Annotated in this window: 195 protein-coding genes and 1 pseudogene (2 of these 196 running past the window's edge); 141 read left to right on the top strand and 55 right to left on the bottom strand. The window is 42.6% G+C overall.

Annotation, left to right across the window (positions count from 1 at the left end; genetic code table 11):
- From rfbB to ACK2WI_RS17790, 22 genes are all read left to right on the top strand, one after another.
- Positions 1-29 carry the end of a dTDP-glucose 4,6-dehydratase gene (gene rfbB / locus ACK2WI_RS17895; protein ID WP_409151836.1) on the top strand. The gene continues 1,027 nt to the left of window position 1, outside the view, so 29 of the gene's 1,056 nt are visible here — the last part of the coding sequence; its start codon lies beyond the left edge, outside the window; the stop codon is at positions 27-29.
- 17 nt (positions 30-46) lie between these two features.
- A complete protein-coding gene (gene rfbC, locus ACK2WI_RS17890) occupies positions 47-607 on the top strand; it encodes a dTDP-4-dehydrorhamnose 3,5-epimerase (RefSeq protein ID WP_409151835.1) in 561 nt (186 codons plus the stop codon).
- A 7-nt stretch (positions 608-614) separates the two neighbouring features.
- On the top strand, positions 615-1,481 hold the full coding sequence (rfbD, locus tag ACK2WI_RS17885; RefSeq protein WP_409151834.1) for a dTDP-4-dehydrorhamnose reductase: 867 nt from the start codon (positions 615-617) through the stop codon (positions 1,479-1,481).
- A gap of 27 nt (positions 1,482-1,508) precedes the next feature.
- Positions 1,509-2,378: a glucose-1-phosphate thymidylyltransferase RfbA gene (gene rfbA / locus ACK2WI_RS17880; protein ID WP_409151833.1), complete on the top strand. Its 870-nt coding sequence runs from the start codon at positions 1,509-1,511 to the stop codon at positions 2,376-2,378.
- 164 nt (positions 2,379-2,542) lie between these two features.
- Entirely contained in the window at positions 2,543-4,264 is a 1,722-nt protein-coding gene (locus ACK2WI_RS17875; protein WP_409151832.1) for a tetratricopeptide repeat protein, read from the top strand.
- 92 nt (positions 4,265-4,356) lie between these two features.
- Entirely contained in the window at positions 4,357-4,869 is a 513-nt protein-coding gene (locus ACK2WI_RS17870; RefSeq protein ID WP_409151831.1) for an ArsR family transcriptional regulator, read from the top strand.
- A 61-nt stretch (positions 4,870-4,930) separates the two neighbouring features.
- Positions 4,931-5,404: an adenylyltransferase/cytidyltransferase family protein gene (locus tag ACK2WI_RS17865; protein WP_409151830.1), complete on the top strand. Its 474-nt coding sequence runs from the start codon at positions 4,931-4,933 to the stop codon at positions 5,402-5,404.
- A 9-nt stretch (positions 5,405-5,413) separates the two neighbouring features.
- Positions 5,414-6,829 (top strand): nucleotide sugar dehydrogenase, encoded by a 1,416-nt coding sequence (locus ACK2WI_RS17860; RefSeq protein ID WP_409151829.1) that lies wholly within the window; start codon positions 5,414-5,416, stop codon positions 6,827-6,829.
- 58 nt (positions 6,830-6,887) lie between these two features.
- The gene (locus ACK2WI_RS17855) at positions 6,888-8,270 is read left to right on the top strand and encodes a nucleotide sugar dehydrogenase (RefSeq protein WP_409151828.1); all 1,383 of its coding nucleotides are present in this window, start codon (positions 6,888-6,890) and stop codon (positions 8,268-8,270) included.
- Positions 8,271-8,282: 12 nt separating this feature from the next.
- Complete coding sequence (locus ACK2WI_RS17850) at positions 8,283-9,818, top strand: lipopolysaccharide biosynthesis protein (RefSeq protein WP_409151827.1); 1,536 nt, start codon at positions 8,283-8,285, stop codon at positions 9,816-9,818.
- Positions 9,818-11,149 (top strand): Coenzyme F420 hydrogenase/dehydrogenase, beta subunit C-terminal domain, encoded by a 1,332-nt coding sequence (locus ACK2WI_RS17845; protein WP_409151826.1) that lies wholly within the window; start codon positions 9,818-9,820, stop codon positions 11,147-11,149. The genes ACK2WI_RS17850 and ACK2WI_RS17845 overlap by 1 nt, the downstream gene beginning before the upstream one ends.
- Positions 11,136-12,248, top strand: a complete 1,113-nt coding sequence (locus tag ACK2WI_RS17840; protein ID WP_409151825.1) for a polysaccharide pyruvyl transferase family protein — start codon at positions 11,136-11,138, stop codon at positions 12,246-12,248. Before ACK2WI_RS17845 ends, ACK2WI_RS17840 begins: the two co-directional genes overlap by 14 nt.
- A complete protein-coding gene (locus ACK2WI_RS17835; RefSeq protein WP_409151824.1) occupies positions 12,229-13,056 on the top strand; it encodes a glycosyltransferase family 2 protein in 828 nt (275 codons plus the stop codon). The genes ACK2WI_RS17840 and ACK2WI_RS17835 overlap by 20 nt, the downstream gene beginning before the upstream one ends.
- Before the next feature lie 5 nt (positions 13,057-13,061).
- Positions 13,062-14,234: a hypothetical protein gene (locus ACK2WI_RS17830; RefSeq protein WP_409151823.1), complete on the top strand. Its 1,173-nt coding sequence runs from the start codon at positions 13,062-13,064 to the stop codon at positions 14,232-14,234.
- A gap of 17 nt (positions 14,235-14,251) precedes the next feature.
- Positions 14,252-15,520, top strand: coding sequence for an O-antigen ligase family protein (locus tag ACK2WI_RS17825; RefSeq protein ID WP_409151822.1), 1,269 nt, complete (start codon positions 14,252-14,254; stop codon positions 15,518-15,520).
- An 11-nt stretch (positions 15,521-15,531) separates the two neighbouring features.
- Positions 15,532-16,719 (top strand): glycosyltransferase family 4 protein, encoded by a 1,188-nt coding sequence (locus ACK2WI_RS17820; protein WP_409151821.1) that lies wholly within the window; start codon positions 15,532-15,534, stop codon positions 16,717-16,719.
- Positions 16,720-16,726: 7 nt separating this feature from the next.
- Positions 16,727-17,323, top strand: a complete 597-nt coding sequence (locus ACK2WI_RS17815) for a sugar transferase (RefSeq protein ID WP_409151820.1) — start codon at positions 16,727-16,729, stop codon at positions 17,321-17,323.
- A complete protein-coding gene (locus ACK2WI_RS17810) occupies positions 17,316-17,906 on the top strand; it encodes an acetyltransferase (protein WP_409151819.1) in 591 nt (196 codons plus the stop codon). The genes ACK2WI_RS17815 and ACK2WI_RS17810 overlap by 8 nt, the downstream gene beginning before the upstream one ends.
- A 16-nt stretch (positions 17,907-17,922) precedes the next feature.
- Positions 17,923-19,059, top strand: a complete 1,137-nt coding sequence (locus ACK2WI_RS17805) for a DegT/DnrJ/EryC1/StrS family aminotransferase (RefSeq protein WP_409151818.1) — start codon at positions 17,923-17,925, stop codon at positions 19,057-19,059.
- Between the two features lie 127 nt (positions 19,060-19,186).
- Positions 19,187-19,945: a polysaccharide biosynthesis/export family protein gene (locus ACK2WI_RS17800; RefSeq protein WP_409151817.1), complete on the top strand. Its 759-nt coding sequence runs from the start codon at positions 19,187-19,189 to the stop codon at positions 19,943-19,945.
- A gap of 18 nt (positions 19,946-19,963) precedes the next feature.
- Positions 19,964-22,357 carry a GumC family protein gene (locus ACK2WI_RS17795; protein WP_409151816.1) on the top strand — a complete coding sequence of 798 codons (2,394 nt, stop codon included), beginning with the start codon at positions 19,964-19,966 and terminating at the stop codon, positions 22,355-22,357.
- 462 nt (positions 22,358-22,819) lie between these two features.
- Positions 22,820-24,745, top strand: a complete 1,926-nt coding sequence (locus ACK2WI_RS17790) for a polysaccharide biosynthesis protein (RefSeq protein WP_409151815.1) — start codon at positions 22,820-22,822, stop codon at positions 24,743-24,745.
- Between the two features lie 471 nt (positions 24,746-25,216).
- On the opposite strand, the gene ACK2WI_RS17785 is transcribed toward ACK2WI_RS17790, so the two are convergent.
- The gene (locus tag ACK2WI_RS17785) at positions 25,217-25,450 is read right to left on the bottom strand and encodes a helix-turn-helix domain-containing protein (protein WP_409151814.1); all 234 of its coding nucleotides are present in this window, start codon (positions 25,448-25,450) and stop codon (positions 25,217-25,219) included.
- A 970-nt stretch (positions 25,451-26,420) separates the two neighbouring features.
- Here ACK2WI_RS17785 and ACK2WI_RS17780 point away from each other — a divergent pair.
- Genes ACK2WI_RS17780 through ACK2WI_RS17770 form a run of 3 tightly spaced genes read left to right on the top strand, consistent with a single transcriptional unit; the run spans position 26,421 to position 32,503 of the window.
- The gene (locus ACK2WI_RS17780; RefSeq protein WP_409151813.1) at positions 26,421-29,651 is read left to right on the top strand and encodes a SusC/RagA family TonB-linked outer membrane protein; all 3,231 of its coding nucleotides are present in this window, start codon (positions 26,421-26,423) and stop codon (positions 29,649-29,651) included.
- Positions 29,652-29,660: 9 nt separating this feature from the next.
- The gene (locus ACK2WI_RS17775) at positions 29,661-31,007 is read left to right on the top strand and encodes a RagB/SusD family nutrient uptake outer membrane protein (protein WP_409151812.1); all 1,347 of its coding nucleotides are present in this window, start codon (positions 29,661-29,663) and stop codon (positions 31,005-31,007) included.
- A 2-nt stretch (positions 31,008-31,009) separates the two neighbouring features.
- The gene (locus ACK2WI_RS17770; RefSeq protein WP_409151811.1) at positions 31,010-32,503 is read left to right on the top strand and encodes a TlpA family protein disulfide reductase; all 1,494 of its coding nucleotides are present in this window, start codon (positions 31,010-31,012) and stop codon (positions 32,501-32,503) included.
- Between the two features lie 45 nt (positions 32,504-32,548).
- Here the strand turns inward: ACK2WI_RS17770 and ACK2WI_RS17765 are convergent, their stop codons facing one another.
- Together ACK2WI_RS17765 and ACK2WI_RS17760 are read right to left on the bottom strand one after the other, a co-directional pair.
- Positions 32,549-32,854, bottom strand: a complete 306-nt coding sequence (locus ACK2WI_RS17765) for a hypothetical protein (protein ID WP_409151810.1) — start codon at positions 32,852-32,854, stop codon at positions 32,549-32,551.
- Positions 32,855-32,873: 19 nt separating this feature from the next.
- Positions 32,874-33,368, bottom strand: a complete 495-nt coding sequence (locus ACK2WI_RS17760; protein ID WP_409151809.1) for a MauE/DoxX family redox-associated membrane protein — start codon at positions 33,366-33,368, stop codon at positions 32,874-32,876.
- 1,030 nt (positions 33,369-34,398) lie between these two features.
- Between ACK2WI_RS17760 and ACK2WI_RS17755 the strand changes: the two genes are divergently transcribed.
- The 4 genes from ACK2WI_RS17755 to ACK2WI_RS17740 all read left to right on the top strand — a co-directional run bounded on the left by ACK2WI_RS17755 (position 34,399) and on the right by ACK2WI_RS17740 (position 38,497).
- Positions 34,399-35,391, top strand: coding sequence for a hypothetical protein (locus ACK2WI_RS17755; protein ID WP_409151808.1), 993 nt, complete (start codon positions 34,399-34,401; stop codon positions 35,389-35,391).
- Positions 35,392-35,457: 66 nt separating this feature from the next.
- Entirely contained in the window at positions 35,458-36,507 is a 1,050-nt protein-coding gene (locus ACK2WI_RS17750) for a sensor histidine kinase (protein ID WP_409151807.1), read from the top strand.
- Positions 36,504-37,253 (top strand): LytR/AlgR family response regulator transcription factor, encoded by a 750-nt coding sequence (locus ACK2WI_RS17745; RefSeq protein WP_409151806.1) that lies wholly within the window; start codon positions 36,504-36,506, stop codon positions 37,251-37,253. The genes ACK2WI_RS17750 and ACK2WI_RS17745 overlap by 4 nt, the downstream gene beginning before the upstream one ends.
- Positions 37,254-37,327: 74 nt before the next feature.
- On the top strand, positions 37,328-38,497 hold the full coding sequence (locus tag ACK2WI_RS17740) for a hypothetical protein (protein WP_409151805.1): 1,170 nt from the start codon (positions 37,328-37,330) through the stop codon (positions 38,495-38,497).
- A gap of 412 nt (positions 38,498-38,909) precedes the next feature.
- On the opposite strand, the gene ACK2WI_RS17735 is transcribed toward ACK2WI_RS17740, so the two are convergent.
- The 3 genes from ACK2WI_RS17735 to ACK2WI_RS17725 form a co-directional block, all read right to left on the bottom strand.
- Entirely contained in the window at positions 38,910-40,583 is a 1,674-nt protein-coding gene (locus ACK2WI_RS17735) for a hypothetical protein (protein ID WP_409151804.1), read from the bottom strand.
- A gap of 843 nt (positions 40,584-41,426) precedes the next feature.
- On the bottom strand, positions 41,427-41,549 hold the full coding sequence (locus tag ACK2WI_RS17730; protein WP_409151803.1) for a hypothetical protein: 123 nt from the start codon (positions 41,547-41,549) through the stop codon (positions 41,427-41,429).
- A gap of 138 nt (positions 41,550-41,687) precedes the next feature.
- On the bottom strand, positions 41,688-41,843 hold the full coding sequence (locus ACK2WI_RS17725) for a hypothetical protein (protein WP_409151802.1): 156 nt from the start codon (positions 41,841-41,843) through the stop codon (positions 41,688-41,690).
- Positions 41,844-42,249: 406 nt separating this feature from the next.
- On the opposite strand from ACK2WI_RS17725, the gene dnaG reads away from it, so the two are divergent.
- The 3 genes from dnaG (at position 42,250) to ACK2WI_RS17710 (ending at position 45,636) form a co-directional block, all read left to right on the top strand.
- Positions 42,250-44,232, top strand: a complete 1,983-nt coding sequence (dnaG, locus tag ACK2WI_RS17720) for a DNA primase (RefSeq protein ID WP_409151801.1) — start codon at positions 42,250-42,252, stop codon at positions 44,230-44,232.
- Between the two features lie 119 nt (positions 44,233-44,351).
- The gene (locus tag ACK2WI_RS17715) at positions 44,352-44,582 is read left to right on the top strand and encodes a YraN family protein (protein ID WP_409151800.1); all 231 of its coding nucleotides are present in this window, start codon (positions 44,352-44,354) and stop codon (positions 44,580-44,582) included.
- 1 nt (position 44,583) lies between these two features.
- Positions 44,584-45,636, top strand: a complete 1,053-nt coding sequence (locus tag ACK2WI_RS17710; protein WP_409151799.1) for a glutaminyl-peptide cyclotransferase — start codon at positions 44,584-44,586, stop codon at positions 45,634-45,636.
- On the opposite strand, the gene ACK2WI_RS17705 is transcribed toward ACK2WI_RS17710, so the two are convergent.
- Complete coding sequence (locus ACK2WI_RS17705) at positions 45,633-46,289, bottom strand: response regulator (protein ID WP_409151798.1); 657 nt, start codon at positions 46,287-46,289, stop codon at positions 45,633-45,635. The two genes, ACK2WI_RS17710 and ACK2WI_RS17705, sit on opposite strands and share 4 nt — an antisense overlap.
- Positions 46,290-46,380: 91 nt before the next feature.
- Positions 46,381-47,601 (bottom strand): peptide deformylase, encoded by a 1,221-nt coding sequence (gene def, locus ACK2WI_RS17700; RefSeq protein WP_409151797.1) that lies wholly within the window; start codon positions 47,599-47,601, stop codon positions 46,381-46,383.
- A gap of 98 nt (positions 47,602-47,699) precedes the next feature.
- On the opposite strand from def, the gene ruvX reads away from it, so the two are divergent.
- Complete coding sequence (ruvX, locus tag ACK2WI_RS17695; protein WP_409151796.1) at positions 47,700-48,113, top strand: Holliday junction resolvase RuvX; 414 nt, start codon at positions 47,700-47,702, stop codon at positions 48,111-48,113.
- A 1-nt stretch (position 48,114) separates the two neighbouring features.
- Positions 48,115-48,549 (top strand): rRNA maturation RNase YbeY, encoded by a 435-nt coding sequence (ybeY, locus tag ACK2WI_RS17690; RefSeq protein ID WP_409151795.1) that lies wholly within the window; start codon positions 48,115-48,117, stop codon positions 48,547-48,549.
- Between the two features lie 315 nt (positions 48,550-48,864).
- On the opposite strand, the gene ACK2WI_RS17685 is transcribed toward ybeY, so the two are convergent.
- The gene (locus ACK2WI_RS17685) at positions 48,865-49,161 is read right to left on the bottom strand and encodes a hypothetical protein (protein WP_409151794.1); all 297 of its coding nucleotides are present in this window, start codon (positions 49,159-49,161) and stop codon (positions 48,865-48,867) included.
- A 571-nt stretch (positions 49,162-49,732) separates the two neighbouring features.
- Between ACK2WI_RS17685 and cphA the strand changes: the two genes are divergently transcribed.
- From cphA to ACK2WI_RS17660, 5 genes are all read left to right on the top strand, one after another.
- Positions 49,733-52,360 carry a cyanophycin synthetase gene (gene cphA / locus ACK2WI_RS17680; RefSeq protein ID WP_409151793.1) on the top strand — a complete coding sequence of 876 codons (2,628 nt, stop codon included), beginning with the start codon at positions 49,733-49,735 and terminating at the stop codon, positions 52,358-52,360.
- The gene (locus ACK2WI_RS17675; RefSeq protein WP_409151792.1) at positions 52,317-53,201 is read left to right on the top strand and encodes a cyanophycinase; all 885 of its coding nucleotides are present in this window, start codon (positions 52,317-52,319) and stop codon (positions 53,199-53,201) included. Before cphA ends, ACK2WI_RS17675 begins: the two co-directional genes overlap by 44 nt.
- Positions 53,202-53,203: 2 nt before the next feature.
- A complete protein-coding gene (locus ACK2WI_RS17670) occupies positions 53,204-54,109 on the top strand; it encodes an isoaspartyl peptidase/L-asparaginase family protein (RefSeq protein ID WP_409151791.1) in 906 nt (301 codons plus the stop codon).
- Positions 54,110-54,282: 173 nt separating this feature from the next.
- Positions 54,283-55,797, top strand: coding sequence for an FAD-dependent oxidoreductase (locus ACK2WI_RS17665; protein WP_409151790.1), 1,515 nt, complete (start codon positions 54,283-54,285; stop codon positions 55,795-55,797).
- A gap of 977 nt (positions 55,798-56,774) precedes the next feature.
- Positions 56,775-58,607 carry a Xaa-Pro dipeptidyl-peptidase gene (locus ACK2WI_RS17660; protein WP_409151789.1) on the top strand — a complete coding sequence of 611 codons (1,833 nt, stop codon included), beginning with the start codon at positions 56,775-56,777 and terminating at the stop codon, positions 58,605-58,607.
- A 1-nt stretch (position 58,608) separates the two neighbouring features.
- Here ACK2WI_RS17660 and ACK2WI_RS17655 read toward each other — a convergent pair whose 3' ends face one another.
- Both ACK2WI_RS17655 and ACK2WI_RS17650 read right to left on the bottom strand, forming a co-directional pair.
- On the bottom strand, positions 58,609-58,824 hold the full coding sequence (locus ACK2WI_RS17655) for a hypothetical protein (RefSeq protein WP_409151788.1): 216 nt from the start codon (positions 58,822-58,824) through the stop codon (positions 58,609-58,611).
- Between the two features lie 48 nt (positions 58,825-58,872).
- On the bottom strand, positions 58,873-59,253 hold the full coding sequence (locus ACK2WI_RS17650; RefSeq protein ID WP_409151787.1) for a hypothetical protein: 381 nt from the start codon (positions 59,251-59,253) through the stop codon (positions 58,873-58,875).
- 181 nt (positions 59,254-59,434) lie between these two features.
- Between ACK2WI_RS17650 and ACK2WI_RS17645 the strand changes: the two genes are divergently transcribed.
- Positions 59,435-59,863: a DUF6088 family protein gene (locus ACK2WI_RS17645; protein ID WP_409151786.1), complete on the top strand. Its 429-nt coding sequence runs from the start codon at positions 59,435-59,437 to the stop codon at positions 59,861-59,863.
- Positions 59,864-60,302: 439 nt separating this feature from the next.
- Here ACK2WI_RS17645 and ACK2WI_RS17640 read toward each other — a convergent pair whose 3' ends face one another.
- Positions 60,303-60,506, bottom strand: coding sequence for a DUF6965 family protein (locus ACK2WI_RS17640; RefSeq protein WP_409151785.1), 204 nt, complete (start codon positions 60,504-60,506; stop codon positions 60,303-60,305).
- Between the two features lie 642 nt (positions 60,507-61,148).
- Between ACK2WI_RS17640 and ACK2WI_RS17635 the strand changes: the two genes are divergently transcribed.
- From ACK2WI_RS17635 to ACK2WI_RS17625, 3 genes are all read left to right on the top strand, one after another.
- Complete coding sequence (locus ACK2WI_RS17635; protein ID WP_409151784.1) at positions 61,149-62,210, top strand: fatty acid desaturase family protein; 1,062 nt, start codon at positions 61,149-61,151, stop codon at positions 62,208-62,210.
- Between the two features lie 274 nt (positions 62,211-62,484).
- A complete protein-coding gene (locus ACK2WI_RS17630) occupies positions 62,485-62,676 on the top strand; it encodes a cold-shock protein (protein ID WP_409151783.1) in 192 nt (63 codons plus the stop codon).
- 253 nt (positions 62,677-62,929) lie between these two features.
- Positions 62,930-63,151: a hypothetical protein gene (locus tag ACK2WI_RS17625; protein WP_093099393.1), complete on the top strand. Its 222-nt coding sequence runs from the start codon at positions 62,930-62,932 to the stop codon at positions 63,149-63,151.
- A 239-nt stretch (positions 63,152-63,390) separates the two neighbouring features.
- Here the strand turns inward: ACK2WI_RS17625 and ACK2WI_RS17620 are convergent, their stop codons facing one another.
- On the bottom strand, positions 63,391-63,648 hold the full coding sequence (locus tag ACK2WI_RS17620) for a hypothetical protein (RefSeq protein WP_185213126.1): 258 nt from the start codon (positions 63,646-63,648) through the stop codon (positions 63,391-63,393).
- Between the two features lie 98 nt (positions 63,649-63,746).
- Between ACK2WI_RS17620 and ACK2WI_RS17615 the strand changes: the two genes are divergently transcribed.
- Positions 63,747-63,923 carry a hypothetical protein gene (locus tag ACK2WI_RS17615; protein WP_409151782.1) on the top strand — a complete coding sequence of 59 codons (177 nt, stop codon included), beginning with the start codon at positions 63,747-63,749 and terminating at the stop codon, positions 63,921-63,923.
- A 57-nt stretch (positions 63,924-63,980) separates the two neighbouring features.
- Positions 63,981-64,301 carry a hypothetical protein gene (locus ACK2WI_RS17610; RefSeq protein ID WP_093099389.1) on the top strand — a complete coding sequence of 107 codons (321 nt, stop codon included), beginning with the start codon at positions 63,981-63,983 and terminating at the stop codon, positions 64,299-64,301.
- A gap of 32 nt (positions 64,302-64,333) precedes the next feature.
- Here ACK2WI_RS17610 and ACK2WI_RS17605 read toward each other — a convergent pair whose 3' ends face one another.
- From ACK2WI_RS17605 to ACK2WI_RS17580, 6 genes are all read right to left on the bottom strand, one after another.
- Positions 64,334-64,582: a hypothetical protein gene (locus ACK2WI_RS17605; RefSeq protein ID WP_409151781.1), complete on the bottom strand. Its 249-nt coding sequence runs from the start codon at positions 64,580-64,582 to the stop codon at positions 64,334-64,336.
- A 126-nt stretch (positions 64,583-64,708) separates the two neighbouring features.
- On the bottom strand, positions 64,709-65,092 hold the full coding sequence (locus tag ACK2WI_RS17600) for a hypothetical protein (protein ID WP_409151780.1): 384 nt from the start codon (positions 65,090-65,092) through the stop codon (positions 64,709-64,711).
- Positions 65,093-65,603: 511 nt separating this feature from the next.
- Positions 65,604-67,577, bottom strand: coding sequence for a conjugal transfer protein MobC (mobC, locus tag ACK2WI_RS17595; RefSeq protein ID WP_409151779.1), 1,974 nt, complete (start codon positions 67,575-67,577; stop codon positions 65,604-65,606).
- A 19-nt stretch (positions 67,578-67,596) separates the two neighbouring features.
- Positions 67,597-68,685 (bottom strand): relaxase/mobilization nuclease domain-containing protein, encoded by a 1,089-nt coding sequence (locus ACK2WI_RS17590; protein WP_409151778.1) that lies wholly within the window; start codon positions 68,683-68,685, stop codon positions 67,597-67,599.
- The gene (locus tag ACK2WI_RS17585) at positions 68,673-69,029 is read right to left on the bottom strand and encodes a hypothetical protein (RefSeq protein ID WP_409151777.1); all 357 of its coding nucleotides are present in this window, start codon (positions 69,027-69,029) and stop codon (positions 68,673-68,675) included. Before ACK2WI_RS17585 ends, ACK2WI_RS17590 begins: the two co-directional genes overlap by 13 nt.
- Before the next feature lie 18 nt (positions 69,030-69,047).
- Positions 69,048-69,956 carry a toprim domain-containing protein gene (locus tag ACK2WI_RS17580; protein ID WP_409151776.1) on the bottom strand — a complete coding sequence of 303 codons (909 nt, stop codon included), beginning with the start codon at positions 69,954-69,956 and terminating at the stop codon, positions 69,048-69,050.
- A gap of 302 nt (positions 69,957-70,258) precedes the next feature.
- Between ACK2WI_RS17580 and ACK2WI_RS17575 the strand changes: the two genes are divergently transcribed.
- From ACK2WI_RS17575 to ACK2WI_RS17520, 12 genes are all read left to right on the top strand, one after another.
- Positions 70,259-70,705, top strand: coding sequence for a hypothetical protein (locus ACK2WI_RS17575; RefSeq protein WP_139185491.1), 447 nt, complete (start codon positions 70,259-70,261; stop codon positions 70,703-70,705).
- 190 nt (positions 70,706-70,895) lie between these two features.
- Complete coding sequence (locus tag ACK2WI_RS17570) at positions 70,896-71,177, top strand: DUF4134 domain-containing protein (protein ID WP_236736539.1); 282 nt, start codon at positions 70,896-70,898, stop codon at positions 71,175-71,177.
- The gene (locus ACK2WI_RS17565; protein ID WP_409151775.1) at positions 71,066-71,521 is read left to right on the top strand and encodes a DUF4133 domain-containing protein; all 456 of its coding nucleotides are present in this window, start codon (positions 71,066-71,068) and stop codon (positions 71,519-71,521) included. The genes ACK2WI_RS17570 and ACK2WI_RS17565 overlap by 112 nt, the downstream gene beginning before the upstream one ends.
- A complete protein-coding gene (locus ACK2WI_RS17560) occupies positions 71,512-73,989 on the top strand; it encodes a TraG family conjugative transposon ATPase (protein WP_409151774.1) in 2,478 nt (825 codons plus the stop codon). Before ACK2WI_RS17565 ends, ACK2WI_RS17560 begins: the two co-directional genes overlap by 10 nt.
- Before the next feature lie 5 nt (positions 73,990-73,994).
- The gene (locus tag ACK2WI_RS17555) at positions 73,995-74,678 is read left to right on the top strand and encodes a conjugal transfer protein TraI (RefSeq protein WP_409151773.1); all 684 of its coding nucleotides are present in this window, start codon (positions 73,995-73,997) and stop codon (positions 74,676-74,678) included.
- Between the two features lie 5 nt (positions 74,679-74,683).
- A complete protein-coding gene (locus ACK2WI_RS17550; protein WP_409151772.1) occupies positions 74,684-75,349 on the top strand; it encodes a hypothetical protein in 666 nt (221 codons plus the stop codon).
- Positions 75,346-75,996, top strand: coding sequence for a TerB family tellurite resistance protein (locus tag ACK2WI_RS17545; RefSeq protein WP_409151771.1), 651 nt, complete (start codon positions 75,346-75,348; stop codon positions 75,994-75,996). The genes ACK2WI_RS17550 and ACK2WI_RS17545 overlap by 4 nt, the downstream gene beginning before the upstream one ends.
- 12 nt (positions 75,997-76,008) lie before the next feature.
- Positions 76,009-77,208, top strand: coding sequence for a conjugative transposon protein TraJ (traJ, locus tag ACK2WI_RS17540; RefSeq protein WP_409151770.1), 1,200 nt, complete (start codon positions 76,009-76,011; stop codon positions 77,206-77,208).
- A gap of 14 nt (positions 77,209-77,222) precedes the next feature.
- Positions 77,223-77,846: a conjugative transposon protein TraK gene (gene traK / locus ACK2WI_RS17535; protein WP_409151769.1), complete on the top strand. Its 624-nt coding sequence runs from the start codon at positions 77,223-77,225 to the stop codon at positions 77,844-77,846.
- A gap of 907 nt (positions 77,847-78,753) precedes the next feature.
- On the top strand, positions 78,754-79,545 hold the full coding sequence (traM, locus tag ACK2WI_RS17530; protein WP_409151768.1) for a conjugative transposon protein TraM: 792 nt from the start codon (positions 78,754-78,756) through the stop codon (positions 79,543-79,545).
- Positions 79,546-79,548: 3 nt separating this feature from the next.
- A complete protein-coding gene (gene traN / locus ACK2WI_RS17525; protein ID WP_409151767.1) occupies positions 79,549-80,388 on the top strand; it encodes a conjugative transposon protein TraN in 840 nt (279 codons plus the stop codon).
- A 13-nt stretch (positions 80,389-80,401) separates the two neighbouring features.
- Positions 80,402-81,163, top strand: a complete 762-nt coding sequence (locus ACK2WI_RS17520; RefSeq protein ID WP_409151766.1) for a hypothetical protein — start codon at positions 80,402-80,404, stop codon at positions 81,161-81,163.
- Between the two features lie 589 nt (positions 81,164-81,752).
- Here ACK2WI_RS17520 and ACK2WI_RS17515 read toward each other — a convergent pair.
- Positions 81,753-82,172, bottom strand: a complete 420-nt coding sequence (locus ACK2WI_RS17515; protein WP_409151765.1) for a nucleoside-diphosphate kinase — start codon at positions 82,170-82,172, stop codon at positions 81,753-81,755.
- Positions 82,173-82,576: 404 nt separating this feature from the next.
- Between ACK2WI_RS17515 and ACK2WI_RS17510 the strand changes: the two genes are divergently transcribed.
- Together ACK2WI_RS17510 and ACK2WI_RS17505 are read left to right on the top strand one after the other, a co-directional pair.
- Positions 82,577-83,605, top strand: coding sequence for an ATP-binding protein (locus ACK2WI_RS17510; protein ID WP_409151764.1), 1,029 nt, complete (start codon positions 82,577-82,579; stop codon positions 83,603-83,605).
- 210 nt (positions 83,606-83,815) lie between these two features.
- Positions 83,816-86,020, top strand: a complete 2,205-nt coding sequence (locus ACK2WI_RS17505; RefSeq protein WP_409151763.1) for a hypothetical protein — start codon at positions 83,816-83,818, stop codon at positions 86,018-86,020.
- A 109-nt stretch (positions 86,021-86,129) separates the two neighbouring features.
- Here the strand turns inward: ACK2WI_RS17505 and ACK2WI_RS17500 are convergent, their stop codons facing one another.
- Together ACK2WI_RS17500 and ACK2WI_RS17495 are read right to left on the bottom strand one after the other, a co-directional pair.
- Positions 86,130-86,426: a hypothetical protein gene (locus ACK2WI_RS17500; RefSeq protein ID WP_409151762.1), complete on the bottom strand. Its 297-nt coding sequence runs from the start codon at positions 86,424-86,426 to the stop codon at positions 86,130-86,132.
- 255 nt (positions 86,427-86,681) lie between these two features.
- Positions 86,682-86,873 (bottom strand): hypothetical protein, encoded by a 192-nt coding sequence (locus ACK2WI_RS17495; protein ID WP_409151761.1) that lies wholly within the window; start codon positions 86,871-86,873, stop codon positions 86,682-86,684.
- 634 nt (positions 86,874-87,507) lie between these two features.
- Between ACK2WI_RS17495 and ACK2WI_RS17490 the strand changes: the two genes are divergently transcribed.
- The gene (locus ACK2WI_RS17490; RefSeq protein WP_409151760.1) at positions 87,508-87,852 is read left to right on the top strand and encodes a hypothetical protein; all 345 of its coding nucleotides are present in this window, start codon (positions 87,508-87,510) and stop codon (positions 87,850-87,852) included.
- 78 nt (positions 87,853-87,930) lie between these two features.
- Here the strand turns inward: ACK2WI_RS17490 and ACK2WI_RS17485 are convergent, their stop codons facing one another.
- The 6 genes from ACK2WI_RS17485 to ACK2WI_RS17460 form a co-directional block, all read right to left on the bottom strand.
- A complete protein-coding gene (locus tag ACK2WI_RS17485; protein WP_409151759.1) occupies positions 87,931-88,512 on the bottom strand; it encodes a YdeI/OmpD-associated family protein in 582 nt (193 codons plus the stop codon).
- Position 88,513: 1 nt separating this feature from the next.
- On the bottom strand, positions 88,514-88,906 hold the full coding sequence (locus ACK2WI_RS17480; RefSeq protein WP_409151758.1) for a DoxX family protein: 393 nt from the start codon (positions 88,904-88,906) through the stop codon (positions 88,514-88,516).
- 6 nt (positions 88,907-88,912) lie between these two features.
- Positions 88,913-89,377 (bottom strand): SRPBCC domain-containing protein, encoded by a 465-nt coding sequence (locus ACK2WI_RS17475; RefSeq protein WP_409151757.1) that lies wholly within the window; start codon positions 89,375-89,377, stop codon positions 88,913-88,915.
- Positions 89,377-89,700: an ArsR/SmtB family transcription factor gene (locus ACK2WI_RS17470; protein WP_409151756.1), complete on the bottom strand. Its 324-nt coding sequence runs from the start codon at positions 89,698-89,700 to the stop codon at positions 89,377-89,379. Before ACK2WI_RS17470 ends, ACK2WI_RS17475 begins: the two co-directional genes overlap by 1 nt.
- 343 nt (positions 89,701-90,043) lie before the next feature.
- Positions 90,044-90,421: a response regulator gene (locus ACK2WI_RS17465; RefSeq protein ID WP_409151755.1), complete on the bottom strand. Its 378-nt coding sequence runs from the start codon at positions 90,419-90,421 to the stop codon at positions 90,044-90,046.
- A complete protein-coding gene (locus tag ACK2WI_RS17460; protein WP_409151754.1) occupies positions 90,390-92,876 on the bottom strand; it encodes a PAS domain-containing protein in 2,487 nt (828 codons plus the stop codon). Before ACK2WI_RS17460 ends, ACK2WI_RS17465 begins: the two co-directional genes overlap by 32 nt.
- A 465-nt stretch (positions 92,877-93,341) precedes the next feature.
- Here ACK2WI_RS17460 and ACK2WI_RS17455 point away from each other — a divergent pair, with 465 nt between their 5' ends.
- The 4 genes from ACK2WI_RS17455 to ACK2WI_RS17440 all read left to right on the top strand — a co-directional run bounded on the left by ACK2WI_RS17455 (position 93,342) and on the right by ACK2WI_RS17440 (position 96,890).
- On the top strand, positions 93,342-93,677 hold the full coding sequence (locus ACK2WI_RS17455; protein WP_409151753.1) for a hypothetical protein: 336 nt from the start codon (positions 93,342-93,344) through the stop codon (positions 93,675-93,677).
- On the top strand, positions 93,656-94,504 hold the full coding sequence (locus tag ACK2WI_RS17450) for a 4-hydroxy-3-methylbut-2-enyl diphosphate reductase (RefSeq protein ID WP_409151752.1): 849 nt from the start codon (positions 93,656-93,658) through the stop codon (positions 94,502-94,504). The genes ACK2WI_RS17455 and ACK2WI_RS17450 overlap by 22 nt, the downstream gene beginning before the upstream one ends.
- Before the next feature lie 93 nt (positions 94,505-94,597).
- A complete protein-coding gene (gene hemH / locus ACK2WI_RS17445) occupies positions 94,598-95,632 on the top strand; it encodes a ferrochelatase (RefSeq protein ID WP_093099336.1) in 1,035 nt (344 codons plus the stop codon).
- 1 nt (position 95,633) lies between these two features.
- The gene (locus ACK2WI_RS17440; protein ID WP_093099334.1) at positions 95,634-96,890 is read left to right on the top strand and encodes a metallophosphoesterase; all 1,257 of its coding nucleotides are present in this window, start codon (positions 95,634-95,636) and stop codon (positions 96,888-96,890) included.
- 12 nt (positions 96,891-96,902) lie between these two features.
- Here the strand turns inward: ACK2WI_RS17440 and ACK2WI_RS17435 are convergent, their stop codons facing one another.
- Complete coding sequence (locus ACK2WI_RS17435) at positions 96,903-97,592, bottom strand: FadR/GntR family transcriptional regulator (RefSeq protein WP_185213100.1); 690 nt, start codon at positions 97,590-97,592, stop codon at positions 96,903-96,905.
- Positions 97,593-97,738: 146 nt separating this feature from the next.
- Between ACK2WI_RS17435 and ACK2WI_RS17430 the strand changes: the two genes are divergently transcribed.
- The 15 genes from ACK2WI_RS17430 to ACK2WI_RS17360 all read left to right on the top strand — a co-directional run bounded on the left by ACK2WI_RS17430 (position 97,739) and on the right by ACK2WI_RS17360 (position 121,758).
- Positions 97,739-101,026, top strand: coding sequence for a SusC/RagA family TonB-linked outer membrane protein (locus ACK2WI_RS17430; protein WP_409151751.1), 3,288 nt, complete (start codon positions 97,739-97,741; stop codon positions 101,024-101,026).
- 10 nt (positions 101,027-101,036) lie between these two features.
- Entirely contained in the window at positions 101,037-102,608 is a 1,572-nt protein-coding gene (locus ACK2WI_RS17425) for a RagB/SusD family nutrient uptake outer membrane protein (RefSeq protein ID WP_313512179.1), read from the top strand.
- A 66-nt stretch (positions 102,609-102,674) separates the two neighbouring features.
- The gene (locus tag ACK2WI_RS17420; protein WP_313512177.1) at positions 102,675-103,598 is read left to right on the top strand and encodes a dihydrodipicolinate synthase family protein; all 924 of its coding nucleotides are present in this window, start codon (positions 102,675-102,677) and stop codon (positions 103,596-103,598) included.
- Entirely contained in the window at positions 103,598-104,719 is a 1,122-nt protein-coding gene (locus tag ACK2WI_RS17415) for a hypothetical protein (RefSeq protein ID WP_409151750.1), read from the top strand. The genes ACK2WI_RS17420 and ACK2WI_RS17415 overlap by 1 nt, the downstream gene beginning before the upstream one ends.
- A 4-nt stretch (positions 104,720-104,723) precedes the next feature.
- The gene (locus tag ACK2WI_RS17410; protein ID WP_409151749.1) at positions 104,724-105,950 is read left to right on the top strand and encodes an MFS transporter; all 1,227 of its coding nucleotides are present in this window, start codon (positions 104,724-104,726) and stop codon (positions 105,948-105,950) included.
- Positions 105,934-108,012: a GDSL-type esterase/lipase family protein gene (locus ACK2WI_RS17405; protein WP_409151748.1), complete on the top strand. Its 2,079-nt coding sequence runs from the start codon at positions 105,934-105,936 to the stop codon at positions 108,010-108,012. The genes ACK2WI_RS17410 and ACK2WI_RS17405 overlap by 17 nt, the downstream gene beginning before the upstream one ends.
- 6 nt (positions 108,013-108,018) lie before the next feature.
- The gene (locus ACK2WI_RS17400; RefSeq protein WP_409151747.1) at positions 108,019-109,212 is read left to right on the top strand and encodes an AGE family epimerase/isomerase; all 1,194 of its coding nucleotides are present in this window, start codon (positions 108,019-108,021) and stop codon (positions 109,210-109,212) included.
- Complete coding sequence (locus ACK2WI_RS17395; protein WP_409151746.1) at positions 109,205-111,148, top strand: family 20 glycosylhydrolase; 1,944 nt, start codon at positions 109,205-109,207, stop codon at positions 111,146-111,148. Before ACK2WI_RS17400 ends, ACK2WI_RS17395 begins: the two co-directional genes overlap by 8 nt.
- A 19-nt stretch (positions 111,149-111,167) precedes the next feature.
- Positions 111,168-112,325 carry an exo-alpha-sialidase gene (locus tag ACK2WI_RS17390; protein WP_409151745.1) on the top strand — a complete coding sequence of 386 codons (1,158 nt, stop codon included), beginning with the start codon at positions 111,168-111,170 and terminating at the stop codon, positions 112,323-112,325.
- Positions 112,326-112,442: 117 nt separating this feature from the next.
- On the top strand, positions 112,443-113,549 hold the full coding sequence (locus ACK2WI_RS17385; protein ID WP_409151744.1) for a family 43 glycosylhydrolase: 1,107 nt from the start codon (positions 112,443-112,445) through the stop codon (positions 113,547-113,549).
- A gap of 9 nt (positions 113,550-113,558) precedes the next feature.
- A complete protein-coding gene (locus tag ACK2WI_RS17380; protein ID WP_409151743.1) occupies positions 113,559-114,638 on the top strand; it encodes a glycoside hydrolase family 43 protein in 1,080 nt (359 codons plus the stop codon).
- Positions 114,639-114,678: 40 nt separating this feature from the next.
- Complete coding sequence (locus ACK2WI_RS17375) at positions 114,679-116,883, top strand: UDP-glucose--hexose-1-phosphate uridylyltransferase (protein ID WP_409151742.1); 2,205 nt, start codon at positions 114,679-114,681, stop codon at positions 116,881-116,883.
- Positions 116,884-116,902: 19 nt separating this feature from the next.
- Positions 116,903-118,075 (top strand): aldose epimerase family protein, encoded by a 1,173-nt coding sequence (locus ACK2WI_RS17370; RefSeq protein ID WP_409151741.1) that lies wholly within the window; start codon positions 116,903-116,905, stop codon positions 118,073-118,075.
- 5 nt (positions 118,076-118,080) lie between these two features.
- Complete coding sequence (locus ACK2WI_RS17365) at positions 118,081-119,739, top strand: sodium/sugar symporter (protein WP_175486323.1); 1,659 nt, start codon at positions 118,081-118,083, stop codon at positions 119,737-119,739.
- Between the two features lie 66 nt (positions 119,740-119,805).
- Positions 119,806-121,758: a glycoside hydrolase family 127 protein gene (locus ACK2WI_RS17360; protein ID WP_409151740.1), complete on the top strand. Its 1,953-nt coding sequence runs from the start codon at positions 119,806-119,808 to the stop codon at positions 121,756-121,758.
- Positions 121,759-121,801: 43 nt separating this feature from the next.
- On the opposite strand, the gene ACK2WI_RS17355 is transcribed toward ACK2WI_RS17360, so the two are convergent.
- Positions 121,802-122,989 carry a trans-sulfuration enzyme family protein gene (locus ACK2WI_RS17355; RefSeq protein WP_409151739.1) on the bottom strand — a complete coding sequence of 396 codons (1,188 nt, stop codon included), beginning with the start codon at positions 122,987-122,989 and terminating at the stop codon, positions 121,802-121,804.
- Positions 122,990-123,102: 113 nt separating this feature from the next.
- Between ACK2WI_RS17355 and ACK2WI_RS17350 the strand changes: the two genes are divergently transcribed.
- A complete protein-coding gene (locus tag ACK2WI_RS17350) occupies positions 123,103-125,598 on the top strand; it encodes a M14 family zinc carboxypeptidase (protein ID WP_409151738.1) in 2,496 nt (831 codons plus the stop codon).
- Between the two features lie 187 nt (positions 125,599-125,785).
- Here ACK2WI_RS17350 and mfd read toward each other — a convergent pair whose 3' ends face one another.
- Together mfd and ACK2WI_RS17340 are read right to left on the bottom strand one after the other, a co-directional pair.
- Positions 125,786-129,121, bottom strand: coding sequence for a transcription-repair coupling factor (gene mfd / locus ACK2WI_RS17345; protein WP_409151737.1), 3,336 nt, complete (start codon positions 129,119-129,121; stop codon positions 125,786-125,788).
- A 57-nt stretch (positions 129,122-129,178) separates the two neighbouring features.
- Entirely contained in the window at positions 129,179-129,733 is a 555-nt protein-coding gene (locus ACK2WI_RS17340) for a hypothetical protein (protein WP_409151736.1), read from the bottom strand.
- A 162-nt stretch (positions 129,734-129,895) separates the two neighbouring features.
- Here ACK2WI_RS17340 and ACK2WI_RS17335 point away from each other — a divergent pair, with 162 nt between their 5' ends.
- Together ACK2WI_RS17335 and ACK2WI_RS17330 are read left to right on the top strand one after the other, a co-directional pair.
- Positions 129,896-130,756: a helix-turn-helix domain-containing protein gene (locus ACK2WI_RS17335; protein WP_409151735.1), complete on the top strand. Its 861-nt coding sequence runs from the start codon at positions 129,896-129,898 to the stop codon at positions 130,754-130,756.
- Positions 130,757-130,764: 8 nt separating this feature from the next.
- Positions 130,765-131,184, top strand: a complete 420-nt coding sequence (locus ACK2WI_RS17330; protein ID WP_409151734.1) for a DUF983 domain-containing protein — start codon at positions 130,765-130,767, stop codon at positions 131,182-131,184.
- A 187-nt stretch (positions 131,185-131,371) separates the two neighbouring features.
- Here the strand turns inward: ACK2WI_RS17330 and galE are convergent, their stop codons facing one another.
- Together galE and ACK2WI_RS17320 are read right to left on the bottom strand one after the other, a co-directional pair.
- Entirely contained in the window at positions 131,372-132,400 is a 1,029-nt protein-coding gene (gene galE / locus ACK2WI_RS17325; protein WP_409151733.1) for a UDP-glucose 4-epimerase GalE, read from the bottom strand.
- A 29-nt stretch (positions 132,401-132,429) separates the two neighbouring features.
- A complete protein-coding gene (locus tag ACK2WI_RS17320) occupies positions 132,430-133,377 on the bottom strand; it encodes a UDP-glucuronic acid decarboxylase family protein (protein ID WP_409151732.1) in 948 nt (315 codons plus the stop codon).
- A 56-nt stretch (positions 133,378-133,433) separates the two neighbouring features.
- Here ACK2WI_RS17320 and ACK2WI_RS17315 point away from each other — a divergent pair, with 56 nt between their 5' ends.
- The gene (locus ACK2WI_RS17315; protein ID WP_409151731.1) at positions 133,434-134,681 is read left to right on the top strand and encodes a 3-deoxy-D-manno-octulosonic acid transferase; all 1,248 of its coding nucleotides are present in this window, start codon (positions 133,434-133,436) and stop codon (positions 134,679-134,681) included.
- Between the two features lie 11 nt (positions 134,682-134,692).
- On the opposite strand, the gene ACK2WI_RS17310 is transcribed toward ACK2WI_RS17315, so the two are convergent.
- The 7 genes from ACK2WI_RS17310 to ACK2WI_RS17280 form a co-directional block, all read right to left on the bottom strand.
- A complete protein-coding gene (locus ACK2WI_RS17310; RefSeq protein WP_409151730.1) occupies positions 134,693-135,742 on the bottom strand; it encodes a ThuA domain-containing protein in 1,050 nt (349 codons plus the stop codon).
- A gap of 23 nt (positions 135,743-135,765) precedes the next feature.
- Positions 135,766-137,025 (bottom strand): sugar MFS transporter, encoded by a 1,260-nt coding sequence (locus ACK2WI_RS17305; protein ID WP_093099298.1) that lies wholly within the window; start codon positions 137,023-137,025, stop codon positions 135,766-135,768.
- A 61-nt stretch (positions 137,026-137,086) separates the two neighbouring features.
- A complete protein-coding gene (locus ACK2WI_RS17300; RefSeq protein WP_409151729.1) occupies positions 137,087-137,941 on the bottom strand; it encodes a sugar phosphate isomerase/epimerase family protein in 855 nt (284 codons plus the stop codon).
- Positions 137,942-137,968: 27 nt separating this feature from the next.
- Positions 137,969-141,121, bottom strand: coding sequence for a PVC-type heme-binding CxxCH protein (locus ACK2WI_RS17295; RefSeq protein ID WP_409151728.1), 3,153 nt, complete (start codon positions 141,119-141,121; stop codon positions 137,969-137,971).
- A 415-nt stretch (positions 141,122-141,536) separates the two neighbouring features.
- Positions 141,537-142,469, bottom strand: coding sequence for a ketopantoate reductase family protein (locus tag ACK2WI_RS17290; RefSeq protein WP_185217424.1), 933 nt, complete (start codon positions 142,467-142,469; stop codon positions 141,537-141,539).
- Positions 142,470-142,630: 161 nt separating this feature from the next.
- Positions 142,631-142,987 carry a DUF488 domain-containing protein gene (locus ACK2WI_RS17285; protein ID WP_409151727.1) on the bottom strand — a complete coding sequence of 119 codons (357 nt, stop codon included), beginning with the start codon at positions 142,985-142,987 and terminating at the stop codon, positions 142,631-142,633.
- A 411-nt stretch (positions 142,988-143,398) separates the two neighbouring features.
- Complete coding sequence (locus ACK2WI_RS17280; RefSeq protein ID WP_409151726.1) at positions 143,399-144,847, bottom strand: glyceraldehyde-3-phosphate dehydrogenase; 1,449 nt, start codon at positions 144,845-144,847, stop codon at positions 143,399-143,401.
- Between the two features lie 429 nt (positions 144,848-145,276).
- Here ACK2WI_RS17280 and ACK2WI_RS17275 point away from each other — a divergent pair, with 429 nt between their 5' ends.
- The gene (locus tag ACK2WI_RS17275; RefSeq protein WP_409151725.1) at positions 145,277-147,742 is read left to right on the top strand and encodes a glutaminase domain-containing protein; all 2,466 of its coding nucleotides are present in this window, start codon (positions 145,277-145,279) and stop codon (positions 147,740-147,742) included.
- A gap of 60 nt (positions 147,743-147,802) precedes the next feature.
- Here ACK2WI_RS17275 and hemW read toward each other — a convergent pair whose 3' ends face one another.
- The 5 genes and pseudogenes from hemW to ACK2WI_RS17250 all read right to left on the bottom strand — a co-directional run bounded on the left by hemW (position 147,803) and on the right by ACK2WI_RS17250 (position 153,863).
- Entirely contained in the window at positions 147,803-148,957 is a 1,155-nt protein-coding gene (gene hemW, locus ACK2WI_RS17270; RefSeq protein WP_409151724.1) for a radical SAM family heme chaperone HemW, read from the bottom strand.
- Between the two features lie 947 nt (positions 148,958-149,904).
- Positions 149,905-150,039 (bottom strand): annotated as a pseudogene (locus tag ACK2WI_RS17265) (type IV toxin-antitoxin system AbiEi family antitoxin); the annotation flags it as partial.
- Positions 150,040-150,448: 409 nt separating this feature from the next.
- The gene (locus ACK2WI_RS17260; protein ID WP_409151723.1) at positions 150,449-150,676 is read right to left on the bottom strand and encodes a hypothetical protein; all 228 of its coding nucleotides are present in this window, start codon (positions 150,674-150,676) and stop codon (positions 150,449-150,451) included.
- 199 nt (positions 150,677-150,875) lie between these two features.
- On the bottom strand, positions 150,876-152,123 hold the full coding sequence (locus tag ACK2WI_RS17255) for a TlpA family protein disulfide reductase (protein ID WP_409151722.1): 1,248 nt from the start codon (positions 152,121-152,123) through the stop codon (positions 150,876-150,878).
- Positions 152,124-152,702: 579 nt separating this feature from the next.
- On the bottom strand, positions 152,703-153,863 hold the full coding sequence (locus tag ACK2WI_RS17250; RefSeq protein ID WP_409151721.1) for an FG-GAP repeat domain-containing protein: 1,161 nt from the start codon (positions 153,861-153,863) through the stop codon (positions 152,703-152,705).
- Positions 153,864-154,672: 809 nt separating this feature from the next.
- On the opposite strand from ACK2WI_RS17250, the gene ACK2WI_RS17245 reads away from it, so the two are divergent.
- Positions 154,673-154,822, top strand: a complete 150-nt coding sequence (locus ACK2WI_RS17245) for a hypothetical protein (protein WP_409151720.1) — start codon at positions 154,673-154,675, stop codon at positions 154,820-154,822.
- An 89-nt stretch (positions 154,823-154,911) separates the two neighbouring features.
- On the opposite strand, the gene ACK2WI_RS17240 is transcribed toward ACK2WI_RS17245, so the two are convergent.
- Both ACK2WI_RS17240 and ACK2WI_RS17235 read right to left on the bottom strand, forming a co-directional pair.
- Complete coding sequence (locus ACK2WI_RS17240; RefSeq protein WP_409151719.1) at positions 154,912-156,402, bottom strand: SusD/RagB family nutrient-binding outer membrane lipoprotein; 1,491 nt, start codon at positions 156,400-156,402, stop codon at positions 154,912-154,914.
- Between the two features lie 3 nt (positions 156,403-156,405).
- The gene (locus ACK2WI_RS17235) at positions 156,406-159,624 is read right to left on the bottom strand and encodes a SusC/RagA family TonB-linked outer membrane protein (RefSeq protein ID WP_409151718.1); all 3,219 of its coding nucleotides are present in this window, start codon (positions 159,622-159,624) and stop codon (positions 156,406-156,408) included.
- A 283-nt stretch (positions 159,625-159,907) separates the two neighbouring features.
- Here ACK2WI_RS17235 and ACK2WI_RS17230 point away from each other — a divergent pair, with 283 nt between their 5' ends.
- The 6 genes from ACK2WI_RS17230 to ACK2WI_RS17205 all read left to right on the top strand — a co-directional run bounded on the left by ACK2WI_RS17230 (position 159,908) and on the right by ACK2WI_RS17205 (position 166,848).
- On the top strand, positions 159,908-160,396 hold the full coding sequence (locus ACK2WI_RS17230; protein WP_409151717.1) for a hypothetical protein: 489 nt from the start codon (positions 159,908-159,910) through the stop codon (positions 160,394-160,396).
- A gap of 199 nt (positions 160,397-160,595) precedes the next feature.
- Positions 160,596-161,015 carry a hypothetical protein gene (locus tag ACK2WI_RS17225; protein WP_312695798.1) on the top strand — a complete coding sequence of 140 codons (420 nt, stop codon included), beginning with the start codon at positions 160,596-160,598 and terminating at the stop codon, positions 161,013-161,015.
- A gap of 58 nt (positions 161,016-161,073) precedes the next feature.
- Positions 161,074-162,144: a hypothetical protein gene (locus tag ACK2WI_RS17220; RefSeq protein ID WP_409151716.1), complete on the top strand. Its 1,071-nt coding sequence runs from the start codon at positions 161,074-161,076 to the stop codon at positions 162,142-162,144.
- A gap of 37 nt (positions 162,145-162,181) precedes the next feature.
- Entirely contained in the window at positions 162,182-162,736 is a 555-nt protein-coding gene (locus tag ACK2WI_RS17215; protein WP_409151715.1) for a GNAT family N-acetyltransferase, read from the top strand.
- A gap of 223 nt (positions 162,737-162,959) precedes the next feature.
- Positions 162,960-165,215: a GH92 family glycosyl hydrolase gene (locus ACK2WI_RS17210; RefSeq protein WP_409151714.1), complete on the top strand. Its 2,256-nt coding sequence runs from the start codon at positions 162,960-162,962 to the stop codon at positions 165,213-165,215.
- A gap of 121 nt (positions 165,216-165,336) precedes the next feature.
- The gene (locus ACK2WI_RS17205) at positions 165,337-166,848 is read left to right on the top strand and encodes a sulfatase-like hydrolase/transferase (protein ID WP_409151713.1); all 1,512 of its coding nucleotides are present in this window, start codon (positions 165,337-165,339) and stop codon (positions 166,846-166,848) included.
- A gap of 216 nt (positions 166,849-167,064) precedes the next feature.
- Here the strand turns inward: ACK2WI_RS17205 and ACK2WI_RS17200 are convergent, their stop codons facing one another.
- Genes ACK2WI_RS17200 through ACK2WI_RS17190 form a run of 3 tightly spaced genes read right to left on the bottom strand, consistent with a single transcriptional unit; the run spans position 167,065 to position 170,791 of the window.
- Positions 167,065-168,933 carry a M1 family metallopeptidase gene (locus tag ACK2WI_RS17200; protein ID WP_409151712.1) on the bottom strand — a complete coding sequence of 623 codons (1,869 nt, stop codon included), beginning with the start codon at positions 168,931-168,933 and terminating at the stop codon, positions 167,065-167,067.
- 41 nt (positions 168,934-168,974) lie between these two features.
- Positions 168,975-169,403, bottom strand: coding sequence for a hypothetical protein (locus tag ACK2WI_RS17195; protein ID WP_093099276.1), 429 nt, complete (start codon positions 169,401-169,403; stop codon positions 168,975-168,977).
- A gap of 2 nt (positions 169,404-169,405) precedes the next feature.
- Positions 169,406-170,791, bottom strand: coding sequence for a WG repeat-containing protein (locus ACK2WI_RS17190; RefSeq protein ID WP_409151711.1), 1,386 nt, complete (start codon positions 170,789-170,791; stop codon positions 169,406-169,408).
- Between the two features lie 128 nt (positions 170,792-170,919).
- On the opposite strand from ACK2WI_RS17190, the gene ACK2WI_RS17185 reads away from it, so the two are divergent.
- The 18 genes from ACK2WI_RS17185 (at position 170,920) to ACK2WI_RS17100 (ending at position 187,199) form a co-directional block, all read left to right on the top strand.
- Positions 170,920-172,443: a sulfatase gene (locus ACK2WI_RS17185; protein WP_409151710.1), complete on the top strand. Its 1,524-nt coding sequence runs from the start codon at positions 170,920-170,922 to the stop codon at positions 172,441-172,443.
- A gap of 13 nt (positions 172,444-172,456) precedes the next feature.
- Positions 172,457-173,986, top strand: a complete 1,530-nt coding sequence (locus ACK2WI_RS17180; RefSeq protein WP_409151709.1) for a sulfatase — start codon at positions 172,457-172,459, stop codon at positions 173,984-173,986.
- Between the two features lie 106 nt (positions 173,987-174,092).
- Positions 174,093-174,773, top strand: coding sequence for a response regulator transcription factor (locus tag ACK2WI_RS17175; RefSeq protein ID WP_409151708.1), 681 nt, complete (start codon positions 174,093-174,095; stop codon positions 174,771-174,773).
- Complete coding sequence (locus tag ACK2WI_RS17170; RefSeq protein WP_409151707.1) at positions 174,763-176,145, top strand: sensor histidine kinase; 1,383 nt, start codon at positions 174,763-174,765, stop codon at positions 176,143-176,145. Before ACK2WI_RS17175 ends, ACK2WI_RS17170 begins: the two co-directional genes overlap by 11 nt.
- A 74-nt stretch (positions 176,146-176,219) precedes the next feature.
- The gene (locus ACK2WI_RS17165; protein ID WP_409151706.1) at positions 176,220-177,416 is read left to right on the top strand and encodes a porin; all 1,197 of its coding nucleotides are present in this window, start codon (positions 176,220-176,222) and stop codon (positions 177,414-177,416) included.
- A gap of 36 nt (positions 177,417-177,452) precedes the next feature.
- Positions 177,453-177,758 (top strand): urease subunit gamma, encoded by a 306-nt coding sequence (gene ureA / locus ACK2WI_RS17160; RefSeq protein WP_093099266.1) that lies wholly within the window; start codon positions 177,453-177,455, stop codon positions 177,756-177,758.
- 18 nt (positions 177,759-177,776) lie between these two features.
- Positions 177,777-178,148 (top strand): urease subunit beta, encoded by a 372-nt coding sequence (gene ureB, locus ACK2WI_RS17155; RefSeq protein WP_093099265.1) that lies wholly within the window; start codon positions 177,777-177,779, stop codon positions 178,146-178,148.
- Positions 178,149-178,165: 17 nt separating this feature from the next.
- Entirely contained in the window at positions 178,166-180,019 is a 1,854-nt protein-coding gene (gene ureC, locus ACK2WI_RS17150) for an urease subunit alpha (protein ID WP_409151705.1), read from the top strand.
- A gap of 6 nt (positions 180,020-180,025) precedes the next feature.
- Positions 180,026-180,520 (top strand): urease accessory protein UreE, encoded by a 495-nt coding sequence (locus tag ACK2WI_RS17145; protein ID WP_409151704.1) that lies wholly within the window; start codon positions 180,026-180,028, stop codon positions 180,518-180,520.
- 22 nt (positions 180,521-180,542) lie between these two features.
- Positions 180,543-181,208 (top strand): urease accessory protein UreF, encoded by a 666-nt coding sequence (locus ACK2WI_RS17140; protein WP_409151703.1) that lies wholly within the window; start codon positions 180,543-180,545, stop codon positions 181,206-181,208.
- An 11-nt stretch (positions 181,209-181,219) separates the two neighbouring features.
- The gene (gene ureG / locus ACK2WI_RS17135) at positions 181,220-181,834 is read left to right on the top strand and encodes an urease accessory protein UreG (protein ID WP_093099259.1); all 615 of its coding nucleotides are present in this window, start codon (positions 181,220-181,222) and stop codon (positions 181,832-181,834) included.
- A gap of 11 nt (positions 181,835-181,845) precedes the next feature.
- The gene (locus ACK2WI_RS17130; protein ID WP_409151702.1) at positions 181,846-182,775 is read left to right on the top strand and encodes an urease accessory protein UreD; all 930 of its coding nucleotides are present in this window, start codon (positions 181,846-181,848) and stop codon (positions 182,773-182,775) included.
- Position 182,776: 1 nt separating this feature from the next.
- On the top strand, positions 182,777-183,130 hold the full coding sequence (locus ACK2WI_RS17125) for a hydrogenase maturation nickel metallochaperone HypA (protein WP_409151701.1): 354 nt from the start codon (positions 182,777-182,779) through the stop codon (positions 183,128-183,130).
- Entirely contained in the window at positions 183,123-183,836 is a 714-nt protein-coding gene (gene hypB, locus ACK2WI_RS17120) for a hydrogenase nickel incorporation protein HypB (RefSeq protein WP_409151700.1), read from the top strand. The genes ACK2WI_RS17125 and hypB overlap by 8 nt, the downstream gene beginning before the upstream one ends.
- Complete coding sequence (locus ACK2WI_RS17115; RefSeq protein ID WP_093099255.1) at positions 183,836-184,285, top strand: hypothetical protein; 450 nt, start codon at positions 183,836-183,838, stop codon at positions 184,283-184,285. Before hypB ends, ACK2WI_RS17115 begins: the two co-directional genes overlap by 1 nt.
- 34 nt (positions 184,286-184,319) lie before the next feature.
- A complete protein-coding gene (locus ACK2WI_RS17110; protein ID WP_093099253.1) occupies positions 184,320-185,324 on the top strand; it encodes an iron ABC transporter permease in 1,005 nt (334 codons plus the stop codon).
- On the top strand, positions 185,324-186,100 hold the full coding sequence (locus ACK2WI_RS17105) for an ABC transporter ATP-binding protein (RefSeq protein ID WP_409151699.1): 777 nt from the start codon (positions 185,324-185,326) through the stop codon (positions 186,098-186,100). The genes ACK2WI_RS17110 and ACK2WI_RS17105 overlap by 1 nt, the downstream gene beginning before the upstream one ends.
- 55 nt (positions 186,101-186,155) lie before the next feature.
- On the top strand, positions 186,156-187,199 hold the full coding sequence (locus ACK2WI_RS17100) for an alpha/beta fold hydrolase (RefSeq protein ID WP_409151698.1): 1,044 nt from the start codon (positions 186,156-186,158) through the stop codon (positions 187,197-187,199).
- A 252-nt stretch (positions 187,200-187,451) separates the two neighbouring features.
- On the opposite strand, the gene ACK2WI_RS17095 is transcribed toward ACK2WI_RS17100, so the two are convergent.
- The gene (locus ACK2WI_RS17095) at positions 187,452-188,312 is read right to left on the bottom strand and encodes a M23 family metallopeptidase (RefSeq protein ID WP_093099249.1); all 861 of its coding nucleotides are present in this window, start codon (positions 188,310-188,312) and stop codon (positions 187,452-187,454) included.
- A gap of 128 nt (positions 188,313-188,440) precedes the next feature.
- Here ACK2WI_RS17095 and mutY point away from each other — a divergent pair, with 128 nt between their 5' ends.
- The 17 genes from mutY to ACK2WI_RS17010 all read left to right on the top strand — a co-directional run bounded on the left by mutY (position 188,441) and on the right by ACK2WI_RS17010 (position 204,603).
- Complete coding sequence (gene mutY / locus ACK2WI_RS17090) at positions 188,441-189,484, top strand: A/G-specific adenine glycosylase (RefSeq protein ID WP_409151697.1); 1,044 nt, start codon at positions 188,441-188,443, stop codon at positions 189,482-189,484.
- Positions 189,485-189,509: 25 nt separating this feature from the next.
- Positions 189,510-189,962 (top strand): single-stranded DNA-binding protein, encoded by a 453-nt coding sequence (locus tag ACK2WI_RS17085; protein ID WP_313367748.1) that lies wholly within the window; start codon positions 189,510-189,512, stop codon positions 189,960-189,962.
- 61 nt (positions 189,963-190,023) lie between these two features.
- Positions 190,024-191,064, top strand: a complete 1,041-nt coding sequence (gene pheS, locus ACK2WI_RS17080; RefSeq protein WP_093099244.1) for a phenylalanine--tRNA ligase subunit alpha — start codon at positions 190,024-190,026, stop codon at positions 191,062-191,064.
- 91 nt (positions 191,065-191,155) lie between these two features.
- Positions 191,156-191,761, top strand: a complete 606-nt coding sequence (locus ACK2WI_RS17075) for a TetR/AcrR family transcriptional regulator (protein WP_093099243.1) — start codon at positions 191,156-191,158, stop codon at positions 191,759-191,761.
- A 196-nt stretch (positions 191,762-191,957) separates the two neighbouring features.
- Entirely contained in the window at positions 191,958-193,367 is a 1,410-nt protein-coding gene (rlmD, locus tag ACK2WI_RS17070) for a 23S rRNA (uracil(1939)-C(5))-methyltransferase RlmD (protein WP_409151696.1), read from the top strand.
- Positions 193,368-193,769: a hypothetical protein gene (locus tag ACK2WI_RS17065; RefSeq protein WP_312695815.1), complete on the top strand. Its 402-nt coding sequence runs from the start codon at positions 193,368-193,370 to the stop codon at positions 193,767-193,769.
- A gap of 56 nt (positions 193,770-193,825) precedes the next feature.
- Entirely contained in the window at positions 193,826-194,581 is a 756-nt protein-coding gene (locus tag ACK2WI_RS17060; RefSeq protein ID WP_409151695.1) for a hypothetical protein, read from the top strand.
- A 131-nt stretch (positions 194,582-194,712) separates the two neighbouring features.
- Positions 194,713-195,396: an OmpA family protein gene (locus tag ACK2WI_RS17055; protein WP_313367751.1), complete on the top strand. Its 684-nt coding sequence runs from the start codon at positions 194,713-194,715 to the stop codon at positions 195,394-195,396.
- A 178-nt stretch (positions 195,397-195,574) separates the two neighbouring features.
- A complete protein-coding gene (gene miaB, locus ACK2WI_RS17050) occupies positions 195,575-197,008 on the top strand; it encodes a tRNA (N6-isopentenyl adenosine(37)-C2)-methylthiotransferase MiaB (protein ID WP_093099234.1) in 1,434 nt (477 codons plus the stop codon).
- 22 nt (positions 197,009-197,030) lie between these two features.
- Positions 197,031-198,302, top strand: a complete 1,272-nt coding sequence (locus tag ACK2WI_RS17045; RefSeq protein ID WP_093099232.1) for a sigma 54-interacting transcriptional regulator — start codon at positions 197,031-197,033, stop codon at positions 198,300-198,302.
- A 121-nt stretch (positions 198,303-198,423) separates the two neighbouring features.
- The gene (locus ACK2WI_RS17040; protein ID WP_409151694.1) at positions 198,424-198,834 is read left to right on the top strand and encodes an LptE family protein; all 411 of its coding nucleotides are present in this window, start codon (positions 198,424-198,426) and stop codon (positions 198,832-198,834) included.
- Between the two features lie 20 nt (positions 198,835-198,854).
- Positions 198,855-199,970: a hypothetical protein gene (locus tag ACK2WI_RS17035; RefSeq protein ID WP_409151693.1), complete on the top strand. Its 1,116-nt coding sequence runs from the start codon at positions 198,855-198,857 to the stop codon at positions 199,968-199,970.
- Positions 199,971-199,983: 13 nt separating this feature from the next.
- Entirely contained in the window at positions 199,984-200,349 is a 366-nt protein-coding gene (secG, locus tag ACK2WI_RS17030; RefSeq protein ID WP_093099226.1) for a preprotein translocase subunit SecG, read from the top strand.
- A 242-nt stretch (positions 200,350-200,591) separates the two neighbouring features.
- On the top strand, positions 200,592-200,867 hold the full coding sequence (groES, locus tag ACK2WI_RS17025; RefSeq protein WP_185213040.1) for a co-chaperone GroES: 276 nt from the start codon (positions 200,592-200,594) through the stop codon (positions 200,865-200,867).
- Positions 200,868-200,960: 93 nt separating this feature from the next.
- Positions 200,961-202,598, top strand: a complete 1,638-nt coding sequence (gene groL / locus ACK2WI_RS17020) for a chaperonin GroEL (protein WP_409151692.1) — start codon at positions 200,961-200,963, stop codon at positions 202,596-202,598.
- Between the two features lie 131 nt (positions 202,599-202,729).
- Complete coding sequence (locus tag ACK2WI_RS17015; RefSeq protein WP_409151691.1) at positions 202,730-203,527, top strand: zinc-dependent peptidase; 798 nt, start codon at positions 202,730-202,732, stop codon at positions 203,525-203,527.
- Positions 203,528-203,616: 89 nt separating this feature from the next.
- Positions 203,617-204,603, top strand: a complete 987-nt coding sequence (locus ACK2WI_RS17010) for an aldo/keto reductase (protein ID WP_409151690.1) — start codon at positions 203,617-203,619, stop codon at positions 204,601-204,603.
- Positions 204,604-204,653: 50 nt separating this feature from the next.
- On the opposite strand, the gene ACK2WI_RS17005 is transcribed toward ACK2WI_RS17010, so the two are convergent.
- On the bottom strand, positions 204,654-205,034 hold the full coding sequence (locus tag ACK2WI_RS17005) for a nuclear transport factor 2 family protein (protein WP_409151689.1): 381 nt from the start codon (positions 205,032-205,034) through the stop codon (positions 204,654-204,656).
- A gap of 242 nt (positions 205,035-205,276) precedes the next feature.
- Here ACK2WI_RS17005 and ACK2WI_RS17000 point away from each other — a divergent pair, with 242 nt between their 5' ends.
- The 3 genes from ACK2WI_RS17000 (at position 205,277) to ACK2WI_RS16990 (ending at position 210,296) form a co-directional block, all read left to right on the top strand.
- On the top strand, positions 205,277-207,583 hold the full coding sequence (locus tag ACK2WI_RS17000) for a hypothetical protein (protein ID WP_409151688.1): 2,307 nt from the start codon (positions 205,277-205,279) through the stop codon (positions 207,581-207,583).
- Between the two features lie 194 nt (positions 207,584-207,777).
- Positions 207,778-208,896: an acyltransferase family protein gene (locus ACK2WI_RS16995; protein ID WP_409151687.1), complete on the top strand. Its 1,119-nt coding sequence runs from the start codon at positions 207,778-207,780 to the stop codon at positions 208,894-208,896.
- Between the two features lie 230 nt (positions 208,897-209,126).
- Positions 209,127-210,296 (top strand): acyltransferase family protein, encoded by a 1,170-nt coding sequence (locus tag ACK2WI_RS16990; RefSeq protein WP_409151686.1) that lies wholly within the window; start codon positions 209,127-209,129, stop codon positions 210,294-210,296.
- 80 nt (positions 210,297-210,376) lie between these two features.
- On the opposite strand, the gene ACK2WI_RS16985 is transcribed toward ACK2WI_RS16990, so the two are convergent.
- Positions 210,377-210,538, bottom strand: a complete 162-nt coding sequence (locus ACK2WI_RS16985) for a hypothetical protein (RefSeq protein ID WP_169919020.1) — start codon at positions 210,536-210,538, stop codon at positions 210,377-210,379.
- Between the two features lie 360 nt (positions 210,539-210,898).
- Between ACK2WI_RS16985 and ACK2WI_RS16980 the strand changes: the two genes are divergently transcribed.
- Genes ACK2WI_RS16980 through ACK2WI_RS16945 form a run of 8 tightly spaced genes read left to right on the top strand, consistent with a single transcriptional unit; the run spans position 210,899 to position 223,169 of the window.
- Positions 210,899-212,545: a ribulokinase gene (locus ACK2WI_RS16980; RefSeq protein ID WP_409151685.1), complete on the top strand. Its 1,647-nt coding sequence runs from the start codon at positions 210,899-210,901 to the stop codon at positions 212,543-212,545.
- Positions 212,538-213,230 (top strand): L-ribulose-5-phosphate 4-epimerase, encoded by a 693-nt coding sequence (locus ACK2WI_RS16975; RefSeq protein ID WP_093099207.1) that lies wholly within the window; start codon positions 212,538-212,540, stop codon positions 213,228-213,230. The genes ACK2WI_RS16980 and ACK2WI_RS16975 overlap by 8 nt, the downstream gene beginning before the upstream one ends.
- Before the next feature lie 28 nt (positions 213,231-213,258).
- Positions 213,259-214,755, top strand: a complete 1,497-nt coding sequence (araA, locus tag ACK2WI_RS16970; RefSeq protein ID WP_409151684.1) for an L-arabinose isomerase — start codon at positions 213,259-213,261, stop codon at positions 214,753-214,755.
- Between the two features lie 31 nt (positions 214,756-214,786).
- Positions 214,787-216,484: a sodium:solute symporter family transporter gene (locus ACK2WI_RS16965; protein WP_093099205.1), complete on the top strand. Its 1,698-nt coding sequence runs from the start codon at positions 214,787-214,789 to the stop codon at positions 216,482-216,484.
- 19 nt (positions 216,485-216,503) lie between these two features.
- Positions 216,504-218,453, top strand: a complete 1,950-nt coding sequence (locus ACK2WI_RS16960) for a glycoside hydrolase family 97 catalytic domain-containing protein (RefSeq protein ID WP_409151683.1) — start codon at positions 216,504-216,506, stop codon at positions 218,451-218,453.
- Positions 218,454-218,471: 18 nt separating this feature from the next.
- Positions 218,472-218,684 (top strand): DUF3823 domain-containing protein, encoded by a 213-nt coding sequence (locus ACK2WI_RS16955; protein WP_409151682.1) that lies wholly within the window; start codon positions 218,472-218,474, stop codon positions 218,682-218,684.
- Positions 218,685-218,720: 36 nt separating this feature from the next.
- Positions 218,721-220,652 (top strand): family 43 glycosylhydrolase, encoded by a 1,932-nt coding sequence (locus ACK2WI_RS16950; protein ID WP_409151681.1) that lies wholly within the window; start codon positions 218,721-218,723, stop codon positions 220,650-220,652.
- 12 nt (positions 220,653-220,664) lie between these two features.
- Positions 220,665-223,169 carry a sugar-binding domain-containing protein gene (locus ACK2WI_RS16945; protein WP_409151680.1) on the top strand — a complete coding sequence of 835 codons (2,505 nt, stop codon included), beginning with the start codon at positions 220,665-220,667 and terminating at the stop codon, positions 223,167-223,169.
- Between the two features lie 86 nt (positions 223,170-223,255).
- On the opposite strand, the gene ACK2WI_RS16940 is transcribed toward ACK2WI_RS16945, so the two are convergent.
- Positions 223,256-223,969 (bottom strand): NrtR DNA-binding winged helix domain-containing protein, encoded by a 714-nt coding sequence (locus tag ACK2WI_RS16940; protein ID WP_093099196.1) that lies wholly within the window; start codon positions 223,967-223,969, stop codon positions 223,256-223,258.
- A 316-nt stretch (positions 223,970-224,285) separates the two neighbouring features.
- Between ACK2WI_RS16940 and ACK2WI_RS16935 the strand changes: the two genes are divergently transcribed.
- The 4 genes from ACK2WI_RS16935 to ACK2WI_RS16920 all read left to right on the top strand — a co-directional run.
- On the top strand, positions 224,286-226,466 hold the full coding sequence (locus tag ACK2WI_RS16935; protein WP_409151679.1) for a PQQ-binding-like beta-propeller repeat protein: 2,181 nt from the start codon (positions 224,286-224,288) through the stop codon (positions 226,464-226,466).
- A complete protein-coding gene (locus tag ACK2WI_RS16930) occupies positions 226,463-226,903 on the top strand; it encodes a c-type cytochrome (RefSeq protein ID WP_409151678.1) in 441 nt (146 codons plus the stop codon). The genes ACK2WI_RS16935 and ACK2WI_RS16930 overlap by 4 nt, the downstream gene beginning before the upstream one ends.
- A gap of 328 nt (positions 226,904-227,231) precedes the next feature.
- A complete protein-coding gene (locus tag ACK2WI_RS16925) occupies positions 227,232-229,601 on the top strand; it encodes a PSD1 and planctomycete cytochrome C domain-containing protein (protein ID WP_409151677.1) in 2,370 nt (789 codons plus the stop codon).
- 28 nt (positions 229,602-229,629) lie between these two features.
- Positions 229,630-230,686, top strand: partial view of a DUF1501 domain-containing protein gene (locus tag ACK2WI_RS16920; protein WP_409151676.1) — the 5' portion only. The gene runs 422 nt beyond the window's last position; the window shows 1,057 of its 1,479 coding nt (coding positions 1-1,057); it begins with the start codon at positions 229,630-229,632; its stop codon lies off the right edge, out of view.

The raw sequence follows: 230,686 nt of genomic DNA, 5'->3' as shown, positions 1-230,686 counted from the left end.
ATTATGATAAGCATTACAGTGGTATCTGATATATAAAGTGATATACATGAATGTAGTAGAGACTGGTCTTAAGGACTGCTATATCTTAGAGCCTAGTGTTTTTGGTGACAACAGAGGATATTTTTTTGAAAGTTACAATCAGGCAGTTTTTAAAGAATTGACTGGATTGGACGTGGAGTTTGTACAGGACAACCAGTCATTCTCCTCAAAGGGGGTATTGCGTGGACTGCACGCACAGGCAGGGGAATTTGCCCAAGCCAAATTGGTACGGGTCCTGCAGGGCGAGGTACTGGATGTGGCAGTCGATGCGAGACCAGATTCTGAAACCTTTGGGCAGCATTTCTCCGTTTTGTTGTCAGCTGAAAACAAAAGGCAGCTATTTGTACCTAGAGGGTTTTTGCACGGATTTATAGTCTTGTCAGAAACCGCAGAGTTCTTTTATAAATGCGATCATTTATACAATAAAGCTGCTGAATGGGGAGTGTCCTATAAAGATCAGGAATTGAATATTGATTGGATGCTACCTGTGGATGACCTTATTGTTTCAGAAAAAGATCAAATCCTTCCTTCTTTTAAGGATGCAGTTGCTCAATTGTTTTTAAAATAGGAATTCCATGAAAGGTAGCAAAATATTGGTCACGGGGAGTTCTGGACAGCTGGGTTCAGAGCTTAAGGATATTTGGCATTCTAATGAATCGGCTGAAATGATTTTCCTGGACCGCCAAGGATTGGATTTGGCTCAACCTGAATTGGTCCAAACTATTTTGGAAGGATACCAGCCCGATATAATAATACATTCCGCGGCTTTTACTGCTGTTGATTTAGCCGAAACCGAAGTTGATCTGGCCAATAAGGTCAATCATCTATCGACTCTGGAAATTGCAAAATATGCTGAGAGCAATGGTTGTAAACTGATCTATATTTCCACGGATTATGTCTTTCAAGGAAATGTAGATCTAGCTTTGGATGAGCATTATCCTACAGATCCGATCAATGTTTATGGAGATACCAAGCGCAAGGGAGAATTGGCCATTGAGCTCCATTGTCCCGATGCAATCATTATTCGAACTGCTTGGGTCTATTCAACCTTTGGGAAAAACTTTGTGAAAACGATGTTGGACCTGATGAATAGCAGGGATGAAATCAGTGTTGTTTCCGATCAGATAGGTACTCCAACTTATGCCCGAGACCTAGCAGAGCTGATAAAGCACATCGTTGAGTCTGGAAATTGGGTGCCTGGGATCTATCATTATTCGAATGAAGGAAGAATCAGTTGGTATGACTTTGCAGTCAAGATAAGGGATACTTCCGGTCTTGATTGTAGGATCAATCCGATTCCCAGTTCTAATTTTCCAACCCCGGCAAAGCGGCCGCATTTTTCGCTCCTAAGTAAGGAGAAGGTCAGAAGGATCTTTGGAATTGATGTCCCGCAATGGGAGAACAGTCTTGAAAAGATGTTAGGAAAGCTTTCCGCTCAATAAGGAATAGAACGTTAGAAATTTAAAAATATGAAAGGAATAATTTTAGCTGGAGGTTCGGGGACAAGATTGCACCCGCTTACACAGGTTGTTTCGAAGCAATTGTTGCCAGTGTATGATAAGCCAATGATTTACTATCCATTATCTGTTTTGATGTTGGCAGGAATCAGGGAAGTTTTAATTATTTCAACCCCTCAGGACCTTCCGAATTTCGAAAGGTTGTTTGGAGATGGCAATCAATTGGGGATTTCAATCAGTTATGCAGAACAGCCTTCGCCAGATGGACTCGCTCAAGCGTTTATCATTGGAGAGGAATTTATCGGCGGAGATGATGTTTGCTTAATTTTGGGAGACAACATTTTTTATGGGGCTGGTTTGCAACAGCAGCTGCAGGAGGCCAGAGACAAGGTAGAGGGACAAAATGCTGCAGTTGTATTCGGGTATTATGTAGAGGATCCCGAGCGTTATGGCGTTGCGGCTTTCGATGAGTGCGGTAAGGTCCTTGACATCGAGGAGAAACCAAGAGAACCTAAATCGAACTATGCCATCGTTGGGCTCTATTTCTACCCGAATTCCGTAGTAGGGATCGCAAAGGGCGTGACGCCCTCGGATAGGGGCGAACTGGAGATCACCACGGTAAACCAGACGTACCTCAGCCAAGGGGAGCTCCAGCTACAGCTCCTGGGGCGCGGGTTTGCCTGGTTGGACACAGGTACACATGAATCGCTCTCAGAAGCGACGGAGTTCATCAAGACCATTGAGAAAAGGACTTCCCTAAAGGTCGCCTGTCTGGAGGAGATCGCTCTTTCCAAGGGCTATATCGAAAAGGAAGACCTCTTCGATCGGGTAAAGGACCTAAAGGGCGTCTATTTTGACTATTTAAAGAAAATCAGTAGGTAAGTCCACCTGATAATATTAGTGTATCTGTCCGGGATTTTGAAAATTTTATTTCCTGGGCCGTTCCTTCGGGGGCGGTGTTGGCCGTTCGATGTTAAAACCATACCGATATTTGGTAATTTTCGATGTTGGGCCATGGATGTTCACAAATTGTCCCGAAATTTGAGATGATGAAACCTAGACCGAGAAAATTGAACCTCTTTTTGATATTCGTGATGCTATTGCTCGCGTACCCATCCTCCTCCCTTAGCGCGCAAACGAAAGGAGAGGAGAAAATGGCGGCATTGGAGGAGGTCCTGGGGACCAATGTGAACTTCAATGGTGATACACTTGCCCTTGTCGCTCGGTTGGATTCGGTCAAATTGCTCGCCGAGGCGCAGAGGAGCGTTCCCCTGAAATGGGCCTATTACATGTTGATGGCAGATGGTTTCTCGATTGCTTTTGACAGGGTAAACCCAATTACCGACCGATATTACCGCTTGGCCAGGGAACTCGTATCATCTCCAAAGACAAGGGAACTCCTCCAGGTTGGGCTTATGCGCCAAGGATACTACCACTTTATCTACAGGGACGTTTCAAGGGCGATCCCGTTTTTCTTGAAGGCAGATGACATGGACCAGGAGGTTGATCTGGGAAAGGTGCCTAACATTACGGAAAACTATGGGTTTGCAGCTGGATTCTATAGTTTCATCGGCAACCAGGCAAAGGCAAGGGAATATCTCCAAAAAGCCCTCCCCTTTGCCAAAAACCCAAGCAGGAAGCGCATCGATATGTTGAATTCACTCGGTGTATACAGTGTAAAGGACTCCCTGCTGGAGGAGGGGAACCGTTATTTCAAGCTCGCCATTGCAGCGGCAAAATCAGCCCATGACTCGGTATGGATGGGGATCATCACTGGGAACATTGCCGATATCGAGAGGAAAAAAGGTAACAGGGAGCTTGCCATAAAGCTGCTCTTGAAGAACGTGTCGCTCTCCAGGAAGTTCGGGGAGACCCAGGATGCGATGAGGGCCAACCTTGAGCTGGCTAACATGTACATCGCAAAGGGTGAACCGGAAAAGGCCAGGGGCCATGTTCTGGATGCCCAGGCCGACATGGCCGAAAAACCGTACTACCTCCCCTACATGATGGAGTCCAAGAGGCTCCTCTCCAAGGTTGCGGGGGTACAGAAAAACCCCCAAGAGGAACTGAAGTACATAAAGGAGTACCTCCAACTAAAGGACAGCATGGACGAAAAGCTTGATTTTGAGAAGCTCCAGAAAGTGGCTTACAAGTGGGAAGTACAACGATATGCACAGGGGCTAGAGAACGAAGGGCTGAGGCGGAGGAAGGATTTACAGACCTACATCTATTTTTTCATCTTCATTGTACTTGGACTTGCGCTGATCCTCCTGCTCGTGAACCGCTCCAAGAACCGTATCATTTACATGAACGCTGCGCTTGAAAGGGACCAACTTGAGCTTTCGTACGAAAAACAGCTGGTGGACCACGAGCTGGAGGCCCTGAACAGGTCGCTCCAGGAATTTACCGATACCATCAAGCAGAACGACCTAACCATCCAGAGGTTCCGCAACGAGGTCATACAGAACCTGGACCATTTTCCCGACCGTCAGGAACTGTTCAACGATAGCCTGAACAAGATGTTGGAAAAACAGGTGATGACCGAAGAGAGATGGGTAAAGTTCAACGATATTTTCGAACGTGTTTATCCGGGTTACCTGGCAAAGGAGAAAGAGGCATATCCAAGGCTTACCGATTATGATTTCCGCCTGATCTCCCTGATGAAGCTCGGACTGAGCAACAGAAGCATGGCCGATCTTCTCGGGATCACGCTGGAAGGGGTGAAGAAGGCGAAGCAACGGTTGAAGAAGAAAATGGAGCGACAGTAACCTGTTATTAAATTGTTAAGTTTTTCGTTAGGTAATTATATTCTTGATATTATGGAAAGCTATGAGTACTTTTGTTGCTCACTTTTAATGGTATGCTAGATTCGCTTATCACTTCCAAGACCCGACTGAAACTACTGATCAAGTTTTTCGTAAACTCGACCAATAAGGGGTACCTGCGGGGAATCGCTGAAGAATTCAATGAATCGACCAATTCAATCCGAAAGGAGCTCAACCAGCTCTCAGTCGCTGGATACCTGATCAAGTCCCAAGAAAACAACAAAATTTATTATCGAGCAAATGTAGAACATCCTCTTTTCCAGAGTTTGCAGGATTTGGTACGTACCTTCCTGGGAATTGACCAAGCGATCGACCATGTGATCGAAAGGACAGGGGACGTGGAGCAGGTTTCATTGTTAGGAGATTATGCAAATGGAGTTGATTCAGGGGTTATTGAAATTTTGATTACTGGCAAGGTAATCGATTCGGCATATTTATTGCAGGTTAGCGGCAAAACCGAGAAACTGTTGGACAAAAGGATCAAGATTTATCTCGAAAAGCCAAAACAAGTGAATGGGCAGATAATTTTATATCAGAAAGAAAATTGAAAACTGTAAATTGGTGTAGGCCAATTATTACAGAATAAAAAAAAATCATAATCTAACTTGAATGGAAGAGACAATCATTGAAAAGCAAATGGACTATAATCCAGGCCCTCGTGTAGGTATAACATTTTCAACTTTTGACTTGTTGCATGCTGGTCATATTATGATGTTAGCAGAAGCTAAACGTCAATGTGATTATTTGATCTGTGGATTGCAGATGGATCCAACTTTGGACCGTCCTGAAAAGAATGCACCAACGCAGACAGTGGTAGAGCGATATATACAATTGAGAGGATGTGTTTATGTAGATGAAATTGTACCCTATTCAACAGAGCAAGATCTAGAGGATATTTTAAAATCCTTTAAATTGGATGTAAGGATTGTTGGTGATGAATATAAGGATAGGGATTTTACTGGAAGGAAATATTGTGAGGATAAAGGTATAGAATTGTATTTTAACAGTAGGGATCATCGATTTTCAAGTTCTGGCTTGAGAAAGATAGTTGCAGAGAAGGAGAATCAGAAGAATAATAAATAAAAAAAATCTTTGGAAAATAAAATAGCTATAATAGGGTTAGGTTATGTAGGATTACCATTAGCAATTGAATTTGCTAAGTATTTTCCTGTAGTCGGGTATGATATTGATTTAGAAAGGATTGCTGAGTTAAAAAGCGGATTAGATTCAAAAATGGAGGTTTCTTCGGAAGCAATAAAGAATAACCAGGTAACCTATAACCCATTATTTAAGAATTCTATTCCGTCATTATCACATTATACAAATGAAAGATTTGAATTAGAAGTTGCATTATGTAATCAAACTTCTGAAAGTTATACTAAATTTAATAGTGAACTATATTTTACTTCCAATATTCATGATATTTCGGCAGCTAATATATTTATTGTTACAGTTCCCACACCTATTAATAAGTACAATTCTCCTTTCCTTAGGCCTTTGTTGAATGCTACAAAAGAAATTGCTGGCAAATTAAAAGTAGGTGATTTAGTTATTTATGAATCTACTGTATATCCAGGATGTACTGAAGAGGAGTGTGTTCCGATTTTGGAAAAACTTTCAGGTTTAACCTTCAATTTAGATTTTTTTGTTGGTTATTCACCTGAAAGGATTGTTCCCGGTGATAAAGTGAATACATTAACTTCAATAAAGAAAGTGACATCCGGTTCTACAGCAATAACGGCTGAAAAGGTAGACCAGTTATATAAAACAATAATTAAAGCTGGAACCTTTATGGCTGCAAGTATAAAAGTCGCCGAAGCAGCAAAAGCAATCGAAAATGCGCAGAGAGATATAAATATTTCTTTTGTCAACGAGTTGGCATTGATTTTTGATCGAATGGGTATTGATACAAATGATGTATTAGATGCAGCTGAAACAAAGTTTAACTTTTTAAAATTTAAGCCAGGTCTTGTTGGAGGGCATTGTATATCAGTTGATCCTTTTTATTTGGCGCATAAATCTTCCCAATTAGGTTATCATCCTGATGTAATTCTTTCAGGAAGGCGGGTAAATGATCAAATGGCTAGTTTTATTGCTTCCAAAGTTATAAAGTTAATGACGTCTAAAAACATCCCCCTAAAAAAAGCGAAAGCATTAATCTTAGGTTTTACTTTTAAAGAGAATTGCTCTGATGTCCGAAATACCAAAGTCATAGATATCTACCATGAATTAATTGAGTATGGGCTAGAAGTTGAAATATATGATCCAGTGGCAGAAAAAAGAGATGTAAAGAAGAAATATGGAATTTCTAAAATTAATGAAAATTTTTACATTGATAATAAAAATTATTTGATTTCATTCAAAGGGGAGGAATATGATGTTGTTATTCTTGCCGTAGCACATAAAGAATTTAAAGAAATTCAGCTTGAATTTGTACTAAAAGAGATTCATGTCTTGTTTGATGTTAAGGCAATTTTACCCCGCGAAATTGTGGATGGTAGATTGTAGTTAATTTTAGCTTTTTTATTATTAAAATATTATCGAATAAATAGTTCAGTAAAAAAAAATGAGGACAATAAAAAAAATTACTTGTATTGGTGCAGGGTACGTTGGAGGACCAACCATGGCTGTTGTTGCACAAAAAAATCAAAATGTTCAGGTAACTGTAGTTGATTTGAATAAAGCAAGAATCGATGCTTGGAATGATGAAAATTTAGATAATCTTCCTGTTTATGAGCCTGGTTTGGGTGATGTAATCTCAGAAGCAAGGGGAAGAAATTTATTTTTTTCTACTGATATTGAAAAGGCGATTGATGAAGCTGATATGATCTTTATTTCTGTAAATACCCCCACTAAAACATACGGAAAGGGAAAAGGACAAGCTGCTGATTTAAAATACATTGAATTATGTGCAAGACAAATTGCTGCAGTTGCAAAAAATGATAAAATTGTTGTTGAGAAATCAACTTTACCAGTGAGAACTGCAGCAGCTTTAAAGTCAATCTTAGATAATACAGGAAACGGTGTAAATTTCCATATTCTATCTAATCCTGAGTTTTTAGCAGAAGGTACTGCCATAATGGATCTTCATAACCCAGATCGAGTGTTAATTGGAGGAGAGAATGAAGAAGCTATTCAGACCTTAGCTGATATTTATGCGGCATGGGTTCCAACAGATAAAATTATTACTACAAATCTTTGGTCTTCGGAATTGTCAAAACTGGTTGCAAATGCTTTTTTAGCACAACGAGTTTCATCAATCAATGCTATTTCTGAACTTTGCGAAGTTACTGGGGCAAATGTGGATGAGGTTTCAAATGCAATTGGGAAAGATTCTAGAATAGGGTCTAAGTTTTTGAAATCTTCAGTAGGTTTTGGTGGATCTTGTTTTCAGAAGGATATCTTAAACTTGGTATATATAGCTCGTTCATATAACCTTTTTAAAGTAGCTGATTATTGGGAGCAAGTGATAATAATGAACGATCACCAAAAGTCGCGATTCGCTGAGAAAATTATTCAAACCATGTACAATACAGTCAATGGCAAAAAAATTGCTTTTTTGGGATGGGCTTTTAAGAAAGATACTAATGATACACGTGAATCAGCAGCAATATATGTCGCGGACCATTTATTAGAAGAGGAAGCAAATATAGTTGTGTATGATCCAAAAGTTTCTGCAGAACAGATTTATAAAGATTTAGATTATTTAGGTACACGTTCTCCAGAGGACAACAGAAGATTGGTTAAGGTTGAAAATGATCCATATGCAGCAATGAACAATGCTCATTCGATTGCACTACTTACAGAATGGGATGAATTCAGAGATTATGATTGGCTAAGAATCAAGGAAAATATGAAAAAGCCTTCATTCATTTTTGACGGCAGGAAAATATTGGAGAATTTAAAATTAGATAAGTTTGGATTTAATTATTATTCAATTGGTAGTTAATTGGTAATATAAATGAGTAATAACAAAAAAATTGTTAAAAACAGTATTTTCCTCTATATCAGGATGATATTTCTAACTGTCCTGACATTATACACTGCTAGGGTTATGCTGACTCAACTTGGTATAGTAGATTATGGGATCTACAATATCGTTGGTGGAATAGTGACAATGCTTGCCTTTTTTAACTCCTCAATGTCCGTAGCCACTCAAAGATTTATGTCTTATGATATCGGTAAAAATGATCTTGTTCAACTGAAAAAAACTTTTAATTCTTCATTGTTAATTTACTTTATAATGGGGGTAGTTATCATCATTATTTTAGAGAGCTTAGGTTTATGGTATATTAATAATAAACTTGTTTTTCCAATTGAAAAGCTTCATTCTGTCAATATAGTATACCAACTTTCTGTAGTTACCTTTTTCATAAATATTATTCAGCTTCCCTATAATGCATTGGTTTTGGCACATGAAGAGATGCAAGTTTATACTTATATAAGTTTTTTAGATTCTATTTTAAAATTAATTATACTATATTTTCTGCAATTAGGAGGTGACAAATTAATTCTATATGCAGTTTTGGTCCTATTGGTAAGTGTGTTAGTACAAATAGTTTATGTTTGGTATTGTCAATCTAAATTTGAGGAAACAAAAATAGAGGTTGTAAGTGATATGAAATATTTGAAAGAATTGTCTGCTTTTTCAGGATGGAATTTATTTGGAAATATTGCCTCTGTTGCTAAAAATCAAGGAATTAATTTGGTCTTAAATCTATTTTTTGGAGTAACATTGAATGCTGCCTTTGCACTTACAAATCAAGTTCAAAACGCCATAGGATCTTTTGTGACAAATTTTCAGAAAGCGATTAATCCTCAAATTATTAAAAATTATGCAAATGAAAAGTATAGTGCTTCTATTAATTTGGTTTTATTAGGATCGAGATATTCTTTTTTTTTAACTTTATTGATAATTGTCCCTTTAGCTCTTCATACTGATTTTATATTAAAAATGTGGTTGGTGGATGTTCCTCAATACACAATACCTTTTGTAAAGTATGCCTTAATTGTATCATTAATTGATTCTTTATCGGGTTCCATTATGACATTATTTCAAGCAACAGGAAGAATAAAGTTGTATCAACTTGTGGTTGGTTTTTTGGTCTTTTTGAATTTACCTTTTTCTTATTTATTAATAAAAAATTTCAACAGTCCTAATCTAGTTTTTCATTCAATGTTATTGATTAGTGGTTTAAGCCTCTTTGCAAGGTTATTTCTTCTAAAAAACGTAATTGATTTTAGTTTATTGAATTATGTTAAGCAAGTATTAGTTAGGATTTTTTATGTAATTATCATTTTATTCGGAATAGGATACTTTTTTATGGCAAATATTCAATTATCTGGATCTATCAAGATTTTAGTTGTTAATATATTAATTGAGGAGATATTAATGCTTCTTGTTATTTTTTTTATTGGAACAACATTTGTTGAAAGGAAATTTTTAATAGGTGTAGTTACCCAAAATAAGGTTGTAAGATTTATAAAGAGAAAGTGATGTTAGATAAAATTATTTCAAATGGATTTTGTACAGGATGTGGGGTTTGTATTTCCGAAGATAAATCGCATAAATCATTTATGCATGAGAATCAGAATGGTTTTTTAGTGCCTAACATTCTTAATACCCCTCGGGAAAACTTTAAAGATATGGTTAAGGTTTGTCCATTTAATAATCAACCTGCTTTTGATGTGTTAGATGAAGATATATTAGCCGAATATTTCCTTTCGAGAACAAAAAATATCGATCCGCAAATTGGTCGTTTTGAAAACTTGTATGTTGGATATTCAAATGATTTTCGTTTAACATCATCTTCAGGAGGTATTGCAACTTTTATATTTCAAGAATTATTAAGAAATAAAATTGTTGATCGATTATTTATTGTGTCTGAAAAGGATGGTGGTTATTGTTATCAGCTATTTGAAGATGCAAACGCAATAGCGACGATTTCTAAAACAAGATATATTCCAGTAACTATGGAAATGTTTTTTGAACAACTTGATTCAATTGAGGGAACAATCGCGATTTCTGGAGTAGGTTGTTTTGTGAAAGCTGTTAGATTAAAACAATTCTATAATCCTAAATTAAAAGAGAAAATTAAGTTTTTGGTCGGAATAATCTGTGGGGGATTAAAAAGTAGATTCTTTACAGATTATTTGTCCCAAAATGCCGGGATTAATGGAGTATACAGCAATCAAGATTATAGAATAAAAAATGAGAAAAGTACTTCTTCCGATTATTCCTATGGTGCATTTGATCATAATAAGGAACTTCACACAGTAAGAATGAAATCCTTAGGGGATATGTGGGGAACAGGTTTGTTTAAATCGTTTGCTTGTGATTTTTGTGATGATGTAACAACAGAGTTGGCTGATATATCTGTGGGTGACGCTTGGATGAAACCATATGTTGAGGATGGTCTTGGAACCAGTGTTATTGTTACTAGAAGTTTAATTGCTGATACACTGATAAAACTGGGTGTTAATTCAAAAAAATTAACGATTGAAGAATTATCTTTAACCTCTTTTAAGCAGTCCCAATCTGGAAGCTTTAATCATAGGCATCATGCTTTGCAATATAGGGTTGATAAGGTATCAAAAATGATAGGATTTATTCCTTATAAGAGAAAAAGATTATTCCGTAAAAGTCCATTTTTAATCAAAATGATTCAAAATGCTAGAATGAAAATTAGGATGGAAAGTATTGACGTTTGGAAAAGGACAGGTAATGTATTTTTATTCAATAAAGAGATGAAATACTATTTGGTTTATTTAAGAATTATTACAAAAATCAATCAAAAAATTAGAAAAATTAAACATGAAAAAAAATAATAAATCTGTTGGAATTCTAACTATGCCTGTAAAGGAGAATTATGGAGGTGTAATTCAAGCAGCAGCGTTATATAATTTTTTAGAAACAAATGGATACAAACCTTGCTTAATTCTAAAAAAGTATGATGAAACTTTGATTAAGAGAATTATGCGAAATTTTCTTTCAAATAACCCTTTTTATTTTATTTTCGATTACAAAAATCTAACAAGAAGAGAGAAACAATCTAAATTATTGATAAGATTTATTGATAAATTCTTTAAAAACAAAACCAAGATTATTTATGATAAGACCACTTTTCTTAATGAAGTTTCAAAACTAGAAACAATTGTTGTGGGGAGTGACCAAGTGTGGAGATTTAATTATATTGGAAGTAATTATAAATATTACTTTTTAGCTTATGTTCCACATTCTATCAAAAAAATATCTTATGCGGCCTCTTTTGGTGTAGAAGAATGGGAAGGACCATCTTCTACTATTGAAGATATTAAATCGCTTTTGAAAAACTTTAATAGAGTTTCTGTTAGAGAGAAATCTGGTGTTAATATTTGTAAAGAGGTATTTCAATTTAATGACGCCAAACATGTTTTGGATCCTACATTTCTACCGAGTATTGAATTTTACGAATCAATAATAAATGAAGAAATTATTCATAAAAAGGTTAACCTTTTTAGCTACGTGTTAGATAATAGTCATTATGTAAGTAATACTATTTCATTAATTTCAAAACTTTTAAATCTTGAAGTTAGTGAAATTAAATTGACTGAATATAAAAATAAGCTAAATCCCTCCTTATCGGAATGGCTTTATCATTATAAAAATGCTCAATTTATTGTAACTGATTCATTTCATGGGATGGTGTTTTCGATTCTGTTTAATAAACAATTCGTTTGTATTGGTAATAAGTCAAGGGGATTTGCGAGATTTGAATCTTTATTGGAAGACTTTAATTTGAAAGATCGCCTAATTTTTGACTATGATCAAAATATTATTCAAGATCTAGTAAATAATCCAATAGATTATCAAAAAGTTAATTCAATAAAAAGTGCTTTAATTAAAACATCAAAAGAATTTTTATTAAATGGACTTATCGAAGAATAATAAAATATTATCAGTAATAATTCCTAGTTATAACCCTGGAGCTTATATTTATGATTGTTTAAATAGTATTCTGGAACAAAATATTTTACAAACTTCAATTGAAATTATTGTTGTTTTAAACGGAACTAAAGAGCCCTACTATTCTAATTTAGTTAACTTTTCCAAAAGTTATTCCCATATTAGAATATTATACAATCCAGTAAAAGGAGTTTCCCGTGCTAGAAATATGGGGTTAGAATTCAGTTCTGGTACACATGTATTATTTGTTGATGACGATGATTTTATTAGCGAAGGTTATTTAAAAGAAGTAATTAAGCAGGTTAAAAAAAATCCAAATGCTGTAGTTTTTACGAATTTCTTGAAGTTTTACAAGAATGGAGATATTGGCAATGATTATTTAACAAATACATACAACCAGTTAATCAATGATAATAAATTGTCCATTAATAAGTGTAGAAAGTTATTATCCTCATCTTGTGGAAAAGCAATTCCGTTGAATGTAATTAATAATATACGATTTGATAATAGTATTAAAATTAGTGAAGATGCATTGTTTATGTTCGAAATCAGTAAGAACTATAAATCATTAATATTATGTGGGACTTCAATTGCTTATTATAGGCGTGTAAGAGATTCATCAGCTTCTAGAAAAAGGAGTTCATTAATGGAAAAAGTCAAAGTTTATTCTATTAGTTCAATCAGTTTTACAAGGATATATCTTTCTTCTCCATTAAAATATAATTTAATGTTTTACTTATCTAGATTATTGGCTGCAAGTAAATTCTTTTTATTGACCTTAAAAAAATAGCAAATATGTTGATTTCAAAATTTACTACTTATTTAACCATAATAATATCTCTAATAAATCCTCTTAAGGTTAATGCAGATCAAATAGCATCATCAGCTTTTCCTATGATAATGTATGCAGTTCCGGGAAACGATAAAAGTTTTCAGGAGGTAAAGTCTTTAGGAATTAATTATGTTCATTTATATGGTTTGTCTAGAAATTCTCCCTCCCAATCAGGATTTGAAAAAATTAAGAATTATTTAGATTTGGCCAACAAATACGGATTAAAAGTTATGTTGGATTTGGACGGAAATGAATTGATAAAAGGGAATAATGTTAAGAAGATGCAGGATATTGTGGAAGCATTCAAGTACCATCCTGCCTTGGGTTATTGGTATTTATCAGATGAACCTGATAATAAAGGGATTACCTCTAGTCAGTTATTGCCTTATTATCAGATGATAAAAAAAGAAAGCCCAAATATTCCTATTGTTGTTTGTCATGCATGGACCAAGAATTGGTATAAATTCAATAATGTTCAGGATATAATTTTGCATGATATATATCCAGTTACTGGAGAAACTTTTCCAAATTCTAAATTGAATCATCAAACTGATTTTACATTTGCGGCGATAAATAGTTCAAAGGGAAAACATGTAATTCCAGTTCTACAATTTTTTAACTGGAAGTCAGGGGTTAATTCAAAAAGTCAAAAAACTTTAAAAGGATTTAGTGTTAATAAATTAAGGTACCCTACATTTGAAGAATTTAGATTTTTGTGTTTTAGTACAATTGCTCAAGGTGTAAATGGCCTTGCGTTTTATTCATTTGCTAGAAATAAGATGATTAATTCAAATTGGATAAATGAAGTAGCTTCGCCTATATTAAAAGAAGTTGTAACTTTTACTAATAAGGTGAAAGGTGAAAAAATGCAATTTAAGGATTTGTCTAATAAAAATTCTGGCTTTATTTTAAGTGAATGGAGTAACGGATCTGCGAAAGTTTATATACTTGTAAACTCTACCAATACGAAAAAATCAATTGATATTTATAAAATTGCAGGAATAAAACCAAGTAATTTAAAGTTAATTCAAAATTTGAATCAAAGGAATGCTAATCTTAATATTCAAGGAAATTCAATTATAGCTGATGTCAAACCTTGGGAAGTATTAATATTTGAAACGAATATATCGGATTAGGAATTAATTGAAAACTTTTGCCAGATAATAATTCACAAGTAATTCAAAAAATGGATAATTATTTTCTAGATATAAAAAAGATAAACATAATGCCAATTATTGTTTTATTGATTTTTTATATTCCTTCATCAAATGTTGTTGGTGGATTTCAATTTTGGTATTTGATTGCAATTGGTATTGTTTTGTTTGCCTTATCCTTTTGCAATAAATCGTCTTCGTTTTTTGTTCGAGCAGTATTTAGTTTTTTTTTAATTAATATTATCCTTTTGACAATTTCACTACTGGTTTCAGGGATCAATTTTGGAACACTGAAAGATTTTAATGAATTTATTAGACTGATTGGCAGCTTTAGTGTTTTTTTATTTTTCTATTACGGTTATTCGAAATCAGACAACAAGTTTCTTATTTCTTTTTTTAAAATTTTTTTAGTTATACAATTATTAGTTTGTTTTCTTCAATCTAACGATACTTTTAACAATCTAATCGGAGTTATTTGGAATACTGAAAAAGTATGGATAATGCGAAGAACGGGGACATTCGGAAATCCAAATATTCTGTCTATATTTAGTATTGCTGCCTATTCATTTATTTTCTTTAATTCTGGCTTAAGATCTAAAGTAATATTTGGATTAATTTTGTTTTTCGTGGTATTGTTTACGAGTTCAAAAACCGGAATGATATCTTTATTAATAATTTTGAACCTAAATTATCTTTTGCTAGGTAATATGATTAGCATTAAATCAATATTTTGGTTTTTGGTGTTTTTAGGAATAGTTGGATTTATTTCTTTTAAACTTTTGTATTTATATCAGAATGAATACCCTTATTTGGCTCAAATTGTTTCTATGTTTGAAAATGACATGAATGTAAATGAAATTAAAAGTATAGGTGACAGACAACTCATGTGGGACTCTGCCTTAGATAAATATAAATCTCTAAATTTTATTCAGAAAACATTTGGAATTGGTCCGGGAAAGGATACGGAGCAAAATGTAATAGATAATGAATTTTTAACAATTCTTTTAAAACTGGGTGTTGTTGGATGTATTTATTATTTCCTTTATTTTTCCTTTATAATGGTATTTCTTTACAGAAACATCAGATATATCTCTTCAAAAATTTTGTTTTCAGTGATGGTTCTATTTTTATTATCTTCCGGAAGTGCCTCTACTTTTATGGCATGGCATTTGTCTCTACTACTTTTTATGTTACTTGGTATAAATTTTAATGAGATAAATGTTGTTAATAGAATAACAAATTTGAATTACAAAATAATTGATAAATAAATAATTCTTATATGAAGATTCTATATATACATCAATATTTTATTACACCAAATGAGCCAGGTGGTACAAGGTCTTATTGGCTTGCAAAGGAGTTAATTGAAAGTGGTCATGAAGTAATTATGATCACCTCTTCAACAAAATTTGATGCCAATCTAACAATTTCTGATATAGAAGGAATAAAAGTTTACTATATCAAAGAAAACTATGATCAAAGTATGAGTATTATTCGTAGACTTTGGGCTTTTATTAGTTTTTCTGTTAAATCAATTAAAATTAGTTTTAAGATTAAGAATGTTGATGTAGTTTTTGCAACCTCTACACCTTTAACGGTTGGAATTCCTGCATTATTTTTAAAGTTTTTAAAAAAAATTCCCTACATTTTTGAAGTTCGAGACCTTTGGCCCGAAGTACCCATACAAATGGGAGCAATTAAAAACCCCATTTTAATTTTTTGTGCAAAAACTTTAGAGAAAATTATTTATAAAAATGCAAATCATGTTATTGCCTTATCCCCAGGAATGGCTGATGGAGTAGCTAAATATGTTCCAAGGAAAAAAGTCACTATGATTCCGAATATGTCTAAAATTGATGAGTTTTGGCCAAGAAATTTGAATTTTGCCTTAATGAGTGAACTAGGTTTAGATGAAAAATCTTTTAAAGTTGTTCATTTTGGGTCACTAGGTTTAGCTAACGGAGTTGAGTCAATAATTGAGTCTGCAAAGTTGTTAAGAAATAATCCAGAAATTGATTTTTTGTTTATTGGTGGAGGAGCAACAGAAAAGAGTTTAAAAGAAGAGTGTGAGCTAAACGAACTGTCGAATGTTAAATTTTTGGGAAAATTTCCTATGAAAGTTACATCTGAAATTGTGAACTTTTGTCATGTATCAATTGTAAGTTTTTTGGATATTCCGATTCTTTATACGAATTCTCCTAATAAACTTTTTGATTCATTATCCGCTGGGAAGCCTATTATTGTAAATTCCGCTGGCTGGACAAAAGATCTCGTAGAAGAGAATAGGTGTGGGTATTATGTCAATCCAAATGATCCTACAGACCTTGTAAGTAAGATATTGTTTTTGAAAGATAATTCAGAGGTATTAAAAGAAATGGGAAGATATTCAAGAATAATCTCTGAAAAAGTTTTTGATAAAAGTCTTCTCAGTAAGAAACTTGTGAAAACTATAGAAGGAAATGTATAAAAAATTTTTGAAAAGATTCATCGATATCCTTATCTCTTTAGTGAGTTTAGCTTTGTTATTTCCAGTTTTTGCCCTTGTCTTTGTTTGTTTATTTTTTGCAAATAATGGTTCTCCTTTTTTCTTTCAATCTCGACCTGGTATATATGGTAGAATTTTTAAAATTATAAAATTCAAAACTATGAATGACTATAAAGATTCTGAAGGCAATTTATTACCAGACTCAAAAAGACTAACCAAAATCGGTTCCTTTGTCCGCAAAACTTCTTTAGATGAAATTCCGCAGTTATTAAATGTTTTGAAGGGAGATATGTCATTAATTGGTCCAAGACCATTATTGGTTCAATATTTGCCATTATACAGCGAGCATCAATCAAAACGTCACATGGTTCGACCAGGTATAACTGGATGGGCTCAAGTGAATGGTAGAAATGCCATTTCATGGGAGCAAAAATTTGAATATGACGTGTGGTATGTGAATAATGTATCTTTTTGTATAGATATTAAGATTTTCTTTTTAACAATTAAAAAGGTATTTGTTAGAGAAGGTATTTCTGCTGAAGGACAGGCTACAATTGAGGCTTTTAAGGGAAATGAAAATGAATAGTATTTCTGTTATTGGTGCTAGCGGCCATGCTAAAGTCATTATTGATATAATTGAAGTACTTGAGTATTCAATAGAAAATGTCTATGATGAAGATATTAATAAAAATCATATATTAAATTATAAAATAGTTCATAATTTCACTAAATTTCCAAAACAGTCAATTATTGCTATCGGTAATAATTTTGTAAGAAAGAAAATTGCCAGTGGCAATTCTTTTTCAACGCCAGCTTTAATTCACCCAAGAAGTGTTGTTTCTAAATATGCTGTAATAGGCGAAGGCACAGTTGTTATGACCGGGGTTTCTATTAATGCAGATTCAAAAATTGGTAGTCATTGTATATTAAATACAAATTGTTCAGTGGACCATGATTGTAAAATTGCAGATTTTGTTCATATCTCCCCCAATGCTGCATTGGCAGGAAATGTAGAAGTTGGTGAATGCACACATATAGGCATTGGCGCATGTGTAATACAAGGAATAAAAATTGGCAAAAATTGTGTAATAGGAGCAGGTGCTGTAATAATAAACGATATATCTGACAATTCCACGATTGTCGGCAATCCAGGTAAAATAATTAAATGAAATTAACATATTAATCATGTCAGATAAGATTTGGCTTTCTTCGCCACATATGGGGGGCAACGAATTGAATTATATTCATCAAGCGTTTGAGGAAAATTGGGTAGCACCTTTGGGCCCTAATGTGAATGAATTTGAAAAGAGTTTAGAACAGTTTTTGAATGCTGATGTTCAAATCGCGGCATTATCTGCAGGTACAGCAGCCTTGCATTTAGCATTAATCGAATGTGGTGTAGGATATGGTGATGAAGTGATCTGTCAATCGATGACCTTTTCTGCTTCAGCAAACCCAATTGCCTACCAAGGAGCGATTCCCGTATTTGTAGATTCTGAATCGGAAACTTGGAATATTTGTCCGGAAGCACTTGAGAAAGCAATTGTTGATAGAATCTCAAAAGGTAAAAAGCCTAAGGCAATTATTGCAGTCCATTTATATGGAATGCCTTTCAAAGTTGATGAAGTGTTTTTAATTGCAAATAAATTCGAAATCCCTGTGATTGAAGATGCAGCTGAAGCATTAGGGTCTACCTACAAAGGAAAAGCTTGTGGTACTTTTGGTCGTTTTGGGGTATTAAGTTTTAATGGTAATAAGATTATTACCACATCTGGAGGAGGGGCATTAGTTTGTCATTCTAAGGAAGATAAAAATAAAGCGGTATTTTTAGCTACTCAGGCTAGGGACAATGCACCACATTATCAACATTCCCAAATTGGTTATAATTATAGAATGTCAAATATTTGTGCAGGTATTGGGCGAGGACAAGTGGAAGTTTTGAGAGATAGGATAGATTCTAGAAGAGCAATGTCCGCATTTTATGTTGATTTATTTAAAAATATTAGAGGAGTTGAGGTTTTAGTTGAGTCAAATTCTGATTATTTTTCTAACCATTGGTTATCAGCTGTTTTAGTTGATCCTGAACAAGCTGGGGTTACTAGAGAAGAATTAAGGTTAAGTTTATTAGACCAAAATATCGAATCTAGGCCTTTGTGGAAACCCATGCATTTACAGCCAATTTTTGCTGACTCACCATATTATGGAGAGAATGTTTCTGAAAACTTATTTGAAAAGGGGCTTTGCCTTCCCTCTGGATCAAATTTATCAGATTTGGAAAGAGAGCGTATTAAAATTAATATTTTAAGAATATTTAAAAAATAAAGTTAATCCCCCACGATAGAAAAATACCATTTTAAAAATATTTATTATTGTTAAAATCCTACATTTGTGGTTTAATATTATTATTGGTTCAATTTTTGACCGTCGATTTCATTGTAAATTTGAAAAAATGAGAATACTCCTGTGTTTAGTAATTATTCTGAGCTTATTCAGCTCCTGTGCATCTAGGAAAGATTTGGTTTACTTTCAACCGGATTCTACTGAGGTGCATACTTCATACGAGTTAAATGCTCCAAAACTTCAGCCTGGAGACATTTTGGCTATTTCTATAACAGCTGATGATATTAGAGCATCAGCTCCATTTAACCAGATTTCTCCATATAATAATTCAGGAACTCTTCAAAATACAAATCCTTTTATACCAACATATGCGATTGATATTAATGGCGAGATTGATTATCCAAAAATAGGTAAGTTAAAATTAGCTGGTAAAACAAGAACGCAAGCGATGGATTTAATAAGATCGGAAGTCTCGCGTTTTATCGTTAATCCGGGAATTAGCATGGAGATTAGAAACTTTAAGGTCACTATTCTGGGCGAAGTAAAATCTCCAGGTTCATTTTCTATTAATAATGATAGAATTACAATCTTAGAAGCACTAGGTTTAGCAGGAGATTTAACAATTAATGGTGTTCGAAATAACATTTTGGTAATTCGGGAACAGGATGGTATGAAAAAAGAGTATCGGGTGGATATTACAAAACGGGAATTTTTGAACTCTCCAGTGTATTATTTGGCTCAAAATGATGTTATTTATGTCGAACCTAACGGGGCTAGGATTCAGTCTTCAAAGTATACACAGAATACTTCTATTTTTGTATCAATAGCAAGCTTAATTATTACAATTGTAGCTGTAGTTGTTCGTTAATAAATAAATTTGTTTTCTATGAATAACATTCAATCATCAATCGCTGATGAGTCTAAAGACCAAGAGATTAATTTAAAACAATTATTTGAACAATATTCCTATTATTGGAAATGGTTTGTTGTTTCAATTTTCCTTTGTCTTCTTACTGCATTAATTTTTTTAAGATACGCAAATAAAATTTATAATATTTCGGCAAAAATATTGTTACAAGATGAAAATAAAGCTTCAGGTGAACTATCGGGGTTAACTGAGTTGGCCAATTTTACGGGAGGAGGTTCGGTAACCGCATTTGTTTTGGACCAAATTGACGTGATGAAATCAAGAAGGATATTTAATAAGGTGGTAGAACAAAACAAATTGAATATTAGTTATTTTGCGAAAGGCAATTTAAAGACTTCTGAATTGGTACAAAATCAATCGCCTTTTCGAATGATAATTCTAGAGCCAGATCATATGAGGCTAGATTCGGTTGAATATGATTTTTCAATAAAGAGAAAAGGGAATAAACTTGTTTTAATTGATGACTTGAATGGAAGTAGAGATTATTTATTAGGGCAGAAAATAGCAAGTCCGTTAGGTCCGATTATGCTTCTTCCTCAAGAGAATAAAAGAGATTTCGATTCGGAAATTGTGATTTCTTTTGTGCCTGTCAATATAGCAGTTGATAAACTGTTGAATGATGTGCAAATTTCTCCCAATAAAGAAAAGCAATCCTATGTTGTTAATTATTCCATAAATTCCGGCAATATCCCAAAAGCGGAATTAATTCTTAATGCCATTATTGATCAATACAATAAAGATGTGACTGAAGATAAAACTAGATTAAGTAGAGCCACGACTCAATTTATTGATTCAAGGTTGGATTTAATTTCTAAGAATCTAGCTGAAGCAGACTCTAAAGTTGCGGATTACAAAGATCGCAATAATATGGTTGATATGAGTTCTGAACTACAATTGTATATGCAGAATGCTTCCGATAATGAAAGAAAATTAGTTGAATATCAAACTCAATTAAAAATAGCGGAAATGATTGGTTCGGCAATTAATTCAAATGAGGGAAGTTTATTGCCAAGTAATTTAGGTGTAAACGATCAGTCTATAATAAATACTGTAAATAGTTATAATGAGTTAGTTTTAGAAAAAGAGGACTTATTAAAATCTGCTACTTCAGATAATCCTGTGGTTCAGAATGTTACAAAGAATATTAATGAGTTGGGGATTATCCTCAAGGTTTCTCTGGAAAATTATAAGAAAGGTTTACAAAGTAATGTTAGTTCATTGCAAAATCAGAAAAATAAGTTTGAAGGAAAATTAAACTCATTACCTAATCAGGAAAGGGGGTTTAAAGATATTTCAAGAGAGCAACAAATTGTTGAATCTTTGTATTTGTTTTTACTTCAAAAAAGAGAAGAAACCGAAATACAGGCTGCTGCAACTCCAGCCATTTTAAAGGTTGTAGATGAAGCATATGGTTCTGATAAACCAGTTTCCCCAAAAAAGATAATTGTACTTCTTGGAGCAATCATTGCTGGATTTATTATTCCATTTGGAATTTTATACATGAGGTTCCTATTGGATAACAAAGTTCATTCTAGGAAAGAAATTGAGGAAAAATTTAGTGCTCCAATATTAGGAGAGATCCCAAGTTCAGAGGATCCAGTAGTTAAAGATAATGACCGCTCATCGTTGGCAGAAGCATTCCGTATTTTAAGGACGAACGTATCATTTATGCTTGGTGCCAAAAAAGATTCTGCAGTGATCTTCGTGACCTCAACTACCTCTGGTGAAGGTAAATCCTTTGTGTCAACGAATATTTCTAGAATATTAGCAATGTCTGGTAAAAGAGTGCTGTTGATCGGTGCAGATATTCGCTCGCCTAAGGTTCTTGATTATTTGGGTTTGGCACATTTGCAACATACCAATATTGGTATTACACAATATTTGATTAATCCCGATATGCCAGTAGATAATATCATCATTCGTAAGCCAGCGCCTTATGATTTTGACATAATTTATTCAGGTTATATTGCTCCAAATCCTGCCGAGTTATTAATGAACGGTCATTTTAGGGAGGTGATTGATTATGGACGCGAGAATTATGATTATGTCATTGTAGATACAGCTCCAGTAAGTTTGGTAACAGATACCTTGTTAATTTCGGAGTTTGCAGACCTGACAATGTATGTTACCCGCGCGAATTATTTAGATAAACGTTTGTTGAATGTTCCCAAAGAATTATATGAACAAGGAAAATTGCGTAATATGGCAGTTGTTTTAAATGATGTCGATTTTGCTAGAGGCTATGGCTACGGTTATGGTTATGGCTACGGCTACGGCTATGTGGATGCGAGCTCTGTATCGTTGAGAGCGAAATTGATGAAACAATTTAAAAAACTATTTAGTGGAAAATAACTTTGATGTCCCATTAAAAGTTAAAATTATTTTTAAAATATCTTTAATTTAATTCGTTTAATAAAATTTTAGACAGAACGGAGTTGAAACATAGGCTGTAAGATAAATCTGACAGCCTATTTTTCAATAAAAATATGTTTTCTCGCAGGTGGTATCATTTCTTGGTTCTTATTCAATTTTGGTAAACTTTCATTAAATAATTGCACATTAGTATCCTCACTACGAATTACATATTTGACTACTGAATTATTTTTAATACTTCTTTGGTATCCACCATATCAAGTAAAAATCGAATCGAAATATCGAATTGACAGCAAATTGCTGCTCGACCAATATTTAACTTTTATAAAACCCTTAGTTATTTAGTGCATTATGGCATCAACTTTGTTAATGTTTGCTTGGAGCGCGAACCTTTCCCTTTTGGTTTGGAGTTCAATTTTTAGATTGAAATATTAATTATTAATGGATATAGTTGGCCTGAGAAGATACTTCAAAAAAGACAGCCCAAGATGGGTTATCTTGCTTATAGATATGCTAATAGTGGTTTTTTGCTATTACCTTTCGAATTTTGTGATCAATAGCTTTAAGGGTAGATTTGCTATAGAAATGATGTTCAAGAAATCCATTTTTCTGGCAGTAGTTTATTACAGCTCATTTTTATATTTTAAAACCTACAGAGGCATCGTTCGCCAGACTGGTTTTCGTGATGCATGGGGAATATTCAAGGCAGTTTTTGCGGCATGGGCAATATTGATGGTTGTTTCGACTATAGTTCGGATGAACTTTGATCAAACGAGTTTCAGCCAGTTCTTTAGGCCTTCTTATGCCGTTCTATTTACCCATGCTTTCTTTACAACGGTTTGTTTGGTAGCTGCCAGGGTATTTTATAGGACTATCTATGAAAACTTCTTTTTCCGAGGTCGTGAAGTTGAAAATGTTTTGATTTTTGGAGCTGGGAATATGGGAACCACTACCCTGAACCTTCTGAGAAATGATACTCGGAAAAAAGTTAAGGTCGTGGCCTTTGCTGATGATAATCCGAATAGGATTGGCAAGCTTATCAATGGTTATAAGATTATCAGTATGGACCGCTTGGCCAAAGAATTTGTTGAGAGGCTTAAAATTGATAGTATCATTATTGCTCTTGATGACAATAATAAGGATCGCTTATCCAAGATATCTTCCCAAATAGAACCATTGCCAGTTAAATTAAAGATTATGCCAACATCCGCGAAATTGATGAGCGGTAAAGTAGCGACCAGGCAGTTGAGAACCCTGAAGATTGACGATCTTTTAGGACGAGAGGCCATTAAACTGGAAAATCCGTTAATTCACGAAATGATGCGTGATAAGGTAATCTTAGTGACTGGAGGTGCTGGTTCGATTGGGTCAGAATTGGTTAGACAGATCAGTTTTACTGATTTTGAAAAGTTGATTGTGGTAGATCAGGCTGAGTCTGCATTATACGACATCCAACAGGAGCTCAAGGCAAATTGCCATAAGGATACTATTTTTATGGTGGGCAATGTACGTGATAGACAGTTTATGGATTCTGTTTTTGAACATTACAGACCGCATATTGTCTTTCATGCGGCAGCCTATAAACATGTTCCATTGATGGAGCAAAACCCATATGAGTCAATTTTAACAAATGTTTGGGGTTCAAAGAATTTAGCCGACATGGCCGATAAATATGGCGTCGAGAAGTTTGTCATGGTTTCAACCGATAAGGCTGTGAACCCTACGAATGTGATGGGGGCTACGAAAAGAGCAGCAGAAATCTATGTTTCTGCATTGAATAAAAACAGTAGGACCAACTTTATAGTTACTCGGTTCGGAAATGTGCTTGGTTCTAATGGTTCAGTTATTCCATTGTTTGAAAAGCAACTGAAGCGAGGCGGACCATTAACAGTTACCCATCAAGATATTACCCGTTATTTCATGACGATCCCTGAAGCCTGTCAATTGGTTCAAGAGGCAGCAGTAATGGGGCAAGGTGGAGAGATTTACGTATTTGATATGGGTAAGCCGGTGAAAATCATGGATCTTGCGATTCGTATGATACGCTTGAAGGGTTATAATTATCCCGATGATATTGGTATCGAAGTGACCGGGTTAAGACCTGGTGAGAAAATTTATGAGGAACTATTGGCTGATAATGAGAATACAACCAAGACTCATCATGAGAAAATTATGATTGCTAGGGTAAGGACAGAGGAATTGGATTTGAATATGAGAAGGATCGAAAACCTTTGTACTCAGGTAGCCGAACAGGGAGCTAACCATAACCCAATGGTTCTTGTAGAATTGATCAAGGTAATAGTACCTGAATATATTTCTAAGAACTCAGTTTTCGAACGGTTAGATAAAGTGGAGGTTATTAAATAAAATATTCTGTGTTTTATTTGGTATTCTTACCAATTTTGAAATATATGAATATTCTGTAGAAAGCTAACCTCAGTAATCTGGACAAATAAAAAATCGCCATCTGCATTTAGAATTTGTTAAAGAATTCTGGTGGATATTGACCCCTCAAATAAGGGTTTGGGCAATTTATTCTGGAGCAAGCTGACTCTTCTTTCTTGATATGGTCATTTTATTCTTGGACGATGTTGACCACTATATAATACAATGGCCGGTAAATCAAGAGACATGAGTCAGATCAAACAGTTAATACGATTGCACAGGGAGGATTATCCCATTAAAACAATAGGCCATCACCTTTCCATCAGTAAGAATACGGTGAAGTGAAGGGATATTCTGGTCAATATTGGCAGAAAGGGGTCAACATGACCAGATTATTCATATAGAAGGGGGAATGTCCAAATATTAAAATTACTGTAGATTAATCTGGTTTAATTAGGTGGTTTTTTTTCTGAACAATTGATCAATTTCTATTTCTAATGCATTTGTTAATTCCAGTAAGGTGGAAAACATAAAGTCTTCTTTGGCATTTTCAATATTACTTATTTTAGATTTATCCAATCGTGCTGTTTTTTGTGCTAATTGATTTTGTGTCAATAGAGCTTTTTTTCTTTCTTTTTTGAGATTATCACCAATTCTTTGATAGATATTTTTGTATTTATTTATCATGAATAATTATTTTCTAAAAAATTGGCAATATTGCCAATTTTTATTTTTATATTTGAATATATTAATGCGACAATAAATGTGAATTTTATTTCACATACGATGTCTCTCGTTTGAGAAAACCGGCAATTTTACCTACGAGAAGATCGCGAGTTCGCCATTATCTATTGGATTATTTATATCTTCGTTGATAAAGTACCCGATAGGGCGAGCTTTGCGTCAATCTTTTTGGAGGTGATAGCAGAAAAATCTCGAGTAGGTTATACTGCAAGGGTTCCATGCCGGTTTCCCACAACCATTAAGTTGCAAGGTTCGTCCTATTGATTTTCTAATTCAATAAGAACTGAATAAGCCTTATCGAGTCACATCGTTTTTATAAACTAAAATGAATATGAAAACGAATTCAAAATCCGCTAGGAAAAACTTTCATGTAATGCGCAAACTGCACAGATCATGGTTTTCCAAAACAATTTTGTTTAAGAACATCTTCTGTTCACCAGAATAATTATCTGTCAAAATATCAGGAAACAGAAGGGGCCTTTGAATCATAGTTTCCAGGCCGAACCCCTTATGTAATCCTGTTCCTCCAGTCATCCTTCAAAAAAAGCAAAGGCCCATTGACCATAGTTAGGACTAATAACCCTGTTTATTTCTCGACAATCTAAAGCTAGGTTAATTTTTCCAGACTGTCAAAATTCCTTTAAGAGCTTACGGGGCTAAAGATCCGTGAGGGTGGCTGGTATTTTTCCAAATTACCTGAAAATCAGTTCTTGGTATCCTATTATGAGATGCAATTTACAAAGACTTTTTTAGGTTGGTCAACTATTCACTACAGGGGACCCATGTTTAAGCAGGTGTTCTTGCAATCATTCTACCAATGAAACTAAATTATCTGATCAAAAATTTACTACACTTAAGGCCTGCCCCAATCCTTCTTAGTAGGGTGGAGACAATAGGCCTTCCCGAATTATCAATGAAGAAATTAATCTTACTATTGTTTTCATGTTGTTTCAGTTTGTTTAATAATCAGTTAGACGCCCAGGAGCCCCTAAATGGGGCAAATGGGCAAACTGAAATCAGGGGAACAATAAAGGACGCACTGACCGGCCAGGGTGTGCAGGGTGCCACCGTTAGGATCGGTAAACTCGTTGAGATGAGCGATGCCTCCGGCATGTTCTTGCTCAAGGGACCATTCGAATCTGACAGACTGGCCATATCCCACCTCGGATTCAGGGATACCAGCATTCTTTTGACCAAGATCTCAGGCCTGACCGATATCTTCCTGGTCCCAGAGGGGAATCAGATCCAGGAAGTGCAGGTCCTGAGCACCGGATACCAAGATATCCCCAAAGAAAGGGCCACTGGGAGCTTTTCTTCTCCCGACAGATTGATGTACGGCAACAGGATACAGTCCAATGTCCTTGAAAGGATCGAGGGCATAACAAGCGGCCTGGTGTTCAACAGTAAGGGCATCCGTGCACCTGGGGACGGGAACGAAATGAACATTCGCGGCCTTAGCACCATACATTCGAATTCCCAGCCACTGATCGTTCTGGACAATTTCCCATTCGAGGGCAATATCGAATCCATCAATCCAAACGATGTTGAGTCCATTACGGTATTGAAGGATGCGGCGGCGGCTTCAATTTGGGGCGTACGTGCCGGAAACGGAGTGATCGTCATCAATACCAAGAAGAACAGGGTTGTAACGGCCCCTGAAATTTCCATTAGCTCGGGCCTTACCTATTTCAGCAAACCGGACCTGTACGCTGACCCCAACTTTATCTCTTCCAGTTCCTATCTCGAGCTGGAGGCGAAACTCTATGACCTGGGCTTTTATCAGAACACGCTCGACAATCCAGGTTTTCCCGTAATATCTCCCTATGTATATGCCCGGAAAAGAAACGGAGATGGAGACTTGAGCGACCGGGAGTTCCAGCAGATGCAAAAAGACTGGGAAAATATGGATTATCGGAAGTACCTCCTTTCAAAATTCTACAGGAACCAGGTCAAACAGCAATATTTCGCCTCCCTATCGGGTGGGAACGGTGTCCATCGGTACTATTCCTCCATTGGCTACGACCGTAACCTCCAGGATCAGGTAAGGAACAAGGATGATAGGACGACCATTGTCCTGAACGATGCCTATAGGATCGGCCAGAGGTGGGAGATAGAGGGATCGTTCGCCCTGCTGTTCCTGGGCTCTGAGAGGAACCCCGCTCTAAATAATGCGACATCCGCATTTAACGGCACGCTATATCCCTATGCCTCTCTCACCGGGAGTGAGCCGGTTTTTTCCAGGATATCGCCATTCTATCTTGACCAGATAGCGGACAGGGGATTCCTGGACTGGAGATATTTCCCCATGGACGAGCTGTCCGATGACCTCCAGACCACAATGCTAAGGGACTTTACGGTAAGGGCCAACCCACGGATCTCCTATAGGATATTGGATAACCTGAAGGCCGAGGTGCAGTACCAGTACCTTGGTGGGTTCTCCGATACAGAGACCGTTAGGAAGATGGAAAGTTTCCATACCAGGAATGAGGTCAACAGGTATTCAAGGCTCGATCCTACGGGGCGTGTTGTCGGATACAATATGCCATTGGGGGACATCATGTCAGGTGCCGGAACAAGGACCCTTTCCAACCAGTTCCGGGGTCAGCTCAATTACCGGCTCAAGGGCGATCGGTTCTCCATGGACGCTATCGCCGGCCTGGAGGCCAGGTCGCAGACCATAACTTCCGAAACGTTTACCTTTTACGGTTACCAGCCCGGCTCGGGTAGCATAGGGGAGGTGGACCATGTGGACTATTTCACCCTGAACCCATCAGGGAATGCATCCATTCCCGCGGGCTCTTCCTCCAATAGGTATTGGGACAGGTTTAGGTCGTATTATGCAAATGTGGGGATGACCTACCTGGATCGGTACGTCCTTACCGGCAGTGCAAGGATCGATCAGTCCAACTTTTTCGGCGTGCGGTCCAACCAGCGGTCCGTACCCCTGTGGTCCACTGGAGTGAAGTGGAACCTGTCACGCGAGGGATTCCTGGATAAGGTGGCCTGGTTTCCGCAGACGGTCCTCAGGATGACCTATGGATGGAGCGGTAACCTGGACCGGAGCGCAGCGGCCGTAACCACGCTTAAGGTCGCAGGGAGTTTCGCCGAACTCTCCAAGCTCCCATATGCAAATGTTTCCAATTATGGCAATTCCTCCCTGAGATGGGAAAAGGTCTCAACGCTGAACCTTGGTGCAGATATAACTGCCTGGAAGGGCAGGATGGACCTCTCCTTGGACTATTACATCAAGCACGGTAGGGACCTCATGGGACAGCAGATCTTGGCCCCTTCATCGGGACTTACCGAGGCCAGGGGCAATTTTGCACAGATGACAGGAAAGGGACTGGACATGGAATTGGGCGTCCAGGCCCTGAACGGTCCCGTATCCTGGAATTCCAACATACTGGTAAGCTGGACAAAGGACAGGATCACGGAATATTCGGCAGCGGCCCTTCCCTCTGCCGTAGCGGGGGGCGGGGACCAGGTCTCTCCGGTCGTGGGCAGACCTGTCTATGGAATATTCAGTCTGCCTTGGCGGGGACTTGACCCCCAGACGGGCGATCCCCAGGGGACGGACGGTGAGGGGAACATCAGCAAGGATTACCAAGAGCTCGTTAATCCTTCCGACTACGGAGACCTGGTATATTCAGGACCGGCAAGACCGACCTGGTTTGGAGGCTTCAGGAACACGCTGTCCTTCAGGGGGATGGAGCTGTCCTTCAACCTGATGTTCAAATTGGGATATTTTGTCAGGCGCAGCAGCGTGAACTACGGACAGCTCTATTCCTCCGGCCGCATGCACAGGGACTTTGAGGACAGGTGGACCTCGCCAGGTGACCAAAGGACAACCTCGACGCCTTCCATGGCATACCCATCGGACCCTAACCGGGATTCCTTCTACCTGCGGAGCGAGGCCCTTGTGGAGAGCGGCTCGCAGATTAGGTTCCAGGACCTTTCCTTCAGTTATAGTTTCCCAAAGGGGAGCTCCATATTCAGGGCGGTCAGGAATCCGAAACTGAGCTTCTACATGGACAATGTAGGGCTGTTGTGGAAGGGGAGTTCCCTTGATCTTGACCCTGATTTCCCCAGGAGTGGGATACCATCATCCAGGAGCTACGCACTTGGGATATCGTTTAACCTATAAATAGAACCTATGAAAAACTTGATGTACATATTGTCGGCGGCAATTATCGCCCTGACGGGCTGCAAAAAGGGATGGCTGGACCAGAAGCCCGACCTGGCGCTCACCGTTCCCACAACTATCGAAGAATACCAGCTGCTCCTGGACAACAGGACCGTCTTTGGCGTAAACCTGCCTGGACTGGGAGAACTGGGGACCGATGATATCTACCTGACGGATGCCATCTGGAACTCCCTGGGGAGTCCGTTGGAGCGCAATTCCTATATCTGGGCCAAGGATGTCTTCCAGGGTGCCCAAGTGGGCATCTGGAACAGTGGCTATAAACAGATCTTCCAGGCTAACATAGTCCTGGACGAGATCGAGGGGCTCGCCAGTAAGGCGGGTCCGGAAACTGCAGCCTATAATTCACTGAAGGGCCAGGCGCTGTTCTACCGGGCAGTATGCTACTGGATGTTGGCGGACCATTTTTGCAGGCCATATGACGGGACTGAACCGAACGGATTGGGCCTGCCGCTGAACCTTGATTCCCAGCCCGCCAAGGTCCTTGGGAGGTCCACTCTGAAGCAGACCTATGACCAGATCATCTCAGATCTCACCCAGGCAGAGTCCCTGCTCCCTGAATCGGTACCCTCGCCCACCCGACCTTCCGCTACGGCGGGCCGGGCCATGCTGGCCAGGGTCTACCTGGCCATGGATGATTATGGAAAGGCCCTGTTCTGGGCCTCGAAGGTCAAGGGCAGCAGGGAATCCCTGCTGGACTACAGTTCTCTCGATCCGACGCTTTCCAGCCCCATCCCGACCTTTAACCGGGAGGTGATATGGCATGCCGAGACGTCACAGTACGCAGCCCATGCCAACCTGGTTGGCCTGGTGGACACGCTGCTTTTTGATTCGTATTCCCAGGATGACCTCAGGAAGTCCATACTCTACAGCCGGTCTGCCAAGGGCATCCAGTTCAGGGGGAATTACAGGGGGACCAGGTTCTTCCCGTTCTGTGGACTGACACAAGCTGAGGTCCTGCTGATCATGGCAGAGTGCCAGGTCCGGACGGGGAGATCAGGGGAGGGGATGGAAACCCTTGGCGTGCTGCTGAAGAACAGGTACCAGGGGGATCCTGAGCTGGCCCTTGCGCAGGACCCACTGGACAGGGTCCTTCAGGAAAGGCGCAAGGAATTGGCTTTCCGTTCGATCAGGTGGAGTGATCTCCGCCGGCTGAACAGGGACCCAAGGTACGCCAAGGTGATAACCCGGGAACTCAATGGATCGCGCTACAGATTGGAGCCCAATTCAGGCCTGTACGTTTATCCCATCCCTGAAAATGAGGTGCAATACAATAAATTAGAACAAAACCCACGTTGATTATGAAAAAAATACTAGTATGTTATTGGTTATGCATCGCCGCGCTCCTGTCGGGTGCCGGTACGGCATTGGCCCAAGAGAGTTCGGAAATAGAGATCGTTGCCCCGGAAGGACACCTGGGTGACACCTTGTTCGTTGAATACTGGAACGAGATCGTAAATGTGCATAACTTCCCTCAGTCCAAGAACAGGGTGAGATTCCCTGTCATGCCCGTTGAGGGCAGGTACGTATTCCAGCTGCCAACGGGTGAGGAGACCTATTTCCGTTATGGTTGGGGATTTAGCCAAAGGGGGACGCTGTTGAGCCCCTTTGTAACGTCGGTCTTCAAGATTGATAATGGTGATAGCATAGTAATAGAGGGCAGTACCCTGGAGGACATTACCTTCACTGGAAAGGGGTCGGAAAAATATCGGGCCTGGCAATCCATTGTGCTGTGCGATAAGGTAAGCTCCAACAATTGGTGGGACCTCCGATCGTCCGTCTTTGACCGAAGATCCATTGCCGATATCGGAGCAATGATCAAGGAAAGGTTCGATTATGTCAGCTCCGGCAAGCTTTCGCTCCTGGAAAGGTCAAGACATGAAATCCCTGAAAGTGACTATGCACGGATGTATCTGGAAATCATGTCCATGGACCATACTGTGGCCCTCGATATGATCGACATTTTCCTCCTGAAGAGGACGCCCGGGTACTTTCGGGACTGTCCCGACCAGCAGACGCTCCAAGAAGCGTATTCCCGACTTTTTGTAGAAATGGACCTAAAGGAAAAGTTCCCGGAAAAGGTCATCAACAGCTCTCTTTTCTATCCGGCCTATCTTGGGTTCCGGACAGGGATCCAGATGAAGATCGAAAATCGGTTTGATTACGATAGCCTGTTTACGGGGTTCCATGGAAGGTTGAAGGAAAGGTTGCTTACTATCTTCTTTATCAACAATTCACGGCCCCTGGATACCCAGCAGCTGGCCTATTCGCGAAAGCGTCTAAGCCGGGATGTCAGGGACCCTGTCTTTACAGCAGAACTCGGACAGTCCGTCATGAAGGGAACCGAGGATACCTCCTATCTCGACATGCAGCTCACCGATCAGTATGGAAAGACCTTCCGGCTGTCCGACTTTCGGGGGAAGGCGGTCTTTATCGATTTCTGGTTTACGGGATGTGCGGGATGTAGTGGATATTACCAGACCGTTATCTCCCATGCAGCGAAAAAGGCAGATAGGGACAAAGTGGTGTTCGTGACCCTTTGCGTGGACAAGGATAGGGACGTCTGGCTGGAATCGGTCAGTTCCGGTGATTATACTTCCGGGGAAGCCGTGAACGTCCTCCTGGAGGGAGGTACGGCATCGCCGATCGTAAAGACATTCGGTTTGGTGGGATTCCCCCAACCTGTACTGCTCGATACGAAGGGACGGATCTTCAGTACCTCATCGCAGGACCTTAGATATGACGGGCCGGAAGGACTGTTGAGGACAATAGATTTGGCGTACAGGGCAAAATAAAAAATAGGCCTATCCGTTGGGATAGGCCTTTGGTTATAACTCTGTTTACAGACGATCCCCTTTTTGAAGGGACCCTGCTACCATGGTGCCGGTGGGGTTGTCCCCGACCGAAGGTGCGGTTGGTTCCGACCACTCTGCACTGCAGTTCTTACTTGGATCGGTGTCAAGGCATATTTCTGCCGGATGGTACTCATAGTCCAATGGGTTAGTGGAACTGTTACTTCCTGACACCCTGATAAAGCGATAATCACTGGCCTTGGATTGCCTGGAGATTTCCTTGGCGCTTACGGCAAGTCCAATCACGGTCAGTCCCAGTAGGAACGAACCCGATAATTTTTTGAAGTTGTTCATGATGTTGTTCTTTTATGGTTTATAATATGTTTTTTTTTCCAGAGGACCAGATTCCCAGTGCCAGTATGACCACATTGAAGACCAGGTGTTCCGTCCATCCCAAGGAACCGATCACCCCGCCGCAGTGGCAGAGCTTCTCCTTCACCAGGCTGACCATCAGCAATAGGTACAGCGTGAATATGGCCATGAGGATTACCGAGAGCCCAAAGGAAAGTCTTTGGACACGGCGTTCCGGTACGACCATGCCCAGGGCCAGCACGAGCTCCAGGATAGGAATGCCCCATCCGATGGCCTCTGGGAAATGGCCGATGATCGGGACCCTGGAGATCCCCTTTGTGAAGGGGACGTGGTCCAATAGTTTACTGTAACCAGTGTAGGCGAACAGGAAGACATAGGACAGTCTCACCAAGTTGCGCCATCCAAGGGGACGGGATAGAGAGGGTCTGTTTTTGGTTGGTACCGAGCACGGATATCTGCCGTGGCCGGTACCTGGATCGTCTGAATAATTCTGCATATCGGTAATTTTTGGACTAAGGAAATGGTCATGGAGTTTCTGTGCCAAAAGAATCTTATCCCCTGGGCAACCTGTTTTATTGGATCCTCCCCCGGACGGGGGGAATACGGCATGTTTCTTCGGTGTCAATTTCATGGTCAGTGTGATTTTATCGGTTATATCATCGGAGCGGAATCCCTTGGTCTTCGCGGTCACGTCCCGGAACGGATGGATGGCCAGCGGCGGGAAATTAATGGACCTTCAGCGTTCCATCGGCAAATGCCCGGGATTACCGGCTCATATTGTATCCGGTCCGGTTTGGGCTTTCCGCTCATGGCCCGGCTCCCCTTTCCGGTAGGTGCAGGTGGCTGCGACCGGTCATGTAAAGTTCCGCAGAACATCTGGAAATCTGGAACGGAATTCCCCCAGGTGATAATTCCAGGGACCAGGTTCTGTTTTTGGCGGTACTGAGAGAAGGTAGGTGGGATCGTAGGCCAAATGCGGGACAATATCCCGGTATCGGGGCAGACTTGATGGGTAAATTCGCCCAGAGAGGTATCCTGTACCTTGTTGTAGTGTGCTGGTTATCAGTATTTTATATTCTTTTCTGCTGCGCAGGATGCTGTTTTTAACGTACAGGATGCTGTTTTTTCCATTTTTTGGAGGTTTGCCGGGATCCGTCCCGCGCAATCCCTTTTTGGGACCTTTTGGTTTGCAGGTATCCATAAGTTCTACCATCTTTAGCATAGGATCCACAGAAGTCTTCGAGGCCTGAAGCCGCAGACCTGGTGCGAGACCAGGAAATTATCACAATTAATTTGGAGGACCCAACAATGGAATGTCAACTGCGAGAGTTTCGCTATGGCATGCTCTCTGACCTACCCCTTTCCGGGGCGGAGACAAGGGAGCTGAGCGAGGTAACCGGGGAAGACCCGAAATGCAACATCGTATTTCCCTGACCGCCCGAGGAGCTGCGCACGGCAAGAACCGTGCGCATTCCCCCTTAGGCCCCTCTGCGACATCCATGTGGCCGACCGATGGACCGTTCAATATGCACAACAGAGAACCGCAACCACTCCCAGGTGACACCGACAGGGTGTCATTTCTACCTATATCAACTGAATTCGCCTATTTTTCTGCCAACATGGGCCACATTTTTCCCGGATACGGCCTGCGGGGCCAGACCGCCGTTTACCGCAGGCTCAAGGACTACGCATCATGGCAGGCCAGGCTGGACCTCCGGGATGGACTGGGAAAGATATCCCCCCAGGCCCACCTGGGAGAACTCTCCTGCGCCGGCCCCGCCATGTACGTCAGCTTCCATTTCGGTTCCTACCGTACCCTTCCCCTGGAGCTGCTTGCCGGCGGGAGGTCCGTGTGCGTCGTGCTCTCGGGTGACCTGCTGGCTGCCTATGGGGAATACCATGCCGGGCTAATGGGGACCGGAATGCCCAGTGCGGGCCAGGGGAGGCTTTACCTGGCAAGCGCAGATGACCCCTCGCTGTTCTTCAGGCTGCGCGGGATGGTGAAGGCCGGAGCGCACATCTTCGTCTATGCCGATGGCGGGCACGGCGCCAGGCGGGACCCAGCTGGAAAAGGGCTCGCAAGGGTCCAGCTCGGCAGCGCTGCAGTGATGGTGCGCTCGGGGTACCTGGAAATCGCCCACCTGCTGGACCTTGAGGTCCATCTACTGCTGGACCATTCCCCCGGACCGTTCCAGCCCATGGGAGAGGGCAGGAGCATATCCTGTTACAAACTCCCCCGGAGAGGGTCAAGGGTAGATTCTGTGCGGGACGGCCTCGGGCTGCTGTATGCAAAGTTCCAGCAGGCGCTCCTGGAGTGCCCCGAGCGATGGGAGGCCCTTCTGTACCTGCACCGCCATAGCCTGCCCAGATCCCACATTGGTGGGTGGGGACCGCAAGGGAGGCTTTTGGGATTCACCGACGGGAAAAGGGCATATGCCCTGGACAGGTATACCTACAGGAAGTACCCCCTGGTGCCCCCCGGGTGTCCGGAGGCCCCAGGGGGAGGGGGCTGGTTCTGAAAAATATTTCATAAATTGGGGGGATCACCGCGGGCCCGCTTGGGCCCTGCCAGACCAATTCGGCCTATGATCGCAATAAGGACAACGCTCTTCAGGCACACCGCTGCCTGGATCCTCTACGGATTCTATTTCTACACCGTCAACGCCCTGGGGAACCGGGACCTGGGCATAGTGACCGCACTGTGTTCCATGCCCCTGTTCATGTTCGTCTATTACGGGATATCCCATGCGCTGAACGTGCTCCTTTTCAACAGGAGGTACCTGGCGGCCGCACTGACGGCCTCGGCAGTGTATGCAATTGCATTGGCAGTGCTCTATCTCCTTTCCCACCCCTCCTCGCACTGGGGATCGGCCTTTGACGAGTACATGACCGGCGGGGACTTCAAGTTGAGGATGTTCGCCCAGACCTACCTCAAGCTGGTGGGCAATTTTACGGTTTTTGCGCTCCTGCGGTACCAGTTCAGGCTCCGGGACATATGGAAGGGGCGCGAGGACCGGGAAAGGTCAAAGAGGCGCCGTTACGAATACACCGTCCTTGCCCACCAGGTCTCCCCGCACATGCTCGCCAATGCCTTCCAGTCCCTGGACGGCCATCTGGCACGGACCTCCCCGCAGATGCGCCAGGGGGTGCTCGAGCTGTATTCGCTGATGAACCATTTCATGGCCTCGTGTGATCCAAATGCCCCCAGGACCGTTCTCCTGTCCGACGAGATCAGGGCGGCCAGGCAGTTCATTGCCGTCGAGCAGGGGATATCGGGGCGCTCCGATGGATTCCTCTGGGAGCTCTCAGGGGACATGGGGTCCGCTTCGGTCCCCGCGACCACGCTGATCACGCTGGTGGGGAACGTATTCAAGCACGGGGGGATCTCTGGGGAAGGACCCAGGGGCAGCATCTCCATCCGTGCCGGCAGGGACGGGTTCGGGATCCGCGTGGTGAACCCCCTTGGAGGTCCGGCGAAAGGGAGGCAGCAGGGCCACGGAACGGGCCTGGCCAACCTCAGGGGAAGGCTTGAATTCGTTTTCGGGGACGGCTTTGAGCTAAGGCACCGCCCGCACGGGGGGACGTACATCGTAGAGCTGGAAGTATATTATGACACAAAACATAGAATGAAATGAGGAAATACCACGCCATCATCATTGATGACCAGCAGTCCAGCATCGACCTGCTACTGGAATATTTTGACCGGACCGAGCTGGTCCAGGTAGACGCACACTTCACCGATCCGATCAGGGCCCTTGCCCACGTGAGGGAAAATGTGGTGGACCTGGCCATAATAGATATCGACCTGGGGTCCAGGATGGACGGGTTCGACTGGATTTCCGCCGCGCCAAAGCGCGGGATCCGGTTCATCGTGTACACAGGGTTCCGGCACTTCGAGGACCAGGGTTACCTGATGAACGCCGTTGACGTGCTGCTCAAGCCGGTCAGCTACCCCAGGTTCGCCATTGCGCTTGACCGCCTGGACTCCCGCATCCGACTGGATGAAGGTACGGGCAGGGACCTGGACTCACTCGAGCACTGGTACGATTTCCTCCAGATCAAGAAGGACGGGAAGTACATCGGCCGGATTGTGTGGTTCAAGGACATCCTGTACCTGCAGGCCAGCGGGAAGCTGGTCCTGATACACCAGGCCACCGATACCGAGGTGCTGATCTGCAATTCGACCCTTGCCCATGTCTATTCCAGGCTCCCCAGGAAATGGTTCAAACAATGTGCCAGGGGCGTGATCATCAACACCAAGTTCTTCCATTCATACACCGGAAGGAAGGTAAGGATGGTCAACCATGGGAAACTGCTTCCGGTAGGTAACCTTGCCAAGTACGCTGAATTCAGGGCCTTCCTGGAGTTCAACCAGGTGTGACGCTTCATCGAGGGTAAGCACGGCACCGAAGTGCCGTTCCGATACCATGGGGTCCTCCCTTGGAAAAACGAAAGATGAAAAAATTAAACCTAAAGGTAATGAACTATTTTGATGGACTACTGGACAGGACCAGCAGCGGGGAACACGTCCCTTCGGAGGCCAGCGGGGCACAGGGAGACCTGGTGGCGGAGATAGCCGCTAGAACGGACCGGTTCCTGGCAAAGATCAGGCGTTCTGCCCTGGACAGGCCGCTGGACGAGGGGGTCTCCCGCAATATCAATGCCCTCTATGTCCGGGCGAGCGCACTGATGGACAGGGCGGCCAGCGAGCGCTCTACTGGCCGGGCAGGTACCGGGCATATAGCCGCAGAGGTCCTGCGAAGTATGGGATCCATCCTTGAAAACCTGGAATCGGCCTATCCCGGAATCCTGGGACCAGAGCTCGCGCTTGGGAAGGGTTCCAGGCTCAGGAAGTTGCCTGAGCTGAGGGAAAGGTTCCTGCAGCTGAGGGAAGACATTCCAGAAGGGGAGATCGGCGAGGCGTTCGCACAAAAGGTCCTGGACTTTACCCAGGTGGACCGCAAACCGAGCGTCCCGCTGACCCGCCGGTCCGTGACCTACATGGAGGAACTCCTGCGGAGGCTGGGCGACTGGGACCCGCTCCACCAAAGTGGCCACTTCACCGCCATGGAAAGTTTCCTGGTGTACGTTAACTTCAACAGCAAACGGTGCATGGACATCATCCTCTCGAGGATAAGGTCCAGGTTAGGGGAGGAGTGCCGGGGGGCGAAGGAGACGCTGCTGGCCCTGCTCGATATCCAGAGGGATTTTGCACAGCTGCACAGGAAGGAAGACCTGTGGCTGAATCCCGGTTACCTTTCCGTCGGCAGTTTCGTGGAATCTTTCCTGGAGAGCGAGATAAACTTCTGCAGCGGGGCGATCCGGGCAGTTGGAGAGGACGGGATCCTGAATGGGTTCAGGAAGAGGAATGTCAACAAGCTGACCTGTAACCTCTCAGCTGACCAGATAGCGATCATCCTGCGCCTGCTGGACGAGGAGAGGGTGGTCGATGCACGCTCGCTGAGCCAGGTGTACTCCACGATCGTGCCCTTTCTCAGTACACCTGACAGGACTTCCCTCTCACCGGGCTCCCTGCGGTCAAAGTCCTACCATCCAGAGGAGAGGGACCTCTCAAAGGTCATCGGGACGCTCCAGGGGCTCCTGGAAAGGGCCGGCAGATACTGAAAGAAGGTTCCGAGATTGTGCGTTGAGTTACATGCGACCAGCACCTTGCTTCCGATCCTGGGTGGGTACAGGTCGATGCCGGACCGGGGGCAGGGAAGTTTCCGTTGTTACGGACATTCAGGGACGGGCGGCACCGCTCCTGGCAAGTGACCCGTAACCGAAACACGGAACACACCTGCCCTGGGGGAGCAGCCGGGGCGATGGTCCGGGAGTGAAAGCCGATCCGCCTGCAAAATTCACCGTTCCCATCTGCGGGACTGCAACTGCATTCCCTCTATCCCAGAGCTGTACCCATACCCGAAGGACGGCCGTCCTTCGGGTATGGGCCATTATATGCCTTATTGATGAACCGGTTCGGAACAGGATGCCTTTGTTTAGGGACGGTTTCGGGGATCGTCCTGCCGATGGCGACCTATTTTGCGTCCCTGACGCAGCGGATAGGGTTCAGCTCCACCTTCCACCAGCCTCCAAGGCTCGAGTACGATGGCCTCACGTGAAGGGTCGAATAGTTCTCGGCGCCCTGTACGTTCGTTGACCAGTAGTTTGCTCCCTCAACGGTCTGCCTGCCGGTATTGTAGTTTACGAAATTTCCAGTGAACGGAAGGAACAGGTACCTTGACTGCTGGGCGGGATCGGTTGGGGCCTCCTTGAGCTCCACAGGTCCAAAGTATCTCCCGGAGACGTTGTTCTTGCCGTACTTTCCGGGTATCCCCGGGTTCCCCATGTATCTGGCCCCAGCCATGAGCTTTCTGAAGTCGCTGTCACCTGGGGTTCTCCATTCGGGGGATACCAGCCTGCAGGGATCTCCCGAAGGGTAGTCCCCATATCTTGAAAATGGATAGTTCATGTCCGTATGTGACCTGCCTGGTATTTCCTTGCCGGCCATCCAATAGTCGCCCCCGCTCTCATTGGCGGAATAGTTCTCTTGGCTGGAATGAAAGCCATAGCTCCAGGATCCATTGGTCCTTTCGGCCTTCAGGTTGCCCGGTGCCCAGATCAGATCGCCGATCTGGATGCCATCCGAAGTGAATTCCCTGATGTTCAGCTCGATCCTGTACCGGGTTCCTTGTGTGAGAGGCAGAGGCACCTTGAGGTCGTTCTTGGTCACCGAGCCGATCGTGATGGACCCGATCAACAGGTTCGCTGCTGCCTGGGCAGCCTGCAGGCCTATCTTGATGGGCCCCGTATTTGACGAGGTTACGGTCCTGCCGTTACTGTTGGCGGGAAAAGGTATGCCCTTGAGCTCCTTATCCTGGGGATATGAAAGGTTTCCGCTGTGCAGATTTGCCGAACCCGAGATGTTGGATTCTATCTTTACCTCGCGGATGGAAACTATGTTGCCCGGTACGGATTCCGAGGCAACGTTCAGCTGTACCGCCGAGATCTCCGCGATCTTGTTGTCCAGGAGGATATCGATCGGATTGTCGCTCCCTGCTGCAAGGGAGAAGGTGCCGGTCGAAAAGTACATGAAACGGTCGTCATCCCCCACGGGTACCGATGGACCTGTCGCTGCCAGTTCTTCGCTCGTTCCCACCGGACTTACCGTCTGGTTGCCGAACGAATAGGAAATGACCCTGTAACCCCCACCCGGCTCCAGGCCCGAGAACGGCTTGTTGTTGCCGTTGGCCGAAAATGTGCGCTGCTGGACGAATTTATTGTTCCTGTATATGACTACCTGGTATGCGGTGTTCGGGGCCAATGCGGAGGTCTTGGATACCGCGGATGCCCTGGAACCGGGACCGGTTACCGGATTACCGTTGGAAGCGGGCATGGCGGCACTGCCTTCCGGTGTTACGGGGACGACCCTTACATCCAGGTAATGCCTGCCGTCGAGCATGATTGCCGAGCCCGTATATCCCCGGTGCACCGTCCTTTCCATCGTGGACGATGAGGCCAGGGTGGTTCCGGTGGACAGGGAGGGGCCCTTTGCCCGTGCCTCCATGGTTGACTGTCCCAAGAGCCTGACCGATATGCTCGTGCCTTCCGGGCCCTGCCCGTCGTGCCCGTCCTTTTTGCAGGAGTACAGCGTTTGTAGCGCGATCAATAGGATAGGGAAGAAGAATGCGATCTTATTGTTGAGTTTCATGTTCAATCAATTATTGGTTACCAACTAACGTCATCAGTGAATTTTTCCTCCGTCCATTTCTCACTGGGCTGAAAGTCCCCATCCTGGCCCACTGGCCTGATCGATGCAGATCCACTTGCGATGCCTTCCTCTAGCTCTATGAACGTAACGGATATCTCGGGACTGAGGTATGCCCTTGATCTCCCACCTGTTTTTTCCATTTCTCTGAATTTTTAATTAAGGAACCTGATCTTCCAAGTGACTTGGAGGTCAATTGTGATTTTGCTGGGCAAAGTTAGTGATTGGCAGGTACTGTACCTGATTAGGAGGAGGGATAAAAATAATCTGTAGCCAGACTCCTACAGGGGCCGTATTATCCCGCAGTTACGTGAATTGGAGAGCCCCAAGGTCCATCGATGGGCCATAAATTAGGTCACAATGTGCAGGTGCCGTTGGACCGGGCGGTGATTGGTCATGGACCCCCATGGCCCACTCTAAAATTAAATGCGTGGATATATGGGTTTTCCTAGGGTAGGGGGGCAAGAGCAAGCAGTCAATTTTATGGACGCCTACCACCCATTCCGGCCAGCGGGCCCATTGGGACTTTGCCAATGTTCCAGTCGGTATAACCCAAGTGCGGGCACTGCGTGTATTGTGCGCCATTTGGCAGCATGTCGCCCGAGATCAGGGACGGACAGCGGCGCTGAGGCGGAAATGGACCTTCGACTTTTTGGAAAACAATATTTCCTTGACGACTGTTTGGGTTCGCCACCCGAACCTAATAGAACAGGGTCAATGTAAAAATAATGGGTGCCTTCTAGAGATAAAAGGCACCCGTATGGTAGTATAAATAGTTGTTTCAGCCTACTTGGCTAGTGGACGATTGTCGGAATGGTCCGGATCCTCTATACCAAGGATTGCCAATAGCAATAGGTAATATCCTCTCTCCAGTCCAAGTTTTTTCGCTCTCTTTTCGATTCTTTCCATTTTTCCAGGTTTTAAGTTCTTTGATCCGTTATGTTTCCATTTATATAACAAATCCCGTACAAATGCCCGGGAACGGAAATGTTGACGGCAATAGTTTCCTTATTTTGAGCTGATTTGTCGTTTAAATTAACAGGTGTTTCATCCATCGGTAATTATTTGACCTAACAAGTGGTTTACCTCAACCATGACCTGTCCTAAAAAATGGACGATGAAAAAGCTTGGGATGGCATCCTTACTCAGTTTGGTGCTGGTAATTCGGTTGCGCCAATCGATGGTTGGTCTTGGCTCCCTCACGATATTTGGGTCAGGCCTGGATCAGGGGAAGGAAGGGGAGCTGGGTTCCCCTTTGTCCCTTTCATGGTCACGCTGGGCTTCATGGTCACCGAGCTTCGCATACCGCGCCCCTGAGTTGATTTCCCCCCCCCCAGGCACGGATTTCCCTAACTGTCCGGTCCCGCGGTTCAGGGGATGTTCATGATGGCCCCCTACTGATATGTGCCCCTGGCGGTGCCATGAGGATCCTGGCGGGGGGGAAGGTTGACCAGACCGCGTTCGGGAAATCGGTGCATGTCCGCCCCCCGGTCCCTTTAATTTCCGCACACCCAGAATTTCCAGCTGGACAAGTGGAATGTGCACTATTTACCTTAAGCGGGCCATGTGTTAGGGAATTAAGTCCGAGTATTGCTATATTTGTTCTGGCATGATCAAAAAAGAGACCATAGAGAAAGTACTTGACGCAGCTCGGATAGATGAGGTGGTCGGGGATTTTGTCGATCTCAAGAAGAGGGGCACCTCCCTTATCGGGAACTGTCCCTTCCACAACGAGAAGACCCCTTCCTTCCACGTATCGGTCTCAAAGGGGATCTACAAGTGCTTCGGGTGCGGGGCCGGGGGGGATTCCCTGAAGTTCGTGATGGAGCATGAGAAGTATGCCTATCCAGAGGCCATCCGGTACTTGGCCAATAAATACAATATTCCTATCGAAGAGGTTGAGCGCAGTCCAGCACAGCTTGCAGCCCAGGATAAAAGGGAAAGTCTATACGTCCTGAGCCAGTGGGCTGGGAAGTACTTCAAAACCCAACTTTGGGAAACCGACCTGGGCAAGAGCATTGGCCTGAGTTATTTCCGCGAACGTGGATATCGGGATGAGACCATACAGAAGTTCGACCTGGGCTATTCGCCAGAAGCCTGGACAAGTTTGGTCGATGCAGCCTTGACAGAAGGGTTCAGTAAAGAATACCTAGCAGAGGTCGGACTCGCGGTTGAGCGGGATGATAAGTCGCTATATGATCGCTTCCGGGGCAGGGTCATCTTCCCGATCCATAACCTGACCGGTCGGGTGATCGGTTTTGGAGGCAGGACCCTAAAGACCGATAAGAACGTCCCTAAGTACGTGAACTCCCCGGAGTCCGAAATCTACCATAAATCCAGCGTCCTGTACGGCCTGCACCTCGCCAAGAAATCGATTTCAGAACATGATGTGTGTTATTTGGTGGAAGGTTATGCCGATGTGCTCTCCTGTCACCAGGCAGGAGTGGAAAATGTCGTTTCCTCTTCAGGGACCTCCCTCACCACAGGGCAGATAAAGCTGATATCCCGCTACACAAAAAATGTCGTTATCCTTTACGATGGTGACGAGGCGGGGATCAAGGCTTCCCTACGCGGGACCGATATGCTATTGGAAGAGGGACTGAACGTCAAGGTCCTGCTATTTCCCGATGGCAATGACCCGGATTCCTATGTGCAAAAGTTTGGAGCCTCGGCCTTCAGGGACCATATCGATAAACATCAGGAAGATTTCGTCTTCTATAAGACCAATATCCTTCTGCGTGATGCAGGGGAAGACCCCATCAAACGAGCGGAAGTTATCCGGGAGGTCGTAAACAGTATTGCCCTGATCCCAGATGAGATCAAGGTCTCTGTTTATATCCGTCAATGTAGCGGATTGTTGGATATCGAGGAACGCGTGCTGCTTACCGAACTTAATAAAATCCGGATGGACCGGAACAAGGCCAAGGATAGAAAGGCTTCTAGTGCGGCTTCTGGACCTGGCCCAGATTACCCAACGGATGATTTTATCCCTGCGGAGATGTTGGCTGCGATGGCGGCCGAGGGAATCACGACTCCGGAACCCCAGATCCAGCAGATTACATCCGAAATCCTGATGGAAAGGGAACTCGTGCGTGTGTTACTAAATTATGGGCGTGAGCTGGTTGTCTGGGAAGGGGATGGCGATATTCCAGTTGCCCCATATCTATTGGCGAGCATGGACGATGTCAGATTTGAGGACAAGGCCAGCAGCAAGATTATAGAAGAGTTTAAAAAGCAAGCTGAAAGCTTTGAAGTACCGGAAGCCAAATTCTTTTTCTCCCATGAGGACGAGGAAGTCTCCAGGCTAGCGGTCGACAGCATAGCCACAAAATACGAGATCAGCCCTAACTGGAACGACGATAAGCGTAAGATCTTTGTTCCCGAGGAGAAAGATCAGTTGAAAGACCTGGTCAATCAATTGATCTATAGAGTAAAGAAGAATAAGATCGAACAGGAGATGCATAGGATCAGGGAAGAACTTAAGACATGTAAGGACCCTGATGATATGCTGGTCCTGATCGCTAAATATCAGAAGCTCAAAGAAGGAGAGAAGTTATTGGGCGATTTTTTAGGGAACACCATCGTTAAGTAGATATGATAGACCGCAAGGACCCTTGAACAAAAGGTGAAGAAATGACGGTTTTATTTATAAAAAAGATTGGTTTCCAGATTTTTGAATTAAGTTGTCGACATAAAGATCTATAGGTAGATATGATCGCCCATGATAATGACGTTGTGGTATCTGTAGAAGTGAAAGTAAGGTCTTCTTCGGCGTTTGGAACCGAAAGGGATATGATCAATTCACAAAAACAAAATAGACTGAGTAGGGCCGCAGAAGCCTATATCATGCAAAAAGATCATCGTGGAGAAATCAGGTTTGATGTCATTACCTTTATAGACGGAAAATCAACATATATAAAAGACGCATTTTGGAATTATTAATATGAATAAGAAACTAAAGCTTAGCATTCAGGCACTAACTATCCTTTCCATTTCCTTGGTCATCGGTTGTAAGACCCAACAAAGCAAGGTTGAATTTGTAAACCCGACCAATAACAGCAAGGTCCTGAAAGGGGAGAAGGTGCAAGTGAAGTTGAAATTTCCTGACGCTTCGGTAGACTCAGTGGTCTATTCGGTGGATGGTGATATCTTTGACCGTAAAACCGACACAACAGCGGTCGTGTTTGATACCGGTTCCTATAGCTATGGAAATAAAAGATTGAGTGCAAAGGTGTATTCCGGGGGCAAAGAGGATATCGCATACAGCGAAGTCTTGGTCGTTCCGCCCGCTCCAAAGCAATACGCTTTTGAAGTGGTAAATACCTATCCGCACGATCAAGGAGCCTTTACCCAAGGGCTATTCTTCGAAAACGGAACATTATATGAAACCACCGGCCAATTAGGCGAATCTACCCTTAGGAAAGTTGAATTGGCAACTGGTAAAGTCCTACAGAAAGCCGATCTCGCTGCTGATGAATTCGGAGAGGGGATGACGGTCGTGGGAAATGACATGTATGTATTGACCTGGCAGAACAACAAAGGCCATGTTTATAACAAGAACACGTTCAAGCTTTTGAAATCCTTTGATTACCAGAACAGCAAGGAAGGCTGGGGACTGACCTACGATGGTAAACAGTTCATTAAATCCGACGGTTCCAATAAACTGTATTTCCTAGATCCAGCGACATTGGCTGAAACAGGTTCCATTGCTGTTTTTGATGATAACGGTCCCGTAGAAAAACTAAATGAACTGGAATTCATCGATGGCAAGGTCTATGCAAATCTCTATTACGGGGACAGGGATGAAATGGTCATCATCGATCCCACAACGGGCGTCGTTGAGGGCAGGATCAACTTTGTTGGCCTGTACAGCGATAACCGCGCTCCTTACGACAATGAGATGAACGGTATTGCCTATAGACCGGACAGCAGGACCTTATTGGTAACCGGAAAGCACTGGAGCAAGTTGTTCGAGGTCCGCTTAAGGGAGCGCTAGATCAATCTGTGCTCCGTCGTTATCTTGATCAGTGACATCATGTTTTTAGCTTTGAACTTGCTCATCATCCTTTTCCTATGGGTCTCGATGGTGAGCGGGGACAAAAACAGTTCCTCGGCAATCTGTGCTGAGGTATTCCCCAATGCGATCAGTTTCAGGATCTCGGTCTCCCTTTTGGTGAGCTTGGGCAGCAAAGGCAGGTCTGAACCTATCGGATTGGCAATGATCTCCTGTACCGCGGAGCTGAATACCATCTGTTTGTTCACGGCTTGGTCCAGGCATTTCTCCAATTCCACGATATCGATGTTCTTGAGCAGGTAGCCTGATGCCCCATTCTGCATGAGCTGCAGGATCACGCTGCGCTCGGTATGGTTGCTCAGGCCCAGGATGATCACAGTCGGAGCGATCCGCTTTATCTCCAGGCATAGGTCGATCCCATTAATATCAGGAAGTGAAATATCCAGGAGAACAATGTCCACAGGGTCGGTTCCAAGGAATTCCAGTAATTCAGAACCCTTGGTAAATGTTGCGGCCACCTCATAGGATTTTATGCGGTCCAAGAGGCTGACCAACCCTTGTAGGATTAGCGAGTGATCATCGACAATAGCTATGCTATAGGCTGGATTGTACATGGTCTTTAGGAAAGTTGTCAAACAATGATCCTAAAGATAACCAAGTTTTCAGCAAAAAAAATGGTCAATTTGAAATATCCCTGTTTACGGGTACAGAGATCTTATTCCACAATTAAGGCCTGATACTCCCTTTCTGGATCAAGAACTCCACTTTATCTCTCAATGGCTCAAATTCTGCCTTTTTCGCCTCTTCCATGCGGTCCGGGAACAGAATTCCGTAGAGATGGTCCACCTCATGCTGGAAGATAACAGCCGTAAAACCTTCGATCAATTCCTCTTTCACGTTCCCATGGCGATCAATGTGCTGCAATTTAATGGCATAGCTGCGCTTTACATCCTGCCTCAGATCAGGAATGGAAAGGCATCCTTCGGTACCTTGGCGGGTTAGCTTCGAGCGCCAGATGATCTTAGGGTTCAGATAGAATTCGAAAGGTTCATCTTTCTTGTCGAATCGCTGGACCCAAATAACATTTTTGTTGATCCCTACCTGCGGACCAGCTATCCCTACACCTGTATGTTGCGGGTCTTTGACCGTAAGCAGCATCCTGGCGGCAAGTTTATCCAGCAGGGGATCATCAAATTTGATGTCCTCCGATGGTTTCTTTAATACTGCCAGTTCCTTTTCATCTGTAACCTGGTATACATGCATCTGGCTGTTTGCATCAGCCCCATTGATCAAAGATTTCTCAAAATCATTGAAGTTCTTAGCCGTGCTCTTGTTCACGTTCCTTTCGTTTTTAGGTCCTTTGTACTTTTTCTCCCCAGCTTCTATGGCCACATTCAAAATATTGTCCTTGGGTGGCTGAGGGCACCGGTATCCATTGCTGTAGGCACAGTAAGGGTTGTATGCCCTGTTGAAATCGACCTTGATCTTTCCATCCTTGATATCGGCAATGCTCAGGTCCAGATATCGACCGCCTTCATAGGTGGTCTCTCCTGTCGAATTGTCCATGAAAGGCACGAAAAGGTGGTTTTTATAGGTCGCATTCTGGAACAGTGCAACACTTTGATAAGCCGTTAGCTTATATTTCTTCCCGTTCAATTCAAAATTCAAGAATCCAAAGCGCTTGTACTCGTTGGAGGTGCCATCATAAGTGGGCATCCTGAAGGTAGGTTCATTGAAAAGCTGCTCTACTGATGCTGTCACTACATAGTCTTGCTTTGCAGGATAGAAGCTCACAAATTCAACCTGATCCTTTCTTAATGGGCCAAACTCGTCCTTCACCATTTCCTGGATCTGTTTGTCCCTATAGGACTGAATTTCCTGTTCCAAAGATTGGGCCATTAATATTACCGGACCAAAGAAGCTGATGAAGTAGATAAGTGCTTTCATTTTTTTGAATTAATATCTATCAAATGTATAGATATTTTGCGATTATCGGATATGGCTAATCTAAAGTTTAATCGTAATTTTGTGAAAATTGCAGAGACATGAGAATAATGGCGTTTGATTATGGGACCAAGAGAATCGGGATTGCTGTTTCCGACAGCATGCAGATCATTGCAAGCCCATTGACCACCATCCATCCCGAAGGAATCTGGAAATTCCTGTCCGATTACCTTTCCGGGGAACAGGTAGAAACCTTCGTCATTGGCAAACCAAAGCAATTGGACGGAACTGCTTCCGAATCTGACCAACATGTGGTAGGTTTCAGCAGGAAGCTCCGCAAAACCTATCCCGATATCCCGATTGTCGAAGTGGATGAAAGGTTCACTTCCAAGATCGCTTCCAGGACGATTGCACAGTCTGGAATGAAAAAAAGCAAAAGACAGGATAAGGGGTTGATCGATAAAGTTTCGGCAGTATTGATCCTGCAGACTTATATGGATAGCAAATCTTATTAATATGGCATTAAGGGACATTCAGTTTTTTTCCGAGGACATCGATTTTACGATCAAGGAAAAACAAAAGGTTAGGCAGTGGATTGGCGCAACGATCAGGGCAGAAGGTTTCAGGCGGGTAGGGGAGCTGAGCTTTGTTCTATGCTCGGATGCCTATCTCCTGGAAATCAACAGGCAATACCTTGACCATGACACCTTTACGGATATCGTGACCTTTGATTCTTCAGAAGATGAAGGTGTCATTGCTGGAGATATCTTTATTTCAGTGGAAAGGACCATAGAGAATGCCAGGAAATTCAATGTTTCCGAACGCGACGAGCTCCACCGCGTCATCATCCACGGAATCCTCCACCTGTGCGGCTATGGAGACAAGGGAAGACAGGAAAAGGCATTGATGACACAAAAAGAGGACCATTACCTTTCAAGGAGGGAGTTCTGAGGCGCCAGTGCAGGGGCTGCGGGCGGCCACTGCAATGGCGCAGCCCCGCTACAGTAAATGGTGCCACTCCGTCCATTCCTGTTTTCCCCTAGGGATGCACTGTGCAGGGTACGCCCGGTGACCCCTAGGACCTCTTACGGTTCCTCTCCGGTTGGTTTCCGGCTGCCCGTTCGCGCTCTTTTGACCTTTTGGGCCCAAGAGGGTGAGTGCCCCTGTACCCGCTACCGTTAAACACTGCCCCGTTCTCCCCCGGTCCGCCTGGACAGCTGACCGTTTTGCCCAACCGCACCATCCTCCTAGGGGCATACTCCACTATCAGGAAAACGGCCCCGGCATATCGCCCCAGAAAGCCAATGGGCCATATCCTGCCCTATTTTTTACAAAAGCGTCATTTTTTTTCGATAATAGTTCCAGGATCAGTTGGCAAGTGCCCGATATTGCGGAACCTACCATTTCCTCGGGTCCACCACCCGACAGTTTTTTCTTCACCTCTATCTTTTCAATGCCGGATGCAATGCACGTAAATTCCGTACCCCCTGCTTTATCTTGAGACTCGCTCCCACCGGGGGGCCAAAGGACGGTCAGCCGGGCGGAAACAAATGAATGCATCATATTGCACCTTTATTGCCAATTCCCTGGAACCCCCTGCAATGGCACGCAGACCTCGGGACCAGGCCGGGACCGACCCTTTAGGACCGCGCCCGAAAATTACGTCCGTGAAGACCCGTAAGCTTCCTTTCCTGCCGGAACGGCCTGGGGGAAACATATCCATTCCCTTATGCTTAAGGCCAGCTGCACTTCAGGACCTTGCACCTATACTATTTTTCCCCCATCATGACCTGCTTCTTTTCCTAAAAGGGCCCCGCCCGCTAGCCCCGGGGTGATTCTCTGATTGCCCTTTCCCCCCCTATCCGTTCTTTGGACTTTCCAAAAATCTCAGGGGGCCGTCCATAATGTTTGGCAACACGGATCGATTGTTTTTGCCTGACCAAAATGATATAAGGGATCGATCCCAGGCCGGGTGAAGTGGATAAGGCACGGTTGGGGCATCCATTCCGGCAAAGGATGTCAGCAGCACCACCTTTCAGGTATTTTTCCCCTTGCCAGGAGATATCGCGCTGAAAGAAAGGGTATTTTGGACCAGGCTTTTCTGGCAGTCCGCTTGTTCACTAATAAACATAACATGGAAATCCAAGAAATAAAGGTCCTCAGGGGGCCAAACCGCTGGTCCATAAGACGGACCGAACTCATACAGATGCGATTGGACATCGGAGAGTACGAAACGCTACCAAGTAACCAGATAGAAGGCTTCACCGAAAGGCTCTTCAGGCTCATTCCATCACTCTATGGCCACCGCTGCTCCATGGAAAGGGCGGGAGGGTTCCTCCACAGGATGCTGGACGGTACCTGGATCGGACATATCGTCGAACACATTGCCCTGGAGCTCCAGTGCCTGGCCTCCATGGAGTGCGGGTTCGGTAGGACCAGGTCCACCGGTAGGGAGGGGGTGTACAACGTTGTCTTCTCCTATATGTACCCCAAAGCGGGCATCTTTGCCGCTGAGGCTGCCGTCAGGCTCGCCGATAGCCTGGCCAAGGGGCTTCCCTTCGACCTGGAGTCCTGCCTGGAACAGCTGGCCCGGATCGGCCGTGGGGAAAGGATGGGGCCCAGCACCCAGGCAATTGTGGATGCCGCCAAAAAGCGCGGCATCCCATGGAGGCGTCTCGACGGACATTCATTGGTGATGCTTGGGCATGGAAAGAACCAGAGACGGATACGCGCGACAATGGCCGACAGCACAAGCAGTATGGCGGTCGAAACGGTCCAGGACAAGCATCTCGCCAAACAGGTCCTTGGGGCCAATCACCTACCAGTACCCATCGGGACGGTGATAAGCGGCATATCGGATCTTGAGGGGGCCATAGACCGGTTGGGCTATCCAGTTGCCATCAAGCCACTGGACGGCAACCACGGTAGGGGCGTTAGCTCCCACGTGGTCGATCTTCCGGCAGCAAGGAGCGCCTTTGAAAAGGCCCAGAACCATTCTGCAGATGTGGTCGTTGAAAAGCACATCCGGGGTGAGGACTATCGCTTGCTGGTAATTGGCTACAGGTTGGTGGCGGCCGCGCGAAGGACACCTGCCCATATCATCGGTGACGGGCGTTCCACCGTAGGGGAACTCATCGAGGCCGAAAATTCCGATCCCAACCGGGGGGAAGGACATGAATGTACCCTCACCAGGATCGAAGTGGACCACCAGACACTGGGCATCCTGGAGGAAAACGGACTGGATATGGACAGTGTCCTTGCCCTGGGCACCAGGCTCCTGCTGAAATATACGGCCAATCTGTCTACGGGCGGAACATCCGAGGACGTGACGCACCTGGTCCTTCCGGCCACAAGGGCGATGGCCGAGAGGGCAGCAAGGGTAATGGGCCTTGATATCTGTGGGATTGACCTGGTTGCCAGGGACATCTGTCATCCCATTGGAGGGGAGAACGGGGCGATCATAGAGATCAATGCCGCTCCGGGGTTCAGGATGCACACCCACCCTTCCAAGGGACGTGCAAGGGACGTAGGGATGGAGGTTGTCGATATGCTCTTTCCTCCTGGGGTCCCTTTCAGGATCCCCATCGTGGCCGTGACGGGAACCAACGGCAAGACGTCCACCGTAGGGCTGCTGGCGCACATAGCTCGGACGGCCGGTAAAAAAACAGGCTGCACAACGACAGAAGGGATCTTCATCGATGGCCAGTGCATAACCGAAGGTGACTGTAGCGGTCCGCAGAGCGCTGCGACCGTCCTCTCTGACCCCTTGGTGGGGTATGCGGTCCTTGAGTGCGCCAGGGGCGGGATCTTGAGGGCGGGACTGGGCTTCGACAGTTGCAAGGTGAGCATTCTCACCAACATTGCTGAGGACCACCTAGGCCTGGACGGCATCGATGACCTGGATACGCTGGCCCGGGTGAAGGGGACCGTCCTGGAAACGACTCAGCCGGACGGACTTGCCGTCCTCAATGCCGATGACCCATTGGTGCGCAAAATGGCCGAGGGCCTCAGCTGCGCGGTTGGATATTTTGGATTGGAGAGATCCCCTTTGATCATGGAGCATTTCTCCGCGGGAGGGGCAGTTGCATTTGTAGGGGAGGGCTGGCTGACACTGGGCTGGAATGGCGAGCTCCAGAAAATAGCCGAGGTGAGCAAAATCCCCCTAACAATGGACGGAAAGTTCGATTGCATGGTCCAGAACTGCCTTGCTGCCGTACTGGCCGCCAGGGCATCGGAAATCCCAGTCCATGCAATAAGGGATGGTCTCAGTACCTTCTGTCCCGATGAGAAAATGAACATTGGGAGGATGAATACATTCCAGGTGGGGTCAAGCACCTTAATGGTGGACTATGCCCACAATTCCCATGGTTACCGCGAACTGGGGAAATACCTTGCCCGGATCGGGCCTTGCAGGAAAACAGGAGTCATCACGGCCACCGGGGACCGCAGGGATGGGGACATAGCCGAGATAGGCACTATCTGTGCGCAGATCTTCGACAAACTAGTGCTCCGTACGGACAGTGACTGCAGGGGACGGGAGCCACTGGAAATTATAGAACTTCTGCTCAGGGGCATAAGGGCACAGGATCCAGAAAAGGAAGTGGTCATAGAAATGGAAGAGGGAAAGGCCATCAGGCGCGCCCTGGATGCCCTTGAAGAAGGAGGTCTACTCTTCATCAGCAGTGATGACAGCCGTGGCACGCTCGAAATAGTAAAGAATGAGTTATCTGCCAGAGAAGGAGGTCGGGAATATGGGACCTAAAGGAAAGATCATGCTCATCGGCGGAGCCGAGGAAAGGGTAGGTAACACGCACCCGGAGCGCTCTGTGGACAGCAGTTCACGCTACGAAATCCTGAGCCAGTTGCTCCCTTCCGACAGAAAGGAAGGAAGGATAGAGGTATTGACCTGTGCTTCAGGGGTCCCCAAAGAGGTTGCAGAGACCTACGAGCGTACCTTCGGGGAGATCGGTTTCAGCAACGTAGGGTTCCTGCACGCTTCCGATAGGTCCGGTGTATCTTCCAAGGAATGGTCAGACCGGATAGGCGATGCAGAGGTTGTTTTCCTGACGGGGGGAGACCAGGCAAAACTGGCCGCCATCCTGGGCGGCAGCACCCCCTGGGGCACGATTGAGGAAAAGTACAGGGACCAAAAGGGCTTTACCGTGGCCGGGACCAGTGCTGGCGCGATGGTCCTGTCCTCTACAATGATCATGGGTGGCGGGAATTCAGAAAACCCGAACTGCAGCCCAATAAGGCTAGGACCGGGACTGGGAATTGTCGACCACTGCGTCGTGGATACACACTTTGTGGAAAGGGGCAGGTTCGTAAGGCTCGCACGCTCACTGCTACTGAATCCCCGTTACCTTGGATTGGGACTGGGAGAAGACACGGCCCTGTTAATTGAAGGCGGCCGTAAGGCCACCTGTATCGGTAACGGGATGGTGGTAATGATCGATTGTTCAGGCGTAAGGGAGACCAATGCCGAGGAAGCAGATCCAAGCGAATCGGTCTATGCACGCGATATCCAAGTCCATATGCTGCTCAATGGATGCAGCATAGACCTTCAGGAAAGGGACCTGGATTGCAGGAAGGGAAGGGGGTAGGTATGGCACGGAAGAGAATTGCGCTCGCCCTCCACGGGGGTGCCGGACCTTTATCGAAATATATCATCGAAAATGAAGAGGCTTACAGGGAGCACCTCCTCCAATATGCGGAAAGGGGATATGAACTCCTTGGCGAGGGCTGCACGGCCGTCGATGTGGTCAGGACGGTGATATCGTTATTAGAGGATGACCCACTTTTCAATGCGGGGAGAGGTTCTGCGCTCAATTTCCAGGGCCGGGTCGAGATGGACGCCTGCCTCATGGATGGCCGGACGGGGGATTCCGGAGCGGTCTGCTCAATAACCGAAGCCAGGAATCCGATCCTGGTCGCTTCCCTGGTGATGGAAAGGACCGGCCATATGCTGATCTCGGGGAGTGGGGCCGATGACCTGGCGCGGCAGTTCGGGGCGGTAGTGGAGGCACCCGACTTTTTCCTGGTCAGGGAGCGCCTAAGGGAATGGCAGGAGTTTCGTGCCTCTCAGGTGGATCCCTGGTCCGTTCCGAACCGCGGCACAGTGGGAGCCGTAGCGCTCGATGCCCATGGCGACCTTGCCTCCGGGACCTCCACCGGGGGGATAACGGGCCGGCTAAAGGGAAGGGTCGGAGATAGCTGTATCATCGGAGCCGGCTGTTACGCCCAAAACGGGGCATGTGCCGTTTCGGGCACGGGCGATGGTGAATTCCTGATGAGAGAGTTCACGGCACTGAGCATATTCCAGGCATATTGCAAAGACCAGGGAAATGTCCAGCAGCACTGCCAAACTGCCGTCCACAGGCATAGGGCACGGCAAGCTGACATGGGCGTGATCTGTATAGACCAGGGCGGTGAGATAGGTATCTCATACAACAGTGAGAGGATGTTCAGGGCCTGGGCCGATGGTCGGGGGATAACGGCAGGCATCTACTGAGCGCTCAGAATGCAGGGGTGAGGTCCTTTCAGGGACACAGGAAATCTGGGCCCTTGTTCTGCAAAGCGCACTTCCCACAAGGGTTTAGGAAGATATTTTCCGCAGGACCCAACCAAATACCTTAAGGTTTGTTCTAGTAACAGTAAAAAATCATTTCATCCAAATCCAAAGATATGTTCAGAGACGGAGCGCGAAAGAGCGCGTGGCAGAATGAAGTAAAATGGTACGGGACCATTTTCAATAGGGAAACTGAGTTCGATGCAGTCATCGTGGGCGGGGGCATTACCGGTATATCAACTGCACACCAACTTCAGCTCAGGGGATTAAAGTGCCTTGTGCTGGAGGCCCATAACATCGGTTTTGGGACCACCGGCGGGACCACGGCACACCTTAACGATTTTTTTGACACGACCTTCAGCTATGCCATCGACAAGTTCGGCGTGGAGAATGCCCGCATGCTTGCCGAGGGGGGCAGGGAGGCATTGCGGAACGTCGAATCCAATATCGTGCAATATGGGATCGATTGCGACTTTCAGCGCAAAACGGCTGAACTTTTTGCCTTGGATGACCGGCAAGCTGAGCAATTGGAGGATATAGTCGAAGGGGCAAGGAGCATCGGCTATGGGATGGAATATACGGAGGCCATCGAATACCCCTTTGAATTTAAAAAGGCTGTCTCGATTCCCGATCAGGGACAGTTCCATCCCATTAAGTACATAAGGGCATTGGCAGATATATTTATCGACAATGGAGGTGCCCTGGCGGAGAACTGCATTTGCAGTTCTTTCACTGAGACTGCCGATGGGGTGGTTCTCCAGACAAGCCTTGGAGAGATCCGCGCAAAAAATGCTGTCTTTGCCACCCATACCCCTCCCGGGATCAGCCTCCTACATTTTACGTGCGCACCATACCGGAGCTATGTGATCGCATTCACGCTGAAGGACGGTGCGTTGCCCGAAACACTTGGATATGATCTCGGTGAGCCATACCATTATTATCGCGTCCATGAGATAGACGGCAAGAAAATGATCATTGCCGGTGGGGAGGATCACAAGACGGGCCACAGTGATGATACTGGTGCCTGTTTTTCTCGCCTTGAGAACCATTGCAGGGAATATTTCCAGATAGATCGGATCGAGTATGCCTGGTCCAGCCAGTATTTCGAGCCCGCTGATGGCCTTCCATCGATCGGAGTTCTCCCCGCCAGCGAAGGGCGCGTCTATGTCGCGACGGGTTTCCGAGGGAACGGTATGACATTCGGCACGCTGTCAGCAAAGATCATTGCCGAGCTGATCACCGATGGGGCAAGTAGGTTCGAGAAACTCTTCGATCCAAAAAGGTTCAAGCCCACTGCTGGGTTCGCAAACCTCATAAAGGAAAATGCTACCGTGGTAAAGGATATGGTCGGGGACAAGATAGGGATGGACCGGGTACGTTCACTGGCCGATATCGGTGCGGGCGAGGCCAGGGTCGTACGCCTCGAAGGACATTCCTATGCTGTATTTGCTGAAAAGAGCGGTAAGCTGCACGTAGTGAAGAGTACCTGCCCACATGCAAATTGTGAAGTCCGCTGGAACAATGCTGAGCTTTCATGGGACTGTCCGTGCCACGGTTCCCGGTTCGATGTAAACGGCGGGCTCCTTAACGGCCCATCGACCTCCGGCCTTGAACCTATTGGGGATGAATAGACCATTGGAGGCATCCATGTGGACATAACTTAAAACAATGCCTGAGAGGTCCCGTCGGTCGAACTTAAGCTCGGTGCAGGTCTGGCCCAAAGCTTGATTGCGGGGGACCTTGGAATTCCCTAAGGATCCTGGGGTCGCTGCGCCCTTTGCCGGAAATGTGGCCTGTACAATTGACCTTTCTCCTGTTTGGTCACCATTACCGGATTATAGCGAGAGTATTAAGCCACAGGGCCCTAGCAGATAAGGGAATACCAGCGAGTATGTTCCTTCCAATAATTTACATGATAAAGTTGAAACGGCAATCTCCACCATGATGGAGACATTTCCCATGGGTAACTTAAACCAAGGGCAGAACGTGGCCGTAGTTTGAAATTCAGAAGGCCTGTGGAATACTGAGACTCCATGCACTTTTCGCTGAATGGGCAAATTGGGGCACAGAAGGTATCTTCGCAAATATTTGACCGATCCTGTATTGTACGCCATAACCCTCATGGGGCGAGTGCACGCCAATATCGGGCAAGCCCCAAATCGGGAAAAGGTAGATTTATGGAAAATCTCCGGAAATTTGGGGTCAAGTGTAGATCTCATTCCTTCCCTTCATCACCTCAAGGGCCGTATCGGGGGACCATACGGAAGATCAGAGCTTCCTCTTGATTGAATTTGAGCGGTACGATTTTTATAATTGGGGCAAAACAGATGAATTTTTCTAATAAGAACTAATTATGGAACTCAGGTGGTTTCCCGCGCACACGGCATGGTGCCTGAATGTCCCTATCCTTTCTGTAAACTTAACTGACCAGCGTACACAAAACGGCCTTGAGCCCACAGTTAGGTACCTCTATGGTTCGGCAGCAACTATGGGAAAGATACCGGTATCAATTGGTGGGTTATAGATTTAGTGAGAAAATGTTTATTATTGTAGGAAGACCGGGGCTCCGGTAGTTTTTTCCGTAGATCTAATTCACATAATTATTCCAATGGCAAATAAATTTTTCGCTTCCATACTTCTTTCTGCCTGGTTTTTGGCTAGTACATCTGTACTTTTTGCGCAGACGGTGCCCGTCATCAAAGAAGGCGAAGCCCAGATCGTAGAAGGGTTCGATACTCCAGATAAATGGATCCGCGAGGACCTTTGGGTGGAAACTGAGTTTGACACCGATGGAGATGGGAAACCTGACAGGATGCACGTCGATGTGACCCGCCCGTTCCAGACAGAAACCGAAAACCTTAGACTCCCTGTCATCTACGAAACCAGTCCATACTATGCCGGAACGGCACAGATGGTCGATGGGATCATGTGGAATGTGGAGCATGAGCTAGGAGAGAAGGCCCCGACGGCAAGGGTTCACCCCGAGGTAAAGAGAACGGGTGAAAGACCTGTCATTTCCAATAGCCTTATTCGTGAATGGGTAAAACGTGGTTTCATCGTTGTGCATTCTTCATCGCCTGGAACTGGATTATCTGATGGTTCGCCGACCATAGGCGGCCCGAATGAAGCCCTCGCCCCGAAAGCCGTTATCGAATGGCTGTCTGGAAAGGAAAACGGCTATACCAGCCGCGATGGAAACGAGAAGGTGAAGGCCTATTGGTCAACCGGAAAGGTAGGTATGACCGGAACTTCCTTTAACGGTACGCTACCTTTGGCCGCAGCAACAACAGGTGTGGAAGGCCTAAAAGCCATTATTCCCATTGCACCTAATACTTCTTATTACCATTATTATCGTTCCAATGGACTGGTTCGCAGTCCCGGAGGCTATTTGGGTGAAGATATCGATGTATTATACGATTTTGTACATAGTGGTGATGAAGCTAAGCGAGCTTATGGCAATAAAGTAATCCGAGATACAGAAATGGCAAACGGGCTGGACCGTGAATCTGGTGACTATAATGATTTCTGGAAAGGACGCGATTATCTGAACCAAATGTCAGGAATGAAAGCAGCCCTATTGATGTCCCATGGATTCAACGACTGGAATGTAATGCCTGAGCATAGCTATAGGATCTATAAAGCAGCTAAGGAATTGGGCATTCCGACCCAGATCTATTACCATCAAGAAGGCCACGGCGGTCCTCCACCCATGAAAATCATGAACCGTTGGTTTACCCGCTATTTATATGGTGATCAAAATGGAGTTGAAAAAGACCCTAGGGCTTGGATCGTACGTGAAAATGACAGACAGTTCAACCCTACCGCCTATGCCGATTATCCAAACCCGGCAGCATCCAATGTGAAACTTTATCTAGATGCAGGTGCTCCTAAACATGGTAGCTTGTCGACCATCCAGAAATCGGGAAGAGTAAAAGAGACTTTGGTTGATGATGTGTCCCTTACCGGTGATTCATTGGCACAATTAGAAACATCCAAGCATAGATTGCTTTATCTGAGTCCAAAACTGACCAAAGACCTGCATATTTCCGGTTTGACCCGGATCAATGTCCGCTTAGCAAGCAGTAAACCGGCAGCGAACCTATCGGTTTGGTTAGTTGCTCTGCCTTGGGAAAAGGGAAAGGGAGTGAAGATCACGGATAACATCATTACCCGTGGTTGGGCTGACCCGCAAAACTATGAGTCATTGTCCAAAAGCAGTCCGCTGAAACCAGGCAAGTTCTATGATCTGGCTTTCGACCTGCAGCCCGATGACCAGATCATTCCTGCAGGACAAAAGATCGGGCTGATGATATTCTCCTCTGATCAAGAGTTTACCCTATGGCCAGAGGCCGGAACAGAACTCACTCTTGATCTAAACGGAACCAGTTTGACCCTGCCTGTGGTAGGCGGAGTCCAGGCATTTGAAGATGCGGTAAATTAAATCAATAGCCAAAAATATCGCTCAAGATCTTCTTCTGTAAGGTCGATAGTATTGGTTGAATGGATAGCTTTACACTGCTCTTGCCATCAGAATTATTGGTCTTCTGAAATTGGATCCCAGCCATGGAAAGATATTTCTGATAATCCAGATCGTCCAAATTCTGAATATAATTGAAGATCCCATCAAGATTCTGACCTGCGTTGCTCTCGCAGGTCATTTTTATTTCAGATTCCGTTGCCCCTCTATCTTTTTCCTTATAGAAGTTTTAGTAGAGTGCCCTCATCATTATTGAGCGACCTCTCGTTCTTACTGGCATTGCGGATAGCAATGTCAAGGAACATTCCGATTTTCGGACCCTTTTCATAAAAGGAGATAGTTTCTCCGCGCTGTCCAAAAGGGTCGTCCTCCCAGGTGTTCCAGCTCGACTGGGCAAGGGTCTGTTTTTTTTCCTTCCAGCATTGTTCTCATATCCCTGGATGGTGTTCTTCCAGTCTTCAAGGACCTGGGCAGGTCCAATGAGACCGGCGCCCTTTAGGACTATGTTCTCATAATTGAGCGTAAGTCCTTCGCTAAGCCATAGCCCGTTGGTCCTGTTGGGCCGGCTGTAGTCAAAAGGGCCGAGTCCAATCGGACGGATCCATTTCACGTTAAAGTTCTTCTGAGAAGTACTTTTAATCTTTTCTACTTGAGGAATAACTGGATTTATATTTTATTTCAAATCACTTCTATAAACTATATAATTCATGCACGGGTAAAAATATTTATTTTGTCCAGTTTTTTTAATAAATAACTGGACTTTAATTTTTCTTGAATAAAATTAAAATGTTTTGAAAGTAACTGATATAGTGTTAAATAAACTTGACAGACTTCCTGTTGGTTATGTTTTTACCTATAATGATTTTGATGTGCCCGTGAGCAATAAGGAAGCCGTTATCAAAGCATTGAATAGACTTGTGTCTAAAGGAAAGATTAATAAGATATCAAAAGGGAAATTTTATAAACCTGAGAAGTCTGTTTTTGGAGAATTACTCCCGGCACAGACGCAGGTAGTAAAGGATCTGTTAGAGGAAAACGGAAAGATCGTAGGCTATTTAACCGGGCTCAGTGTTTTTAATACCTTTGGGTTAACCACGCAGGTCAGTAATACCATCCAGATAGGAAAAAATAACGTTAGACCAAGCTTTAAAAGGGAACGTTATTCCATTGGTTTTATAAAACAGCTGAACTTAATCAACAGGGAGAACATACCTTCTTAAACAATTTTGAAGAATCGGCTAATGATTTTCAAAACAAGCACCAACATTGGTTTGATGAAAATTCTAAAGATGGTGAAGGAGACAATGTGCATAAGCACTATCTCTTGCAATGGACTAATTATAGTGTTGGATTCGGATTTTTAAAATCATCCAATATGCCAGATGAAATGCAAAAAGAATTGCATGAAATTTTTACCAAAATGACCAGTAAGGAAAATAAATGATAAACATTGCCACTCTAACCAGTGGCTTTTTCATTGAAAAAAAAATCCCAATCTAAACATAAGATCGGGATATTGAGATGAAATTTTATGGAAAAACTAATTAGCAGCCCGTTAAAATATCCCCTGACACATGGTGTCAGGGGATATTTTAAATATATATCGATAGGTGAATCTCCTTTCAAATTTAATAAGGGTAGGATTTCAGGTCAAGTGTTTTAAGAATTTTTAACAGTTTCATAAAAGAGAATCAACCTGTCATAGCTTGGGCATTTCTCAATTTCCTTTTTCCAGTTGTCACAGTCCCTGAACTGTTTTGCCAGGAACCTCTCGACATTGCACACTACCATGTGCGGAGCTATCCTGATGTTGTCCTCATATTGCCTGTTTAGCAATTCTCTCCTTAATTCATCTAATGTCATCCGGCAAAAATAAAAAATCCCCTCAAAATTGTCGAATGAGTGGATTTTTTATGGTAACTGGATATAAAAGATACTAAACCTATAATATCAACAGATGCTACCCTCCGTTTATCCAATTATGATGAAATAACAATCGAGTTTCAAAATGCTCTTAAGAATTCCCCGAGACCATGACGAAACGGGGAATCCCAATTTAGTAAACCACTATATTAATTGTTCTTATACATCGAACATACGAGATTGATAATAGTTTGAAAAAAATCCCCAGTAACTACGAAAATACTGGTAAATATCAATACAAAAACCTGGGTATTGCGGGCACCCTACTTCATAGGAACAAACCAATAGGAGAATTGGATAAAAAAACCGCCTACCATAATAAGATAGACGGCCTGGGGTTTTTAATATAAATATTACTTGTTTGCAATGTCCAAATAACCGATAAGATAATTTTGTTTGGGATACTATTCCACTTTTTTAATAATCCAATTGGAATCCTTGGATTGTACGAACTTGTTTTAGAAATCTATGTCAAGTTTATGGTAATTATTATTTAGATATTAAATTTTGGGAGGAATCAAATATTTTTTATTTTAGATGCTGGTTTAGATAATAAGAACTAATTTGCATTGTGCAAGAGGAATGAGTACCAAAATAAAATTTTCTAAGGAAAACACGTCCTTTTCTAGGACGCTTAAAAATAAAATCAACGAATATTTCATTAAGAATAAGTTAAAGAAGTCAGGCAATAGAAAATTGACGATTAAAGCGATTCTGCTCCTTTCCAGTTTAGTAGTGATATATATAACTTTGATATTTATCCAGCCACATTGGTTGATAGGGATCATTCTGTGCATGTTATTGGGTGTAAATCTGGCCGCAATCGGATTTAACATCATGCATGATGCCGGCCATAATACCTTTTCAGAAAACAGGCATATTAATTCCGTACTGTCATACACCCTGAACCTTTTGGGAGGCAATATTTACCTTTGGAAGCTGAAGCACAACATTGCACATCATACCTATACCAATATAGATGGCGAGGACCATGATATCGAGATCAAATTCATGCGCATCCATCACGACCAGCCCATAAGGAAGCACCATCGGTTTCAGCATCTCTATTTTATTCTGCTCTATTCGATTTCTTATCTTGCTTGGATCTTTTATCAGGATTATGAAAAGTTTTTTAGGCAAAGATTAAGCCTCCATTCTTCGAAAATTTCGATCCCGAGGAAGGAAAAGGTAATTTTCTGGATCAGCAAGTTACTCCACATAGTTGTTTTTATTATTGTACCGATCATCTTTGTGGGTTTTATACCTACTCTCATAGGGTTATTGGTTGCAAGTATGGTATGTGGGATATGTTTGGCTACGGTCTTCCAACTTGCCCATGTAGTGTCAATTACCGATTTCAAGACCATTGAAAACCACAGGGTGGAGGACGAATGGATGGTGCACCAGCTCCAATCGACTTCGAACTTTGCAACAGACAGTACATTCCTGACATGGTTGTTGGGCGGGCTTAATTTCCAGGTAGAGCATCACCTTTTCCCGAAAATAAGCCATATCCATTATCCTGAACTGAACAGGATCGTCAAAGCGACATGCAAGGAGTATGGGATCATATACAATGAATACCCAACTTTTTGGGCGGCATTTAACTCGCATTTTAAGGTTATTAGATCAATGCGAAAATAAAATTAGGATTATAATTAATTTTTGTTACCTTTGATTATAATCAGGCTCTGCCTACGCTTTCTGAAACCGATCAGTTAATCTATCTTTTTTAGTTTCGCATTTTCAGCTGCTAATTTGTTACCATCTAAACGATGCAGAAACTATTTGAGATTGGACTCCTTCAACCTCTTTTACAAAACATCCTTTCCTTGTCGACAGAATGATTATTGAAACTTTAGGTTTCAAAAGGAACGGCCATAGGCCCCAACAGATTTTTTAATTAATTTTTATTACAATGCAAGAAGGAAAAGTAAAATTCTTCAACAACACCAAGGGTTTTGGGTTTATTACACCAAATGATGGCGGACAGGACCTTTTCGTACACAGTACGGGCTTAAGGGAAAACATTAGAGAAAATGACGATGTTATTTTTGATGTTGAAAGCGGACAGAAAGGAATGAACGCCATAAATGTTCGTGTAGCTTAAAAATACTCCATTTGTTAATAATTGTTTGGCTTTAACTTATGTTAAGGCCATTTTTTTTAAAAACAAAGCTATCAAGCTGTATGTGTTAATCAAGAGTGAAAAAGTTATTCAAAAATATTTCAGGATCTGCTCTCGGAAACATCCCCAATGCAATATTTTCCTTCATACAACAACCTTTTTGCAGTTTAAGCACGTTTTGGATTTGTATTTTGTTATATATGATAAATTATTTATAGGTAGTTTTGGCTTATATATGAAAAAGAAAGAACGACAACAAAATAAAAAGGATATATCAATAAAAACCCAATTTAAGGAGCCAAATAAAAAATTCCTAAAACACCTTCAGGCACAGGCAAATAAAATGTCAGAGCTCCTAGGTGAAAAACAGGGAGAACAGTTTATGAAGGACTCTTTAAAAGAATGGCCGCGACTTTTAGAAAGAGAATTGAAAATTCTTAAAAAGTCGAAAGATTAGAAAACCAAATATTCAATTATAGATTTATTCGATCAAGAATATTTTGATTATGGTTAATAAATCCAAAAGTTGCGATACAAAAAAACTGCGTTGATCTGCAGATTCCCCTTTCAAAATACTCCCTTTTCTGTCTTAGGGGATCATTCAAAATACATGAATATAGTTAAGTGTTGAAGGGGAAAGTATTGGTTCATCATCGTGAATGAGACGATGTAAACTTTAGTTATGTAATCATTAAATCATCCGCCAGTATAAACATCTGGATACAAACCCAAATTATGGACTTCCTCACCAATTTTTATTAGCCACTGTTTGCCATCCACGGTGTACATGGTCCACATTTCGCCCTCGATTTCCTTTATATTTGAGTCGGGGAAATAGAAGGGTTCGCCTTCCATTGTAACAGGGAAAGTAATTTTTTTCCTGTTGGTCTCTATTCCCCCGCGCAATAAACTTTTCGCAGTTGAGAGTATTGTATCTATTGGAATCTTTTTCATGTATGATAAACAATTAATTAAGGTATTTGTGTCGAAATAAATTAATTTAAAATAAATCGAAACAATTTTATCTTATATTGTTCTATATAATAAAGGAAATGAATGAATATTCAAAATTAGATGTAAGGGCTTTTGTAAGTAGATATGCTGTTTGGATAGCAAGGGCAAGGTCTAAAGAAGAAGCTATCGAATACGCTGAAAAGGTACTAAAGGATAATCCAATAATCCTAAACCTCGTTTTAGGGGATATCCAGGAAGTGGTAGATAAGAAATAGGGTTTATTTAGTTGATGCGCTTGATGCGTTTACTAAAAATATTAGTAATTTTGTTCCGTGTCAGCACCAGCATGGATAAACAGGAACAAGCAAACTCCCAGTGACGTTGTCTCTCTCATTAAGACAGCGAGGGTAAACGGTTGCTGGATATTCCATGAGAGGCGCCAGAGATTCTATACTCCGGACGAATTTGAAGAGAATTGGGAAAAGGTAGTTCACTCAGACGGCAAGGTCAATAACTTCAAGGAATTCAAGATCGTTAACCCTATGTATGCAGTACGCTTGTGTGCAAGATGGGTAGATATAGCCAATCAAAGGCAGCAGGAGATCCTAAAGAAGCTGGAAGGGTATAATGGGGAGTTTAAGAGAAAAGCCTAACCAATCAAGATAGATCGAATTCTATGATGTATTTATTGGAGTCCCAGTTTATTACGATTGTAAATATCATTCTTAATTCTCTCAGTAACTTTTTCGATTTGACGGTCAATAACCATATTTATGGCTTCTTTTACAACGTACATCTTATGGATATACAGGTCTGATTTAAAGAATCCACTTATGGTATATACATCAGTGCCAATTGGCCATCCCTCATTAATGTGGACGCTGGCATCTGCAAAGGAGTGGTTAATATGATAAGTATCAAATAATGTCTTCAATACTGGTTCAAGTTTATCATAGATATAATCATTCCTGGTCTTGTCCTATAGGTTTTACGTTAATGTAAACATTTTGGCCACCTAAAGTTAGGAAAGGAAAATGAGAAAGCCTAACGGTGGGTTAGGCTATAGAACATCCTTTTGGGTCGGAGAAGGTGGCGTGTAAGAAACTGTTACTGTTTCTAGATATCTACTTGTTTCATGAGATGCCTTTATTGAAAAATCATTTAGAGACCAAAAGTATAATTTTTCATTATCCCTAATTGTAGGGTCACCATATTTCTGCTGTATATTTTTATAAGTTTTTACCCAAACCGCTGTTTGATTTTCTTTGGTCCTTTCCTTTACGACAGGAGTGAATATGTACTTGATTTCAACAAGTTTGTTTTTTGCAAAAATATATTCCATTTCACAATTCAGATCAGTTATATCAAGTGAGTAAGTTAAATCTCCATTGTATTCTCTGACTAATTTTGATGTTTCTATTTTTTTTACTTCTTCTGCTTTCATTCCCCATGAAGTATTACGTAACTGAGAAAATGAGGAAAGAGAAAATAGAAGTAATAATGTTGACAATGCAATTTTCATAATTTCTATAGTTTGGTTATATCAAATATAGTAAAAAAGCCTAACGGTTGGTTAGGCTTGAATGAGTTAATTGATATCGACTTTATACATAAAAATCAAGGAATCTTCTTCTTGAATTTCAGGATAAACCGTAGTTTCACGGGTATTCTTTTCTAAAAAAAATCCGTCATACCTAGGAAAGATTGTTGTACTTTAGAGGAATCAACCATTTATATAATTCCGCTGGGAAAACCCATCGGAATAAAACAGGAAGGACAGGATGCTAAGCAGAAGGAATTCTCTCATGGCCGGTAAATAAAGGTTTCTGGACCTAAATTTAAGGAATATTGAAATCATTTCCATTAACGGTCCGACAATTTGCGGTCCGTTGCCAGGAATTTCGACAGCGCCGCCTCTCAGGCATGTGCACAGGGATATAGGCCTGGTAACGGGGTCATTTCCCGGAGATGACCAAGTGCCTTGTGGTGGGATCGGAAATCAGCCTGTCCATTTCCGAGTATGTGATGTCCTGGATGTCGCGTTTGATCTGCTGATAGTTCTTGGAGACTATCCCTTCGTTGGGCCTGGTGAGCTCCTGGGGACCCAGGTAACTGGATTCTTCCCTGGCGATCTCACGGTGGTTGTTTATTATCTTGCCATGGAAGGCCTTGAGGGACACCGGCATCTTGGGCTCGTCCGCCACCATTCCCACAAATTCCCCGGAGGAAAGGCTCGAGATCGCCGATGGCGGGATTGCCGAATCTAGCTGACTGGACAGACCGATGGACGTGTCGCTTGAATTTATCGATAGGCTCTGCCTGTCCTGCATGATCTTACCAAACCTTTCGGAAAGCTGTTTTGCAGTCTCCCCTGAGACCTGTCCGCTGATCACGTTTCCCACTATGTTCAATATGACGTCGGCCAGGTCCCTGCCATAGTCCTTTCGGAGCTGGGAAATGTCCTGCACGCAAAGACTGGTGGCCACTTTGTTGCTTCTGGCCGTAGCGATCAGGCTATCTATATTGTTCAGGTAGATGGTCGGGAACTCATCGAAGATAAGGCTGCACTTGAGCATCCCCTTTCTGTTGACCTGCTTGATCAAACGGTTTACGAAAAGCGATATCACGGCCCCATAGATCTGGACCTTCTGGGGATTGTTGCCCATGCAGACTATCTTTGGCGATTCGGGGTTGTTGATGTCAAGGCTGAAATCGTTCCCCGAAAGAACGTAGTAGAGCTGGGGCGAGGACAGTCGGGCCAGGGCGATCTTTGCCGAGGCGACCTGGCCTTCGAGCTGTTCCATGACATTGTTTAGGTAGGCATTGACAAAGGGGTTTATCAGTACCTGGATCTCCTCTTGGCTCCGGAGCAGGGAGAACAGCCTGTCATAGTCCTGCTGCATGAGCTCAATTACGTGCGGAAGGGTGCAGAACTCTCCGTTACGGTAGCACCTGAGGTACCAGATCACGGCGGTCAAGAGGTTGATAGCCGATTCCACGAAGAAATCACCCTGCCGCTTTACCCATTCCCTGTTCAGGCCCAACAGAATGGTCCTGGCAGATTCCGCTGCATCGGTGATGTCGCTCATTGCCGAGGGTTCCAGGGGATTGCACCTGTGGGTCCTGGAGAGGTTGTCAAAGTCAATACGGAAGAAGCTCATTTTCTTTCCTCCCCTTAACCAGTGATGGTATGCTATTTTGGAGAGATCATCGTACTTAAAGTCGTACACCAGCATGGAAAAACCTTTTTTAATGTGCTGGGAGATGATATGGCGGATTACGTAATATGATTTGCCCGATCCGGGGTTTCCCAGGACCAGGGTCGCCCTGAATGGATTGATTATGTTGATCCAGCCCGTTCTCCTTCGGTCACCTAAACGGTACTGGTAGGGAAGGTTGATGGAATATTCGTTTTCCAGCAGGTCCTCCTGTTGGGGAAAGGTCTGGTTCCGCAGGTTGAATATGTCCTGGTCTGACAGACCGGTCCAGAGTATCCGGGCAATGGTGGTCATCCCCTTGATAACGGCCAGGATGCCCGCCGTGCTCAATACATAGTATACCGACAGTACCGCAGGGGTGGCACCTAGCAGGCGGAAAATGAGGCCGCTGGAGAAAAAAAGGCAGATTCCCGAGAACAGCCAGGCAAATGCTCCGGTAAGATGGAACCGGGTGCCCTTCTTTCCCCTGGTTCCCACCATGGAAACGAGCAGGAACAATAGGCAAAAGAACTTGCAGCGGTTAAAGGTGTCCAGGAGCCCCGTGCCCGCAATGGAGTTCAGGATCCTATCGGTCAAGGGCCAGCTCATACCTATCCTGCTGAACCAGTGATAACCCACATGGTAGAAGTGCAGAACGAGCAAGGACACGGCAATCAGCCTGCCCATGTCCGATATTTTTTTCAGTGCCTGGATATTTTCGGTATTGTTCATTTCGATTGGGATTTGGGTATCATAGTTTAAGTGACCAGTGCGTGGGAATTTTGTGTTTTTTTACCGAGGTGTCTTCCTCCCGCTGGCCCTTCTGGAGGGCGCTGATGTCAAGGCCCAGCCTGCTCTCGTGGAGCGCGCACCGCATCAGGTGGTCGACCACCACGATCTCGCAGGGGCCCTTGGGCTTACCGGCTGACTCGACAAGTTCGATCCCCTGTCTCCGGAGCCGATCTGCAAGAGAGTTTTCCCTATTTCCGGAATTCTCCAGTTCCCGCTGCAGGATGGTGCGTATACGTGAGCGGGAGGTAACTACGTTTTGGGAGGCCTTCTGGCTGTTTGGGGTGTGGGAACGGAGTCCGGGCGATAGGTGCGAGCCGGGGATCCCTTTGCTTATGGCCCTTTGGCATTTGTCGGTCATGTAGTAGATCAGGCCTTTATTCGCATCGCCCGGACAGTCCCTGGGGCTCAGCGCACGTATATTGAAAGGCCTTAGCAGGGCGTTCCATTCCTGTAAATCTGAAAAGCTGTATGTTTCCTGGAGATAGAGCAATATGTCACGGAGACCCTTTTTGAGGGGCTGACCGGCCTGGAGGAGCTCTTTCCTGGGCAAGGGACGTTCCTGCTGGTCACGTGCATTTCCCATTGCGCTGACCAGTCCGAAATCATCTTCCAGCCGTTTTGCAGCGGGGAAGGAAAGCCGCTGCCCCAGCCTGTGCGTATAGATTTGGCTCCCATCGCTGCGTATGTTCGTTGATACGATGTGCAAATGGGGGTGGAAGGTGTCCGTATGCCTATATACCAAAAAGGGCTGATGTCCAAACCCAATAAGGTCCATATAGCGTTCGGCAATCTCGCTGAACTGGGCATTGGAGAGCCTTCCGTCAAGAGGGTGGAACCCTAGGATGGCGTGCAGGCAGGGAAGCTTGATGTTCGCATTGAGCGTACACCGGTTGACCATGTACCATTTCTTCTGCCTGGAGCTAAGGTCCACTGAGGAAAGTGGCATGTTGGCTGCCAGTAGGCACTCTGCTTTCCCAGAGGATACCTTGTTCTCGTGGTAGGCGATTATCCTGGATACGTCCGCCAGGTCGTGGGTCAGGGCAACCATAACGAGAGGAGTTTTTTTACCAATGAGGTCTGCTTTCGCATCTCCAGGTCGATCCGATCCGTGATTTCCAATAGATATGCCCTCTCCGGACTTTCCGTTAGCGCATGGGCCAGCTGGGCCCTGGCACTCTCCAGGCATCTCCTGGACCGCGAGATCTCCTCGAGGATGTCGTCCTGTGAACGGTTCCGGAACGTGGTGACGATGTTTCGGGAATAGAGCCTCTTTCTGAGGTAAAGTGCCATGTTCGGGCAGGTGCTGTTCTCTTTCCGTTTCTGCAGTTCGTCATACTCCTCCTGCGTGAAATTGATTGTGATAGCCTTGGTGCGCAACTGATCGCTTGTCATATCGAGTGGTCTATGGGGTTATCTGGATATTCTGCGGGCCTGGGCAGGTGCCGCCAACCTCCCCGGATTCATGGCCCAGTCATTAAGGTCCTTGTGGTTCTTGTACAGGATGCTCTGGTCCCTGTACCTATCGTCCACGGACAGGGCGTACATGGTCAGCTCGGACCCTGCCCTGTCACGGTCCAGGTATAGGGAGATCTGCTGGTGTGTTTCCATTTTTTCCCTTGCCCTTTCGAAGAAGGATACGGAGTTGAGGACCATGAAGTCCACCCTTGATTCGTCTATTTCCGGATGTAGGGTCCTGAATGTCAGGAAATCCATGAAACCCTCAAAGACCAGGATCTCGCTGCTGCCCGTCCCATGGCTTGAGATGTCCTTGGGTGAGCTGCCCAATTTATAGTCGGGGCTACGGATCTCAAAGCCTCCTCCATCATTGGGAAACCCTATTCCCAGGTACCTGTTCCCCGATATTTCATAATTTATCTCCCGACAGTACCTGTCGGCCATATGTACGGAAACCCTGCGTTCCTGGATGTACCGGAGCAGCGAGTCGGACCTCAGGGACCTCTGCTCGACTATTTTGATCCCGCTCTCGGGCCGGGCCGGCCGTTGGCGCAAGGCCCTTGTTGAGGTCATCGTGACCGGTGATCCGTTCCTGAACCCTGCTAGGAATTCGGAAAGGCTGCAGTTTTTGTAGAGGATGGCAAAATCTATCAGGTTCCCTCCCCGGCCCATACCATGGTCGTACCATCTGTTGATCCTGCGGTTCACCTTAAAGGAGGGGACGGTCTCGTCCCGAAGCGGGGAGAGGTACCAAAAATCATTGTTCCGGATCTTAGAGGGTTCATGGCCAAGGTTAGCCAGGTAGCTCACCAGGTCCATGTCCCGGATTTCCTGTAGGGAAACATTCCTTCTGTTGTCTTCCATGTCCAAGTTGTTTTTAGTGTTGGCAAAATAATCCTTCGGTCCAAAGGTAATCGGTCGGGGTCCAGAAAACCCCTCCTGAAAAAAATCGTAGGTAGGTCAGAACATTAATGTTGCGTCCAGTGGTATCCAGGGGGCTGAAATGCGGAAAACGGTATGTAACGCCCCTCCCAGGGTACAACCTCGGTACAGCCAATAGTTGTACTTGTGCCAAAAAATCCTTCCATCTTATTTTGTGGAACAATTGGGCTGCTGTCCGCATAGAAGGGACGGCCCCGTGTTATAAACCATTTAAAGGAGAAAAAATGTTAGAAAAGCTGACGTGGTCGCAGGTCCTGCTCCCACTTATGATCGCCCTGGCCATATATTATGGATGGGCCCTATCGAGCCTTTACGGGAAGAGATTCCTGGGCCGGTCCAAAAGGGGTAATGGATTTTCAAGCCTTCAAAGGGAGAGCAGGGACATCCTGCATATCGGTTCGCGCGAAAGCTCCGAGGATGGCCCGGGTAGCGATCACGAGCTCTCCGAGGAATTCCTTGAGCAGCTGCGCCTTTACCTTGTGCCATATCGCAACTCGGAAGGCGGGCCGGAAATCCAATGGGATTCCCTGCGTGACCTGTTGGAAAAGTTCAATCCCACCAAGGACTGGGCGCGCCATGGAAGCCTGATTGAGGCGCTCCTCGTTGAGCTGGCAAACTTCGGTGTCCAGGTCCCCGAATCGACAGTAAGGGAGAGGATAGGTCAATTGTAGAATAAGTTGAGAGTTGGCCTGTGCTCCCGGAACCTGCATGGTGAAAACACCTTCTTTATATCGTATCACAGGTGTCACGGGACCACAAGCCATCCTTTCAATAACATAAAAAATTATTTGTTTCATGAAAAAAGCTATAGAAATGGTCCATAGCGCGACCATAGGGTTGAACCTGCGTGCAGGTGCAGTGATGTTGGCTGTCTATTCCCTGGTCCCTGGAATCTGCCTTGGCCAGGATGGAAATGCCGGAATCGAAGCGGCAAATTCCCAGATAAGGAGTTATTTTGGTGCCGGTACCCAGCTCATGTACGGTGTCGGTGCACTCTTGGGGCTCATCGGAGCGGTCAAGGTATTCCAGAAATGGAACAATGGAGATCCCGATACGGGAAAGGTAGCCGCTGCCTGGTTCGGGAGCTGTGTTTTCCTTGTGGTGGTAACAACCGTAATCGAATCGTTTTTTGGAATCAGTTGACCATGGGAAATTCAATATACAGGATCCATAGGGATATCAACAGGCCAATCGAGTTCCATGGGCTCCAGTCCCAGTACATCGGCTTGCTTGCCCTGGGATTCGTTCTTTTGCTGGGGCTGTTCCTGGTACTGTACTATTCGGGGGCACCCAGGATAATGAGCCTTTCTGGTCTTGTCCTCTTTTGCGCCACTTGGACCGCCCAGGTCCAAAAATGGAGCAAGCGATATGGACGTCATGGTCTTCTAAAGTCGTATGCGCGGAGAAAACTGCCAAGCTCAGTCCGTTTGAGGGACAGAAGGACCTTTATCTGCATCAAGCCTTTGGAGGGAAAGAAATGGACATAGACTTCAACTTGGCCTTCCCCCTTCTGGACATTGAGCACGACTGCATCCTTAGCAAGATGGGCGACGTCACCCTTGTCTTTCGCGCCAAAATGCCGGAGATATTCAGTTTATCGGACGCAGAGTTCGAAACGTTCCACCAGAGCTGGATAAGTGCCATCAAGGCCCTCCCCAAGGGCAGCATCCTACATAAACAGGACTGGTTCGAGAAAAAACGCTACCGAGCGGGCCTTAAGGACCTGGAAGCAGGTTTCCTGGAAAGGGCAAGCGAGCTCTACTTTAACGAAAGGAGCTACCTTGACCATCAATGCTATATCATGTTGACCAAACCGCCCGCACACAGGAAGGGGGCGAGCAGCCTTTTCTCTAGCCTGGTACGGGGAAACCTGGTGCCGCAGGAAACCATTGAAGCGGAAGCCCTGAAGGGATTTCTTGGGGCCTGCGGACAGTTCCAGAGGATCTTGGAGGATTCCGGCCTGGTCCGGCTTACTAGGGTGCCCGAAGGTGAGCTAAAGAGCTCCGGCGTCCGAACGGGCCTGATCGAACGTTACTTTGGCCTGGGAGACGGACAGGGCCCTCCTGTGCTCAGGGATATCGATTTTTCCAATGGGATCAAGGTCGGGGACCGCCACTGCCAGCTGTTTACACTGAGCGATGCCCAGGATCTCCCCCCGCTGAGCGGGAGCAGGCTTGACTACGAGAGGTACTCCACGGAAAGGACGCGCTTCAGTGTGGGGTTCAGCTCTCCCTTGGGACTGCTTCTCAACTGCGACCACGTCTATAGCCAGTACATAATGGTGTCCGATAAGCAGGAGGCTATCAAGCGGTTGGAGCGCAAGCGCCTGAGACTTCAGTCCCTATCGGCATACAGCCGAGCGAACAGGGTTGCCAGGGATTCCACAGAAGATTTCCTGCATGAGGCCCTCACGCAGCAACGCCTGCCCGTAAGGGCACATTTCAACGTCCTGGCCTGGACGTGTGACCATAAGGAGCTCCCTTCACTCGTGAACATGGTTACCTCGGCCATGTCCAAGATGGGCGCACTTTGCAAGCACGAAAGCGTAGGTGCACCACAGATCTTCTGGGCCGGTGTCCCCGGTAATGCAGCCGACCTTCCGGTAAACGAGACCTTTGAGACCTTTGCAGAACAGGCGAGCTGCTTTCTCAACCTGGAGACCGGCAGCGAAACTTCAATTAGCCCAACCGGGATCCGGCTCGGAGAACGCCTTTCGGGGAGGCCTCTCCATGTGGATATCTCCGATGAGCCGATCCTAAAAGGGATATGCACCAACCGCAATAAATTTATCCTTGGACCTACGGGGAGCGGAAAATCCTTCTTTACCAACCACATGCTACGCAGTTACCACCAACAGGGCAGCCATGTTGTACTGGTGGATGTCGGGCACAGTTACCGTGGATTGTGCCAGTTGGTCGGAGGAAGATATTTTACCTATAGCGATGAGCATCCGGTGAGTTTCAACCCTTTCTTCATCAGTGAGGGAGATAACCTGGATACCGAGAAAAAGGAAAGCATCAAGACCCTTCTCCTTGCCCTTTGGAAAAGGGATGACGAGGCCTTCAGGCGTTCGGAATACGTCGCACTCTCCAATGCCATCGCAGGTTACTTCGGATACCTGGCGGCGGGGACTGAGATATGGCCATGTTTTGACAGTTTCTATGAGTATCTACGGGACCTGTACGTACCCACGCTGCGGGAAGAGGGGGTCAGGCAGAGCGACTTTGACATCGAAAACTTCCTGTATGTGCTCAGGCCATTCTATAAAGGGGGCGAATTTGATTACCTGCTCAATTCCCGTGAGGAGCTCAACCTTCTCGAGGAGAGGTTCATAGTCTTTGAGCTGGACAGCATCAAGGAGCATCCCATCCTTTTTCCAGTGGTAACCATCATCATCATGGAGGTCTTCATAGGCAAGATGAGAAAACTGGAAGGGGTCCGAAAGGTCATCCTGATCGAGGAAGCCTGGAAGGCGTTGATGAAGGAAGGTTTCGCCCAGTACATTAAATACCTATTCAAGACGGTGCGCAAATTCTTCGGTGAGGCAATCGTGGTAACCCAGGATATCGAGGATATCATATCCTCACACATTGTCAAACAGGCCATAGTCAATAACAGCGACTGCAAAATCCTGTTGGACCAGCGGAAGTTCCTGAACAGGTTTGACCAGGTCCAGCAGCTGCTAGGCCTGACCGACAAGGAAAAGGCGATGGTGCTCTCGGTTAACCGGGACAACGATCCCGCCCAGAAATATAAGGAAGTTTTCATTTCACTGGGAGGTGTCCATTCCAGGGTATACCGTACCCAGGTGTCCCTGGAGGAATACCTATGCTATACAACAGAGGAATCGGAACGGGTGAAACTATCGGAATATACCCGCCGACAGCAGGGGGACCTTTCCCGGGCAATTGCCGATATGGCAAGGGACATCCGTAGCGGATTAATTAAAATATGAGGACGATGAAAAGATATACCAGAAAATGGATAGCCCTTACGGTGGTGATCCTTGCGGTAGGCGGCTTTCTGCGCGCAAACGCCCAGATCGGACTGGCCGAGGTCATCAGGGCAGGTATAAAACGGGTGGTACGAGCAGTGGACCTAAAGGTACAGAGGTTACAGAACCGTACCATCTGGCTACAGAACGCGCAGAAGGTACTTGAGAATTCCCTGAGCAGGCTAAGGCTACAGGAAATTTCCGAATGGACCCAGAGACATACCGAGCAATACCAAGACCATTACCAACAGTTTAGCAAGGTCAGGTCCGCCATTGCCAATTTCCAGCAGGTCCGCCAGATGATTCGGCTCCAATTAGGACTGGTCAAGGAATACCAAAGGGTCTGGGAGCTTTTGAAAGGGGATCCGGTGTTCAGCTCAGAAGAGATCGGTCATATGGAGAAGGTCTATGCTGGGATCCTGGACAGGAGTATCTCCAACCTAGATCAGATCCGAACGGTAATGATGTCCTTTCACCTGGCCATGACCGATAGGCAGCGAATGGAACTCATCAACAATGTAGGTAGCGACATTTACAGGAACTATATGGACCTGGTGGGTTTCAACCGACAGAATCTAATCCTTAGGGCCCAGAGGGCCGGAGAAAGGGGGCGGATCGAGAATATCAAAAAACTGTATAATTTACAATAGCTCATATGAAAGAGACGAAAATATCCATTTGGTTATTTGGGGTGCTTTCCCTGCTTGCCCAAAACGGCAGTTGCCAAACCCTCAGGGAGTGGATCCACCAAAAAAAGGTACAGAAGGAATACCTCACCCAGCAGCTTACCGCCCAGCGGGTTTATTTGGACCTTCAGGAGGATGGCTCGCGGCTGCTCCGGACAGGCTGGGGAAATATCCAGGGATCCAGGAGCAGGGAACTTGACCTTCACGGGCTGTTCTTCAGTTCCCGTCGCATTGTCAGTAGGGGCCTGAGGGAACATCCGCTGGTCCCAGAAATCCTTGGCATGCATTACAGCATCCTGTTGCACTATCGGCAGGTAAATGGGCTTTTTCGGTCAACCGATAGGTTCTCTGCCCAGGAGGAGCATTTGATTGACAGGGCATACTCGGGGATTCTGGCAATATGTGATGGGATACTTGAGGACCTGGGTTCCCTTCTGGTAAACGATCGGCTCCAGTTGGATGATTTCCAGCGGTTGTACCGGATCCGGGGAATTTATGACCAGATGCTGGAGCTCCTGGCAACCTCGAAGGGATGGCTGGATGATTCATACACCACTTCCAGGATCAGGGAACGCATGCATTCGGAGGCGAGCTCCGGCCAACAGCTCTTTGGACCCATAAAACCTGAAAAATGAAAAAACATTGGCTCATGTTACTAATATCCCTTAGCCTGACCATTCCAGCGAAAAGGCTGTTCGGACAAAGTGCAGATGTTTCCCAGTTGCTCCTTAACGTAGAGAAATTGGCGCAATTGAAAAAAATCCTCCTACAGATGAAGCAAAGCTATTCCATTCTGTCAAAAGGTTACGGAATGGTCAGCGAGCTGTCCCAGGGGAACTTCAACCTCCACAGGGTCTTTTTGGAAGGTCTTATGGAAGCCAGCCCCTCGGTCCGGAAATACCGTAAGGTAAAGGAGGTCGTAAACATCCAGCTCCATCTGGTCTCCCTATGCAATACATCCATAAAGCGGTACCGGAATTCAGGGGCCTTCTCGATTGGCGAACTCCGCTATCTCGCCTCTGTCCAGCAAAAGGTCCTTTCGGAATCTCTGGGGAACCTAGAAGAACTTGCCGTCCTGGTAGCGGGCGGCCTCGTACAGATGGACGACGGGGAGCGGCTATCGGCAATCGACGTGATACACAGAAAAATGGAAGATACCATAGGGTTCCTTCGCCGTTTCCTGGTGTCAACCGACATACTGAGGCTCCAGAGAATCCGCCATGGCAGGGACCTGGGCCAGCGGGAGAGCCTTTTCAGGACCGAACAGATGAACCCCAAATAAACAGTTAATACGATGAAGAAAAATATTAGATATGGACTGGTCTGTCTGCCTTTCCTTGGCCCCATGCAGGCCATTGGGCAGGATCACTCTGAAAATTTCACGAATTTCCACCTCGTCCTCGAACGGCTGTACGAAGAAATGATGCCCATGTGCTCAAGCCTAATCGGAGTGGGCCAAGGTCTTGCGGGGTTTGCTGCCCTTTGGTACATTTCATATAGGGTATGGAAACATATCTCTGCGGCGGAGGCCATTGACTTCTTTCCCCTTTTCCGGCCTTTTGTGATAGGTTTCTGCATCTCCATCTTCCCTTCCCTGATGGGGCTGGTGAACAGCGTCCTGTCTCCCGTGGTCCAGGTCACCTCGGCCATGGTGGGCGACTCAAATCAGGCGATCTCAGAGCTCCTGAAACAAAAGCGTGAAGCTCTCGAGCGGACCGAGTTGTTCCAGATATACGTAGGACAGGATGGAGAGGGCGATCGGAGCAAATGGTACCGGTACACCAACCAGGATGCTGATCCAGAGGCTGAGGGCTTTTGGGAAGGCCTTGGCAATGATTATAAGTTTGCCATGTCCAAGGCAGCCTACAACTTCAGGAATTCGATCAAGGAATGGATGAGCGAGGTGCTGACCGTTCTTTTTCAGGCCGCGGCCCTTTGTATAGACTGCCTGCGGACCTTTCAGCTGGTTGTCCTCTCGGTCATGGGGCCCATCGTGTTCGGCCTCTCGGTCTTCGACGGTTTCCAGCACAGCCTTGTGATATGGCTTGCCCGGTACATAAACATATTCCTCTGGTTGCCGGTTGCCAATATTTTTGGGAGTCTGATCGGCATGGTCCAGCAAAATATGCTAAGGCTTGACATCTCCCAGATCGAGGATGGAGGCTATACCCTTTTCTCACCTACGGACAGTGCGTACCTCATTTTCCTGATCATTGGGATCGTGGGCTATTTTGCCGTTCCCAGCATCGCCAACTATATTGTCAATGCCTCGGAGAACGGTGCTTTCGTAAGGAACGTTACCAATATCTTCCTTAGCACAACCACCAGCATTCCGACCCGGATGGTCCAACAGGCCTCAATGGCAGGAGATGCCATGGGCGATCCACCTGCAAGGAACTCGAGCAACATGGCCCAAAGGTCCCAAAGCGAACCATACTTCAAAGATCCTGCCCAGACAAGCTTTATGGGGGATAAACTGAAGGGTAACCCTTAAACATGGATATATGTATGATGTTTAGAAAGATGAAAAATATAGATTCTGCCTTTCGCTATATCAGGACTTTTACGATACTGGTTATCCTGGTTAGCAGCTCTATAAGCTGTCTGTGCCTGTACTGGTGCTTCAGCTCGATCAATAGGCAACAGCAAACGGTCTATGTACTGGGAAACGGACAGGCGTTTCTGGCCAGTTCCTCCTCACGGAAGGAAAACCTATCGGCAGAGGCCAGGGACCACGTCCAGCGTTTCCACGAGCTCTTTTTCACGCTGGATCCCGACGAAGCCTCCATACGCGAGCATACAACTAGGGCTCTCTACCTGGCAGACCACAGTGCAAAGAAGATATATGACAATCTCAGGGAGAGGGATTTCTATTCACAGCTCGTTGCGGCAAATGTCAACCAGAGCCTCAAAGTGGACAGCATAGAGGTGGACCTTTCGCAATATCCCTACAGATTCCGTTTCTACGGGACCCAGCTGGTAACAAGACCCACAACCCAGACCACGCGCAGCCTGCAGTGCCAAGGGATGCTAAGGGAGGTCTCCAGGAGCGAAAATAACTCCCATGGACTTCTCATCGAACGGTGGGAGATCCTTGAGAACAGGGATATCAGGACACGTAACCGCAAATAACGTAAAAATGGAAGCTAAAAAAGCCAATAAACCCTTAACGCTGCAAAGAGCGTTTTCTTCTAGGCTGGGGAAGGCAACGGATGGATTGTCCAGACGGACCTTGACTATCTGTCTGTCCATCTTCGTCCTGGTCGGGAGCATCTGCTGCCTCACAAGGATATTCCTTGCGGTCTGGTTCCCAGGATCACCGCCGTTATCCCGACCGAGCGCTGTGGGAATGCCTGTGATCCAGCGGGATTCCGGTACTGTACAGGAAGGGAGAATAGGGAGGGGGACAGTTTTCGGCCAGGGGGACAAAGATACCCTTGATGTAAAAACAAAAAGGCAGGCTAGGCCAGAAAGCCGCACCAGACCTGATTGATCCGTTAAAACCAACAAAAAAAAAGCCATGCAGACAAGCAATTCAATTATGAGTAAACAGGTAAGGGGAAGGTTCCTCTTGCTGGCACCTGTGGTTGCAATACCATTTGTGCTCCTGTTTTTCTGGAAAATGGGGGTCGGAAAAGATCTGTCCGAAGCCCCAAGGACGGAGGAACATTCCGTTTTTCTTGCAGGTCTCCCCGATATCGGTGCAACTAAAGGGGAAAAACTTAATAAGCTGGAACATTACGAAAAGGCCGACCGGGATTCCCAAAGACTCAAGGAGCTCATTAGGCATGATCCTTACTATCTGGAGCCGCAGGGCCCCATCGGATACCACGAAGGGAATCCCGAGGACCTTGTCGGACCTGAAGCCTATGAGTTCACTCCCATTGGCCGGCAATCCGGCGAGCAGCTTTCCCAAGAGATCTTTAAAAAGCTTTCGGATCTCCAACAGGAGCTGGAATCACCCGCGACCAGAACGGACGCTGACCGACTTTCTCCCTTCGACGGCCAGCAGGAGGCAACGAATGCCCCAAAAAAGGAAATGCTGGACTTTCTGGATGCCCATGAGGCGCATCTGGACTCACTTTCCAGTGATCCAAGCCAGGACATGGAAATCCTGCAGCTCAATGCCATGCTCGACAAGGTCCTTGATATCCAGAACCCTGACAGGTTAAGGTCACGGGCACAGCCGGAGGAAAACTTAGAAGGTGTGGGTGCCTTACCGGTCGGCCATCCATTGGAAAGGACCCAAATCTCGGTCCTGGCAGCCCACGGACACAAAAGGGACACATTTCGGAGAACCTTCAGGTTCTATTCGCTAAATGACCAGGGAAAGCTTCCATCAGAGCAAGGGGCGATCCCGGCAGCGGTCCATGGTCAGCAGGAACTTATCGATGGTTCGTACATCAAGCTGCACCTTATGGAAACGGTGAACGTTGCCGGCAAGGAGGTCCCTAAAGGGGCCCTTGTATTCGGCCAGGTCAGGTTTTCGCCACAGAGGATGGACATCAAGATCAAGCACCTCAGGGTCGGACAGTTCATATTGCCGGTCGATATGCAGGTGCATGACCTAGATGGTTTGCCGGGGGTCAATGTGCCGGGAGACATATTGCGGCAGGGTATCCAGGAATCGGCCGATAGATCGGTCCAAGAAATGGGAATGCCAGCCCTGGACCCTTCATGGGAGACCAAGGCGGCCTCCTTGGGGGTACAGGCAGCAAAGAGGCTTTTGGCAAAGAGGATAAAGGTGAAAAAAGTGATCATGCCCGCAGATTATCGAGTGCTATTATTTGATAGAAAGAAAAAAGAACAGATAAAAAAAACAGTAAAATAAATCATGGATAAATTACCACATTGCATAATATTAGCGGTATTCCTACTGGCCTTTGCCCCTTTCGCAAATGGACAGTACGCTCCCATGCCCCAGAGCATAAGGGTAAGCGAAAATATGACGTCCAACCTCATTTTCTCCATGCCCATCTTGAGCGTGGACCTGGGAAGTTTCGATCTCCTTGCCCAAAAGGCTAGCGGGGTACAGAACATCCTGCAGGTAAAGGCCGCGAGCAAGGAGCTGACACAGACGAACCTCACCGTGATCACACAGGACGGAAAGTTACATTCATTCCTGGTAAGCTATTCTGAATTTGCTGATCCCATCAACCTTACCGTCGGGGGGAACCTGCCCGAAGGCACCAATGTTCCCTCCATCCCGAACCGCACAAAGGTTCCTCCCATCCCGGTCGGGCTAGGTATGGATTGGGTACGGAACACGGACCTTGTTCCCGTTAGGTTGATGAAAAAATCGGACGGGATCCGCTTTAGCCTTGACGGCATCTTTATACAAGGGGACAGGATGTACCTGCGCTTCAGGTTCTATAACGAATCCCATATCCCTTTCCAGCTCGACCAGTTCAGGCTTTTCCTCAAGGATAACAGAACGGCGAAAAGGACGGCTGCCCAGGAACTTGAAATCATACCGGAATATGTGGACGGACAGCAGGACAAGATGCTTGAACATGTGCCGTATACCTGGGTTGTTTCCGTACCGAGCTTTACCCTTCCAGAGGGCAAGCACCTGTGGGTGGAGCTCATTGAGCTTTCTGGAGGAAGGGATTTGGGGCTAAAGGTCAGGAACAGACATATCCTAAAGACCCTTCCGGTTCCATTCATCCAATAAAAAAACAGATATCATGAACATACAAAACTTTGAATACCTCAGGGATCAGCTCTTCTTCTGCGGTTTCGGGCACAAACTTGAAGATGCCCTAAGATCGAAGATGGCAAAGGACAAACAGGAGTTCCAGTTGCAGTACAGGGGACAGATAGATTCCGAGCCTGTAAGGGCAGAACTGCACTTTTCCAGGAGTAGGCAGACGGATAGGTACTTCTTCAATTCCTTTCGGGTCGAACTCCCCCAAAACAGTGCCCGGGTAACGGGATCGAGAAGATTCCATGTGAACGGAAGTAACAGGTTTACCTTAAAGGAAGCATATAACCTTCTCAACGGAAGGTCGGTTCACAAGCAGCTGACCAATGTCCAGGGGGAACGGTACAGGGCATGGTTCCAACTGGATGGCAAGACCTTGGATATCCATGGCAACCATAAACTGCTGCAGTTCCATGAAAACTATGGATATGACATCGAAAACCAGTTAGGGCGTTTTCCGATCATGGAACTTAGGGAGGAACAGAGCAAAAAGAGGTTGCTGGAATCACTTGGCAGGGGCAACCGTCAGCTGGTGACCTTTGAGCTGAGCTCAGGGCCCCATAAACTGTACGTAGAGGCCCTGCCAAGGTTCAAGGCAGTCTGCATATACAATGAACAGGGCATAAGGCAGGAATTCATTGATGACCGTTCCAAATTGGACCAGCGGCCAAGTGCCAAGCTTCAGGAGCAGCAGAGGCAGATCCAGATACGGAGCAGGGGGGGAAGGAAGGGACACAGCTTATGAGACCCGATACCTTTATTGCCCTGGCCAAGGTGCTTCCCGAATTCTTTCAGGCCATGGACCGTGACCCCAGGTTGTCAAGTACTCACGTTTCACTCTATTTCTCACTGATAAGGCAGTGGGCAAGCACAGAATTCAAGGGGTGCATACGGGTCTATGCCAGGCATGGTGCCCACAGGGCCAAGATTTCGATGGTAAGTTACATAAAGTGCCTGAAGGACATGCATGAATTTGGGTATATCCGTTACGTGCCATCCTATAACAGCGCTGTGCCCAGTTCAATCTACCTCTTTTGTGGGGGGGAGTTACCCGAAAATGACGCTCAGAAGGTGGTTGATTCCCCGTTGCTTCCGGTGAAAAAGGGAAACTAAGGGGTGCTGTGGAAGTATCGGCAGGCGCAGGCCTTTGCTCTTGGTTTACCCCGTAGGGTAAGGCTCTTTTGCATGGGACAAGCTCCATGTCTGATGTGAGCCGGATGGAAAGGCAAAACAACGGGCAGTCAATAGGAAATCCTTGCTGCATCGTCCGCAACAAGGATTTTTTTGGGGGCGTAAATCCAGACGGGATGACCCCTAGTGCCGATGATAGGCTCTTAGAACCGCTCGAACTGAGAGAAAAAGAAGCTTCCTTCGACCTCAGCATTCTCATCAGAATCAGACCCGTGGATAGCATTAGCATCGATAGATCTAGCATATTTGCTGCGGATAGTGCCTTCTGCAGCTTTCGATGGATCGGTCGCACCGATCAAGGAACGGAAATCCTCAACGGCGTTGTCCTTTTCCAGGATTGCTGCGACAATGGGCCCCGATGTCATGAATTTAACCAGGTCCCCATAGAAAGGGCGTTCCCTGTGAACTGCATAAAAAGTTCCCGCATTTACTGCGCTCAGTTGAATGTACTTCATTGCAACGATCCTGAAACCGCCGCTGATGATGTCATTCAAGATGGCGCCGGTGTGGCCATTTGCTACCGCATCTGGCTTGATCATTGTGAAAGTTCTGTTTGTTGCCATTATACTCTATATATTTTTGCAAAGTTAATAAAATTGTAACAGGATGTAAAGTTTAGTTCGAGGGCCCCAGTACAGGGGATCCTAAAGGTGTTGCCTACTGAATATGTTCGTGTTAGGTCGATAAATCCTTATGGACCAGAGGGTTGGTCGGGTTATCACTGAGGGTTGCGAGATGGTGGGGCCGACTATGCACTGGACGAATATTACCGGTCCACAGTGAAAAGGACCTGGGGGAATGACGTTTCCTGAATGTAACATAGGAGACCTTCTGCCCTTCCCATTTTTGGACTTTGACTGGGCACCCTTCCCGATCCACCGCCCAATCCCATTACCGAGCGCTTCACGGGCGGGTTTTGTAAACCGGTAATAGTTAGTTAAATTAAGGGTTCACAAAAAGGGGATTGATGGAAAATTCAGAAGCCAACAGTTTATTAAGGAACACCATTGACAGTACGTTGGACATGATTCAGGTATTCCAGGCCGTGCGGGGCCTTGACGGTAAGATCGAAGATTTCAAATGGGTACTGAACAACAGGGCATCCGAACTGATCTACGGGGATGTTATCGGTAAGAGCCTGCTTCAGCTCAACCCGGGAGTGGTGCAGGAGGGGATCTTCGAAATCTTCCGTGAGGTGGTAAGGACGGGCCTTCCCCAGACCAACCTCCACCACTACGTTCACGAACAGTTCGATGGCTGGTATCACCAATCGGTCGTGAGGCAGGGCGATGGCGTTTCTACGACCACCAAGGACGTGACGGAAATGGTCCTGGCCCAGGAGAAGATCATGGAGCTGGAAAGAGAGCGGCAGAAGGAAATATTCAATATCACGCTGCAAAGGGTGGAAGAGGAGCGGTCTAGGTTATCCGAGGTGCTCCATAACGAAATTGGACAGCTGCTGTACGCAGCGCGCCTTCAGCTTTCCAGCCTAGACCCCGAGATGCAGAGAATGGAATTCATGGAAAACCGCCTAAAACTGGAGAAGCTACTGGTTCTATTGGTTAAGGAGGTAAGGGAACTTTCCCACGATCTTTCCCCAATGGCACTTGAAAAGCTGGGGCTTAGGGATGCACTTGAGAGATTTATGTCAAGGTTCCCGGATAAACAGCGGTTCAAGTTCCGATACCTGGGAAGTCAGAACATGGGGGACATCAAACGGGAAACTTTTGTTTACAAGATCGTCCAGGAACTGCTGCTAAATGTCGCCAAGCATTCCTTCTGTACCAGATGTACCCTTCTGGTTAGAGTTTCAAAGGCAGAAATAACCGTGCACCTAAGCGACAACGGTAAGGGATTTGATCCCCAAGCTGCAATAACAGAGGGGATTGGCCTGGCCTGGGTGAGGAACAACGTGGAGAGCTTGGGCGGAAATATCGTTCTGGAATCCAAAGAGGGGGATGGCACGATGGTCAATCTCAGCATTCCGTACCGATAAATTGGAGGGAAGCAGGACCGGCCCCATCTGCAGCTGCGTACCGTGAGGCCCACGGCCGATGGAGGAATGATACGTAATGGGGAAAGTATTAATGGCGCCAGGGAAAGGTTTTTACGCATACTTTTATCGTCCTGAACAAAAAGCGTGGCACAAATGTTCCTCAATTGCACGGGCATTAAGGAAGATGCCGAACAAACTAATTTTCTGTTCATGAGAAACCAGCGCTATTCAACATTGTTGAGATTAGGCCAGCTTCGCGACGGCAAGTACGTGAAGCTGTCCCGAATAGATATTCAGGGTATAACCTCAAGGATCCTTCGGACTGCAGAGGAAACCTTGCTCCACGTGCCGCTCCCTTTTGCGGACCTGCTCCTGCGGCTGGCCCCCAACCTAGGTGGGGACAGGTCGGCAAAGATAGATCCTGGCGATGGAAATGGGGCCAGGATCGAAATAGATGGCTTACTGGGCAGTTACCTGGTGGAACTGGAATTCTTTGCAGGAAGTGCACTCCACATCCACTCTAAGGTCAGCTTCATTCCTAAAAATAATGTTTCAGGGATGGAGCTCTCCCCCGAGGTGACCTTTCTGGAAAAGGGAAAGTGGAGTGCGCTGAAATCCTTTAGGTTGGTCCTGCAGCAGCGCCAGCTCCGATCCGGGGCATGCTTCCTGGAACTTGGCGACGGTGTGGGCACGGCACTCTATTTCCACGACCTCGGCAGGCTATCGCCCCTGGCAGAAGATACCCGGAGCAGCCTATCGGAATGCGTGAAGGTTTTCTGGCCAGAGGTTGGCCTGGACCTGAGGACGGGATCCGAAGGGGTCCTAAAAAAGGGAAAAAGTTATGTGCTGAGCGATTTTCACCTGATCCTGGAAAATGAAAATAGTGGACAGGGGGACATGATTGCCTCTTCAAGGTTTATTTCGGGGCTGGCCAGTATCTATCCTATGCTGCAGAAACCGAAGGATCGGCTTGTGAATTACTTTTCACTTGCGCAAAAATGCCTCATGACCCTGGCCGAAAGCCATGGCTGTTGGCAACAGGTCGACAGGGATCCCTATCTGAACGCCTACCTGAACGACTATGGCAACCCTCCGGAGAGCATGGTCCAGATGGCCCTTTTACCTTCCTTAGCCAGGTATGCCAGGAGATTTGCGTCGCACAGGGCCGCGGGGTTGGCAGATAGGCTCATTCCTGGAATCCTGAACTTCTATAACGAGAAAACGGGGACAATGGAACGTTGGCTACCCAGCAAGGCATATCAGCTTTCGCCTTCCGAGGAACAGAAGAAGGCCCGGGTGATGGATTCGTGGTACCTCCATCACCCCCTGTTACAGCTCGCCCATATGCTGGAAGAAGGCTATCTTGAAAAAGGGCACCGAGACCTGTTCTTTGCATCGGTGGAGTTCTGTAGGAAGGTCGCCGAAAAGTACAGTTATGACTGGCCGGTCTTTTATGACCTTGATACGCTCGAAAGCCTAAAGGACGAAACGGGTCCGGGGAAGGGAGGCGAAAAGGATGTAGCGGGCCTCTATGCCATGGTGATGCTGAAGGCATACGGACTCAGTGGCAAGAAAGGTTATCTTCAGGAGGCAAAAAAGGCCGCCGATTCCCTTAGGGATCTGGGAACCGACCTTATCTACCAATCCAACAATACGGCCATCGCTGCAGAGGCCCTCCTGGAACTTTGGCGCATCCTTGGCGAAGAAAGGTACCGGGAACTTGCGGAACTCTGCATAGGGAACCTGATACGGAATTCAGGGATCTGGGATAGACAGTACGGAAATTCCAAGGAACTCCAGACGTTCTTTTCCCTTTTTCCCCTAACGGATGCACCTTATTCGGCCATTTTCGAGGAACAGGAGTGCGTTGTTTCCTTTCATCGGATCTTAAGGGCCTGCCACAGCAGACCTGGATCGATTAGCGAACCGACCCAATCCCTGATGGCCGAGTTCATTAAGTACGCAGTCCAGCGCATACCCTTCTATTTCCCGCCGCTTGTTCCCGGGGACATACTTTCCAAGGATCCCAAGACAGGGTCCGTCGACAGTACCTTTTGGGTTCCCGTGGAGGACCTGGGCGACGGCTGGAAGCCAATAGGGGGAGTGGGACAGGAGGTCTACGGTCTTGGGGCCGCTTTCAATCTCATTGATTCGCTTTCCGTCGATCTATCGGCCAAGGGGCATTTCATGTTCCTTAGCTATCCACATGTGGAGCTGGACCGAAGCGAGGACCACGTCAGCATAATGGTCATGGGATCGGCAAATTGTGAATTCCAGTACAGGCTTCATGGCATAGGGAAGGGACGTTACGAAATCCGTTTTGAAGATGGACATTCGACGGAACATTCGGGTAGGACAAGGACCTACCTGGCAAGGGCGGGGCAGAAAGTGACTGTCATGAAAAAAGAGACTTAGGCTTTCCGGAGGCCCTAGGTGACCTATGGATATGCCAATTACGGGCCCTAGTCAGGTGCTCAGTACCATCCCAAAGGGAGGGACAGGGCAGGCAGGGACATTTAAAGGATCAGGTTCTTTTTACTGATCCACTGCCCGTATTCCGGAAATAGACCGAGAACAGGTGCTCCAGTGCGTCCAATGCATAAAGTTCTTCTTCAGCGATCTCAGGATGCGTCAACAATGTCTCTTGGCCGTCTCCCGAGAATACCTGTGCGGCAATAAAGAATCCCCTACGGTTACTAAAGGCACCTACGCCCACCACTCTCCCTTCAATGGAAACATAGTGGTATACGATATCCGGAGTCCCACCATTTACTGTAACGTACGTGAGGGCCTCACCCATTTTTAATTCCTGTAATATCATTTCCTTAAGTTCATTAATTTCATAAAACCCAAATGGCCGTCCCTTTCGTGAGTCCAGGAAAGAATTTCCAGTTGGAAGGCTGGGCCCATTGCATTCCTAGATGGCCGCGGTATGCCTTTTCGGTGAACCTTTCCTGACGGGATGAACGTGGTCCCAGCTGACGGGGCGCCCCAACCTGACACCTGCGAACATCAGGCCCGAATACTCCTTCAGTGGGTAACGCCTGTATATGCTAGACGTGGGTCAAATGACCCTTTATTTCCCGTCAGGTGATCTATTGCGGTCATCTTCTTTGGGATGGAACTTCTTGGGAATATTGGATTCTTCTCCCTTAGGAAGGAAGGGCGGTATTCTCCCCGATTCGTTGCCATCCTCCATCGTCTTTCTATTCTTTCCAGGATCCTTGTCGTCCATCGAAATTTTGTCTTTTTTGTTTTCCTGTTCCATCTTTATCAAAATTTGTCGTTTGTCCTTTGAACAACCGGTTGGCGGATAAAGTTCTTTCTTAGGGTTTTTTTTATGCTGTCTGCCGGAACAATAGGAAATTTCCGCCATCTCTACGCTTGAGCCGGGAACCTAATCAAGGTTGAACGGCCTCCCTGGTTATGGATAACAGCCGATTGATACTATAACAAATGGAGCTGGCCAAAATAGACTGAGGAAAAGGACATCATGATAAAGAGTGAGTGGCAATATCACCTAGGTTGTATCCAATGAAAAGCCGCTGATCTAAATGAAAGTTTATCGCCCGTCCTGGCCCAAGATCGCGCCAGTCCGCAAAGCGGCATGCGGAGGAGCCTGGTGATCTCTATGCTGTCCGTTCCGTAGCGATCTTTATTGGTCCTGTTGCCTGAGGGATAAGTGGATTCCCCAGGGAAATGACGGACTGGGGAATTCCAATCTATTAAATCGCTAAATTAATTGATCTTGGGAACATAACGGTCAGGGATTAAAAATGTTTTAAAAAGATTGCCGCCCATTCAAGAAAATAGGCGGCATGGGATTTTGAATTGTAATTTCTCTTGTTTGCAGACATATAACAAATCATTCTTAATATTGTTTGTTTTTTCTAGAGATACTTATGCATGGCCACCTACCCAATGACGGTAGCTGTGCGGGATTAAACAATCCGCGAGCTGCGAGGGGTACCGGAGACTGGAAGGTATCGGTGGTCCGTTGGACGGACGGCCACAAATTATGGCAAGTGAATGGTAAATCTACAATTATGACAAGACAGAACTTACATGATCTCCTCAAACAGGGATATCAAATATTAGATAACGGCATTCCAAGAAAGGTAGAGATCGACCTCTGGAATTACCTTTCCGGTCTAGATGGGGAATTACTGAACATTCTTGTCCTTGAGGAACTACTGACCTGGGATGATCCGCAATTGGCGATGATTGAGATCGACGCGCAATGGTGAAGGGTCCCCGATCAATATATAACGGTGATTGCATGCATGTATCGGAGCAAGGTCCTGATTGCGCACATCCCGTTACGGTCAGTCATCAAGTCCCCTCCCGTCGAGTATTTGCTGGTAATATCTTTCGATCCTCGATTCCCTGGTCCTGGCTTGCCTTGCGCTATTGAAATGGAATAAGTAACCCTTTTGCCGTCCGGGTGTCAGGGAATGAAAGGCCTTGTTAAGGGCCGCGTCAGCTTCCAGGATCCGCTGGAATTCCGTGGGAACCGGATATTCGCCCACTTTTTTTAGCTCTACCTTCTTTCCCGATCGCTCGATCTTTACCGCTTCCTCGATATAGGTCTTGATGGTAGCCCTTAGTTCCCTTATCTGTTCAATGGCAGTGAACCTGATCTGCCTTGCCGATTGTACGTTCTCTGTTTGCTGTACTAGGATTTTTTCCTGGTCTTTCAGTAGGGCGCCCTTATGGAAAAGCAAGGCGCAATAGTCCTTGAAGCCATGGATCAGCAAGGTGTTCTTTCCATCGACCGTATAGCACGGATGGTTCCATTTGTATGCCTCCTCCAGAGAGCTGTTCTCGCGCACGATCTCGCGCAACAGCCCGAACGAGTCCTGCCATTTGCCTGGCTTTGCCAGGAACTGCTCTATTCTTTTGTCCATTTTACCTGTTTAGTTTCAATGTGTGGAGAATCTTTCTTTCGGCAGGCCTGAGATACCAGGACAGAACGGTTGCCGAAAGCAATATTAGGGATGGTAGGGCATCGCCGAACTGTCCTCCCGCCGCTAGGTGGGAGACAAAGGCCCCTGACATCGCAAAAAAGAACCCTGCGTAGGCCCATTCCTTCAACAGCGGGAATTTTGGAACCAGTATGGCCACCACGCCCAATAATTTCCACGTCCCAAGGATGCTAAGGAGATAAAGTGGGTAGCCCAACGATGTAGCGATGGCGTTATAGCCTCCGATCTGCAGCAACTGTTGGACACCGCCTGCCGTCATACCGATCGACAGAAATATGGTAACGGCCCAATAGGTTATCTTGTTTTTCTTTTTCATGTCCAGTTATTTTAGTTGACTAGCTATTTCCTGTAGCCTGTTGTGGGCCATGTCCAGGCCCCTTGCAAATGGCATCTGCATTAATTGGTCCCTGGCGCCAACAGATTTAAATACGATGTGCATGGTCAGTTTGCTCGTTACCTCCGTCAGTTCCTCAAACTCCAGGAATTCAAGTTGGACGGGTAACGGCGTGCCTTCCATTTCAAATGTCCTGGTGATCCTCGTGTTGGGAACAAACTCGTGTATCGTGCCGTGGGCCCGGAAGGCCACCGTACCGTTGTGCGAGGTTTCAAAGGCATATGAGCCGTGGTTGGCGTTCTCCATCTTCAGTACCCTGGTGTTCATCCACTGTTCAAAGAGGCTAGGTTCCTCGAAGGCCCTAAAGAGAGATCCCAATGGCAGGTCAAAGACCCTGGTAATCAAAAGGTCCTGTGAGCCTTCATGGGCTGTTAATTTCGTTTTCTGTTCCATTATCGTTGGCTGTTGTGATTTTTCATGACGGCTTCAAGGCTATCGAACCTTTCCTCCCAGATCTGACGGAACGGTTCGATGAAATCGGCGACATCCTTCATCTTCTTTGGATTGGTGTGGTAATAGATTTCCCTTCCGTTGTGCTCCTGTGTCAGCAATTCGCATTCTGTCAGGATCTGCAGGTGCTTGGAAACGGTAGGTCTCGAAGTGTCAAAGTTTGAGGCGATCGCACCTGCCGTCATGGCCTTGGAGGCAACCAGTAACAGAATAGCCCTCCTTGTCGGATCTGCTATGGCTTGAAATACATCTCGTCTGAGGTTCATAATGAAGTCATTTGGCTACAAATATAAGTGAAGTTATTTGGCTACGCAAGGTTTCCTTAAATTTTTTTGGTTATTTATGTCTGAAGGTTCCACCCACCGGCGCCCCCGCAGGTTACCTCGCCAGGGACCGTGGCCTCGGCAGGTACCTCTAAGCAGCTTGCCGGTCGGGGCAGATGTTGTTTGAATAAAAAGGCCAGGAACCGCCGGCGATGGTACCCATGACCATTGCCCCCTCAAAGGCCATATCAAAAGAAATTGCCATTTGGAGCGCTTTGGCCCAGTCGGTTTGGATTTATGCCCTTAGTCAAGAAAGGAGATAAATTCAGGGAAAGTAAGCGATCTGTCACATCCTTGATCGCAGGGAAAGCAGGGCGCCCCGTGTAAGAGGCTTGGTCATGTAGGAGATCACGAGCTCGTCGTTAGCGGACCTCTCTATGTCCCGGGAGTCCACAGAAGAGGTCAGTATGTGTATTGAAAGGTCGTACCTGCCGCTACGAGTCCTGACGGCATCCAAAAATCCCCATCCGTCCAAAACGGGCATGTTGATATCCAGGAAGACAAGGTAGGTCCCTTCTGGATGGTTCTCTATGTAATCAAGCGCTAACCGCCCGTTCTCCACGGCTACGGTCCTGCTATTCGGGAATACGCTCGCTATGATTGTTCTGTGAATGAAATTTATGATTGGATCGTCATCCACCAAGAGTATCGTCAAATTTTCCATCTTCTATTGAGTTTGCTTTTTCTGTCAACGTCCTAATAACCAGGTCCAGCTCTTCGGCGGAATCCAGGATGAGTTCCATTATCCTCGAAGGGGAGAGGCCTCCGCCACCGTGCCGGAGGGATACCTCCGCAAGGCCCATCAGGCGGGTTAGCGGGGCCCTGAAAAGGTGCGACTGTGTCCATGCGATCTCCCTTAGCGCCCTGTTCTGTTCCTCGATCTTCTCAAGGTGCATCCGCGGGGTGGTCACGTCCAGTACAGCGCCGACCAGTTGAACCGCGTTCCCTGCGGTATCCCGAAGGACGTGGCACCTGTCCTGATAATGGTGGATGTGGCCATCGGCCGAGACCGCCCGGTATTCAGCATACCAGGCATCCTGGGCTGGATCGGCGATCACTCTGCCCAGGGAGTCCCAGACCCTCTCCCTGTCTCCGGTACATATGGTGGAGAACCAAGAATTGGATTTGCTGAACTCTTCGGAAGTCCCAGCGGAGATCGGCTGCTGACCGTCCCGTCCCCCCCGGGTATACGTGTTTTTTACAAGGTCTGCGTGCCAGATCATCTCGTTGCTCGCCTTCATTGCGAGCCTGAAGATCTCATTGCTCATGAAGAGCCTTTCTTCATAGCCTTTCCTTTCGGTGATATCCTGGATGGTCCCCTCCATCCTCAGCGGTGTACCGTCATCCCCCATGATAAGCTGTACTTCCTGCCTGACCCATTTCACCCTGCCAAGGGGCGTGACTATCCGGTGCTCGAAACCCCTTGCCGAATTTGGGGGGAGCAAGAGCGCTGGGTCGGTATCGAGCAGGTAGCGGTCACCGGGAAAGAAGGCCGACCTGAGGTTCTCCATGGTTGGCAGGAAATTGCGCGGAGACCGTTCATAGATGCTGTAGGTCTCTTCGCTCCACACCGAGACCTGGGAACTGAGAGGCCTGAACCAGTATCCGAGTTTGGCGATCTTCTGTGCATTTCGGAGCCTCTGCAGGGCTCCGTAGAGTTCCTTCTCGGCATTGGCCTGGTCAGTAATATCCTTTCCCACGGCGACGATGCGCATGGATTCCCGGGAGATGGCCGCAGACCATAGCAGCGTGCGCAAATTGCCCGGTGCAGCGGAAATCCTGGTACGGAACGGCCCGCTGCTCCACCCGTTGACCATGGAAATGAAATCCCGCTTTGCCTGAGCAACGTCCTCTGGGTGCAGCATTTCCAGGATTGTACCGGCCTGGTCAATTGCTCCATCGGCATTTGCCAGTGCGGCAAATGCCCTGTTGTACCTCTCGATCTTGCCGTCCCTGCCGATGATGCAGTGCGGATCGGGCGATATGTCGAACAGGGTGAGGTACTCGATCTCTTTCATCTTGTGGGCAATCGGGCCCGCGATCCGGGAAGATGCCCTCTTAAGGAATGATGCTATTCCCTCCGGACCGTCCGGGGACCCAGCGGGGAAGCATATGATGCACCCCAGGAAATTTTTCCCGGAAACGATGGGGATGCCAACCGCTGGACCTTGATCCTTACCTTCGTTTTCCGTGATGACCGCGTCCATTTCCTCCCAGACCTTCCCCGGTAGCCCTTCACCTCTGCCACAGCTGAATCCGGGGGAAAAGCCCTTCAGCAGGTATTGGCCATCCCGCTGGCTTGCCCTGCCGCTCAGGCCAAGGGAGGAAGGGTCCCTGGAGACCAGCCAGACCTCGGCCGTGATGATTTCCTCAAGGTCTAGGATGGCACGGATGGCACAGTCCACAACTTCTTCGAGCGATGAAGCATCTGCGGATTCCCTTTCCATCCGGTCCAGGGAGGCTTCGCGGAGCTCCCGTACTTTGTGTTCCGTCACGTCCCAGAGACCCACCCTTACGGCCATGCCCTTTCCGTACAGGGTGATCCCTGAAAGGTCGGAGGAGAGCCAGCGCCGCTCCCCGTTCCTGCATGTGATGGGGAAGGATCCGGAAGGGACCGTTTCCCCCCGCATAGCCCGGTCCAAGAGTACCGCGATACGTTCCCGCGCAGGGGGTGTTACGAATCCCAGGATGCTCATCCCGGATAGTTCTTGCGGCTGGAGGCCGATTAGCTTGCCGTGGCTTGGCGAGGCGCGGATGAAGTTTCCCGCACCGTCGAGGAGTGATACGTGGTCCAAGCTTCTTTCCTGATGGATTTCCACTGCAGTTACCAGGCACGCATCCCTGCCCGAATAGGTTACGGGTGCGCTGAACAAGCGCAGCAAGAAGGTGTCCCCTTGGCTGTTCCTGTGCCGCTGGGGCGTCCCGTTGGCGATGCAGCCTTCCCGTATTCCCATGTTCGGATCAGCGAACAGATCGGCAGCGGTCATTTGGGTGAACTGTTTGTCAGTAAATCCATAGAGCCCCCGCGCAACTTTGTTGACTGCCAGCAAAGAGAGGTCTGCCCTGTCGTGTACCCACATCGGGATGGGGGAAAGCTCAAAGAGATCGTCATGTTCCATGGGTCTGTCAAAATAGGTATCTGGCATATAAATTTCTCCAGGGGCCAAAGCCTGCCCCAAGGAAACCGAATTTACGGTTTTTTTTCGTTTCCGAGAATATCGAACCGCGGATATTGTCCATTTTACTGCAAACAGGGGCGACAGGAGGAAACCTCGGGGCTGGCTACCGTATAAGTACGCAAAGTGGGGCACTGTCGAACATTTTCTTGAAATAACTGTCCATCCATGGATAGCAAGACCACATTCAAAGGCATGCAAGAACGTAAAAGAAAGGAAGAACTGCTCATCCAGGCCATATCGGCGAACGCGACAAGGCTGGAAGGCTACAGGTGGGCCTCAGAGGTCGCGACCTGTCACGGTCACCTTGGCCTGTGGAAGGTCTTTGTGGCCCAAGTGGACCAATCCGTAAAATTCAAGGTGCAGTTCACTGCCCTGGCAAAGGAATTGGGCGCACTGGAAGAGGTCATGAGGCTGCAGGGAGGCGAAAGGTCACGGAAGTTCTTCGCGGCGGGCCGCCAACCTGGGATTTGGGGAATGGACGATATCCTCAAGCACTGCCGGAGTATTGAGCGGAGTTTCACGGAATCCTACATCTCCATCATGGCTATCTGCCATGATGGAGATGCTCCACGGACAGCTGATGGAACGCCAGGCCCAGGACCTCAGGCTCTAGGGCGCCATGTTGCCCTAACCCTGCCACTGGAAGGTGATCGGGCCGATGCAAGAAAAACTGCCCGGAAAATGAGCGCACGTTTGACAAAATTGCCTAACTTTGTGCCATGTCAAAGAACCTGCAAGTAACTATAGATAAGGACTCGGGCTTTTGCTTCGGGGTCGTCTATGCGATTGATATGGCCGAGGAGATCCTGGACTTGGATGGCTATCTGTATTGCCTTGGCGATATCGTCCACAATGACGAGGAGGTCGCAAGGCTGAAGGCCAAGGGCCTGCGGATTATTTCACACGATGAACTGCATGGCCTAAAGAACGTGAAGGTGCTGATCCGCGCACATGGCGAAGCTCCGGAAACTTACAGGATGGCACTGGAGAACAATATTACCCTGATCGATGCATCCTGTCCGGTTGTGCTGAAGTTGCAGAACCGTATCAAGACTTCGCACGATGACAGAGAGAAAATATTGATATTCGGCAAGCATGGCCACGCCGAGGTCATCGGACTGCAGGGGCAGACCAACAATGAGGCCATCGTTTTCCAGGATATTGATGAACTTGAAGGGGCCGAGTTGCCAGCAAAATTCACCCTTTACAGTCAGACTACAAAGAGTGTCGATCGTTTCTACGCGATCAAGGATGAGCTTATCAATAGGGGGTATGAGGTAAAGGCCAATGATACCATCTGTAGACAGGTATCCAACAGGTATGAGGATTTGGCGACATTCGCCGCTCAATTTGACAAGGTCATATTTGTTTCCGGAAAGAAATCATCGAACGGTAAGGTCCTATTTGATGTCTGTAAAAAGGTCAACCCGAATACCTACTTTATATCCGGCCCCGAGGAATTGGATGCCCGCACATTTGCGGACAATGAGACCATTGGGATCTGCGGGGCCACATCTACCCCGATGTGGCTGATGAGGAAGGTAAAGGAAACCCTTGAATCCTATTAATCGTCATTTCAATTTAAAATTCATTGATGCTGGCCGTTGAAATCTACCATTGCGCCTGTTTTGCTATAAATATTGCCTAATTTTGTGTTCAGAATGAGTAAAAAAGCTAAAAAGGGTGTATTGTTGGTCCAGTTGGGTACCCCCAATTCACCGACTACCGGCGAAGTAAAGAAATACCTGACAGAGTTCTTAATGGACCCACGCGTGATGGACATCCCTTTTGTTTCAAGGACCTTGTTGGTCAAGGGAATCATCGTCCCTAAAAGGGCTTCAAAATCCGCTCATACCTATTCAACCATCTGGAGTGAGGAAACCGGGTCCCCGTTAATGTACTACAGTGTTTTGCAGCAACAGATGTTGCAGCAGGAACTAGGTGAAGAATACCATGTGGAATTGGCCATGCGATACCAGGAACCTTCGATTCCCAATGCATTGAAAAACTTGGAAAGCATGTTCCTGGATTCCATTATCGTCATCCCGCTTTTTCCACAATATGCCTCGGCAACGACCGGTTCGGTCATCGACCGTGTCATGGAACTGATGCGCGGCTGGCAATACTTTCCCAAGGTAAGTTTCGTCAGCAGTTATTGCGACAACCCTTTAATGGTCGAGGTCATCGCAGATAATGCCCATAAACATGACCTGAGCGAATATGACCATTTCCTGTTCAGTTACCATGGGCTGCCCGTTCGACAGTTGGGAAAGGTTGACCCAAAGGGAGAATTGGAGTGTCCTGATTTTGGGTGCGATTCTTGCAAGAGAGAAATGAAATCCTTTTGCTATCTGTCACAATGCTATGCAACCACGCGCGCTATCGTAGAAAAGTTGAACATACCTGAGGAGAAATATACGGTCTGTTTCCAGTCACGATTGGGAAAAACCCCATGGATCCAGCCATATACCTCAGACACACTGCATGATTTAGCAAAACAAGGGAAGAAAAAGCTCTTGGTGTTCAGTCCTGCATTCGTAGCCGATTGCATCGAAACTTTGGATGAGATACAGGTTGAATACGCTAATGAATTTAAGGAAATGGGCGGAGAGGAGGTCCATATGGTGGAAAGCCTGAACGGTAGCCCGAAATGGATCGAAGCCCTGAAACGAATGGTGTTGGAAAACGGGAATTAAGATGTTAAAATTAAATGCAGTAATATTATTCTTACTAGACTTCTATATATTTTTTGCGCTTAGGGCGACGAATATCAGATTTGTCAAGACGAGATGGTTCACCATCCTATGGTGGGGCTATTCACTGTCTTTGCTGGTAGGATTATTTATTTCATTCCAATATAGCATTCCGCTTTCGGTTCGTTCCATTATCCTGGTGGCCTTTTTCCTGACTGCGGTCAGCAAGTTTGTCTATGCCATCGTCTTGATCGTCGATGATCTGCGAAGAGGGGGGATTTGGGTTGGACGTCTGTTCTCCAGGGGCAAGGGCAAGGACCTGGAAGAGAGATTGGAGACTTTGGAAGAACCTTTGCCAGAAGTCCCTAAAAAGGGTATTTCCCGTTCTGACTTCCTGTTGAAATCAGGGATAATAGTTGCTGCCCTTCCAATGGTCCCATTGGCTTGGGGCGTAATTTCCACAGCTTATGATTATCGGGTGAGACGCCAGAAATTGGTGCTTCCGAACTTACCGAAGGAATTCCATGGAATGACCATCGGGCAGATCTCAGATGTTCACTCCGGTTCATTTTATAATAAAAAAGCCGTCATGGGCGGAGTAGAGCTCCTGCTGGCACAAAAGCCCGATGTTATCTTCTTTACCGGTGATCTGGTGAACAATGTTGCCTCGGAGATGCGTGATTATCAAGATATCTTTGCCCATGTCAAAGCGGATCTAGGGGTGTATTCTACCTTGGGCAACCATGATTATGGCGATTATTACTTTGGTCCGGGCGACTCGCCAGCCAAACGTAAAAACCTGCAGGATTTGATCGAAACCCATAAGATTATGGGTTGGGACCTTTTGATGGACGAGAACCGGACCTTGAAAGTAGGCAATGGGGAAATCTCCATTGTCGGGGTACAGAACTGGGGAACTGGCCGTTTCCCTAAAAAAGGAGACCTTCCTAAAGCACTATTGGGAACAGAAGAAAAAGCTGTTAAATTATTATTGTCGCATGATCCATCCCATTGGCGCGCACAGGTACTGGAAACCGATGTGGACGTCATGTTTGCAGGTCATACCCATGGAATGCAATTCGGAGTCCGAGGGGAAAACTTCCAATGGAGCCCAGCCAAATATATCTATAAGGAATGGGCAGGACTCTATAAACAGGGAACCTCCCAACTTTATGTCAATACAGGTTATGGTTTCTTGGGCTATCCTGGTAGGGTCGGTATTGCACCAGAGATCACCATTTTTGAACTGGTTAAAGGTTAATTACACCTTTTCTCAACCAAGGATCCTTGCAAAATGATTGTTCAGGTGTTTTCTGATAGCATCTCGATAAGCTTCAGCGTCCCTTAATTTCAATACCTGGACCAGCTCTCTGTGCGAAATAAAATCACCTTTCATGATATCTTTTTCCAATAAGCCACTTTGATGTACATATTGGAAAATAGGGAAGAGCATCTCCTGCAGTTCCAACAGGATCTTGTTCTTGGAGATCTTATATAGCTTCCCATGGAAACGGATCTCATCCTCTACATGCCAAGGATTTGCGGTATCCCCGGAAACAATCTCGCTTGCTATCTTTTCAAGTTCTACAATATCCTCATCCGTGATATTGTTGACAATAAAATCAGCCATGCCCACTTCCAGCGCCAATCTCATTTCAAACATTTCCTTCAAGGTCTCATTATCTAAAATAGAAGGGTGGAATACCTTTCTCAATGAACCCAAGACATCGGGATTCCTAAGCACGGCACCTTTATGCTTGATGGATTCTATCAGACCAATGGTCTTTAACCTGAGTAAGGCCTCCCGGACAACGGTCCTGCTCACACCAAGGCTATCTGCTAAATCCAATTCTTTTGGAAGTACATCCCCTACGCCCATTTTCCGTTCCTGGATGAACTGTATGATCCTTGCTTCTGCCCGGTCCACCAAACTCGAGGTGTCTATTGTTCCAAGTTTTTCCATATTTCAATCTGGTCCCATTTTCACTATATCGTCATAATGGCCACGGTACAATAATATTAAAAAAAAATTTGGAAGTAAAACATTATGTATTACATTTGGTAATTATTATGTTATACATAATCCAATTTTTTTTAAATCATTAAATTATGACAAACCTTTTTTACCATTCATTGCGGGGAGGCCTGTTGCTTGCGATTCTGTGCTGCATCCATTTTGCCGCATTTTCGCAGACCGCTTTAAAGGGAACGGTTACAGATCCTTTGGGGAATCCATTGGAGGGGGTGACCGTTTCAAACCAGACACAAGGGCATGTTACAAAGACCGATGAACAGGGAGGATTTAGCGTACAGGCTAAAGTGTCGGATGTAATTTCATTTTCTTCAATCGGATATCAATCACACAAGCTCACCTTAGAGAACCTGGCTTCGGTAAGGATTTCCCTTGATCCTTCTGGGGAAGACTTAGAGGAAGTCGTGGTATTGGGATACGGTAGTATCAAGAAATCGAACCTGACGGGATCTGTGTCCAGATTGGACAAACGCGTCTTAGAGACTGGGGTACGTTCAAACCCTGCATCCGCATTGGCTGGAACAATTCCCGGCTTGAGGGTTCAACAGACTTCCGGTCGTCCGGGTTCTGTTCCGAACATTGTATTGCGTGGTGGAACTACCTACGGCGGCGGCGGATCGCCATTGGTGATCGTGGATGGATTGATCCGTTCAGGATTCTCGGATATCAACCAAGACGATATCGAGTCCATCGATGTATTAAAGGATGCTTCTGCCACGGCTATCTATGGCGCTAGGGCATCTAACGGGGTAGTCTTGATTACCACCAAACGCGGTAAAGATGGCGTGTCCAATATTTCGCTGAAATCTAAGATCGGTGTCAATTCCTTGAATATTCCGTTTGAGTTCCTGGATGCAAAGGACTATTTGTACTGGTCTAGAAAAGGGGTACAGACCTCTGGGATGTACCAACCAAACCAGTTGAACCAATTGACCTCTGTGGGTCCTTTTGGAACCGGCAACAAATACAAGGATGACCAGGGCAATATATTGGATGGGAACAAAGTGAGCAATGCCGTTTGGAGCACCATGTTCTTGGATGATTCCAATAGGGAATTATTGGGACAAGGCTACCAAACAATGATTGACCCAGTAACGGGGAAAGAATTGATCTACAAGGATTTTGATTATACCGATTATGCCTTGCGCAAAAATGCCCTGACCCAAGACTATAACCTTGCGGTACAAGGAGGTAATGATAAGAGTAAATACTATGCAAGTTTGGGTAAATACTATGAACAAGGGGTGCCTATTGGAACCAATTACGATCGATTGACCTTTATCCTAAATGGGGATTACAAGATCAAGCCTTGGATTACTTCCAATTCAGGATTGAACTTTGCGAATACGAAATGGAGAGATGCCATCAATGGGGAGGGCAATTATATGACCCGTGCTTTGGGTGCTCCTCCAACCATGCGAGGCTTTAACGCAAATGGAGACCTATTGGTTGGCCGTGACTGGCAAGATGGTAACCCGGCGGTAAACAATGACCGATTTATACGCAATAACCAAAACCAGAAATTTACGATGTCCCAGGCTTTTGTAATTGATCTATATGAAGGATTGAGCTTGAGAACAAGTGGAAACTGGTTTATCAACCAAACCAATAATGAGTCCTTCAACAGAGATTATTTGGCCAGCCCGGGAAACTGGGTAAGGACTCGTAACTCATCGGCAAGCTATGATAAGACCTTGAACCAAACCTATAATGCGGTTTTAAACTATAAAAACACTTTTGGCGAGAAACATAATTTTGATGCGATGGCAGGATGGGAGTTCTTTGATTCCTACAATACTGGATTTTCAGCCTCGGGTTCAGGCGCGCCATCGGATGACTTCATGGATCTAGGTTTGACCAGTACCGAGGCAAACCGCCGAGGTATCGATTCTTACCATGTTCGCAATAGGATCACTTCATTTTTCGGACGTTTGAACTATGATTATGATGAGCGCTATCTAATGACCCTGACCTTGCGTCGCGATGGGTATTCAAACCTTTTGAATAATCGTTGGGGAACTTTCCCAGGGGTATCCTTAGGTTGGAACCTACATAATGAAGACTTCTTCGGCAATATTATGGGCGCTGACCAGGTGATCAATTCCTTAAAATTAAGGGCTAGTTATGGTGCGAACGGAAATATCGGAAGCATAGGGGCATATACTTTGCAAGGGACCTATGGAACTTCAAAATATGATGGTAATGTAGGCTATGGCATGACCAGCTTAAGTATTCCAAACCTGAGATGGGAAAGTTTGATTACCAAAGAAGTAGGATTAGAGACCAGATTGTTGAATAGGCTAGATCTTTCTGTGGCTTATTACCACAGAACAACTTCAGATAAAATTGCTACACTTGAATTACCCGCTTCAGCTGGCTTTACATCCATTAGCACCAATAATGGCGACATGCAAAACCAAGGGGTTGAGATTGACCTGAATTACCAAGCAATCCGTGCGAATGACTTTACCCTGAGCTTCAACTGGAATACAGCATACAACAAGAACAAGATCTTAAAGCTGCCATATAACGGTGTTGAGAACAACCGCCAGAATGGTTTCCAAGTATATAATCCGAGTACCATGGAACTAGAATGGGTTGGCGGTTTGCAAGAAGGACAGGATCCAAACGTGGCTTATGCATACGAAGCATTAGGTATCATCCGTAACCAACAGGACTTGGATAATTATGCCCTGCAGTTAAAGGATTTGATCGGCGCGAGAACCTTGGTGCATCCAGATGTATTCAATGCGATGACGGCTTCAGAGAAATCCCTGCATTATCCATTGGCTTTAGGAGACGTGATGTGGAGAGATGTCAATAAAGATGGCATCATCAATTCCTACGATAGGGTTTACATGGGGAATACCGTTCCGCGTTGGACCGGAGGATTTGGCGTTTACTCCACCTACAAAGATTTCTCCTTGAGTGCTAGGTTCGACTATGCATTGGGATATGTTGCCTATGATGGACCTAGAGCTTGGTTTTTGGGAATGATGCAGGGAACGTTCAATACCACAACTGAAGTATTGGATACCTATACGCCTGAGAACACGAATGCAAAATACCCAACCTATTACTGGGCAGATCAATTGTTTAAGAACAATACCAGCCGCGAAAGCAGCATGTTCTATAACAAGGGTAATTATTTGGCATTCCGTGAGATCTCCTTGGCGTATCGCTTACCAAGGTCTTTGGCCAACAAGATCAAGATGGAAGATTTAAGCGTTTCAGTAACCGGGCAGAACCTCCAATACTGGACAGCCAATACCCTGTTTTCTGCAGAAAGCGGATCCATAGGACAGGGCGGGGGTGGTTACCCATTGCCAAGAACGGTCATTTTCGGTCTTCAATTAACCTTTTAAACCTTAAATCATGAAAAAGATATTTATAGCCTTAGCGATAGCGGCAACGAGCATAACATTTTCATCTTGTAGCAAGATGGATTTAGAATTAACCCCAGAAGATTATTTTGCAAGTGGATCGTTCTGGAAAACACCGGACCAGGTGAAAGGAGCAATGGTCGGGATCCACAGCCAATTAAGGAATGCCCAGCAAACTCTATGGAATTTCGGTGAATTGAGAGGTGGGACTTTAAGGGACGGAACCAGTTTTACCGGAACCGCATCCTTGAATTCGAGTTCCATTATCATCCAAGATATCCGTGAGAGCAGCCCCGGCTTTAGCAGTTGGGCGAACCTGTACGGGCAGATCTTTCAGATCAATAACTTTATTTTCCAGGTGGAATCGGCTACCTACCTGTCGGCATCGGAGAAGGGATATTATTTAGGTCAGGCCTATGGGTTGAGAGCCTATTATTATTTCAACCTTTTCAGGACTTGGGGAAGGGTCCCTTTGGTGGCTGAGGCCAAGGTAGCCAATCAAACACCTAGTTCAGCTGAAGAACTGTACACTGCCCGCAGTAAAACGGAAAAAGAGACTTTGGACTTTATAAAAGCAGATGTTGAAAAATCAGTTTCTAGTTTCAACAACGACTATAATATCCTGAGCCAAAAAGCGCAATGGTCATTAGCAGCGACACAGATGTTGAAAACGGAGGTGTACCTATGGTCGGCAAAGGTGAAGATCGATGGGGCCGCTCCTGCAAGTACAGCGCAGGATCTGCAGACTGCCAAGGCCGCTGTAGAGAGCATTATCCCAAAGTTCACATTGGTCAATGACTATGCGAATGTCTTTGCTACGGCAAGTTCGGCTACAAATAAAGGAAATTCAGAAACCATTTTTGCCTTGAGGTACCAATATGGTGAAGCGACCAACTTCTTCAATAACTTCCTGTATGCGCAGAGTGATGATATTTCAGGCTATGTTGATGATAAAGGGGAGCCAATTCCGGCAGATCCTCTGAAGATTTCCAATACTGGTATTATACGATATGAATATAAATATGGCTTGTACCAATTGTATGATGCTGCAGATAGCAGGGCAAATGCCACTTTCTTAAACTTCAACAAGGGCGATGTGCATGCTGTGGTGCTACGTAAATTCTTAGGGACCATTGTAGAAGGTGTAAGGAATTATTCAGATGACTATCCGATCTATCGCTTAGCTGATGCATATCTGTTATTGGCAGAGATCAAGAATAAGTTAGGTCAAGACCCGAGCAATGAAATCATGTTGGTTAGAAACAGGGCCTATAAAGGTTCGGCACCGCAATTTGTAAGGGGAGGGTTTGAAGCCAATGAACTTGCCATTTTCTATGAAAGAACCAAGGAGTTTGTCTCGGAAGGCAAGCGTTGGTTTGATCTGCGCCGCATGCAAGATGCTTCAGGAAACCCACTGGTTTTCCGCAAGGACCTGAACATGGTCGGGGTATTGGACAACAATGAATCCCAAAAACATAAAATCCTTTGGCCTATTGACCTTGGAACCCTTTCGGCGGATCCAAAGTTAAATGGAGACCAAAATCCTGGATATTCAGGAACTTAATGTTAAATTTAATATAAACCTGTCCTACCCAGCAGGATAGGTTATCTAGTTTTTAATAATTTGTATATGCTAACAAACAAAATTGAAGGATTAATTGCTGCTCCATTTACGGCATTTGATCCAAATGGTGAACTGAACCTGGATCTGATCCCTGCTTATTATCGGTCACTTAAAAAGAATAATGTAAAAGGAGCTTTTATATGTGGCTCGACAGGAGAAGGGGTATCGTTGACTTTTGATGAGAAAGTGCAAGTATTGAAGGCTTGGGCAGCGTTGACCAAGGCGGACCCCGATTTCGCCCTGATGATGTTTTTAGGCGGTACGAATGTGAAGGAATGTAAACAATTGGCAGCGATCTCCGAACAAGAAGGAGCAGATGCCATATCCTTTACTTCCCCTTATTATTTCAAACCTGCAAATGTGCAGCAATTGGCGAAATGCTGTCAGGAAATAGCTTCCTCGGCGCCAAATACTGCATTTTACTATTACCATATCCCTGTTTTGACAGGTGGAAACTACAGTATGATCGATCTATTGGAAGCCGTGGATAATGTGATCCCAACCTTCAGAGGCATCAAATATACGCATGAAGATTTTATGGATTTCTTGTCTTGTTTGAATCATAAAAACGGGAAGTACGATATGCTTTGGGGGCGTGATGAAAACATGCTGTCCTCCTTGGTATTAGGAACAAAAGGAGCGGTAGGCAGTACCTACAATTACGCAGCTCCATTATACAATGATCTGATAGCTGCTTATGTGCAGGGCAATTTTGAGCAAGCCAATAAATTGCAGCAGAAATCCATTGATATGATCCGTCTGTTAGGTAAATATGGAGGTATTGCAACCGGAAAAGCTTACATGAAACTAGTGGACCTGGATTGTGGCGAATTCCGATTGCCGATAGCCAATATGTCAAAAGAGAATTTCGAACTGTTCAAGGCTGATGTTGCGGCATTGGGCTTTGACTCCTTTAAGTCAATCAATTAATGCGGATTAAGGCAATTTTATCTATGGCGGTTTTAGTGGTTGGTTGTTCTGGTTCGCAGAGCAAGTCTGGATTAGTATGGGAAGAAGCAATTCATTTGCCTGCGGTTTCTGGATCAAAAAATATAGGTGTCGCAGGGCCAATAGCCGGTATCATTCAGGACAAACTGATTGTAGCCGCTGGTGCTAATTTCCCCGATGGATTGCCTTGGGATGGAGGAAAGAAAGTTTACCAATCTCAGGGATATATCTATTCCATTTCAGGGTCAGGCTTAAAGCTGGACACGATATTCAACCTTGAAAACGGGATTGCCTATACTGCCAATCTCAGTCTTTCAAATTCCATCTATATCGCTGGCGGAGAAAATGAAAACGGTCCAATCGATCAGGTTGCCAAATATGAACTGTCCGAAAGAGGGGAACTGGAGAAGGAAATCCTAAAACCCTTACCAGTGGCTTTGACCAATGCCGGCTTAGCAGCGGGGACCAATGAAATCTTCTTTATCGGCGGTGAAAATGCAGAATCGGTCTCTGATCAGGTTTATTCCCTGAAATTGGATGATTTTACTTCAAATTGGAAGGAATATATGAAACTGCCCTATCCAGTGAGCCATGCTGTTGTGCTTGGCAATGGGAAGGACAAAATCTATGTCATTGGGGGAAGGAAGAAAAATCCAAATGCCATCAGTGATATCTATGATTGGCTGTTGGAATTGGACCTAAATACCAAAAGTATCCGTGAGCTTACTAAGCTCCCTAAGTCTTTGGCTGCAGGGACCGGAGTATATAAAGATGGGAAAATCTATGTTTTCGGAGGGGATGATGGGAGCACGTTTTCAAAGGTTGAGGAGGCTATAGCCAATATAGCCAAGGAAAATGATCCTCTGAAAAAGGATGAGTTGACCCAAGCAAAGAATAAGCTTCAGGCAGGACATCCCGGATTCTCAAGAGAGAATTGGGTCTATGAGCTGAAGACAGGTTCTTGGTCACAATTGGAAGGAATGGAAACAGAGAGTCCAGTGACCACAAGCGCAGTTATAAAAGAAAATCTATTTTTTATTCCAACAGGGGAGGTTCGAGCGGGGGTTCGTACCGATCAGATCCTGGTTGGACAGATAAAATAAACCTATGAAAAACAGTAAAAGATATCCTTGGATCGTTGTAGGCTTGTTATGGTTTGTGGCACTCCTGAATTATATGGACCGCCAGATCTTATCAACCATGCGACCTGCAATGGCCATCGATATTTTGGAATTGGAAAGTGCTGCGGTATTTGGTAACCTGATGGCCGTATTTCTTTGGATATATGGTTTTATGAGTCCAGTAGCAGGAATTGTTGCCGATAAGTGGAACCGGAAATGGTTGATCGTAGGGAGTTTGTTTGTATGGTCGGCAGTTACCCTAGCGATGGGCTATGCCGATACTTATGAGCAACTGTATGCCTTACGGGCGATCATGGGCGTCAGTGAAGCCTTGTACATTCCAGCAGGACTTTCATTGATTGCGGATTACCATTCGGACAGATCAAGGTCCCTAGCCGTTGGGATCCACATGACCGGTTTTTATTTTGGACAGGCAATGGGCGGTTTTGGTGCCACCGTTGCTGCATCCTATTCCTGGCATTATACCTTTATCCTGTTTGGATTGATCGGAATCATCTATTCCGTCGTCCTTATTCTATTTTTACATGAAACTGATCATCGATCTGATGCCAAGAAGCTAGTGGAAAACAAGGTTCCTTTGTTGAAAGGGCTTTCCATCTTGTTCTCCAATATTGCTTTCTGGGTCATCCTATTATATTTTGCTATTCCAAGTTTGCCTGGCTGGGCAACCAAGAACTGGCTACCTACCTTATTCTCGGAAAACCTGCATATCCCTATGGAAAAAGCAGGTCCATTGGCAACCATTACCATAGCCCTGTCCTCATTCTTTGGAGTAATCCTAGGAGGGATTATTTCCGATAAATGGATACAAAAGAATGTGCGCGGAAGGATCTATACCAGTGCCATAGGATTGACATTGACCATTCCGGCAGTTATATTGATCGGATATGGGCACAGTGTCTTTGCGATCGTTGCTGCAGGACTGATGTTCGGCTTCGGTTTTGGGATGTTTGATGCCAATAATATGCCGATCCTTTGTCAGTTTGTGTCTTCAAAATACAGGGCAACTGCCTATGGGATCATGAATATGGTCGGTGTATTTGCAGGTGCTTATATCACGAAGATTCTTGGAGCCTCTGCAGATGAGGGACAACTTGGAAGTGATTTTGCTTTATTGGCGGGAATTGTGTTGATCGTTTTGATCATTCAATTGGCCGTACTAAAACCGAAGGGAAATGAGGCTATCGATTAAATTACTTTTCTTGTTCATTCTATCGTTCAACTTTCTTTTTGCCCAACAAAAGAAGAGGGTGGCCTGTATTGGTGATTCAGTGACCAAAGGCTCCAATTTGGCCAAAGGGAAAACCTATCCGGATCAATTGCAGCAATTACTGGGCGATGGCTATGAAGTAGGCAATTTTGGGAGAAATGGTGCAACGCTACTGGAAAAAGGGCATAATCCTTATCTGAAATCAGAGGAACTGGAGGCTGCGCTAGCCTTTAAACCTGATTTGGTTGTCATTAATTTAGGCTTGAATGATACAGATCCAAGAAATTGGCCTAATTACCAAATGGACTTTCAAAAAGATTATAATAAACTGCTCTCTCTTTTTAAAAACGGAAATCCGAAGGTGGAAGTCTATGTATGTGAAAATACGCCAATTTTTAGTGGACATCCTCGATTCCTTTCGGGAACTCGAGATTGGTACTGGGATATCAAGGGAGAAATAGGCGCCGTAGCGGTGAGACATTACCACAAGCTCGTGGATCTCTATCCGCCCTTAGCTTTTCGTATCGATCTATTTGATGATTATCTACACCCTTCTGAACAAGGAGCCGAAATTATTGCAAAGACCATTTTCGACAGAATAGTTCCCGTTAAGCAAAAGCTTTCCGTAAATGAAAGTATAGGATCGCATATGGTATTGCAACGGGATCAAACTAATCGAATAAAAGGCAAAGCGAATGCTAGACAGGCTGTAGTTATTGAAATGGATGGAGGAACTTACTTATGCAACGCTGAAGTCAGTGGGGAGTGGGGAATTGATATACCTACCATGCCTTCGGGTGGACCATATAGGATGAAAATCTATACGGATCAGGATACGATAATTTTAGAAGATATATTGTTTGGGGATGTGTTCTTGGCATCAGGGCAGTCCAATATGGCTTTTCCGTTAAAGGATGCCAATGGATCAAAAGAATTGATCAAGGAGGCTTCCAAACACAATGGTATTCGGATTTTTAAGAACAAGGTCCTTAAGGAAACGAATAATGAAGAGTGGGGTGAAGCTACTTTAAAGAAAGTAAATGACCTGGAATACTTTTCTGGGAAATGGGAGAAGTTAACAGCAGAAAATGCCGCCAACTTTTCAGCGATTGCCTACAGTTTTGCAGAAGCATTGGAACAAGAAACGAAGGTTCCGATCGGCATTATTGAACTTGCCGTGGGCGGTTCGAATACCGAGTCTTGGATTCCGAGAAGAAGCTTGGAGGAAGATCCGCTTTTGGCGACTTATATCCACGGGTGGCGAAAATCTGATTTCATCCAGGATTTCTGTAAGAACAGAGCGAAGGTTAACCTGAAGAAATCCATGGTCAAGAACCAAAGACATCCCTATGAACCGGCCTATAATTTTGAAGCTGGGTATAATAAGTGGAATGATGCCTCATTAAAGGGGATTCTATGGTATCAGGGGGAAAGTAATGCACATAACGTTGAACTGCACGAACACTTATTCAAGACATTAATAGCTTCTTGGAGAGAGAATTATAAGCCTTTTTTGGGTAAAAGGGAAAGGTTGCCATTCTATACGGTTCAGCTTTCCAGTTTAGATCGGCCCTCCTGGCCAAAATTCAGGGATAGCCAAAGAAAGCTCAGCAATGAATTGAAGGAAGTCTATATGGCTGTCAGTTCTGATCTAGGTGATTCCTTGGATGTACATCCAAGGGAGAAGTTAATCATCGGGAAGCGCTTGGCAAATCTGGTCTTGAAGCATGAATTTGGAAAGGATAATAATGCGGACAGTCCACAACCTATATATTCTTATAGCAAAGAAAGACAACATGAAATAAGGTTCAGTCATGCCAAGCAATTAAGGGCAATGGGGTCAAAAGAAGTTACAGGTTTTCAGGCTAAGGATGAAGACGGAAACTTGGTCGATCTCAAGGTCGTGGAAATAAATGGGAATTCGGTTATCCTGGAAAATCCCAGGGGTTTAATGGAGATATATTATGGATACAAGCCTTTTTCAAGGGCAAATTTAGCGAATGAGGAGGGAGTGCCTGTTTCCACATTTTCGATCAAAAGATAAAAAAGTATGTACAATAACGAAGAGCTAACTGCACTAGCAGATTTTTATAAAGATCAATTGGTCAATGATACGGTTCCTTTTTGGTTTCCGCGGTCATTTGATCATGAGTATGGCGGGTACCTATTGATGCGAGACCAAGATGGTTCATTGATTGATACCGATAAGGCCGTTTGGATTCAAGGTCGTGCTTGTTGGTTGCTTTCTACCCTTTATAATACGGTGGAACCAAGGGAAGAATGGTTGGAAGGTGCGCGTTTGGGCTATGAATTCTTGAAAAACAAATGCTTTGATGCAGAAGGAAAAATGTATTTCCATGTGGATCAGGAAGGCAATCCGATCCGTATGCGCCGTTATTTTTTCTCGGAAACCTTTGCCGTGATTGCCAGTGCTGCTTATGCCAAGGCTTCAGGTGATGAGGAAGCTGCTCAGCTAGCCCGTGATCTGTTTGGGATTTGTTTGGAGTATGCCAATGGTGAACGGAGAATTGAACCAAAGTTTGAGGAAACCCGGCCAAGCCGCGGGATAGGAATCCCGATGATCATGTGCAATACCGCGCAGCAATTAAGGGAGACCATTGGGGATCCTCGCTGTGATGAGGCGATTGCAAATTGGATCCAAGAGATAGAACATTATTTTGTGAAAGATGATATCCGCTGTGTGATGGAGCAGGTAGCTCCTGATGGCAGCATCATCGATCATATCGATGGGCGGACGCTTAACCCGGGCCATGCCATTGAGGGTGCTTGGTTTATCCTACATGAAGCTGTCCATAGAAATATGGATGAGAAATTGATCAACCTTGGATTGCGGATGCTGGACTATATGTGGGAAAGAGGTTGGGACAGGGAATTTGGGGGCATTCTGTATTTTAGGGATGTCTATAACAAGCCTGTCCAAGAGTATTGGCAGGACATGAAATTTTGGTGGCCACAGAATGAAGCCATCATAGCTACCTTATTGGCTTATCTGATAACCAAGGATGAAAAGTATGCTAATATGCACAAGCAGATCCATGAATATGCCTATACCCATTTCCATGATAAAGAACATGGGGAATGGTACGGTTATTTACATCGTGATGGGGGAATAGCCCAAACCGCTAAAGGGAACCTATTTAAGGGTCCATTCCATTTGCCTAGGCAAGAATGGTACTGTTGGTCCATTATCAATCAATTTAAGAATAAGGACAATTATGAATAAGATAGGCCATTATATTTTATTGTTATGGAGCTTTTTTGCTGTCGATAGCCTGAACGCTCAGGAGGCTTTGATTCCAATGCCTCTAAATGTGCAGTGGTCGGAAAATAAACTTGACCTGTCCAAAGGGGTCCATCTTGAAATTGACAAATCCATTGAAAAGAATGAGGTAAGCCTGCTTAAAAATATATTAGAAAGTCAATCGATAAGCATTTCTAAGAATAAGAAATTACCTTCAATTTCATTGAAGATGGTTTCAAGCCTAGAAGGAATTGATTCTGATGAAGGATATGAATTAAATATCGATGCTAAAGGAATCTATATTCAGGCCTTAGCAAGTAAAGGGATTTTCTCTGCTCTTCAGACCTTGGTGCAAATGGATTTTCATGAGAAGCAAGTTGCCTTCGTGAACATCAAGGACCAGCCTGCTTATTCCTTTAGGGGATTCTTGTTGGATGTGGGAAGGAACTATCAGCCTATGTCCATGGTGAAAGAGCAGATCGATGTTATGGCTAAGTATAAGCTCAATGTTCTGCATTTCCATTTCACGGAGGATATTGCTTGGCGCTTGGAAAGTAAAAAATATCCTGGTCTCACTGCTGCGGAGAACATGACCCGTTGGGCAGGGAAATATTATACGGTAGCAGAGTTTCAGGAGTTGATCGACTATTGTAGGGATAGACATATTTTATTCCTGCCAGAGATTGATATGCCGGGGCATTCAGCTGCTTTTGAACGATTCTTTAAGGTCAATATGCAGAGTGAAGAAGGCATTGTGTACATCAAGGAATTGCTCAAGGAGTTTGCTGAAACCTTTCCTACACTCAAGCAATTGCATATTGGTGGGGATGAGGTGAAGATTAGTAATGAGCAGTTTATGCCGGAAATCACGAAATATGTGGAATCCTTAGGTTTCAGAACTTATGGCTGGGATCCAGGTAGTAACTTAGATCCTTCCACTGTTCGTCAAATGTGGATGGGTGGTCCCAAAGCCATTGATCCTGATACTAAACTCCAGTATTTGGATTCCAAGCATCTTTATATCAACCACATGGATCCTTTGGAGACTGTTACAACCTTGTTTTTCAGAAGGTTTGCTGAGCAGGAAAAGGAAAGTCTACAGCTTCGCGGTGCCATCCTATGTTCTTGGCCGGACCGCGCCGTTGAAAAGCCTGAAGATATGTTCCTGCAGAGTGCGGTATATCCAGGGATGATAACATTTGCGGAAAGAATATGGCAAGGAGGCGGTGAATTAGGTTGGAAGGCATTTCTGCCGGAAAGAAAAACAGAAGCTTTCCATGAATTTGCTGCTTTTGAAAAAAGGTTGTTAACCCATAAATCGAAATATTTCGCCAACCATCCATTTCCATATCAGGAACAGACTGAAATGTCCTGGGATATGATCGGTCCTTATGATAATGCTGGCGATTTAACGAAGGAGTTTCCTATTGAAAAGGATCCTTTTGGAGATCATCTTGTAGTTTATAAGGATGTTGTCGGCGGTACCATTGTCTTGAGACATTGGTGGGCTGATATTATTCCGGGGGTGATAGATTCGCCTAAGCCTAATAGTACCTTTTATGCGAGATCTAGGATCTGGAGTGAAAAGGCAGAAGAAAAGCCATTTTGGATAGGTTTTGCGAACCTGTCCCGTTCTTATGCCAGTGATTCACCAGCTGAAGGGACCTGGGATGGTCTGCACAGCCAGGTATTTGTCAATGGCGTGAAGATCCCTGCACCGAAATGGAAACATCCGGGACAGAAAGGTGGTCTGGAATTGCCGTTGAGCGATGAAGGTTATTCTTTTAGGGAGCCAAGCATGATCCAGCTGAAAGAAGGCTGGAACGATATATTGATCAAGTTGCCAGTCGGAGATTTTAAGGGGAAAGATTGGCAGAATCCAACGAAATGGATGTTTACATTTATCCCTTATCATTAGAAATCAATACACACTATATATGAAAAAACTATTTTTATCAGTATTTGCCGCATGCTTAATATCAGCTGTTTCCGCTCAGGAAACGGTGGTTTTCCGTTCAGGGGAGGATGGCTATGCCAGCTATAGGATTCCAGCCATTATCAAGAATAAGAATGGAGACCTGATCGCTTTCTCAGAAGGTAGGGTTGATCATGCGGGCGATTATGGCAATGTGGATATCGTTTATAAGATCAGTCAGGACCAAGGAAAGACTTGGGGGAAATTGAATGTTGCTGCGGATTATGATAAGCTTCAAGCTGGGAATGTTGCTCCAGTTGTTGATTTAACCGATCCGGCTTATCCATCAGGAAGGATTTTCCTCTTTTATAATACGGGGAATAACCATGAGGGTGAAGTGAGAAAAGGGAAGGGCTTGCGTGAAGTATGGTACATCACTTCTACAGATGGTGCAAAGACTTGGTCTGAACCGGTAAATATCACGACACAGACCCATAGACCAAATCAGCCACAGGTTAATGCTGCTTATACCTTTACAGAAGATTGGAGAACTTATGCCAATACGCCTGGACATGGATTCCAGTTTGTGTCAGGTCCCAATAAAGGTAGGATTTACATTGCTGCCAACCACAGTTCTGGCGATCCAAGTGCGCAGGGTAAGGATTGGAATGCGCATGCATTCTATTCAGATGATCATGGTAAGACGTTTAAACTGAGCCAGAATGTGCCTTATCCAGGTACTAATGAGTCTACTGCTGCACAGATTGGAGAAAATGAGGTATACATGAGCTCAAGGAACCAACAGTTGAATCCAAAGCAACGTGTCATTTCTGTTTCCAATGATGGTGGTGAAAGCTGGCAGAGCTCTGCTCCAGATCCTAACCTTCCGGATCCAATCAACCAAGGGTCGGTATTGTCCTGGAAGAAAGGAAAGAATTTTGTGCTGGCCCATATCAATGCAGCGGATGAAAAGAATAGGGATAACTTGACTTTGAGACTTTCCAAGGACAAAGGCAAGACCTGGTATTTCACTAAACTGATCGCCAAAGCTCCTGAAGGGTATAAAGGTGCCTATTCGGCCTATTCGGATATAGTTCTGATGAAGCCTAAGCTGGTGGGCATTTTGTATGAAAAAGATAATTACAAAGACATTGTCTTCCTCACGGAAAAGATCAAATAAAGGAAAACTCTAAGCCAAAAAAGCTTAGGGTTTTCTTTTTTATTCCCATGATTCTCAGAAAATTCCTGTAAATTGAACTTTATCTACTTGTTTAACCTGTTTAAACTCAATCAAATTATGTTTCTGAAAAGTGTGGTCTATATAAAAACATTGATCGGTGTTCCTTCGGTGCGCAATTCAATGCTCCTGTCTATTTTGTTGTTGTCGGCTTCTGTTCTTGATTCCTGTGCGAGGAAAAATGCTGCAGTTACAAGCCCAATAAATGCTACCTATCAGAATCCTGTATTTGAACCGATGCTGGCTGATCCCACGGTTATTCAAGATCCGAAAACGAAACTTTTCTATGCCTACGGCACCCAGGATAATTGGGATGACGGGAAAGGATCTCGCCTTGTGCCGATTCTGGAGTCCAAGGATATGGTAAACTGGTCTTATGTTGGTCCTGCATTTGAAACTAAACCAAATTGGAAAGAGGCTGGGGGTATTTGGGCGCCAGACATTAACCTTGTCAATGGAAAGTATTACCTCTATTATTCCTTCTCTACTTGGGGCGATAAGAATCCAGGTCTTGGATTGGCGATTTCGGACTCCCCTAAAGGTCCTTTTATGGATCAGGGAAAATTGCTTGATTCCAAATCTGCCAATGTGCCAAATTCCATTGATCCCTTTTTTATCGAGGATAAAGGCAAAAAGTATATATTCTGGGGAAGCTTTTCCGATAGCCCTGAACAAGGAACCTTTGCCTTGGAACTGACTGCTGATGGGAAAAAGATCTTGAATGGGCAGAAGCATAAAATAGCTGCCGGAGACTATGAAGCGGTGACCATCTTTAAGAAAAACGGTTATTTCTATTTCTTGGGTTCTAAAGGAAGTTGTTGTGAGGGCGCAAATAGCAAATACCATGTGCTGACTGCACGATCGAAGAATCTATTGGGACCCTATCTGGATAAAGATGGACGGGATATCAAGGAAAGAAATCATGGAAGTTTGATCCTAGAAGGATCAGAGTCTATTGTTGGACCGGGTCATACTTCAGGGGTCATCAAAGACGCGAAAGGGAAGGATTGGATCTTCTACCATGCCATCGATAAAAACAATGGAAAGCTAGGAAATGGAACGAGCAGAAGGATGTTGATGCTAGATCCGCTGAATTGGAAAGACGGCTGGCCAGTAATCGGGACAGGGAAGCCAGAAAGAAATAAAACTCAGAAACCTATTATTTAATACTCAGAGATGAACATACGATTTTTGCTATTAGGATTGTCATTCTTGTTCTGTTTGCTTGGCAAGGCACAGGAATTACCAGGAAATCCGCTGTCAGTTGCTTTAGGGGATCCTTATATCATATATGATGATCAGAGCGACCTTTATTATTTATATGGAACTGGGGGTACAAACAACGGTTTTGTGGTCTATTCTTCCAAAGATTTGAAAGATTGGAAAAATGAAGGCGTAATCTACAATAACCAACAAGAGAAATCTTGGGGGACCAAGGACTTTTGGGCTCCTGAGGTCTATAAATGGGACGATAAGTTTTATTTGTTCTATAGCGCCCATTGGAAGGAAAACCCAAACAACGAACTGGAAAACTATAAGATTGGGGTTTCGGTTTCGGATAAACCAACGGGTCCATTTGTAGATATTGAATCTCATCCGCTATTTGATCCCGGATATCCCATTATTGATGCCAATGTCTATGTCGCTGAAGATGGTAAAAAATACCTCTATTATTCCAGATGTTGTTACAAACATCCTGTGGAATCCGAAATTGCTGATTGGGCAAAAAAGAATGGCATTTATGATGAAATTGAGGAGAGTTGGGTGTATGGTATTGAGTTGAAACCGGATCTAAGTGGGGTGATTGGAAAGCCCAGGCTTTTGCTGAGACCTCCAATGAAAATAAACGATAAACAAGCGGAATGGGAAAGCCGTTCTGTCAATAATAAGGAAATCAACCGACGCTGGACGGAAGGTTCCTATCTGTTCAAGCATAATGGTCTTTTTTATATGATGTATTCTGCGAATCATTATGCAGGGCCATATTATGCGGTGGGTTATGCAACATCGGAAAGTCCTCTGGGTCCTTTTGTTAAATCGGAGTTCAATCCGGTATTGGAAAAGAATACTGAAAAAGGGGGCGATGTTACAGGAACGGGGCATAATTCGGTATTTGTTGGTAAGGATGGCAAAATGTACTGTGTGTACCATGGGAGGACCACAAAAACAGGGAATGACCGGGTCGTTTTCATTGATCCAATAGAAATAGATTCCAAGGGTGTGTTAAAAGTACACGGACCCACTACAATTAATTGATGGAATTTGTATCTTAGGAAAACTAATTTAAGCGCAACCTATGCCTAATTTTGCTATAAATGATGTTCCACACAGGCGTTTGAACCTGTTGACAGGCGAAAGTATCCTTGTTTCTCCCCATCGCAGTAAGCGACCTTGGCAGGGACAAGTAGAAGATTTGCCTGCTGACAATAGGCCTGAATATGACCCAACTTGTTACCTCTGCCCCAGAAATCCAAGAGCCGATGGAAGTGTCAATCCCGATTACAAGGAGAGCTTTGTTTTCGTGAATGACTTTTCCGCCCTGTTGAAAGATTCAGAGGAAGGGGAAATGAACGAGGAAGGTCTTTTGATAGCAGAAACAGAAAGAGGGATCTGTAAAGTAATTGCATTTTCTCCTCGGCATGACCTGACCTTGCCTGAAATGGACATCCCAGCAATCAGGAAGGTTGTGGATGTTTGGCAAAGTGAATTTGCTTCTTTAGCGGAGAATGATTGGATAAAATATATCCAGATCTTTGAAAACAAAGGCTCCATCATGGGTTGCAGCAATCCTCACCCGCATGGGCAGATCTGGGCGGAGAGCAAACTCCCAATGGAGATCCAAAAGGAGGAAAAGCAACAGAAAGAATACTTTGAAAAGAATGGACATTCATTGCTTTCGGATTATTTAGCCTTAGAGCTCAAGAAAAAAGAAAGAATAATCGTAGTTAATGAACATTTCGTTGCCCTGGTGCCATTCTGGGCAGCATGGCCTTTTGAAACCTTGGTCATCAGCAAAAGACAGGTAAAGGACATCAGGGAATTTACCGATGCTGAAAAAACCGACCTCGCCAAGACCTTACAAGAACTGACCATCCGTTACGATAATATCTTTTCTACTTCTTTTCCCTATTCTGCAGGAATGCATCAGGCCCCTGTAAATAGTGGAAATCAAGACTTTTGGCATTGGCATATGCATTTTTATCCACCCTTGCTGCGTTCAGCAACAGTGAAGAAATTCATGGTCGGATATGAAATGTTGGCTAATCCGCAACGTGATATTACAGCTGAAAAAGCTGCAGAAATAATCAGGAATCAACCCACAATACATTATAAATCAAACCAAATGATTGAAAGAGACCAAATTAGTGTTAGGTTCAAGGAATTGTATGGAACAGAGCCTACATTAGTTTCGAAATCCCCGGGAAGGATCAATATCATCGGGGAACATACCGATTACAACGAAGGATTCGTCCTTCCAACTGCTATTGACAAGGCTGTTTATGTAGCGCTTTCAAAGCGGACGGATTCGGAAATACACCTATATGCCGAAGACTTTAAAGAGCCTTATTCAGTTGACTTAAAAGAGGTGGCTCCTTCGGATAAAGGTTGGCCTAACTATATACTAGGGGTAGTCAACCAATTAAAAAATAGAGGATTGGAACTTTCGGGTTTTAATCTTTACATCGATGGGGATATCCCGGTCGGTGCTGGATTATCTTCTTCAGCGGCCGTTGAATGTGCTACTGGATATGGGCTGAACGAGTTGTTCGGTCTGGGACTGGACAAAGTCGACATCGCAAAGATCGGTCAACTTGCTGAACATACCTATGCAGGCGTGAAGTGTGGGATCATGGACCAATTTGCTTCTGTTTTGAGCAAAGCAAAGCATGTTGTCCGCTTGGACTGTCGGGATCTCAGCTATACCTATGTTCCTTTGGAATTAGGAGAGTATGAAATCGTATTGTTAAATACCAATGTTAAGCATTCCTTGGCGTCTTCTGCATATAATGATAGAAGGTATGCCTGTGAGCATGCTGTTTCCTTGATCCAAAAGAAACATGCCGAGGTAAAGAGCTTAAGAGATGTTGATATAGTGATGTTGGATGAATTGGTCAAGCCGTTTGATGAGGATAGTTATATCAAGGCTAGGTTTGTTGTGGAAGAAAACGAGAGGCTAGCGAAAGCCTGTGATGCCATGGAAAGTGGCGATATCGTAGAAATGGGAAGGCAGATGTTCCGAGCACACGAAGGCTTGAGCAAGGAATATGAAGTGAGTTGTCAGGAATTGGACTTTCTTGTAGAAAAAGCGAAGCACTTTCCTGAAGTGCTGGGAGCGAGGATGATGGGTGGAGGATTTGGTGGTTGCACGATCAATATTGTCAAAAAAGGCTTTGGTCAGCAGCTTGTGGAAGCGCTTGCCCCAGCCTATAAAAATGAGTTTAACCTTGAGCTGACACCTATTTTCGTGAAAACTGATAATGGCTCAGAATTAGTATATTAGAATCAATTATAAACAGAAAATGAAAAGATCAATCCTTAGACTTATGTTAGCATGCGGCCTATTTACGGTCGTGGCATGTCAGCAAAATAGTAAGCAAGAAAGCAATCAGACCACTGATTCCAGCAGCAATACTGTTACTACCTTAGACTCTAGTACTTTCACGTCAGATATTGATGGTAAAGAAGCTAAACTTTACATGTTAAAGAATGCTGCGGGTGCCAAGGCGTATTTTACCAACTTTGGAGCAAGGGTTGTTTCCTTACAGGTTCCGGATAAGAACGGAACCCTTACTGATGTGGTATTGGGTTTCAACAAGGCTTCTGATTATAACAATCCAAAAGAACCCTATTTCGGGCCTATCGTAGGACCATTTGGGAACCGAATCGCCAAAGGTAAGTTTACCTTAGATGGCGAAACCTTCACCCTTCCGACCAATAACGGAGCCAATACACTCCATGGTGGACCAAAAGGTGTCCATTTTGCTAATTGGGAAGTGACATCAGCTAATGATAAGGCCATTACCTTTGCATATACCCTTCCAGATAAACAAGAAGGATTTCCAGGCCCTATCCATATCGAAGTGACCTACAGCCTTTCTGATAACAATGAATTGGCAATAGCTTACAAAGCAACAGCTGACAAGAAAACTGTGGTCAACTTTACCAACCATGCTTATTTCAATCTTAACGGTGAAGGCAGTGGAACGATTACCGACCACAGCCTAAAGCTATATGCGGATAAATTTACTCCGGTAGATAGCACCTTGATTCCAACGGGCGAGTTGAAGGATGTAAAAGGGACTCCATTTGATTTTACAACTTCAAAAACTATCGGTAAGGACATTCAACTAGATGATGAGCAATTGAAATTTGGAAAAGGTTATGACCATAACTGGGTACTTAACGGGACTAAGGTTGATGGATTGAATCATGCTGCCACATTAACTGGAGATAAATCCGGTATTGTGATGGATATATATACCGAAGAGCCAGGGATACAGTTTTACAGTGGAAACTTCATGGCAGATAATGTAACCCTAAAAAGTGGTGTAAAGGATAGCTTCCGTACTGGTTTATGCTTGGAAACACAACATTTCCCAGATTCCCCAAACCAACCGAACTTCCCTTCGACTACCTTGAATCCAGGAGATACCTATACCAGCAAATCTATTTATAAGTTTACGACTAATTAATCTCAATGGAAACCAAAGACTATATTGTATTCCTGTGCTACTTCATCATTGTTGCAGGATATGGACTTTACATTTATTATAAAAAGAAATCAGCCTCTGGAGATTCCAAAGACTACTTCCTAGCAGAAGGTTCTTTGACTTGGTGGGCCATTGGAGCCTCCCTGATCGCCTCGAACATCTCTGCGGAGCAATTCATCGGGATGAGCGGTTCAGGCTTTAAGATCGGTCTTGCAATTGCTACCTATGAATGGATGGCAGCGGTGACCTTGGTGGTAGTAGCGGTGTTCTTTCTCCCGGTATACCTCAAGAACAAGATCTTTACCATGCCGCAGTTCCTTAATCAGCGGTACAATGGCACGGTGGCCATGATCATGGCTGTTTTCTGGTTGCTGTTGTATATTGTGGTCAACCTTACTTCGATCCTCTTCCTAGGAGCGCTGGCCGTATCCAGTATCTCTGGCATTGACTTCCAGGCTTGTATGATCGGACTTGCTATTTTCGCTATCTTCATTACACTAGGTGGTATGAAAGTAATTGGATATACGGATGTTATCCAGGTATTCTTCTTGATCCTAGGAGGTTTGGCGACGACTTATCTGGCGTTAAACCTAGTGTCTGACCATTTCGGTGGCGGAGGCGTATTGGATGGTTTGGGAATCGTTCATAACAAAGCCCAAGATCACTTCCATATGATCCTGAAACCAGACAATCCGAATTATATCGATCTACCGGGGCTTTCAGTTCTAATTGGGGGTATGTGGATCATCAACCTGAATTACTGGGGCTGTAATCAGTACATTACCCAACGTGCATTAGGAGCGGACCTTCCAACAGCTAGAAACGGACTGTTATTCGCTGCTGGATTAAAGTTGTTGATGCCTTTGATCGTTGTGTTACCAGGTATTGCTGCCTTTGTATTGTACAATGATGGCCTGTTCCAACAAGAAATGTTAGCGGGAGGGGAGTTGAACCCTGATAGAGCATACCCGGTTCTGCTGAATCTATTGCCAACCGGATTGAAAGGTCTGTCATTTGCGGCCTTGACCGCTGCGGTGGTAGCTTCATTAGCAGGAAAAGCAAACTCGGTGGCAACGATATTTACCTTGGATATCTACAAAAAGATCTTCGATAAAGATGCTTCTGAAAGGAAATTAGTGAATGTAGGAAAGATCACGATCGTGGTATCCATGATCTTGGCTATCTTCATCGCTCCTTACCTAGGTATTGATAAAAAAGGTGGATTCCAATATATCCAAGAGTATACGGGATTTGTATCTCCGGGGGTATTTGCGATGTTCCTTTTGGGATTCTTCTGGAAGAAAACGACTTCCAATGCAGCGCTTTTTGCAACCATCGTTGGTTTCTTATTGTCGATCGTATTGAAGTTCCTTCCGGGCTATATGGACCTTTCATTCTTGGCATCTACAGGATTTGCAATCCCTGTGGACGGCGTGTATGAGATCCCATTCATCGATAGGATCGGTTTTGTGTTTATATTCTGTCTTATCGGAATGTACATTATCAGTATGTACGAGCACAAAAAAGGCGTGGTTACCCACGGACTTGAAATCGATGCTACTATGTTCAAAACAAAAACCGGCTTTGCCGTTGGTGCCTTAATTGTTATCGGTATCACTGCAGCGCTTTATACCATATTCTGGTAATAACCAAAGCTAGAAGGGGACAAATCCTCTTCTAGCTTTTTTCATAATTAACCCAACCCTACCATTATGAGAAGCTTTCTGATTTGTTCGGCGGGACTGTTGTTTTCTGCGAGCCTTTGGGCACAAAGCCCTTCACAAAAGATTTATCCTATTAATTTTTCCAAGGTTGCCATCGAAGATAATTTCTGGTCACCTCAATTGGAAAAGGTCGCCAACGCTACCATTGATGCCTGTGTAACTTATACGGAGGACAAAACTGGGCGTATCAGGAATTTTGAGAAGGTGGCCCAGGGTTCTGGCAAACATGAAGGGATTTATTATGATGATTCGGATGTCTATAAAGCGATCGAAGCCATCGCGTATTCACTCAAGAACTATCCAGACAAAGAACTTGAAGCCAATACGGATGTATGGATCGATAAAATAGCCGCTGCTCAACAACCTGATGGCTATTTGAATACCTATTACACCCTAAATGGCCTGCAAGATCGCTGGAAAGATATGGAGAGGCATGAGGATTATTGTGCTGGCCACCTCATTGAAGCGGGTATAGCCTATTATAACACGACAGGCAAGGATAAATTGCTGAAGGTAGCGACCAAGTTTGCAGATCATATTGATAATTATTTCCGAGTGCCCAATAAACCTTGGGTGTCAGGCCATGAGGGAATTGAATTGGCTTTGATGAAATTATATCATCATACCAATGAAAAACGCTATTTGCAATTGGCAGATTGGTTTGTTGAACAGAGAGGAAGAGGTCATGGAGTAGGCAAGATCTGGGATGAATGGAAAGACCCTGATTATGCACAGGATGCTATTCCAGTTCGTGATCAAAGAAAGATAACCGGCCATGCAGTGCGTGCGATGTACCTCTATACTGGGGTTGCAGATATTGCCTCTGAGACCAAGGATGCAGGTTATGTAAAGACCATGGATGCCATTTGGGACGATGTGGTAAACAAGCATTATTATATAACCGGTGGAATTGGAGCCCAAGGTTCCAATGAAGGATTCGGAAAACCTTATGACCTTCCGAATGAATCCGCCTATTGTGAAACCTGTGCATCCGTAGGAATGGTCTTTTGGAACCAGAGGATGAACATGCTATCTGCACAGGCAAAATACATCGATGTCCTGGAAAGAACCCTCTACAATGCTGCCATTGATGGAATCAGCCTTTCTGGAAACCGTTTCTTCTATGGAAACCCACTGGCTTCAGAAGGCAATTACGACCGCAGTGAGTGGTTTGGTACAGCTTGCTGTCCTTCCAATATCGCAAGGTTGGTATCCTCCTTAGGTTCTTATATCTACAGCCGCTCGGCAACAGACCTCTATGTCAACCTGTTTGTTGGCAGTGAAACGACGGTAGACCTGAATAAAAACGAGGTCTTTGTGAAACAGACAGGCAATTATCCTTGGAACGGACAGGTAAGTATTGAAGTGAGTCCTAAGAAATCCAAAGAATTTGCAGTCTTTGTTCGTATTCCAGGTTGGTTAAAGGAACCAGTCCCTAGCACTCTTTATCACTATAAAAACAACAAAACCAATAATTATACCGTAACAGTAAACGGCAAGCCGGTTAATGCTGCAGTAGAAGATGGCTATTTGAAGATTGATAGAAAGTGGAAAAAAGGCGATAAGATCGATATGAACCTGGACATGGAAGTCCAGCGCATTGTATCTTCCGATGAGTTGAAACAGAATCAAAACCGCATTGCCTTGCAGTATGGCCCCATAGTCTATGCGGTGGAGGATGTGGATAATCCAAATGCAAAGAATGGACTGTTTATTCCGGAGAATACCCAGTTTCAGGTAAGCTTTAAGCCCGACTTATTGGGCGGGACAAACGTAATCCAATTCAAAGCCCCGATCGTTGCCATCGATCAGGCGAGCAATCAGGTGCTGCAACAAGAGAAAGAGATCATAGCAATCCCTTATTTCCTTTGGAACAACAGAGGAAAGAGCGCCATGCAGGTCTGGATCCCAGAGAAGTTGACTTCCGTTAGGATTGACTAAAGAATAACATCAAAATAGAAGAAGCGGGTCAAGCCCGCTTCTTCTATTTAATTCCTTCTAGTGCATGTTCAAAATCTGCAATCAGATCGTCTATATGTTCAATCCCTACTGAAATCCGGAGCATGCCATTGCTTATTCCGGAAACGGATTTCTGTGTTTTATCATGATGCGAACCCCACATACTGGCCGGATGGACCACCAAGGATTCCACACCGCCTAAACTGGCGGCATTGGCAAATACTTCCAGTTTGTTCAATACCGATTGCGCATTTTTATAAGCATCGTCTTCATTCGCCCCTATGACCTCTATGCAAAGCATGCCCGTGCCACCGCGCATCTGTTTTTTGACCAGTTCATATTGAGGGTGAGAAGGAAGCCCTACATAGCCAGCATATTTAATTGCCGGATGTTTTTCAAAGAATTCGGCCAAAGCCAATGCATTGCTGTTGATTTGCTTCACCCGCATAGAAAGCGTTTTAAGACCACGCAATAACAACCAAGAGTCAAAAGGACTCAACGATCCACCGAGCATCAACGATCTTTTCCATACCCTTTCAATAAATTCCTTGCTTCCACAGACGGCCCCGGCAGTTAGGTCACTGTGACCTCCCAAATATTTGGTTGCTGAGTGCACTACCACATCAATCCCGAACTCCGTAGGAGTCTGGTTGATAGGCGAAGCAAAGGTATTGTCGGCCATCGTGGTCAGTTGGTGCTTCTTTCCGAGCTCAGCGATAAACTTCAGGTCGGTGACATCTAAGTTTGGATTCGAGGGCGTTTCGATATAGATCAATTTAGTGTTGGCTTTAATGGCCTTTTCAAAGGCTTCGTTGTCTTTTTGGTCCACGTGGGTTACTTCCACTCCATACTCGGTCAAGAAGTTCTTAAAGAAGAGCATAGCGCCAGAATATAGGGAGTTTTGTGTCACCACATGATCACCAGCCTTCACAACTGATAATATGGCCGTGCTGATAGCTGCCATCCCCGTTGCCAAAACCAGGGCATCTTCCGTTTTCTCCAAACTCGCTACAATTGCCGCAGCCTGTGAGTTGGTCGGATTACCATGCCGATGGTAAAAATTAGGATTCTTGGTCTCTGTAGCAGAAATGATATAGTTCTTTAAATCTTCATCTGCAAAATAGGTAGATGTCTGATAAATGGGTGTTACAACAGCTTTACTACTGTTGAATTCTTGGCCTTTATGGATGAGGTCGGTTTCTAAATGAGCCATAGTAGGTTGGGTTTAAAAAATAAAGGACTGAAAATTAAAAAAATAACTTGTAAATACTTAATTTCAGCAACGAATTATTTTAAATTATTAAACCCTAATTAACCTCTAATACTATGAAAAAAATACTGGCTATCCTGGCTTGTTTTATTTCCACACTTTCTCTTGCGCAAATCAAATCCCCCGCTGAATATCTAGGCTATCAGGTGGGAACCAAAGTGACGCCGCATTGGAAGGTTTTGGAATATTATCAGTATGTGGCAGATCAGGTCCCAAACCAAGTGAAAATGGAATCTTATGGAGAAACCCCTGAAGGTAGGCCCTTAAAGGTTTTCTATATTTCTTCTGCCCAAAACATCGGAAACCTTGAAAATATCCGTACCAATAACTTGAAGCTTGCTCATGCAATGCAAGGCCAGGGAAACAGTAATGGTCCTGCCATTGTCTGGATCAGCAATAACATCCATGGGAATGAAACCTCATCCATTGAAGCTTCCATGATGACCTTATTCGAATTGGTAAATCCCAAGAACAGCAAGAGCAAAGGTTGGTTGGAAAACACCCTGGTTATCCTAGACCCTTGCTTGAATCCTGATGGAACCGAACGTTATAACAATTGGTACAACGGAACCGTGGGCATCAAGTACAATCCAGAGATCTATGCTAGAGAGCACCGCGAACCTTGGCCGGGAGGTCGATATAATCATTATTATTTCGATATGAACCGTGATTGGGCTTGGCAAACGCAGAAGGAAAGTACTTTCCGTGCAGCCATCTACAACAGGTGGTTGCCTCATATCCATGCTGATTTCCACGAACAGGGAATTAACTCACCATACTATTTTCCACCGGCAGCAGAGCCCTTCCATGAGGTGATCACGCCATGGCAAAGGGAGTTTCAGACCACCATTGGAAAGCATAATGCAAAATATTTTGATTCCAAAGGCTGGCTTTACTTCACCAAGGAACGCTTCGACCTGTTTTACCCTTCCTATGGGGATACCTATCCCATATATTCTGGAGCCATCGGTATGACCTTCGAAAAAGCGGGTAATGGTTCTGCAGGATTAGGTGTCTATACCGATGAAAAAGATACATTGACATTGGTGGACCGTGCTATACAGCACCATGCTTCAGGAATGAACATTATAGAAGTGGTTTCCCAAAACTCAGCTAAGGTGGTTTCTGAATTCAAGAAATTCGGAGATGATGCCGCAGCCGGTAAACTGTCTTCTTACCAAACCTATGTGATCAAGTACGATAGCTCCCGTGACAAGACTTTGCGCGCATTAATGGAACTATTGGACAAGAATAAGATCAATTATTACTCTTCCTCAGGTTCTGTAAAGGGCTTTGATTACTTCAGTAAGAAGGAACAGAACCATAGCCTGACTGAAAAGGATTTGGTCATTCCGGGCAATCAATCCAAAGCGGCCTTGATTCGCGTACTGTTTGAACCGGAAGCGAAATTAACGGATTCTATTACCTACGATATTACCGCTTGGTCTTTGCCTTATGTTTATGGTCTTCCAGCTATAGCTTCCCAAACGAAAATCAGCAACCTTAACCCTTACCAATTAGAGACTATCAGCAATGCGACTGGTTCTAATTTTGGATATGCGGTAAAATGGGATGGTTTTTCTTCAGCAAAATTATTGGCAGCCCTATTACGCCATAAAATCACCGTAAAAGTCTCAGATCAGAGCTTCAAGATTGGTTCGGATGAATTTCCAAAAGGATCACTCTTGGTCATGAAGAACGGCAATAAACAAGCGAATGTAGAAAAGATCTTGAAAGAAGAGGCGGACAAGTTACAGGTGAAAACCTATGCTATCCAATCTGGAATTGTAGAAGGTGGAAAGGACTTAGGAAGCTCCGATGTGAAGACCATTAAAGCTCCAAAGGTCATGATGATGGCTGGCGAAGGTCTTAGAGCGACCAATGTGGGCGAGGTGTGGCATTTCTTTGATCAGCAATTGCAGTATCCAATTATCCTGATCAATCCTACCGATTTTGCTAGGGTAGACTGGGATGAGATCGATGTATTCATTATGCCTAATGGGAATTACTCTTTCCTAAAGGACAAAGGCCAGAGCGAGGAGTTTGCAAGTTGGATTAGAAAAGGTGGAAAGGTCATTGCTCTTGAAAGTGCAGTAAGTCAATTGGCTGCACAATCTTGGTCCGAATTGAAGGCAGTAAAACAAGATACCTCAGCAAAAGCCAAACCAAGTCCATTGAAGAAATATGGAGATCGGGAAAGAGGAGCAATGGAGAATTATACCTCTGGAGCCATCTTCAAACTGACCTTCGATAATTCCCACCCATTAATGTTCGGTGTTAAAGATTACTTCACCCTGAAACAGGACGACAATCTATTTCAATATTTCGAACAAGGTAAAGGATGGAACGTGGGCTACATCACTGAAAACTCTAAGATGAGTGGGTTTGTTGGTCATAACCTGAACAAGAAACTGAAAAATGGAATGGTCTTCGGAACGCAGAACCTTGGTAGGGGTTCAGTTATCTATTTGACAGACAATGTGTTGTTCAGGAATTTTTGGGAAAGCGGTAAGCTGATCATGGCTAATGCGACCTTCCTAACGGTTGAATAAAAATACCCTATATCGGGGATTGTATCATGTCCTAATGTGGGTTACTTTTGGGTAACAACATTAGGACATTTTATGTACGCTCATTCGAAAAGAAAATCAAAAAGAAAGTATAGGTTACTATATGTATTAAAATTTATTGGAGGTTATTTTGTCTTCCTCTATAAATTAGCCATTCGACCTTAAAGTCTTATCGCATCTGTTTCAACAATTCAATAGCATATTCAATACTGTTCACATTATTGATGGCTATACGCAATTGACCTTTTACTTCTTTCATGTTGGAATTATTGGCATGTTGCTGAACGAAGCCCAATACTTTTCCAAAACTATCCGACTGATAGTAGCTAGATTTCGGATTATTAACGAAATACCCTTTCAAAACATGTTTCTTGTAGGATATTTTCTCCAAACCGATCTCCTTACCCAGCCACTGCAGCCTTAAGGTATTGAACAGTTCAAACACCGGCTCAGGTATTGGCCCAAAGCGATCTATCAATTCCTTCTCAAATTTCTGTAACTGTCCTTCATCCTTCAACTTCGAAATATCGTTGTACAGATTGTAGCGCTCAGAAACATTGGTCACATATTCATCCGGAATCATCACCTCCAGATCCGTATCGATCTGCGTAAAGCTTACGTATTTTCTGTTGTCCTCATCGGCAAATAGTTCACCGAACTCATCGTCTTTCAGCTCTTGCACCGCCTCATCCAAGATCTTATTGTACATTTCAAAACCGATCTCGGCAATGAATCCCGACTGTTCGGCACCCAATAGGTTACCTGATCCACGGATATCCAAATCTCGCATGGCAACATTGAAACCGGACCCTAATTCAGAGAACTCCTCGATAGCCGATAGACGTTTATATGCTTCGGTGGTCAAGGTTGATAATGGCGGGCTCAAGAGATAACAGAAGGCCTTTTTGTTCGACCTTCCTACACGGCCCCGCATTTGATGGAGGTCACTCAGACCAAACATGTGCGCCTGATTGATAATAATGGTATTCGCATTAGGAATATCCAAACCCGCTTCAATAATGGTTGTCGCAATCAACACATCGTATTCATGGTTGATGAACTTCAACATGACATCTTCCAGGTCGTCCCCTTCCAATTGTCCGTGGGCAATTCCCACACGTGCCCCAGGAACCAATTTGCGGATCAGCATGCCCAATTGAGGAAGGTCTGCAACCCGATTATGGATAAAGAAAATCTGACCGCCACGATCGATCTCGAAGCTCACCGCTTCTTGGATCAAACTCTCATTGAAGACATGTAATTCAGTCTGTACGGGCTGCCTATTAGGTGGAGGGGTCGAGATAATACTCAAATCCCGCGCTCCCATCAGGGAGAAGTGTAAAGTCCTGGGGATCGGTGTTGCGGTCAAGGTCAATGAGTCCACATTGGCACGCATGACCTTTAACTTCTCTTTTACCGATACCCCAAATTTTTGCTCCTCATCGATGATCATCAAGCCTAGATCTCTGAATTTCACATCCTTGCTGACCAAGCGGTGGGTCCCGATTATGATATCTATTTTTCCTTCTTCTAGTTTCTTAAGGGTCTCTTTGATCTGCTTGCTGGTTTTAAAACGATTGATATAATCAATGTTTGCCGGCATGCCTTTCAATCTTTCCGAGAAAGTACGGTAATGTTGCAGCGCCAAGATGGTCGTAGGAACCAATACCGCCACCTGTTTGCTATCTGCTACAGCTTTAAAGGCAGCACGGATAGCGACCTCGGTTTTACCGAAACCCACATCCCCGCAGACCAATCTATCCATTGGATGCGGCGATTCCATGTCCTTTTTCAGGTCAGCCGTAGCCTTTTCCTGATCGGGAGTGTCCTCATAGATAAAGGAGGCTTCCAATTCCCGTTGCAAATAGGTATCCGGACTGAAAGCATTTCCCGTTTGGGCTTTTCGCTTAGCATAGAGCATGATCAAGTCCCGGGCTATATCCTTAACCTTTTTCTTGGTTGTCCTTTTCAGTTTCTCCCAAGCGTCCGTTCCCAATTTATTCATCTTCGGAACAGTTCCTTCCTTTCCAGAATATTTGGAAATACGCTTTAAGGAGTTGATATTGACATACAGTAAATCATTGTCTGCATAGACCAGACGGATCATTTCCTGACTCTTGCCATTCACCTCCACTTTTTCCAGACCGGCATATTTTCCTACACCGTGGTCGATATGGGTAATGTAATCACCAGGCTTCAACTCACTCAATTCCTTCAGGGTGATCGCCTGCGAGCGCTCATATCCCTTTCTACGTTTATATTTATAGTAACGATCGAATATTTGGTGGTCGGTATAACAGGCTACTTTCAGCTTGTCATCCCTGAAACCCTCTCTTAAGGCCTTATAGATAGGCGTGAAGGCTACGGTCTTGTCCAGATCCTCTAATATGGCATAGATGCGTTCGATCTGCCTGGTGGAATCCGAAAAGATATAATTATGGATGGCATGCTTTTCATTTTCCTTGAAGTTATGGATCAATAGATTGAAATCTTTATTGAAAGAAGGTTGTGGATGGGTATCAAAATTGAATTCTTCATCCGGTTTATAGAAAAATTGCTTTCCAAATTCCACCAATGGGTACTCAAAGAGCATGGCATTGAAGTTTTTGTCATCCGTAAAGGTAAATCTCGGATCCACCCAATCCGGATTATCCTTGATTTCCTTTTCTGTCAAGGCCTTCCAATATTTGGAGGCCTTTTTATAGCCTTCTTGCAGAATGTCCAGCGTAAATTGCACATCCTTGATCCAGATAATGGAATCTCTCTCAATATATTCCAATAATGAAATATGGTTATTGCTCAGGAATTTTGCTTGTACATTCGGAACAATAGTTACCGAATTGATCTTGTTGACTGAAAGTTGGGATTCAATCTCAAAGGTCCGGATGCTATCGATTTCATCGCCAAAGAACTCAATCCGATAGGGGAGGTCATTTGAAAAAGAGAAGATGTCCACGATGCCACCGCGGATTGCAAATTGCCCCGGTTCATAAACAAAATCGACGCGTTCAAAATCATACTCATACAAGAACTCATTGATGAAATCAATGCTCAGCTTAGTGCCAACCCGGATTTCTAGCGTGTTTTTTTCGAGGTCCTGTTTGTTGATTACCTTTTCCGAAATGGCTTCAGGATAGGTAACCACGATTTTTGGCAATTCAGAGTTACGGTTCAGTGAACTCAGCGTTTCCGCCCGTTGCAGAACATTGGCGCTGTCCAAGATGGTAAAATCGAAGGCCTTCCTGTAAGATGCCGGAAAGAACAGGATTTGATTATCAAATAAGCTCTCCAGGTCACTCAAGAAATAAGAGGCCTCCTCATGGGTAGGCAAAATAAAGACGTTCAACCGTTTTTCTATCTGGTAGCAGGCGGCAGCGACCATGGCATCGGACGAACCTACCAATCCCTTTAAATGGACCTTCGGTTTGCCCTTCTGGATACTACTGGTAAATCGCTTGACTTGTTCGGATAGGATGTATTTATCTAATATTTCTTGGATGTTCACGCTAGTATATTTTTGCAAATTTACAAAAATGCTTGGGTAATAGGAATGGATATCAACCTATAAGCTCTGATCGAGCTTATGCTGTTCAGCAAATTCAAGCACATATTCCATTTGGTCTTTCAAGTCAAATTGTAGATCCTCATGAAGATTGTCATATATTTTTACGGCATTTTTGATCCTCGCACTTACATAGCTCTGCAGTTTGAATGCAGGAGATAATGCGGATGGACCAAATAGGGAGGGATACCGGTCAAAGGCCTCCTGTAAGATCAAGAGCCTACATTCCACCACGGAAAACTTATCCTTAGTGATCTTCTCATGCTCATTGATCATGCCGCTCGCTTGGCGCAAGCTACTGTTCAGGCCTTTGTAATTGGAATACATGGGCAGGTTTTTGACCTTATTGCTATTCACCTCAAACAAAGATTCCAACGCGTTCTTCAGATCGAAAATCCGATCCTCCAAATCGGCCTCATCCTCTAAGAGCTCATAGTGCAATTGCTTCAAAAGCATCTTGTCCTTATTGATTAACCTGACCAATAACTTGTCCTTTTCCTTTGCCGGTAAATTGAGTACCGCTTCCTTGAGCTCCTGATCCTTGTGTAATGACATAAATAAAGATAAATAATATTACAAATAATACCATTCTCAACTTAGGCAATGGTATTAATTATCCCGATTTTAAGGGGTAAATAAATCCAAAAAGTAAATAACACCATTGATGACTGTTTTTATACCATTATTCATGGTAGTTATTGGTTACCTTTGTATCGTATGGGCAAGATACCTGTTTTAGAGCAATGTACAGTATCCTACAAGGAGGATAAAAACTTTTTGGCAGACCGTCTGGAGGTTTACCTAGGTAAGAACAATAACCTGGTTTTTCCACATCGACACAATTTCTACCAAATGTTGTTATTCCTTTCTGGAGAGGGGATGCATGAGATTGATTTCAAGCAATACCCCATCGAGCGTGGTCAGGTATATTTCATGGGACCAGGGCAAGTGCACTCCTGGATGTTTGAAGGGAAAATGACTGGCTATATCGTCAATTTCGATATCGACTATTTCAAGCCCTTTTTGATCCAACCTGATTATGTGGAGAATCTAGACTTGTTTTCTTCCTTGAATGAAGGAGTTTTCACATTAGAAGAATATCAGGTCCGCGAAATTTCCAGCTTATTCGATCAATTGATCGAACTGAGCAGTCTACCTGTAGCAAAAGATCTAAAGCGTTCTTTACTTCTTTATATCCTGCTGCGGTTTGACCAGGCATATATCCCCAATTTCCCGGCGAAGAGCATCGACTATCATTTGGTGTTGATCAAGAACTTTATTTCCCTGGTCGACCAGAATTTTAAAGAGCTGCATTTGCCAAAGGAATATGCGGAGTTATTATTTGTCACTCCAAACCACCTCAATTCGGTATGTAAGGAATACCTGGGGACCCAAGCTGGGGAAGTAATCCGAAACAGGATCATGTTGGAGGCCAAGCGATTGCTGATCTTGCCAGACTGGACCATCTCACAGGTGGCCTATGACTTGAGTTTTAATGATAATTCATATTTCACAAAATTTTTTAAAAAAGTAGAGGGTAAGACCCCCGAAGAATTCAGAAAATCACAATGGACGTAAATATCAATATGGAAACAAAATATACCATACCTTCCGAATTAAAGAGTGCAATAGATGGTAAATGCCCGAGATGCAGAACCGGTAATATGTTCGCAGCACCTCTATTGAGTTTTAAATCAAAGCGAATGTTGGAAAGATGTCCAACATGTGAGTTGAAATTTGAAAAAGAACCCGGCTATTTCTATGTTGCCATGTATGTCAGTTATGCCCTTAGCGTTGCTGAATTGGTAACAGCCTGTGTGTTGACCTATTTCCTATCCGGTAATTTGGAAAGCCCTTGGTTATATGTCATCGTTTCCCTGGCAGTCACCTTGATCATGGCGCCATTCAACAATCGCTATTCCAGAATCATCTTATTATACTTGATGACACCATCCTTCAAATTCAACCCTAAAATTTTCCAAAGGGTCAAGGAAGAAGGGAAGTAGCATTACCCCATAAAAAAGCGGGCTTTTGTTAAACAAAAGCCCGCTTTTTTATGGGGTAGATATGAGATTTGAGATATGATTATTGAGATAGTAAGGCTGTCAAAAAATATATCCATTTTAAAGGATAGATATGAGATGGACAGATTATAAAGTTTAATATCTCCCATCTCATATCTCAAATCCCCTCCTACCTAATCGGATTATCTTTCAAATATTTTTCCCATTCCCAAGCTGATGACATCATTTCGTCTATTCCTAGCTCGGCTTTCCAACCCAATTCTTTTGTTGATTTAGTTACATCGCCCCAAACTTTGATGATATCACCTTCACGACGTGGGCCAACCTCGAAGTTCAATGGTTGTCCGGATGCTTTTTCGAAAGCTTTGATGGCTTCTAATACCGAGTAGCCATTACCTGTTCCGATATTGAAAACATCGTAATTGCCATTAGGATTTCCTTTTTCCAGTAATTTAATGGCAGCAACATGCGCTTTCGCTAGATCCACAACATGGATGTAATCACGAACTGCTGAACCATCTGGAGTTTCGTAGTCATTGCCGAATACAGTCAGTTTCTCTCTCTTGCCGATGGCAGTTTGCGTAATGAACGGCAATAAGTTTTGCGGAACACCAATTGGCAATTCACCGATCAGGGCCGAACTATGGGCACCTACTGGATTGAAGTAGCGCAAAGCAACAAATTGATAGTTTGAAGCTGCTTTAGCCGTTTCCTCTAATATTTCCTCTGCGATCTGTTTGGTGTTTCCGTAAGGAGAGGTAGCTTTCTTTACTGGAGCACTTTCCGTTACTGGAAGGATATCTGGTTCTCCATAAACTGTACAGCTTGATGAGAAAACGAAATTGATCGGTTTCTCACGGTAAGCTTCTAGTAAATTGATTAAGGAGAAGAAGTTGTTATGATAGTATTTTAATGGGTTCTGAACAGATTCACCAACTGCTTTGGAAGCTGCAAAATGAATAATACCCGTGATATCAGGATTTGCTTTGACAAATTCGTTTACTTTATCGGTATCACATAGGTCAAATTGATGGAATTCTGGTTTTACGCCAATGATTTTTTCAATCTGGTCCAAGATCTTGATATTGGAATTGGAAAGGTTATCAACTAGAACAGGTGTATATCCAGCATTATGCAATTCTACTACGGTATGTGATCCAATGAATCCGGTTCCTCCGGTGACAAGTATTTTGCTCATTTTATTTATAATTATATAGTTGGGTGTTCTTAAAATAATGTTCTATAGTATTCAATTGTTTTCTCAAGACCTTCTTTTCTTCCGATTTTTGGCTCCCATTTCAGGATCTCCCTAGCCTTGCTGATATCGGGGCGTCTTTTCTTAGGGTCATCAATCGGTAAAGGCTCATAGATTATTTTCGACTTACTGTTGGTCAATTCGATGATCTCGTTGGCCATGTCGATCAAGGTCATCTCATCTGGATTACCGATGTTGATCGGTAAATGGTAATCGCTGAAAAGCAGTTTGCAGATCCCTTCTACCTGATCTGAAACGTAAATAAAGGACCTTGTCTGTTTTCCGTCTCCAAAAACAGTTACATCCTTGTCCTGTAAAGCTTGGGAGATAAAAGTCGGTAATGCCCGACCATCTTCCAGCCTCATTCGCGGGCCAAAGGTGTTAAAGATCCGTGCAATGCGAGTTTCCATGCCATGGAAATTATGATAAGCCATGGTCATGGCTTCCTGGAAACGCTTGGCTTCGTCGTAAACGCCTCTTGGGCCAACCGGATTTACATTTCCCCAGTATTCTTCATTCTGCGGAGAGACCAAAGGATCCCCATAGACCTCAGAAGTCGATGCAACCAGGATCCGTGCATTTTTGCTCTTCGCCAATCCCAGAAGGTTATGTGTGCCCAAAGAACCTACTTTGAGGGTCTGGATAGGGATCTTTAAATAATCAATGGGACTTGCCGGCGAAGCAAAATGTAAGATATAATGTAACTCTCCGGGTACATGGACAAACTTGGAGACATCATGATGGTAAAATTCGAAATTGGAAAGATGAAAAAGATGTTCAATGTTCCGAAGATCTCCTGTCACGAGGTTGTCCATTCCGATGACATGAAAGCCTTGATCAATAAAATGGTCGCAAAGATGAGATCCTAAGAATCCAGCTGCTCCTGTTATTAATATTCGTTTGCGCTTGTTTTCTTGCACAATAGTGAATTTGAAAAGGTTTAAATATCTTTGACGAAGATAAGTAATATTTTAACATGATGCGTTTTCTTTACGACCTAGGGATTTTAATTTACGGCTTGCTGCTTCGCGTATTCGCATTGTTCAATGCGAAAGCCAAGTTGCTTGTTGATGGTCGTGATGGACTGTTGCAGCATATAGAACAATCGGTTGAAAAAGGGCAGCAATACATTTGGTTTCACTTTGCTTCATTAGGCGAATTTGAGCAAGGTAGGTCAGTTATGGAGCAAATAAAAAGTCGCCATCCTCAGGAAAAAATTATTGTAACATTTTTTTCCCCATCCGGATATGAGATCAGAAAAAACAGTCCTTTAGCCGATCATGTGTTTTATCTTCCAGCAGATACCGCTAGCAATGCGCGTCGATTTATCGATATCATCAACCCGAAGTTGGCCATCTTTACCAAGTATGAATACTGGTACCATTACTTCAAGGAACTCGATAAAAGAAAGATCAGGTTATTGATGATCTCGGCGATTTTTAGGGAAAACCAAGTATTCTTCAAACAATATGGGGGCTTCTTCCGCTCAATTCTCAAGAAGGTTTCCTATTTCTTTACGCAGAATATCGAAAGTGTGAATATGCTGAAATGGATTGGGATTACGAAGGCAGGCTTGGCGGGAGATACACGCTTCGATAGGGTCGTGGAATTGCCGAAAGAACATAAACTGATCCCTGAAGCACAAACTTTCGCCGGGACCGAGGATATTTTAGTCGCAGGAAGTACTTGGCCAGCAGATGAAGCCCTGTTAAAAGTGTTGCTTGAAAACAATAAGGATTTGAAGGCTATTATTGCGCCACATGAAATCCATAAAGACCATATCGATGCCATGTTGAAGCTCTTTCCGCATGCATTGCTGTTCTCAAAATTCAATACCTATACCGATCAGCAAATTGCTGCTTCTAGGCAATTGATCATTGATAATATTGGAATGCTTTCTTCTTTGTACCATTATGGCCGTATGGCCTATATTGGAGGTGGCTTTGGTGCCGGTATCCACAATACGTTGGAAGCAGCAACCTATGGGATGCCCGTGATATTTGGTCCGAAGTATGAGAAGTTTCAGGAGGCCATCGACCTGATGGAAATAGGAGCTGGTTTCTCCATTTCCAATGAACAGGAATTGCAAGATGTCTATAATGCCTTGTGTATAAGTGAAAAGCTGGTGCAGGCCAGTATTGCTGCCAAAAACTATGTCCAACAGCGATCTGGAGCTACACAAATCATTATGAAATACCTGGAAACTGAAAAATTATTGGGTTAATAATCCTGCTACTATAGGTAATCCTTAGGATATTTCCCTTTCACATGGGTTCCGAAACCAAACATAATAGGTTTGAATTCTCCTACAGGATCCACATTGGAATCCGCTTTGATTTCATTTTCCAAACCAACCGCCCAGTAAGAGGCATTCACGATCAGCCTTCTTAGGTTCTTGTCCAATAGGTCAATGGAAGATCCCATGGTCGTGGTGAAAACTTTACCTTTTTTACCACCAGGGATTTGGTAATCCTTGGTCCAAGCAACCGGCATAATTGATTTCTTTCTATTGATAGGGCTTTCTGCGGTCATTCCCAAGGTCGGTTGACCGAAAACCAGGATTTCTGAATTCTTTAAGCTGTTTTTGATCCCATACACATCTGAAGGCACCCAAATGTCCTCAACACCCAAAAGGATAGGGTTTTTGGCATTGATCTGTAGACCATTCATCAAACCTAAAGAGCCTTCTGTGCCATGGTCTCCATGGTGATTGATCCAGGTTTCCCCTAAAATAAATCCACCAAATCCACCTTTCCAATCTCCTTCTTGATTACTGAAGCCATAATGCTTATATGCACTTTTAGATTCTTTCGGGAAGTTGAATGCATGGGTTGCTGTACGTAATCCGATAACTGGTTTTCCAGCTTTAAGGAAATTGTCAACATGTTTCATCTGTTCATCTGGCAATTCTCTGAACCGACTTGCTATGATCATTAAATCTGCATTCTGCAGGTTTTCAAGTCCGGGGATGTTCTTTTGGTATTCAGGGTCAATCTGTTTCGTCTCTGGGTTTATGGCAAAGAGAACGAAAGTTTCAAACCCATGCTTTTGAGTTAGGATTTTCGCCAGCATGGGTAAGCTTTCCTCAGAACGGTATTCTTCATCTCCAGAAATCAGCACCACTTTCTTGCCTTTGGCTTGCGCCTTTTCAGGGGTAAAGTGTAACCAATTATTTTGCTGGGCAATACAATTGCTTAGGCCAAAACTGAAGGATAGAAAGGCTATCAACAGGAGTTTATTGGTCCAAAATGAAAGAATAGAGGTGGTTCTGGGTTGATGTGTCATTATTTCTTATGAATGTTTTCGAGTTATATAGTCTCTACCTGTGCATTTGAGGTCCCTTCTTCGGTTTCGTGCTGACCTTTGTAGGCTCTCTTTTGCCAGAAATGGAAGAACAAGAACAAGACAATTAAAATACCTGGGAAGATAGCCAATTTAGCAAGGGTCACCTGACCTACTAATAAATCTAAATTTTCTATCACTTCTCCTGATTGTTGTACAGCAGCTTTAGAACTATCAATCCAACGACCGATTATTGGTTGGAAGATGGAAGTCGAGAACATTCCTACACCACCGATCACGGACATGCCGATGGCACCGCTCAATGGTACGCGCTGTGCTGTTGTGGCAATCATGGTAGGCCAGAAGTAACATACCCCAATCGCAAATAATATGGCTGCTACGTAGACCATTCCTCCTGTTGCAACAGAGAATAGGTAAACACCAATGGTGGCAAAGATGGCTCCGCCCAGTAATACACCGGTTTGGCCTAAAGCTTTGACAACTGGTCCAGCAAAGAATCTGCCTACTGCCATTAGACCTGTAACCAAGGCTAATACCAACATAGGACTGGCACCACTATTTGCCATAATGATTCCTACCCATTGTTGTGGTCCAAATTCAGAGATAGCCGTTAATGCCATACAGCAGAACAAGAAGATAAAGGTAAGCGAGAACATGGCCTTGAAATTATTGGAAAGAGAGGTTGCACTTTCTTCTTTTGGTTTAGGGAATGCTTTTCCGTAAAAGATGATCGCATATAAAATTGTTGGGATCATAATGATCCACATCTGAGTTTGCCAAGTTGCACCCATTTTAGTCATGACTAAGGAAATCAAACTTCCCAATACGATACCACCGGGGAACCACATATGGAACCTGTTCAGCATCTTATCCATTTTCTTGCCCGAATATAGATCGGCAATCAAAGGATTACAAGCCGCTTCGGTACAGCCATTTCCTAAACCGATAAATAAAGTTGAAATCAATAAGGTCGAATAACCAGTCGCAAAGATGGTCAACAATATCCCAAGGGTATGGGAAACGAATGCAAAGCGCATAATATTGCTAGGGCCAATTTTGTAATAGAAAATTCCTCCCAAGATCATGGAGATCGGGAAGCCGAGAAACCACATGGAATTGATAAATCCCAGTTGTTCGGCAGATAAATTGAAGCTTTGACCTAGCTGAGGTAATATCCCAGCACGAATTGAAAAGGTAAGACCTGTAGTGATTAGGGCTAGACAGCTTCCTAAAAACAAGGCACTAGGGTTAACTTGTTTACTCATAATGTGGTTTATTTGTGGTTAAATTATTTTGTGTTGATTTTAAATCAATCAACAAGATAACTTATTTTTTCTCAAAATTCACTAGATTATTTTTGATAAAATGATATCCATGTTCTGCAATCTCCCATGGATCGGAGTATTCTCGCCATACATTGATGGCGTTCGCAAAATCCGGATCCGCTCTTGAGAAGGCCTCAATCGTGTACCAGCCAGAATAATTGACCTCATTAAGGGCTTGAAAAACCTCATCCCAATGCACCAATCCTCTTCCAGGAGTACCACGGTCATTTTCGCTGATATGGACATGCGCCAAAACTGGAGCAATTTTCTGAATAGAATTTCGCATACTTTTTTCCTCAATATTGGCGTGGTGGGTGTCATACATTCCCTTTACATGCGGATGGTCGGTCAGGTCGATCAAATAAGCTAAATGATCGATACAGCTTGCCAGATAGTTTTCAAATCGATTGACAGCTTCAGGCGTAAGGGTTATTCCAGCCTGCTGGGCATGGTCGCCGGCTGCGCGCAAGGTTTCTGCTGCCCAATGGTATTCCTGGTCTGTAGGTGCCGCCCTGGAAAAATAACCATGAGCAGAATGAAAGGGTCCGCATAAAATCGTCGAACCCAAATCATGTGCTCGGTCAATTGCCCACTTTATTCTATCTAATCCTCGACTTCGACTTGCCGTGTCTGTCGAGATGGGACTTTCATTTTCGCCAAGTGTAGTTACCGCGTTGACTTCCAAACCTAGGTCATGGGCATGTTTTGCCAATGCCCTATATTCTTCTTCATCGGGAGATCCTATAAATACTTCAACACCATCATAACCTATTTTCTTTAATCGATCTAAAATGGGGAATGCCTTTTCGGTAACTCCTGCAGTCCATGGTAAAATGTTAAATCCTATTTTGTTCATTCTTTATATATCTTTTTACAATTAATCTTAGTTTTCTAATGGATGTTCTTTTAATAGATCTTCTGGCGAATAGAAGCCCTTTTTATCTTTAATGGACTCCCGGATTTCCTTTACCTTAGCTGCAGAGATTGGATTTGCCTCATTGGTAAATGAATTCCTGACATAAGTCAGTACGTCTGCAATCTCTTGGTCGTTCAGCATCATTCCAAATGGAGTCATCGGTACCTGACCTGGATACTTCTTGCCATTGACCTCAATTGGTCCCAATAGACCATTCAAGGTTAATTTGATCAATCGATCTTCACTTCCGGTAACCCATTTGCTCGCATTCAACGGCGGGAAGCCAGAGGCATCCAATCCTTTGCCGTTCGGTTGGTGGCAGGTAACACAGAAGCCTTCTTTCGCATAGATCACAGCGCCTCGTCTGTATTGCTCTAAGGCAGGGCCAGTCAATTTCGTTGCCGTTTTACTGGTTTCCGATTTCTCCTTCACCGATTTGTTGTTCAGATGCGCAACGGATGTCAAGTATGCTGGTTTGTTCCACTGATCAAGGCTTGTACTGTCAATCCCATTCATCAAATCAATACCTTCACTTGGTTTCAGCCATGATGCTGCTGCAATCAACTCTAATTTAACACGACCACTTTCATCTTTTGTTGCCTTGGCCATCAAATCTTTATAATTCTTGATCTTATCGGTATTATAGCGAATGGCGTGGATTGCTGCAGCTCGAGCATGATAGTCGTTAGATTCCAATAATTTTTGGACAAGGTCTGCATTGATCTTATTTGCCCCCCAAGTCACCCACATCGCTTCCAATAGGTTGTGCAGGTATTTCGGGTCTTTAGTATCCAATTTCTCAGCCCAAGCGGTTGCTTTCTTGGCCACTTCATCATTATCTCGCATTCTCAGTTCCGTACGCGTTCTATAACGGGTCCTGATTTCAGGGAGTTTTAGGTTTTCAAGTAATTCATCAATGGATGCACCATCTATCTTCGCTGGTTTTACCAACGGCCTAGACGGATAGGTAATCCTATAGATTCGGCCATGTACATGGTCACGAAGTGGATCGCGTGCGTTGTGCTGCATATGTCCAATCAGCATATTGTGCCAGTCAACGATGTACAACGAACCATCTGGGGCAATCTCTGCATCAACAGGACGAAAGTTCTTGTCATCGGACCAAAATAGATCCTGCCTGTGCTTAGATTTATAGCCGGTTCCATCATCTACAAAGGTATGTTGCTTGCCTCCTAAGAAGCCGATGGTATTGTTCAATAGGTAATCGCCTTGAACTGAATCAGGGAAATGGCTTGATGAAATAAACTCCAGTCCTGAAGTAGGACGCACACGATGATTTTCGTCCACTAAAGAAAAGGACTTGTCGTTGGATTCCCCATATCTCGGTTTGATACTTCCGGGAAGCATCCATCTCACATCTGGTCCAGAAGTTTCCAGATAGATGGTTTGTCCCCATTCATCCGTAGCAATTCCCCATGGATTAGGAATGGAAACCTGTGCCACACGCTCCAATTTCTTGGTTTGCGGAGCATATCTGTAAAATCCGCCATTGACACCGCGAACTGGTCCATAGGAAGTCTCTACATTGGTATGTAGGAATACACCCTCTGCCATGAAAATCGCCCCTGAAGGATCCATGCTATAGGCACTATGGGCATGGTGGGTATCATGGTCGTCAAAACCACTTAAAATAACTTCTTTATGGTCTGCTTTGCCATCATTGTCGGTATCTTTCAATAGAACCAAATTCTTTCCTTGGGATAGATAAACCCCTTCTGGAGCAAATTCAAAACCAATCGGAAGATGTAAATGGTCTGCAAAGATGGATTGTTTATCAGCTTTGCCATCGCCATCGGTATCCTCTAGGATAATGATCTTGTCATTTGGTTTTCCATCACCAGCTTTATAATGTGGATAGCTGGGCATGGTGGCTACCCAAAGCCTACCTTTGGAATCAAAGGATATCTGAACTGGGTTTGCCAAATCTGGGAATTCCTTTTCCGAAGCAAATAGATCAATCTTATAACCGGGTGCCGTATGGAATTTGGATAATGCTTCTTCTCCATACAGGTATTTAGAATTTGGATCTTGTCCAAAGTCATAATTCGTTTTTACTTCAGGTAGCTTTAGGGTGTTTTTATCCATCGCTGCCAAATCATAGGATTCACCCTCGGCGGCTTTCCAGATTGCAGTATCACGGATATAGCCCATTTCGCGGAGTTTCTTGATTTCAAAAGGATAATTCTCTGGACCAAACGGATTAAAGCGACGGCCGTATGCATGCACGCCATTTGGGATCTTGAAGTCCTGAGTCCAGATCCAGTCTTTTTCTAAAACCGCTTTTTTGATTTCATCTTTATGGATTGAAGCCTTTCCTTCGCCTTTGCCGAATATGCTGGTCACCAAGTAATCAGCGAATTTTCCATAGGCTTTTTCCGAAAGCTGTGAACCATCGATGGTCAAATAATCAGAGCTCTGATCATACCATTTTTGGCTGATGTCAAAAACATCAAGGAAAGGGACTTTCTTGTCTTTCGCCACCTGTTCCATCGCATCCGCATAGAGCTGGATGTTTTTGTTGAATTCTTTTCCGTCTGGTAGGTCATATGTATCGGTCAAATCCTCAAAAGCAATAGGGGAGATCAGCACTAGGGTAGTGCCCTTACCACCATTGTAATCTTGGCTGTTGGTATGGTCAATAAACGCCGCTATTTCGCCCTTGAAGTCCTCAATGCCTTCAGGTCCTCGGAAGGATTCATTATAGCCGAAGAAACCAAGGATCACATCAGGTTTCAATTCTATCAACCATTCATCTTCCGTAGGGAAATGTCCTTCACTGCCTGTATTGATATCAAATTCAGGATTGAACTTTTCCGCTCCCGGGAATGCCCAAGGGGAGTTCCTGGAAGGGTGGGGTCTAAAGCCAGGGGTATTGCCGGGGCTACAGATATTTCGGATAAATAAATTATAGTCAGGGAATCTTGTTTGAAGTTCGGTGTCAAAATCACCATATTCCATCATCCTTGAACCCAAATTGTTTCCAATTAGGACGATGCGGGAATCTTTTTGGATCTTCACTGGCTCCATGGTTGGCTTGTGCGTACAACTGGATAGGACTAAGATTAAAGAGAACAAAATAAATTGCCTAAAACGGTTCATATTAATTGTTATAGCGGTTTGTTTAGATTTATGAGAATCGATACAATTCTGGTTAACCAAATATAACCTTATAATCAATGTTGGGTGTCATGTACTGTCCTGTTGTACAAAAATTTTACAATAACCCTGTTTTTGTGGAAAGAAAATGGTTTTGGTATTATCTTTTAAAGTAATACCAATGGGTTGAACTATAAAATTATGGTGGATAATCGGGGAAATAGGTGTTAAATCTTCAATTTCTAAATCTCATTTCCTCAAAAAGAACAAAAAATAGATAGACCTCGAAAGATGGATATGAGTACGGTGTTAGGCATCCAGAGCACAATTGTCAAGGTATGGGCATGGTCCAAAATAGATGGTCCGATCAAGGTAGGACTGGCATTTGGGTTTGGTTGGAGGTCTTCAGTGTCCAACTTTATTTCTTTTTGAGACTTTCATAAACCATTTGGTGGTAAGGCATTCCAATTCCCATCTCTTTTGATTTAGCCTCGAAGAAACCTATAAGCTCTTCCATTTCGTTCCTAGGGTTGTTATCCTGTAAATCCGAATGAAGGGAAGTGGTGGCGTCAATAGGTGTCGCCATCAGCATACCAATGATATTTTCCTTGGTTCCTAGATTTAGTCTCACGTTCATTTTTAAAGCCAAATCAATACCTTCGTCCAGGAGCGCTAGAAACGTATCGAAAAAATCCCGGTTACTTCTAATCTGTCCAAATGTGGCGTTAAAGTAACATGTCGATGCGGCAGCCGAAGAAATAAAGAGAAATTTGGTCCAGATCACAGGTTCAATCTCTTCTGTAAGTCCAGCATCAATCCCAGCTGAACGTAGCAATTGGTAAAAATATGTAAGGCGATCGTCCGTCTGGCTGGGTATCCCAAAATGCAGTTTTTCAAATTCTGAAAATTTTTCCACAGCACCGTCCCCCACCTTCCTCACGACTATGTTTGTACATCCGTAACATACCAGGGCAGAGGGGAACCTTTCCTTGATTTGCAAGACCGATTGAACCCCGTTCATCAGGGGTATGATAACAGTACGCTCGCCCACGGATTGCGAAATGCAATCCAAAATGCCCAATAAGTCTGGGGTCTTGGTGCAGATCAATATATAATCGTAGGTTCCCTTTCCCCTTGCATCGTGGAACACATCATCAGGTTTACCGGTAATCTCCAATCCTCCATCTCTTACCATCAAACCTTGTTCCTGAACAAAGGAAACTGATTTTTCCCTCACTAAGAATTCTATTGACAGACTTCCATCATTTGGGTTGGAGGCACAGAGCTTGCAACCAAAATATCCTCCAATTGCACCAAGTCCAGCTATCAATACTTTTGTTTTTTCTATCATGTCCGTTTTTGTTTAGATGATTACCAGTCTTTGGGGTTTTCAGTCACCATGTTATGATATAGTCATAAAGATAATATACATTCGTAGAAAAGGAGGCTCAGAACAATAAACACCCTAATTTATACCCTTGTGTTTCCAGTCACGTCCCAGGAATGCTTAAATTATCCACTGGTCAATTTGGATAAAAAGTTCCTTAAGACTATCGCTTGGTTGTGTAGGGGATCCCTGGCACTATAGAGAAGGCAAAGGTTTTCTTTTTGCGCAATGTTTCCTAATCTTAAAAGGTCGTTTTTTTGACTATCTAATTCTGTTTGATACCTAAGGGAGAACTCATCAAATCTTTCGGGTATATGTCCGAACCATTTTCTCAATTCAGTTGAAGGAGCGATATCCTTGTTCCATTCATCCAATTTGGCGCCATTTTTCTTTACTCCTCTGGGCCAAATCCGATCAATTAAAACCCTATACCCATCAAGGGGTGACGGGGGCTCATATATCCTTTTAATTTGGATTTCCATAATATTATATGTTAATATAAGGAATATGAAAGGTTTTTGTTTTGATTTTTCAAAACTTCATCTTGGATTGCCAAATGAATTGTCTTCTTTCCAGTTTATGCATACATTAGTTGTCAAATATTCGGTTTTAAAACGGGTTCATGTACTTTGATAGAGAAATCTTCTCTGGACAAGTTCCGATGAACGCTAATATTTGTTGAGAATAAATTGTATTGACTTAGAACAGTTATACAATAAATGTTATGAATTATAAGGATTTCGTAATTATTTGATTTGTTCCCATCCTCCGTTTTTGTCTCAGATTATTATGTTTGGATGGTTGATATGGGAATGAACCTGTTAAAAGCAGGAATGAGATTTGAAAAAGAAAAAAGAAAAGGGGCAATTTGATCAAATTGCCCCTATCTATTACTAGTAATAAGTATATCTCCTTACACCAGCGATATGTCTTGCCAATCGCATGACTTGGTGAGAATAACCATATTCATTATCATACCATACATAGATAATGGCTGTTTTTCCATCTTCCGAAACAATGTTTGCAGGAGCATCGATAACGGATGCTGCTGAAGTTCCGATGATATCTGAAGAAACGAGTTCCGAATTGTTGGTATAGCTTAACTGTTCAACCAGGTCACCATCCAATGCTGCCTTTTTCAACAGGTCATTCAGTTGGTTCAAGGTTGTTTTGTTATTTAATTCTAAGTTGAGGATTGCCAATGATCCATTTGGTACAGGAACGCGGATGGCATTGGAGGTGAGTTTTCCAGCCAAGGCAGGCAATACTTTTGCCACTGCTGAGCCAGCACCGGTTTCTGTGATCACCATGTTCAATGCAGCTGCACGGCCCCTTCTGGATTTCTTGTGCATGTTATCGACTAGGTTTTGGTCATTGGTATAGGAGTGGATGGTCTCGATATGACCTTTACTGATGCCCAATTCTTTTTCCAAAACTGCCAATACCGGTGAGATGGCATTGGTTGTACAAGAAGCTGCTGAGAAAATATGGTCCTTTTTAGGGTCTGCATCCAATTCATTTACACCATAAACGATATTTGGAACACCTTTTCCAGGGGCGGTCAATAAGACCATTGCAGCTCCTTTGGATGTCAGATGCCTAGCCAATTCTTTATCATCACGGAAAGCACCTGTATTATCAATAACTAAGGCATCTTTGATACCGTATTTACCATAGTCGATATCTTCAGGGTTTTTGGCTGAGATAATGTACACGGGAATCCCATTGATGATCAATGCCCCGTTTATAGCATCAACTGCAACTTCGCCATCAAAGTTTCCATGGATGGAATCTTGTCTTAGCAAAGCTGCTCTTTTCTCCAATGTTTTTTTATCAACCTCATCTCGTGTTACGATGGCTCTTAAACGCAATTGTCTGCCTGCTCCAGCCTTGCTGATGAGTTCGCGAGCAAGGAGCCTTCCTATCCTTCCGAAACCATAAAGAACCACATCTTTTGGCTGGAAAGGTAAGTGTTGATTGGCTGGTCCCAACTCTTTGCGGACAAATTCTTGGACGTCAGCTTCTTGGATCCGTTGTTTGCGGATGTTCAATGCCAATTTTCCGATATCTAACCTTGAAGGATTGAGATCTAGGGCATAGATAGCCTCGGCAACCTTTAAGGTTTCCATAATATTCAACTCCACACCGGTATACTCTTTTGTTTCTTGATGTAGATTCAGAATAAAACTAACTCGGCGATCGATCAATTGGTTTCTGAAGAGCACGAGTTCTATGGATTGGTTAAACCATAAGTCGCTTATTATTTGAATAAGCTTAACGCATGCATTTTGGTTTGATTTGTAACTTTTGATCTGGTCCTCAAAAGTAGAATTGTGTATCATAATTATTGAATGAAGAAATTTCACGCAAACTTAGAGCTTTTGTATTGCTTAAAAAATTAAAATTGAAAATTTGGCAAGAATTAGCTACTTAATGTTTGTTCTTTTTGTTATTTTTTAAAAATTACAATGATATTTTGGGAATATATCAACACTCTTCTCTTGTTTGCTAAACGCTTTTTGCTTATTTTACTTAATAAAGTGCTGTTTGGGATAAATATTTAATAATCTAGGTTTATTACACATTTTAATGAATTGTAAAGAATTCCTTACAGAAGTTGCTTAAAACGTTTTAGTTGCTATCTTTAAGCTAATCGATAAGAGATAATAAACCTTTAATCCAGAAAATATTTCATGAGGAATACCTAGAATTCAGTTTTTTGAGTCTCGGACCTCCGCTATATCTATCACAGACGATTTACAGAATTACCTATGATTAATAAAACAAATGTCCTTGGGGTTTTTATATTGCTGCTGACACAAATGTTGTCAGCGCAACATATCAAGAATGATTTACGAGCACCAGCTTTTCCCCTGATTACCTTAGACCCAAATACCAGCGCATGGTCTTATACCAATAACCTATATGATTCCAATCCTTCACATTGGTCGGATAAGAACTTGCCTTTTATGGGAGTGTTGAAAGTGGACGGACAGTTCTATCGATTTATGGGAGCCGAGGATGTAGAGATGCTAACGGTAATCCCGAACGGAGAGGACAAGGCATGGGATGGAAAGTATGTAACCACGGAACCAGCAAAAGATTGGTCTTCCAAGGGTTTCGATGCTTCTAAATGGCAAGCTGGGAAAGGTGCATTTGGTACAACTGAAAATGAATCGCTGAGCAAGACCAATTGGACCACAGATAAGATCTGGGTAAGGAGAGAAGTGATACTTGCAGAAGATCTAAGCAATAAATCCGTGTACCTGGAATATTCGCATGATGATGATGTCAAGATCTATGTGAATGGCATTGAAGTAGTCAACCATGGTGGAACTGGAAAGAATAAACGAGTTAAATTAACTGAGGAGGTAGTAAAGACCTTAAAGAAAGGCAAGAATAGTATTGCCGCCTACTGTTTCAACGGAGGCGCAAATGGCTTTCTGGATTTTGGACTGTTGGTGGAGCGTAGTGATAAGGCCTTTTTTGCAAATACAGCAAAGCAGATTTCTGTAGATGTACAGCCTATGCAGACTCTATATACCTTCCAATGTGGAGATGTGGAATTGAAAGTGACCTTTACGGCTCCAGTATTTTTGGATAATCTGGAATTATTGTCTAGGCCGATCAACTATTTGAGTTATGAAATCAAATCGCCACAACCGAAAGAAATTGAGCTGTATTTTGAAGCTTCCCCAAATTGGGCATTGAACCTTCCGACCCAGGAATCGGTTTCAAGTAGCTTTGAAAAAAATGGGATTACCTATTTAAAGACAGGATCAACGGCACAAAAGATATTGGGCAGGACAGGTGACCATGTGAAAAACGATTGGGGATATTTCTATTTGGCCAGTGAGAGTGCCGGAACAACGGCAAAGGTAGCTCCGAGCACGGCATTGCGTTCTGCATTTGCTTTAGGGACTGCTACCGATGCTGATCAAAAGGGCGGAGTAAAGCAATTGGCATTGACCAAGAAATTGAAGGTCAATGGTACGGCAAAAGGCAAAGTTGCCATTGGTTATGATGATGTCTATGCCATTCAATATTTTAATACCAACCTTAGACCTTATTGGAACCGTAAAGAAAACAGCAGCATTGAACAACAGTTTGAAATCGCCTTTAAGGAGTATGATCAATTGATGGCGGCGAGCAAGAAGTTTGATGATAAATTCATACAAGAATATCAGCAATATGGAAAAGAATATGCTGAGCTGTGTGCTTTGGCTTATAGACAATCCATTGCTGCCCATAAACTGGTAGAAGCGCCTAATGGTGACCTACTTTGGTTGTCAAAAGAAAACGACAGTAATGGGTCAATCGGTACGGTGGACATTACCTATCCTTCATCGCCCCTGTTCTTGATCTATAATCCAGAACTGGCAAAGGGCCTGGCTAACTTTATTTTTTACTATTCAGAATCTGGAAAATGGCAAAAGCCATTCCCTTCGCATGATATCGGTACCTATCCTGTTGGAAACGGTCAGACCTACGGAGGCGATATGCCGATCGAAGAAGGTGGAAATATGTTGATCCTGACTTACGCCATTGCAAGGGCAGAAGGAAATGCTGATTATGCGAACAAGCATTGGGCTACATTGACCACTTGGGCAGATTATTTGGTAGAAAAAGGCCTAGATCCAGAGAATCAGCTTTGTACAGATGATTTCGCAGGCCATTTCGCCCATAATGCGAACCTTTCAGTCAAGGCGATTATTGGGATAGCATCTTATGGTTATTTAGCAAAGATGTTGGGGCAGGATGAAGTAGGCGCGAAATATATTACTAAGGCTAAGCAAATGGCGAAAGAGTGGGAACAGATGGCAAAGGATGGCGATCATTACAAGCTTACTTTTGATAAATCAGGAACCTGGAGCCAGAAATACAACATGGTTTGGGATAAGATATTTGACATGGGGATTTTTGATCCGAAGATCAGGGAAACCGAGATCAAGTACTACTTGACCAAACAGAATAAATATGGGCTTCCTTTGGATAGCCGTGAGGCCTATACCAAGACGGACTGGATTTTTTGGACAGCTACCATGGCGGGTAAGCAAGAAGACTTCCAGAAATTTATAAAGCCAGTCTATCTGTTTATGAACGAGTCGACGACGCGCGTACCGATGTCGGACTGGATTTGGACGGATCGTCCTGAACGCAGAGGGTTTAAGGCAAGAGCGGTTGTAGGTGGGTATTTCATCAAACGTTTTGAGGATTTGATTAAAAAAGGAAACTAAGATCAGGTTATATATTAGGTTAATTAGAGAGGGGGGATGTGAAAGCATCCTCCTTTGTTTTTAATCGACGATAAATAATTCGGCAGCAATCTGATCGGCCAGTAATTTTCCGGATGGGCTTAAACTGATGATGCCTTCTTCTGAGATCAATACTTCTTGGTTGTGAACATATTGCTCAATGTTCCTAAGGATGGTGCTCAGGTAATCGTTTCCAAATTCCTTTTCCACGTAGTTTTTGTCGATTCCCCATTTGGTTCTTAAAGAGGTCATGACATATTCATTGAATCGGTCATTCTTGCTCAGTTGTTCAGTTTCAAGCGGGAGTTCTTTGGTTAGGATGCCTTTGATGTACAGGGCATTATTGGCAATATTCCAGGACCTGGAAGTTCCATTGAAGGAATGTGCTGAAGGGCCTATGCCTAAGTACGGTTTTCCTTTCCAGTAATTGCTGTTGTGACGGGCGTAACGATCCGGCTTAGCAAAATTGGAAATCTCATAATGTTCATATCCCGAGGAAGTCAATGTATCGATAAGCATCAACATCTGTTCGGCGCTCTGCTGTTCGTTGAGTGCTGGAGTTTTCCCTTTGTTGATAAGGTGTGCTAATGCAGTTTTCTTTTCCACTGTCATGGAGTAGGAAGAGATATGCGGGATTTCCAGGTCAATCAGGGATTGCATATTGGTTTTCCATTTGCTATTGGTCAATAGGGGATACCCATAGATAAGGTCACAGGTAATGTTTTCAAAACCTGCATCCTGCACACGCATGATCGAAGACCTGGCCTCGTCGGAATTATGGGCACGGTTCATCCATTTGAGGTCCTCCTCGAAGAAAGATTGAATGCCGATGCTTAAGCGATTGATTTCGGTGTTGCGGAGTGCTTGGACTTTCTTTTTATCCAAGTCGTCAGGATTTGCTTCAAGGGTGATCTCTGCATCCGAACTGATTTCAAAGTATTTTGCAACTTTGCCGATTAAGGCGTCGATTTCCTTTGCTTGGAGGATGGAAGGGGTTCCGCCGCCAAAGTATATGGATTCTACTTTTTTGTTGTCGAGGTAGGATGCTCGGAGTTCAATTTCCTGATGCATGGCTTGGAGCAGGTCTTCCTTGTACTTTAGGGAAGTGCTAAAGTGGAAGTCACAGTAGTGACAAGCTTGTTTGCAAAATGGAATGTGGAAATAGAACATGGGTGCCGCTGAGATGGTATGAGGCAAAGGTAAGGAATTAAGAATAAAAAGATATTTATATAGAATTATTAAAACCTTTATATATATCTTTTTAATATGTTTACAACACTTTCAATAGTTGAATCATCTTTTGATGGATTAACCATTAATCGTACAAATGCACTATTTTCTCTCTCTTGTATTTGTTTTTCTAAAATATTATTAAGTCGTATTTCTAAATCCTCGTTGCTATTTGCAATTTTCTCATTTCTCTCCCAAATACAACAGGGCCAATGCTTTCGAAAACTATATCTTTTGTTTCATCAAATAAATCGTTTTGATGTTCAGATATCATTTCGTCATTTAATGTGAAGCAATGGACAACTAGATTCGAGATATCAGTAGCATCCTTTTGAAGCTGTTCTGGTCTGTCATCGTAAGCAATGAGCTTGAGTAAGTCTATTGCAGGTAATGTTGCTACTTTGAATGAATGTTAAGTCTCAAAATTTACATCTTCTATCCCATTATTATATACCACCTCTATTAATCCATCTGCACGAATACGGGTCGTGCGTTGTCCATTATAACAGTGACCCTTCCATCATCTTCAATTTCACCAAGTGGTAATATGTCCATTTGCGTAATATCTTGGGCAATTAGATCAAATGCATTACCTCTATATGGTGTGAATTTTCTGAATCTATGAGATACTCTCTGATACGCTGGTATTCATCGTGATTGCTCATCAATACAGCATAATCAACCTCTTTTGTTGTTCTAAAACTTATACTACCTTTTTCGTACCATACCTGTCTAGCTAATTCGCTTATTAAGTAAAATCTGTATTTAATTGATTGAAGGTGTGCTCCAATTTATCAAATATATGTTTAAGCTCTCCGTATCTCCTATTAGAAAAAACCAGTTTTTAAATAGCTGTCAAAAATCAATTCTGCAACCTCTTTATTTCTTGGATCTTGACTAAGGATTAAATCAGCTTAAATTAATATAGGCGGAGCACAGTCTTTCTCTAAATTATTTGTTTCTTGCCAAAAATGTTGTATGATTTCAATATCACCTTTAGAGTCTGGAACAAGCATCATTTTTGTCATAAGCTCCATATTCGATAATTTGGTGTATAGTGTTTTATTTCGAGTTCAATATAATTTGACATTATGTTCGCACCAGCTTCTCCTCCCCATACCTCAACTGGCGCAACTTGCTGCTCTTTCCAATAATTATTATTTTTAAAAACCGATACCTCCCTACCTTTAGTTTTGGTCTTAGGTCTCGCCATAGCCTGTGATCCAGCGGTTTAGTAGCTCTCGTTTACGAGTTATTATATATTTTTTGACGATTAGATAACCGGCTTCTTGTAAATTATTTATAACTAAAGGAACGTTGCCTAATGCTACATTTGCTCGATGAGCAATTTCCCTACAAGACATATTTAAGGCGTTCTTTTCAGTAAGTAATAAAAACACTATTCAATCCAGTAGGAGTAAATGCTCAGTTAGGTTTTTTCTTTTTTCACTGCTGGTGTTATGTTTCCCTCAATATAAATATAGTAGTTCTCATTGCTAAAGTAAAATTTCCAGCTATATCTAAATACGCTATGTTTTCTTTTCTTTGCATTACCTTAGCTTTAGGAAAAATGTTTTGCGGTAAGAGTAAAAACCTATCATTTACGTAAGCTAGATTTTTAATTCGTTCTAATTGTATGCCTGATTTCGATCTTCCCGTCCGTTTTAAATTTGATTCGATTTTCATATAAAGAAATTGTCTATATTCCATCCTTCTCTAAATTTTCAATAGGTTCCCATTCTCCATGTATACCCGCTACATTTTCGAGATTGTTCAATGCATTGGTTCTATTCTCCAGATATTGTCTAGCTTTATTATCCCAATGTTAAAAAGAAACTATTAACCTTCTAAATGCTCGATCAATTGTTATTAGATAAAGTTTAATTTATTTTAAAAGATTATATTTACGTAAATAGCTTTTTAAATCTACTACATGAATATCCTTTTCTATAATTAATCCTTCTGGGTTTATTAATATACCTGTAGGATATTTAACGACATTCAACAGATCTGTTAAATTATTATTTTCTGTTGACAAAATATTCTTCCATAAAATAGATTGGTCATTAATGACTTTTAAAGCATTTGTATGTTTATCCCTCCCCGCTATTCCTATAAAACCTATTTTAGAAACATCTACTTCTTTATAGATTTCTGTTAGAAAAGGCATCATTTTTAAGCAGGGCAAACACCAGGATCCCCAAATATCAATAAAAATATATTTCCCTTTATAATCATCCAATTTGATTATTTCGCCTGTCTTAATGTCTTTTTGAATTAAGTTTTCCAAAACAAAATTCTGAGTTCGATGTTCTAATTCCTCCAAAATTAATGTATTAGAATTTAATTCAACTCCGTAATTTTTAAAGAATTTCCTATCCCATTCAAACATCTCATTTTTTTTAATGTTACGGTTGTCCTTATCAATATATATAGTAGAAACCCAATAATCAGGAAAACGAAATTCATGACCTACATAAATTTCGTTTTCTGGGGATAAATTTCCAACCATATAACTAGGAATGCAATATTTTATCTCATTCTGATTTTTGAAAACAATAATAGGTAATTTTGAATCTATTATTTTGTTATAATTACTAATCTCAAATGTAGTTTCATTAATATTAAATTCTTGTTTTTTTATATCATCTAGATCTTCTAGGCTTTCTAAACTTTGAATGATTTCATCATCAAAGTTTCCATTTTGATTTATATCGATTATAAATACGGGTTTACCCTCCCTAGTTTTTGCTGTTATTATCTTCACAAAACATTTAATAGGTTTTGTAGAAAGTTTATCATTTGAAGTTTTATAAGATCTTTGATTTTTAAAAGTTTCAAAAAGTTTAAAGTTTTCAGTTCCAACAAGATTTTGATATAGAAATTGTAAATAATCAAATGGAATAATACCCTTCTGTACTTCTATAAGATCTGAAGGAATATTTTTAAATTCTAACCTATTAAAAGCATTAAATATTGGATGATTTTCAGGGGGAGAAAAAAGTATACTTCCCGCATCCGGTGCAAATGGTCCGAATCCTATTTTTTGCTTAAGTGGAATTCTTAACTCTTGAGCGAATAAATAATAATTTAGACTAAAAGATATAGTTATAAATAATATAATTAGCTTCATTAATATTAGTTTAAGAGGTTAATTCAATGATAATGAATATATTCCAATTGTCAAAAAAAACAATGAGTTCCATTTTTTGTAATAGTGACTTTCAGATTATTATCTGATTTTGAATAAATTTAACATTCTTGTTTTACAGGACAATTGATTTTTTACAACCTGGAGGATCTGCCTAAAATATTCATAAAAGCTTGGATACTAGTTTTCTTAAGGTTGTTTAATAATAATTATTGATCTAGAATCCTAGATCTGCCATTATGTACCTCAAGGTACATTTTCGGAGCGATGGGTAGTTTAGCTGCTTTTTGGTTTATTGAATTTTGATCTCAGTAGCTAACAGAATTATTATTGGAGTTTGCCATTGAAAGCGGAGAGAATTCTATTCTCGAATCCCCAATTGAAGGGCGCCAAGTGCTATTAGAGGTTTCAGGTGTAGAAATTGGGAAAGCTGTTGCTAATTATGTGGAGGCAAGGGGGTAGGGTTGAGGTGTCAAAATACTGAGATTAAACAAAATAGGGGATCCAGGTATGTGATTGGTTTAAAAATCATCAAGGAAAACTAAGTTTATTAATCTATACTTATTTCCTGCCTTCATTATAGAAAATATATAATCCATCCTTCCCGCCAACTATTATATCTTTTCGCCCAGTGTTCATGAGATCAGTTACAGAAAAGTAAATCCCAGCACCTTTACCTTGATCAAAGGGGCCATAACTGATGATATTCTTTGTGAAGGACTCCCCATTCCATTTGAAATAATATAAACCTATCGGGTCGTTAGCTCCGGGGTCTTTTCCGTTGTGGGCTCTATATCGCTTACCGGTGATGAGCTCTTCTTCTCCATCGCCATCAATATCAACCCATTCCATGGTATGGTATTGCGAATTGTTGAGATCAATAGGATGTTCTATCCAATCTCGTTTACCGTCAGAATCTATCTTTTGTTCATACCAACGCAGGCCATAGGAGTGGGCTTGACCAACGATAAGGTCATTTATACCATCTTTTTTGATTTCCAATACTAACACTGGAATGCTTGCATCTCCAAAATCAAACTCCTGGTGTAAGGTCCATTTCCCCTTAAGATCTTTTGGAGCCTCTAGCCAACCATTATTGACAATGATATCTATCCGTTTATCGCCATTTACATCTCCAAAACCCATTCCATGTCCTTGAGTTGGAGCCACATCGACCTTACTGAATTGTCCAGTCCCTTTACCATTGGAGTCAGTGATTAATTTATAGTACTTCAAGGGGTGTCCAGGATTGTTTGGAATGATTTCTAGGTTCCCATCTCCGTCAAGGTCAAACCCCCTTGCCGTCTCAATATTGCCGGTTGAATCAATCCTATGTTTCTTCCAATGCCCATTGTCTCCAGGATTCTCCATCCAATATAACGTCCCGGCAAACCATCCTCCGGTTATATAATCCATCTTACCATCTCCATTGACATCCATTGGGATATGCATAAATTCATCCCAGTATTCATCGACGCGTTTTACCTCGGAGATAAAATGTCTTTGCACATAGTCTGGTCCTTCATACCAAAACGCTCCAGACACCAGATCTGGCTTCCCGTCTCCATTCACATCAAATACGCCTACAGATTCATAGGTTTCCGATGAAACCTTCACTTTTTTGAAGTGAACAGGTCCGACAAAGTTCTCCTTTTTTTGATCCTGACCAGAAGAGGATAGTATAAATCCTAGGCCTAGAATGGTTAATAGTGTTAATCTCATATCTTCAATTTAACCAATTGGCAATGTAGGTCCATCATGGGCTGTCATGGTTTTAGGAGATTAATCAAAAAGCTGTAAGCAGTTAGTGATAGCCTTTCAAAGACATGTTTGATAATAAACGAGAAAGACATAAGGTCGCCTGTTCAATTCCTGTAAGATCATATTTTTATCTTTTGGTATTCAAAATGATTTGTGATTCATACTTCCAACAATAAAATACGCTTAAAGAGAAATTAATATTAGTCACAAGTTAATTACCGCTATATGAGTGTAGCTGTTATTAATGGCCACATGTTCCACCTCCAATCAAGATAAGTCCAATGGACTGATTGCAAGGATACCGTTAATCAGGGTGTACTTGATACCAAAGTGGTTATTGAGGATGTAGAGAAAACAAAACCTGCTCAATCATCACGAGCTGCAATCGCATCAAAATAAGTGAATGATGGCACATTGAGCTTTGCCAAAGCGAAAGTTGTCAGAGGCTTCCTAAATGTGAGTTAAGATTAGACAACACTGAAAAAAATGTAATAAGCATCAACTTTCCTGGTGAAAACTTTTATCAATTCTATTAACCAAATGCAAAAATGTACAGTCTACTGAAAGAGGACGCCGGAAAATTTATGTCTATTCCTCGCAAAGAAAAAGGTAAGTAGCTTTTGTACTTAGGATCAGATAAGATGGGGTTGATCTGCTAGAAATTTGCTGTTCTGTCCCCAGATACCAAAACCATTAGTTTGACACTAAGTGATTACAGTAGCTTTGATGCCTTACCAATATTCAGGTAATATGAGAAAAATAGAAATCTTATGCGAACTATTTTTCTTGGTTTGGTTACACCCTGTAATTCGGAAGCAAAGAAACTAACGCTGCAAAACTCAGCAGAATTGGCCGCTACGGAAGATTCCATTGAAGATAATGAGAAAATGAGGAGGTTGAGCAACGCTCCTGGGGGCTGAAGTGAAATACCTAGATCCATAGGTGTCAATAAATAAAAAAGAAGGCCGCAAATATACACTTCCGGCCTTTCTATGATTAATTTAGAGTACTATTTCAACCACCAAGGTTTAGCTGTAATTGCATCAGAACCAGAGAACTGGCTAGCTATTGCAGCGGCTACATTGGTTGCGTTGGAGTTGTATTCCGCTTGAGGATACATCCATCTGTATGCAAAATGATTCGGGTTAGTCTTTGCAAAACTTGGATAACCAGTACGTAGATGGTCAAAATATGCCGACCAGCCTCCTTGATGGAAGGAACGGAGATATCTTTGCATCAAGATACGCTCAATTTGTTCTTCCTTCCCACTAACTGCAGAAAGTTTTACCGTGTTTTGTGCCAAGTAGTTATTCACTATACCCTCATTTACATAGCTGCCAAGACCTTTTGCATAAGTTTCATAGAACTTGAATCCAGCCTTCACACCCTCATTATAAAAAGTGTCAGCATTCCCAGATATCCAACCTCTAACAACCGCTTCAGCCAAGATTAGCTGTTGCTCGCTGTAGCCCAACAATACCGATGGTTCATTGGTAGGATCCTTCGTAAAGCGATCGGCAACCTTTGAAACATTACCATTGGTCGCTTTCTTGTTGACCTCATCATAAGGTCTGATTGGGTTCCCACCTTCATATGCCGTGAAATCGTTCACTGCTTTACCAGCCTTGGCTGCGTTCGGAGTCCTGGTGAACAATACGAATAAACGAGCGTCTTTAAGATCTTGTAATCTTTTGATAAAAGTCGAATCCACGTACATACCAGAACCATAACCACTAGAGTTGAATTCAGGATATCGGTTTCCGATCTGATCTAAGTACAATAATTTAGCATCATCAGTGCCCGAAGTGAATAAAGGTTCGCTGCTAACGATCTGGCTGAACTTAGCCTTCGGAGAAATTGTTCCATCTGCCTCTTTTGGCGATAAAGTCATTAAAACCTTCAACCTGAAAGCATTCACCAATTTACGCCATTGCGAAGCCGTTCCGCCGTAAATGATATCTCCTTCGATTCTGTTCTCAACTTTTGATAACAAGGTATTTGCCTCTTCCAACTCCTTCAAAATCCCTACAAATACATCGTTTTGGCTATCGTATTTAGGAGAATAATTATTTTCTTTTTCACCTTTCAATGCATCAGAATAAGGAACATCCCCAAAAGTCAGCGTAAGGTTATAGAAATAATACGCTCTGAAGAATTTACCTAAGGCGATATAGTCTTGCAGGTTTCTTTTCTCAGCTTCCTCAATCATTTTGGTTACATCGCGCAATTTTCCGTAAGCACTGAAATCGCCACGTTGCCATGCATAGATCTGATTGGAGTTCTCACCATCAGTCTGCACAATCATTTTCAGGGCGTATAAAGGACCAGTTCCTTTAAAGGCATTGAATGCTTCCCACTGTATTTTTGTCAATAAAAACTGTGGGTGTGTTGTAGACGATTCGTTGGGATTGATATTGATCTCTTCCAATTTTTTACAAGAAGAGGTTAAGCTCACAAAGAGAGCAAGAAATCCCAATATGATAATATGTTTGATATCCATGGTTTAGAATTTAAAGTTTAAGGATGCTCCGATGTAACGTGCAGACGGATCTTGAAGGTTGTTGTCATCACCATAGTCAGGATCCAAGAATGGAATATTTTGCCACATCAAAAGGTTGTAACCAAAAACAGTTGCATTGATTGACTTCACTTTTGAAGTTTTGATAAATTTATTGATGTCATAAGCTACAGATAAGCGGCGTAGCTTAACAAATGAGCGGTCAAAGGTATTTGCAAAGAATTTGTTTTCATCCTCAGTTACCCTTGCTTGGTAAGGATAGATCTGGCTCCATGTCTGCCAGCTCACAGCCTGTGTGTTTTTCTCGTAGGTACGGGTATCAGAAACCACCTTCCCGTTCACATCCCTTACCAGCTCACCACCTGTTACGATTACACCTTCCGGCACATAAACATATTTTCCAGCAGTGTATTCCGCATCTCTATACTTGGTTGAAGACGGGTGTTTACCACCCCACCACATTTTTTCATGGGTTACAGAGTTGATCAATCCTCCAACAGATCCATCAATATCTAGGTTTAATGAGAATCCATGGATATTGAACCTGTTTTGGAAACCAAATCCCCAATTAGGATCCAAGTGACCTACGTTCTTTGCATAACTGTCGCGGATTGGCATCCTAGTCGCATTGTTCAGGATCACTTGACCATCCGCAGATTTTTGCCAAATGGTAGCATAATAGGCATCAGCACGGTCACCCACCATATAGTTGCCAAATTTCTCAGAGCCATGGATCGCAGCGAATTTTTTCACCTGTCTGCTCCAGTTAACCGAGAAATCCCAGCTGAAGTTCTCATTCTTGATCGGATAGATATTCAACATCAACTCTACACCTTGGGTTCTGAAATCCAGCACATTGGACTTTCTCAATGGGAATCCAGAAGCTTCTGAGATCGCTAAATCCCTGATCTGGAACTCATCGTAAACATTGTAATAAGTTGCTTCGGCACTTACTTTATTGTTCAGGAAAGAAAGCGCTAAACCTGCTTCGATAGCCGTAGACTGCTCAGGTAAAATAGCAGGATTCGCAAGAACATCCCTATAAGAAACAGATGGAGTCGATCCATAAGTTAAGTTCTTTCCATAAGTCAAATAAGTACTATATGGATCTAAGTCGTTTGATACCTGTGCTAATGAGGAGTACACCTTCAAATAGTCAATTCCAGCAGGTAATTTGAAGTAATCAGATAAGATTGAACTCAATGAAACCGCAGGGTAGAAGTAAGAGTTATTTCCTTGTGGCAATGAAGAAGACCAGTCATTTCTTCCGGAGAAGTTGATGTACGTCGATTTAAATAAATCCAAGTTCACTGATCCGTATACCGAGCGGGTCACCTTTTCAGAGTTGAAGGTCGAAGCCGAAGCGGGACCCTGCGTATTAGCCAAACTGTATAGTTTTGGTACGATCAATCCATCTGTTGCCAGGTAAGAATTGTTCATTCTACGTTGGTATACAGATGAACCAGCATTTACGCTGATACCAAAGTTCTCACCAAATTCTTTATGGTAAGTTGCCAAAACGTCCGCGTCAAAATCAACTCTCTTGTTATTCCAAACCTTATAATCACCATTTCTTGAATCACCATAGTTCATATAAGATTTCGGACTTTGCATATTTTCAAAAGACGAATTCTGTCTTGCCGAAGCACGTCCCTGAACGGTAAAGTTTGGAGATACCTGCCAGTTCAAGGTAGATTGACCTTGCAGTACATCACGGTTATGTTGTTGGTTCAGTTCATTTGCCGCAAAATAGGGGTTGTTGTACCAAGCATAGTTATAGTTCGCTTGGCGGAACCCCTCCTGACCAGGAACATAGTAATGCTCGCTCAGGTCCTTACCATTTACGTCATTACCCATCCATAATAAGATGGTGTACATGTGGTTTTTAGGTCCGTAGCCATATCTTGGGTAATTTGGAGAATAGACCTTGTTATACGATAGATTCACGTCCAATTTTAAGGACGGATTGAACATATAGGATGTATTCATCGTCGCACCGCCAGATTGCAATTGCGAATTAGGGACCTGTCCTTGTTGGATAGCATATTTACCGGTAAAGAATACAGTGGCTTTCTGCCCTTTATAAGCGATGCTTACATTATTGTCATTGACAAAACCAGTTCTTAGGAAGTCCTGAAGGTTGTTGTGGCTCACAAAATCCATCGGAACACGTTCGTATAAGGAGCGGTCATCATAGATCGTTCCTTTCACATCACCCCACCAAGGAATGATTTCGCCAGTCTTTTTATTTTTTATTGGGCTGTTCCATTGCGGAACTTTCACCCCTGCATTCAGTTTTGGTCCCCAGGTCATATCACCATCTGAGATACCACCGTCGGCACCATCCCAGAATTCATATTTCCCGTTCGATCCCGAACCGTATTCAGTCTGTGTTTCTGGAAATACCGTGAAGCCTGCTGTCACCATGTTAGTTGTGGTGAAGCTCACTTCCAATCCATCTTCTTTGGCTGATTTTGTCGTGATCAAGATAGCGCCATCCCTACCTCTAGAACCATATAAGGTAGAAGCTGCGGTGCCTTTCAGTACGTTGATGTTGGCAATGTTCTCGCTTGGAATATCGAAGAAATCCGTTTCCACGACGATACCATCGATTACGATGATAGGATTCTTGCCACGCAGGGAGAAATTAGGTTTTTGGAAAATACCTGTCGGATTGGTTACGGTCAAACCGGCAACCTGTCCTGATAAGGCATTCCCGATATTCATGGTTTTAGATTGATCCAACACCTCTGTTTTAACTTCCTGTGTTGCATAACCTAACTTACGTTTTTGTTGTTTGATACCGATTGCGGTTACAACCACTTCTTCCAATGCCGATTCATCCTTCAACATCACGATGTTGACCGGAGAGCCCGAGTAGGTAATGGTCTGTGTCACATAACCTAGTGAGGTGAACTCCAATACATCGCCTTGTTTAGCGTCGATTTGGAATGAACCATCTAGTTTACTTGCTGTACTTAACTTGTTGGTCAGGTTTCGGATGGTGGTACCAACTAGGACTTCGTTGGTTTCGTTTTTAATCTTACCAGTTGCTTGGGTCTGGATGGATAGGGTAGCGGTTTCATAGAAATGGGCTTCATCAAGACTACTTGCAGAAGCGGATTTTCCAATGAGCGCACAGCACAAAAGGGCATAGCCAATTTTGCTGAATTTCCGAGATTTTCGGACGGTTAATAAATCCATAAGTAATATTTAGATTAATAATAGAACCCCTGTTCTATATATTTCTGCAAAAGAAGCAAAGCTATTTTAAGGTAGTTTTAAGCAAATATTAAATTATTACTTATAATTCATTAATTAATTGTGAACTAAAATCAGTGATAGCTAACCTTTTCTTTAAATAAAAAATATTAATCAATGGTTGTTTAAACATATAGATTTAGGAGCTCTACCTGTGGACCAATAAAACCAAATGATGGAACGGTTTTTGAAACTGGGATGGAAAATCAATCATAAACTATTTCAAATGAAAAAATTAGTATTTGCTGTATCCATTTTAATGCTAAGTTTAGGCGCTAATGCGCAGAGCCCAGGTCAATTCAAGATCGGAGCCAACATCGGACTTCCAGTTGGCGATGTGGCCGATGTTTCCTCTTTTACTGCTGGTGTAGATGCAGCGTATCTTTGGAGCGTAGGCGAAAAGTTCCAAGTCGGACCAACTGTAGGATTCCAGAACTATTTCCTGAAATCTGATTATAAGGACGCTGGCTTTTCAGATTTTAACTACATCCCTTTGGCGGCTTCTGGACAATATTCTATCGTTCCTGAATTCTTCATCGGAGCTGATCTGGGATATGCCTTGACCACTTCCGGTGGCGAGGATTCTGGAGGTTTCTACTACATGCCTAAAATTGGTTACCAACAGCAGAAATGGGAACTTTTTGGCGGTTACCGTGCCGTAAACAATGATGTGAATTTCGGAGCAATAAACCTAGGGTTTAACTTCAAGTTTTAATAATTAGACATTTGTGGAAAGCCGATAAAACCAGTGGTTTTGTCGGCCTTCTTTTTGCTTTTTTCTCCCTTCGCAGCACTGCATTCCTTCGCAGAATCTCCGCAGGAACCTTGTTATATTATTGTTAACTTATTGCTATTCCTGAAATTATTAATAAATTTAGTCTATATTTTATCCAAACTTATTAACACTAAATACTATGAGTAATATCAAAGAGAGAGTACTATTGATTGCTGAATCAAAGGGAATTCACAAAGTAGAGTTTTTTAAAGGATTGGGTCTTTCCTATGCAAATTTTAAAGGCGTGCAAAAAAACTCAGCCCTAGGCTCCGATGCAATAGCCACTATTCTATCTAGCTACGCCGATATTTCTCCTGAATGGTTAGTCTCTGGTGCTGGTGAAATGTTGAGAGAGGATAATCAACATCTCCATGAAGTCGCCATTACCCTTCCTTCTAAAATCGATAAACCTATCGACAACGGAACACTATCTGCGGCCTTAGAAAAAGTGATCAGCGCACAGCAATCCACCATTCAATCTCAAGAAATAACGATTGCAGCATTAACAGCAAGGATTGACCAATTGGAAAAAAAGAAGAAAAACAAGAAAAAACGCTAATGCGTTTTTAATAAAATTTCTCGTACAGAAAGCTTGTTTTTTTGCTTATCTTTTCTGTATGAAACTACTATTAATTTTATGTGCTTTCCTGCTTCCTAATATCCTTTTTGCGCAAGTCAGTAGAAATCTAAAGGCATTCTATAATGCTGATTCTACCTTGGTCGGTTATCACGATAGGCAAGGAAAAGTGATTATTCCAGCCTCCATAAAACCCATTTCAGTGATTCCAAGAGGTTTTGACAATATCATTTCGGTAATAGACTGGAGCGATCCGGAAGAATCTGAATATTATTTCCTGACCAAGACCGGAAGAAAGGTTGGCAATGACAGCCTCTATTATTTCGACAATGTTCCGGATTGCGAAAGTGAAGGATTTATTCGGTTCTATGATAGAGCAAATGACCTGGTAGGCATGCTTAATTCCGATGGCGATATCCAAATTCCAGCTATCTATAATGGTCTAGGACGTGTCAAAAATAGAATGATTCCGGCCTTAAAGGGAGCCCAAAGGAAAAGGGATAGTCCTGATAACGAACATTCCTATTTTGAGGGCGGAAAAAGTATGTTGATCGATACGAATAATCAAGTCCTTATTGAGGATTTCCCATACAATGATAACCTGAATTTTTACCAAGTGAGTATCAATGGTTCTATGCCTGAAGATAGTTCATGGGTAAAATTTAATGGAAAAGATGGCAATACTTATGCCTTTATGGACTATGTAAAAGAGTTTGAAAACCTTTTTCCTAAATTATTTTCCAAAGAAATAACAGCAGAAAAGTTGATCGCCAATTCCTATGACAGTATCGCCTATTGGAATGACGATCTAAATCAATGGGTATTTGAGGATAGCCCTAAATATATGAACCGTCAAGTTGATAAGATAAAGCAACTGTTCGAATCTGTCATCGACGGATCAAAAAAATACAGCACAATTAAATCCAGTTTAAATTATTTCATATTTGAAAGCGAGTCCTATCAGAAATTTCTCGATCAATGTGGAGATTCATTAGATGCAAAATATCCAGTCCTCTCTCTAACTGTATATGTTGAATTTCCAACTGTAGGGGTAACATTTGAGTTCCTCCGGACGGATGAAGGCTACAAGCTCATTCTCGTCAATTTTTAGATTAATTTTTATCTTAGGGCAAAAAATCATTTTAACAATGAATATTAGAAGAGGATTACAGCAGGATTCGGAACAAATAGCAAGTTATTTATTGTTGGCGATGGAAGAGATTGCCTACCGTTTTATTGGTCAAAGAGACAAGGATCAAGCCTTGCATTTTTTGACAGAATTGGTAAGACAAGAAGGCAACCAATACTCCTATAATAATAATTGGGTCATCGAAGAGGCAGGAGAAGTTTTGGCAACTGCCCTTGTTTATGATGGTTCAGAATTACATGAATTAAGAAAGCCGGTTGCACAATATGTAGAAACCCAATTTCAGCGTGATTTCAATCCCGAAGACGAAACCCAACCTGGCGAATTCTATATAGATTGCATCGGAGTCAATCCCAATCAACAGGGTAAAGGTCTGGGGTCCAAGATTATTGAATTCTTGATCGGGGAATATGTTACGAAGAATAAAACGGTATTAGGCTTATTGGTCGATGATGACAATCCGAAAGCCAAAAAATTATATGAACGTCTAGGCTTCCAAGTGGTCGGTGAAAAATGGTTGATGGGAAAACACTTAGAACATATGCAGATTAAATAATCATTTAAAAATACTGGAAACGCCTATGCACTTGCACAGGCGTTTTTTTATGGTTTTATGTTCCCTAAATAATTAGCTAAAACCTTTTTACATCCTATCTATTTTGTAAATTTTTTTATTAAATTTGATAGTGGACCTGTTGTAAACCAATCAATCTAAAGCTTTTGCCAAAGGCGGTATAACAGTAAACGGTGTTTTTTTCAGATTACATTACAAGATCATTATGTTCAAAAATACAATTCCGCGAATAGGAAAAATGTGGAGCAAGGGGAAGAGCTTTGCAACCATGGCATTGATTTTTATCGCTGCAAGCCAAGCCCAGGCCCAGAAGACAGAGGTGGATTATGTCAATCCTTATATGGGTAATATATCCCATCTGTTAGTGCCGACCTATCCAACCGTTCACCTGCCAAATTCTTTACTGCGTGTCTATCCTGAACGGGCTGATTATACCTCAGACCGCATCAAAGGCCTTCCTTTGATCGTCACCAGCCATCGTGGAAGTTCTGCTTTTAACTTAAGTCCAATCGTTTCGGGTACCCGGGATTTAAAACCTGTATTGAACTACAGTTACGATCAAGAGATCATCAATCCATATAGCTATTCCGTTTTTTTGGATGAAGACAATATCCAGGTTGACTTTGCGGTATCACATCAGGCAGCAATCTATGAATTGGGCTTTGAAAAAACAGGTCAGCCTCAGTTGGTCTTCAATTCCCGCAAAGGTGATGTGAAATGGGATGGTAATGGTGTCTCTGGAAGTCAGGATATCGGAAACAACACAAAAGTCTATATCTATGCGGAGTTTGATCAAAAACCAACAGAGGTTGGGAGCTTAAAAAATGGTCAGATCAGCAAGGCAACAGAAGCTTCAGGCGATCAGGCGAATTTGGTCCTGACCTTTCCAACAGCTGCCAAGACTTTAAAAGTGCGTTATGGTATCTCCTTTATCGATGCTGCCCAAGCGAAAGCTAACCTGAACCGTGAAATCAAAAACTTTGATTTGGCAAATGTGAAAGCAGATGGAAAAGCAATCTGGAACAAGGCGCTTGGTAAATTGAAGGTGGAAGGTAAAAATGAAAATGATAAGAACATCTTCTACACTTCGCTGTACAGAACTTTTGAAAGACCGGTCAATATTTCTGAAGATGGCCGTTATTTTAGTGCTTTCGATGGTAAGGTGCATTCAGACGAGGGAGTTCCATTCTTTACAGATGACTGGATTTGGGATTCATACCGTGCCCACCATCCATTAAATGTATTGATTGATACCAAAAAGGAAGGAAATATCCTGCAATCATTCGTTCGCATGTCTGAACAGATGCCTAATTTTTGGTTACCTACTTTCCCAGAGATTACCGGCGATAGCCGCAGAATGAACTCCAACCATGGGGTAGCCGCACTTTTAGATGCTTATGAGAAAGGTGTGCGTTCTTTCAATGTAGAAGAAGCTTACAGAGCCGCAAAAGGAGCGATCACGGAAAAGACTTTGGCACCTTGGTCTGGAAAACCTGCCGGTAAGATGGATCAATTTTTCTTTGAAAAAGGCTATATCCCAGCTTTGCACCCAGGTGAAAAAGAAACTTATCCAGAGGTACACAGCTTTGAGCGACGCCAACCTGTGGCCGTTACATTAGGTACTTCCTACGACCTTTGGTGTTTGGCGCAATTGGCTAAGCATTTAGGCAAGACTGAAGACTATGATAAATTCATGAGACAGTCTTTCAATTATAGAAACCTATTCAACCAAGAAACTAAATTCTTCCACCCTAAAGATGAGAAAGGGAAATTCTTGGAACCATTTGATTATGTGTTTTCAGGAGGCCAAGGAGCAAGGGAATATTATGGCGAGAACAATGCTTGGATCTATCGCTGGGATGTTCAGCACAATATCCCGGATTTGATTAATCTGATGGGAGGAAATGAACAATTCGTTCACTATTTGGATGAAATGTTTGTACAGCCTTTAGGTAAGTCCAAGTTTGACTTCTACCAACAATTACCTGATCACACCGGAAACGTGGGACAGTTTTCCATGGCAAACGAACCTTCCCTACATATCCCTTACTTGTACAATTATGCTGGTCAACCTTGGAAGACCCAAAAGAGAATCAAGACCTTGATCAAGCAATGGTTCCGTAATGACCTAATGGGCGTTCCGGGAGATGAAGATGGAGGTGGACTTTCCTCTTTCGTGGTGTTCTCCCAACTGGGTTTCTATCCGGTTACTCCAGGTTCTGGAATGTACAGCATCGGTTCGCCATTCTTTGAAAAGGCCGTTATCCAATTGGAAAACGGGAAAACCTTTACCGTTATTGCTAAAAACGCTTCTGACAGGTTTAAATATATACAATCCGCTAAATTGAACGGCATACCCTTAAATAAAGCTGAAATCTCCCATAAAGAGATTTTAAATGGCGGAGTCCTAGAATTCGTAATGGGCGAAAAAGCCAATAGAAACTGGGGAACCGGTAATTAATAATAAATTAGAAAGAACTGGAAGGCTGCCCCATCAAGGGCAGCCTTCTTTATTTGCCCCCTTTTCTGCTCATTTCAATAAAATCTGTATATTCGGGTATATTCTAAACCCAATCATTTCTATGAAAATCCTTTATTTAAAGCTTTACCAAGCTTTATTCTTGCTGTTATTCCTCCCCTTATTGAGTTTCGGACAACAGAAACCGAATTTGGTCATGATCTATGCAGATGACTTAGGCTATGGTGATTTGAGCGCCTATGGGGCAACGAAAATCAAAACCCCCAATATTGATGCAATTGCTAATCAGGGCATCCGATTTACCAATGGACACTCCTCTGCGGCAACCTGTACCCCTTCTCGATATTCGCTGATGACAGGTAAATATCCATTCCGAAAGACCGGAACAGGCGTATTGCCCGGAGATGCTGCTTTGATCATCGAGCAGGGGGAGATGACGCTGCCGGAGCTTTTTAAGCAACAAGGATATGAAACCGCAATCATCGGGAAATGGCACCTAGGCTTAGGTAGCCAAGTCGAAAAAAATTGGAATGAAAGCATTAAACCAGGACCATTGGAAGTAGGCTACAATTACTCCTATATCTTCCCGGCGACGGCAGACCGTGTACCAACCGTTTTCTTGGAAGGACATCGTGTAGTCGGTGTCGATCCTAATGATCCAATTGAGGTTTGCTATAAACAGAAGATCGGTAATGAACCAACTGGACTAGAAAATCCAGAGCTCTTGAAAATGAAAGCTAGTCCCAACCATGGCCATAACCAAACCATTATCAATGGTATTGGCCGAATAGGCTGGATGACTGGCGGTCTGCAAGCCAGATGGGTGGATGAGGAAGTCACCATGACCTTTGCGGATAAGACCGTACAGTATATCCGTGAGCATGGCGCGAAGCCCTTTTTCTTGAGCTACCATGCGACCGAACCTCATGTTCCAAGGATGCCTTCCACCATGTTCAAGGGAAAGAGTGGCTTAGGTTACCGAGGCGATGCAATCCTACAATTGGACCATACCGTAGGCGAGATTGTCCAGGCATTAAAGGATAAGGGAATCTATGAAAACACGATCATTATCTTTAGCAGTGATAATGGGGCAGTATTGGACGATGGCTATGTAGATGGAGCAGTCACCCAATTGAATGGACATAATCCTTTTGGGCCCTATAGAGGTGGGAAATATTCGGCGTTTGAAGGCGGTACCCGCGTACCCTTTATCATAAGTTGGCCAAAAGGCATCAAGAAAGCACAGGTTTCGGACGCTTTAGTTTGTCAAATGGACCTACTTTCCAGCTTTGCCAATTTCTTTAAAAAACCACTCTCTAATCAAGATGAATTGGATAGCCAAAATATCTGGAATGCACTGATTGGAAAGGATAAAGTAGGTAGAGAGTATCTAGTGCAATCGGCTGGCACTTTCTCCATTACAAAAGGTAATTTAAAATATATCAAACCTAGTAAGGGCCGAGCCTATAACGAACTGACTGGAACTGAACTGGGCAATAATCCTGAAGATCAACTCTACGATCTGTCCAAGGATCCCGGAGAAAAAGTTAATATCGCTAAACAAAATCCGAAGGCTGTTCAAGAATTGAAACAGCTTCTTGAAAAGCAACTGTGATAATCCAAAGCTTGTCAAGCGTATAAAAATTTTGGGACTAGCTCCGAGATTCGTATTACCCTTATTCGAGACATATTCGGAAAATTCGGAATGTGTCTCGAATAAGATTAAGCCGATTTCCTAGAAAAATTTCAGCTATACCGAATTAAGAAATCAAAAAAAAGGCTGTTCCTTCATTTTGGGGAACAGCCTTTTTACTTGCAAAATTTTTAATATTTATAGACCGTAGGCATTGTCATCATAGTTGATGTCAGCAAGCCTTTGGGTAGGGTCAATCCACGCTTTCTTCACTTTCTTGGAAACTGGAACCGAATAAGTCGGTTTTGTCCAGAACCAATCCGTAAGAACGGTACGCTTTACACCTTGGTATATATCATACTGCTCAGCAGGTTTTTCACCGCGCATCTCACGTAATGGGATATAGAAAAGTTCCTTGCTTCCATCTTCATATTCTACCAATAGGTCGATAGGCATAGCTAGGTTAGATTTATTTTGGATTTCAATGCTCTTATCAGAAACATTGGCAATAGCATAATCAATAGTTCTAGTCGTATTGATGAATAAGTTGAAATACCATTTCAAATTAATTCCAGAAGTTTCTTCAGCTACCCTTTTGAAATCATTTGGAGTAGGGTGCTTGAATTTCCAGATATCATAGAAGTTCAAGAAAGTCTTTTGCAGATTTTGCTTACCGATGATATAGCCCATTTGTTCAGCCAATACACCACCTTTGCTATAGGCTTCGATGCTATAGGCGAAGTTGGTATTGTAATAGTCTGCTAATAGACTCATTGGTTCCTCTTTTCCTGATTTAGCCAAACGATAGTAAGAGGTGTAGGCAGAACCAATAGGATTAAGTGCTCTTGCTTTTGGTTTCTCAAACAGTTCCGTATAGGCCAGTTCCTCAATATAGCTGGTGAAACCTTCGTCCATCCACTCATCTACAGTTTCATTCACACCAAACAACTGTTGGTACCAAGAGTGCGCTGCTTCATGGAAGATAACGCCCACTAAGCCTTTCAGGTTTCTTCCCCCAGTGATCAAGGTTGCGGTTCCATATTCCATACCGCCATCACCACCTTGTACGATCGAGTATGTTTTCCATGGATAGGCACCGAAGTTCTCACTGGTGAAATCGAAGAATTCAGTCGCCAAACCTAAAGCTGTTTTCCAGTTGTCCTTTACCTCTTGGTCAGCAGGCAGGTAAATGGTATAGATTGTAGTTCCCAATTTTGTTTTGGCAGAATCCACTTCGAATTTAGGGTCTGCTGCCCAAGCAAAATCATGGATGTTCTCTGCTTTATAATGCCAAGAAGCTTTGTTGTTCTTAGTTTTGATCTTTGCATTTTTCACATAACCCTTTACTTCAGATGGGTTCTGTAATTTTCCAGATGAACCGATCACATAATCCTTGTTGATATGGATAGTGACATCGAAATTTCCGAAAGGGGCGATAAACTCACGACCAATGTATTCATCCAAATGCCATCCGAACTCATCGAATTGAGCCATTTTAGGATACCATTGGGTCATGGAGAATGCAACTCCTTCTTTGGAGTTACGTCCGCTTCTACGGATCTGTTCAGGAACCTGTGCTTGCCAAGTCAAATCAAACTCTACGGTACTGCCATCTTTGATCGCCGTAGGTAAAGTCACTTCTAGGATCGTACCGTCTTCCTTGAAAGAAACATCTGTGCCGTTGTACTTAACCGATTTGATTTTCTGAAATCCGATCTGTTCTGGGGATAAAACAGAAATACGGCTCTGACGAACTGGATTTTCTTTAGTACCGATATTGGTTACCATCCTCGCATCCGGATCAGGAATGGTTTTCAACCGTTCATCCATCATGCTTCCAGGTTGGAAAGCATTGAAATAGAGATGAAAGTAGACTTTGCTCAATTCTTGTCCAGAATTGTTGCTGTATTTCAGGTTCATCTTACCATCGTATTGGAAAGTCTTTTCATTGACATCAATATCCATGGTATAATCGACTTTCTGATCCCAATATGCCTTGCGTTGTGCAAAGGACGATAGTGAGCAAAGAGCCAAGACTAGTAAGCCAAGAGTGTTTTTTAGATTCATAATGCCAAATATATAAAATTTAACATTTGAAAATGACAGGCTTATCCGATGACGATATCGATTCCTAGGTCTTTGATCGCTTGGATTAATTGATCGAATTGATCATTGCTGGCAAAAATCTTGTTTCTCCAGATCCGTACCGTGCTCATTTTTCCCTTTTTATGAAAGGCTAAAAGGTTTCCTCCGGATCGGATATGGTTCTTGAGATAGCTGATTTCTGCAATGGGGATTTGAACCTCTTTGCCGAACTTGGTAATGTTAATGTTACGGTCATCGATCTGCCAAGTGGAGTTCTGTTTGCTGAAACGGACCGCCGCCCACATGATGGCAGGAATGCAGAACAATAGGATCAAGATCTTGTAGATTTCTTGTAGCGTACTAAGTGATAATAAATACCCGACCACAAAAAGGCCGCCTAGCAATATCCAGATAAATCTCCCTCTATGTAAGGTATTGATTTGGTAAGTCATGTTTAGGGGTTGCTAATGAATTTTCCTTTGCTATTGATGACCCTTTCTTCGGATTCACCATTTTTTAATACGATAGCCTTTCCATTTTCAAAAGGATTAATATAGCTATATTCCAAAGGAAGAATAGTTTCACCTTTTGAATTTATCAATCCGAAGTTTTCACTATCTTTTGAAATGATGAATAAGTCATCCTCATTGGATAATCCCAGATAGTAATCTCCTGAAGTAATCAGTTTATTGCCATCAATTTGATATATTTCGTATAGGCCATCCTTTTCTGAGACATAGTATTTGTTATCATTACTTAAGATGACGTTCTCCCCTAAGGGCAATACAATATTACCTTTTTGATCTACAAGTCCAAACTTAAGCGAAGTCATTACAATGGTATAATCCGCAGAGAAGGGGGTGATATATTCAAATTCATTGTTCCAGAGTTTATTTCCCTTTGCATCCATCACACTCATCATTCCTTCCAAGGAGAAAAGATAAGCATTAAGAACGGGGTCATACTGAATATTGTCAAATTTGAATTCAGTCAGGTTTTTACCTTTTGAATCAATCAAACCCGCAAAATTCCCTTCATCTACTGCCACAGCTATTCCATTGTTAAATGGTGCTATTGTCAAATAATTCGGTTGGGCAATGATTTCTCCATTTGGATTTTTTAAGCCAAATAAAAAACTTGTTGAATCATAATATGCGGTCATTCCATCGCCTAAATCCATTTCCGTTAATTCTTCATCCGTATAATCTGAAGGGACTTCAAAGAAATTATCGGGTACCTGGGTCTTTGATATTTCCATCACCTGAAAGGCAGCACCAAATGCATTTACTCTCAGGGCTAGCCCCGGTATTCTATCCAGATATTGGTATTTACCCCAAAAAATTGCAGGTATCTTATCCGTATACCATACCTCCACTGATTCAGGTTGCTCAGCATTAGAGTCATCCTGTAATTCTATAGTTGCTAATTTGCTGGGAAATCCAGCGATCATTTCCGTCTTTTCAGAGTCTAAGTTTACTCGCAGATTAAATTCACTCTCGGGAGCATATACTTCCTTTGAAAAACTTTTTGATAAGGAATCTAAAAAAAATAGGGTTTTGTTTTTTGTATCCCTAAGTTGTAGGGTGGGTGGAAAGTACAGGTTATGGATTTTGTTTTGATGCTCACTGATCCATACCTCCATCAGTGGTTTCCCTTCCATTTCAGCCAAGAGCGATAGAAATAATTCCGTTTCGTCACTTTCAACTTGTCCCAGTTCCTTGATGTTGGACTTGAAAGACTCATCCAAGGAGAGGGTATAAATGATTTTATAAACCTCTTGTTGGGCAAGAGCAAACTGGAAAAGAAGAGTTGATACAATCAGGGAAAAAAGCTTTTTCATGTAATGAAATTATTACGCAAAAGTCCTCATTTTTATTGATTCTGCAAATTACTGAAGGCAATATTTTACAGTATTTCTGGATTTATTTAAATCAACAATATTTAACCTTGAATTTGTATATTTAATGTATGATTAGATTATCTACCTACCTACTTTTTTTCGTTTTTGGAATAAATGCACTTTTGGCTCAAAAGGCTCCAAATATTCTGATCATCATATCCGATGACCATTCTTACCAGAGCATTTCTGCTTATGGTTCAAAAATTGGCAATACGCCCAATATCGACCGCATAGCTAAGGAAGGCTTGCTTTTCAACCGTGCCTATGTGAACAATTCCTTATGTGGGCCCAGCCGTGCAAGTTTGCTGACAGGGAAATACAGCCATAAGAACGGATACCGGGAAAATGAAAAGTCACATTTTGAGCATAGCCAGAATTCCTTCGTCAAAGAGCTCAGAAAAGCAGGCTATACCACCTCATGGATTGGCAAACAGCATTTAGGCGATACCTTGGAAGGCTTTGATTACTTTGATGTGTTGCTGAACCAAGGGCATTATTTCAACCCAGATTTCAAGAATCAAAAGGGGGAATTGACCCGAGAGAAAGGTTATGTGTCAGATATTGTTACTGAAAAAGCCTTGAACTGGATGAGTTCATTGGATGGAGAAAAGCCATTCTGTTTGATCTTAGGACACAAAGCTACACATAGGGAATGGGATCCAGATCCACAGGACTTTGGGAAAAATGACCATAAGAAATTCCCTTTACCCGATAATTTCTATGATGATTACAAAGGTAGAGAAGCAGCCAAGATCCAAGAAATGCAGATCAGCAAGGATATCAAATTAGATTATGACCTTAAGCTATTCAAAACCGAAGAGGATTGGATGAAGGAATCCAACTTCAGGAGAATGGATGAGGACGACCGTGAAAAGTACAGGGAGTATTATGCAAAGGTAAAAGCTGATTATGCAAGCCAGGATTTTTCGGATCCCAAGAAATTGGCGGAATGGAAATTCCAACGCTATATGACCGATTACCTGAATACAGCAGAATCAATGGATAGAAATATCGGGAAGGTATTGGACTATCTGGATGAGCATCAATTGACTGAGAACACGATTGTGATCTATATGTCGGATCAAGGTTTCTATATGGGTGAACATGGTTGGTTCGATAAACGTTTTATGTATGAGGAGTCCTTCCGTACTCCGATGATGATGCGTTTCCCTAAGGAAATAAAAAAGTCCAGAAAGGTCAATGATCTTCTGATGACCGTGGATATTGCTCCAACGATGTTGGATCTGGCGGGTGTGCCGATTCCAGATGAAATCCAAGGGGAATCGTTTAGTGCAATCGTGCATGGTAAAAAGGGAGATCGGAAACAATTATACTACCATTACTATGAGGATGGAATCCATAATGTTTCACCGCATTTTGGGGTGAGTGATGGGCAATATAAACTAATCCGTTTCTACAATAAAGTCAATTCTTGGGAGCTCTATGATATGCGCAAGGACCCAAGGGAAATGGAGAATCTATACAATAATCCTAAGTATGCTGAGAAACAAGCAGAAATGATGAAAAAGTTAAAAGATGAAATCCAGAAACAGGATGATTCGGAAGCAATGCTTATATTTGAAGCTTCCTAAACTTTTAGAATACATGCGCATACTAACTTTAATCTGTTTTTGCTTAATCAGCTTGGCATCGTTTGCACAGCGTAAACCCAATATTGTTGTCATAATTTCGGATGATCATTCCTATCAGACCATTGGAGCTTATGGTTCCAAGATTGGCCATACGCCAAATTTAGACCGGATTGCAAAAGAGGGTGCGGTTTTTACGCGCGGCTATGTTACCAATTCGATCTGTGGACCTAGTCGTGCCAGCTTATTGACTGGAAAATACAGCAACAAAAACGGATTTAAGGATAATGAGACCTCTAATTTCAACCATGGACAGAACTCCTTTGTTAAGGAACTCCATAATAATGGCTACCAAACAGCTTGGATTGGCAAGATCCATTTGGGGAGAAAATTGGAAGGCTTTGATTATTATAGTATCCTGACTGGTCAGGGGCATTATTTCAATCCGGACTTTATCAGCAGTAAAGAAGGAGAGAAGGAAGTCGTGGCAAGAGAAGAAGGTTATGTTGCGGATTTGGTGACGGATAAAGCCTTAGATTGGTTGAAGGAGCAGGATAAACAAGAGCCCTTTTGTTTGATCATCGGTCATAAAAATACCCATAGGACTTGGATGCCCGCGATCGAGGACTTTGGTAAAAATGATGCAAAGGAAATCCCTTTACCTGAAACCTTTTATGATGATTATGCAGGTAGAAAAGCTGCTGCGGGGCAAGAAATGAGCATTGATAAAGATATGCAGATGGGCTATGACCTGAAGATGTTTGAAAATATCGAGAAAATGCGTGCTGATGGAAACTTCAGCAGGATGAGTGATGAACAATTCCAAGCTTACGTAGACTATTATAAACCAATATACGAGGAACTTAAAAAATCAAACCTGAGCGGAAAAGCTTTGGCGAAGTGGAAATATCACCGTTATATGGTTGATTATCTAAACACTGCCGAGTCAATGGACCGCAATATCGGTCGCGTATTGGATTATTTAAAGGAGCACAACCTAGAAGATAATACCTTGGTTCTTTATTTATCGGATCAAGGATTTTATATGGGGGAGCATGGATGGTTTGACAAGCGCTTTATGTATGAAGAATCCTTCCGTACGCCTATGTTGATGAAGTTGCCTGGCATGATCAAGCCAAGTTCCAAAATAACGGGAATGGTTTCCAATGTTGATATCGGTCCGACTTTCTTGGAATTAAGTGGGACGAAAGTTCCGGCTGATATGCAAGGTAGATCTTTCTTGAGCTTGTTGAACGGTAAGAAAAAAGATATACAAGATCAGATCTATTACCATTATTATGAAAATGGGGAACATGCAGTTTCACCACATTTTGGGGTAAGTGATGGACGGTATAAATTAATCCGTTTCTACAAAAGGGTAGATGCTTGGGAGCTATATGATATGAAAGCGGATCCGCGTGAGATGAAGAACGTCTATGGTCAAGCAAAGTATAAGAAAGTACAGGCACGTTTAGAGAAATTATTGAAGCAGGAAATCGATCGATTGGAAGATGAGGACGCGAAGGTCGTATTATCTAAAAATTAGCTTAATGTAATTTTTTAATTATTTTGCCAGCTGATTTTAGATTTTAGGCAAATAATTTTCATTTTTTTGTATATTTATTACGAATCACGTATTTATATATAAAGTATTGGAATTACTATTAGTCGAAGATGAAAGTTCAGTTATTTCCTTAATTCAACGGGGCTTGAAATACGAGGACTTCCAGATTACTGTTGCAAATGATGGTTTGACAGGTCTGAAGATGGCCAGGTCAAAGAAATTTGATCTGATCATATTGGATGTCATGTTACCTCAGATGAATGGATTGGATGTTTGCCGGCAGATCCGCAGTTTCGACAAAGATGTGCCTATTTTGGTCTTAACAGCTTTAGACCAAACTGAAGATGTTGTTGAGGCCTTTAACAGGGATGCAGATGATTATATGACCAAACCCTTCCAGCTTGAAGAGCTCAAGGCTAGGATACACAGACAATTGCGTAAATCGAACAGTAATAATTCCAACAATCACCTTATTCAGATTGATGACCTGATATTAGATAGGTCCAGTAAATATGTTTCACGTGACGGAAAAGCTATTACGCTGACGGCTACAGAATTCCGCTTATTGGAATACCTGATGGTCAACAAGAATAAAGTAATTTCTAGGATGGATATCCTGGAGGAAGTTTGGGAGATGGATATCAATATGAGCACTAATGTGGTTGATGTCTACGTCAATTATCTCCGCAAAAAGATCGATAAAATCCATGAAAACAAATTAATCCATACCGTTATTGGTATGGGCTATGTGATGCGGAATGAAAATTAAGGTAAAGATCATACTGTCCTTCTCCTTAATAGCCATTAGTTTGATCGTACTATTTGCTTATTATGTATCCTATTTCACTCGAGACAGCCTACAAACCAAATTTTTCCATCGTTTAGAAGAGAATGCCCGTATTGTTGGGGAGCATATCGTCCAAAATGATGAGTATAACAATCAAATCTACTTTGAGGTAAAGCGTAAATACCTGAAACAATTGTCAGAAGGGAAAGATTATTACCTCAGGATTGTCAAAGGGAGCAACCAATTGCGGATCAGACCCGATTTACCCATGCCTTCAGAGTTTTATCAAACCGCCATTGAAGAAGGGAAGGCTACCTATTTGCATAATAAAGTTTCCTATCTAGCCTTGTATTTTGAGGATAAGCAACATGCTGAGAACTTATTGGTCATTTCAGAGGGAATTGATGATTATGGGCATGGAGAACAAAAGGACCTTGACCAAACATTGCTGACCGGCGGCTTGATTTCCTTGGTGTTTATCATAGGTTTGGCCTTTTATTTTGCAAACAGGATACTCAACCCACTGAAGGTATTGAATGATGAGCTGGAAAAGGTCAATATTGCCACCCTTGATCATCGACTCACAAATAAATTCAGTAGCGAAGGCGATGAAATTGATCAATTATATACGAACTATAATTCGATGCTGGACCGCTTGGATATTGCAGTCCAATTGCAGAAGAGTTTTATCGGCAATGCTTCCCATTCCCTTCGGACCCCATTAACCATTATCGGTGGGGAGGCCGAGCTAGCCCAACAGCAAATCGATCTGTCCCATGATGCCCAGCAATCCATAGATACTATCATCCATCATACCAATCGGATGAAATTTATGATCAAAGATCTTTTGGTGATGTCCAGTTTGGGCAGCCAAAGAAAAATTAAGGATGTCCTACCAGTACGTATTGATGAATTATTGTTTGAGGTGATAAAAACCGAAACGGAGTTAAACAGCAATTGTAAAGTTCAGTTTGACCTCAGTAATATCCCCGAAGACAGTGATGATCTTTTGGTTAAAGCTAATCCAGACCTATTTTATATCGCATTCAGCAATATACTTTCCAACGCCATAAAATATGGAAATAATGAACCCGTTAAAGTTCTCTTGGAATTCGATGCTGAACATATCATTATTAAAATAATTGATAAAGGAATCGGTATTCCCGAGAAAGATCTTGCCAATATCTATTATTCCTTTTTCAGGGCGTCCAATGTAGGTGAGATCTACGGAAATGGCCTTGGCCTTGTGCTAGCACGCAATATTTTCATTCTACATGATGTTCAATTAGCGTTAGAAACACAAGAAAATAAGGGAACATCCGTAACTGTAAAAATCCTAAAACCTACATTCTAATCTCGTTCTAATTTCAGGCTAATTTCGTTTTTATATGTTGCAACTATATTTGGTCAGTACCGAATAATTTCGACATGAAAAAACATCTGCTGATCATCCTTTTGCCCTTTCTATTTTTACAGCTTTCCCAAGCTGAAGAATTGACCGATTCCTTATCGAAAAATCTAGCCGAACAAGACAGTATTGTTCAAAAAGAACCCAAAACCTCCAAGTTGTTCAATTTGGGTGTGCTACTTCGTGCGGGATTAAATGCCAACAATTTAGGGAATGATGACAGTAAGATGAATGCCAATCTGGATGAGGCCCGTATTTTAATAGGTGGAGATTACAACGATCAGCTATCCTATAAAGTTAGGTTTAGGCTGAACCGCTCTTTCGCCCCAACCAGCCAAGATAACGGATCGGCGGCTTTGGATTTTGCATTTATGAAATACAAATTCGGTAAAGACAATAAATGGTCGGTTACCCTAGGAAAGCAAAGTGCGGTCGTAGGTAGTTATGAGTTCGAAAACAATCCCATCTATGAATATAAATTTACAGACTACGTAGACCGTATCTTAAATCTATTTGTGGTTGGCGGGATGTTAAGCTACGAGGTGAATCCGAACCACTCCTTGAATCTTCAAGTCTATAATACCAGTAACCACAGTTTTGAAAGGTTGTTGGCAGACAATAGTCTTTCAGCAACGGATCTAGAAGCCTCAAAGGCGCCATTAGGAGCATATTTTACCTGGATTGGAGCATTTGCTGATAAAAAGTTCAATACAAAATGGTCCTACAATATATCTCAATTTGCCAAAGACAATACCAACCATGCCGTTTCTTTAGCCAATAAATATAAGACAGACCGTCAAATGATCTATCTAGATCTTCAATATTCATTTTATGCCGTGGATCATGCCTTGATTGGCTCCAACGTCATCAATGATTTCTATGCAAGGACAGGTGGGGCAAGAACCCTTGCTAAAGATATCGTTTATAAATCTGCGGTTTTAAGGCTTGACCAATTCTTGGCTGACAAATGGGAAATCGCATTAAAAGGTGGAATAGAAACAGCAGGTTCCAATGTGGATGATGAGTTAGGGAATGATTTCAGGACGAACTATACCTATTTCGCTGCCTTGCAGCATAAGCCTTTTTTAACGAAAGACCTACGGTTTTACTTGGGTTATATGGGGAATACGGTGACTTTCAAGGATGTGGTAAACATAGAGAATCAACAATTTAACCGCTTGTCCCTAGGGGCTTATTTTACCATTCCAGTTTTGTAAATGAGGATAAGAAATAAAAATATATACAAATAACATATGCGATTAACACCGAGAGAGACTGAAAAGTTGATGTTGTATCTAGCCGGAGAGCTAGCTGCAAAAAGACTCCAGAAAGGGGTCAAGTTAAATTACCCAGAAAGCATAGCGTATATCAGTTCACAAGTTGTGGAAGAGGCACGAGTAGGAAAGAAATCTGTTGCGGATTTAATGGAGTTTGGCACTAAGCTATTGACAAAAAGCCAAGTGATGGAAGGTGTCCCAGAAATGATCTATGATATTCAGGTTGAGGTAACTTTTCCCGATGGGACAAAACTAGTTACCGTAAATAATCCAATTCGTTAACCTTTAAAAATAAAGAAGATGGTTCCAGGAGAATACATATTAAAAAAGGAAGAGATCATTGCCAATGACGGGCACAAAACCGTGGATATCTCTGTAAAGAATGAAGGCGATCGACCTATTCAGATTGGGTCACATTATCATTTTTTTGAAGTCAATAAGTTTTTGTCTTTCGATAGGGAAAAAGCCTTTGGGATGCGATTGAACATTCCTGCCAGTACTGCAATCCGATTTGAACCCGGAGAGGAGAAGAAGGTCATTCTAGTGGAGATTGGTGGCAATAAAGAGGTCCATGGATTCAATGGTCTGACCAATGGGAAAGTGACAGATGCCAAGGTGAAATCGGCAGCCATGGCGAAAATTAAAGAACTAAAATACAGGAATTCCAAATAACATAAAACAGCGTAATAATGGGAACATGGAATAGAAGAGAGTGGATCAAAGTGGTTGGATTGACAACCGCTGGAACTGCAGCAATGCGTTTGGATGCACTTGGATTAGAAAAATTAGGAATCGATAAATCATCGGTTAAATACATAGATGGTGTACTACATATCCCTAGGGACAAGTATGCCTCGCTTTTTGGTCCGACTACCGGAGATAAGGTTAGGTTGGCTGATACCGAACTATTCATCGAAATCGAAAAAGATTTCAATGTATATGGTGAGGAAAACAAATTTGGTGGCGGTAAAACCATCCGTGATGGAATGGGACAATCTGCACGTGCCTTGCGTGATGAAGGAGTCTTGGATTTTGTAATTACCAATGCCATCATCATTGATCACTGGGGAATTGTAAAAGGCGATGTGGGTATTAAGGATGGAAAAATCGTTGGAGTTGGAAAAGCGGGTAATCCAGATATTCAAGCTGGGGTGACTGAAGGCATGGTGATCGGTGCATCCACCGAAGTCCACAGTGGTGCAGGTATGATCCTAACTGCTGGTGGAATCGATACGCATATTCACTTTATCAGTCCTCAACAGGTTGAAACTGCATTGTACAGTGGCGTAACGACATTTATTGGAGGTGGAACTGGACCAGCTGATGGTACCAATGCTACAACAGTTACACCAGGGAAATGGTATTTGGAAAAGATGTTTGAAGCATTTGAGAACATCCCTGTCAATGTTGGATTCTTTGGAAAAGGAAATGTTTCCACCATGAAGCCAATTGAGGAGCAGATTGAAGCAGGCGCATTGGGCGTAAAGATCCATGAGGACTGGGGTGCTACTCCATCTACTATTGATTCCTCGCTGAAAGTAGCCGATAAATATGATGTTCAAGTTGCCATTCACACCGACACATTAAATGAAGCAGGTTTCTTGGAGGATTCCGTTGCTGCCATTAATGGACGTGTAATCCATACCTTCCATACCGAAGGGGCCGGCGGTGGGCATGCTCCAGACATTATCAAGATTGCCATGTATCCCAATATCCTTCCGGCATCCACCAATCCGACTAAGCCATTTACGGTAAATACGGTAGATGAGCATTTGGATATGCTAATGGCGGTGCATCATTTGGACAAAAAGATTAAGGAAGACGTAGCGTTTGCCGATTCCCGGATCCGTCCCCAAACGATGGCCGCTGAGGATATCTTCCAAGATATGGGGGTATTCTCCATCATGAGTTCGGACAGTCAAGCTATGGGACGTGTAGGGGAGGTGATTTCAAGAACTTTCCAAACAGCCCATAAGATGAAGGTTCAACGTGGCCCCTTGGCAGAAGATAAAGGCAAGGACAATGATAATTTCCGGGTGAAACGTTATATCGCTAAATACACCATTAACCCAGCGAAAGCACATGGTATAGATGAATATATCGGTTCGATTGAGAAAGGTAAATATGCCGATCTAGTATTGTGGAAAACGAGCATGTTTGGTGTGAAGCCTGAATTGATCATCAAAGGAGGAATGATCTTAAGTTCGAAAATGGGAGATGCCAATGGTTCTATTCCTACTCCACAGCCGGTCATGTATAGACCAATGTTTGGTAGTTACGGACGTGCTTTGCCTTCTGTATGCTATAATTTCGTTTCCAAAATTTCTATTGACAATGGAAATATGGAGAAGTTGAAGTTGAGCAGAAAGAACTTGCCAGTGAAAAATTGTAGGACTGTTATGAAAAAAGATATGGTCCATAATAGTGCAACTCCAAATATTGTGGTTAATCCAGATACGTATGAAGTAACCGTTGATGGAGTTCTAGCAACCTGTGAACCGGTTAGTGAAATTCCAATGGCACAAAGATATTTCTTGTTTTAAGTAATCATGCTGGTATCAAGAGCAATAAAAGGCAACATCCACCATTCAAGCCCTGGAACATTCCAAAATCCAATAGAATATTTAGAGTTGGAATGGTTTGATACAACAAAAAGGATTATCCGCGCATATAGTACTGCAGGGAAGGAACTAGGCTTCAGGAACCTGGATTCCGTGGCACTTGAAGATGGAGATGTGCTATATGATGCGGAAGGAATTTGCATAGTTGTACGGGTATTGCCTTGCTCTTGTATTGTATTTGAGCCGCAATCGATCAAGGAAATGGCGATAGCCTGTTTTGAAATCGGGAATAAGCATATTCCAATTTTTATCAATGATAGAAATGAGATAATAACTGCTTATGAAAAGCCTCTGTTTGGTCAGTTAAAGAGGGCGGGTTTCCAGCCCATGGTTGAAGAACGTGTCATTGAAAAAACAGATGTTTTGAAGATGCACCAAGTAACAAATTTTAAGAATAAAATAGTTTTAGTAAAGGAAGATTAAGATGAATCCACTGTTGACCCTTATGCAAATTAACGATTCGGTTTTTCCGATCGGAGGATTTACGCATTCCTATGGTTTGGAAACTTATATTTTTATGGGAATCGTCAAGGATAGCAAGACCGCCCGTGAATACGCAAGTTCCATGCTAGAGTACAGCTTTTACTATAATGATGCCGCTTTCTTCCATAAGACCTGGGAGATATGTGAATCTAGGGCGACCAAGAAAAGAATCGCAGAATTAGATGCATTGATAACAGCTTACAAGGCACCATTTGAAATCAGGGATGCGAGCAAGAAACTTGGGATTAGGTTTCTAAAGCTAACTGAAAAGCTACAACCAGTGGCTCGTTGCAGCAGTTATTTGAAAGGGATCCAAGCAAATGAATACCATGGGCATTATGCCATGGCGTTTGCGATGTATGCACATGCGCAAAAGATTGATTATAAAGATGCATTGAGTGCATTCTATTATAACTCCTTAAATGGTATAGTAACCAACTGTGCCAAGCTTGTGCCTATAAGTCAAATGGATGCTCAACAGATCTTATTTAAACTTCAACCACTCATCAATGAATTGGTTGAAAAGCAAGCCGACCTCGAGGAAAATCTGGTCGGGAATTGTTGTGTAGCTCAGGATATACGTTGCATGCAACATGAGAAATTATATACCCGGATCTACATTTCATAAATCAAAAAAATATGCCAGCAAGAAATTACGTAAAAATAGGTGTAGCAGGGCCTGTCGGCTCTGGAAAAACCGCATTGATTGAAAGATTGACAAGGTCAATGTCTGAGGATTACAGCATCTGTGTTGTGACCAATGACATCTATACAAAAGAAGATGCCATGTATCTTCAACAAAATTCAGCCTTACCGGCTGAACGCATCATGGGAGTGGAAACGGGGGGATGTCCTCATACAGCAATCCGTGAGGACGCTTCAATGAATATTGAAGCTGTGGAGGATCTAGCCTCCCGATTTCCTGATGCTGAGATCATATTTGTGGAAAGTGGTGGAGATAATCTAACGGCTACCTTCAGCCCTGATCTGGCGGATGTTACCATTTTTGTATTGGATGTGGCAGAAGGCGAGAAAATGCCTAGAAAAGGTGGACCTGGAATTACGAGGTCAGATCTGTTGTTGATCAATAAAATTGATTTGGCTCCTTATGTCAATGCCGATCTGGAAGTTATGAGAAAGGATACATTAAAGATGCGTGGCGATAGGCCGTTTATTTTTACCAATATGATGACTTTGGACGGTTTGGAAGATGTAAAGAATTGGATTAAGAAATATGCTCTTTTAGAGAATTAAATACGGTTTTTATGGATAGTGCAATTAAGATAAATGCGGAGAAAGAGAACCAGAAAACTGTTTTAAAGGAGAGTTACCACAGTGCTCCCTATAAGTTGACCTATTATGGTTCGCCAACCTTCCATGAACATTTGGAAATGATCATTATGAGTGCATCTCCCGGTGTCATGGATGAGGATAAATTGACCATAGATGTTCATGTGAAAGAGGAAGCGGAACTTAAATTGTTTACCCAGTCCTTTAATAAAGTCCATCCTATGAAAATAGGAGCGGTCCAGGAAACGCAGATCCAATTGGATAAAAAGGCATTGTTTCATTATATCCCACACCCTATAACTCCTTTTAAAGAATCGATATTTCTTGCCAAGAATGAAATCCATATGGATAAGGAATCGGTGTTGATTTGGGGAGATATAATCTGTTCAGGAAGGGTTCATATGAAGGAATCCTTTGTATTTACACAACTTCATTCCTTAACGAAGATCTATAAGGATAATAAACTCATTTTTATTGATAATCAGTTTCTGAGTCCAAGCAAGCAACCCATTCAAAAGATGTTGTTTTTTGAGGGTTATACCCATCAAGCGACCTTATTGTTTTCAAGCTCCTTTGCTAAGGACCTGAAAATTGAGCTGGACGAGATCTTGCAGCAGGATTATGAAGACATTTCCTACGGATTTACCCAAGCGGCGGATGATGTGGTCATCTTTAGGGCATTGGGAAATAATGGGGAGTTATTATATGATTTTCTGTTGATGCTAGGACAGTTATGTTGGGAGTTTTCAAAGCATAAAATTGAAGAGCTATATCCTCAAGTAGAAGCCGTAGAAGAAAAGCTTATCCAAGATGCTACTTTAAAAGAAGCAGTTAAAAAGAATGGCGTTAAGAAAGCTGTCAAAAAAGGGAAAAGCATTAAGAAACTAGAAGTAATAGCGGAATAGTATGCACGAACTATCGATTGTCAAAGATATTTTCCAAACCTTAGAAGAGGCATATCCAGAAACATTCAGGGATATTGTTGGGGTAGAAATACAAGCTGGTTTATTAAGTAATATTCAGCCGGTGCTGATCCATAATGCCTTCGAGGCCTACAAAGAGGAGTTTTCTGAATATGCCGAGGTTGAACTGGATGTTGAAATTTTACCAATCATAGCTTACTGTAAAGATTGCAGTAAGGAATTTGAGGTAAAGTTCCACCGCTTTGTTTGTGAATGTGGAAAAGGCTCGGATAAAATAGTGCAAGGTGAGGAGTTGAAAATTAGTAAAGTGACATTTAAAAAGAAAGAACATGAGTAATCGTACAGCAAAAAGTAATCAGATGCCAGTAGGCTCTGTACAATGTGATAATACCTCTTTGAATTTATTGAAGGCGAATGATTTTGTTGCCAAAGCCATTCGTGATAGGATTCCCAATATATGTGTTATCAATGTTTGTTCTTCACCCGGAAGTGGAAAGACTACCTTGATGCAAGAGACAGGCAAGCGATTGGGCAAAGAATTAAATATTGCGGTGTTGGTTGGTGATCCAGAAACGGAGCGGGATGCGGTTCGTATGCGTGAAGTAGGCATCAATGCCCTTCAGATCGTAACAGGAGGGATGTGCCATATCGAAGCACAGATGATATTGCAGGCATTAGACCATATCGATTTAACCGATGTAGACCTTTTGTTTATTGAAAACGTTGGAAATTTGGTTTGTCCTGCCGCATTTGACTTGGGAGAAGATTATCGGGTTACAGTATTGGCAGCAACAGAAGGAGATGATAAGCCAAAGAAATATCCAAGGATGTTTTTGACCAGTGAATTGATGTTGGTATCCAAGGCTGATTTATTGCCCTATGTGCCTTTTTCAGTGGAAGCCGCAACAAAGGATGCTAGGGAGGTCAATCCTAATCTGGAAGTGATATCCATCAGCAGTTTGAAGGGCGAAGGGTTGGATGAGTGGTGTGATTGGTTAAAGAATAAAGTTTCTGAAAAGAAAGCTATCGCGCAGGTTGTCTAATGATCTTCATTGAAAAATTACCTCAGGATTTAGTTGTCCAGCAGAATGAGGTTGATTTTCTGGAATTAGAATGGTACGAGGTCAATAGAACTTATTTGAAGAGGAAGACGGTTTTAGGTGTTCCTGTAAAAATTCAATGGACTGAAAAGCTGACCTTGCAAGATGGACAGGTTATCTATCAAGATGAGGGTGTCAGCATTCGCATACGCATTAAAGAGTGTCTTTGTATCCTTTTGACTTCGGACTCCATCCATACGATTGGAAAGTTCTGCTATGATGTTGGAAATCGACATCTTCCAATCTTTCAAGTTTCAGATCAAAGAATCGCTGTCTCTTATGATGCAAGATTATTTCAGGCATTGAAGGAGAAATATGAAGATCAGGTGGTTTTAGAGGAAATGAAATTATTGCCAAATACAGCATTGAAGGCCTTCGGCAACTTTATATAAGGTTGATTTGAAGCTTTTGCAAATATAAAATGGAATGATTAAGCGGTTGAAGATTGTCTTACTTTTTTTAGTTCCTGTATTTCTTGTTCTATTGTCTTTGGCTTGGGGTAGTTCAGGGATGCTTGGTATTGGGGAGCTGTACAATCATATCGTTGCGGCACTTCAACCAACTGGAAATAGCGCCGCTGTCAATGAGAATATGGCTACTATTCTATGGCAAGTCAGATTGCCGAGGATCTTATTGACCTTTTTGGTTGGGGCAGCTTTAGCAGTCTCCGGAGCGGTATTGCAAGCAATTTTTAGGAACCCTATTGTGGATCCTTTTTCACTTGGGATTTCCTCTGGGGCAGCATTTGGAGCGGCACTATCTATGTTGGTATCCTTCTTTTCCATTACATTTTCGGCTTTTTTATTTGGTGTTTTGGCGGTAGGGATTACCTATTTGGTATCCTATTCAAAGACCAGGACGACTTTGATCACCATGGTTTTGTCAGGGATGATAATTTCTGGTGTTTTTACGGCCTTTTTAACGGTGCTGCAATATATGAGCGACCCTTATAAATTGCAAGCTATCGTGCAATGGACCATGGGAAATCTGCATACTGCTTCTTGGGCCAAACTAAATAGTTCATTCTTGCCCATTGTTGGAGGGATCTTGTTGATCATCATATTCCGTTGGAGGTTGAATCTATTGGCGTTGGGTGATGAGGAGTCGATGGCTGTGGGAGTAAATCCCAAAGGAATGAAGCTCTTGATGATTGGTTTGGCAACCATGATTACTGCAGCTTCAGTTTCTGCTGTAGGTATGATCAGTCTGTTTGGGTTGATCGTTCCACATATCACCAGAATTATCTTTGGTCCGAACAATCAAATTGGTGTCTTTGCAAATATTAGTATTGGGGGTTCGTTTTTATTGTTAATTGATGATCTATCCAGAACCTTAATGCCTTTTGAAATACCTATTGGAGTATTTACGATGTTATTGGGCGCACCTTTATTTATCTACCTGATGCGGAAGAACGCTGTAAACTGGAACTAATGGAAGAGTTGATAAAGATAAACGGATTGACATTTGGTTTTTCGGGACAACAGGTTCTGAAGGATCTTTATGCTGAATTCCGATCTGGAGAGTTCAGTGTTATCTTAGGTAGAAATGGGTCGGGGAAATCAACGCTTTTTAATATTCTTTCAGGTATGGAAAGGGAATATAAAGGGGAGGTTGTATTTGCAGGGATAGAGCGGAAAAAAATCAAGCCTCATCAAAACGCCAAGGTTAGGATAGGATTTATGCCGCAATTTCATCATAGTACCTTCCCATTTAAGGTATTGGATGTATTATTGACCGGTAGGGCAGCATTCTCTAAATTTTCACCTACTATACAAGATAAGGCCCTAGTTGATGCTGCCTTAGAATCATTCGGTTTGATCCATCTCAGGGATAAGCCTTATACTTCACTTTCTGGGGGCGAGCGGCAATTAATATTATTGTGCAGGGTTCTTTTGCAGGAGCCTTCAATACTATTATTGGATGAACCAACCAATCACTTGGACCTACATTATCAAGTGGCAGTTTTGGATCACTTAAAGCGCTTGGTAAAAAAAGGCACAACGGTTATCTGTATTATGCATGATCCAAACTTGGCATTGCTGTATGGAGATCGGCATTTTCTGATGAACGAAGGAAAACTGAAAGAATTGATTGCTGATGATCCTAAAGAAAGGATCTCTGCACTAGAGACTACCTATCAAGTAAAGTTGGACGGAGTAGGTTATTTAGATGGACAGTTAATTGTGCCAAGATTATTTGATAAATAGTAAGTTATTCCGATCAAGCTGTTATTTTTGAGAGGAATTCACTTAGCTAATTTCTATGCCTCGTATTCTTCTTTTATTTCTTGGTTTGTTACTGGGAATTTCTGTTTATTCTCAAGAGCATGATGCTGTCATCTATAAAGAATACCAAAAGGACAAAGCTAGGTTTCAATCCTTTGAATCCCAGCATAGAAAGTTTATTCAGACTAAAAATCACAAAATTTCTTATTTAAAATGGGGCGACCATGAAGGAAAGGTCTTTGTATGGTTGCCGGGCAGTCTATTATCTGCCTATGATTTTTATCCCTTTGCTGAAGATTTGGTTAAGGAAGGCTATAAAGTCTTATCTGTTGACCATTATGGGCATGGGTTAACTGATATTCCAGCGAAGGATCTAGATTTCTGGGACTTTGCAGATGATCTTGCACTTCTATTGGAGCAGGAGAATGCCACAAAGGCGGTTATTGCTGGGTTTTCAAGGGGAGCTTACCTTGCCACAGCCTTCTATCAGCAATATCCCGAAAAGGTGGAAGCTATAATCCTCGAAGAAGGTGGTTCGGTTTCTTTCAAAGGTATGTTTGATGAAATGGGAGCAGATAAACTATCGGAATTCCTGCATTCAGTTCAAGTGCCTGATGATTTAAGAAAGTTGTTATTTGAAGCCTATAGTTCAGATTTTGAAATATATAAGAATATAAAATCAATTGAAGATTCGGATTCAATTTGGCAATCCTTTGGTTTTATGAAGCAGCAAGGAAAGCAATGGATTTTTTATAAGGGATTAAATGAGTATATGAATATGCAGGATAGCCTCCATTATTCGCAGGTCTTAAATTCGCTAGAATCCATCAGTAAATATGCCGCATCGATGGTAAATATTGATCCGATAAGAATTTATACTGAATTGCATGTTCCTCTCTTAATTATCGAAGCAAGAGGCGAGGATGATTGGTTTGATACTGACAAAGGGAACAATGACCTGAAAAACCTACATCGGGATTTAATCCAGCTAAAGGTATTTGATTGTGATGGTCATAATATACATTATGCTTGTCCGAGTCAATTTAAGGAGACTTTGCAGTCCTTTTTGAAAGGGCTATAGCATAAAAAAAGGCTTTCTGTTTTTAAGAGGGCACTGAAAAAGTCTTCTTAAAAATTTAGAGGTTTCAAAATGCTTGAAAACCATGTGTTAAACCCTTTGAGAATCGAGTATTTGCGACTTAAAATATAGAAGCATTCAAATAGACAAAAGATAAGGGCTTATGAACATAAAAATTCATAAGCCCTTTTTTAATGGATAGTTTTTCAGTGCCCTCGTTTTTAATAGAAAGCCTTTTGTATAGGTCATGATCTTTTAGTTGAAGATCAATGTTTTTTCAGGGTTTATTTTTCTACCGAAACTCAATAGCTCATAATGAAGATGAGGTCCAGTTGATCTACCGGTACTGCCGAGTCTTCCAATTTGTTGTCCGGCTTCTACCTTTTCACCTTTTTTTACTTTTGTGCTTGAAAGGTGGGCATATCTTGTTTCCCAACCATTGGTATGCTCTACGATTACCACTTTGCCATATTGGCCTTTATAGCCTGCATAAACCACTTTTCCTGCTGCAGTAGCTGTGATGGGTTCTCCAGTTCTTCCACTGATGTCAATTCCAGAGTGCATTTCAATGCCACGGTTGGTAAAAGGGTTTCTACGGTATCCGAACCTAGAAGTGATCCTACCGTTATGTGGAGTTCCCAGTGGAACGCCTTCTAATTTTTTGTCCAGTTTCTTGACAGTAGCTTCGTAGTACTTGATCAGTTCAGGTAGATTAACTTCTTCTTCTACGGGTCCACCAGCGTTTTTAAGCTTAGGTGCGAACTCTTTTAAACCTCTTCTGCGCATTTTGGCATTAATTTGGTTTACTGCACTATCGATAGCATCGAAGGATTTTTGAATTTGAACAGTGCTAAGTTGGTTGGTCGCTTCTTCCAAAGCTAAAGATTGCTTTGCTTTTTCAAGTGCTTCAATCTTCTTAGTCAATTGTTCTTCGTAATGGTCGCTTGTCGTTTTAGTGGCAACATATACAATCGTTGCACATATCAAGCAGATGCAGAAGATTCCTCCAGCTAGGATATATTTCCAATTTTTCAAAACAATAGTTGGAATCTGAATCTTCAAATTCGAATCGCCGTTTGAGTCTAGAATTTCAACGGCAGTCTTCTTTTTTGTCATAGTATTTTACTCTCCCACTTTATGTTAGCCGGGCGTAAAAATAGAAGATGTTAAAATAATTGCAATGAATTTTAACATTTTATAACTTTTTAAGGAATAGGGAGGGCTAAAATTATCATCTTTGTATTATGTCATTTTCGGAACGAATCTTAACATGGTATGCTCAGCATAAAAGAGCTCTACCATGGCGTGAGACCAAGAATCCCTATGTAATTTGGTTATCAGAAATTATCCTTCAACAGACGAGGGTCGAACAGGGCATGCCCTATTTTTTTAAATTTTTAGAAAACTATCCGAATGTAACAAAGTTTGCGGAAGCTGAAGAGCCTGAGATTTTGAGATTATGGCAGGGCTTAGGTTATTATTCAAGGGCAAGGAATATGCATAAAGCCAGTAAACAGGTCTTGGACAGGCATAAAGGTGAGTTTCCGACTGATTATCAGTCGCTTTTAGCCTTACCAGGTGTTGGGGAATATACTGCTGCTGCAATTTCATCATTTTCAAGCAACCAAGGTTACGCTGTTTTGGATGGGAATGTCTTTAGGGTTTTATCCCGATATTTTGGAATTGATGAGCCAATCAATAGTAGTTCGGGGAAAAAGCTTTTCTCTAAATTAGCTCAAGAGATGTTGGATCAGGATCACCCGGGAGAATATAACCAAGCCATTATGGATTTTGGTGCTCTTCAATGCAAACCTAAGAGTCCAAATTGTGAAGAATGCGTTTTGAGGTTGGATTGCAAAGCCTACGAAGAAGGCTTAGTTGATAAATTACCAGTTAAATTAAAAGGTAAAAAAAGTAGAGATAGGTATTTTCATTACTTTATAATTGAAAAAGAAGGGTCGATCTTGATGTCTCAGCGGTCGGAAGGAGATGTTTGGGCGAATTTGTTTGAGTTTCCGATGATTGAGAGTGACCGAGAATTGAATGTAGCAGAATTGGTACAATTGGAAGAGTACAGGATTAATTTTGGGGAAAATGTACCAAAGATGATAAAAGGGCAAGTCAAGCATATTTTAAGCCATCAGAATATTTTTGCCCGATTTTATAGCCTTGATATGGATAATGGGGAATTGGCCAAAAAAAGTTTTTGGAATTATTTTTTATTAGAAAAATTAGATACATTAGCTAAACATAAACTGATTAGTTCCTTTGTGGAACATTATTTTTAGTGCTCACTAAATCCTAAATTATTGTATGTCGGGAGTAAATAAAGTTATTTTAGTTGGTCATCTTGGAAAAGACCCAGAAATCCGCTATTTAGAAGGAAATGTAAGTGTTGCTAGTTTTCCATTGGCGACATCGGAGACTTTCAACAAGGATGGCCGTCGTGTAGAGCAGACCGAATGGCACAATATCGTATTGTGGCGCGGGCTTGCAGATGTTGCTGTAAAGTACCTCAGTAAAGGAAAATTAGTCTATATTGAGGGGAAATTGAGGACGCGTTCTTATGAAGATAAAGAAGGTATCCGTCGCTATACGACAGAGATCGTAGCAGAGAGTTTTAATTTATTGGGAAGGCGTTCAGATTTTGAACCGCAAAGCCCACAACAGAGTGCCGCGAGTGGAGCAACCACCAGCAGTGAACCAAAGGAACAAGCCGTCGACTTTACAGAGAATGACGACGATAGTGATGGTCTACCATTTTAATCTACCTAATTAAATATTGTACCATTTCATTTATTTTTTAAAATTGCTGTATCTTTGACACATGTTGCAAGATAAGATAACGCAGTATACTGAAGAGATAAAGGCATTTGCGCCAAGTTCAGCCCAAGATGTTGAAGCATTTAGATTAAAGTTTTTGGTGTCAAAAGGCATCGTTAAAAACTTGTTTGAGGAGTTCAAAACCGTGTCTTCCGATGAGAAGAGGGTTTTAGGAAAAGTATTGAATGAATTCAAGCAGTTCGCTGAAAACACTTTTAAAGAGGCATCAGAGCAATTTGCAGATCAATCTGAAGGTCAGTCGGCAAATCCTGAAGGAGATTTAACCTTACCAGGTCCTGGTTTTACATTGGGATCTAGACATCCACTTTCTCTTGTCAGAAAAGAGATCGTTGAGATTTTCAAGAAGTTAGGTTTTGTTGTTGCTGAAGGAAATGAGATTGAAGATGATTGGCATAACTTCTCGGCGTTGAACTTTGCTCCAGAGCATCCCGCAAGAGATATGCAGGATACTTTCTTTATCAAGAAACAGGATGGGAATGATGTCGTATTGCGCACGCATACCTCATCGGTTCAGGTGCGTTTGATGGAAGCAGGGCAACCTCCTTTCCGTGCAATCATGCCTGGAAGAGTATATCGCAACGAAGCAATTTCGGCTAGAGCGCATTGTTTCTTCCACCAGATCGAAGGATTGTACGTGGATGAGAATGTATCATTTGCCGATTTGAAGCAGACATTATATCACTTTGTGAAAGAATTGTATGGAGAAGATACTAAGGTAAGATTCCGTCCATCCTATTTTCCATTTACAGAGCCTTCCGCAGAAATGGATATTTCTTGTACAATCTGTAAAGGTGCAGGCTGCCAGATGTGTAAATACTCGGGTTGGGTTGAGATCCTTGGTTGTGGTATGGTAGATCCAAACGTATTGGATAATTGCGGAATCGACAGTAAAAAATATTCAGGTTTTGCTTTCGGTATGGGTATCGAAAGGATTACGAACTTGAAGTATGAGATCAGAGACTTACGTTTGTTCTCCGAAAACGATGTTCGTTTCTTATCTCAGTTTGAAACAGAAATTATTTAAACCAATTGGTTTGTGTTCCACCCAAGGTTCTAATAGCCTTAGGTGGAACATTATAAAATAAGTTGAATCCCAAATTCAAAAAAACAGCTTCATGGAAGACAAAGTAGTTATAGCAATAAAGAAATCTGCAAGAGATCTATTTAGAAAATATGGCTATAATAAAACCAGTGTTAATGAGCTGGCGAAAAATGCTTCCATAGCTAAAGCAACCTTCTATAAATATTTCGCAAGTAAAGAGTTGATTTTACACGAGGTTCTGATGGATTATATACAAGACAATGTATATGATATCTTGAACAAGAACGTAAATGAGAAAGATCTGGCTCTATTCCTTGCCAATACTATTTTGAGGGTGAGCCGTGTGACCTATACGGTTTGTAATGAGTTTGTAGGTTGGGAATTTATCCGCGAGTCGGTCAATGCCCAGGAATACCTTAAACTCCTTTCGGATGACCTTGAGTTTCTTTTGCTGCGCTCGTTTATGCAGAATGAAACCATTGCCAATATGATCCCCGAAGAACGATTGACCTTCCTTATTAAAACCTCTAAAAATATTGTGTTTTCCTTCGCGTTCACCGCAGTCTCCGAGGCTGATGTTCGTAAGAATTTTATTTCCTTCCAGAAAGAAATCCTGCCGTATCTGGTAGAAGCTACGCTTTTGGAGTCTAAGAGAGAGGCTTTAGATATTAGACAATAAGACAACTTTCGTTCGCTCTGCTAGCAGTGACAAAATTTTCTTAAAAGAAGAAACAGCTCAGAAGGTGATATAAATTTATGTTTGTATGGGGCGGGCTTATGCAATAAGGCCTACAGTATTGGAGCCTTTCCGGCGAGATGTTGAACAAAATCAAAAATCATTCTGCTATTAAATTTTTGCGTATTTTTGCGCCAATATGGGAAGAAGAATACCTCAGGAAAAGAAATTTATTACGGATGTTGAAATTATCGACATTGCGGAAGAGGGCAAGGGAGTTGCCAAGCATGATAATTTAGTGTTATTTATTGAGCGGGCAGTGCCTGGAGATGTTGTGGATGTTGAATTGATTCGCAAGAAGAAGAATTTTGCAGAGGGTAAGATTTCTGAGGTAAAAAAGGCTTCTGAATATAGGATAGATCCTTTCTGTTCTCATTTTGGAATATGTGGGGGGTGTAAATGGCAGCATATGACCTATGAATCTCAATTGAAATTCAAAGAACAGTATGTAGGAAATGCCCTGTCCAGAATCGGAAAAGTGGATGTTTCTGGAATGGAGCCTATTTTAGGTTCGGCTCAGACTGAATATTATAGAAATAAGCTTGAATATACTTTTTCCAATAAACGGTGGTTAACCAGTCTTGATGAGGTTGAACCGGGGGATTCTATGGATGCTTTGGGTTTCCACGTACCTGGTAGGTTTGATAAGATCTTGACCATTGATCATTGCTATCTACAGCAAGAACCTTCTAACGATATCAGGAACAGCATTTTTGAATTTGCTAAGGACAACTTTTTTTCATTCTATGACCTGAGAGACCATGAAGGGTCTCTTCGGAACTTAATCATCAGAACTTCTTCCACTGGTGAATTAATGGTAATCGTGGTTTTTGCTTATCCTGAAGAAGGACAGGTGGACTTATTGATGTCCTTTATTAAAGACAAATTTCCTGAAATCACCTCCTTATTATATATCATCAATCAAAAAAGGAATGATACCATTTTTGATCAGGATATCCATGTTTACTCAGGACGTGATTTTATCTATGAGGAAATGGAAGGGCTTAAATTTAAGGTTGGTCCTAAATCTTTCTATCAAACGAATTCTAGACAAGCATACGAATTATATAAGATTACCCGGGAATTTGCTGACCTCAAAGGCGATGAGCTGGTTTATGACCTATATACAGGAGCAGGAACTATTGCGAATTTTGTTGCTAGATCGGCGCGTGAGGTTGTAGGAGTGGAATATGTTCCCTCAGCTATTGAAGATGCTAAGATCAATTCGGAGACCAATGGAATCCATAACACCAAGTTTTATGCTGGTGACATGAAGGATGTGTTAACTGCTGATTTTATCAGGGAACATGGCAAGCCGGATGTAGTCATCACAGATCCTCCACGAGCGGGCATGCATGCGGACGTCGTGGATAGGATATTGGAAATGGAAAGTGATAAAGTAGTCTATGTAAGTTGTAATGCTGCAACTCAGGCACGTGATTTGGAAAGCTTAACGAGTAAGTATGAGGTGGTACGGATAAAACCGGTTGATATGTTCCCTCATACACAACATGTTGAGAATGTGGTATTGTTAAAATTGAAAAAATAAATGGATTTACAGGATCTATTAAATAAAGGACCCGAGGAAGAAGGAAAACCGGAGAAAGGACAGAGTCCATTAGTAAGCTTGAAGAAAGACTTGGATTTTTATAAAGAATCTATCCAAGAGGTTTCTGCTGAAATGATGGCAGAAGGCTATACCTTGTATCCTATTTTTGTCGCCCATCAATTGAAGGTTGATCTGGGTGAGATGATCTTAGACAGGGATGAGCTAAATACACAATGGAGCATTCAAGCAAGTTCATTAGAAGAATTTGTTGATCGTGGAATCATTAAGGAAGACAAGAAGGAATATTTCGAAAGGAATTTCAAGTCGGCAAATGATTTTATGTGTTTGTTTGTGGTGGTTCCTGAAGGGGCAAACTTTGTTTTCTATCCATATAATACATAGTGATTTAAAACTTTTTAACATTTCCTAGTCAAAAGTATTATTACCTTTAAAATTGGATGTATAATAAAGTAAAATATATTGCCCTACTATGTGCATTCCTTTTCCTGGCGCTAGCTGCACATGCCCAGGAACAGGATAACATAATTTCTGGATTGGTTCTGGAAAAGGGGACAAGCACTAGGATTAGTGATGCGAATGTGGTCAATCAGAGGACCAAACAGATCGTAAGGAGTAATTCTTACGGTGTTTTCAATATCGAAGTAAATGTTGGTGATACGATTTCCATCAGTAAAGTTGGATATGGACCGATAAAAACCAGGATTAACACCTTAGAAGATATTTTAGTGGATTTGCAGGCGGGGAACCGGATTGAGACAGTCGTTGTGACGCGTAGTACCAAGGAGATGGAGATGAAGGAGATGATGAACGACTACGAGAGCAAAGGAGTGTATAATGGTGGGCATAATAAATTTGGCACCTATGTCTCTAGTCCAGCAACCGCATTGTATAATCTCTTTGGTAAGGAAGCCAAAAATGCTAAGCGTTTTGAGAAGTTCATGAACCAAGAGCTTGAAGAGACTAAAGTTGACCGTATTTTCAATAAAACCATTGTTGCCAAGCTCACTCACCTGGATGGGGAGGAATTACAATCTTTTATGGATATCTATAGGCCGTCTTATGCTACAGCATCGCGCTGGGGTCAGTATGACCTGATGAATTACATTAATTCATCATTTAAGACTTGGAATGCTCAAGGACGCCCAAAATCACAACGTTTACCGAAGTTGGAAATTCCAGTTCAGGAAAAATAAGATACTGATAATTAATATGTTGCAACTTGCAAAAGCAATTAAAATGCTTTTGGCATTGGCTTTGCAAATACGTTGATTATAAATTGACAATAAATTATTTAGTATAAAAGATAAACAATTTGATTATGAAAATGAATAAAAGACTAGCGGTTTATGGATTGACAGTAGCTACATCAGCGATGTTATTTGCTAGCTGTTCAACAATTCAAAATAGTAGTAACACAACAAAAGGAGCCGTAATCGGTACTGCATCTGGTGGTGCTCTTGGAGCATTAATTGGTAGTAAAGCAGGTAACACAGCAGTAGGAGCGATCGCTGGAGCTGTAATCGGTGGAGCTGCAGGTACATTGATCGGTAAGAAAATGGACAAACAAGCAAAAGAGATCGAAAATACAGTAGCCGGTGCTGAAGTTGAGCAAGCTGGTGAAGGTATTTTGGTGAAATTTGACTCTGGTATTTTGTTTGATTTCAATAGTACAGCTTTGAAACCATCGGCGAAAGAAAACATTGCAAAATTAGTTGAGACCTTGAATAAAGAACCAGATACTGAAATCTTAGTATTAGGTCATACAGATAACATAGGTACATTAGAAGCAAACCAAAAAGTTTCTAATGGACGTGCAGCATCTGTAAAATCATTCGCAGTTTCTCAAGGTTTAGCAGGTAGCCGTATCAAAACAGAAGGTAAAAACTTCGCTGAGCCAATTGCATCAAACGATACTGAGGCAGGAAGAGCAGAAAACCGTCGTGTTGAGATCGTTATTGTTGCAAGTAAGAAAATGCAAGAAGAAGCTAAAAGAGAAGCAGGTCAATAAGACTGTTAATAATAATTTGAAAAGGGTGTCAAGAAAATTGACGCCCTTTTTTTATGGGTTTCTGAAGTAATAATTGGAAGGGTTAGCGCGAAATTTTAGTTAAATTTTCCTCAACTGCTGACAAACTGTCATTTGTTTAATAGATAATTACTAACTTTGTAGTCTTTGAAAATTGACTATGTTAGAGTTATCGCATACAACAAAAACGCATGATGAATCTCGTCAAGGCGAGGCTTTAGATATGCTGCCTACAGGGAAATCCACTGGGCGTAAATTATATATAGAAAGTTACGGGTGTCAGATGAATTTTTCTGACAGTGAGATTGTAGCATCCATCTTAATGGATAAGGGTTTTGAGACAACGAAGGATTTTAAAGATGCCGATGTCGTATTTATCAATACCTGTTCGATCCGTGAGAATGCTGAACAGCGAGTGAGAAACAGATTGAAGGAGTTTGAATCAGCTAAAGCTAAGAACCCAGGGATGGTTGTCGGTGTGTTAGGCTGTATGGCGGAGCGTTTGAAGGCTAAATTCTTGGAAGAGGAGAAGTTGGTGGATGTTGTTGTTGGGCCTGATGCATATCGTGATCTTCCTAATTTGATCGAAAAGGTTGATGAAGGAGGTCGTGCTGTGAATGTATTGCTTTCTAGAGAGGAAACTTATGCAGATATCAGTCCGGTTCGTCTAAACTCGAATGGTATTTCGGCCTTCATTTCCATTATGCGTGGATGTGACAATATGTGTTCGTTCTGTGTAGTTCCATTTACCAGAGGTAGAGAAAGAAGTCGTGATGTTGTCTCTATTGTAAAAGAAGCGCAGGACTTATTTAATGCTGGCTACAAGGAAGTGACCTTATTGGGACAGAATGTAGACTCCTATAAATATACTCCAGCAGTGGCAGAAGGTGAAGAGGCTAAGCCTACTGTAAACTTCGCACAATTATTGGAATTGGTTGCTCAAGTAAGCCCTGAATTAAGAATCAGGTTCTCTACCTCGCATCCTAAAGATATTACAGATGAAGTATTGTACACTATGGCAAAGTACGAGAACATCTGTAATTATATCCATTTACCGGTACAGTCTGGAAACAGCAGAGTATTGGAGTTGATGAACAGAACCTATGATCGCGAGTGGTATATTAACAGGGTTGATGCCATTCGTCGTATTATTCCGGAATGTGGAATTTCTACAGATGTAATCACTGGTTTCTGTACAGAAACTGAGGAAGAGCATCAAGAAACTCTTTCCATGATGAAATATGTAAAATATGATTACGCCTATATGTTTGCATATTCAGAACGTCCAGGTACATTAGCAGCTAAGCGCTATGAGGACGATATTCCTGAGGAAGTTAAAAAACGCAGGTTGACTGAGGTTGTAGATTTACAACGTGAGCATAGCTTATATAGAATTGAGAAATTTGTAGGAAAAGTACATAAAGTATTAATCGAAGGTACTTCCAAGCGTTCTGATAAAGATTTCTGTGGAAGAAACGATCAAAATACCATGGTTGTATTTCCGGTTGATGAGCGCTTTAAAGTTGGCGATTATGTCAATGTACTGGGCGAAAGCTGTACATCTGCAACATTGATCGGTAAAATAGTTGATTAATATCAAACACTAAAAATTAATAATGGATCATCAAGATATTAAGAGCAGGTTTGGGATTATTGGGAATTCTCCATTACTAAATCGTGCGATCGATATTGCACGTCAGGTAGCACCTACCGATATCTCGGTTTTGATTCAAGGTGAAAGTGGTTCTGGTAAAGAAGTGTTTTCACATATCATCCATCAATTATCTGGACGCAAGCATGGTCCGTTTATCGCGGTAAACTGTGGTGCGATTCCAGAGGGAACTATTGATTCAGAATTGTTTGGCCATGAGAAAGGATCCTTTACAGGAGCTCATGAAGCAAGGAAAGGATATTTCGAAGTTGTTGATGGTGGTACCATTTTCTTGGATGAGGTTGGTGAATTACCGTTAGGTACCCAAGCGCGTTTGTTAAGGGTATTGGAGTCAGGAGAATATATCCGTGTTGGATCATCTAAGGTTCAAAAAACCAATGTTCGCGTAGTTGCTGCGACGAATGTTGATGTTTATGAAGCGGTAAAGAAGGGGAAATTTAGGGAAGATCTATACTATAGATTGAACACTGTTCCATTGCGCATTCCAGCATTGCGGGAGCGTAAGGAAGATATTGTCCTTTTATTTAGAAAGTTCGTGGTGGATTTTTCAGATAAATATCGCTCTCCAGGTATTCAGCTTACTGAGGATGCGCAAGAAATGTTGCGTAACTATAGTTGGCCAGGAAATGTGAGGCAATTAAAGAATATTGCGGAGCAGATTGCCGTTCTGGAGAAGGAAAGGTTGGTCAATGCCCAGATTTTGAGTCATTATCTTCCTGTAGAAACCCAAAGTACTACTTTGCCGATGCCTTTAAAGGACCAGTCGAAGGAGAATTACTCAGAAAGAGATCTGTTGTACAAGGTTCTATTTGATATGAAGAAGGATATGGTGGATCTGAAGAAGTTGGTGGTTGAGTTGATGCAGAAAGGTTTTAATCAAGGGACGATGGATCAAAACTCTCCATATATCAATCAATTATATCAGGAGATTAGACCAAGTTCTGCGGCAATTGGAAATGAAGACTATCCGGTCAATCCAAATCCAACAATTACCATCCATAATCCAAATCAACCGAACGGGAATGCGAATGATTATTTGTATGATACCCAAGACGTGGAAGAGGTAGAAGAATCATTATCTTTACTTGATAAGGAGTCTGATTTGATCAAGAAAGCCCTCAAGAAGCATAAAGGCAAACGTAAAGCAGCGGCACAGGAGCTAGGTATTTCTGAGCGTACTCTTTATAGGAAGATTAAGGATTTGAACTTAGATTAATATGTCCAATTTTAAGAATAAAGGCAATTTCATTACATTTATTATTGCTGCTATAGTAATATTTACATTTAATGGTTGCGGAGTTAAATATAGTTTGAGTGGAGGGTCAATTCCCGAGAACATGAAAACCTATTCGGTGGAGATATTTGAGAATATTTCGCCATTTGTATCTGCTACTTTGAGCCAGACCTTTACGGAAGGGTTGAAAGAGCGTATCAGGACCCAGTCTAAGCTAAGTCAAGTGAACCAAGATGGAGATGCAATCTTTTCCGGGGTGATCACCAACTATGCCATTACCCCTGCGGCAATTGAAGCTGGAACGGATTTGGCAGCTTTGAACCGACTTTCAATTACTGTTAAGGTGAAATACGTGAATAGGAAGGATGAGACAGGGGAAAGCGACTTTGAAGAATCTTTTACGCAATTCAAGGAGTTTAGAGGGCAAGTAAATAACCAGGAGATGACCTTGAACCAAGAGATTGTTAAGATGTTGACTGAAGATGTATTTAACCGCGCATTTAATAACTGGTAAAACAAGAGCCTTTGAATCACATGGATCAAGTATATATTTTTAGAAAAGCACTGGAAAACCCAATGGAAGTTAGTGTTGCTGATTTTGAGCAACTCCTGACTAAGTATCCATATTCCCAGCCTATAATATATGCCTTTGAACGGAAGAAGTTTTTGGAAGGACAAAGCATTGATAAGCAGCGGACTCTGATCTATGCCAACAATCCATTCTGGTTGCGTGATTATCTTCAAAAACCCGTAGAGGTTATCCCAGAGCTTGAAGTCGATTCTGATGAATATATAGCATATGAAGAGTTGGAAGGAGAGGAGCAGGTTGAGGAAACGGAGGTAGAGGCAGTTGATGTGGTGAGTATCCCTGATGTCGAAGAAACTATTGAGGAGCCAGCAAATGACCTTGACGGAGTTGAAGAGGAGTTAATTGAGCAGGAAGAAGATGAATCTGAATCAACAGAGGAGGAGCCCGCTTTTGAATTTGCTGCTGGATATGATATAGAAAGGGAATATTCAGGAGAAGAAGGAACAGCATTAGAAGTAGAAGAGCCAGTTTCATCTGAATCTGGAGAAATTATCACCACAAAGGAAGAAGAAAATAAAAGGAGCCCAGAAGAAGATATCAGTCTGTACAATGATGAATTGATGCCCTATAGTTTTAGGTGGTGGTTGTATAAGACAAGATTGGAACATGCAGATACCTATCAACCTTTTTCATCGCCAGTTTTACCGAAGCAACAAAAAGGGCAGTTTGATCCTAAAAAATTAGATGAAGCTATATTGGATCAGCAGATTAGGGAGAATATCTTCCATTTGCAGGATCCATCAGATAAACTCAGCGATAAGCATAGAAAAGAAACGGTAGAGTTTAAGTCCACAGAGAAGATGGATGAGGTGATTGAGAAATTCATTCGTGAAGAGCCTCAGATCCAGCCTCCAAAGGCGGAAACCATCAATACGGAAAATAAGGCTCGTAGCAGTTCTGAGGACCAATTACAGGTTGTAACAGAGACCCTAGCGAACATTTATGAGACACAAGGGATGTACGAAAAAGCGATCATGGTATTTAGAAAATTAATTTCGGAGAATCCAGAAAAAAAATCGTACTTTGCGACCCGAATTAAAGAGATTGAACAAAAGTTATAATTGAAATATAGAAATGGACGTATTATTTATTATCCTAATTATTCTAGCAAGCTTATTATTAGCGTTTTTTGTATTGATTCAGAACCCTAAAGGGGGTGGTTTATCCTCAGGATTTTCTGGTGGCGCTAATTTAATTGGTGTGCAACGCACAGGTGATATTTTAGAAAAAGGAACTTGGATTTTTGCGATTGCCTTAATGGTTTTTTGTATTGCAATAAATATTATTGGTCCATCATCATCAAACAGAGGTGGTTTGGGAGATCAAATTGAGGCGCCAGTTACAGCCCCTAACTTGAATCTTAATCCTACGGCGACTCCTGCAACAGGAGCACCAACAGGAACGACTCAAACTCCAGCTCCTACTGATACGACGAAGTAATCAAGCTGAATAGCTAAAGAAATAGAACCCTGTCTAGAATTAGGCGGGGTTTCTTGTTTTCAAGCTTTTAGGGTTGGATTCGGTAATTGGTGTCATGATGACATTAAGATGATGGTTAACTGACATGAAAAATGACAGTTAATGCAAAAATGGCAAAATATTCTGCTTAATTTCAATTGGCATAGTTAGTGATGCCTTTGAGTTACGTAATCTTAAAAAAAAATAAAAATTGATATACAATTATGGCATTAAGTATTAAACCTATCGGAGACAGAATCGTAGTTGAACCTGCTCCAGCAGAAGAAAAGACAGCATCAGGTATCTATATTCCTGATACAGCGAAAGAAAAACCATCCCAAGGAACAGTTGTAGCTGTTGGAGCTGGCAAGCCTGAAGAACCATTAACTGTAAAAGTAGGCGATAAAGTATTATACGGGAAATATTCAGGAACAGAGATTACCTATGAGGGTAAGGAATATTTAATTATGCGTGAGGCTGATATTTACGCAGTACTGTAATTAAAAATCAACGATAAATATTAAAAACACAGTAGGTTTTGGGTTTGAGATCTATTGAAAAACCTAATTCCTAAGATTCAATTTCATATAAAAATGGCAAAACAAGTAAAATATAATGTAGAAGCGCGTGACGCCCTGAAAAAAGGTGTTGACACACTTGCAAATGCAGTAAAAGTTACCTTAGGTCCAAAAGGTCGTAACGTAATCATTGAGAAGAAATTTGGTTCTCCAGCAATCACTAAAGATGGTGTTTCAGTTGCGAAAGAAATCGAATTGAAAGATGCTTTAGAAAATATGGGAGCACAAATGGTTAAAGAAGTTGCATCTAAGACTGCTGACCAAGCGGGTGACGGAACAACTACTGCTACTGTTTTAGCTCAAGCTATCGTAGCTCCAGGTATTAAGTCTGTAGCTGCTGGTGCAAATCCAATGGATTTAAAACGTGGTATTGACAAAGCTGTTGCTGCCGTTGTTGAGAACTTAAAATCTCAATCGCAAGTAGTAGGAGCTGACAATAATAAAATCAAACAAGTTGCTTCAATTTCTGCAAACAATGATGAGATTATCGGTTCATTGATCGCTGAAGCAATGGAAAAAGTTGGAAACGACGGAGTAATCACTGTTGAAGAAGCAAAAGGTACTGAGACTGAAGTAAAAACAGTTGAAGGTATGCAATTTGACAGAGGGTATTTATCTCCATATTTCGTAACTAACTCGGATAAAATGGAAGCGGAATTAGAAAGCCCTTACATTTTGATCTACGACAAGAAAATCAGCAACATGAAAGAATTGTTGCCAATCTTGGAAAAACAAGTTCAAACTGGAAAACCATTATTGATCATTGCAGAAGATCTAGACGGAGAAGCTTTAGCTACATTAGTAGTGAACAAAATCCGTGGTTCACTGAAAGTTGCTGCTGTTAAGGCGCCAGGATTCGGTGACCGTCGTAAAGCAATGTTAGAAGATATCGCAATCTTAACTGGTGGTACAGTAATTTCTGAAGAGAGAGGTTTCAAATTGGAAAATGCTGAATTATCTTATTTAGGACAAGCTGAGAAAGTAGTTGTTGATAAAGACAACACAACTATTATCAATGGTGCTGGAAATGTTGAAGACATTAAAGCGCGTGTTGCACAAATCCGTTCACAAATTGAAACTACAACTTCTGATTACGATCGCGAGAAATTGCAAGAGCGTCTAGCGAAATTATCGGGTGGTGTTGCTGTTCTTTACGTTGGTGCTGCTTCGGAAGTAGAGATGAAAGAAAAGAAAGACCGCGTTGATGATGCACTTCATGCAACTCGTGCTGCAGTGGAAGAAGGAATCGTTGCAGGTGGTGGTGTAGCTTTCATCCGCTCGACAGAAGCTTTGGTTAACTTAAAAGGTGAAAACGAAGATGAGCAAATCGGTATCGATATCATCAAACGTGCTATTGAAGAGCCATTGCGTCAAATCTGTGCAAACGCAGGTATTGAAGGAGCTGTAATCGTTCAAAAAGTGAAAGAAGGAACAGCGGATTATGGATACAATGCTCGTACAGACAAGTTTGAGAACTTGATCTCTGCAGGTGTTATCGATCCTACAAAAGTATCACGTGTGGCTTTAGAGAATGCTGCTTCAGTAGCTTCTATGTTATTGACTACAGAGTGTGTACTTGCTGATGAACCAGAAGAAAACCCAGTAGGTGCTGGCGGTCCTCCAATGGGCGGTGGCATGGGTGGAATGATGTAATCATCATCCCTTAGATATAAAAGAGCTTTCCAATTCGGGAAGCTCTTTTTTGTTTTATACAAACGATTATTACCGATTTCAAAGCTGCATTATTTGTATATTAGAATTTGTGCAATCACAATTTAATATGTATGGAAACTTATAATATCATCGCTCTCATAATCGTCTTTGCAATAGGTATCGGGCTAGGGATTTATATCTGGCGGAAAGTGGGCAATAAAAAGGTGGTCAATAAGGTGATTCCAGATGATGTTGAAATTCGAGATGTGCTTAGTGAAAAGGTTAATTTTTTCAAGCAATTGAATCATAACGAACAGGATAAGTTTATTAAAAGGGTATCTTATTTTTTGGCTACGACAAAGATATCTCCTGAAAAAGGAGCTGTTATCAATGATGAGCACAGGATTTTGATCGCTGCGAGTGCAACTATTCCACTCTTTCATTTTGAAAACTGGTCTTATGAAAATTTGGATGAAGTGCTTGTATATCCGGGCACCTTCAGTGAAAAATATGATATTGAGGATGAAAAAAGGAATATTCTTGGGATGGTCGGAGATGGTGCCATGCACAGGAAGATGATCTTATCGCTCTCTGCTTTGATGGCCGGCTTCAATCAAAACAGTGAAAGTAATACTGCCATCCATGAATTTGTCCACCTGATCGATAAAGCGGATGGAGAGGTTGATGGGATTCCAGAATATTTGATTCCTAAAAGTTTGATTCATCCTTGGTTGGAGGAGATTCAAGCGACCATTTCAGCCATCAGGAGGGATAAGTCGGATATTCGGGATTATGCCGCAACTAATCCTGCAGAATTCTTGGCTGTTGTATCGGAATATTTTTTTCAGAAACCGAAAATGTTGGAATCCGATCATCCAGAGTTATATGCTATGTTGAATGAAATCTACAACGGAAATAAAGAAGAATAATACTAAACATTTTTTATTAATGAGCTGTTGTTTAGTAGGATAGGTAATGCAATGTCGTTTTAAAACATAAACAATAAATTTTAAATATTATGGAATACAGGTATATAGGAGACAGCGAAATCAATGCTTCAGTGATTACTTTTGGTGCATGGGCAGCAGGAGGATGGATGTGGGGATCGACAGATCGAAAAGATGCTATTGAAGCTATTGTCGCTGCTTACGAAGTTGGTGTGACTACTATTGATACTGCTCCTATTTATGGACAAGGTACAAGTGAAGAAATTGTTGGGGAAGCATTGAAGGACATCCCTAGGGATAAAACTCAAATTTTGACCAAGTTTGGGATGCGTTGGGATATTGCCGAAGGTGATTTTGCTTTTCATAGCAAGATGAACAATGGTGAGGACATTGAAATCTATAAATTTGCTGGTAAGGACAGTATAATTTATGAATGTGAGCAGAGTTTAAAAAGACTTGGAACGGATTATATTGATCTATATCAGATCCATTGGCCAGATTCTACGACCCCACTGGATGAAACCTTTGAAGCGGTTGCCCAATTGATTGAACAAGGAAAAATTAGATATGCAGGTGTGTGTAACTATAATGCACAGTTAATGGCTGAAGCAGAGAAGACATTACCACTGGTGTCGAACCAGATCCCTTTTAGTATGGTGAACAGAGCAGTCGAGGAAGAAACTATTCCATACTGTATCAAACATAATAAGGCCGTGCTAGCTTACAGCCCTTTGGAAAGAGGTCTTTTGACCGGAAAGATCCATGTAGGTCATCAATTCCAAGAAGGTGACCATAGAGCTAAGCATCCGCATTTTCAACCTGATTTCATTGAGAAAACAGATATCCTATTGGAGCGAATAAAACCTCTCGCAGATGATAAAGGGGTTACTTTAGCGCAATTGGTGCTAAGATGGACAGTGGAGAGACCTGGTATAACGATTATTGCATTGGCTGGGGCAAGAAATGCTCATCAATCTGTTCAAAATGCTAAGGCAATGGAATTTAACCTGACCCAAGAGGAGTTAGATTTCATGAATGCCGTAGTAGACGCATTTTAATCTAAAAAAATAAAAAACTGAACGTTATTTTCCATGATAACGTTCAGTTTTTAACTGATATCTTTTAATACAATAATTTTATTTTCTGGACTGAATTCGAAGATAGATTTTCCCTTTAGGCTAATGCTGTCTCCAATATTCAATTCTGGCGAAAGATCTTTAGATAGTTTGGCCGTATAATCAATATTGATTTCGCTGTGATTTTCGAAATGTTCAATGGAAGTGATCTTTTGATGGCGTTCCGAAAAAATGGATTTGGCTTGTTCCGCCTGATTAATAAATTCTTGCTTGCCCAGAAGAGAATCAGTTACATTGCCATTTGAGATGTTTTCGAAAAGGAGTTGCTCGTCCAGATTCCTAGCCATCATCTCGGTATTGAAACTGTTATAACCGTCAATGTAGTTTTTGATTATTTCTTCCCTGATTTTCATGTTGGATTTTCGAATTAGTGTTTGAATTAAAGATAAGAGAATTCTACTTTAATATAGGTCATTTTAATGCTCGTTTTTATTGAATTGGATTCCAGTTAGTTGAAAAAAAGCTATATTATGAAAATGTTAACCTTTGAAAACTCAGAAAATAGCTATTATAAATGAAGTTTAACTTTCGTATTTTGCTATAGGAATTAGTGTTGATCAAAGCTTAACATATTGTTAGCATTAAAGGCAAATAGATGAGTTACGAAGAATTAGAGCAGTTATTTTATGCTGGGGAATTGGATTTGTGTATCAGCGAGGGGGAGGAATATTTATTGGATAATCCCAAGGATACGGATGTTCTTTTCCTGATGTCGATTGCACATCATGATAGAGCTTTAGAAGAAGGTCCAGATGAAGCATATAGAGTAATTCATAAGTATGTAATTCCATACTTGAAGCGTGTGTTAAATTATGAACCCAATAATCCAAGGGTGCTATATAATCTGTTAAATTATCAATTAGGCAATCAGTATGTTTTAGAGCAAATCGCTAGGCCAAATATTGATTTAACACAGAAAAACAAGTCTGAGCTGCTTGAATATGCAGAAAGGCTTAAGCAAGATCCATTAAACAAAGTTTTTGGATTGGAATTCGAAATCAAGATTTATGAGATCTTGAAAGAGGATGAAGCTCTATTGAAGGCTCTAAATGAAGCAATATCTTTTTTTGAAATTGAATTTGCAGAGAATAGGGAATTGAAAGACCGGAATATATCGATTTGCTGGATTAAGAAGATTTATTTTCTTGATCGAGATGGTGTAACCGAAAAATCGGCAATAGCAGAACAAATCGATAAGGGGATTTTTGATTTTGTAAGTCCTCAGGATATCGAATATTTAGATTTGGCTGAGATAGCTTTTGAAGCTAATGCATTAGATGTGGCTTTAAAAGTACTATTAAAGTTGATAAAAGGAGATAATCATGAACCGGAGGTGCTGGAGGGTTTTTTGAAGTGGCACCAAAGATTTAAAGAGCAGATCGAACTTGGTTATACCAATCCCGAAGTATTCTATTATCAATTGATTATTGAAAGGAATTATTTTGAAGCATTAGAAGTTCCTGAAGATTATTACTATCAACATGGATTGGAAATCTTAGGGAAATATCCCAATAATTTTGCGGCAAATCATTTCGTGGGTACCTATTTATATGAAATGGGCAATTTTGATGAAGCCTATTCTGTTTTGAAAGAAGGGGTAAGTATCCATCCTGATGTGACTACTTGGCGCAGAATGGTTGAATCTCAATTGTTGTCCACTGGGTTGGTTGAGCAAGAGGTTCCCGTGTTTTCAAGTTTGCCTAGAGACATCTACAACGAAGGGGTTAATTTGGATGACTTCCTGAAAAACATGGCTGAAGATGCCATAAAAGAGGCTTTGAGGACACTAGATGTTAAGCTTTATCAACAATCCTTTGATGCGTTTAGAAAGTATTTTGAAGATTTCGCTTACGAAAGTGACTTTTATGGTGATGAGCATTGCTGGGCGATGTGTTGTAATAATCTAGCGATCGTTTATACCGTATTAGGGAATTACCAAGCCGCTGTTTTAGCGATTGAAGAAGGGATGAAACATTCGGAGTTTCCTGAACTGCACCATACCTTGATAGATGCACTTTTAAAACAAGAAGATTTTCAAAAAACCCATAAAGCCTTAGAGGCTTATTTTAGCATTTATGATGAAAAAAGTGCTTCATTCTATAGGCATTTGCAGCATAAAGCAGATTTGGTGATTGTAAATCAAAAATTAGAACTGTCCTCTGATATCAAGTGGGATGCGGAGGAGTTGCTCTTTGAGATTTACGAACATTATAATGAGAACCCGGATATATCTGATTTTGACTTCAGAGACTTTGAGGCAGCTAAAAATACAGTTGAATCTATCTTATACCATGAGTTAGGAAATAATACAGCTCCAGAAAGAATAAATTATTATTCAATTATTGCTGAAAAGTATCCAGATGAAGCCAATCCACAATATAACTTAATGCAGGCGTTTAACGAGCTAGGGGATTATGACCAAGTGAATAAATCTGCAAGACTTTATCTAGAAAATAAAGCGTCTTTTTTATTGAATGATTTTGATAAAGCAAAAACTATCTATTTGATTGTAAAAAGCCATTATCTTTTGAGTCAATATAGGGAAGGGGCAGCCATGTTCAGTGATTATGATGAGTTTTGCTTAGCAACGTTAGAGTGTAATGAATATGTGCTGTGGCTTAGTTATGGAATCAAATTATATGATAAGCAGAATGACCTGAGTCAAGTGAATGGATTGGTGGATAGATTTCTTGAAATCTATAAGGTTGAGGAATGGGCTTATGATAACTTATCAGAAGAAATTTTATTGGCCAAAGCTCATGTGAATTACCAAAAAGGATACTTAAAGGACGCTCATAAAATTTTGGATTATATCTTGTCCTACGATGATCATAATGCAATTGCTGAACATTTTAAGCAGACTTGGAAAAAGCCAGGATTGTTGTCGAAGCTAGGGTTTTAAGGAGCGAAAAAAAATCGCTATGTTTTTTTGGTAAAGGTTTATTACACGAATTCTATTATGTGTAATATTGCTTGATTTTTGGAAAGAAATAATGTCTTGCAAAAGGCTTGTGCCGTTATGCACGCTTATTGAAATGCCAGAATTAACTATTAAAAAAAATATTTCCCTTATTGTACCTTGTTAATTATTCAATTATGAATAGTGAAAAGCTGTCGAAGGTTATCGACACGATGAGAATGCCCTTGATTTTCTTGGTGATAATTGCTCATTTGGCGCCATTTACCCAACCAGTCATTAAGTTAAATATTTCTCCCAATGACACTTATGTCTTGGTTTCGGAGATGTTTTCCCACCATATTGCGAAGTTTTCTGTCAGGTGTTACTTCTTGGTTTCAGGTTTTTATTTTTTTAAGAATTATTCTGGAGAGCTGATTCCTTTTTATAAAAAGCAGTTAAAAAGTAGGTTTAGAACAATCGTCAGTCCTTACTTCATTTGGATAATAATTACTTCAATTGTGATTTTTTCAAAGAATATGGTTTTTGTGAAGCTGGGAAAACCTATCGATGAGGATTTTGGAGTATTAATGAACTCGGGTTGGTATCATAATATTTGGGAAGTGCCCATTAATTTTCCTTTGTGGTATCTCCGAGACCTAATTTGTATGGTCCTTATTTCCCCTTTGATTGTATTTTATATTAAGTATTTCAAAGGCTTTGGTATTATTACCCTAGCTATTCTATATCTGGCTCTCATTGAGATTCCAATACCTGGATTAAGTATGACGGCTATATTTTTCTTTAGCTTAGGAGCCTATTTTTCTTTAGAAAAGAGAGATATGCTACAGCTGTTTTCGAAAATCAAAATCACTGCCTATGTGGTTACTTTGTTATTTCTTATTTTATCCTTGAAAACCAATGGTACAGATTATCATGAATATTTTTTGAGAGTATTTATTTTGACAGGAGTAATTTCAACGTTTAATTTATTTTCATTTCTCAATGGTAATTTTAAGGGGATGAATAGGTTAACTGGCTTCAGTTCCCTATCCTTTTTTATTTATGTAGCCCATGAGATCTATATTATAGCCTGGTTGAAGGGATTTTTCTTCAATCACCATTTATTTGTCGATGGTTGGGAAAGGTTTATTGCTTACTTTATTATTCCAATATTATGTGTTGCAGTGTGTGTTGTAATTTATTTTATTATGATGAAAGTTATGCCTAAGGTCTTTGTTTTCTTATTAGGAGGCAGGGTTCCAAATTATCACCGCATTGAATCGACTAAATCCCCAAAAATCTTTAAGGCTGGATAATTTTCAACGATAAGTTAGGTCTTATCTCATCTTTCCTGTTTAAGGATGTTTTCATAAATATTTTATTTATTGGTATATTTTTTTACCTTAATAAGTTAATAATAACTAAATAATTAAAAATAATTCATACTTTGGTAATGACTATTGTTTGTTATAAAAAAAATAAACAGACATGTCTGACTTGTGTGTCTAACAGCTCCTTATGAATAATTTTCTCTTAGGTCTCACCTATGAGGATTAATAAAAAACGTGAATCAGGTTTAACAATGCTAAATAATAAGCTGTCGAAAATAATCGACACAATGAGATTGCCCTTGATTTTTATGGTGGTTATTGCTCATTTAGTCCCTTTTACTCTTCCAGAAGTAAGTTTTGGTCTCAGTGGTAATAATATCTATACATTGATATCTGAATTATTCTCGCATCATGTTGCAAAATTGTCTGTGAGATGTTATTTCTTAATATCTGGTTATTATTTTTTTACTCATTATTCAAGAGATTTAAAATCCTTTTTGAAAAGGCAATACAAGAGCAGATTAAAAACTTTAGTGATTCCCTACCTGATTTGGAACATCATTACGGTGATTGCAATTCTTTCTAAGAATAAGATATTCGTTTTTATGGGATTGCAATATGATGAAATCTACCCTGGAATTATGAGTTCTAATCTATATAAGATATTATGGGAGGGTCCAGTGAATTTTCCTTTGTGGTTTATCAGGGATTTAATTTGCATGGTTCTGATCTCACCAATAATATTATATTTTATCAGATATTTTAAGCTCTTTGGAGTAATTCTACTAGGAGCTCTTTATGTATTTGTCATTGAACCTCCAGTCATTGGTTTTAGCATGACCGCAATATTCTTTTTTAGTCTGGGAGCTTATTTCTCTTTAGAAAAGCAAGATTTATTGAAGTTATTTGAAAAGATTAAGCTGATTTCATTTTTATTGATGCTGGTGTTTTTATTCCTTGCTTTAAAAAATAATGGAAATGAAAATCATGAATTTTATGTAAGAATATTTATTTTATTTGGTGTTATTTCAATTTTTAATCTCTTTTCGTTTTTAAATAATAGATATGTAATGATGAATAAATTGACAGGTTTTAGTTCCTTGTCTTTTTTTATTTATGTTATTCATGAAATATATATAATAAATTGGTTAAAAGGATTCTTTTTTAATTTGCCAAGCTATGAGTTGCTTTGGGTTAGATTTATAGTTTATGTATCAATTCCAATTATCTGTATGGGTATTTGTTCGATGTTATACTTTTTGTTGATGAGAATTATACCTAAAATTTTTGTTTTTAGTCTTGGAGGTCGCTTGCACAATTATCAAAAAATTATCGATAAGAAGGCAGGTGAAGTCAATAACTTGGAAAAAATAACAGTGGGTTAGCTAAATCTGGAAAAATAAAAAAGCGACAGGTCATTGTCGCTTTTTTATTGATGCAATTTCAAAATTTTCCTCAAGAGAATTTACCAATCGATATTTCTATTGTCGTCATCTTCTTGAATCCATTGTTCTTCCATGAAACCATTTTGATTCCGAGGATCAACTCTAGCCGAACCTGCTGCAATTCCTTCTTCGGTATATATTAAAGTAACCTCAACCTTAGGTTGCTTATATTCCTTTTTCATTTTAATTGTTTTAATAGCTGTGTGTATTCTATTATCACTAACAAATAGTTGGGTGACTATTGTAGAGTGTACAAATTTAATGCTATTGAACTTTCTCTTAAGTTGATTTTAGCTATTAAGTTTTAATTGTAGTGTATGGTCTACACTTATCACGTGATATTTTATCCCATTTAGTTAAATCAATTATTAAGAATTTACAAAATCTCATTAGCAATAAAATATTTTGAATAATTAAGTGTTAAAATGACGTTAATTAAAATTTTTACATATATTGCATTACGAAATGTGAAAATTTCATGAATCAACCATCTGGTTTGATCGATTATAAACTATCTAATTTACCAACAACAGAAATTCAAAATGCGAGGAAATTATGTCATAGGGATAGATTTTGGTACAGATTCCGTCCGCTCTATTTTGGTTAATGCTAATAGTGGAGAGGAAGTCTCTTCCGATGTGTTTTACTATCCAAGGTGGGCCAAAGGGCTTTACAATAATCCTGGAAAGAATCAATTTAGGCAACATCCCTCAGATTATATCGAAGGAATCAGCTCAACCATTAAGAGATGCCTAGAAAAGGCAGGTCCTGAAGTTGCTTCGGAAGTAGTCGCTATTTCTGTAGATACAACTGGGTCCACTCCAATTGCAGTCAATAAGGATGGCGTTCCGCTTTCCTTATTGCCGGAATTCGCTGAAAACCCTAATGCGATGTTTATCCTTTGGAAGGACCACACCGCTGTGGCCGAGGCAAAAGAGATAAACAACCATGCAGAAAAGTATGAAAATAACTACTTGAAATATGTTGGAGGGGTATATTCTTCAGAATGGTTCTGGTCTAAAATATTGCATATTTCTCGTGTAGATGAGGTTGTTAGAAGCCATGCCTATACTTGGATCGAGCATTGTGATTGGGTTCCATTCCTTTTGACTGGAGGGAATTCTGCTGATGAGATCAAGAGAGGGGTCTGTGCCGCAGGGCACAAAGGGCTTTGGGCAGAAGAATATCAGGGTTATCCCCCGAATGAGTTTTTTGAGGAATTGGATCCCATATTGAAAGGACATGTCGAGAAGTTAGGAGCTGAAACAGTTTGTTCATCTGAATCTGTTGGTACTTTATCAGAGGAATGGGCTGAAAAACTAGGGCTTAGCACGCAAGTAAAAGTTGGGGCTGGTGCTTTTGATTGTCATATGGGAGCCGTAGGAGGTGAAATTGAACCTTATTTCTTGAGTAAGGTAATGGGGACATCGACCTGTGATATCTTGGTAGTACCTGGTGAACTTGATTTTACTGTTGAAGGGATATGCGGGCAAGTGAATGGTTCGGTCATTCCAAAAATGATAGGCTTAGAAGCAGGGCAATCTGCTTTTGGAGATGCTTATGCTTGGTTCAAAGATCTATTGATGTGGCCATTGATAGAAATTTTTGGAAAAGACAATGAACAAGTGAAGCTTGCGGAAAAGAAGATTATCCCAATGCTTAGCGAAAAGGCGAGTTTGATTACGCCAGCCCTTTCCCAACCTTTGGCAATTGACTGGTTAAACGGCAGAAGAACTCCTTACGCCAATCAAAATCTGAAATCTGCATTCTTTGATTTGAATCTATCCACTGATGTGATTTTATTGTTTCGTGCAGTGGTAGAATCCACCTGTTTTGGAGCAAAGAAAATTGTGGAATGCTTTGTTGATCAGCAAATTCCAGTGAAAGGAATAATCGCTTTGGGTGGAGTAGCGAAGAAATCTCCATTCGTTATGCAAATGATGGCCGATATCATCAACATGCCAATTAAAGTTCATAAATCTGAACAAACTTGTGCATTAGGAGCTGCCATGTTTGCCGCAGTGGTAGGAGGCATCTATCAAACCGTAGAAGAAGCGATGGAGAAAATGGGACAAGGATTTGATGTGGAATACCAACCTAATCCTGATTTTGCTCCTATCTATGCAGAACGATATAAAAAATATAGCCAACTATCTGATTTACTAGAAAATAACCTATACCATGTATAACAGAATTAAACAGGAAGCATACGATGCAAACATGGAATTACCCAAACTGGGCTTGGTTCTATTTACATTTGGTAATGTTAGTGTCGTAGATAGGGAAAATAAAGTCTTTGCTATCAAGCCAAGCGGTGTGCCATACGAAGACCTAAAACCTTCAGATATGGTCATAGTCGACTTTGATTCAAACATAATTGAAGGCGATCTTCGACCATCTTCAGATACCAAAACCCATGCAGTTCTTTATAAAGAATGGGAAGGCATTGGGTCAATTGTTCACACGCATTCCACCTATGGAACCGCCTGGGCGCAAAGCAATAGAGACATTCCAATTTATGGAACAACCCATGCAGACCATCTTACAAAGGACATTCCATGTGCTCCGCCGATGCACGATGACATGATAAAGGGGAATTACGAATATCAAACTGGATATCAGATTGTTGATCATTTCAGGGATTGCCATTTAGATTATAAGGAAGTGGAAATGATGTTGGTGGGTAATCATGCGCCATTCTGTTGGGGAAAGGACGGGAAAAAAGCAGTTTACAATGCCGCGGTATTGGAGTATGTAGCAAAGATGGCCTTCTTAACCGAACAGATTAACCCTGAAGTGCATCGGATGAAAGATTCATTAATTAACAAGCATTATGAAAGAAAGCATGGAAAAGATGCTTACTATGGACAATAAATCATCAATAACCCTAAAAAATAATTACATGTCTACCTTAAAAAATTTAGAAGTTTGGTTCATAACTGGAAGTCAAGATTTGTACGGAGAAGAAACCCTAAAACAAGCCGCAAATCATTCCAAAGAAATAGCAGCCTACTTTAATGATCATTCAAATATACCGGTTAAAGTAGTTTTTAAGCCAATTGTTAGGAATTCTGAGGAAATCTTCGCTACAATTTCTGAAGCGAATACCGAGAAGGATTGTATCGGAATCATCACCTGGATGCATACATTTTCACCTGCAAAAATGTGGATTCGAGGTCTGCAAGCCTTGCAAAAACCGCTTTTGCATTTACATACGCAATACAATCGCGATATCCCTTGGGATGCGATTGATATGGATTTCATGAACCTTAATCAAAGTGCTCATGGCGATAGAGAATTTGGTTTCATTGTATCTAGAATGCGTATTGGTAGAAAAGTCGTTACAGGTCATTGGCAAGATGAAGAGGTTATTTCGCAAATCAATGTTTGGTGCAGGGCGGCTGCAGCATGGCATGATTGGCAAGGAGCTAAATTTGTCCGTTTTGGAGATAATATGCGATATGTTGCCGTAACGGAAGGTGATAAAGTGGAGGCCGAGATTAAATTCGGATTCTCCGTGAATACACATGGAATTGGGGATTTGGTCGCTGAAATTGATCAGGTATCCGAGAGTGCAGTTAATGATCTTGTAAAAGAATATGAGCAATCCTATATTCTTGCTGAGGATGTTATGGAAAATGGTATAAACAGAAAACAAGTCGTGGAGGCCGCAAGAATTGAACTTGGATTACGATCATTTTTAGAAAAAGGAAATTACAAAGGTTTTACAGATACTTTTGAAGATTTGCATGGCATGGTACAATTGCCAGGTTTGGCTGTACAACGTTTGATGCAGGATGGATATGGTTTCGCTGGTGAAGGTGACTGGAAAACTCCTGCAATGGTAAGGGCATGTAAAGTGATGGCAACGGGTTATGAGGGGGCAAATGCTTTCATGGAAGATTATACTTACCATTTCGATCCAAAGAATGAAATGGTCCTGGGTTCACATATGTTGGAAGTAGATGCTTCTTTAGCTGCAGAAAAACCGAGGTTGGAGGTTCACCCATTAGGAATTGGAGGCAAATCCGATCCAGCTCGTTTAGTATTTAATTCCAAAGGCGGAAAAGCCTTGAATGCTGCCCTTGTGGACATGGGCGATCGTTTCAGATTGGTTGTAAATACAGTAAAAGGAGTGGAAATCAAAGAAAATCTTCCAAATCTGCCTGTAGCTCGTGTATTATGGCAGCCGGAACCAGATATGAAGACAGCCTGTACGGCTTGGATTTACGCAGGAGGGGCCCACCATACTGTTTACAGCCAGAATTTAACGACAGAATACTTGGCAGATTTTTCCAGAATAGCTGGATTAGAATTAATCATAATTGATGAGTCAACCAATCTCAAAGATTTTGAAAATAACTTAAAATGGAGTGAGGCGTTTTTCAAACTTCAATAATCAACAATAACCAAAAATAAACCTTAAAATCATGGAAAAATTCGCAACAATTGACTACGTCATATTCTTGATTTACTTTATCGTAGTCTCAGGTTATGGATATTGGATTTATAGAAGGCAGAAGTCAGCAAGTGAAAGCAGTAAAGATTATTTCTTAGCAGAAGGATCCTTGACTTGGTGGGCTATTGGGGCCAGCTTAATTGCCTCCAATATCTCGGCAGAACAATTTATCGGCATGAGTGGGAACGGCTTTACGGTAGGTATTGCAGTTGCTGCCTATGAGTGGATTGCTGCCATAGCGTTGATTATTGTTGCGGTATGGTTTATTCCGGTCTATCTGAAGAATAAAATATTTACCATGCCTCAGTTCTTGAAGCAGCGGTATAATGAAACAACAGCCCTTATCATGGCCATCTTCTGGCTATTCCTCTATGTATTCGTCAATCTGACCTCCATTTTATACTTAGGAGCATTAGCGATCAGCAATTTAGGCGGTGGTGAGAATTTCCATATCATTATGCTTGCACTTGCGGTGTTTTCAGTAATTATCACTCTAGGAGGCATGAAAGTTATTGGATTCACGGATGTGATCCAAGTTGTAGTTTTAATTATTGGAGGCTTGGCAACCACTTATGTAGCATTAACCTTGGTGTCCGATCATTTTGGCTTAGGAAAGGATGCCTTAGCGGGCTTTAAACAATTGATGGTGGATTCACCCAAGCATTTTAACTTGATTGTGGATAAACCTACAGAACAGAGCACGCAAGAGGAAATCAATAAGTATCTCATGTTACCGGGTATAGGCATGTACCTTGCGGGAATATGGATTGTCAATCTAAATTATTGGGGTTGTAATCAATATATAACGCAACGCGCTTTGGGAGCAGATTTAAAGACTGCGAGGACAGGTATCTTATTTGCAGGATTCTTGAAATTACTGATGCCTATCATCGTGATGCTTCCTGGGATTGCAGCCTATGTACTCTATAAAAATGGAGCATTACAAGAAGAGATGGCTCCAGGAGGGAATTTCAATGCTGACAATGCCTACTCGGCAATCTTAGGATTCCTTCCTAATGGCATGAAAGGTCTTTCCTTGGCAGCTCTTACAGCGGCAATTGTGGCCTCATTGGCTGGAAAGGCTAATAGTATTGCGACCATCTTTACCATGGATATTTACAATAAATACATGGATAAGAATGCTTCGGAAAAGAAATTGATTAAAGTAGGTAAGATCACAATTGTTGTCTCCATCATTGTTTCATTATTATTTACCTGGGATGATCTTTTAGGAATAGGAGGCGCAGGTGGATTTACCTTTATACAAAAATATACAGGCTTTATCTCTCCAGGAGTTTTCGCCATGTTCTTATTGGGAATGTTTTGGAAAAGAACAACCGGTTCGGCGGCTATTGCAGGTTTGATTACTGGATTCGTTTTGTCTGTGGTTTTCAACAACTATGCCCCGGCATGGTTCGGCCATGAAACCTTTCTATATACAGCATATCCAAACGCACAAGGTAACTATGAAATACCTTTCCAGATCTGTATGGGACTAGCTTTCCTATTTACCATGATTGTGATGGTTTCCATCAGTTTATTGGGACCTAAAATTAATCCTAAAGGTTTGGAGCTGGACAGAAGAATGTTCAAGCTGGAGCCTTCTGTAACCGTTATGGTGGTAGTTACTATCCTTCTTGTAGGAGCTTTATACGTTAAGTTTTGGTAAACTAAAAAATTAAATCATTATGCTATCGTTATTTTCAAATACCAAGTTCTGGATCCTGAGTTTATTTCTTTCCATTTTTAGTTTAAGTGAAACTAAGGCACAATCACAACTAGAAAGTCCAGATGGAAGGATTAAAGTTGAAGTCCAATTGAATGAGAAAGGAGAACCCTCCTATGCTGTTAAATTTGAAAATAAGGTAGTTTTAGGAAGTTCAAAATTGGGATTGATGGTAGGCGATGAATCTTTTTCTTCTGGCTTATCACTTGTAAATAAATCCAAAGTAAATACAATTAATAAATCTTATGAGAGCATAAATGCCAAACGAAGGCTCAATGAATATCAAGCAAATGAGCAGTTGATCAGTTATGTTAACAAACAAAAACTTAAGTTCAATATCCGTTTCCAAGTTTCCAATGATGGTTTGGCATTTCGTTACGAAATCCCCCAAATAGATCATGAAAAAAGGTTGCTAAAAGCAGAAAGAAGTTCCTTTAAGTTTCCTAAGACTGCAATTGCATGGTTACAGCCCATGGCTATTGCAAAATCTGGCTGGGAGCAGACAAACCCATCCTATGAGGAACATTATTATCAGGAAATAAAAGTAGGTTCCCCTGAACCTACCCATACCGGTTGGGTATACCCGGCACTTTTTAAAGTTGGAAATACTTATGCCCTAATTTCCGAATCTGGTTTGGAACCAAATCATGCTGCCAGCAGGTTAGACCCTCAGTCCGAAAATGCAGAGTATAAGATTGCCTATGCAGGGATTAAGGAAACCATTATGAACAAAGAATTGGAAACTGTTGTTGAAGGCGATTTCCACAGTCCATGGCGTTTAATTGCCGTAGGGACATTGGGCACTATAGTGGAGTCCACATTGGGTTTAGACCTTGTAGATCCTACGATACAGATCGACCAAAGTTTTATTAAGCCTGGGAAGTCTTCCTGGAGCTGGATTAATAGCAAAGACGAGTATATCATTTATGATGAGCAGAAGAAATATATTGATTTTGCTGCTGATATGAATTGGCAATATTGTTTGATCGATGTGAATTGGGATAGAAATATTGGCTATGAAAAAATTCAGGAATTGGCCGATTACGCCAAAGAGAAGAATGTAGGTTTGATTTTGTGGTATAACTCTGCTGGAGATTGGAATACTGTGGGCTATACCCCCAAAAATAAATTATTAACCTCTGAAGCTCGAAGAAAGGAGTTTGCAAAACTTCAAGAAATGGGAATCAAAGGAGTGAAAATTGATTTTTTCGGTGGTGATGGAAAATCAGTCATTGCTTATTACCACGAGATCCTTCGCGATGCTGCAGAGCACAAACTATTAGTGAATTTCCATGGAGCTACCTTGCCAAGAGGCTGGTCAAAAATGTACCCTCACCTAATGACGGTCGAGGCAGTGCGTGGTTTTGAAACCGTGACATTTACTCAGGACGATGCCGATAGGCAGGCCGAGATTTGTGCCACATTGCCATTTACTAGGAATGTTTTCGATCCTATGGATTATACCCCCATGAATCTTTATAAAGTTAGCTCGAATGTAAAGAGAAAAACTACTTCTTCCTTTGAGCTGGCGACTTCTATTTTGTTTTTGTCGGGCATCCAGCATTTTGCAGAATCTCCAGAAGGAATGACTCATGTACCAGAATTTATTAAACAGTTCCTACGCGATTTACCGGTAAATTGGGATGATGTCAAATTCATCCAAGGTTACCCGGGAAAAGAAGTTGTGATTGCAAGGAAATCAGGGAATAAATGGTATGTGGCTGGTATAAACGGTGAAAACAAAGAAAAGCAGATCACAGTAGACCTTTCTGGCTTGGCTACCAAGGGAAAGATAAAACTCATTACCGATGGCAATAATAATGCTGAGTTTAGAACACAAGAGTTTGATGTGAAAGATCAAAAAACTATATCATTGAAACCTAATGATGGATTTCTTATGGTATTGGACTAACCATCAAGTTCCCTTTATATGAGTGGTAGAGCCATATTGGATCAGGTGGACAATCAGTTTAATACTGACCTGAACGCTGCAAAGATCAAATTGGGTGCTACAAACACTTATACCGTTGATATCCCAGAAAATCTTGCCAAATTGGATGGGGTATTTGTAAGAGTGGGACTGAAGTCAAACTCTTCAGGTGAATATAGTTACTCACAGGCACAAAAACTCTCAGCAAATTAAAATTAATCATAAATAACTAAACACAAAGACCTTAAAATGCAACTTAACCGGATTTATTATTTTCTCACACTGTTACTATGTACAGCAGCATTTTCTAGCACTTCAGCTCAACCCTATAAATCGGGCCCTGCTGAAAAAGATTTTGTTGCTTATCTTTTTACATATTTCAAAGGAAATGCTGTGCAAGATGAAGCAGTATGTTATGCGATAAGTACGGATGGGTATAATTTCAAGGCTTTAAATAATAATAATCCCATTCTGGATTCCGACAAGATCAGTTCTACTGGAGGTGTCCGTGATCCCCATATTTTAAGAGGTGAAGAGGGTAAGTTCTATATGGTGCTGACCGATATGACATCGTCCAAAGGCTGGGATTCGAATAGAGCGATGGTTCTGCTCCAATCTGATGATTTAATTAATTGGAAGCATTCCATTATCAACATTCAAAAAAGATTTCAGGGCCATGAAGACCTGAAAAGAGTTTGGGCCCCCCAGACAATTTTCGATTCTTCTGTTGGAAAATATATGGTTTATTGGTCAATGCAACATGCTAATGGCCCTGATATTATCTATTATGCCTACGCGAATTCCGATTTTACAGATTTTGAGGACGTGCCTAAGGTTTTGTTCACACCCAAAAACAAAAAGTCTTGTATTGATGGTGACATCATCAATAAGAATGGTTTATACTATATGTTCTATAAAACGGAAGGCCATGGAAATGGAATTAAGTTGGCAATCACAGATTCCTTGACTTCAGGAAAATGGATTGAACAACCGGGATACAAGCAACAGACTCGAGATGCGGTAGAGGGTTCTAGCATATTTAAGATGAACCATTCTGACAAGTACATCCTGATGTATGATGTATATGGAAAGGGCAAATATCAATTCTGCGAAACTTGTGATTTGGATGAATTTAAAGTTATTGATCATAATATCACTATGGATTTCCACCCAAGACACGGAACCATTATACCGATCTCAAGGGATGAGCTGGTTAATCTTACCACAAAATGGGGTGTTCCCTCTGGGATTGAAATACCAAAGGCCGTAAATCCGGTTCTCAAAGGATTTTACGCAGATCCAGATGTGCTCTATTCCAACAAGACCAAAAAGTATTATATCTATCCAACAAGTGATGGTTTTGATGGTTGGGGTGGGTATTATTTTAAAACATTTTCATCTGATAACTTAAAAGATTGGAAAGATGAAGGAGTCATCCTTGACTTAAAGAAGGATGTTTCATGGGCAGATCGGAATGCTTGGGCGCCAACAATAACTGAGAAAAAGATAAAAGGACAATACAAATACTTTTACTACTTCACAGCAGCACAAAAGATTGGTGTCGCTACTTCGGATAATCCAACCGGACCATTTAAGGATTCTGGAAAACCATTAATTGATTTTAAACCTGAAGTAGTAAAAGGTGGTCAAGAGATCGATCCAGCTGTATTTAATGATCCGAAATCTGGAAAGAGCTATTTATACTGGGGGAATGGCTATTTAGCTGTTGCTGAGCTCAATAAGGATATGGTTTCTATCAAAAGAGAAACCGTAAAAGTGATGACACCATCGGATGGAACCTTTAGAGAAGGCATTTATGTAATTTATAGAAATGGAACCTATTATTTCCTTTGGTCTGAAGATGATACGCGGAGCGAGAATTATAGGGTAAGATATGGTACCTCCAAATCTCCTTTTGGACCGATCGACATTAAACCCAATAATTTGATCCTCGCGAAAGATTCAGCCCAAGGAATTTATGGAACAGGACATAATTCTGTCCTGCAGATCCCAGGCAAAGACGAATGGTATATAGTGTATCACCGCTTCAACTATCCTAATGGTATCCACATGGGCGATGCAGCTGGGTTCAACCGAGAGGTGTGCATAGAAAGGATGTATTTTGATGAAGAAGGGAATATCAAGCCTGTTAAACCGACTCATCAAGGAATTAATGATTAATAGCTAGAAATCATGAATCAAGGAAAGCCTTTATTAATTATTTTTCTACTGTATTCGATTGCTCTTTTCCAGTCAACTGATTTGATTGCACAACCTGGCTTTGGGAAAGCTGAAAAAATTAACAGCGATTGGTTCTTTTCACTCCAAAGGGATAAAAAGATCGATGAAAACAGTATTCGTGATAAATCTTGGAAGGAAGTTCGGATCCCGCATGATTGGACAATAAAGCAAGCCCTTAGCCCTACATTGGCTAGTGCGACAGGTTATCTTCCTGGTGGTATTGGCTGGTACCAAAAAGAAATTGAAATTCCGGCTGAAAAAGCTGCTGAACAGGTGTTTTTGTATTTTGAAGGGATTTATAACCGGAGCGAGGTATTTGTCAATGGTAAATCAGTTGGCAAAAGACCAAATGGTTATATTTCTTTTTCCTACGATATCAGTCCATTTATTAAATATGGTGAACGGAATGTAATCTCAGTAAAGGTTGACCATAGTAAAGATGCAGATTCTAGATGGTATACCGGTTCAGGTATTTATCGGGATGTCTGGTTGGTTTATGCCAATAAAGTGCGGTTAGACCAATGGGGCGTTTATGCTTACCCAGAACTGCAGAATGGAAAGTCTGAACTGAATGTTCAAGTTCGATTAGTAAACGAAACGGACAAGTTGGAGAACCTTTCCATAGAAACGGAATTGTTTGATCCTCAAGGAAATTCGGTATCAAAAAAAGTCTCCAAAACTAAATTAGGAGCCTCCGAAAAGAAAGAAGTTTCGGTTCAATTAGCAGTCAAGAAGCCTGAGCTCTGGACTTTGGAGACTCCAAATCAATATATCCTGAAAACGAAAGTATTGGCGGGGAATAAAGTTCTTGATCAGTCTGAAATTAAGACCGGTTTCCGAAAGTTAACTTTTGATCCCAATAAGGGTTTTGCTTTAAATGATCGATGGTTGAAAGTGAAAGGGGTGTGTATTCACCATGATGCTGGAGTCCTAGGTTCTGAGTTTTATCCAGAAGTGTGGAGAAGGAGACTGATGACACTTAAGGAGGTTGGTGTTAATGCTATCCGCACTAGCCACAACCCTCAAGCCAGTTCATTATATGCTCTTTGCGATGAATTGGGAATATTGGTCCTCAATGAAGCTTATGATGAATGGGAGTTCCCAAAAAGAAAATGGTTGGAAGGTTGGAACGAGGGCGTTCCTGGATTTCAGAGTTCAACGGATTTCTTTGGGGAATGGGGCGAGAAAGATTTAATAGATATGGTAAAGAGGGATAGAAATCATATTTCGATTTTTGCATGGAGCATCGATAATGAAGTCGATTATCCTAATGACCCTTATTCTCATCCTATCTTGGATGGCAAAAAGGAGGGTGGATTCACCCAAGCCATATATGGCGGTTATAAAAAGGATGCCCCAGATGCAAACCGCTTAGGTGCTATAGCCAAGAAATTGGCGGCTGCAGTCCGATTATATGATAAAAGCAGACCAGTAACCGCTGGATTAGCTGGTGTCGCCATGTCCAATGAAACGGAATATCCAGACGCACTTGATATTGCAGGATATAACTATACTGAGGGTAAGTATAAAGAAGACCATGTTACCTACCCTAACCGCGTAATCTATGGCAGTGAAAACCGACATGACCTAGAAGCTTGGAAAGCCGTACAAGACAATGACTTTATTTTCGGACAGTTTTTATGGACTGGGATAGATTACCTAGGGGAGTCAAGGAAATGGCCATCCAGAGGGTTTTATTCAGGACTAATGGACTTTGCGGGTTTTATTAAACCTAGGGGATACTTTCGCCAATCTTTATGGGCTGAAAAACCAATGGCTTATCTTGGGACGTATCCTATTCGCCAAAATGAAGATGGATTGGACAAATGGTCTGCCCAAGAGAATAAATATCTGCCAAATCCAGCAGGAGCGCCCTGGATGGATGCTCTTCCGAATTGGAATTATAAGGAAGGCCAACTCATACGAGTTGTCGGCTACAGCAACGCCCCGAAAGCCTTACTACTATTAAATGGCGAACAAATAGGGTCGATAAAAACTTACGATACTAAAACAGGCATCTATTTCTGGGATGTTCCTTTTAAGGAAGGTAAATTGGAGATTGTTGGATTAGATAAGGATGAAAATAGGGTTTCACATGCTGAGATCAAAACAAGTGGACCAGCAAAAAGAATAAAAATCATAGGTCCTGATCTTATTGAAATCAATAAAAATGATGGAATAGCACAGGTCGTCCTACAAATTCAAGATCAGGAAGGAAATGATGCTTTTCTTGCCGAAAATGAAATTACCTGCCATATTCTTGGTGATGTTCGATTATTGGGGATGGAAGCGGGGAATAATACGGATATGGCCGACTATACAGACAATAGACAGCGCGTATTCCATGGGAAAATGATTGTTTATCTACAGGCTAAACCGGAATCAACAAACTCGGCATTTGTTAAGTTTTCCTCTGACTGGTTGGATGCAGCAGAGCTTGAAATTAATTTTAAATAAGCAGATCTTTCAAAATCGGACTGCCCCTAAATGTTTCTAAATTTTGGGGCAATCATTCAAGTAAAGCTATTAATTCTTCACTTGTATTAAATCCCCATATCCTGTGCGGACCAGCTTGGCAGGTACCGTAGGAACGACATGATCTGATCCTTATAGATATCCTTATTCAACACATAATAAAAGGCCCCTTTTTTAGAATTCTCCTTATCCTTTTCGTTTAATTTTATCAACAGATTAGAAGAGAGTAATTTCCTGTTGAAATTCCTTTTATCGATTACAATATCATAAACAGCCTCATAAAGACTCGATATTTGTGGCAAAGTGAACTTCTCTGGCAATAATTCAAACAAGATAGGGTAGAGGGCAGCCTTACTGCGTAATAAACGTTTTGCAGTATTGATCATTTCTACATGATCAAATATTAATGGAGGGTAGTCATCAATTGGGAACCATTTCGCTTTGAATTCTTCTGAAAGGATATGTTGGTATTCCTTGCTGTCTATCAATGCGAAATAAGTGATGCTCACCACTCGGCCATGTTTTTCTCGATTGGGCTTGCCAAAAACAGCTGATTGTTCCATGTACACATCGTTCAATCCCGTTAGCTTGTACAAAATCCTTGATGCAGCCTCATCCGGGCTCTCATCAGGCTGTACAAATCCGCCCATTAAACTCCAATTATTGATTTCAGGTTCAAAGCCTCTCTTGATCAGTAGGATTTGTAAAGATTCACCATCAAACCCAAAAATGATACAATCTACTGCCAGGAGTGTGCTTGGTTCATCCTTATAAAATTCCATATACTTTTTTTCCACTAATCTAAATTTGGCATTTTCATCTTATCCACCAAATTGATGTCTAGCCAAAATACAAAATTTAATTAAAAATATTAAAATTCAATTGTTGTGGTATTTTCTTGCTTAGGTTTAAAACTTTCTTATTCGCTCAAAATATGCCTTTTCTACTGCTCAGGTATTAAAATCCTGTTATAATTGGTTAAATTAAGGTCAGCAGCTTTCTTTTCTATTTTCCTTTAAATTATTTATTAATTTAGGGTAACCTAAATCTTACTCCGTACCCATGAATTGCAGACCTAATAATAATCATTTTATAAATATGTTTTCCTATTTATTTGGAATCCTACTGCTCCTCCTCTTCGTATGCTGTAGCGGGGAATACAAGGATTTAGGAAAACAATACAAAAGTTGGACGGTTGCAGGAGGGTCAAAGGAAAACATTAAATATGCTGATCTCCAGCAAATCGATACCCAAAATGTGAAAGATTTAGAAGTCGCATGGATTTATCATTCTGAAGGTGCTGATAGTCTAAAATTCAGTCCTATGGAAACTAATCCCATTATCGTCGACAATATCCTATATGGCGTTTCTCCAAAAATGAAGCTATTTGCCTTAGAGGCTGGAACTGGCAAGGAAATCTGGGTTTTTGATCCCCGAGATTCCTTGAAAACCGGGAAATGGGTCCGTAATAGCGAGAATATGAACCGAGGGGTAACTTACTGGTCTAGTTCAGAAGACAAAAGGATTATCTATACCGTGGGACCTTATGTTTATTCCATTGATGCCGTCTCTGGAGCATTAATTAAAACCTTTGGCGATCAAGGCGGAATTGACCTAAGGAAAGGCTTAGGTCGCGACGAAAAGAAATCCAATATGACTCCAACATCACCAGTAATAGTCTATAAAGACCTCTTTATAGTAAGTGGTCAGGTTGATGAGGAAACCCCTGGACATATCCGCGCTTTTGATGTAAGGACTGGCGAACAGCTATGGATATTCCATACCATTCCCCATCCAGGAGAATTTGGTTTTGATACCTGGAAAGATAGCACCGCCTATAAGACGAAAGGGTCTGCAAATGCTTGGTCCGGCTTTAGCTTGGATGAAAAGCGAGGATTAGTTTTCGCTGGGATAGGAAATCCGACCAATGATTTCTATGGCGGAAAGCGTTTAGGGGATGGCCTATTTGGAAATTGTATTTTGGCTTTAGATGCCGAAACCGGAAAAAGGAAATGGCATTTCCAGACTGTACATCACGATGTATGGGATATGGATCCATCCAGTGCGCCTATTTTGGTCACTTTAAATAAGGAGGGGAAGAAAATCGATGCCCTTGTACAAACCACCAAGACTGGTTTGATTTTTATCCTCGACCGTGAAACTGGAACTCCGATCTATCCCATCGAAGAGCGTGTTGTACCTACCTTCGGAGCTGTTGAAGGCGAGGTCCTTTCCCCAACACAGCCATTCCCTGTAAAACCAGCTCCATTTGCGAGGCAAGGAATGACAGAAAAAGACCTCAACTCCTTGGTATCGCCCTCATCCTATGAGGATATAAAGAAAAGATATGCATCCTATAATTCCCATGGCATCTATACGCCGCCATCCATCAATGGAACAGTGATCTTTCCAGGTTATGACGGAGGTGGAGAATGGGGTGGACCTTCATTCGATCCTCAAACGGGGATTCTCTATGTCAATTCAAATGAAATGACCTGGGTGCTCAACCTGGTCAAATTGGAAAAGACCACAAATACCAAGAAAACAAACCTTGAAGCGGGAGCTATTCTCTATAAAAAACATTGCATGTCGTGCCATGGACCTGAAAGATTAGGTGCTGGAGATTATCCTACGCTGATTGGTGTGGATAAGAAATATAGCCTCATAAAATTCAATGAGCTTTTATCTACTGGAAGACGGATGATGCCGCCTTTTAATCATTTGAGCTTAGCAGAAAAAAATGCAATCGCCTCCCTAGTTCTTGAAATGGATAAAAAGCAAGTTGGAATATATGCAGGCAAACCTGAAACGCTAGAAATTTCATCTGGAGAAGAAAATGATAGTCCAGATTATTCCTTCACGGGCTATAATAAGTTTCTGACCAAAGAAGGCTATCCCGCCGTCAATCCACCTTGGGGAACCCTCAATGCCATCGACCTGAATACAGGCGAGTATGTCTGGAAAATTCCATTCGGAGAGTTTGAAGAATTGAAGAAAAAAGGAATTCCAACCACCGGAAGGGAAAATTACGGCGGATCTGTCATTACCTCTGGTGGATTGTTGTTCATCGCCGCTAACTCCGATGGGAAGTTCCGGGCAATCAATAAATCTAATGGCAAAATTCTATTCGAAACAGACCTGCCAGCGCCTGGAGTCGCTACTCCTGCAACATACGAAGTCAATGGAAAGCAATTCGTTGTTATAGCCTGTGGTGGCTCAAAATGGGGTGGAAAAAAAGGAGATGCTTATGTTGCCTTTGCCTTACCTGATAAAAAATGAAAAATTCAATAAGAAATATCCTCTATGTTACGGCTCTTTCGATCCTTTGCTGGTCTTGCCAAGAAAGGGTTGAGAAGAAAACGGAAGTATCCCAAGCAAAATCACAGAAAGCACGAGATGAGTACATTCGGGCTATTGCTGGCGAGGATGAAAAGCTAGATTCTGCAGCATGGCAAAAGGGGGAAGTCCTGCTTTCCTATTCAGATTGTTATACCTGCCATAAAGAGAATAAAAAAGTGTTAGGGCCGTCTTTTCAGGATATTGATCTCCGCTATCCAAGACAACAAGTATTTATAAAGATCTTAGCGCAGAGAATCATTCATGGAGGCTCGGGAGCTTGGGGACATGTTGCAATGAAAGCGCATCCTAAACTATCGGCAGAGGATGCCGAGGCCATGGTCACTTATATTCTTTCTTCCCCGTCAAAGCTTCAATAAGCTTGGCCTAACTTATTGGCATGTAACGTAATAATTACGCGTATTTTCTCTTCAATTCAATTAATCTTTCCTTTTGTTAAAAAATTGTACTAACTTAATTCCAATAACCAGTTGATTCTGAGTAAACGAATGGAAACATTTGGCTCTGAAGAAACTTAAACCTTATACTACACCCTCAAAAGGAGCTTTGGTTCCAAATAAAAACTATCATCAAAATGCAATCTATGATTGTGTTGGATATCGACTGTAAAAAATTCTTTTTCCCATGCTAACCGGGATAAGGGATAGATCGATGGTTTTTAGGTAATAATTTGACTAAACATAAATTATGATGTGTAGAAAAAATCTAGTTTCAAAAAAATCACTCACTATTGCTGCGGTATTTTCAGTCTTCGGCCTGTTGATCCTTCTATTGCCCATGTGCCGTCCTAGTGCTGAATCAGACGGGGCAGATGGGGGTAGTTTTGTCCTGCCAAAATATGTAGACTATAATTATGATATCAAACCCATCCTTTCTGATAAGTGTTTTGCCTGCCATGGTCCAGATAATAACACCCGTGAAGCAGGTTTAAGATTAGACACCGAAGAAGGTGCCTATAAAGCCCTTGCCGAAAGTCCCGGAAAACATGCTGTGGTTCCCGGAAAGCCTCATATCAGTGAAGCTTTCCTTCGAATTACCTCGGATGATGAATCCATTAAAATGCCACCAACAGCAGCTAATTTACCATTGAGCAATTTTGAAATCGATTTGATCGAGCGTTGGATTGAACAAGGAGCTGTCTATAAGCCGCATTGGGCATTTACTGCGCCTAAGAAACCAGAAGTGCCACAGCAGGATAAAATTAAATGGGGAAACAACGAGATCGATAATTTTGTGTTGGATAAAATGACCAAATCAGGGTTCAAGCCTAATCCTGAGGCAGATAAGAATAGACTCCTGCGCAGGGTGAGCCTGGATTTAACTGGCTTGCCTCCTGACGAAAAAGTGATGGAACGCTTCTTAAAGGACGATTCACCACAAGCTTATGAAAAACTGGTCGATGAACTTATGGCTAGTCCTGCCTTTGGCGAACAAATGGCTTTACATTGGATGGATGTTGCTCGCTATGCAGATTCTTATGGCTATCAAGATGATGATATCAGGACCCAGTGGCCTTGGCGAGATTGGGTAATCCATGCCTTTAATGAAAACATGCCTTATGACCAATTCGTCACTTGGCAATTGGCAGGTGATTTACTCCCAAATCCAAATAAAGAACAAATTTTAGCTACTGCATTCAATAGAAACCATAAAATCACCGAAGAAGGTGGCGTGGTGGAGGAGGAATACCGGGTTGCCTATGGATTGGACAAAACCAATACTTATGCAAAGGGTATTTTAGGAATTACCATGGAATGTGCGCAGTGTCATGACCATAAATATGATCCTTTTACCCAAAAGAACTATTATGGAATGTACGCCTTCTTCAATAATTCCTTAGAAAAAGGCTTGGAAGGATTAGTGAATTCAGGACCTTCAAAAACTCCGAGACTGACTGTGACCCAAGAGGACATCAAAGGAATCCTCAATTTCATCAATCAAAATGCCGATGATGGGGATGTTACTGTTTCGGTAATGGGGGAAAGAGATAGTATCCGTCCTACCTTTATTCTGGATAGAGGAGTTTATGATGCCCCTACGGTACGTGTCTATCCGCAAACTCCAGAAGCGGTGTTGCCTTTTGATAGCACCAAGTATGCCTCCAATAGATTAGGCTTGGCGCAATGGACCTTCAGTGATAAAAATCCTTTGACCTCTAGGGTCTTTGTGAACCAAATGTGGGCACTTATCTTCGGACGTGGATTGGTGGCTTCTGTTGCTGATTTCGGAAATCAAGGCGATCTCCCAAGCCACCCAGAACTCTTGGATTGGTTGGCGGTTGACTTCCAGCAAAATGGCTGGAACATTAAGCGACTGATCAAACAACTGGTCAGTACAGCCACTTATAAACAGTCTTCTGTCATTGAACAAAAACACTTGGAAAAAGATCCTGATAATATCTACCTGGCTCGGGCGAAAAGGTTGCGATTGCCCGCACAGATGATTCGAGATCAGGTCTTGGCGACCAGCGGTTTGTTGAACCGGAAAATTGGCGGTCCGAGTATCAAACCTTACCAACCTGAAGGAATTTGGGAGATCAGCAGTTCTGGTCGTGGTGCTTTGGCGCAATATGTACAAGACCATGGACAGGATCTTTATCGCAGAGGGATGTATGTCTTCTTTAAATTGACCTTGCCTCCGCCTAATATGCTGATTTTTGACGCCAGCAATCGAGATGCTTGCGAAGTCCAAAGGCAAAGGACCAATACACCGCTGCAAGCATTGGTCATGATGAACGATCCGGCCATTTTGGAAGCCTCAAGGATCTACTCCACGAATCTCATGTCGGATCAGCCAAATCTTAAACAGAGCGATTATATCAATAAAGTTTTTAAAAGGGTGCTCTGTCGAGAACCTTCAGAAAAAGAATTGGAATTGTTAGGGTCTTATTATCAAGATGAACTTACTCGGTTTACACAAAATAAAAAAGATGCAGCCTCTTTCTTGAATGTTGGAGAAGCACCGCAGGATAATTCTCTACCGAAAGAGAAGTTGGCCGCATTGATGTCGGTCGTACATGCCATTTATAATCTGGAAGAAACATTGAACAAAGGATAGGGTCAAGGGAAATACAATATTGATAATCATGAGAAAAAAGACAGATAATAACTTAGATAAAGAAGTAAAAGAAGCTCAGCTGTTTCAAAACCGCAGACAATTTTTATCGAGTTTAAGCATAGGAATTGGAAGTATTGCCTTAGGATCCTTATTGATTCCAGACCTCTTTTCAGGCAAACCTGGAAGCCAAGAAGCTTTTGAAAAAGCCTTGCCCCATTTTGCCCCAAAAGCGAAACGGGTTATTTACCTTTTCCAATCCGGTGGGGTTTCCCAATTGGAATCTTTTGACCATAAACCCAAGTTAAGGGAAATGATTGGGCAAGATCTGCCTGAATCCATCCGCGGAGGTCAAAGATTGACCGGTATGACTGCCAGACAAGCTACCTTTCCACTTGTAGGTTCTTATTTTGATTTTGCCCAATACGGACAAAGCCGAGCTTGGGTAAGTAGTTTATTTCCCCACATGGCGAAGATTGTGGATGACCTTTGTATCATTAAATCCATGCATACAGATGCCATTAATCATGACCCGGCAATCACTTTCTTCCAAACAGGCTCTCAGCAAGGGAGCCGTGCAAGTATGGGTGCTTGGTTGAGTTATGGGCTGGGCAGTGAAAACCAAAACTTGCCAGGCTTCTGTGTATTGGTTTCAAAAGGCAAAGGAAACGGACAAGGAGTCTATTCTAAACTTTGGACAAACGGTTTCTTGGATTCTGTGCATCAAGGAGTGCAATTTATGGGAGGTCCAGACCCGGTGCTTTATCTCAATAACCCTGAGGGAACGGATAAGATGAGCCGTAGAAAACTATTGGATAAGCTTGCCGAATTGAATAGCATGCAATTCGAAACCTTTAAAGATCCAGAGATCACGGCAAAGGTCCAGCAATATGAAATGGCCTATAGGATGCAGACTTCGGTGCCGGAAGTAACCGATCTGTCCAAAGAGCCTGACCATATCATCAAAATGTATGGACCCGAGTGTTTGGTCCCCGGAACCTATGCAGCAAATTGTCTATTGGCTCGAAAGCTTTCTGAGAATGGAGTGCGTTTCGTGCAACTCTACCATCAAGGATGGGATCAACATG

The sequence above is a fragment of the Sphingobacterium sp. BS-2 genome, from assembly GCF_046161205.1.
Lineage (GTDB): Bacteria > Bacteroidota > Bacteroidia > Sphingobacteriales > Sphingobacteriaceae > Sphingobacterium > Sphingobacterium mizutaii.
This window is presented reverse-complemented; position numbering and strand designations above follow the sequence as displayed.

What these genes read in the sequence shown, in the direction of transcription:
- rfbC (WP_409151835.1), top strand. Translation starts at nt 47, where the DNA reads ATGAATGTAGTAGAGACTGGTCTTAAGGACTGCTATATCTTAGAGCCT.
- rfbD (WP_409151834.1), top strand. Translation starts at nt 615, where the DNA reads ATGAAAGGTAGCAAAATATTGGTCACGGGGAGTTCTGGACAGCTGGGT.
- rfbA (WP_409151833.1), top strand. Translation starts at nt 1,509, where the DNA reads ATGAAAGGAATAATTTTAGCTGGAGGTTCGGGGACAAGATTGCACCCG.
- ACK2WI_RS17875 (WP_409151832.1), top strand. Translation starts at nt 2,543, where the DNA reads ATGATGAAACCTAGACCGAGAAAATTGAACCTCTTTTTGATATTCGTG.
- ACK2WI_RS17870 (WP_409151831.1), top strand. Translation starts at nt 4,357, where the DNA reads ATGCTAGATTCGCTTATCACTTCCAAGACCCGACTGAAACTACTGATC.
- ACK2WI_RS17865 (WP_409151830.1), top strand. Translation starts at nt 4,931, where the DNA reads ATGGAAGAGACAATCATTGAAAAGCAAATGGACTATAATCCAGGCCCT.
- ACK2WI_RS17855 (WP_409151828.1), top strand. Translation starts at nt 6,888, where the DNA reads ATGAGGACAATAAAAAAAATTACTTGTATTGGTGCAGGGTACGTTGGA.
- ACK2WI_RS17850 (WP_409151827.1), top strand. Translation starts at nt 8,283, where the DNA reads ATGAGTAATAACAAAAAAATTGTTAAAAACAGTATTTTCCTCTATATC.
- ACK2WI_RS17845 (WP_409151826.1), top strand. Translation starts at nt 9,818, where the DNA reads ATGTTAGATAAAATTATTTCAAATGGATTTTGTACAGGATGTGGGGTT.
- ACK2WI_RS17840 (WP_409151825.1), top strand. Translation starts at nt 11,136, where the DNA reads ATGAAAAAAAATAATAAATCTGTTGGAATTCTAACTATGCCTGTAAAG.
- ACK2WI_RS17835 (WP_409151824.1), top strand. Translation starts at nt 12,229, where the DNA reads ATGGACTTATCGAAGAATAATAAAATATTATCAGTAATAATTCCTAGT.
- ACK2WI_RS17830 (WP_409151823.1), top strand. Translation starts at nt 13,062, where the DNA reads ATGTTGATTTCAAAATTTACTACTTATTTAACCATAATAATATCTCTA.
- ACK2WI_RS17820 (WP_409151821.1), top strand. Translation starts at nt 15,532, where the DNA reads ATGAAGATTCTATATATACATCAATATTTTATTACACCAAATGAGCCA.
- ACK2WI_RS17810 (WP_409151819.1), top strand. Translation starts at nt 17,316, where the DNA reads ATGAATAGTATTTCTGTTATTGGTGCTAGCGGCCATGCTAAAGTCATT.
- ACK2WI_RS17805 (WP_409151818.1), top strand. Translation starts at nt 17,923, where the DNA reads ATGTCAGATAAGATTTGGCTTTCTTCGCCACATATGGGGGGCAACGAA.
- ACK2WI_RS17800 (WP_409151817.1), top strand. Translation starts at nt 19,187, where the DNA reads ATGAGAATACTCCTGTGTTTAGTAATTATTCTGAGCTTATTCAGCTCC.
- ACK2WI_RS17795 (WP_409151816.1), top strand. Translation starts at nt 19,964, where the DNA reads ATGAATAACATTCAATCATCAATCGCTGATGAGTCTAAAGACCAAGAG.
- ACK2WI_RS17790 (WP_409151815.1), top strand. Translation starts at nt 22,820, where the DNA reads ATGGATATAGTTGGCCTGAGAAGATACTTCAAAAAAGACAGCCCAAGA.
- ACK2WI_RS17785 (WP_409151814.1), bottom strand. Translation starts at nt 25,450, where the DNA reads ATGATAAATAAATACAAAAATATCTATCAAAGAATTGGTGATAATCTC.
- ACK2WI_RS17780 (WP_409151813.1), top strand. Translation starts at nt 26,421, where the DNA reads ATGAAGAAATTAATCTTACTATTGTTTTCATGTTGTTTCAGTTTGTTT.
- ACK2WI_RS17775 (WP_409151812.1), top strand. Translation starts at nt 29,661, where the DNA reads ATGAAAAACTTGATGTACATATTGTCGGCGGCAATTATCGCCCTGACG.
- ACK2WI_RS17770 (WP_409151811.1), top strand. Translation starts at nt 31,010, where the DNA reads ATGAAAAAAATACTAGTATGTTATTGGTTATGCATCGCCGCGCTCCTG.
- ACK2WI_RS17765 (WP_409151810.1), bottom strand. Translation starts at nt 32,854, where the DNA reads ATGAACAACTTCAAAAAATTATCGGGTTCGTTCCTACTGGGACTGACC.
- ACK2WI_RS17760 (WP_409151809.1), bottom strand. Translation starts at nt 33,368, where the DNA reads ATGCAGAATTATTCAGACGATCCAGGTACCGGCCACGGCAGATATCCG.
- ACK2WI_RS17755 (WP_409151808.1), top strand. Translation starts at nt 34,399, where the DNA reads ATGCACAACAGAGAACCGCAACCACTCCCAGGTGACACCGACAGGGTG.
- ACK2WI_RS17750 (WP_409151807.1), top strand. Translation starts at nt 35,458, where the DNA reads ATGATCGCAATAAGGACAACGCTCTTCAGGCACACCGCTGCCTGGATC.
- ACK2WI_RS17745 (WP_409151806.1), top strand. Translation starts at nt 36,504, where the DNA reads ATGAGGAAATACCACGCCATCATCATTGATGACCAGCAGTCCAGCATC.
- ACK2WI_RS17740 (WP_409151805.1), top strand. Translation starts at nt 37,328, where the DNA reads ATGAAAAAATTAAACCTAAAGGTAATGAACTATTTTGATGGACTACTG.
- ACK2WI_RS17735 (WP_409151804.1), bottom strand. Translation starts at nt 40,583, where the DNA reads ATGAAACTCAACAATAAGATCGCATTCTTCTTCCCTATCCTATTGATC.
- ACK2WI_RS17730 (WP_409151803.1), bottom strand. Translation starts at nt 41,549, where the DNA reads ATGGAAAGAATCGAAAAGAGAGCGAAAAAACTTGGACTGGAGAGAGGA.
- dnaG (WP_409151801.1), top strand. Translation starts at nt 42,250, where the DNA reads ATGATCAAAAAAGAGACCATAGAGAAAGTACTTGACGCAGCTCGGATA.
- ACK2WI_RS17715 (WP_409151800.1), top strand. Translation starts at nt 44,352, where the DNA reads ATGATCGCCCATGATAATGACGTTGTGGTATCTGTAGAAGTGAAAGTA.
- ACK2WI_RS17710 (WP_409151799.1), top strand. Translation starts at nt 44,584, where the DNA reads ATGAATAAGAAACTAAAGCTTAGCATTCAGGCACTAACTATCCTTTCC.
- def (WP_409151797.1), bottom strand. Translation starts at nt 47,601, where the DNA reads ATGAAAGCACTTATCTACTTCATCAGCTTCTTTGGTCCGGTAATATTA.
- ruvX (WP_409151796.1), top strand. Translation starts at nt 47,700, where the DNA reads ATGAGAATAATGGCGTTTGATTATGGGACCAAGAGAATCGGGATTGCT.
- ybeY (WP_409151795.1), top strand. Translation starts at nt 48,115, where the DNA reads ATGGCATTAAGGGACATTCAGTTTTTTTCCGAGGACATCGATTTTACG.
- ACK2WI_RS17685 (WP_409151794.1), bottom strand. Translation starts at nt 49,161, where the DNA reads ATGATGCATTCATTTGTTTCCGCCCGGCTGACCGTCCTTTGGCCCCCC.
- cphA (WP_409151793.1), top strand. Translation starts at nt 49,733, where the DNA reads ATGGAAATCCAAGAAATAAAGGTCCTCAGGGGGCCAAACCGCTGGTCC.
- ACK2WI_RS17675 (WP_409151792.1), top strand. Translation starts at nt 52,317, where the DNA reads ATGAGTTATCTGCCAGAGAAGGAGGTCGGGAATATGGGACCTAAAGGA.
- ACK2WI_RS17670 (WP_409151791.1), top strand. Translation starts at nt 53,204, where the DNA reads ATGGCACGGAAGAGAATTGCGCTCGCCCTCCACGGGGGTGCCGGACCT.
- ACK2WI_RS17665 (WP_409151790.1), top strand. Translation starts at nt 54,283, where the DNA reads ATGTTCAGAGACGGAGCGCGAAAGAGCGCGTGGCAGAATGAAGTAAAA.
- ACK2WI_RS17660 (WP_409151789.1), top strand. Translation starts at nt 56,775, where the DNA reads ATGGCAAATAAATTTTTCGCTTCCATACTTCTTTCTGCCTGGTTTTTG.
- ACK2WI_RS17655 (WP_409151788.1), bottom strand. Translation starts at nt 58,824, where the DNA reads ATGACCTGCGAGAGCAACGCAGGTCAGAATCTTGATGGGATCTTCAAT.
- ACK2WI_RS17640 (WP_409151785.1), bottom strand. Translation starts at nt 60,506, where the DNA reads ATGACATTAGATGAATTAAGGAGAGAATTGCTAAACAGGCAATATGAG.
- ACK2WI_RS17635 (WP_409151784.1), top strand. Translation starts at nt 61,149, where the DNA reads ATGAGTACCAAAATAAAATTTTCTAAGGAAAACACGTCCTTTTCTAGG.
- ACK2WI_RS17630 (WP_409151783.1), top strand. Translation starts at nt 62,485, where the DNA reads ATGCAAGAAGGAAAAGTAAAATTCTTCAACAACACCAAGGGTTTTGGG.
- ACK2WI_RS17625 (WP_093099393.1), top strand. Translation starts at nt 62,930, where the DNA reads ATGAAAAAGAAAGAACGACAACAAAATAAAAAGGATATATCAATAAAA.
- ACK2WI_RS17620 (WP_185213126.1), bottom strand. Translation starts at nt 63,648, where the DNA reads ATGAAAAAGATTCCAATAGATACAATACTCTCAACTGCGAAAAGTTTA.
- ACK2WI_RS17615 (WP_409151782.1), top strand. Translation starts at nt 63,747, where the DNA reads ATGAATGAATATTCAAAATTAGATGTAAGGGCTTTTGTAAGTAGATAT.
- ACK2WI_RS17600 (WP_409151780.1), bottom strand. Translation starts at nt 65,092, where the DNA reads ATGAAAGCAGAAGAAGTAAAAAAAATAGAAACATCAAAATTAGTCAGA.
- mobC (WP_409151779.1), bottom strand. Translation starts at nt 67,577, where the DNA reads ATGAACAATACCGAAAATATCCAGGCACTGAAAAAAATATCGGACATG.
- ACK2WI_RS17590 (WP_409151778.1), bottom strand. Translation starts at nt 68,685, where the DNA reads ATGGTTGCCCTGACCCACGACCTGGCGGACGTATCCAGGATAATCGCC.
- ACK2WI_RS17585 (WP_409151777.1), bottom strand. Translation starts at nt 69,029, where the DNA reads ATGACAAGCGATCAGTTGCGCACCAAGGCTATCACAATCAATTTCACG.
- ACK2WI_RS17580 (WP_409151776.1), bottom strand. Translation starts at nt 69,956, where the DNA reads ATGGAAGACAACAGAAGGAATGTTTCCCTACAGGAAATCCGGGACATG.
- ACK2WI_RS17575 (WP_139185491.1), top strand. Translation starts at nt 70,259, where the DNA reads ATGTTAGAAAAGCTGACGTGGTCGCAGGTCCTGCTCCCACTTATGATC.
- ACK2WI_RS17570 (WP_236736539.1), top strand. Translation starts at nt 70,896, where the DNA reads ATGTTGGCTGTCTATTCCCTGGTCCCTGGAATCTGCCTTGGCCAGGAT.
- ACK2WI_RS17565 (WP_409151775.1), top strand. Translation starts at nt 71,066, where the DNA reads ATGGAACAATGGAGATCCCGATACGGGAAAGGTAGCCGCTGCCTGGTT.
- ACK2WI_RS17560 (WP_409151774.1), top strand. Translation starts at nt 71,512, where the DNA reads ATGGACATAGACTTCAACTTGGCCTTCCCCCTTCTGGACATTGAGCAC.
- ACK2WI_RS17555 (WP_409151773.1), top strand. Translation starts at nt 73,995, where the DNA reads ATGAAAAGATATACCAGAAAATGGATAGCCCTTACGGTGGTGATCCTT.
- ACK2WI_RS17550 (WP_409151772.1), top strand. Translation starts at nt 74,684, where the DNA reads ATGAAAGAGACGAAAATATCCATTTGGTTATTTGGGGTGCTTTCCCTG.
- ACK2WI_RS17545 (WP_409151771.1), top strand. Translation starts at nt 75,346, where the DNA reads ATGAAAAAACATTGGCTCATGTTACTAATATCCCTTAGCCTGACCATT.
- traJ (WP_409151770.1), top strand. Translation starts at nt 76,009, where the DNA reads ATGAAGAAAAATATTAGATATGGACTGGTCTGTCTGCCTTTCCTTGGC.
- traK (WP_409151769.1), top strand. Translation starts at nt 77,223, where the DNA reads ATGATGTTTAGAAAGATGAAAAATATAGATTCTGCCTTTCGCTATATC.
- traM (WP_409151768.1), top strand. Translation starts at nt 78,754, where the DNA reads ATGCTGGACTTTCTGGATGCCCATGAGGCGCATCTGGACTCACTTTCC.
- traN (WP_409151767.1), top strand. Translation starts at nt 79,549, where the DNA reads ATGGATAAATTACCACATTGCATAATATTAGCGGTATTCCTACTGGCC.
- ACK2WI_RS17520 (WP_409151766.1), top strand. Translation starts at nt 80,402, where the DNA reads ATGAACATACAAAACTTTGAATACCTCAGGGATCAGCTCTTCTTCTGC.
- ACK2WI_RS17515 (WP_409151765.1), bottom strand. Translation starts at nt 82,172, where the DNA reads ATGGCAACAAACAGAACTTTCACAATGATCAAGCCAGATGCGGTAGCA.
- ACK2WI_RS17510 (WP_409151764.1), top strand. Translation starts at nt 82,577, where the DNA reads ATGGAAAATTCAGAAGCCAACAGTTTATTAAGGAACACCATTGACAGT.
- ACK2WI_RS17505 (WP_409151763.1), top strand. Translation starts at nt 83,816, where the DNA reads ATGAGAAACCAGCGCTATTCAACATTGTTGAGATTAGGCCAGCTTCGC.
- ACK2WI_RS17500 (WP_409151762.1), bottom strand. Translation starts at nt 86,426, where the DNA reads ATGATATTACAGGAATTAAAAATGGGTGAGGCCCTCACGTACGTTACA.
- ACK2WI_RS17495 (WP_409151761.1), bottom strand. Translation starts at nt 86,873, where the DNA reads ATGGAACAGGAAAACAAAAAAGACAAAATTTCGATGGACGACAAGGAT.
- ACK2WI_RS17490 (WP_409151760.1), top strand. Translation starts at nt 87,508, where the DNA reads ATGCATGGCCACCTACCCAATGACGGTAGCTGTGCGGGATTAAACAAT.
- ACK2WI_RS17485 (WP_409151759.1), bottom strand. Translation starts at nt 88,512, where the DNA reads ATGGACAAAAGAATAGAGCAGTTCCTGGCAAAGCCAGGCAAATGGCAG.
- ACK2WI_RS17480 (WP_409151758.1), bottom strand. Translation starts at nt 88,906, where the DNA reads ATGAAAAAGAAAAACAAGATAACCTATTGGGCCGTTACCATATTTCTG.
- ACK2WI_RS17475 (WP_409151757.1), bottom strand. Translation starts at nt 89,377, where the DNA reads ATGGAACAGAAAACGAAATTAACAGCCCATGAAGGCTCACAGGACCTT.
- ACK2WI_RS17470 (WP_409151756.1), bottom strand. Translation starts at nt 89,700, where the DNA reads ATGAACCTCAGACGAGATGTATTTCAAGCCATAGCAGATCCGACAAGG.
- ACK2WI_RS17465 (WP_409151755.1), bottom strand. Translation starts at nt 90,421, where the DNA reads ATGGAAAATTTGACGATACTCTTGGTGGATGACGATCCAATCATAAAT.
- ACK2WI_RS17460 (WP_409151754.1), bottom strand. Translation starts at nt 92,876, where the DNA reads ATGGAACATGACGATCTCTTTGAGCTTTCCCCCATCCCGATGTGGGTA.
- ACK2WI_RS17455 (WP_409151753.1), top strand. Translation starts at nt 93,342, where the DNA reads ATGAGGCTGCAGGGAGGCGAAAGGTCACGGAAGTTCTTCGCGGCGGGC.
- ACK2WI_RS17450 (WP_409151752.1), top strand. Translation starts at nt 93,656, where the DNA reads ATGTCAAAGAACCTGCAAGTAACTATAGATAAGGACTCGGGCTTTTGC.
- hemH (WP_093099336.1), top strand. Translation starts at nt 94,598, where the DNA reads ATGAGTAAAAAAGCTAAAAAGGGTGTATTGTTGGTCCAGTTGGGTACC.
- ACK2WI_RS17440 (WP_093099334.1), top strand. Translation starts at nt 95,634, where the DNA reads ATGTTAAAATTAAATGCAGTAATATTATTCTTACTAGACTTCTATATA.
- ACK2WI_RS17435 (WP_185213100.1), bottom strand. Translation starts at nt 97,592, where the DNA reads ATGGAAAAACTTGGAACAATAGACACCTCGAGTTTGGTGGACCGGGCA.
- ACK2WI_RS17430 (WP_409151751.1), top strand. Translation starts at nt 97,739, where the DNA reads ATGACAAACCTTTTTTACCATTCATTGCGGGGAGGCCTGTTGCTTGCG.
- ACK2WI_RS17425 (WP_313512179.1), top strand. Translation starts at nt 101,037, where the DNA reads ATGAAAAAGATATTTATAGCCTTAGCGATAGCGGCAACGAGCATAACA.
- ACK2WI_RS17420 (WP_313512177.1), top strand. Translation starts at nt 102,675, where the DNA reads ATGCTAACAAACAAAATTGAAGGATTAATTGCTGCTCCATTTACGGCA.
- ACK2WI_RS17415 (WP_409151750.1), top strand. Translation starts at nt 103,598, where the DNA reads ATGCGGATTAAGGCAATTTTATCTATGGCGGTTTTAGTGGTTGGTTGT.
- ACK2WI_RS17410 (WP_409151749.1), top strand. Translation starts at nt 104,724, where the DNA reads ATGAAAAACAGTAAAAGATATCCTTGGATCGTTGTAGGCTTGTTATGG.
- ACK2WI_RS17405 (WP_409151748.1), top strand. Translation starts at nt 105,934, where the DNA reads ATGAGGCTATCGATTAAATTACTTTTCTTGTTCATTCTATCGTTCAAC.
- ACK2WI_RS17400 (WP_409151747.1), top strand. Translation starts at nt 108,019, where the DNA reads ATGTACAATAACGAAGAGCTAACTGCACTAGCAGATTTTTATAAAGAT.
- ACK2WI_RS17395 (WP_409151746.1), top strand. Translation starts at nt 109,205, where the DNA reads ATGAATAAGATAGGCCATTATATTTTATTGTTATGGAGCTTTTTTGCT.
- ACK2WI_RS17390 (WP_409151745.1), top strand. Translation starts at nt 111,168, where the DNA reads ATGAAAAAACTATTTTTATCAGTATTTGCCGCATGCTTAATATCAGCT.
- ACK2WI_RS17385 (WP_409151744.1), top strand. Translation starts at nt 112,443, where the DNA reads ATGTTTCTGAAAAGTGTGGTCTATATAAAAACATTGATCGGTGTTCCT.
- ACK2WI_RS17380 (WP_409151743.1), top strand. Translation starts at nt 113,559, where the DNA reads ATGAACATACGATTTTTGCTATTAGGATTGTCATTCTTGTTCTGTTTG.
- ACK2WI_RS17375 (WP_409151742.1), top strand. Translation starts at nt 114,679, where the DNA reads ATGCCTAATTTTGCTATAAATGATGTTCCACACAGGCGTTTGAACCTG.
- ACK2WI_RS17370 (WP_409151741.1), top strand. Translation starts at nt 116,903, where the DNA reads ATGAAAAGATCAATCCTTAGACTTATGTTAGCATGCGGCCTATTTACG.
- ACK2WI_RS17365 (WP_175486323.1), top strand. Translation starts at nt 118,081, where the DNA reads ATGGAAACCAAAGACTATATTGTATTCCTGTGCTACTTCATCATTGTT.
- ACK2WI_RS17360 (WP_409151740.1), top strand. Translation starts at nt 119,806, where the DNA reads ATGAGAAGCTTTCTGATTTGTTCGGCGGGACTGTTGTTTTCTGCGAGC.
- ACK2WI_RS17355 (WP_409151739.1), bottom strand. Translation starts at nt 122,989, where the DNA reads ATGGCTCATTTAGAAACCGACCTCATCCATAAAGGCCAAGAATTCAAC.
- ACK2WI_RS17350 (WP_409151738.1), top strand. Translation starts at nt 123,103, where the DNA reads ATGAAAAAAATACTGGCTATCCTGGCTTGTTTTATTTCCACACTTTCT.
- ACK2WI_RS17340 (WP_409151736.1), bottom strand. Translation starts at nt 129,733, where the DNA reads ATGTCATTACACAAGGATCAGGAGCTCAAGGAAGCGGTACTCAATTTA.
- ACK2WI_RS17335 (WP_409151735.1), top strand. Translation starts at nt 129,896, where the DNA reads ATGGGCAAGATACCTGTTTTAGAGCAATGTACAGTATCCTACAAGGAG.
- ACK2WI_RS17330 (WP_409151734.1), top strand. Translation starts at nt 130,765, where the DNA reads ATGGAAACAAAATATACCATACCTTCCGAATTAAAGAGTGCAATAGAT.
- galE (WP_409151733.1), bottom strand. Translation starts at nt 132,400, where the DNA reads ATGAGCAAAATACTTGTCACCGGAGGAACCGGATTCATTGGATCACAT.
- ACK2WI_RS17315 (WP_409151731.1), top strand. Translation starts at nt 133,434, where the DNA reads ATGATGCGTTTTCTTTACGACCTAGGGATTTTAATTTACGGCTTGCTG.
- ACK2WI_RS17310 (WP_409151730.1), bottom strand. Translation starts at nt 135,742, where the DNA reads ATGACACATCAACCCAGAACCACCTCTATTCTTTCATTTTGGACCAAT.
- ACK2WI_RS17305 (WP_093099298.1), bottom strand. Translation starts at nt 137,025, where the DNA reads ATGAGTAAACAAGTTAACCCTAGTGCCTTGTTTTTAGGAAGCTGTCTA.
- ACK2WI_RS17300 (WP_409151729.1), bottom strand. Translation starts at nt 137,941, where the DNA reads ATGAACAAAATAGGATTTAACATTTTACCATGGACTGCAGGAGTTACC.
- ACK2WI_RS17295 (WP_409151728.1), bottom strand. Translation starts at nt 141,121, where the DNA reads ATGAACCGTTTTAGGCAATTTATTTTGTTCTCTTTAATCTTAGTCCTA.
- ACK2WI_RS17290 (WP_185217424.1), bottom strand. Translation starts at nt 142,469, where the DNA reads ATGATAGAAAAAACAAAAGTATTGATAGCTGGACTTGGTGCAATTGGA.
- ACK2WI_RS17285 (WP_409151727.1), bottom strand. Translation starts at nt 142,987, where the DNA reads ATGGAAATCCAAATTAAAAGGATATATGAGCCCCCGTCACCCCTTGAT.
- ACK2WI_RS17280 (WP_409151726.1), bottom strand. Translation starts at nt 144,847, where the DNA reads ATGATACACAATTCTACTTTTGAGGACCAGATCAAAAGTTACAAATCA.
- ACK2WI_RS17275 (WP_409151725.1), top strand. Translation starts at nt 145,277, where the DNA reads ATGATTAATAAAACAAATGTCCTTGGGGTTTTTATATTGCTGCTGACA.
- ACK2WI_RS17260 (WP_409151723.1), bottom strand. Translation starts at nt 150,676, where the DNA reads ATGAAAATCGAATCAAATTTAAAACGGACGGGAAGATCGAAATCAGGC.
- ACK2WI_RS17255 (WP_409151722.1), bottom strand. Translation starts at nt 152,123, where the DNA reads ATGAAGCTAATTATATTATTTATAACTATATCTTTTAGTCTAAATTAT.
- ACK2WI_RS17250 (WP_409151721.1), bottom strand. Translation starts at nt 153,863, where the DNA reads ATGAGATTAACACTATTAACCATTCTAGGCCTAGGATTTATACTATCC.
- ACK2WI_RS17245 (WP_409151720.1), top strand. Translation starts at nt 154,673, where the DNA reads ATGCGAACTATTTTTCTTGGTTTGGTTACACCCTGTAATTCGGAAGCA.
- ACK2WI_RS17240 (WP_409151719.1), bottom strand. Translation starts at nt 156,402, where the DNA reads ATGGATATCAAACATATTATCATATTGGGATTTCTTGCTCTCTTTGTG.
- ACK2WI_RS17235 (WP_409151718.1), bottom strand. Translation starts at nt 159,624, where the DNA reads ATGGATTTATTAACCGTCCGAAAATCTCGGAAATTCAGCAAAATTGGC.
- ACK2WI_RS17230 (WP_409151717.1), top strand. Translation starts at nt 159,908, where the DNA reads ATGAAAAAATTAGTATTTGCTGTATCCATTTTAATGCTAAGTTTAGGC.
- ACK2WI_RS17225 (WP_312695798.1), top strand. Translation starts at nt 160,596, where the DNA reads ATGAGTAATATCAAAGAGAGAGTACTATTGATTGCTGAATCAAAGGGA.
- ACK2WI_RS17220 (WP_409151716.1), top strand. Translation starts at nt 161,074, where the DNA reads ATGAAACTACTATTAATTTTATGTGCTTTCCTGCTTCCTAATATCCTT.
- ACK2WI_RS17215 (WP_409151715.1), top strand. Translation starts at nt 162,182, where the DNA reads ATGAATATTAGAAGAGGATTACAGCAGGATTCGGAACAAATAGCAAGT.
- ACK2WI_RS17210 (WP_409151714.1), top strand. Translation starts at nt 162,960, where the DNA reads ATGTTCAAAAATACAATTCCGCGAATAGGAAAAATGTGGAGCAAGGGG.
- ACK2WI_RS17205 (WP_409151713.1), top strand. Translation starts at nt 165,337, where the DNA reads ATGAAAATCCTTTATTTAAAGCTTTACCAAGCTTTATTCTTGCTGTTA.
- ACK2WI_RS17200 (WP_409151712.1), bottom strand. Translation starts at nt 168,933, where the DNA reads ATGAATCTAAAAAACACTCTTGGCTTACTAGTCTTGGCTCTTTGCTCA.
- ACK2WI_RS17195 (WP_093099276.1), bottom strand. Translation starts at nt 169,403, where the DNA reads ATGACTTACCAAATCAATACCTTACATAGAGGGAGATTTATCTGGATA.
- ACK2WI_RS17190 (WP_409151711.1), bottom strand. Translation starts at nt 170,791, where the DNA reads ATGAAAAAGCTTTTTTCCCTGATTGTATCAACTCTTCTTTTCCAGTTT.
- ACK2WI_RS17185 (WP_409151710.1), top strand. Translation starts at nt 170,920, where the DNA reads ATGATTAGATTATCTACCTACCTACTTTTTTTCGTTTTTGGAATAAAT.
- ACK2WI_RS17180 (WP_409151709.1), top strand. Translation starts at nt 172,457, where the DNA reads ATGCGCATACTAACTTTAATCTGTTTTTGCTTAATCAGCTTGGCATCG.
- ACK2WI_RS17170 (WP_409151707.1), top strand. Translation starts at nt 174,763, where the DNA reads ATGAAAATTAAGGTAAAGATCATACTGTCCTTCTCCTTAATAGCCATT.
- ACK2WI_RS17165 (WP_409151706.1), top strand. Translation starts at nt 176,220, where the DNA reads ATGAAAAAACATCTGCTGATCATCCTTTTGCCCTTTCTATTTTTACAG.
- ureA (WP_093099266.1), top strand. Translation starts at nt 177,453, where the DNA reads ATGCGATTAACACCGAGAGAGACTGAAAAGTTGATGTTGTATCTAGCC.
- ureB (WP_093099265.1), top strand. Translation starts at nt 177,777, where the DNA reads ATGGTTCCAGGAGAATACATATTAAAAAAGGAAGAGATCATTGCCAAT.
- ureC (WP_409151705.1), top strand. Translation starts at nt 178,166, where the DNA reads ATGGGAACATGGAATAGAAGAGAGTGGATCAAAGTGGTTGGATTGACA.
- ACK2WI_RS17145 (WP_409151704.1), top strand. Translation starts at nt 180,026, where the DNA reads ATGCTGGTATCAAGAGCAATAAAAGGCAACATCCACCATTCAAGCCCT.
- ACK2WI_RS17140 (WP_409151703.1), top strand. Translation starts at nt 180,543, where the DNA reads ATGCAAATTAACGATTCGGTTTTTCCGATCGGAGGATTTACGCATTCC.
- ureG (WP_093099259.1), top strand. Translation starts at nt 181,220, where the DNA reads ATGCCAGCAAGAAATTACGTAAAAATAGGTGTAGCAGGGCCTGTCGGC.
- ACK2WI_RS17130 (WP_409151702.1), top strand. Translation starts at nt 181,846, where the DNA reads ATGGATAGTGCAATTAAGATAAATGCGGAGAAAGAGAACCAGAAAACT.
- ACK2WI_RS17125 (WP_409151701.1), top strand. Translation starts at nt 182,777, where the DNA reads ATGCACGAACTATCGATTGTCAAAGATATTTTCCAAACCTTAGAAGAG.
- hypB (WP_409151700.1), top strand. Translation starts at nt 183,123, where the DNA reads ATGAGTAATCGTACAGCAAAAAGTAATCAGATGCCAGTAGGCTCTGTA.
- ACK2WI_RS17115 (WP_093099255.1), top strand. Translation starts at nt 183,836, where the DNA reads ATGATCTTCATTGAAAAATTACCTCAGGATTTAGTTGTCCAGCAGAAT.
- ACK2WI_RS17110 (WP_093099253.1), top strand. Translation starts at nt 184,320, where the DNA reads ATGATTAAGCGGTTGAAGATTGTCTTACTTTTTTTAGTTCCTGTATTT.
- ACK2WI_RS17105 (WP_409151699.1), top strand. Translation starts at nt 185,324, where the DNA reads ATGGAAGAGTTGATAAAGATAAACGGATTGACATTTGGTTTTTCGGGA.
- ACK2WI_RS17100 (WP_409151698.1), top strand. Translation starts at nt 186,156, where the DNA reads ATGCCTCGTATTCTTCTTTTATTTCTTGGTTTGTTACTGGGAATTTCT.
- ACK2WI_RS17095 (WP_093099249.1), bottom strand. Translation starts at nt 188,312, where the DNA reads ATGACAAAAAAGAAGACTGCCGTTGAAATTCTAGACTCAAACGGCGAT.
- mutY (WP_409151697.1), top strand. Translation starts at nt 188,441, where the DNA reads ATGTCATTTTCGGAACGAATCTTAACATGGTATGCTCAGCATAAAAGA.
- ACK2WI_RS17085 (WP_313367748.1), top strand. Translation starts at nt 189,510, where the DNA reads ATGTCGGGAGTAAATAAAGTTATTTTAGTTGGTCATCTTGGAAAAGAC.
- pheS (WP_093099244.1), top strand. Translation starts at nt 190,024, where the DNA reads ATGTTGCAAGATAAGATAACGCAGTATACTGAAGAGATAAAGGCATTT.
- ACK2WI_RS17075 (WP_093099243.1), top strand. Translation starts at nt 191,156, where the DNA reads ATGGAAGACAAAGTAGTTATAGCAATAAAGAAATCTGCAAGAGATCTA.
- rlmD (WP_409151696.1), top strand. Translation starts at nt 191,958, where the DNA reads ATGGGAAGAAGAATACCTCAGGAAAAGAAATTTATTACGGATGTTGAA.
- ACK2WI_RS17065 (WP_312695815.1), top strand. Translation starts at nt 193,368, where the DNA reads ATGGATTTACAGGATCTATTAAATAAAGGACCCGAGGAAGAAGGAAAA.
- ACK2WI_RS17060 (WP_409151695.1), top strand. Translation starts at nt 193,826, where the DNA reads ATGTATAATAAAGTAAAATATATTGCCCTACTATGTGCATTCCTTTTC.
- ACK2WI_RS17055 (WP_313367751.1), top strand. Translation starts at nt 194,713, where the DNA reads ATGAATAAAAGACTAGCGGTTTATGGATTGACAGTAGCTACATCAGCG.
- miaB (WP_093099234.1), top strand. Translation starts at nt 195,575, where the DNA reads ATGTTAGAGTTATCGCATACAACAAAAACGCATGATGAATCTCGTCAA.
- ACK2WI_RS17045 (WP_093099232.1), top strand. Translation starts at nt 197,031, where the DNA reads ATGGATCATCAAGATATTAAGAGCAGGTTTGGGATTATTGGGAATTCT.
- ACK2WI_RS17040 (WP_409151694.1), top strand. Translation starts at nt 198,424, where the DNA reads ATGAAAACCTATTCGGTGGAGATATTTGAGAATATTTCGCCATTTGTA.
- ACK2WI_RS17035 (WP_409151693.1), top strand. Translation starts at nt 198,855, where the DNA reads ATGGATCAAGTATATATTTTTAGAAAAGCACTGGAAAACCCAATGGAA.
- secG (WP_093099226.1), top strand. Translation starts at nt 199,984, where the DNA reads ATGGACGTATTATTTATTATCCTAATTATTCTAGCAAGCTTATTATTA.
- groES (WP_185213040.1), top strand. Translation starts at nt 200,592, where the DNA reads ATGGCATTAAGTATTAAACCTATCGGAGACAGAATCGTAGTTGAACCT.
- groL (WP_409151692.1), top strand. Translation starts at nt 200,961, where the DNA reads ATGGCAAAACAAGTAAAATATAATGTAGAAGCGCGTGACGCCCTGAAA.
- ACK2WI_RS17015 (WP_409151691.1), top strand. Translation starts at nt 202,730, where the DNA reads ATGGAAACTTATAATATCATCGCTCTCATAATCGTCTTTGCAATAGGT.
- ACK2WI_RS17010 (WP_409151690.1), top strand. Translation starts at nt 203,617, where the DNA reads ATGGAATACAGGTATATAGGAGACAGCGAAATCAATGCTTCAGTGATT.
- ACK2WI_RS17005 (WP_409151689.1), bottom strand. Translation starts at nt 205,034, where the DNA reads ATGAAAATCAGGGAAGAAATAATCAAAAACTACATTGACGGTTATAAC.
- ACK2WI_RS17000 (WP_409151688.1), top strand. Translation starts at nt 205,277, where the DNA reads ATGAGTTACGAAGAATTAGAGCAGTTATTTTATGCTGGGGAATTGGAT.
- ACK2WI_RS16995 (WP_409151687.1), top strand. Translation starts at nt 207,778, where the DNA reads ATGAATAGTGAAAAGCTGTCGAAGGTTATCGACACGATGAGAATGCCC.
- ACK2WI_RS16990 (WP_409151686.1), top strand. Translation starts at nt 209,127, where the DNA reads ATGAGGATTAATAAAAAACGTGAATCAGGTTTAACAATGCTAAATAAT.
- ACK2WI_RS16985 (WP_169919020.1), bottom strand. Translation starts at nt 210,538, where the DNA reads ATGAAAAAGGAATATAAGCAACCTAAGGTTGAGGTTACTTTAATATAT.
- ACK2WI_RS16980 (WP_409151685.1), top strand. Translation starts at nt 210,899, where the DNA reads ATGCGAGGAAATTATGTCATAGGGATAGATTTTGGTACAGATTCCGTC.
- ACK2WI_RS16975 (WP_093099207.1), top strand. Translation starts at nt 212,538, where the DNA reads ATGTATAACAGAATTAAACAGGAAGCATACGATGCAAACATGGAATTA.
- araA (WP_409151684.1), top strand. Translation starts at nt 213,259, where the DNA reads ATGTCTACCTTAAAAAATTTAGAAGTTTGGTTCATAACTGGAAGTCAA.
- ACK2WI_RS16965 (WP_093099205.1), top strand. Translation starts at nt 214,787, where the DNA reads ATGGAAAAATTCGCAACAATTGACTACGTCATATTCTTGATTTACTTT.
- ACK2WI_RS16960 (WP_409151683.1), top strand. Translation starts at nt 216,504, where the DNA reads ATGCTATCGTTATTTTCAAATACCAAGTTCTGGATCCTGAGTTTATTT.
- ACK2WI_RS16955 (WP_409151682.1), top strand. Translation starts at nt 218,472, where the DNA reads ATGAGTGGTAGAGCCATATTGGATCAGGTGGACAATCAGTTTAATACT.
- ACK2WI_RS16950 (WP_409151681.1), top strand. Translation starts at nt 218,721, where the DNA reads ATGCAACTTAACCGGATTTATTATTTTCTCACACTGTTACTATGTACA.
- ACK2WI_RS16945 (WP_409151680.1), top strand. Translation starts at nt 220,665, where the DNA reads ATGAATCAAGGAAAGCCTTTATTAATTATTTTTCTACTGTATTCGATT.
- ACK2WI_RS16940 (WP_093099196.1), bottom strand. Translation starts at nt 223,969, where the DNA reads ATGGAATTTTATAAGGATGAACCAAGCACACTCCTGGCAGTAGATTGT.
- ACK2WI_RS16935 (WP_409151679.1), top strand. Translation starts at nt 224,286, where the DNA reads ATGTTTTCCTATTTATTTGGAATCCTACTGCTCCTCCTCTTCGTATGC.
- ACK2WI_RS16930 (WP_409151678.1), top strand. Translation starts at nt 226,463, where the DNA reads ATGAAAAATTCAATAAGAAATATCCTCTATGTTACGGCTCTTTCGATC.
- ACK2WI_RS16925 (WP_409151677.1), top strand. Translation starts at nt 227,232, where the DNA reads ATGATGTGTAGAAAAAATCTAGTTTCAAAAAAATCACTCACTATTGCT.